This is a genomic window from Sphingomonas sp. 35-24ZXX (assembly GCF_000786215.1).
GTDB lineage: Bacteria > Pseudomonadota > Alphaproteobacteria > Sphingomonadales > Sphingomonadaceae > Blastomonas.
In genome coordinates this window covers 343,937-573,446 of record NZ_JROG01000001.1, presented here as the reverse complement: position 1 = coordinate 573,446, position 229,510 = coordinate 343,937, and the positions used below count along the sequence as shown (strand labels likewise).

Below are 229,510 nucleotides of genomic sequence, written 5' to 3'. Positions count from 1 at the left end.
GGAGCCAGTTCGATCGTTCCTGACAAGGTCGAGGAACCGAAATTGAGCGAGGAACCTGCCGGCCCATCGAAGAACAGCTGACTTGATGCCAGCCGCAGCGTGGTGCCACCGACCGCTGCCACGGTCACGTTCGCCGCGTTAACCGCGAGGTTGTTGTTCAGCGTACCGGATACGTCGCCGCGAAGGATGGTGTTCGCGAACAGCTGGATGGTGCCGGTCCCCGCCGCATTGATGATGCCAGCATTGGCACTGCCGAGAAGGACCGTGCCTCCGCCGATGGCCAGTCCGCCGGAAAATGTGTTGGCGCCGGTCAACCCCAAAATGCCGCTGCCCTGTTTGCCGACACTGCCCAGGCCCGAGATAGTATTGGCAACCATCAGCAGATCAGACCGGTTGAACGCCAGGAAAGAACTGCCATTGACCGTGATATTGCCGGCGCCAAGCGCGCCCGTCGTTCCGCCGATCCCCACGGTCAGGCCGCCCGTACCGCTGATCGTGGTGGTTCCCGCATAGCTGCTGTTGGCGGTCAGGACCAACTGGCCATTGCCCGTCTTGGCAAGGCTGCCGGTGCCCGACAGCGCGCCGTTCAGGGTCAGGCTTGTGCCCGTTGCCACGTCGATTCCCGCTGCGCCGGTCAACGAGACATTGCGCGCAGAGCTGAACGTCGCAGTCGAGCCCAGCAGGGCGTTGCCGATGGTCAGGCCCCCTGCGCTGGCGCCGAGATGGGCGTCCGAGCCGACATTCAGCCGGCCCGCGGTGATGGTCGTGCCACCCGAATAGGTGTTTGTGCCCGACAATGTCAGCGTGCCAGCGCCGATCTTTTCGAGCGGACGAGCGCCGCCCGTTTCGGAAATCACGCCCGACTGGGTCGCCGCCCCGGTCAGCACCTGCAGCTGCGTGCTATTGGAACCCAGCTGGATCGGCGTCGCCATCACCAGGCCGTCGCTGTAATCGATGACCGATCCCGTGGTGCGGATGATGCCCGTGGCACCGCCCGCCGCATTGGCACTGCGCAGCGCCAGCGTGCCGCCAGCCACGGTAATGCCGGTGGTGAAGCTGTTCGATCCGGACAGCAGGAGCGTACCCGCTTCCACCGTGGCCGATCCCAGCGCGAGATTGCTGCTGACCGTGGCCACCCCGCTGCCCAGCTTGCGCAGCGCGCCGGTGCCGGTGATCAGCTGTGCCAGCGTGATATCACTGCTGAGGTTGATCGCCAGCGTACCATTGTTCGTCACCGCGCCGCTAGCGAGCGTTCCGGCGGTGCCGCCATCGCCGATCTGCAACGTGCCCCCGCTTATCGTGGTCGTGCCCAGATAGCTGCTGTCGCCCGTAAGGGTGAACGTGCCCGTGCCGATCTTGACCAGGCCACCGGTCGACAAAATCTGGCCGGAATAGCTGGTGCTCGAATTGTTGCCGCCCGTCGTCAGGATCGAATTGTTGAACAGACCAATCGAGCCTGTACCCGCGATCGATCCGATGGCCTCGCTCGCGTCCAGCGACAAGCGGCCCGATCCGACACCCGTGATCGCCACGGAGTCGTTGATCGCATTGCCACCAGTGACCTGCAGCACGCCGGCATTGATGGTGACAGGGCCGGTAAAGCTGTTGTTGCCGGCAAGCTGAACCTGGCCGGCCCCATTCTTGATCAGGCCGCCGATGCCGCCGAGCGCGGAATTCACAAAGATCGAGGAATTACCGTCCGTATTCAGGGTCAGCACGGCATTGACGAGGGCCCCGAAGCTTGCCCCCCGGAAACGGATCAACTGCCCGTTCTGGACGCTGACCAACCCGTCCGCCTCCAAAAGCATATTGCCATCGAGGTTGACCGACCCGAGCGCATTCAGCGCGCCGACGCCGCCTACACCGGTTCCTCGGAAGCTGATGGCATCGGCAATGTTTCCAGCCGTGCCGAATGCCAGCGTGGCACCGCTGCTGACCGTCGTCCCGGCCACATTGTTGCCCAGCGCGCTATCAGAGTTGACGGTCAGCGTGCCTGCCGAAACGGTCGTCAGCCCTGAATAGGCGTTCGTACCACTCAGCGTCAGATTTCCCGCGCCCAGCTTGGTCAGCGTACCAGCGCCAGTGATGGCGTTGCCGACCGAGAAGTCGTTCGACCGGTTGAACACCAGCGCAGAGTTGTTCAAGACATTTCCGCTGCCCAGCGTACCGGTGGTGCCGCCATTCCCGATCCGCAGGGTGCCGGTGCTGATGGTCGTGGCACCGAAGGTGTTGCTGCCCACCAAAACAACTGTTCCGGTACCATCCTTGACGAGATTTCCGGTGCCGAGCGCGAGCACCGAGTTGACGGTGGTGGTGCCTGAGCCACCAATGGTCAGAGCAAGATTGTCGCCGGTAACGCCTCCGGCCAACACAGCACTATTGGGCGAATCCGTGTTGATTCGGGCCGCGCTGCCAAGCGTGACTGCACCACCCAGTTGGGTTGCCGCATTCAAACGCAGTGCACCAACGCCGCCCACCCCGGTGCCGTTGATCGTGATCGATTCGGCCATAGGGCCATCTGCGATGATTTGAAGCGTTGCGCCATTGGCAACGATCGTGTTCCCGACCGCGCTGCCGAGCGAACTGTCCCTGAGAGCCACGAGCGTACCCGCAGAAACAGTCGTTACCCCATCATAGGTGTTTCGGCCGCTCAGCGTGAGGGTCGCGGCACCCAGCTTGGTCAGCGAGCCGCTGCCGCTGATGACGTTCGCGGCAGTCAGGACGTTCGACCGATTGAAGACCAGCGCCGCATTATTCACGACATTGCCAAAATTCTGTGTCTGCGTGAATTGAGTGCTGCCCAGCGTGCCTGTAGTGCCGCCATTTCCGATCTGCAGGGTGCCCGCACTGATCGTGGTCGTGCCAAAATAGTTGTTCTCGCCGGTCAGCGTGAGGGTCCCCGCGCCCAGCTTGGTCAGGGAGCCGCCACCAATGATGCCGTTCGCGACAGTGATATTGTCCGAACGATTGAACGCCAGCGTTGCGCCGCTGCCTATGCCCACGCGGCCGCTACCGAGCGAGCCCGAGGTCCCGCCATTGCCGATCTGCAGGGTGCCTGCTGCGACTCCAGTGTCTGGGATAACGCCGATGCCGGCGCCATAGCTATTGTCGCTCACCAGCGTGAGCGTCCCCGAGCCGTCCTTATACAGCTGGCCGGTGCCGCTGATGACATTGCTGATCGTGACATCGTCCGAACGGTTGAACACAAGTTCGACATTGTTCACCACATTGGCTGTGCCCAGCGATCCGCTGGTGCCGCCGTTACCGACCGACAGGATGCCTCCCGAGATCGTGACGGTGCCGGCAAGGACGTTGTTGCCAGTGATCGTCACCCTGCCAAAACCGGTTTTGGTGAAACCGCTCGTTCCGCTGATCACGCCACCCAAGGTCAAGGTGAAGTTGGGATCAGAAACGCCAAACCCGTTGCCGGAACTGAGGTTGATGGCGTTGCTGATCGAACGATCTGCTGTGCCCGCCCATGCCAACGCCGTGCCTGCAGCCATGGTGAGCGTGCCAGTTCCTAGCGCCGTATCGCTGCCAACCGCCAGCGCCCCTGCACTGATCGTGGTGCCACCGGAATAGTTGCTGGCGCCGGTCAGGGTGAAGGTGCCGGTCCCGGTCTTGGTGAGACTGCCGGTTCCGGCGATGATGCCCGCAAAGCTCGTCGATGTGTTGTTTCCGCCGGTTGTCAGGACCGACCCGTTCTCGAAATTGACCGTGCCCGCCCCGGCGAGCGAGCCGATGGTTTCGGAGCTGATGACGAACAGCCGCGAGCCCGTCACCATGCTCACCGCGACCGTGTCCGCCAGCGCAGTCCCGCTGGCCAGGACCACATCGCCGCCGTTGATCGTCAGCGGCCCGGTAAAATTGTTGCTGCCGTTGAGTCTGAGCAGACCGCTGCCCGTCTTGATCAGACCGCCAGTGCCGGAGATCGCGCTGTTCGCGAAGGTGGAGGAATTGCCGGTGCCTTCGCTGGCGAAGGTCAGCGTCGAAGCGCCCAGCGATATTCCGCCGGTGTTGAAGGTCAAGGCGATGCGATCGGCGACCGAGATCGTCGAGTCGGCAGCGAGCGTGATTCCGCCGGTCAGAACCGTGGATTCGTTGCCCGACGCGCCAGCCGGGGCGACGCGGATCGCGCCGATGCCACCGTTGCCAGTGCCGCTGATGGTCAGCGCCTCGCCAATGTTCAGCGGCGTTCCGCTGAACTGCAGGGTCGCGCCGCTGTTGACGGTGGTACCGACCCCGCCGTTGCCCAGCGCCGTGTTGCTGCCAATCGTGAGCGTACCCGACTGGACGGTGGTAGTGCCGGTAAAATCGCTTGCCCCCGACAGGCTCAGCGTTCCGGTGGAAATGATGTTCTGCGTGCCGTTGAGGTTGCCTGAGAAGCTGCCGCCAAGGATTCTGGTCGTCGCGCCATTGTTGATCAGCGTGCCGCTGCCCTGCAGGTTCTTGATGCCATCGGTGCCGCTGAAATTGATCCCGCCCAAATTCAGCGTTCCGGCAGCGTCGATCTGCGTGAGCTCGATGACGTTCAGAATACCGGGCAGCACAACCGAGGTCGTGTTGAGCAACGTGCCGCTCTCGACAATGAGCCGTGCACTTCCGGTCGTCGTGGCAGCCGAGGAAAACCGGAAGGTCCCTGCATTTGCGCCCGTCCCGGTGGTTGCAATCCGCAAGGTGCCGACCAGGTCCAATGGATTTGTTCCATCGCCGGTCTTCGTCAGCGTAACGCCAGGCGCGGTCACGATCCGCACGTCCGCGCCCTGCGGAACGGTCAATCGGTTCGTCAGCGTGAACGAGCTATTGGCCTGCAATGCACCGCCGTTCATCCGGATCGTGCCGGTGCCGGCGCTGGAGGCCGCTGCCAGGGCAAGCGTGCCCGAATTGACGGTGTTGCCGCCAGAGTAGCTGCTGGTCGCGCTCAGCGTCAATGTGCCGGTGCCCGCCTTGACCACATTGCCGGTGCCGCTGATGGCATTTGCGACAGTGAAATCGTTGCTGCGGTTGAATGCCAAAGCCGCATTGTTGGTCACCCCGCCGCTGCCCAGCGTGCCACTTGTGCCCCCGTTGCCGATCTGCAACGTCCCAGCCGAGACAAGTGTCGTGCCGGCATAGCTGTTCGCGCCGGTCAGGATCAGCGTGCCTGCACCGGTCTTGGTGAAACCATTCGCTCCGTCGATCGCGCCGCCCAGCGTGAAGGTGTTTGTGGTACTGGAATTGGCGATGCTGATCCCCGTGCCGTTCAGCGTGATCGCATTGGCGATCGTCCGGTTGCCGGTGCCGCCGGATTCCAGGCTGGTATTCTCTCTCATTAAAAGAACGCCGGCGCCCAGCGCGGTATCGCTACCAACGGCAAGTGTACCTGCGATGAGGCCCGTGCCCCCAGCATAGTTACTGTTGCCCGACAGCGTCGTACGGAAACCAGCGTTGTTGATGTTGACCTCAAGGCTGCCCTGATTGCCAGGCGTGCCCGGTCCGGTGAGGGTCGCGGCCAATTCGTAGTCCGCGCCCAGATTCTCGAGCAAGATTCTGTTGTTGAAGCCGCTCGACAGGATCGTCGTGCCGGCGTCTATCGACGTCGCGCCGGTGATGAGCAAGCCGCGGCTGTTCCCCGCGAACTGAATGGTTCCGCCGCCGGTGATCGAGCCGCCCGAGGCGTTGTAGTTACCGGTCGTCAGGATCAGGGTCCTGCCACCCAGCGCCAGCGTTCCGCCGGAATGGGTCGCAGACGAAATCGCGCCATCCACGCCCATGTCCAGCGTGCCGCCCGTAAGCTGGAGCACGCCGCCGCCGGAAAGGGGGGAGGTGCCGCGCAGCGCGAGCGTGCCCGCTTCCACGAAGGTGTTCGAATAGCTCTTGCCGCCGGTCAGGGTGACCGTGCCGCCACCCCTTTTGATCACGGTGCCAGTCGAGGTCACATCATTGGCGACCGTGATGTCGTCCGACCGGTTGAAGACCAGATTCGCGCCATTGAGCGTGACCGTGCCCGACCCCAGGGTGCCGGTCGTGCCGCCATTGCCGATCTGCAGGGCCCCGCCATTGACGGTCGTTCCACCAGAATAGTTGTTGGTGTTGGTGAGGGTCAGCGTGCCGCCCAGGAACTTGGTCAGGGTACCGGTGCCGCCGATGACGCCGCCCAGGGTGATGTCCGAACTGCTATCGATATTGGCCGTGCCGGACAGGGTGATAGCACGGTTGGTGGTGAGCGCGCTGGTAAAGGTCAGGTTGGCATTGTTGTTGATCGTGATGCCGCCCGAAGCCGCGCCCAGGTTCGCGTCCGCACCGATCCGCAGTGTGCCGCCGCTGATCACCGTGCCGCCCGAATAGCTGTTCACGCCCGAAAGGACGAGCGAGCCAGCGCCGATCTTCTCGATCGGCCTTGCGCCGCCAATTTCCGAAATGATGCCCGATTGTGTCGCGGTGCCGGTTGTTACCTGGAACTGGGTGGTATTGGAGTTAAGGTCGACTCGCGCCGCATTGTTGATGCCCTGGGCAAAATCAATGACCGATCCGGTGGTGAGGATCGTTCCGAAGCCCGCGCCCAGATTGCCTTGCAGCGAAAGTGTGCCCTGCGACAGGATCAGTCCGCCGGTCGTGCCCGTCAGATTAAGCCCGGAACCGAACGTCAAGGTTCCGGATCCGGTCTTGAGGATCTGTCCCGCAGCAAGTGACACGCTGCCACTGAAGGTAACATTGCCTGCGCCGCCAACGATCACACTGTTATCGACGGCACTGATGCCGCCAGCCAGATGGAGCGTTCCGGCGTCGGAATTGATCCGCGATACGCTAGCCAGCGTGATTAACCCGGTCAGAACATTGTCGCCCGACAGATTGCGCAGCGCACCGCCACTCGACACGCCTACGCTTCTGAGGGTAATCGCCTCTCCAAGACCAGTCAGACCGCCCTGAACCGCGAGCGTCGCAAAGTTAGCAACACTCGTCCCACCATCGGCGGTGCCTAGTGCGGCATTATGGGCCGCAATCAGCGTCCCTTCGTTGACCGTTGTTCCACCGGAATACGTGTTGGCGCCCGAAAGGACGAGCGTGCCCGCGCCGCCTTTTGTGAGCGCGCCGGCGCCACCGATGATCCCCGACAAGGTCAGGCTGGTCGCAGTCGCGGGCGAAATCGTGCCGCCGCCAGCGTTCAGGGTGATATTGCGCGCCGAGGTGAACCCGGCTGTCGTCACCAGCGTGCCGCCGTTGAAGCTGATCGGGCCGGAGGCGCCCAGGGCGCCGTCGGATGAAATGCTGAGCGTACCGCCATTGATCGCCCAGGGCGTCGCGGCCGAGGTGGAGCCCGTCAATGTCCAGGTGCTCGTCCCGATTTTCTCATACACGCCAAAATTGCGGAATTGCGCGGAAGAGCTGATGAGCGATGCATCGAATGTTCCGTTGGCCGTGCCGCCAAGGCGCAGCGTGTCCGCAGCAGAACTGGCCACGACATTGCCCAGGAAAGTCGAGCCGGACAGTATCTCCAGAACATTGGTGCCACCCGTGAAGCTGACGGCATTCGCACGGCCGAAGACCCCGGTTCCGGCGCTCACCGAGCCGCCGACGACCAGCGTCAGGTTTGAGCCGGTGATACCGTCACCGCCATTGCTCTGCCCGGCACCATTGAGCGCCGGCCCACTGTTGCCGCCCGTCACAGAACCGGACGATCCGATGGTTACAATGGAATTCGCGCCAAGCACATGGAGGCCAACACCGCCATTGCCTGCAACACCGGCCGCGCCGCCGCCGGCGGAGCCGATCGCGCCACCGCTGCCACCGTTTCCGCCGGTGACCGAGCTGTTGATGGTCAGATTTGCAGCATTTGCGGTCAAAGCCAGACCAACGCCGCCAGAGCCGCCATAGCCGCCGAAGCTGCCTGTGCCACCATTGCCACCCAAGCCACCCACGCCGCCCAATACGTTGACAGTGAGGGTGCCAAGATTGCCGCCGCCTGTGACCACGGCACCAAACCCACCTGCGCCGCCGCCGCCGCCGCCTCTGTTCGCGCCGGCAGCGCTGACTGCGCCTGCGCCACCGCTGCCACCGATCGCCGCGCTGCCCAGAACGGTCGCGCCGAAATAACCATGCGCACCGCCGCCGCCGCCGCTACCTGCGGCGCCACCAGCCGATCCATTGGCACCAGCCGAGGCACCGCCCGCACCACCGCCGTTGCCGCCGCTGCCTCCGGTCACGCCAGCGCCGCCACCGCCGCCCGAGTTCGCATTTCCAGCGCCGCCGCCCCCTGCGCCGGTTTCACTGGAGGCTCCTCCGGATCCGAGGTTGTTACCACCCCGGCCGCCGGTGGTTTGCGCAAGTGCAATGTCGGGCATCACCAGCAAGCTGGCTGCAGTCACCGCTATCGCTGCCGGAACCAGCGCGGTCGAATGCAGCAGCGAGGCCGCCCCCAGCCTTCCCGCACCGCCTGCAAAGGCGGCCATGGCGGGGATCAATGCCGTCGAGTTGAACAGGCCGTGCTGACGCGGCCGCACGCTTTCAACGCGCTCCGAACGGTCTGCGCCGCTGTTCCGGATCGACTGCATAAATTCCCCCAAGTTCAATCTAACAACCAGTTGCGACCCGGCTTGAATGTTTTTTGAAGGCAAGCAGCAGCTTACGGGCCGGAACGACCATCCCGTACGAGCAGGCAGGGCAGCGATGGTGATCGAAGACGGGAGATAGGCGCGCAGTTGCAAACGTTGGCAATAAAATCAGCCACTTGCTCAACTTCGCCCGCTGGTTCGCGAGCTGTCATTTTGCCCCCTCGACGCTGTGGATGCGCCGAGTCGCGCAGGCCATATCATCCGCTGAATGTGTGAGGTGTTATCAAGCGGTAAAAATCTTGCAACACTCGATGTGTCCAGTGGGCATGGCACCCGAACCAATTCGAGAACAAAGCTTTATGCCCATGAATGCTGCGTCGGCGCTCATGGCGGGCCTGCCTGCTCCATTGCTTCGGAAAGGGGCATTTTGCTCGAAGGCTGTTCATCGGGAGCCAGAGTGCATTGAACGCCCCTTGTCGACGTTCGCCTGTGCCTTACACGGCTGGTGCGCGACGGCTCTCCTGCCGGCGACGCAGCCAGATCACGGCCAGGCCGGATGCCCCTGCAGCGGCGCATGCCGTATGGAGCGTCCAGAAGGTGACAATCGGCAATGTCGTGAACCGGCTTGCCAGCGCCGTGCTGGCGATCCCACCCGCGAACATCGCCAGATAGAAGCCTGCCATGGTTGTGGCCACATGCTGGCGGCTAGCCGATCGCCCGAACATTGCCATCGCCGCCGGCAAAACGTTGGCGAGCCCCAGGCTGTTGAGCAGCTGAAAACCCAGCCCCCAACAGACCGGAACGCCGGTCCTGCCGTGCAACAGCGCGGCCATCGCAAGACAGCCGGCGCCAGCTGTGACGAAGACCCCGCCCAGCGCCGCCTTGCCAGCCGCGCTCACCGCGCCCCGGTTTCGCTCGTGGGACCGCCAGACCAGCCCCGATACGGTCAGCGCGACCAGCCCCAGCAGGCCGTCGGCGGCGATCATCCAGCTGGAAGGGAAGCGCCAATCCCCTATCGACCGGATAAAGCCCTGGTCCACCCAGAGCAGATAGGCATTGGTGATCTGCGCGTTGCCGACGGTGATCAGCGCGATGCTGCCGCCCAGGATGGCCAGTGCCAGCAGATCGCCGCCGTCCGGCCGATCGGCGGCATCGGTCGCAGCATCGTGCCGCATCGGAGTTGCAGCTGCAGCACGGAACCGCGCCAGATAGATTGCCAGCCCTGCGACCATGCTGGCGCAGGCCAGGGCAAATCCGGCATGCCAGTGCGCCCGTTCGCCCACGGTCCCGATGATCAGCGGCGCGAGCAGGCCGGCAAGGTTGATGGCGATGTAGAATATGCGGAAGCCTTCGACCCGCGCGTCATCCTGCGGCGCGTACAACGCGCTCAGCTGCGCGGCGGCCGGGCCCTTGAACAGGCCCGAACCCAGGGCAATGGCACCCAGCGCCGGCAGCAGCGCGGTCTCGGCCATCATCAGTGCGTGGCCGGCCGCCATCATGAGCCCGCCGGCAAGGATGGCGCGATGCTGCCCGAGCAAGCGGTCTGCGATCACACCGCCCAGCACCGGCGCCAGTGCTGCCAGCGACACGAACAATCCCGTGACCACCGATGCCAACGCAATCCCCTGGGTACCCGAAAGCTGCGCCAGCTGCGGCAGCAGCCAGATCCCCGCCAGGCTGTCCCGCGCCACCAGCGTTTCGGCGAGATACAGCGCCAGAATGCTCTGCATACCGTAATAGGCAGCGCGTTCGAACCCAACGCTGGTGCACAGGCTGACCAGCCCCTCAGGACCCCGACGTGCCATCAACCGGCCACTTTCACAGCGGGGTGGACGGGCCGCCTACCCACGACTTGCGGACATTGCCGGGCGTATCCCCAAACCACTGGCGGAACGATCGGCCGAAACTCGACATGTCGGTAAAGCCGAGCAGTCGGGCCGTTTCGGACAGCGAGATCGCGGAATCCGCGATCAGCAGCGCTGCCTTGGCCCGGCGCTCTTCCTCCACCAGCCGATGAAAGCCGGTGCCGTGGCGCGCCAGCAGCCGCAACAGCGTCCGGGTCGATGTGTCCAGCTCGATCGCAATCTGCTTGAGCCGGGGCACGCGATGATCGCGCGACAGCATGTCGGCAATCGCGGCGCGGATCCTGGCCACGTCCGCCGGTTCGCCGGTGGTGCTTTCCAGCGCGGCGATCTTGGTCTGCGCGACCGCCCACAGCATCGGATCGTAATCGGGATTGGGAATCGTCTGCCAGTCGGCAGGCAGGCTCAACCGCTCGACGTCGGGCGAATGGCGGATGTTGCACTGAAATGCGGCGAGCACCGGGAGCGCCTGCTCGACGCCGACCAGCCGGGTCTCCACGGTCATCTCCGCCGAGTTGGCGCACGACAGCGCCTCGACGGCCCGGTAGATCAAGGCGAGCCCCGTCATTGCGGAAAACTGGAAGAGCAGCCCCATCGCCCAGGGTGGCGACAGGCTGATGGCGATCCGGCCGTCGGCTTCCTCCAGACGGATAAGAACAAAGGGGTTCTGCGCCGCGATCGCGCGTACCACGGTCTTGAGCGCGCTGCCGAGGTCAGGCGCGTGCAGCAGCGAGAGCACCCCTGTGGTGCCCATCACCGGGCGGGGTGCGGTGAGCATCCGTTCAACCAAGGCAAAGCTGTCGGCGTTGTCGATGATATTGCCGATGATGATGAGATCGTCCGCCAGCGATACCGTGCGAGGCAACGGCCCGGACCCTTGCAGCGACGTGCCGTCGCGCAGCCAGTCGGGCCAGTCCAGCCATTGACCGAAATGCAGCGTCGTGGCGGTGGGAACCTCGATCTGGGTCTTGGCGCCTAGAATGCTGATCGCGAACTCCGCGTCTGCCCGGCCTGCGCCAGCCATGCCGACGCTGGCAGGCGCTGAAGTGTCGAGTTGCCGTCGATCAAATTCAACTGACATAGAAGACTGCCCCAAGCCGGGGATGCCGCCCCGACAGACTTATGCTAACTCAAATGTCATCCCAACAAAAACAAAATGCTACATCGCGCATTTGGTATACTGCACCAAATTGATGGCATCATTTGTCCAGCCTTTGGCGATGAATGACAATGGCCGCTGTGCTCCATGTGCCGCAATATAAGCCCCGACGACGTTCCTGCAGGAACCGGGTGAAGGAGGCTCTGATGGCAATGGTGAGCAGATCGGCATTCACGGCATGGGGTCTGGCTGGCAGCCTCCTGCTCGCAGGATGCGGCGGCAACGCCCCGCCCGAAGCGCCTGCCAGGGATGAGGCCGCGACCGGAACAGACTTCGCCTGGCCCGCCAGCCTCCCCGCCTTTGGCGACGGCTTTCCGAAGCCCGGCGATGCCTGCCGCCGCATCGGGGAATCGCCTGCCACCAGCGATTATCTCGACGACAGCGCGTCGCTGGTGGGCTGCCCGACCGAGGCCGACGCCGAAAAGCTTGGCGGCAAACTGCTGAAAGTGGTCGATGGCGTGACCTTGGTGTCCGTGCCCAACGCCCCCGCCCCGATGCCCGGCGATGGCGACGGCCAGGGCGACGCCAAGGTGGCGGGCACCGACTATGACGCGACCGCGCAACTGCGCTGTGCAGGCTATCGCGGCATGAAGGCGACGATGTGCGATGCCGGGGTCAAGCGCAACACCGAGGACGGGCTCACGCTGGTGTTCATCGACTGGCCCGATGGCGTGAACAGCCGCATGCTCATCTTCGACAAGGCCGGAAAGGCGATCAGCGCCAACACGAACGAGGCAGATGGGTCGGCCAAGTTCCCGGTGGTGGGCAAGCGAGTCGAAGACACTACCATCGTGACCATCGGCCCCGAGCGCTACGAGGTGCCCGACGTCTTCATCAAGGGTGACTGAAGCTTGCAGGACGCCAGCCTGGGGAGGAGGCTCGCATGGACTTCATGAGATTGCTCAAATCGCTGGAAGAGCTTCTCTATGAAGCCATGGTGATGCTGGTGTTCTTCCCGCGCACCTTGTGGCTGACCCTGCGCCATCCGCAACGGATGATGGACTATGCCGATACCGAACTGGGCGATGTCCAGTCAGAACAATATACCGATACGCTCAGCCCGCCCCTGTTCCTGATGGTCTGCCTGCTGGTCAGCCATCTGTTCGAGCGTGCCGCCCCGTCGCAGGCGCAATCGCTGCTGCCGGTGCTGTTGCAGGACACGCAGAACCTGCTGATCTTTCGGGTGTTCATGTTCAGCCTGCTGCCATTAGTCTTGTCGCTGCGGCTGATGCAGCGGCTCAAGATTGCGCTCGACCGCGATACGCTGAAGCCGATCTTCTACAGCCAGTGCTTCATCACGGCACCGTTCGCGATGATGATCGGGCTCGGCACTGCGCTCAGCCATGCCGAGGCAGCCTTTGCGCACGGCCTTGCCAATGCGGTCTTCGTGTCCGGCATCGGCTGGTATCTCGCGCAGCAGACCCTGTGGTTTCGCGCCAAGCTGGCGACCGGATTCGGCTTCGCCTTCGCCAACGCGCTGGGATCGACCCTGGTCGCGGCCATTCTGATCATCGGGGTCGCGACGGCCGTCATATTGGGAACATGAAGGGGGATGCCGGGATGAACGCCGCCAACAAACGACTGGGCATTGCGCTGCTGACCGTTGCGGTCTCGGTCACGCTGACGATGTGGATTGCGACATTGCAAACCCAGTCGACGATGTCGCTGCAGGAGATGGTGACCCGCCATCCGGCCTGGGGCGTGGCGAGCGCCGCCCTGTTCCTGATGCTGGTCACATGGATCATGGGCTGGCGAGACATGGGGTTCAAACGACCCGAGCCGATGTCTTCGCTGGGTCTGCTCTGGCTGCCCGCGCTGTATCTGGTGGTGCTGGGAACTATCGGTGTGCTGACCGGTCGTTTCCACACGGCCGCCATGCTGATGGTCCTGCTCAACACGGCGATGGTGGGGTTCAGCGAAGAACTGGCCTTTCGTGGTGTGCTGTGGGGGGCCGTGCGCAAGACGCTGCCCTTCTGGCCCGGCTTCCTGCTCGTCTCGCTGGCCTTCGGATCGGTGCACATCCTCAACACCCTGATCACCGGCGAGTTCGGGGCTGCAGGCGTCCAGGCCCTCAATGCGTTCATGAGCGGGGTTGCGTATCTGGCAATCCGCATCCGCACCCGCTCGATCATCCCGATCATGGTCATCCACGCTGCGTGGGACTTTGTCGTGTTCATGATTGGCAGCGGAGCGCAAGGCGCGGCGCCGGAACCGGGATTGTGGCAGCAGCAACTTCTCGGCGGCCTCGCGCTGGTCGGGCCATTGTTCATTTACGGCCTCTGGCTGGTCCGCAACGAGCGCGTTCGCGCAGGCTGGCGCGACGACAGCTTCAACGCCCCCTTTTCATCTGCAGGAGAAAAAGCATGAAACACCGTCTGACCCTGGCTGGCACCGCGATGGCCCGGTCTGCAATGGCCCTATCCGCTCTGGCACTCTCTGCCGTGGCCCTCCCTCCGGCCGCGATCGCGCAGGCGCCCATGCCCAAGCCCGAACGCGTCCAGTTTGCCAAGGGGACCTCTTCCAAGGCGATCAAGGGGACGATCAAGGGCAATCAATCACGCCTGTTCGTGGTGAACCTGCGCGCCGGTCAGAAGGTCAGCGTCAAACTGGTCTCCAGCAATGCATCGGCCAATTTCAATGTCACCGCACCCGGTGCCGAGCAGGCGATGTTCATCGGTTCGACGTCGGGCAACGAGTTCAAGGACGTCATCCCATCGTCGGGCGACTACAAGATCGACCTGTACCTGATGCGCAACGCTGCGCGGCGCAACGAGACCGCCAATTTCACCATCACCATCGGCGCAACCAACTGAACACAGTCGGTTCATGCCACCAAATGGCACGATATGCCCAGTGTGTGGCGACAAATGTCAAAAGGCGTGCGGTCCATGATGTGTCAAACTTGTTCAACACTGGGGACTGTCAGAGCAGAGTCGGGAGAGAATAGATGATCAATTTGGCCAAGAATTCAGGGGCAGCACTGCTGTGTGCAGCCCTGATGATGACACCGGTAGGCGCAGCGGCGCAGGCCCCGGGCTCTGTTCGCGATCTTGTCGGCGCAAAGGCTGCAGGCGGCGAAAGCCAGCTGGAATATCGGGGGTTTCACCGCATCTCGGGCCACACAGAGGATGACAGCAAGGTCAACTATTGGTGGAACGGCAACACCAAGGAATGCGTGAAGGCGGTCACCTACAACGGCAACTTCCAGTCGTTGAACAAGACCACCAACGCCGACTGCAACCAGAAGGGCGGGAATGGCGACAAGGCAGCGGCCATCGCCGTCGGGGCGGCCGCGCTGCTGGGCGTTGTGGCGCTCGCCAGCAAGTCGCACCATCGCGGCGAACGCGACTATGACGAGCGCGGCACGGCCGAGTTCGAGCGCGGCCATCGCGACGGCCTCTACAACCAGCCGTTCCACAATTACTCGCGCAGCGACGCCTATTCCAACGGCTATGACTCCGGGGTTCGCGAACGCGCCAGCCAGACCAGCTATCGCGGCGGCTATAACTATGGCGGCGGCAATAGCGGCTATGCCGAGTTCAACGATCTGCAGGGCCAGGAACGCAATTACGCCACCGGGCAGCTGGCCAGCCGCGGCTTCCTGCAGCTGGACAACAAGAAAACCGACCAGGGCCGGTTCATGACCTATTGGCGGGCCTCGTCGCGCCAGTGCCTGATCCTCAATTCGCAGAACGGCTATGTCGTCTCGATCGAGAGCGTGGGGCCGCGCACCTGCCGCGACTGACGCGGGACATCAGCAAGAAAAGGGGGTTACAGGCATGACACTGGCAAGATGGATTCTCGCAGGCGCGCTGGCCGTGGGGCTGACGACACCTGCACCGTCGATCGCACGCGATCATCATCGGCACAGGGACCGGGACCGGGCGACCGGGGCGGCCATCGGACTTGCCATTGTCGGCATTGCGGCGGCGGCATCGAGTTCGCGCCGCAACCGCGAGGGCAATCGCAGCTATTACGATCGTGACTCCTATCGCGGCAACTGGGGCGATACCTACAACGCCGCCAAGAACGTGATCTGCTATCGCAGCCAGCGGCAATGCTACCGCAAGGGCTATTATTCGGCCGAATGGACCAGCCGCGAATTCGGCTATGATCCCTATAACCGGGGGTATTGAGCGATGCAGACCCAATCCTTTCGTATCGGCCTGATCCTGGCAGCCACTGCCTCGATGACCGCACTCGCGGCCTGCTCCGAAGGCCCCGCCCCGGCGGCCCAGGCAGCGGCCACCGAACCCGACAACCAGGTCCACATGGATCTGTCCGTGTCCAAGGCCTATGATGCCGCGATGACCAAGGCCGGGCTGGATACGGGCCAGCGCAACGTCGTCAAGGCCATGGCGCACCAGCAGGCGGTCGCGCTGACCTGCGCGGGCTTCAGCGTCAACAAGGCGCGGTTCGAAGACGAAATGAACATCATCTACTATGACGACAAGGGCAAGATGCTCAATGTCGACTCCGAGGCGCTGCACCTGCGCGAGCGGCAGGTGATGATGGGCTTTGGCATGATGTTCGGCGCGCAGCTGGCCATCGCGGCCAGCGACGAAAAGGCCTTTTGCGAACACGCCGAGGTCGAACGCAATGCGCGCGACGCCAAGCATCTGATCCTGGATCCACCGACCCAGGGTTAATCGCCGCGCGATGGCAGGGAAGCGTCGCCACGGTTCGAGGATATCAGCACAAAGATCGTCAAAAGGGGGGCAGGATATGAGGGCTTTGGCAGCCGAGTTTTTCGGCACGTTCTGGCTGGTCTTCGGCGGCTGCGGCTCGGCCGTGCTGGCCGCCGCCTTTCCGGACCTCGGCATCGGCTTTGCAGGCGTATCGCTCGCCTTCGGCCTGACGGTGCTGACCATGGCCTATGCGGTCGGCGGCATTTCTGGCGGGCATTTCAATCCCGCCGTATCGCTGGGGCTGGCGATCGCCAACCGCTTTGCCTGGAAGCAGCTGCCCACCTATTGGATCGCGCAACTGGCCGGGGCGATCGTCGCCGCGACCGTGCTGTACGCCATCGCATCGGGCCAGCCGGGCTTCGAGCCCGGCGGCTTTGCCTCGAACGGCTTCGGCGCACTGTCGCCCGGCGGCTACGGCATCGGCGCGGCGCTGCTGATAGAAATCGTGCTGACCGCAGGCTTTCTGGTTGTGATTCTCGGCGCGACCTCGAAGGCCGCGCCCGCAGGTTTCGCGCCGATCGCCATCGGCCTGGCGCTGACGCTGATCCATCTCGTGTCGATCCCGGTGACCAATACCTCGGTCAACCCGGCGCGCTCCACCGGGGTCGCGTTTTTTGCGGAGACCGCGGCCCTGCCGCAACTGTGGCTGTTCTGGATCGCCCCTTTGGCCGGCGCAGCGGTCGGCGCGCTCGCCTGGACCTACCTGCTTTCAGCTGACAACCGCCCGGGAACAGCAGCATGATCGGCCAGACGAGGCAAGAGCCTGCCATGAACGATAACCCGAAGCCCACGCCTATGTGGCTGAAGGCGCTGCAGTTCCCGCCGATCCGGCTGGTGTTGCTCGGCTATCTGCTGTTGCAGTGCCTTGGCCACAGCAATTTCTTCATGGAACAGACCAAGGGCGATTGGTTCATGGCGATTGTCGCGGCGGCCGGGATGATTGCGCTCGCGATGTGGATTTATGTCGGCTTTGCCCGTTTCGTCGAGCAGCGCGAAGCCGCCGACCTTGCGCTCGGAGCGATGCCACGCGAGTTGGGGATCGGCATTCTGGTCGGCGCAGGACTTTATACCGCCGGTATGCTGGTGCTGATAGCGCTCGGCGTTACGCGGATCGAAGGGATGAACCGTGTGTCCATCATGCTGCCCGCGATCTCGATGGCACTGAGCTCGGGATTCCTGGAGGAACTGCTGTTTCGCGGCGCGCTTTTTAGGATCGTCGAGGAATGGCTCGGCAGCTGGATATCGGTGGTCATTTCCTCGGTGGTGTTCGGCTTCGTGCATCTGATGAACCCGGCAGCAACTTTGACCGGAGCGATCTTCATCAGCATCGAGGCAGGGCTTCTCCTGGCGGCGGCCTACATGGTCACCCGGCGCCTGTGGCTGGGGATCGGGTTTCACGTGTCCTGGAACTACACCCAATCGGCGGTTTTCGGTGGAGTCGTTTCGGGCGGGGTTGCCGAACCGGGCCTGTTCAAGACGGTGACCGTGGGTCCGGAGCTCCTGACGGGCGGCGGATTCGGGTTCGAAGCCTCGCTCGTCCCCTGTGTTCTGGCGACCACGACCGGCGTGATACTGGCCGGGATGGCGGTGCGGCGCGGCCATGTCGTGCAGCCCTTCTGGAAGCAGACCCGCCTGCCAGGTGCCCCTTCCGCATTGCCGCAATAGGGTTTCGGTTTACACGCCGCGTGCCCCCGGCCTTGCATTCCCGGTGGGGCAGCGTCACACTGTGCGCAGATGACGCAGGATAGGGATCTGGAAACGCTGCTTCTGGGGCCGGTGCTGCCGGATCGCGACTGTGGCGGCTGCACCGTCTGCTGCGTCACGCTGAAGGTCGACACGCCCGAGTTCAGCAAGCCCGCCGGGACCCCCTGCCAGCAGCTGACGCCGCAGGGATGCAGCATTCACGCCGCGCGCCCGCCGATCTGCCGCACCTGGTTCTGCGCATGGCGCAGGGTGGCAGAGCTGCCCGATGAGGCCCGGCCCGATCGCAGCGGACTGCTGGTATCGATCAATTTCGAACGCGCCCCGCGCAACTGCTTCGAAGGGGTGTGCATCAGCGTGCGCACCCTGCCCGGCAGCGATGCCATTGCCAGCGGCATGGCAGCAAAGGTGCTCGACAGCGTGTGCACCCAGCTGGTCGCGGTCTGGTTCAGCGACGGGGCAAAGAAGATGCTGATGCATCCCGAAGACGATGTCGCACGGCTGGTGGTGTCGGGCGATGCGCCGCCCGCGCACCTTGCCGACGAAGTCGCCGCCTGGCGCGAGCGCTATGCGGCCTTTCTGCCGACCACCTGACCCGGTCCCGAAAATGCCCGTATGGCTAACGGTGGACATATGATCTGCTCTGCGTAAAAGAGGCATAGGCGCACAGGCGCAAAACTCTACGGGAGCGGGTATGAGCGGGATTGACCGGAGGCTGTTTGTCGCGGGCGCGGGCGTCGCGCTGATCGGCGCGGCGGCAAAATCGGGCGGTGCGCGCATCACCCTGCCCTTCGGCAACGGCGAGCGCCCGTTGATCACCTTGCCCGGCAAGCGGGAGATGATTCTGCTCACCAGCCGCCCGCCACAGCTGGAAACGCCCTTCCCGGTGTTCAATGATGGCGTGCTGACCCCCAATGACGCCTTCTTCGTGCGCTATCACCTCGCGGGCCTTCCGACCGAGATCGACCCGCGCAGTTTTCGCCTGAACATCGGCGGGCATGTGAACCAGCCCCTAGAGCTGTCGCTCGACGCGCTGCGCCGCGATTTTCCGATGAGCGAAATCGTCGCGGTCAACCAGTGTTCGGGCAACAGCCGCGGGTTCGTCGCGCCGCGCTTGGCCGGTGGGCAGCTCGGCAATGGCGCGATGGGCAATGCGCGCTGGCAGGGCGTGGCGCTCAAGCATCTGCTCGCCAAGGCGGGGATCCGTGCAGGCGCGCGCCAGGTCACCTTCAACGGCCTCGACAACCCGCCCGCCGATGGCGTGGCCGATTTCGTCAAGGCGCTCGATCTCGATCATGCCCAGGATGGCGAGGTCATGGTCGCGTTCGCAATGAACGGAGAGGAGCTGCCCTTCCTCAACGGTTATCCACTGCGGCTGGTCGTGCCGGGGCATTACGGCACCTATTGGGTCAAGCACCTCAACGAAATCAACGTCGTGGACCAGGACTTTGACGGTTACTGGATGAAGACCGCCTATCGCATTCCGGACAATGACTGCCGCTGCGTCGAACCCGGCACCAAGCCAGACAAGACGCGGCCCATCGCACGGTTCAACGTCCGCTCGTTCCTCACCAGCCACACCGATGGCGCTCAGGTGGCAGCAGGCAAGACGACCGAACTGCGCGGCATCGCCTTTGCGGGCGGCGATCCCGTGAAGCGGGTATGGGTCTCGCCCGACGATGGGCGCAGCTGGCAGGAAGCGAAGCTGGGCGAGGATCTGGGCCGCTATTCGTTCCGCGAGTGGAAGATGGGCCTGACCCTCGCCAAGGGCCGCCACCCGGTCCGGGTCCGCGCAGAGACAGCAGCGGGCGAAGTCCAGCCGCTGGCGGCCAGCTGGCAACCGGCGGGCTATATGCGCAACGTGTCTGAAACGACGATGCTGGAGGCGGTGTGATGCGCAGCAAGGGATTGATCATCGGCCTTGGTCTTCTCGCCCTGGCGGCAGGCGGCGCCGCGCTTACGCTCTTCCCTCGAGGCGGCGATGGCCCTGCCCCGGTCGCCATGAGCATGGAACCAGTCAGCTATCAGATGCCCGAAGAGACTGTGCCTGCCGCTTTGGCCGATGCCGGAGCGGAAGCAGTGGTGAACAACTGCTCGGCCTGCCACTCGCTCGAATACATCACCACCCAGCCGCCCGGCATGGGGGAGAAATTCTGGCACGATGAAGTGACCAAGATGGTCAAGGTCTATGGCGCGCCGATCGAGCCCGATCAGGCCGAGGCGATCGCCGAGATCCTGGCCGACCGTTTCGGCTAGGCGATCAGCATCACCGCCGCGAACGAGGCGATCAGGCTCACCAAGGTCGCGATTACCACGGGGATGGCCGGTCGGATGCCGGTCTGCATCAGCAGGTCGAGCCGGCTGCGCATCGCGGTTGCGATCACCGCGATCAGCAGCAACCCCTTGGAAACGCTGAGCGCGGCATCGCGGATCGGCATCGGGATGCTGACCAGCGAGTTGAGCAGCACCACACCGAAGAACGCGACGATGAACCAGGGCAGCGCCAGCCGTTTCCATAGTGGATCGCCCTCCACCGTGTTCGCGCCACCGATCACCAGCCCGGTGATGATGACAACCGGCGCGAGCATCGCCACGCGCGACAGCTTGACGATCGCGGCATAGCTCCCGGCCTCCTCGGAAAACGCGTAACCGCCGCCGATGGCCTGCGCGACGTCATGGATCGACGCACCGATCAGAAAGCCCGCCTGCTCGTCGGTGAGGTCGAGATATTCGGCGAGGATCGGGTAGAGCGACATCGCCAGCGCACTCGCCAACGACACCACGACCAGCGTGATCGCGAACTGCGACTGGTTGACCCGCTCGCGCCCGATGATGCCATAGAGCGCCATCGCCGCGCTCGCGCCGCAGATGGCAGTCGCGCCGCCCGCCAATATGCCGGTGTAGCTTGATTGCCCCACCAGCCGCGCGCCGACGATCCCCGACAGGAAGGTCACTGTCATGATCGCCGCCAGCGCCGCAAACGGTTCCACGCCCAGCGAGCCGATCTGCGCAAAGGTCACCTGCAGGCCCAGCAATACGACACCAAAGCGCAAACAGGTGCGCGAGGCGAAATCGAGCCCCATGTGGCTGCGCGGATCCTTGGCGACAAAGCTCAGCGACAAGCCGATCAGCAGGCCCAGCAGGATGATCGGGAACATGTAATGTTCGGACAACCACGCCGCCGCGCCCGCCGCGATCGCGCAGATGGCCAGCCCCTGGAACACGGTGTCGCGCGGCTTGGGGGCATCAGGTTCGGCGTCGGACGCGGGCTTCGGGGCGACCTCGGCGAGGTACATCTCGCCAAAAAGGTCGCCGGCTGCGGGCAGCGAATCCCAGTCAATCTCTTGCCGTTTCACGCGTGCCTCCACCCAATCGGCCCGAAAGTATGTCCTTCGGTGTCATATAACGCTTTTCTTACGCACGCGAGCGGCTATCGTGCAAGCAAGAAGCGGCGCATAACGGCCCGGACGGGGAGGAATTTGCAATGAACGAGGCCCAAAAACAAATGGCGCAGCAGGGCGTGGCACGCGGCGCGGCGATCGCATTGGTGGCGCTGCTGTTCCTGGGCAACGCGCTCAATTATGTCGACCGGCAGGTGCTGGCGCTGCTCAAGCCCACGCTGGAGGCCGAATTCGGCTGGTCGGACGCAGAATACGCGCACCTCGGCTCCTCCTTCCAGATCGCGGCAGCCGGCACTTTGCTATTTGTCGGCTGGTTCGTCGATCGCCTGGGCGTTCGTGTCGCCTATTCGATCGCGGTCGTCGTGTGGAGCGCGGCGGGCATGGCGCATGCCCTCGCGCAGACGGTGCAGCAGTTCGTCGCCGCGCGCATCGTGCTGGCAGCGGGCGAATCGGTGAGCACGCCGGCGGGCCTCAAGGCCGCCGCGATGTATCTGCCGGTCAAGGAACGCAATTTCGCCATCGGCTTGATCAACACCGCGCCCAATATCGGCGCGATCATCACCCCGCTGCTGATCCCGCCGTTCGCGTTGGCCTTTGGCTGGCAGGCGGCGTTCTGGGTCACAGGCGCCTTGGGCTTCGTCTGGCTCGCCGGCTGGTGGTACGGCACCCGCAACTTGAAGCCGCTGGGCGACCTGCCGGAACGTGCGCGCGTGCCATGGGGCGTGCTGCTGGCCGACCGCAAGACCTGGACCGTGATCGGCGCGAAATTCTGCATCGATGCGGTGTGGTGGTTCGTGCTGTTCTGGATGCCCGATTTCTTCAACCGGCAGTTCAACATGGCGCAGGGCGAGCTGGGCTGGCCGATCGCGATCATCTTCACCCTGGCGGCGCTGGGCGCGATCACCTCTGGCGGGCTGTATCCGATCCTGCTCAGCCGCGGCATGACCGTCAACGCCGCGCGCAAGACCTCGATGCTGTTTTACGCGCTCGTCGTACTGGCGATGCCGCTGGCGCTGACCACCGGCAATCCGTGGATCGCGGCGGTGCTGATCGGCCTGGGGCTGTTCGCGCATCAGGGCTTTTCGACCAACGTCTTCGGCATGACCGCCGACATCATCCCCGCCACCCGTGTCGCCAGCGTGATCGCGCTGGGCGCGGTCGCAGGCAACCTCTCGGGCACCGCGATCATCGAGTTCGCCGGCTATTCGCTGGGCAGCGGCATGGGCTATGTGCCGCTGTTCGCAATCTGCGGCAGCGCGTATCTGGTGGCGCTGGCGTTCATCCAGCTGATGATCCCGAAGCTGAAGCTGGCGGCCGACTGAGCGCAAGAGGCCGATCGTGGCAACCGGCTCTGGACCTGATCAGTCCAGCGTCTGACCGATCTGATAGATCTCATAGACCGGCCCGGAGAGCGTCTGCGTTCCCGAGCCGGTCAAGGTCAGCGCGTTGAGCCAGGAATAGCGCGCATCGCCACATTCTAGGCGCGCGCTGATCAGCAGATTATAGTCGGCCGGATCGAGCAGCTGCCCCTTGTGAAACCGCGCCATCGCGTCCCCCCTGCCCCGCATCGAACCCTGATAGTTCAGATAGATCGGCACATCATCGGCGGTGGTCAGCGTCAGCCGCACATCGATCAGCAGCGAACCATCGGGCTGGATGACGAACCAGTCGGCGCCCGAATCCACCGTTCCGTGCAATCGCGCTCCGTCGAATGTGCCGCCGGTGACCATGGCAATGCCCCGATGGCCAGAGGCGATGATACCGACCCGCTTAGTCCGGCCGAAATCGACATCAAGCCGGAGCGTCATGAGATGGGTGTGGGCAAGGTTTTTCATTGAAGCAGCGCTAGCATCCGGCCATCGTCTGGCAAAGATCGAAAGCCAGGGGAGCTACTATGGACATTATCGCGCGGCGGCCGAGGCCATCGGTGCAAGAGGTTTACGAGACCGACAGCAACCGCGCGCCCGATGTCTTGCGGATGGAATCGCCGCCCGAGGGCCAGTCGCTCGATGATGTCAGCGTGGAACGCTATTTCTCGCCCGAATGGCACGCGCGCGAGGTGGAGAAAGTCTGGCGCAAATGCTGGCAGCTGGCCTGCCGCGTCGAGGATATTCCCGAGGCCGGCGACCAGCTGGTCTATGACATTGTCGATGATTCCGTGCTGCTGGTGCGCACGGCCGAAGGGGACATCAAGGCCTATATCAACGCCTGTCTGCACCGGGGCACGATGCTGCGCACCGACAGCGGCAACGCCAAGCAGATCCGCTGTCCCTTTCATGGCTGGACCTGGTCGCTCGACGGCAAGCTCAAGGTGTTGCCGGGGCAATGGGATTTCCCGCAGGTCGACAAGGACAAGTTCTGCCTGCCGCAGGCCAAGGTCGGCATCTGGGCCGGGTTTGTGTTCATCAACCTTGACCCCGATGCCGAGCCGTTCGAGGAATATCTCGAGATCCTGCCCAGCCATTTCGAAGGCTTCGCGCTGGAGGACCGCTACAAGGCGGTGCATGTCGCCAAGGTGATGCCGTGCAACTGGAAGCTGGGCATGGAGGCGTTCATCGAGGCCTATCACGTCCCCGTCGCTCACCCGCAGGTGGTCAACTATTACGGCGACAGCAACACCCAGTACGATGTCTGGCCTGGCGTCCGCCACGTCAGCCGCATGATCAGCGTCCAGGGCCTGCCCAGCCCGTCGGTCGTCGGCATCAGCGATGACAAGGTGATCGAGGACATGCGCCGCGACGTGCCATTCTTTGCGGGCAAGCCGATCGAGATGGGCGAAGGCGAGACCGCGCGGGCAAAGCTGGCGCAGCGTGCGCGCGAAAAGATCGGCAAGGCGGTCAACAAGGACATGAGCGATCTGTCCGACGCGGAATCGCTCGATCTCATCGAATATCTGCTGTTCCCCAACATGGTGCCCTGGGGCGGACAATCGCTGCCCATCGTCTATCGCTTCCGCCCCAATGGCAACGATCCCGACAGCCATATCATGGAAATCATGTATCTTTTCGCGAAGGGCCCGGATGGATCGCACCCACCCGCCGCGCCGATGAAGATGCTGGAGCCGCACCAGAACTGGGCTGACGCGCCCGAACTGGGGTCCGCTGCGATGGTGGCGGACCAGGACACCGACAATCTGATGCGCATCCAGAAAGGCCTCAAGGCCTCGCGCAAACCGGGCGTCACGCTCGCCCGCTATCAGGAAAGCCGAATCCGCCATTTCCACGCAACGCTGGATGCGTATCTGGCGAAGGAGTGAGGGCAAGACCTTGTCGTCCAACGCGTGATGCTGAACGCGCTTGAGCATCTATCGCGCCGGATAAGCCGATGGCGCGGGGGGATGGATGGACCCTGAAGCAAGTTCAGGGTGACGACGGGTCCTGGCGGTCCGCTTTGGAGGCTTGAATGGCAGGACTTGGGTGGTTAGCTGCCATCTCCGTCTAGCAAATCGCTCCCATAATTTCATTCTACAGGACTTGAGGCTACTTCGATTGAAATCACGCGGTCCACGATGATTTCTGATGCGTAGCTGCCCAAATGACCATACCCTCCGGGTTCTCCGGAATAACGTGTCTTTCTACCAATAAACGATATGTGATAGCTCTTGCCGTTGGACTCGTCGAATAGACGAGGTGTAAGCCATATATCGCCCTTCGCTTCGTTACATTCTTTTTGATCCACTTCGTTTGGGCAGAACACCGAATGTTCGTATTGGTTCAACCAACGACCATGCCAGACCTTTGCGGGTTCCATGAAGACGCACTGATCGGTGGGCAGCATTGTGTTTACGGTCTCACCATCGACCATCTTTTCTCGCATGCAAGGCACATCTCCACCATCAGCCGCGCTACGTGACAAAGCTATCTGCTGATCTATCGGGTTAATGTAAGCCATATACGGGATATCGCCGTATGGCCTTATGTCAAATACAGGGACTTCCTCGTCCGAAACACCCATCTTTGACTCGGGCTCCACTCCGCGACTGTCTGGCCTGCATCCAGCTAGGAAGACGATAGCGACGAGGTAAGGCAGGCTTCTCACTCAGCTATGCTACATTCGATTGAAAGTCCGAACAATACAGACGTCATTGAAATGTCCGTTTTGGGGTCGCTTCCAGAACGGCAAGTTTTTTCCAGAAAGAACCCAAAGCTGCCCCTCCTCCGCGACCTGAGCTCGGCGAAGGCGCAACCTTTGAGGTCGCAGGTATGTGCCTAAGTTCATCGCGTCTTCGCGGCTTCGCGTGAACCAGACATTCTCACGCGAAGCCGCGAAGACACGAAGATCGGGTACGCCAATTGCCGCTGCGGCAGTTGACCCCTGGGTTCCGGCTGTCTCCGGAGCGCGGCGGCGCTTTGGGGCTGGCGTTCGCGCGAGGCCTTCGACAGTCTTAGGCTGAGAGGGTGTGTGGGGGCGCGCGCATTCCAAATCGTCCCCTGCAAGCGGCGGTGGCAGGCGTAGCCAGGCGAAGGGGTGTCGCCCTCCCGCCGAAGAGGGCACCCCTCCACCACTGCGTGGTCCCCATCCCCGTTCCAGGGAGGATACAAGACAGGAAAAAGGGCCCCGGACTTGATGCCCGGAGCCCCGTTTTCTGCCCTGCGACCCGAAGGGCTTATGGTATTCCTGGGTCCGCCTCAGCGCAGGCGTGCGCGCAGGCTGACGCCGAAATAGCGGTCCGCATCGCGCGGGATCTGCAGGCGCTGGCCGGCGCTCACGTTGAGCAGCGCATAGGCCTTGTCGGTGATGTTGCGCGCCAGGAAGCTGATGCGGTAGTTGTCTTCCGGATCCGAGAAACCGATCGAGCCGTTCCAGATGCCATAGGCGGCGATCGGGCCGGTTTCGCCAAGGTCGGAGAACTGACGGCTGACGTGGCGGAAGTCGGTGTCGAAATAGACCTTCACCGGGCCCAGGTCACGCTCGTAGCTGGTGCCGATGGTCCAGGTGAACTTCGGCGCCAGCGGCAGCTGGGTGCCGTTGCGGGCATCCGGCGCGTTGGTGGCGGGGTTGGGGTTGAAGCGCTTCACCGTGGCGTCCGCATAAGCGCCGCTCGCACGCAGCGTCCAGCCATCGACCGGCACCGCGAGCAGATCGATTTCAAAGCCTTCGCTCTTCACCGATCCGGCGTTGGTCAGGTTCGAAACGACCGCGCCGTTCAAGAGCACGAAGTTGTTCGCCTGGAAGCCGTCATAGGTGACGGTGAAGGCGGACGCGTTGAGCTGCAGGCGGTTGTCGAGGAACTGCGACTTGATGCCGATTTCGAACGCGTCGGAGGTTTCCTCGTCGATCGGGATCGCGTTGGTCGGCGCGGTGTGGTTGAAGAACACGTTGAATGCCGGGCCCTTGTAGCCGCGGGTGTAGCTGCCGTAGAGCATCACGTCTTCGGATGGCTTGAACTGCAGCGCGGCGCGGCCCGAAAGGTTGCCGTTGCTGCTGGAGCCTGCCGACACGTTGGTGCCATTGCCGCCCGAGGCGATCGTGCCGCCCGCAGGGGCGCCCGAAACGCCGGGGCCGGTGGCCGGAAGACCCGTCGTCGCGTTCACGCCCGGCGCGCGGGTGTGGACGAAGTCGAGTTCATCCCAGGTGTAGCGCAGGCCGCCGATCAGCGCGAGCTGCTCGGTCAGGCGGTAGGTGGCCTGGCCGAAGATCGCATAGTTGCGCGATTCCACCTGGCTGAACGAGGTCGCGGTCGGGAACAGCGTGTTGGTGCGGTCATTCACGTTGCACGGACGGCCACCGGTGATCGGATCGATCGGCAGGGTGGACGTGTTGCAGGTGATGTTGCGACGCGTGAAGTCCTGCTCGTTGTCGCTGCCCCACAGGAAACCGCCGATCTGGTAGAAGAACGGCTTGGACTGGTCGGAGGCCAGACGCACTTCGAGCGAAAGCTGCTCGGTGCGGACAGCGCCATTGTCGTGCAGCTCGCCGGTGCCGACGATCGCGCGCGGCAGGAAGTCGCCTTCGCGAATCTCGATGTTTTCCCAGTTGCGATAACCGGCAACCACGCTCAGCACATGGTCGGTCAGCACGTCGAAATCGCCCGAAGCGGTCAGGCTCCACTGCTTGTCGCGCGTCTGGGTAACGAGGTTGTGGTTGACGAAGCGCTGGTTGACACCGCGCGCCACGCCGCCGGGCAGGCCGAGCTCGCGATCGAGCACCGCGCCGCGGCTGACGCCGGTGACATCGGCGCAGCAATCATCGTCCGCCTCGAAATAGTCGGCGATGAAGCGGAAGCGCGAACCGCCGCTGTCATAGTCGAGGATCGCACGCGCACCATAATGCTCGTAGCCGTTGATCGTGTTGCGACGGCCGCCGTTGATGTTGGTGATGTTGCCATCGAACGTGCCGTAGAAGCCGGTGACGCGGCCGGTCAGGCCCTCGGCCAGCGGACCGGAAAGCGAAGCGCGCAGGCGGTATTCTTCGCCCTCGAAGAACTCGGCGCGGGCTTCGGCCTCGAGCGTGTCGGTACCACCCTTGGAGATGATGTTGACGAGACCGGCCGATGCGTTCTTGCCGAACAATGTGCCCTGGGGTCCGCGCAGCACTTCAAGCCGCTCGGCATCGACCAGATCCATGAACGCCTGGCCCGAACGGCTGAGCACGACGCCATCGACCACGGTCGAGACGCTGGGTTCTGCGGCGATCGAGAAGGTAATCGTGCCGACGCCGCGCATCACGATGGCGCTGTTGGCGCTGGTCGTGCCCTTGCGGAACGAGACCGACGGAACCAGCTGGGTCAGCCCTTCCAGGCTGGTCACGCCGGTGGTTTCAAGCCGGTCCGCGGTGATCGCGGTGATCGAGATCGGAACGTCCTGAACGTTCTCGGCGACCTTCTGTGCGGTGACGACGATTTCGGTGATGCCGCCGGTGGTGTCTTCAGCGGCTTCCTGCGCATGGGCAGGCATCGCGAAGCCCAGCGAGAGGGCGGTGGCGGACAGCGCCAGAGCGCGAACGGACGGATATTTGGTGAGCTTCATGGTACCTCTCCCTGCGAGAATGCGGTCGTAGCGGGGGCTTGTCGCCCCTTGGTATGGTCGCCGCGATTGACGCTTGATCTGCTATGACTGTCCCGATATGTCAAGCGGTGTCAGAAAAACGGGCGGAGGCTGCGGCCAAACTGCCACAGTCCCGGTTGCGGGGTGAGGATAATAGCTTGAAACTGCGGCTCGATGCCGAAATTGACGGGTTCGATCTCCGCTTCGGGGATCATCTGGTGCTGCGCCATCGACTTTCCTGTCCTGCGGTGGTCATGGCACGCGGCAACCCCGATATCCTGATGATTCGCGGCAATTTCCGCATCTCGGATGCGCCCGCCGATGTCTTGTCGCCCACCGAGTGGCGCCTGATCGACAGCGGCGCGGAGCTGCTGCACGAAGGCGCCCCTGCCCTGCGGATCGCGATCCGGGGCAATCGCCTGATCATGACCAGCCTGCTGCCGGGCTACGACCGGATCACCGTGAGCTTTCACGCCGAAGCGGAAGAGTGCGTCTGGGGCGGCGGCGAGCAGATGAGCTATCTCGCGCTCAATGGCCGCGCCTTCCCGATCTGGACCAGCGAGCCTGGCGTCGGGCGTGACAAGTCGACCGAACTCACCCGCATCATGGACGCCGACGGGATGGCGGGCGGTGATTACTGGAACACCAATTATCCCCAGCCGACGTTCCTGACCTCGCGCTGGCTCGCCGTGCACCTCGCTGCCAGCTGTTACAGCGTGCTCGATTTCACCGATCCTGCGGCGCACCGGGTGGAGGTTTGGAGCAGCACTGCCGCGTTCGAACTGTTCGCCGATGATGGCCCGCTGGGGCTGGTCTCGCAGCTCTCGAAGCACTTCGGCCGCCAGCCCGAACTGCCCGACTGGGCGATCGGCGGCGCGATTGTCGGGCTCAAGTCAGGGGCATCGAGCTTTGACCGGCTCGAACGCTTCATCGAGGCCGGCACCGCGGTGGCGGCCATATGGTGCGAAGACTGGGCCGGTATCCGCGAGACGACCTTTGGTCGCCGCCTGTTCTGGGACTGGCATGCCGGCGACCGCAGCGCGGCGCGCTATCCTGCGCTGAAGGACCGGATTGCAGCACTGCATGAACGCGGCATCCGCTTCATGGCCTATGCCAACCCCTATATCGCGGTCGATGGCGAATTGTACGAGGAAGGCCGCGCCGGCGGTCATTTCTGCCTCGCGCAAGACAGCGACGAGGTCCACCTGGTCGACTTCGGCGAATTCGACTGCGGCGTGGTCGATTTCACCCGCGAGGAAACCCGCGCATGGTTTGCCGAGCGTATCCTGGGCCGCGAGATGCTCGATATCGGCATCGATGGCTGGATGGCGGACTTCGGCGAATATCTGCCCACCGATCTGCGTCTGGCCGATGGCTCCGACCCGTTGGAGGCGCACAATCTTTGGCCGGTGCTGTGGGCGGAGGTCAACGCCCGCGCCGTCGCCAGCCGTGGCCGCACGGGCGATGCGGTATTCTTCATGCGCGCAGGCTTCTCCGGCGTTCAGGCCCATTGCCCGTTGCTGTGGGCGGGCGACCAGTCGGTCGATTTCACCCGGCATGACGGCATCGGCACGGTGATCACCGGCGCGCTGTCGGCAGGTCTCGTCGGCAACGCCTACAGCCATTCGGATTGCGGCGGCTATACCTCCTTGCACGGCAACATCCGCAGCGACGAGCTGATGCAGCGCTGGTGCGAGCTGGCCGCATTCGCGCCGGTGATGCGCAGCCACGAAGGCAACCGCCCCGACGACAATCTGCAGTACGACAGCAACGACGAACTGCTCGCCTGCTTTGCACGCTGGAGCCGGGTGCACGCGCATCTTGCGCCTTACGTGCGGCATCTGTGCCATCAGGCGAGTGAGGCAGGCCTGCCCGCCCAGCGCCCGCTGTTCCTGCATTACCCGCACGACGCTGCCCTCTTTACGGTGCAGGACCAGTTTCTCTACGGTGCCGACCTGCTGGTGGCCCCGGTGATCGAGCAGGGCGCTACGGCTAGGTCTGTCGTGCTCCCCGGCGCGGGCGTGTGGCGGCACGTGTGGAGCGGCGTGGATTACGCGCCGGGCCTGCACCGCATCGCCGCTCCCATCGGACAGCCACCAGTGTTCTATCGCCCCGACAGTGCCTTTGCCGCGCTGTTCGCAGGGCTTGGCGAGGTGCTGGAGCGATGAGTGAACGCGCGAACATCCGCGATGTCGCGGCCAAGGCCGGTGTGGCGGTGAAGACCGTCAGCCGGGTGCTGAACGGCCACCCCTATGTCAGCGCGCAAACGCGCGACCGGGTGGAAGAGGCGATGCGCGCGCTCGATTTCCGCCCGAGCATCGCCGCACGCATCCTGTCGGGCGGCAAGTCGAACCAGGTCGCGCTGATCTACGACAATCACAGCCCCTATTACATGTTCCAGATCCAGACCGGCTGCTGGGACTTCTGCCGCTCCAACAACATCCGCCTGCTCGCGCAGCCGGTCGACGTCGCCGACCCACAGGTGGGCGAACAGGTGCGCGGCCTTGTCACCGAAACGCATGTCGATGGCATCATCCTTTCCTCCCCCGTCACCGATTGCGACCCGGTGCTGCGCGCGCTGGAAGCGCTCGACGTGCCGTTTGTGCGGATTTCGCCCGGCACCAATCATGCGCTGACGAGTTCGGTGTTCATGGACGATGCGCTGGCCGCCGATGACATGACGACGCACCTGATCAACGCCGGGCATCGCCGCATCGGCTTCATCAAGGGCCATCCCAATCACATGGCATCGGACGACCGCTTGTTCGGCTATCGCCGCGCGCTCGACCGCGCCGGGCTGCCATTCGATCCGGTGCTGGTGTGCGACGGCGAATTCGACTTCGATTCGGGCGTGCGCGGCGGGCGGATGCTGCTCGATCTGCCGCAGCGCCCCAGCGCGATCTTCGCCTCGAACGACGACATGGCAGCGGGCGTACTCGCCGTCGCGCATGATCGCGGCATGGATGTGCCTGCCGAGCTCTCGGTCGCTGGCTTCGATGATACCACGCTCGCGCGCACCGTCTGGCCGCCGCTCACCACGATCCATCAGCCGATGGCGGAACTCGCCCGCACGGCGACCGAGATCCTGATTGCAGGGGGCGATATCGCGCATCGCCGCCTTCCCCATACCCTCGTCGAACGCGCTTCCGTAGCGCCCCCACACAGGACTTTTTCATGAGTGAATTGCCATTGCCGCCTGCTTTCCGTCCTCTGGGGCGGAGCGACATTGCTGTCTCCCCTATTTCCTGGGGCATGTGGCGGTTCGCCGAGAACGGCCGTACCGTCGCCCAGGCGACGGCTTTGGTGCACGCCGCGCTCGACGCCGGGATCACCTTCCTCGATACCGCCGATATCTATGGTTTTGACGGCCAGGGCGGCTTCGGTGATGCCGAGGCGCTGCTGGGCGAAGTCATCGCGGCCGATCCGGCCTTGCGCGACCGCATGGTGCTGGCGACCAAGGGCGGCATCCTGCCTCCCCTGCCCTATGATCAGGGCGCCGATTACCTGCGCAAGGCGATCGACGATTCGCTCCGCCGCCTGAAGGTGGACATGGTCGACCTGTGGCAGATCCACCGCCCCGACATTCTCGCGCACCCGCAGGAAACCGCGCGCGTGCTCGACGATGCGGTGTCGTCGGGCAAGATCCGCGCGATCGGTGTGTCGAACTTCACGATGCCGCAGATTGCCGCGCTCGACCATTTCCTCGCCGAGAAGATCGTCACCACCCAGGCCGAGATCAGCCCGCTGCGGATCGATTGCTTCGAAAATGGCGAGCTCGATCAGGCGATGATGATGGGACTGACCCCGATGGCCTGGTCGCCGCTGGGTGGCGGCCGTCTGGCCGCGCCGGAAAGCGAGCGCGACAAGGCCGTCGCTGCGGCGCTCGATGCCGTCGGTGAAGCCCAGGGCGTCTCGCGCAGCGTGGCTGCCTATAGCTGGCTGATGGCGCATCCGGCGGGCATCATCCCGATCATCGGATCGCAGCAGGCCGAGCGTATCGCCGAGGGCGCTCAGGCGCTCAAGGTGCGCTGGTCACGGCAGGACTGGTACAATGTGCTGGTCGCAGCCCGCGGCGTACCGCTGCCCTGATGTCGTGCCGGGTGCTTCGACAAGCTCAGCATGAGCGGGGTTGGGGCAGCCTTCCAAACCACTCCGCTCAGCCTGAGCCTGTCGAAGGCCCCGCGCCAGCATAGCCCAGCTCAAAGGAATCAAAAACATGACACAACCCACTGACCAACAATGCGAAATCGCCTGGTTTTCGGCGCTGTGCGACGATGACTATGAATTCCTGGGCGTGCCCGACCCGTATCTGCAATCGAGCTGGGAGCATTGCCGCAACATCGTGCTGCGCGCCGAAGAGGGCGGGTTCGACAACATCCTGCTGCCTTCGGGCTATAGCCTCGGCCTCGACACCACGGCGTTCGCTGCTGCCGTCGCGACGCAGGTGCGCCGCATCAAGCTGCTCTGGGCAACGCGCATGGGCGAGGACTGGCCACCGCAGTTGGCGCGGCGCATCGCGACATTGGACCGCATCCTCGGCCCCAATGCCGCAGGCACCGGCGGGCGGCTGAACGTCAACATCATCTCGTCCGACATGCCGGGCGAGAAGATCGAATCCGCACCCCGTTATGCCCGGGCGACCGAGATCATGAAGATCGTGCGCACCTTGCTCAACGGCGAGGCGCTCGATTTCCAGGGCGATTTCTTCAACTTGAAGCTCGATCCGCCGCGCGTCACCACGCTGTCGGGCAAGTGCCCCGCCTTCTATTTCGGCGGCCTCAGCCACGAGGCGCGCGAGTGCGCTGCCGAAGCCTGCGACGTCTACCTGATGTGGCCCGACACCATGGACAAGGTGCGCGAGAACATTGCCGACCTGACCGCACGCGCCGCGAAATACGGCCGCACGCTCAAGTTCGGTTATCGCGTCCATGTCATCGTCCGCGAAACCGAAGACGAAGCGCGCGCCTATGCCGACCGTCTGCTGTCCAAGCTCGACGACGAGGCGGGCAAGGCGATCCGCGAAAAGTCGCTCGATGCCAAGAATTATGGCGTGCAGCGCCAGCAGGAACTGCGCGGCGCGGCCGATGGCGACGGCTTTGTCGAGGAAAACCTGTGGACCGGCATCGGCCGTGCCCGCTCGGGCTGCGGCGCCGCGATCGTCGGCACACCCGACCAGGTGCTCGCCAAGCTGCGTGCCTATCAGGCCGAAGGGATCGATGCGTTCATCCTCTCGGGCTATCCGCATGTGCAGGAAGCCGATATGTTCGCGCGCTACGTTCTTCCGCACATCCAGCACGGACCGCTTGACATCTGATGGACCAGACGCAGCCCAGTTCCGCCACCGTGTATGACGTCGCCGTGATCGGCGGCGGCGTCAACGGCACCGGCATTGCCCGCGATGCCGCCGGGCGCGGCGCCAGCGTGCTGCTGCTCGAGGCGGCGGATCTGGCGAGCGGCACCTCGTCCAACTCGAGCAAGCTGATCCACGGCGGCCTGCGCTATCTGGAGCATTACGAATTCGGGCTGGTGCGCGAGGCGCTGGGCGAACGCGAAATCCTGTGGGCCATCGCACCGCACATCATCTGGCCGATGCGCTTCGTGCTGCCCTGGGTGAAAGGCCTGCGTCCGCGCTGGCTGCTGAGGCTCGGCCTGTTTCTCTACGACCATATCGGCGCGCGCAAGAAGCTGCCTGCGACGCAGACCATCCGGCTGAACCGCCACCCCGCAGGCGCGCCGCTCAGGGACGAGTTCGTGCACGGCTTCGTCTATTCGGACGGCTGGGTCGACGATGCGCGGCTGGTAGTGCTGAACGCACGCGATGCCGCCGATCACGGCGCGGATATCCGTACCCGCTGCCCGGTGACCCGGCTTGAACGGGCCGGCGACCTTTGGCGGGTCGAGACGCCGCAGGGAGTGTTTTCCGCTCGTTCGGTGATCAACGCGGCTGGCCCATCGGTGCTGGGCATATTGGGCCGCAGCGGTGAAAAGCCCAAGCAGTCGATCCGGCTGGTGCGCGGCTCGCACATCGTGGTGCGCAAGCTGTTCGACCATCCGCACCCCTATTTCTTCCAGTTGCCCGATGGCCGCATCTTCTTTGCGATCCCCTATGAGCAGGACTTCACGCTGATCGGCACCACCGATCGCGATCATGCGCCCGCCGAGCCAATCGTCGCGAGCGCCGAGGAAATCGCCTATCTGTGCGAAGGCGCGAGCCGCTTCTTCGCCAAGCCCGTCACGCCCGCCGATGTCGTTTGGACCTATTCGGGTGTGCGGCCCTTGGTCGATGATGGATCGGGCAAGCCCGAGGCTGCGACCCGCGGCTATCGCTTCGACCTCACCGATGCGAGTGAAGGCGCGCCGATGCTCTCGGTGTTCGGCGGCAAGATCACCACCTTCCGGACGCTGGCGCAGGAGGCGGTGGACCGCATGGGTGATCGCATTGCTGCGCTGCAGGGGGATCACTGGACGCATGCCAAGCCCCTGCCCGGCGGCAATTTCGGTGTCGACGAAGCGCCGCTGCAGATTGCTGCATTGCAGGCGCGCTATCGCTTTCTGGACGCCGGATGGGCCGAACGGCTGATCCGCACCTATGGCACCACCGCCGCAACCTTCCTGGGCGATGCACAGTCGCTCGACGCGTGCGGACGCCATTTCGGTCATGGCCTGACCGAGGCCGAGGTCCGCCATCTGGTCGTCCACGAATGGGCGACCTGCGCCGAGGACATATTGTGGCGGCGCACGAAGCTGGGGCTGCATCTCTCGCCGGAACAGACCCAAGAGCTCGACCGATTTTTCAAAGAGGAACTGACAGCATGACACCCCGCATCGTCGCCATTGGCGGCACCGTTTCGGTCGGCAGCACCACCGAGCTCGCCCTGCGCACCGCGATGGCGAGTGCCGCCGCGCACGGGGCAGAGGTGCAGCTGTTCGACGGGGCCTATCTCGCTGCCCTGCCCCATTATCGCAGCACAGCGCACGCAGGCGCAGAAGGGCGAGAAATGGTCGAGGCGGTGCGTGCCGCCGATGGTGTCTTGCTCGCAGCCCCCGGCTATCACGGCACGATTTCGGGTCTGGTCAAGAACGCGCTCGATTTTCTGGAAGACCTGTCCAAGGACGAGCGGCCTTATCTTGATGGCCGTGCAGTCGGGCTGATCGCAACGGCATACGGCGACCAAGCGACGATGAGCACGATGCAGACCTTGCGCAGCATTGTCCACGCGTTGCGCGGCTGGCCGACGCCGATGGGCGCGACCATCCGCACCTATCCCGGCCTCTATTCGCCTGATGGCGAATGTCTGGACGACCGCGCGCGGATGCAGCTCGACATGGTCGGGCAACAGGTCGTACAGGGCGCGAATAGCCTCAGCATCCAGGCGAGGCCCGCCGCATGAGCATCGAGGCTGCGGTCGACGCGCTCAAACAGGGCCAGGTCATCGTCATCACCGGCGATCGCTATCGCCGCGGCGACATGGATTTTGCCGTCGCCGCGCAGCACGCCACGCCCGAGGCGATCAATTTCCTGGCAACGCACGGCCGCGGGCTGATCTGCCTCGCCATGCAGCAGGATCGCGCCCAGCGGCTGGGCATCGACCTGATGAACCCGGGCAGTGATCGCCAGTCGGGCAGGCCGCTGGGCCGTTCGATCGAGGCCGCCGAGGGGGTTACCACCGGCATCTCCGCCGCCGACCGCGCACAGACCGTCAAGGCCGCCGTGGCGCCCGATGCCACATCGGACGATATCGTCTCGCCCGGGCATATCTTCCCGCTGATCTGTTCTTTAGGCGGCGTGCACGAACGGCCTGCTGCGGCAGAAGCTGCCGTCGAACTGACCAGCCGCGCAGGAGCCGGCGATGCCGCCGTGATCTGCGCGATCATGCGCGACGATGGCGAAATGGCGCGCCCCGCCGACATTGCCGATCTGGTCGAGCGCTTTGGCCTCGCCGTGGCCGATATCGGCGACCTGCTGGCCAGGAACGAAGATGGGGAGCACGCGGCGCATGGCTGACGGGCAGATGATCCTGGTGCTCGACGAGGGCACCACCTCGACCCGCGCGATGCTCTACACGCTCGGCGGCGAATGGATCGCCACCGAGCAGCGCGACATCACGCAATATTATCCGCAGCCCGGCTGGGTCGAGCATGACGCGACCGAGATCTGGGAACACACCTTGGCCTGCGCACACGCGATGATCGCGCGCGCCGGCGGCGCCGAGCAGATCGCGGCGATCGGCGTCACCAACCAGCGCGAGACCGTGGTCGCCTGGGACAAGAGCAGCGGCAAGCCGCTCGGCCGCGCCATCGTGTGGCAGGACCGCCGCACCGACGAGCAATGCCAGAAATTGCGCGCAGCGGGCCATGAAGCAGCGGTGCAATCGGCGACCGGCCTGCTGCTCGATCCGTATTTTTCCGCCACCAAGATGGCGTGGATGCTGCGCAACATCGAAGGTGCTGACCAGCTTGGCGATCGGCTGGCCTTTGGTACGGTCGAAAGCTGGCTGGTGTGGAACCTCACCGGCGGGCTGCATGTCTCCGACGTCTCCAACGCCAGCCGCACCAGCCTGTTCGCACTGACCGGGCAGAGCTGGGACGAAGGGCTGTGCGACCTGTTCGGCGTGCCGCGCGGCGCGCTGCCCGAAGTCGTGCCCAGCACTGGCGCGTTCGGCACGACCAGGCCTGAGCTGTTCGGCGTGGCGATCCCGATCACGGGCCTTGCCGGCGACCAGCAATCCGCCACCATCGGCCAGGGCTGTTTTGCGCACGGCCAGACCAAGGCGACTTTGGGCACCGGTGCGTTCATTCTCGCGAATATGGGCCAGACCCCGCCCAGATCGGACCACCGCCTGCTAGGCACGGTATTGTGCGAGGTTGGCGGCACGCGCAGCTTCGCACTCGAAGGATCGGTGTTCGTCGCGGGCAGCCTGGTCAAATGGCTGCGCGACAGCATCGGCCTGCTGGGCAATGCAGCCGAGAGCGAGGCGCTCGCCCGGTCGGTGCCCGACAGCGGCGATGTCGTCGTAGTCCCTGCCCTGTCAGGCCTCGGCGCGCCCTATTGGATGCCCGATGCGCGCGGCAGCATCAGCGGGCTGTCTTTCGCCACCACGCGTGCGCACATCGTCCGCGCGGCGCTCGAATCGGTCGCCAACGTGTTCCACGATCTCGGCCGCGCCTTTGCGGCCGATGGCGCAGGCTGGTCGGTGCTGCGGCTCGATGGCGGTATGAGCGCAAACGACTGGATCGCGCAGGATATCGCCAACGTGCTCGGCATCCCCTGCGAACGCCCGGTCGATGTCGAAACCACCGCGCGCGGCGCAGCGATCCTGGCGGCGATCGGTGCGGGCCATTATGCCTCGCTCGAAGATGCGCGCACGATGGTTTCGCCGATCCAGACCTTCGAGCCGCAGATCGACCCTGCTGCGCGCGAGCGCCGGCTGAATCTGTGGACCACGGCGCTCAACCTCAAGCCGAGCTGACGCCACGCGCGCCAGCGGAGCCTGAGGTGCGTACGATCAGACCTTCACCGGCGCGAGCCTGGGGCTGAGCAGATGCACCACCAGCAGCGCCAGCAGATAGGCGCTCGCGCAGATCGCGAACAGGATCTCGTAGCTGCCGGTGCTGTCGAGGATATAGCCGGTGAACAGCGCCATCCCCATTCCGCCCAGGGCACCGACCGTGCCACCGATGCCGATGACCGACCCCACCGCGCCGCGCGGGAACATGTCTGACGGCAGCGTGTAGAGGTTTGCCGAAAACGCCTGGTGCGCTGCGGTCGCAAGGCCGATGATCAGCACCGCCGCCCAGATGCTGTCGATGCTCTGCGCAAACCAGATCGGCGTGACCGCCAGCGCGCACAGCAGCATCGTCGCCTTGCGCGCGAAATTGGGGGTGCGCCCTGCCTTGATCAGCCGCGACGACATCCACCCGCCGAAAATCGATCCGCCATCGGAGATCAGATAGATCGCCGCCAGCGGCAGACCGAAGGTCTTGAGATCCATGTCATAGCGTTCGAACAGATAGCCCGGCAGCCAGAAGAGGAAGAACCACCAGATCGGGTCGATCAGGAACTTGCCCAGCGCATAGGCCCAGGTCTCGCGCACGGTTAGCAGACGGCCCCAGCCGATCTTCTCGACCGGGTCCGCCGGGTCCTGCTGGATCCAGGCGAGTTCTGCAGGCGACACGCTCTTGTGCTCGGACGGGTGGCGATAGATCGCCCACCAGGCAACCAGCCAGACCAGACCGAATACACCGGTGATGTAGAAGGCCTCGCGCCAGCCGAACCACAACACGAGCAGCGGGACGAGCAGCGGCGTAATGATCGCGCCGACATTGGCGCCGGCGTTGAACAGGCCGATGGCAAAGGCGCGCTCGCGCTGCGGGAACCAGTCGGTCACCGCCTTGATGCCGGCGGGGAAGTTGCCGCTTTCGCCGATGCCCAGGCCAAAGCGCGCCGCAGCAAAGCTGGTCACCCCGCTCGCCAGGCCGTGCGCCATATGGCCCACCGTCCAGATGACGATGGCGATCGCATAGCCCAGCCGCGCGCCGAGCACATCGACGATGCGGCCAAAGCCGATATAGCCGATGGCATAGGCGACCTGGAACCAGAAGACGATGTTGGCAAAGTCGCTTTCGGTCCAGCCGAACTCGGCGACCAAAGTGGGCTTGAGCACCCCGATCATCTGGCGGTCGATATAGTTGATCGCGGTGGCCGCGAACAACAGACCGACGATCACCCAGCGATAGCGCCCTGCCCTGCCCGCGGCGGCATCCAGCGCCGGGGGCCGTGTCGCTTGTGCGGCGGTATCAACCATAGTCCCTCTCCCAGGTGCGCGCCCGGCTTTTGCCGATCCGCCAATATGTGAAAAACCTTAGCGTGGCTGTGCAGCCACGACGCGGCAGCAGACATCGCCGCAGCCTTCGAAGATCGCGCGGAACGACTGGCCCAGCGCAATCTCGTGCACGCCCGTGATCGCGCCGGTCGATATCCACAGACCCTGCGAGACATCGAACCCGCGCTCCAGCAGATTGCCCAGCAAAAACCGCACAGCGCCATAAGGGCCATCGAGCATCGTCGCAGCCGTCGCCTTGCCGACCTCGATACCGTTGATCTCGCTGCGCACGACAATCGCGCACAGGTCGACATCGCGCCAGCCGGCAAGCTCCGCCCCGCGCACCATGCCGGCATTGTTGCCGAAGTCGGAAACAGTGACCGCTGGGCCATCGGTGTTGATACCGGGATACGGCGAGCTGGCGATCTCGATGCCCAGCCGGACATCATCCAGAATTGCGCGGGTGCCGTCGTCATCGCTGGGCACGGGGCCGGCAAAACCGGGCGCGACATGCAGCAGAAGCTCTGCCTCGCCCGCGGCAAAGCCGCCATCGAACACCGGCATATCGGGCACCTGCCCCTCGATCGCATCGACAACGCTGTCGCCAAAGATCGGCCCGGCCAGGCGGTTTGCGCCCAGGATTCCATCGAGCGGCGGGTTGATGCGGCCGACCTTCCAGCCGATCACCTTGCGCCCATCGATCGCGATCGCGCGATCCTGAATCGCATAGGCCGGCGCAAGCGCATTCGGCGCCATGCCCGGATAGGCGCTCAGCACCTGCGCCTCGCGCCGGGCAAGGACAAAGGCCTGCGCCACCGCATCGACCGCTGAATCCACCGTCAATTCTATCCCCATCCCTCAAGTCCTTTTCGTATCCGGTTGCCTAAAGGAAACCGGTGTCATTCGCAAGAGGCCGTGCTTCGCGGCAGACATCGCTACAGCGTCACGCCCTTCTTCCAGATCGCGATCGCGCGCTGCCCAGCGTGTTCGGCCGCGGTTTTTCGTCCGCTGGCAATCGCCAGAAGGCTGTCCAGAAACGCTGCATCCACCCCATCGGGATCTGCCTCCAGCACCGCAGATGCATCGAAATCGATCCAGTGCGGCTTGGCCTCGGCCAGCGCCCGATTCGAGGCGATCTTCAACGTGGGCGCGGGAAATCCCAGCGGCGTTCCGCGTCCGGTGGTGAACAGCACCAAGGTCGCCCCCGCCGCGGTCAGCGCCGTCGAGGACACCGCATCGTTGCCGGGCGCTTCGAGCAGTGCCAGGCCGGGCCTTGCCGCCCGCTCACCATAACCCAGCACGCTGGTCAGCACGGCGCTTCCGGCCTTCTGCACGGCGCCTGCCGATTTCTCCTCCAGCGTGGTGATGCCGCCGGCGATGTTGCCGGGCGAAGGGTTCTCCGACACCGGCAGCCCCTGATCGAGATAATAGCGCTTGAACCCGTTCACCAACGCTGCGGCCTGCGCAAAGGTATCGGCATCGGCCGCGCGCTTGAGCAGCGCCTGCTCTGCACCGAAGATCTCGGGTATCTCGGTCAGGATCGGCGTGCCGCCAGCCGCCGCGAGCGTGTCGCTGAACCGTCCCAGCAGGGGGTTGGCTGTGAGCCCCGAAAATCCGTCGGACCCGCCGCATTTCAGTCCGACCACCAGGGAACCCAGCGGCAGCGGCTGGCGCTCGGCGGCGGATGCGACGGCGACAAGCGAGTCGATGATCGCGGCGGCCTCGGCCAGTTCGTCGCCTGCACCTTGCGTCGACAGGCACTGCACCTTGGCACGCGCCATGGGCGGCAGGGCGGCGACAAGATCGGTGAGCTGGTTCGATTCGCATCCCAGCCCCAGCAGCAGCACGCCCGCCGCATTGGGGTGCGTGGCAAGACCCGCCAGCAGCGTCCGTGTCGCCGCGAGATCGTCGCCCAGTTGCGAGCAGCCGTGCGGATGGGCAAAGGCGTGGACACCATCGAGCCGCCCTGTCGCGATCACCCCTGCATGCCGCGTATTGGCCTCGCGCGCGATCTGCTCTGCGGTCAGCGCGACACAGCCGACGCTGGGCAGGATCCATATCTCGTTGCGCGTGGCTGCGCGGCCATCGGCGCGCAGATAACCCTGCCACACCGGACCGCCAGCTGGCGGCACGTGACTCGCGCCTGCGCCAAGCCCCGGCGCATAGGCCAGCTCGCCTGCCAGCGCCGTATGCAGATTGTGAACATGAACATGATCGCCCGGTGCGATCGGTGCGGTCGCGCGGCCGATCGGCAGCCCGTATTTCACCACGGCATCACCCATCCCATGGGCCGCCAGCGCGAACTTGTGTCCCCGGTCGATATCGGTCGCCAGCGAGACTCGCAGTGCCCCAAGCTCGACCACTGTGCCCGCAGCAAGGTCGCGCAAGGCCACGGCAACCGTGTCTGCGGCATGGACCTGCATCGCTGGCAGCATGGCGGGGGACATGGCGGGTGCTCTCCTCAGCGCGGCGATTCTCTGGCGTCCGCGTCCATCAGGCATAGCGTGATGGTAACCGGTGTCAATGATGGCGGGATTGCCTAGAGGCCGTAGTTGCGGCTAGGACAATTGCTGCACTGACACCGGTGTAGTTGGGCGATGGGGCAGATCAGCGCGTGAACAAGGCAAAAGAGGGCAAGCCCACCATCAACGATGTCGCGCGGATTGCCGGGGTCTCGAAGAAGACCGTCAGCCGCGTCATCAACCGTTCGCCCCTGCTCAATGGCGCGACGCGCGACAAGGTCGAGGCGGTGATCGCCGAACTGGGCTACGTCCCCAACCCGCAGGCGCGGGCGCTGGCCTTGCGGCGCAACTTCCTGATCGGGCTGATCCACGACAACCCCAATGCGCAGATGGTGCTGGGCGTGCAGGAGGGCATCCTTTCGGCCATCCGCGAAACCGAATTCGCTTTGGTGGTGCGACCGGTCAACCGCCGCTCCCCCGACATGCTCGACGACGTTCGCACCTTTCTGGAGCAACAGCGACTGTTCGGGGTGCTGCTGCTTCCGCCGATTTCGGAGAACGACGCGCTTGCCGAGCTGTGTGACGAACTGGGTGTGACCTATGTGCGCATGGGTTCGGTGCGGCTGGACGAGGACGCGCACATGGTCGCGTCGAACGATCGCGAGGCGGTGGCCAAGGCGATCGCCTATCTGATCAGCCATGGCCACAGCCGCATCGGCTTCGTCGCAGGGCCCGAGGGCTTCCGTTCCGCCGCCGAGCGTGCGCTGGGCTATCGCGATGCGCTGGAGACCGCAGCCATCGCCTTGGACCCGGCGATCATGGCAGAAGGCAGCTATACCTTCGAGACCGGCATTGCCGCCGGCGAAAAGCTGCTCGCCGCCTCCCCCCGCCCCAGTGCGATCTTCGCCAGCAATGACGAAATGGCCGCCGGCGTGCTGCACGCCGCGCGCAGCATCGGCCTTTCGGTTCCCGAGGATCTGTCGATCATCGGCTTTGACGATACCGCCATCGCCGCGCACATCTGGCCCCCCATGACCACCGTGCGCTGGCCGATCCAGGCGATGGCCAAGGCCGCCGCGATCAAGCTGATCGATCCGGTCGAAGCCCGCAGCCAGCCCTCGCACTTCCTGTCCGATCTGATCGAGCGGGCCTCGGTTGCATCGGCCTGACATAACCCCCGCCCCGCCGAATGGGGCTTGCATGGCTTTATGACACCGGTTACCAAGCAGGCCAATCGTTTATCAGAGACAGACCGGAGCGGTACCGCCCGGACAGGAGAGACCCATGAAGATCGCACTGATCACCGAAAACAGCCAGGCTGCCAAGAACGCCATCATCCACGAAGCGCTGACCACGGTTGCCCAGCCGCTGGGCCATGACGTGTTCAATTACGGCATGTACACCGCCGAGGATTCGGCATCGCTGACCTATGTGATGAACGGCCTGCTCACCGGAATCCTGCTCAATTCGGGCGCGGCGGACTTTGTCGTCACCGGCTGCGGCACCGGGATGGGTTCGATGCTGGCGTGCAATGCCATGCCCGGCGTGTTCTGCGGCCTGGTGATCGACCCGACCGACGCCTTCCTGTTCGGCCAGATCAACGACGGCAACGCCATTTCGATGCCTTATGCCAAGGGCTTTGGCTGGGCAGCCGAGCTCAATCTGCAGGATGTCTACAAGAAGCTGTTCGATGGCGAGCGCGGCCTGGGCTATCCCAAGGAACGTGCAGCGATCATGGCCAAGAACCGCGGCATCCTGAAGGACCTCAAGGCGGCAAGCTGCCACGACATGCTCACCGTGCTGAAGACCGTCGATCAGGATCTGCTCAAGGCCGCGGTCGCAGGCGAGCGGTTTGCCGAATATTTCTATCCCAACTGCCAGGACGAAGCGATCGCTGCCTATCTGCGCGAACTCACCGCCTGAACAGCATAACCCCATAAGCGGGGAGAGGACGATCATGACGAACAGCCTTTTCGACCTTTCGGGCCGGGTTGCGGTGGTGACCGGTGCGAACACCGGCATCGGCCAGGGCATCGCGCTGGCGCTCGCGCAGGCCGGAGCGGATATCGCTGCGGTCGGTCGCACACCGGCAGACGATACCGCCGCCAAGGTGCGCGCGCTGGGTCGCCGCTGCGAGCTGGTCGCCGCCGACCTCGGGTCGATTGCGCCTGTGGGCGATGTTGTCGCGCAGGTGCTGGAAGGGCTTGGCGGGCTGGACATTCTGGTCAACAATGCCGGGATCATCCGCCGCGCCGATGCGGTGGACTTTACCGAGGAAGACTGGGACGCGGTGATCGATACCAACCTCAAATCGGTGTTCTTTCTCAGCCAGGCGGCGGGACGGCACATGATCGCGGAGCGCGAAGCTACGGGCCGTCGCGGCAAGATCATCAACATCGCCTCGATGCTGAGCTTCCAGGGGGGCATCCGCGTGCCGAGCTACACCGCGAGCAAGAGCGGCGTTGCGGGCCTCACCAAGCTGCTGGCATGCGAATGGGCGGCCAAGGGCGTCAACGTCAATGCGATCGCGCCCGGCTATATCGCCACCAACAACACCGCGCAGCTGCAGGCTGACGAGACTCGCAACCGGCAGATCATGGAGCGCATTCCCGAGGGCCGCTGGGGTGACCCTGCCGACATCGGCGGGGCCGCGGTATTCCTGGCGAGCAACGCCGCCGATTATGTGCAGGGCCATGTGCTTGCGGTCGATGGCGGATGGCTCGCCCGGTGACGGAGCCCGAGATGAAGAGTGGCGCTGTCGTCTGCTTTGGCGAGATGCTGCTGCGGCTCGCCCCGCCGGGCGCACGCATGATGGTGCAGGCGCAGACGCTCGACATGGTGGTAGGCGGAGCGGAGGCCAATGTGGCCGCCGCCTTGGCGTCGCTGGGGCATGAAACGCGGATGGTCACCCTGCTGCCACAGTCGCCGCTGGGCGACAAGGCAAGGGCGGATCTGGGAGCTGCCGGGGTCGATACCCGCTTCATCGCGCGCGCTCCCGGGCGCATGGGCCTGTATTTCATGGAAGCAGGCGCTGGACTGCGCCCCTCGTCGATCACCTATGATCGCGCAGGCTCTGCCTTCGCTCTGAGCGAACCGGATGCACTGGACATTGCAGGCGCGCTCGAAGGCGCGGCATTGCTGCACATGTCGGGCATCACCCCTGCCCTGGGACCCAAGGGCGTAGCATTGGCCGATGCGGCCATCGCCGCAGCGCAGGCGGCGGGCGTTCCGATCTGTCTCGACGGTAACTACCGCGCGCAGCTGTGGGAAAGCTGGGACAGCGATCCGCGCAGCATTCTCACCCGGCTGGTGGGCGCCGCGACGGTGCTGATCGGCAACCATCGCGATATCTCTTTGCTGCTGGGCAAGACCTTCTCGGGCGACGGCGCAGAGCGCAGGCGCGAAGCCGTCGACGCCGCGTTCGATGCCTTCCCCAATCTGCAACTGGTCGCTTCCACCGCGCGCCATATCGTCAGCAGTGACCATCATCGCATTGCTGCCCGGGTCGACACGCGTCAGGGCAAGCACCAGACGGCAGAGATCGATGTAACCGGCATCGTCGACCGCATCGGTACCGGTGATGCATTTGCTGCAGGCGTGCTGCACCAGTATCTGCAAGGCGCAGGCGAGCAGGCGATGGCCGAATGCGGGCTGGCGCTGGCGGCGCTCAAGCATTCGCTGCCGGGTGATTTCTGCCTGATCCGGCCCGACGAACTGGCTGGCTTCTCAGCTGCCGGCGGCGATGTCCGCCGCTGACTTGACCCGCCGCGGGCTGCTGAGTGCGGGTGCGGCGCTGGTCGCCAGCCCGGCGCTGGCCAGCACCCGAGACCCGCAAGCGGGTAGCTTCACCGGCCTGCGCGAACAGGGTGTGAGCGCCTTCAAGGGCATCCGTTACGGCCGCGCGGCGCGGTTCGAACGACCGCTGGCCGAACCATGGCCGGGTGTGAAGACCGCCGCGCAAGGCTTCGCACCGATTGCGCCGCAGCGCGGCAATCGCGATACGCCGCAGTCCGAAGACTGCCTGTTCCTCAACGTATGGACGCCTGACGCAAACCCGAAGGCGGGCCGCGCGGTGATGGTCTATTTCCACGGCGGGGCCTATACCACTGGCACCGTTACCGATCCGCTCACCCATGGGGCCAAGCTGGCTGCTGCCGGCGATGTCGTAGTTGTCACGGTCAATCACCGGCTCAACGCGTTCGGCTATGCCTGGCTCAAACCCTTCGGGCCGCGCTTTGCCGACAGCGGCAACCTGGGCCAGCTCGACCTCATCCTCGCGCTCGAATGGGTGCGCGACCATATCCGCGATTTCGGCGGCGATCCGCGCCGGGTGATGGTGTTCGGCCAGTCGGGCGGCGGCGCGAAGATCGCCACGCTGATGGCGATGCCCGCGGCGCAGGGCCTGTTTCACAGCGCGGCCACGATGAGCGGCCAGCAGGTGACCGCCAGCGGACCGATCAACGCCTGGGCTCGCACCCGCGCGCTGATGACGGCTATGGGGCTGGCAGCGGACGATGTCGAAGGTCTGCGCACGGCGCCAACGCAGCGGCTGGTCGATGCTCTGGCGGCGACCGATCCGGTGATCGGCGGGTCGGTGTATTTCGGGCCAGTGCTCGACATGACCAATCTGCCGCGCCACCCGTTCTGGCCCGATGCTGCGCCGCAATCGCTCTCGATCCCGATGATCCTGGGCAATACCCGTGAAGAGACTCGCGCGTTTATCGATCCGCGCGGAGCCAAGCTGCAGGGGCTGGATTGGACCAATCTTGCCGCGCGAATCACGCCCGAGGTGAAGATCGATCTCGATATCGATTGGGTCGTTGCGCAATATCGCGCGCAATACCCGGACTGGACGGCGCAGCAAGTGTTCTATGCCGCGACAACAGCAGGCCGATCGTGGCCGGGACAGGTGATAGAAGCCGATGCGCGGGCGCGTGCAGGGGCTGACAAAACCTGGGTATACCAGCTCGATCGCCCCTCGCACGTCGATCCGCTGCGCGGCGCGGCACATACCGACGACATTCCCTATGTGTTCGGCACGCTCGATGCGCCCGGCAGCATGAGCGGCGTGGATGAAGGCGCGCGGCGCACACGCGATCGGATGATGCAGGCGTTCACTGGCCTTGCCAAGAATGGAAAGCCCGGGCTCGCCGACTGGAAGCCCTATGCCCTGCCCGATCGCGCGACCCTGGTGGTCGGCGATGGCCGCGCGGATTGCATCGACGACCCACGCCGCTTCGAGCGCGAATTATGGGCTACGGCGCCTTACATTCAGCCGGGCAGCTGACCGGTTCCTTGACCGGATAGGCGATGATCAGCGCCAGCGGCTTGTCGCCCTTCTGCCAGATGCCGACCACCGCGCCGTCATAGAGATACGCGGTCATGCCGGGCTTGAGCGTGGCGCGCTGGCCATCCGAGACGACCTCGCCCTCGCCGTCCAGCACATAATAGACCTCGTCATGCGCGATCGTATGCTCGCCGATCGCCGCGCCGATATCGAGTGTGCGGCGGCGGAATTCCATGCGGCGCGGCTGCGGCACATGGTCGCTGATCCGCCAGGCGCTGCTCATGCCGATCGCACCGTGCGGCGGTGGTTCTCGCCGCAAGGTGTCGGCCTCGTCGACGATCGCCATCGGCGGGGCCCCCGCCAGCAGCAGCGCAGCTAGCAGGCTCACTTGCGGTCCTGCCGCATCTGGCGATCGCGCGTCGACAGCGATTCCTGCGCTCCGCCCTTCTGGCCCGGATAGCGCCCGTTTTTGGGGGTCATCGTGTCGAGATTCCATTCGGCCTCGACGAACCTCGCGGTGGTCGGTGCAAACTTGGGATAGCCGCCGACTTCGCTCTCATCGTCGATGATGTCGCCGCGGCCTTCGGCCACGAAGAACAGCACGCGGATGTCGTCTGGCGCACGATCCCACGGCCGCGCACCTGCGGTCTGCAGCAACGATGTCTCGACATCTCCCGAAGCCAGGACCTGATAGCGCGAGACATCGGCGAGCGGGGCGTCGGCGGTGATCAGCTTTGCCTGCGTTTCGCCATAGCGGCCGAACTGGGGCAGCGGATTGCCATGCCGATCGACCGCGCGATTGTCCTTGCCGAAATACGCGAGGTCACCGTCACCGCCCAGCATCAGGAAAGGCAGACCTTCGTTGGTATCGTTGCCGCCGCGCATCACATTGCCGATCGCGGTGATCTCTCCGGTGACATAATCCTGCCCCAACCACTCGAGGTTCATCAGGTTGTAATGCACCGCGCGGTGGCCGGGATTGTAGATCAGGTTGTTGATCATGCTCACCTGCGCCCCGCCCTTTACCAGCGGCGAACGCTCGACATTGTGCGCCCAGACGTTGCGGTAGAAGGTGATGTTGGTCGCATTGTCGTGGATCAGCGAACCCTTGCTGTGTTCACCCTTGGGGTGGCTCGACGTGGCGAGGCCCTCGGCGGCCAGATTGTCGCGAAAGACGATGTTGTGGCTGGTCCCGGCGCGCCATTCGGCCACCGTCTTGCCGGTAAAGCGCGGGCCGGATGCCGACATGTTCTCGTCCACACCCCACAGGAAGCTGCAATGCTCGACGACGATGTTGCGCGCCGCCACGGTGGAGAACGAATCCGCTTCCCAGCCCGACATCCGGGCCTGGCCATCCGCGCCGGTCATGACCCGGATATGCGAGACGACGACATCATGCGTGCGTACATCGATGCCGCCCTTGACGATGGTGATGCCGGGCGAAGGCGCGGTCTGACCTGCAATCGTCAGGAAGGGTTCCTTGATCTCCAGAGTGCTGCGGCCGAGGTCGATGACGCCCCCCACTTCGAAGACGATGGTCCGCTTGCCCTTGGTCGCCAGCGCCTCGGCGAGCGACCCGGGACCGTCCTTGGTCAGTGTCGTCACTCGGATGATTCGCCCGCCGGCGCCGCCTGTGGTCGGGTCTGCCGGGTGGGGTTCGGCCCAGGCCGGAACAAGGCTGGCCATGACAAACGCGCCGATAATTGCGGCGTTTTGCAGTGTCTTGTGCATCATTTCTCTCCCGTTGCCATGGTTATTGACAGAGCCGCAGCTTGAGGGCAATACATAATGACACCGGTTACCGTGATCAGCCAGCGAACACAGCAGGCAGATTCGGGGAAGCGGTAAAGAGCCGCGATGCCTGCTTCGGCAAGGTTAACACGGTCGGGAGTCGGGGTGTCTCAGAGTGCAGGATGCAGAGCGCATCTTCCCCTTTGACACCGGTAGCAGTTGCCTGGAAAATGGGCGATCAGGAGGGGATTTATCATGCGCAGTCAGCATTCGCAGCGTTTTTCGGGCATTTCGATTTTCAAGGCAGCGCTGCTGACCGGATGCGCGCTGGGCGCGGCCGGAACCGCCCAGGCGCAGGTCGCCGAGACCGAGCAGCCGACCACGGTCGACGATGAGGTCGCCGCCGACGAGATTGTCGTCACCGGTTTCCGCCAGTCGCTTGAAGCCGCAATCAACCTCAAGCGTACCTCGGTGGGCGCGATCGACGCGATCGTTGCCGAAGACATCGCCAAGTTCCCCGACCAGAACCTCGCAGAATCGCTGCAGCGCATTCCCGGCATTTCGATCACCCGCGACGCTGGCGAAGGCCGCGCGATCACCGTGCGCGGTCTGTCGAGCCAGTTCACCCGCGTGCGTGTCAACGGCCTCGAAACCGTCGCCACCTCGACCGATGGCGCTTCTGCCAACCGCGACCGCGCGTTCGACTTCAACGTATTCGCCTCCGAGCTGTTCAGCTCGATCGTCGTCCACAAGACCGCTGAAGCCAGCCTCGACGAAGGTTCGCTGGGCGCCGTGGTCGATCTCAACACCGGCAACCCGCTGGCGGGCAAGGCAGGCTTCACCGCCGTCGGATCGGCAGTGGCGAGCTATAACGACCTTTCCGAATATGTCGGCCCGCGCCTTGCCGGGCTGCTCAGCTGGCGCAACGATTCCGGCACGTTCGGCGTGTCGCTGTCTGCCGCCTATCAGAAGACGCAGGTGCTGGAGCTCGGCAACAACACCGTGCGCTGGGCCCAGGCCCGGTTTGACTCGGTCAACGGCGCACCGTGCTTCACCGCCAGCGCCACCAACCTCGCGGCGCGCCCCAATACCGGCGGCGTCTACACCAACGGACGCAGCGCGGCGTGCGATCAGGCCGCCCTCGCCTTCCACCCGCGTATCCCGCGCTACGGCGAAGTGAAGCACGACCGCGAGCGTCTGGGCATCACCGGATCGATCCAGTTCGCCCCGACCGACATGACCAAGTTCTCGATCGACGGTCTGTTCTCGCGCTTCAACAGCGACCGCCGCGAACGCTGGGGCGAAGTGCTGCTGCGTTCCAACGAACGGTCGATCGACGTCATCAATCCGGTCTACGACGCCAACAACAACATGATTTCCGCCACGCTGAACGATGCGTGGGTACGCACCGAGCATTATCTGCGCGAAAGCACTACCGAATTCTATCAGGTCGGCGGATCGTGGGATCAGGACCTTTCGGACAGCTTCCGCTTCACGCTGCTCGGCGGCATCTCGAAGTCGACTGCCGATATTCCGGTGGAAACCACCATCGTTTTCGACGACCGCGATGCGCAGGGCTATAGCTACGACTATACCGACATGAAGCGCCCGAAGCTCACCTTCGGTACCAGCGTCACCGACCCGGCGGTGTTCCAGCTCGCCGAAATCCGCGATCGCCCGTCGGAAATCGTCAACCAGTTCAAGACCGCGCAGCTGCGCACCGAATGGGACGTGACCGAGGACTTCACCATCAAGGCAGGCGCAATGTGGCGCCGGTTCGAATTCGATACCATTGCCTTCACCCGTGACACCGCGGTGTGCGGCAACGGCGGCGTCGACCGCGTGCTGGGAACTCTCACGTGCTCGGCATCGACCGTGTTCGGCCCCAGCGCCGTGTACGGCTTCCAGGCGACGCCTGCCCTGTCCGAGCTGTTCCAGCTGGGCCAGGCGGGACAGCCTGCAGGCAACACCAACGCCTGGCTGGTCCCCAACCTTCCCGCAGCGGCGGAGTTCACCCGGCTTTACAGCCGTCCGCTGGCGCTGGATGCGGGCAACAACCGCGGCGTGCAGGAAACCACCAAGGGCGGCTATCTGCAGTTCGATGCCAAGGGCGACCTCTTCGGCATGGAATATGCGCTCAATGCCGGCATCCGCTACGTGAAGACCGAACAGTCATCCTACGGGCTGGTTGGTGCGGTCGAAGCGACCATCGAGCGCAGCTATGACGACTGGCTGCCTTCGGCCAACCTTGCGATCTTCCCGACGGAGAACCTGATCATCCGCGCAGCAGCGGCAGAGGTCATCACCCGCCCGACGCTGGGATCGCTGACCCCCGGCGGTTCAGCGGACGGCTTTAACTTCCGGGTGAACAGCGGAAACCCGTTCCTCGAACCGTTCCGTGCGACCAACTACGACCTTGCGATCGAATGGTATTTCGCACCCCAGGCGCTGTTCTCGGTGGCTGGCTTCATCAAGAATGTCGACAGCTTCACCCAGACGGCCGCGATCACCGAAGCAACCTTCGCCCAGACCGGCCTGCCGGTATCGGTGCTCAATCCGTCCTCGCCGGCCGCGCTCAATCCGGCATTGCTGACCCAGCCGATCTGGACACTGACCACGCCGGTCAATGGCACCGGCGCCAAGCTGAAGGGCGTGGAAGTCGCCCTGCAGCTGCCGTTCAGCGTGTTTGCAGACGGCTTCATCAGCAACTTCGGCATCCTGGCCAACGCGACCTATATCGACAGCAATGCCGATTTCATCGTTCAGGGTCCGGCCACGGTCCCCGGCGGCGCGCTGGTCAACATCACGCGCAGCGCGGCGCTCGCCAACGTGTCGCGCTATTCGTACAACGGCACGTTCTATTATGATGACGGCAAGTTCTCGGCCCGCATCATGGGAACGTATCGCAGCCGCTGGCACGAAGGCGCAAGCGGCACCGGCAACATCCTCGAAGGCTTTGGCAGCCAGTTCAACCTCGACGCCTCGATCCGCTACAAGCTGACCGAATGGGTCGAAGTCTCGCTGGAAGGCAACAACCTGACCGACACCTATCGCTATCGCTTCACCGATTTCGATGCGGACCGGAACTACGAGAACAACCATTTCGGCCGCACCTTCTTCCTCGGTGCGCGCTTCAAATACTGATTGATCGGCCGGGCGGTGGCTCCACGCTGCCCGGCCGGCCAATCTGCCAACTTCAAGGGAGCCGCCATGACCATCGATCGCCGATCCTTCATGGCGGCTTCCGTGTGTGCGGGGCTGGCCCTGCCCCCGTTGGCACTGCCCGCGCTCGCGCAGACCGCAGTGCCCCAGGTGCCAGGCGGGCCGTTGCCTCCCGGCCTGCCGCAACCTTTCGAAACCATCGATCTGTGGCCCGGCGGCGCTCCTGGCATGCCGGCCACCGCGCTGACCGAAACGGTGCAGGAGCGCTCCACCGACCGGCTGGTCACCGACCGCGCGGTTTACGGGATTTCCAGGCCGCGCATGGCCGTCTTCCGCCCCGACAGGCCCAATGGCGCAGCGGTGCTGATCACGCCCGGTGGGGGCTATCGCTGGGTGGTAGTCGACAAGGAAGGCTATGAAATGGGCCGCTGGCTGGCAGCACGCGGCTTTACCGCCTTCGTGCTGTTCTATCGGCTGCCAGGCGAAGGCTGGGCGGCAGGCCCGAACGTCGCGCTTGCCGACGCCCAGCGCGCGATGCGGTTGATCCGCCACCGTGCACGCGATTTTGCGATTGATCCCGAGCGGGTGTCCGCGATGGGCTTTTCCGCAGGCGGGCATCTGTGCGCCGATCTCGCAACGCGGTTCGATGCAAAGGTCTATGATCCAGTGGACGGCGCCGATCAGCTTTCAGCCAAGCCGCACAGCGCCGCGCCTATCTATCCCGTCATTGCGATGACTGCGCCCGACGCGCATGCCGGATCGCGCGAACTGCTGATCGGCAAGACGGCCTCGCCCGCGCTGGAGGCCGCACATTCGCCGCACCGCAATGTTCCTGCGAATGCGCCGCCGTTCTTCCTGCTGCATGCTGAGGACGACGACGCGGTACCCGTCAACAACGCCCTGCTGCTGCGCGCTGCGTTGAAGGCCAGAGGCATTCGCGTGGAAACGCATCTGTTCGAGCATGGCGGTCACGGTTTTGGCCTCCGCAAGGCGATCGGCAAGCCGGTCGAGGCCTGGCCCGATCTGTGGCGTGCCTGGGCCCGCACCACCGGGCTGGCGCTGTGAAGCGCCGCGCCCCGCTCCTGACCCGCCGCTCCGCGATGGCCTCGGCCTCGCTGGCGACCTTGGGGCTGACCTCACCGGGGCTTGCAGCATCGCTGCGCGCAAGCCCTTCCCCGGCGCCGCAGTCTTCGTCGGACACGCCCTCCCCAGGCTGGCGCCGGGGGCTCGACAACCAGCGCATGGCCGATCTGGGCGATGGCACCTTCCTCAACCCCGTGCTGTCGGGCGACCGGCCCGATCCTGCGATCCTCAAGGACGGCGAGGACTATTACCTCACCTTCTCGAGCTTCGAATCCTATCCCGGGTTGCTGATCTGGCATTCGCGCGATCTGGTGAACTGGCAGCCCCGCCAGACAGCGCTGACCCGCAATATCGGCTCGGTCTGGGCGGTCAGCCTGGAAAAGCATCAGGGCCGCTATTTCCTCTACATTCCGGTCAAGGCCAGCCCGCAGAACGACATTTTCGTGATCTGGTCTGATGATATCGATGGCCCCTGGAGCGACCCGGTCCCGCTGGGGCTGCACAAGCATATCGACCCGTGCCACGCGGTGGGCGAGGATGGATCGCGCTGGCTGTTCCTCTCGGGCGGCGACCGGGTGCGCTTGTCCGATGACGGGATGCGGGTGACCGGCGAGGTCGAGCATGTCTACGATCCCTGGCGCTATCCCGAAGAATGGGATGTCGAAGGCTTTGCGCCCGAAGGACCGAAGATCCACCGGGTCGGCAACTGGTTCTACATGCTCACCGCCGTGGGGGGCACGGCGGGGCCTCCCACGGGACACATGGTCATCGCGGCTCGCTCGCGATCGATCCATGGCCCGTGGGAGCAGCATCCCGGCAACCCGCTGGTGCGCACCACCGATATCCGAGAGGCCTGGTGGTCGCGCGGCCATGCCAGCCTGGTGGAGGCACCGGACGGAAGCTGGTGGAGCCTGTATCACGGGTTCGAGAACGGCTATTGGACGCTGGGACGGCAGTGTCTGCTCGATCCGGTCGAATGGACCAAGGATGGCTGGTTCAGGATGACCGGCGGCGATCTGTCGCGGCCCCTTCCCAAGCCGCAGGGCGGCGAGGCATTGTCTCATGGCATGGCGCTGTCCGACGATTTCGCCAGCCTGCAGCTCGGTACCAAATGGTCGTTCTTCCGCCCCGATCCTGATGAAGCGAGCCGCGCCCGCGTAGCAAACAGGACATTGTTTCTCGAGGGCAAGGGGCTGGCCCCCTCGACCGGATCACCGCTGCTGGTGACGGCAGGGGATACCTCGTACCGGTTCGAATGCGATATCGAACTTGCAGCCGGCGGAACCGCAGGGCTGGTGCTGTTCTATGACGACAAGCTCTATGCAGGCCTGGGCTTCGATGCAGAGCGCTTCGTCACGCACCAGTACGGCATCGAGCGCGCGCGCCCGGTCAATCCGCATGGCAGCCGGATGCGCATCCGCGTGACCAACCGCCGGCATATCGTCAGCTTTCACACATCGGGTGATGGCGGCAAGACCTGGGTCAAGTTCGACCGCGGCATGGAGCTCTCCGGCTACCACCACAATGTCCGCGGCGGCTTCCTGATGCTGCGTCCGGGTCTCTATGCGGCAGGGCCAGGCGAGGCGAAATTTCGCGACTTCCGCTTCACCGCGCTTGAGGACTGACGGTCACGGCAAGGTGACGGTCTTCACCTCATCGCCCGAGAAGCGCAGCGTCTGCACGTAAGAGCCGCGCTTCACCACCACCTGGTTGACCTGGCGCGGATAGATATCGCGCAGGATGGTGGACTGGACCGCGACCGCCTTGGGCCTGCCCTTGACGCTGCCGGCATAGTCGATGCGAACATCGCGCACGCCCACCTCGACCGAAGCCACGGTCAACGGCACATCGCTGCCATCGGCGCGCAGCCTGAAATGCGCGAGCAGATAGGTTTTCAGCTCGGCAATCGCATCGGGATCGTCGAGGCTGGTCTGCGCATCGGGGGCGATTTCAGACAGCGCAGGTTCCAGATCGTGTGCCTCGAACCGGTGCGAGACAGTGACCGCGCCATCGGGCAGCAGCGTCACCACGCTCATCGCATCATGCCCGCGGTGTGCCGCAGCCTGCGGGGCGAGCGATATCATCGCCATCGCCCCGCCGATCACCAACAAGGACCTCATTTCGGAGCGTCGATGGTGCGCAAGGAATCGGGCAGCACCTTCATGTCGGAATCCTTCATGCGGTTCTTGCCCTCTTCCGGCGTGTCGATCTTGAGCGTCTTGGGGTCGATCTGGCCGGTATAGACGTTGTTCGAGCGGTCGGCATCGGCGGTTTCCCACAGCGGATCGACTTCGGCGCGCGTCAGCGTCTTGGACGTCACGAACTGCCAGGTCACATTTTTCGGGTTGTAGCGCCAGATTTCTGCCGGAATGCGTGCAGTCTCGCTCGATCCATCGGTGAAGTCCATTTTCACGATCACCGGCATGACCAGGCCGCCGCGATTGGCGAAGCTGAACCGATAGAAATTGTCCGTCACCTGCCGCGCCGCCTTTTCCTCTGCGGTCAGGTCGGCAAAGGCTTCCGCCGCCTTGCGCTTGTCGGCAGCCGTGGCGTCGAGCGGATCGATGGCGTCATAGAAATCGCGCGTCGCAGGGTCGCGCTCGACCACGGTCGGCTGGCCAGCGTTGCGCGTTGCGGTAAGCGATGCGGGCTCGGCATCGCGCTCCTTCTTGCGTGCGGCCGCCGCAGCGGTGGCATCGGCAGGCTCCAGCGTCGCGCGCACCACCTTGTCGAGCGCGATATCGACATGGTCGGTCGAATAGAACCAGCCGCGCCAGAACCAGTCGAGATCGACGCCACTGCTCTCTTCCATCGTGCGGAAGAAATCATACGGCGTCGGGTGCTTGAAGCGCCAGCGCTCGGCATATTCGCGGAAGGCCCGGTCGAACAGCTCGCGGCCCAGCACCGTTTCGCGCAGGATGGTGAGCGCCGTCGCTGGCTTGCCATAGCCGTTTGCACCGAACTGCAGCACCGAATCCGACTGGGTCATCAGCGGCATCTGGTTGGTCGACAGCATGTATTCGGCGATGTCCTTGGGCTCGCCGCGGCGCGCCGGATAATCCTTGTCCCACAGCCGCTCGGCCTGGAACTGCAGGAAGGTGTTGAGCCCCTCGTCCATCCAGGTCCACTGGCGCTCGTCCGAATTGACGATCATCGGGAACCAGTTGTGGCCGATCTCGTGGATCACCACGCCGATCAGCCCGTATTTCGCGCGCTCGGTATAGGTGAGATTGCCAGTCTTCTTGTCCTTCACCGGGCGCGGGCCGTTGAAGGTGATCATCGGATATTCCATGCCGCCGACGGGGCCATTGACCGACTGCGCCACCGGATAGGGATAGGGGAAGGCGAACTTGCCATAGACGTCGATGGTGTGCGCGATCGACTTGGTCGAATAGGCATCCCACAGCGGCCGCGCTTCCTTGGGGAAGAACGACATCGCCATCACCAAGGGCTGCTCGGTATAATCCTGGCGAACGCCCAGCGCGTCCCAGGCGAACTTGCGCGACGAGGCCCAGCCGAAATCGCGGACGTTTTCCGCCGCAAACACCCAGGTCTTCTCGCCCGAAGCCTTGCCGCGCTCGGCCGCCACAGCTTCCTGCGGGGTCACGACATAGACCGGGCTGGTCGCGGTCTTGGCCTGTTCGAGCCGCTGACGCTGCGCGGCGGTGAGCGCCTGATCGGGGTTCTGCAGCACGCCGGTGGCGGCGACGACATGATCGGCGGGCACGGTCAGCGCGACGCGATAGTCGCCGAACTCCAGCGTGAACTCGCCCGAGCCCAGGAACGCCTTGTTGTGCCAGCCCTCGTAGTCCGAATAGACTGCGAGCCGCGGGAACCACTGCGCGCCTTCGAAGATGCAGTTGCCGTCCTCGCCGGGCTGGGTGAAGCACTCATAGCCCGATCGGCCGCCGACGACCTTGTTCTCGACCATCGGGAACGACCATTCGATCGAGAAGCTGGTCTCGCCGCCATTGCCCGCCACCGCTTGTTCCAGATCGATGCGCAGCAGGCTGTCGACCACGGTGAACGGCAGCGCCTTGCCCGAGGCGTCGCGCACGGCGGAAATGGTGAAGCCGCCTTCCCATTCCTGCATCCGCTTGACGCGGCGCACTTCGGCCAGGCTGATCTTGTCGCCCGAGACCGTCTCGGTCATCGCCGCGATCGAGTCGCGCTTGTAGTCATTTTGGTCGAGCAGCAGCCACAGATACGGCAGCGCGTCGGGCGAGTTGTTCTGATAGCGCACCGTTTGCGTACCGCTGACCGAGCGCTTGGATTCGTCGAGCCGCGCCTGCACGTCGTAATCGACCTTCTGCTGCCAGTAGCGATAGCCAGGCGCGCCCGAAGCGTTGCGGTAATCGGTCGGCGTCGGCCATTCCTCGCCCTCGAGCTGGCGGAACTTGTCCTCATAGCTGCCCTTGGTCTGCTCGACCGGATTGGCGAGCGCGGGCGTGGCGATGGCGCTGACGGCGAGCGCCAGCAGGGAAGCGGAAACTCCGGAAATACGACGCAAGACGACCCCCTTTTCGGGGCATTGTTGCCCCTGAAAGATAACAGTCCGCTTGCATGTGATACTATCGCATGGGCGTCAATGGCCCGGCGCTGTCGTTTGCGATAAATTGCAGCGCCTTAGCCTCGCGTGCCGATCAGCTGAGCGCCAGCACGCTGGTCATCACGATCCGCACCAGTTCGGCGTGGCCGCTGGCGCCCGTCTTGGCATAGATCTTCTTCGAATAGTTGCGCGCGGTCTCCACCGTGATGCCGAGGGTGGCCGCCGAATCGGAGATACTTGTCGCCTGCGCCAGCAGCCACGCCAGCCGCGCCTCGCTGGGCAGCAGGCCGAACAGGTCGACCAGCTGCTCGCACCGATCTGCCTGACTGCGGCGGTCACCGCTGACATAGACGATGACTCGGGCCGAACGATGGCCTGAAATGGTGTCGCCCTGAAGCGGCGCGACCAGCATGTCGAGCCAGGGGTCGCGGCTCAGGTTGATTGCCAGCGGGCGCACGGTGCGGCCTGCGGCCACCTGCTTGAGATAGCCGGTCAGCTGCCGGTCGATCGCGGGCTCCGACGGCACCAGCCGATCATAGCGCCCGCGCCGCAGCAGCGTGCCCCATTGAAACATCTGGCCGATATTCTCGCTGACCTCGACGATGCGCCCCTGCCCATCCAGCGTCAGCCAGCCGATATTGAGCCGATTGAACGCCTCACCGGTGACCGAAGACCGAAAGCGCTCGTGCTCCAGGGCGGCAAAACCGCGCAGCGCGATCCGCAAATGCGGGGCGAGCGCCAGCACCAGCGCGCCAGCCGCCGACCCCAGCGACTTCCGCTGCTGCATGTCGACACGACCTGGAAGTTCAAGGACATGTACGCGCTGCGCGACAAGATGGCGCGCGAGAGCGGAATGGAGCTGCTGGTCTATCAGAACCCGGAAGCGACCGAGCGCGGGATCAATCCGTTCGATCACGGCCCGCTGCACACCGACATGTGGAAGACCGAGGGGCTGAAACAGGCGCTCGACCTGCACGGCTTCGACGCGGCATTCGGCGGCGCTCGGCGCGACGAGGAGAAAAGCCGCGCCAAGGAGCGCATCTTCTCGTTCCGCACCGCAAGCCACGGCTGGGACCCCAAGAACCAGCGGCCCGAGCTGTGGAACCTCTACAACGCGCGCAAGAACAAGGGCGAGAGCATCCGCGTCTTCCCGATCAGCAACTGGACCGAGCTCGACATCTGGCAGTATATCCAGCTGAACGACGTGCCGATCGTGCCGCTGTATTTCGCCGCGGTCCGCCCGACCTTCGAGTGGGAGGGCCAGCTGTTCATGGCCGATGACATCGACCGGCTGACCCGCGTGCTGGGCAAGCCGCCCGAGATCACCGAACGCTCGATCCGCTTCCGCACCCTGGGTTGCTTTCCGCTCACCGGCGCGGTTGAAAGCACCGCGAGCACGCTGAGCGAGGTGATCCAGGAGACCTTGCTCACCACCACCTCCGAACGCCAGGGCCGCGTGATCGACAAGGATGCCGGCGGTGCGGGCATGGAGAAGAAGAAGCAGGAGGGCTATTTCTGATGAGCGAGCCAGTTTACCAGACCGAAGCCCTGATCGCCGAAGACATCGATGCCTATCTCGATGTCCACCAGCACAAGACCATGCTGCGCTTCATCACCTGCGGGTCAGTGGACGATGGCAAGTCGACGCTGATCGGACGGCTGCTGTACGACAGCAAGATGATCTTCGAGGACCAGCTCGCCGCGCTCGAAAACGACAGCAGGAAGGTGGGCACGCAAGGCCAGGAGATCGACTTCGCATTGCTGGTCGATGGCTTGGCCGCCGAGCGCGAACAGGGCATCACCATCGATGTCGCCTATCGCTTCTTCAACACCGAAAAGCGCAAGTTCATCGTCGCCGACTGCCCGGGGCACGAGCAGTACACCCGCAACATGATCACCGGCGCATCGACCGCCGACCTCGCCGTGATCCTGATCGATGCGCGCAAGGGCGTGCTCGTCCAGACGCGGCGGCATTCGTATCTGTGCCAGCTGATCGGCATCCGGAACATCGTGCTGGCGGTGAACAAGATGGATCTGGTCGACTACGACCAGGCCCGGTTCGACGAGATCGTCGCCGAATATCGTGCGTTTGCGAGCAGCATCGGCATCGAGAGCTTCACCGCGATGCCGATCAGCGGCTACAAGGGCGACAACATCACCACGCGCTCGGACAACACGCCGTGGTATTCCGGCCCAACGCTGATCGAGCATCTCGAGACGGTCGAGGTGCTGTCCTCGCTCGATGCCGAAAAGCCGTTCCGGCTGCCGGTGCAATGGGTCAACCGGCCCAATCTCGATTTCCGCGGTTTTTCCGGGCTGATCGCCACCGGCTCGGTCAAGGCGGGCGATGCGGTGCGCGTGCTGCCGTCGGGCAAGACCAGCACGGTGACACGCATCGTGACGCTCGACGGTGATCTTGACGAAGCCGTCGCGGGCCATTCGGTCACGCTGACCCTGGCGGACGAGATCGACTGTTCGCGCGGCGACGTCATCGCCACCGCCGACAATCCCCCCCAGGCTGCCGACCAGTTCGAAGCGACGATCGTCTGGATGGACGATGATGCGATGCTGGTGGGCCGGTCCTACTGGCTCAAGCTGGGCACGCAGACGGTATCGGTGACGGTGCAGCAGCCCAAGTACACCGTCAACGTCAACACGCTGGAACATCTGGCGTGCAAGACGTTGGAGTTGAACGCGATCGGTGTCGCGGAGATCGCGACCGACAAGCCTTTGGTGTTCGAAGCCTATGCGCAGAACCGCGCGCTCGGCGGCTTCATCCTGATCGACAAGTTGACCAACCGCACCGTCGGTGCCGGCATGCTGCACTTCAGCCTGCGCCGCGCGCAGAACGTGCACTGGCAGGCGACCGATATCACCCGCGAGGTGCACGCCAGCCTGAAGAACCAGAAGGCCAAGGTCTTGTGGTTCACCGGGCTTTCGGGATCGGGCAAGTCGACCATCGCCAACGAGGTCGAAAAGCGGCTCAACCTGATGAACCGGCACACCTTCCTGCTCGATGGCGACAATGTCCGCCATGGCCTCAACCGCGACCTGGGCTTTACCGAGGCCGACCGGATCGAGAACATCCGCCGCGTCGGCGAGGTCGCCAAGCTGATGGCCGATGCCGGGCTGATCGTGCTCACCGCGTTCATCAGCCCGTTCCGCGCCGAACGCGACATGGTGCGCCAGATGCTGCCGCAAGGCGAGTTCGTCGAGATTTTCGTCGATACCCCGCTCGAGGTGGCTGAGGCGCGCGATGTGAAGGGGCTCTACAAGAAGGCCCGCGCGGGCGCGCTCAAGAACTTCACCGGGATCGACAGCCCTTATGAACCGCCCGAAGACCCGGACATCCGCGTCAACACCGTGGAAATGACGCCGGAAGAGGCCGCCGACCATATCATCCGCCAGCTGATGCCGCTCAAATGAGCCTGAGCGACGCAGAGCTCGCCGCACAGCTTGCGGCCACCGCCGGACGCATCCTGCTGCAGGTGCGCGATTGCGGGCTGGTGGCCGGTCAGGCGCTTGGCAAGACCGGGGACCAGACCGCCAACCAGTTCCTGTGTCACGCCCTTCGCGCGCAGCGGCCCGCCGATGGCCTGTTGTCCGAAGAAGAGAAGGACAATGCCGAGCGCCTGGACCAAAGCCGGGTGTGGATCATCGATCCGGTCGACGGAACCCGCGAATATGGCGAGGCGCGGGCCGATTGGGCGGTGCATGTCGGTCTTGCGATCGATGGCGTTGCCAGCATCGGCGCGGTCGCCTTGCCCGGGCTCGACATTGTTCTGCGCAGCGATCAGCCCCAGCCCCTGCCCCCAGGCGCGCCGATCCCGCGCATGCTGGTAAGCCGCAGCCGCCCTGCGAAAGAGGCGCTGGCAGTAGCCGAACTGCTGAGCGCAGAGCTGCTGCCGATGGGCAGCGCGGGTGCCAAGGCGATGGCGGTGGTGCGCGGCGAGGCGGAAATCTACCTGCATACCGACGGGCAGTATGAATGGGACAGCTGCGCACCCGTTGCAGTCGCGGCAGCACACGGCCTGCATGTCAGCCGCGCCGATGGGTCGCCGCTCGTCTACAACCGGCAGGACACCTATATGCCCGATCTGCTGATCTGCCGCCCCGAATGGACCGAGCGGGTACTCGCTGCGATGCGGTCGCTTTAACCCTGATCGTCAGGCGAAAGCTCAGGCAGGCTGGACCTTGCCGAGCAGGTCGTAGGGATCGATCCCGCGTGCCCGCAGACGGTCGTGCGCGAGCCCGTAATAATGCGGATTGGCGATGTTGAGCCGCTTGCGCGCAGCGGCGAGCGGTTCGGCCAACAGCGAGGCGATCGATTGCTCGGCGATGCGTGGGCAGCCCTTGCCCAACCGCTTCGCCTCGCCGACGGCCTTGAACACCGGCGCGTCGCTGCGGATCGTGCGCGTCATGTTGAGCGCGGCCATATAGGCGATGAAGATGTTCCCCGGCGCCGGGTTCTGGCCATAGGTGAACGCCAGTACGCAGGCCTCGCCCAGCGAATCGCGGCCAAAGCCGGTCAGCACGTGCAGCAGATCGTGCGTATCGCGCAGCCGATTGACATAGAATTCGATCATGTCGCCATAGCGGCGTCCACCCTGGAAGCGGTCATATTCGGCGACCAATCCTGCCGCCGAGAGCCCCTCGCGCTCCATGAAATCGACATAGGCATGCGCGACGCTGCCCGCCGGCATCGCGCGCAGCCGGGCGTGGTCGTCGAGCAGATCGGGAAGATAAGGCTCGCTGGCGCGCAGCTGCTGGCCGAAGTCGCTGTACACGAACGATCGGATCTCATCGACCAGCCCCATGCGCGGCAGCGACTGGAAGATGTGGAAAACCTGCTCGGTGTCTTCCTTGTCCGCAATCAGCCTGCGGAAATGGTGCATCGCCTTGAACGGGCGGAACTTGGGCACGGGCCGATCGGGATGACGGAACACGGGCTCGGACATCATTTCACCTCATGGAGCGACAGGACGCTGACAGTCGTGTCAATAACATGCGCCGCAGCTCAAGTCATGTCACCCTTGCTGCCAACACCTTAAAAATCGATGGCGATGCCCTTCAGCTCCCAGTCGCCAAAGCGCGTGGGTCCGCGCGCGGCTTCCTCTGCCTGCTCGTCGATAATCGGTTGCGGTGTCGGCACCGGCTCCGATTTGCCCCAGTGCGCGGGCGGCTTGACATGGTCTGGGCGGCGCGTCGCGCGGGGGGTGTCGGTCATCGGGCTTCCCTTGGCTGGCGCAGGTCCGGTCGATTGAAACGGGCCTGCGCGATCCTACATTGATGAGGGGCATATGGGGCGGGACGACCGCGATGTGAAGCGGTCCGCCTGCAACGCTTTTTGAAGGATCTGGACCCACATGAACGGAATGAAGACCACCATGCTGCTGGCGGCGCTGACCGCGCTGTTCATGGCTTTGGGCTTTACGCTGGGTGGACCGCGCGGCGCAGTGATCGCGCTGCTGTTCGCGGGCGGCATGAACCTGTTCACCTTCTGGAATGCCGACAAGATCGTGCTCAAGATGCACAATGCCATCGAGGTGAATGCCCAGAGCCACCCGGATTTCTACAATCTGGTCGCCCGCCTGGCCGAGCGTGGCGGGCTGCCGATGCCGCGCGTCTATGTCATCGACCAGCCTGCGCCGAATGCCTTCGCCACGGGCCGAAACCCCGAAAACGCTGCGGTTGCTGCCACCACCGGCTTGCTCGCCATGCTCAGCCGTGACGAGATCGAGGGCGTGATGGCGCACGAGCTGGCGCATGTGAAGAACCGCGACACGTTGATCATGACCATGGTCGCGACGATCGCCGGGGCCATTTCGATGCTCGCCAATTTCGGCCTGTTTTTCCGCGACGACAATCGCAATCCCTGGGCGTCGATCCTCGCGGTGATCGTCGCGCCGTTTGCGGCGATGATCGTGCAGATGGCGATCAGCCGCACCCGCGAGTTCAGTGCGGATCGCGGCGGCGCGGAAATCAGCGGCAAGCCGCTCGCGCTCGCCTCGGCCCTCGCGCGGATTTCGGGCCATGCGCAGGCGATCCGCAACCCTGTGGTCGACCGCAATCCTGCGGCTGCGCAGCTCTACATCGTGCCATCAGGCGTGCGTGCCCTGTTCTCGACCCATCCCGACACCGGCGATCGCATCGCCGCCCTGGAGGCCATCGCCCGTGAACAGGGCACAGCGCCTCCGCCCCGCCGCCGGGGCAGCGCGCTCGACCCGCTGGGGCGTGGGTGATGCGATACTCTTCCCTCCCGCTAGCGGGAGGGGAGAGACGAAGCGCAAGCTGTGGGAGGATTTGATTTGTTGCCCGACCCGGCCTAACGCGCCTCGATGAACAATCGCACCTCGACACCCGACCCTACCCCCGGTCTTCCCGCCCGCCAGGCCGCCTTGCGCATGCTCGATGCCGTGATGCGACGCGGCGAGTCGCTCGACGTCGCCCAGCACGCTGCCTGCCAGGGCATCGACGACCGGTCGGACCGCGCGCTGGCGATGGCGATTGCCGGTGAAGTGCTGCGGCACCTGCCGGGCCTCGACCTGATGATCGACAGCATGACCCGGTTGCCGCTGGCCGAGGACGCCAAGGCGCGGATGGTGCTGCGGATCATGCTGGCGCAGACGCTGGCGCTCGAAACACCGCCGCACGCGACCATCGCGACCGCGCTCCCCCTGCTGCAGGGCGGCCCGCGCAAGCTGGCACATGGCGTGTTCGGCAGCCTGATGCGCGCGGGCGCCACCCTGCCTGCGCCGGAACTGCCGCCCGCCACCGCCAACCGCTGGACCGCGCTGTGGGGCGAACCGATGGCCGAGGCCGCAGGCGTGGCCCTGGGCACGCCGCCGCCGCTCGACCTGTGCCTGGCCGACCCTTCGACCACTGAGGCAGCCGCTGCAGACCTTGGCGGTGTCAGCCTGATCCCCGGCCATGTTCGCCTGCCGCGCGCGGGCGCGATCGAACAGATCGCGGGGTTTGAAGAGGGCGATTGGTGGGTGCAGGATCTCGCCGCCAGCCTGCCCGCGCGCCTGCTGGGCAAAGGCCAGGGCCGCCAGGTGCTCGATCTGTGCGCCGCGCCCGGCGGCAAGACGATGCAGCTCGCCGCGGCCGGTTGGCATGTCACAGCCTTGGACAATTCGGAAAAGCGATTGAAGCGCCTGCGCCAGAACCTCAAGCGCACCGGGCAGGATGCGCTCACGATTACCGCCAATCTGCTCGAATGGCGGCCCGATGAAGAGGCGGACGCGGTGCTGCTCGATGCGCCGTGCAGCGCCACAGGCATCTTCCGCCGTCACCCCGACGTCCTGTACCGCATCGCGCCGCGGCATATCGAGGAACGCGCGGAGCAGCAGGCGGTGTTGCTCGAGCGGGCCTCGAACTGGGTCAAGCCCGGCGGGCTGCTGGTCTATGCCGTCTGTTCGCTCGAACGCGAAGAAGGCGAAGATGTCGTCGCGCGCTTTCTGGCCGATGACAGCCGCTTCACGATCGATCCGGTCCGCGCGGACGAGCTTCCGCAAGGCGTGTTGCCCGATGCGCTCGGCCAGGTTCGCACCCTGCCCGGCATGCTGTCGGAGGCCGGCGGACTCGACGGATTTTTCATGGCTCGGCTGCGCCACCGCCACTGATGGCACGATATCGGCAAATGATGTGGAAAAGCATCGAGATGCCTTGCTCCACAAGATGTTGAGGGTTAAGCGACAAAGCCTATGCCGCAGCCACCATTGATAGCCCCGTCGATCCTGTCCGCCGACTTTGCGCGGTTGGGCGAGGAGGTGCGCGCGATCGACGCAGCTGGCGCGGACTGGATTCACATCGATGTGATGGATGGGCATTTCGTCCCCAACATCACCATCGGCCCTGCGGTGGTGAAGGCCCTGCGCCCGCACACCAGCAAGCCGTTCGACGTGCATCTGATGATTTCGCCGGTGGACCAGTACGTCCAGGCCTTTGCCGATGCCGGTGCCGACATCATCACCGTGCACCCCGAGGCAGGCGCGCATGTCCACCGCACTGTCCAGCTGATCAAGTCGCTGGGCAAGAAGGCGGGCGTCGTGCTCAATCCGGGAACACCCGCCAAGATGCTCGATTATCTGATCGACGAGGTCGATCTGATCCTGGTGATGAGCGTCAACCCCGGTTTCGGCGGGCAAAGTTTCATTTCCAGCCAGCTGCGCAAGATCGAGGCGATTGCCAAGATGATCCAGAAATCCGGCCGCATGATCGACCTGGAGGTCGATGGCGGCATCGATACCGTCACCGCGCCGCAGGCGGTCGATGCCGGGGCCAATGTGCTGGTTGCAGGCACCGCCACCTTCAAGGGTGGTTCAGACCAATATGCCGCCAATATCCGGGAACTGAAGGGCCAATGAGCGATGTCCTGTCCGAGAGCCGCCGGACAGGCGCCCGTGCTGCCCAGTCGAGCGAATCCGAACGACGCCTTCCGTTGATTGGCGCGCAAGTGACCGAATCCCGCCCAGACCTGATCGAGACGCCGCCATCCGGCAACCAGAGCGAGCGCAAGCAGCTGGTCCGGGTCGAGAACGACCGCGGCCTTTCGCTGACCGAAAGCCTGGTGCACTATTTCTACCGCCTCACCTGGCGCACCCCGCTGCACAAGCTGCGGCTGAAGGGCCGTTCGCCGCTGCGGCTGCTGGCGGCCCCGGACGATCCGTTCACCGGAGATGCGCGTCGCGGCAAGGCCATTCGCGCCGGATTCTTCCAGATCGCGGGCGCGAAGATCGAGATAGAGAAGCTCAATTTTGCGACCTTGCAGGCCGCGCCCGAGGCGCTGGATTACATTCACAGCTTTGCGTGGCTGCGCGACCTGGCGGCAGCGGCACCACGCGGAACCTGTGTCCCGATCGCCGAGCGGCTGGTGGACCAGTGGCTCGACGCGAACCTCGAAACCGTGTCGGACCCCGCCTGGCGAGCCGATCTGGCGGCGCGGCGAATCCTCAACTGCGCGGCGCACGCGCCGCTGATCCTGTCGAGCAGCGACCTGGTCTACCGCTCGCGCGTGCTGCGCAACTTCGCCAGCACCGCCCGCCATCTCGACCATGTCGCCGACAAGGCGCCCGAAGGTCTCGCCCGGCTGACCGCCTGGACCGGGGTTGTTGCAGCCGCGCTGCTGTTGCCCGATGGCGAGCCGCGTCGGATCTTTGGCGAGGCGGGTCTCAAGCGGGCGATCGAAGGCTTTCTGGGCGAAGATGGCGGGGCGCTGTCGCGCTGCCCGCTTGCCCAGATCGAAGCCATCCGGGCGCTGTCGATGCTGCGTTCGGTCTATGCCGCGCGGGGCGAATTGCTGTCGCCGATCGTCGAGCTGGCCCTGGCGCGTGCGGTTCCTGCGCTGCAGGGGTTGACGCATCATGATGGCAGCCTGGGCAGCTGGCAGGGTGCCCCGGGCATCTCCGCCGACACCATGGCGACCTTGATCCGCGCCAGCGGCATTCGCTCGCGCCCGCTGCGCGAAGCCCGGCATTGGGGATATCAGCGCGTTCCCGCGGGACGCACCGTGGTTCTGGTCGATGCCGGCACCCCGGCCATGGCGCGTCATGCGGTGATGGGCTGCGCCTCGACCCTGGCGTTCGAGATGAGCCACGGTCCGCACCGGTTGATCGTCAATTGCGGCGGCGCCAGCGCCATCGCGCCCGACATGCCGCCCTCGCTCGCCAAGGGCCTGCGTGCCACGGCAGCCCATTCGACGCTGTGCCTCGACGACACCAACAGCACCGCTGTGCTGGCCAAGGGCCAACTGGGCAAAGGCGTGGGCCTGGTCGAACTCGACCGCCGCGACAGCGACGATGCCGTCCGCCTCGACATGACGCATGACGGCTATGCCAAGCGCTATGGCATGGTCCACCGCCGCCTGCTGGTGCTGCGCTCCGATGGACGCGAATTGCGCGGTGAAGACGTTCTGCTGCCGGTCGCCAAGCGCGGCTTCGGTCGCAGCAAGCCATCCGAAGTTCCGTTCGCCATCCGCTTCCATCTCGGCGTGGATGTCGAGGCGCATCTCGCAACCGACGGCTGGGGCGTGTTCCTACGCGTGGCCGATGGTTCGCTCTGGCAATTCCGCTCCGCCGCCAGCAAGGTGACCCTCGAGGAAAGCCTGTGGGTGGATGAACACGGGCATATCAGACCCAGCCAGCAGATTGTCATGTCCGGCACCGTATCGGGTGGCGGCGGCAATTATGGCTGGCTTATCAAGAACATGGGATAAGACAATTGACCGACATTGCGATCAAGCGCGCGCTGCTTTCCGTCTCTGACAAAAGCGGCCTGGCCGAACTCGGGGCAACTCTGGCAGCGCATGGCGTGGAGCTGGTTTCCACCGGTGGCACCGCCAAGGCCTTGCGCGACGCGGGCCTGGCCGTGCGCGACATCTCCGAGATTACCGATTTCCCCGAGATGATGGATGGCCGCGTCAAGACGCTGCACCCGATGGTGCATGGCGGGCTGCTCGCGGTGCGCGACAATGCCGAACACGTGGCGGCCATGGAAGCGCATGGCATCGGTGCGATCGATCTGGTGGTGGTCAACCTCTATCCGTTCGCCGCGACGGTGGCCAAGGGCGCAGAGCGCGACGAGATCATCGAGAATATCGACATCGGCGGCCCTTCGATGGTCCGCTCGGCCGCCAAGAACCACGCCTTTGTCGCAATCGTCACCGATCCGGCCGACTATGCGACGCTGACCGAAGAGATGAACGCCTCGGGCGGTGCCACCACCCTCGCCTTCCGCCGCAAGCTCGCCGCCAAGGCCTATGCCGCGACCGCAGAATATGATGCGATGATCGCCAGCTGGTTTGCCTTTGCCGACCAGGGCGAAATGTATCCCGAAAAGCTCTCGGTGCCTTTCCGCAAGGGCCAGGCGCTGCGCTATGGTGAAAACCCGCACCAGAGTGCGGCTCTGTATCTTCCAGCCTTCGCCCCCGGCGGCTCGCTCGCCGATCACCGCCAGGTGCAGGGCAAGGAGCTGAGCTACAACAACCTCAACGACGCCGATGCCGCGCTCGAACTGGTCGCCGAGTTCCGCGATGGTCCGCCGACCGTGGTCATCGTCAAGCATGCCAACCCTTGCGGTGTGGCCAGCGGTGACGATCTGGTCAGCGCCTACAAGGCGGCGCTGCAGTGCGACAGCGTGTCGGCGTTCGGCGGCATCATCGCGGTCAACCGTCCGCTCGATGGGCCCACCGCCGAGGCTATCAGCGATATCTTTACCGAAGTCGTCTGCGCGCCCGATGCCGATGACGCAGCCAAGGCGGTGTTCGCGAAGAAGAAGAACCTGCGCCTGATCCTCACCGGCGACCTGCCCGATCCCGCGCGCGGCGGCATTGCCCTGCGCACGATTGCCGGCGGCGCGCTGCTGCAATCGCGCGACAATGGCCGCATCACGCGCGATGACCTCAAGGTCGTGACCAAGCGCGCGCCGACCGAGCAGGAACTGACCGACTGCCTGTTCGCCTGGACCGTGGGCAAGCACGTCAAGTCGAACGCCATCGTCTACGCCAAGGATGGCGCCACCGCCGGCATCGGTGCGGGCCAGATGAACCGACGCGATTCCGCACGCATTGCCGCCGCCAAGGCGCGCGAGGCGGCGGAAACCTATGGCTGGTCGCAGCCGCGCACTGTCGGCTCGTCGGTCGCATCAGACGCCTTCTTCCCCTTTGCCGATGGACTGCTTGCGGCCGTCGAAGCGGGCGCGACGGCGGTCATCCAGCCGGGCGGATCGATGCGCGATGACGAAGTGATTGCCGCGGCCGACGAAGCAGGCCTCGCGATGGTCTTTACCGGAATGCGTCACTTCCGGCACTGATGCTGATGCTCCCGGCGAGGTTCAGCCCTGCCGGGCGAGCACCTCATAGGCCATAACCGCAGCGGCAACGGCAGCATTGAGGCTGTCGGCCTTGCCCAGCATCGGAATCTTGACCAGCAGATCGCACGCCGCTTCATAATCGGCGGGCAGGCCCTGCGCCTCGTTGCCGATCAGCAGAAAGCATGGCGCGGCATAATCTGCTCCACGATAATCGAACCGGGTGTTGAGGCTGGTGCCGACCAATTGGCCGGGTCCGGTGCGCAGCCAGGCGAGAAACTCGTCCCACCCCGCCTGCGCCAGCGGTACGGTAAAGATCGCGCCCATGCTGGCCCGCACCGCTTCCACCGAGAACGGATCAACGCACTGGTCGACCAGGATCAGCCCGCCTGCTCCGACAGCATCGCAGGTGCGCAGCATCGTGCCCAGATTGCCCGGATCGCGCATCGATTGCGCCACCAGCCAGATGCCCGAACGGTTGCGGTCGAGCGCAGCCAGCGAGGTCGGCAGATCGGCGAACACCCCAAGCACCGTCTGCGGATTATCCTTGCCGGAAATCTTGGACAGGATGTCGGTGGTCGTCTCGTAGATGGTGCCGCCACTTTCGCTGACCGCCTTCTCCAGCGCATCGACCAAAGGGTGCGGATCCCGCTGCTGGCCCAGCCAAAGGGCCTCGGGCACGATCCCCGCCTCGCGCGCTTCGGTCAGCAGTCGCAGGCCTTCGGCAAGGAAGCGTTCCTCGCGCTTGCGATGCTTCTTTTCGCGCAGAGCCCGCGCGGCCTTGACCGCAGGGTTGGAAAATCCGGTGATGAGGAGCCGTTCGATGGTCATGGCGCTGCAGGCGGGACGATCAGTCCTCGCCGAAACCGTCCTTTACCAGACCGACCAGCTTCATGAGCGCGGCCTCTGCGCCTTCGCCCTCGACACGGATGGTAATGCTGTCGCCGCGTGCTGCTCCCAGCATCATCAATCCCATGATCGAACTGCCGGTGACGCAATTGTCGTCCTTGCTGACGTGCACCTGCACGGCTTCCGGCAATCGCGAAACGGCGGTGACAAACTTGGCGCTGGCCCGTGCGTGCAATCCGCGCGCATTGGTGATCACCACCGTCTGCTCGGTCATTGCGCGCTTTCCTGCCCCAGCAGATCAGAGGCGACGCTGATGTACTTCTGACCGGCATCGCGCGCGGCAGCCACGGCATCGCGCACGTTCATCGACCGGCGCGCGCCTTCCAGACGGATCAGCATCGGCAGGTTGACGCCCGCGATCACCTCGACGCGCCCCGCCTCGAGCAGCGAGATTGCAAGGTTCGAAGGCGTGCCGCCGAACAGGTCGGTCAGCACGATCACGCCCTTCCCGCCATCGACCTTGGCAATCGCCGCGGCAATGTCCGCGCGGCGCTGTTCCATGTCGTCGTTCGGGCCGATCGCGATGGTTTCAATGTTCTGCTGCTTGCCAACCACATGCTCCATCGCGACCAGAAATTCCTGCGCGAGCCGTCCATGTGTGACGAGAATAAGACCGATCATGGGGGGTGCTTGTACCAATTGCTGAATCTTGAACTATGGTTGCCGACGTCAGTTTCGGACCCGTGCGCCGCTTTTCAGGAACTCTCTCCTGCCCGGCGGATCGTCGCTATTCGGGCGGCGGCGCGGGGCTTTCCTCTATGGCATCTGTGGGTCTTGACGTCAGATTGCGATGCTGGACAGTGGGACAAAAGCCCGCTGCTTGCAAGCGTTTGGTGATCTCCTGCGCGACGAACACCGACCGGTGTCTCCCCCCGGTACACCCTATCGCAATATGCACATAGGCCTTGGCGGCATCCTGATAGCGGGGCAGCAGAAAGGTGAGCAGATCGACGATTCGGTCGATGGCGCCCTGATACGCCCCGTCCGCCTCGATGAAGGCGCCCACCGGGGCATCGAGCCCGGTCAGGTCGCGCAACGACCGATCCCAATAGGGATTGCGCAGGAAGCGCATGTCGAACACTAGGTCCGCACTCGGCGGCATCCCGCGGGCAAAGCCGAAGCTGGTCAGGATCACGCTGGTGGGCGATTGCTCGAGCGCGAAACGCCTGCGGATTTCCTGCTGCAGGTCGGACACAGGCATGTTGGTCGTGTCGATGACGTTTTCTGCCCAGCGCCGCAACGGCTGGAGCCATTCGCGTTCCTCGGCAATGCCCGCCTCTGCCGACCGGTCCTGCGCCAAGGGGTGACGCCGCCGCGTTTCGGCATAGCGCCGCTGCAGCTCGCGTCCGGCACAATCGAGGAACAGAGTGCTGATCGCGTAATCGGGCCGCTGTTCCAGATCGCGCACCTGGCGGACGATCTCGCCCGGGTCAAAGCCGCGGGTGCGGGTATCAAATCCGATGGCCAAGGGCCGTTCCTGCCCCGACCGGCGAACCGCCTGCGGCGTATCCATCAGCAGCGGCAGCAAGCGGATGGGGAAATTGTCGATCGCTTCCCAGCCCAGATCTTCTAGCGTCTTGAGCGCGGTGGTCTTGCCAGCGCCCGAAAGACCGGTGACCAGCATGACCCGGTGCGGTTGGGATTGCTCGGGCGTCGAAGTCTGTATGCTGGACTCGCTCATCTGCCACCCCCGGCGCGGCGCGAACATTCGCGCCCCGCACGCCTCGTTCCCTAGCCCTTCACGCCATAGGCTTGCAACGCCATTTCCGCCTTGATCGCCAGCACCTGGCTTTCGGGCGACAGCAGGATTTCAGGCACGGCAACGCCCAGGATCACGCGCTGCTGGCTGTGCTCGATCCAGCGGGGGGCAGCGCGGTTCAGCTCGATCAGCAAGGCCACCGGGCAGTCCGGGCCCGGTTCGATCGGCAGCAGCCCGAGGTTGCGGACTTCAATCAACCCGCGGATATTCTGTGCTGGCGACGCAATGAGACGCCCGGCGTCCAGCCGCAGTGCGGTGTGATCGTCGCTGATCAACCGCGCCCCGCGATCGATCAGCGCCAGCGCCAGCTCGGACTTGCCGATGCCGGATTCGCCGCTGATCAGCACCGCTGCACCGCCGATGCTGATGCAGCTCGCCGGATAGATTCCGTGTTCACCCTGCGTCATTGTGCCCTCCCCCCAGCGGTGCTTTTGCGGTGACGATAGCGCCGGCGTCAGGCCGGGGAAATGGGCAGCTCCTGATTGTCCATCGCGGGCAGGCAGATTTCGAACACCGCACCCGGTGCCCCGTCATCGCGATCGGACACGGTGATCGTGCCGTGATGCCCCTCGACGATCGTCCGGGCGATCGCGAGACCCAGCCCGCTGTGCTGGCCGAACGCTTCGCCCTCGGGCCGCGCGCTGTGAAAGCGGCGGAAGATTTCTTCGCGCTCGCTCGGCAGCACGCCAGGGCCTTCGTCGATCACGCGCACCAGAACGCGCCCGCGCAGCTGCGTCGCCTCGATCCGCACCAGCCCGCCGGGCGGAGAGAAAGAGACCGCATTGTCGAGCAGGTTGGAGATCACCCGTTCCAGCCGGGTGCCCTCCCCCATCACCACCGCGACGCCGCGCCGCGGGCGCGCAAAGGCGGTTTCCCGCCCCTGGTTCAGCCCGCGTACCTGCCGTACCTCGAGCAGGTTCTCGATCATCTCGCCGAGGTCAATCGGCTCGAACCGCGTGCGGGTAAGCTGGGCATCGACGCGCGAGGCTTCGGATATGTCGGTGATCAACCGGTCGAGCCTGCGCACATCGCTGCAGGCGATCTCGAACAGCTGCGCGCGAAGCGCCTCGTCCTTGACGCTGCCCAGCCCTTCGAGCGCCGACCGAAGCGAGGCCAGCGGGTTCTTGAGTTCGTGGCTGACATCGGCGGCAAACGCTTCGGTGGCATCGATCTTCTGGCGCAGCGCCATGCTCATGTCGGACAACGATCGGGCCAGCAGCCCGATCTCGTCACCGCGCGATGGCAGGCGCGGCACCACCACCTCGCGCGCACGGCCCAGCCGCACCCGCACCGCAGCACTCGCCAGCCGCCGCAGCGGCTTGACGATGGTGCGCGCCAGGAACAGCGAGAACAGCACCGAAACCAGCGCCGTCGCCAACACGATCATCGCCAGATTGAACCGCTCTGCGCGCACGATCCGGGTGATGTCGCGCGCATTATAGCTGGTCACCAGCACGCCATCGCCGCGCGGCAGCGCGATTGCGGCGCTGATCATCGGGGTGCGATCCGGCGCATAACGCATCCGGGCATGCACCGACCGCCCTTCCAGCGCTGCGACCGCCTCAGGCCAGTTGCGCAATCGATCGGGCTGACGCTCGACAAACCGGTCCACGCGTTGCGCATCGACCAGCCAGTCAAAGCCCTGATCGAGCAGACGCGCGGCATGGCGCTGCCAGGGTTCCTCGTCGGGATCGCGCAAGGCATAGGTCGGCGGCGCGAGGGCAAAGCTGTCCAGCAGCAGCGCCCCTGACACGTCGTACAGCCGGATGCGCGAGTCATAGCGGTCGCTGACCGCCCGCATCATCGCGATCCGGTCTGCCTGGTCGAGCCGTTCGAGCGCATGGCCGAGCAGCCAGATGCTCTGCTGCTCCTGCTCCAGCCGTTCCTGGATGATCTGTTCGCGATAGCTGTCGAGATACAGCAGGCCGCCACCCAGCATCGCGATGGCGAACACGTTCACCGCCAGGATCCGCCAGGTCAGCGAAACCCTGCGGGTCCAGCGCAATCGCAGCGCCGGAGGATTATTCTCCTGAGAAACGGTATCCGGCGCCATACAGGGTATCGATAGCGGAAAATTCGTCGTCGACCTCGCGGAACTTGCGCCGCAGTCGCTTGATGTGGCTGTCGATGGTGCGATCATCGACATAGACATCGTCCTGATAGGCCGCGTCCATTAGCTGGTTGCGGCTCTTGACCACGCCAGGGCGGGCGGCCAGCGCCTCCAGGATCAGGAATTCGGTGACGGTGAGCGTGACCCTCTTGCCATCCCAGCTGACCATGTGCCGGGCCGGGTCCATCTCCAGCCGCCCCCGCACGATCGGATCGGCCACGGGCTCGTCGCTGGGCGCATCGGGCGCGCGCATCAGCTCGGCCCTGCGCAGGATCGCCTTGATGCGTGCGATCAGCAGCCGCTGCGAGAAGGGCTTGGTGATATAATCGTCCGCGCCCATCGCTAGGCCCAGCGCTTCGTCCAGCTCCTCGTCCTTCGAGGTGAGGAAGATCACCGGTACCGCGCTGGTCTCGCGCACCCGGCGCAGCAGTTCGAGGCCGTCCATGCGGGGCATCTTGATGTCGAACAGGCACAGATCGGGCGGGGTTTCGGTGATTGCCTTGAGCGCGGCCTCACCATCCGAATACAGCCGCGTGACAAAGCCTTCCGCCTGCAGCGCGATCGACACCGAAGTCAGAATGTTGCGGTCATCATCGACCAGCGCAATCACTGCCGCCATGGGTGGCTGAATCCTCCTCGCTCACTCCAGCCTGCCGGTCGCATATCACGGCGTCAGCGTAAACAGCTTTATCGACCATATTGCAGCGCAGCATATTGGGGTGAGAGCGATAACTCTGCACTACCCATGTTATGACACCGGTAGCAGCTATTGACAGGTCACCGGCCAGTGGTCTTGGGACTAATCATCACGGGGGTTGAGCTGTGTGAGTCGCCGCAAAAAGAAGCGGGCTGATCGGTGGGCGCAAGTCAGCCAGAGGCGGCAACAATTTGGGAGTATTTCAGCAGTGGCTATCAAATCCAAAGTTTCGCTTGCCGATCAAGGCTTTACCGCAACCGAAAACCAGCACTGGAACCTGGGCACCGAAGCCCTGGTCGAAGAGGCGCTTCGCAATGGTGAAGGCTCGCTGGCCAAGGGCGGCGCGCTGGTCGTCGCGACCGGCAAGCACACTGGCCGCAGCGCCAATGACAAGTTCATCGTCCGTGATGCAGAGACCGAAAACTCGGTCTGGTGGGGCAAGACCAACGTCGCCATGACGCCGGAAAACTTTGCGACGCTGAAGGCCGATTTCCTCGCGTTCCTGGGCGAAAAGTCCAAGCTGTACGTGCAGGACCTGTTCGGCGGTTCGCAGCCCGAATACCGCGTCAACGTGCGCGTGATCAACGAATTCGCCTGGCACAGCCAGTTCATCCGCACCCTGCTGGTCCGTCCCACCGCCGACCAGCTGGCTGATTTCGCGCCTGAATACACGATCATCGATCTGCCCAGCTTCCGCGCCGATCCGGCCAAGCACGGCACGCGCAGCGAAACCGTGGTCGCGGTGAACCTCAGCGAAAAGCTGATCCTCATCGGCGGCACCGCCTATGCGGGCGAGATGAAGAAGTCGGTGTTCGGCATCCTCAACTATCTGCTGCCCACCCAGGGCGTGATGCCGATGCATTGCTCGGCCAACATCGGTCCTGAAGGCGACACTGCGGTGTTCTTCGGCCTGTCGGGCACCGGCAAGACCACGCTGTCAGCCGATGCCAGCCGCACGCTGATCGGCGATGACGAGCATGGCTGGTCGGACACTGCCGTGTTCAACTTCGAAGGCGGCTGCTACGCCAAGATGATCAACCTCTCGCCCGAGGCAGAGCCTGAAATCTATGCCACCACGCAGCGGTTCGGCACGGTGCTGGAAAACGTGGTGATGGATCCGGAAACCCGCACGCTCGATTTCGCCGACAACACCCTCGCCGAAAACAGCCGCGGATCGTACCCGATCGATTTCATCCCCAACACCTCGGCGGATAACCTGGGCCCGGTGCCGAAGAACATCATCTTCCTGACCGCCGATGCCTATGGCGTGCTGCCTCCGATCGCGCGGCTGACGCCCGAGCAGGCGATGTACCACTTCCTGTCGGGCTATACCGCACGCGTCGCCGGCACCGAAATCGGCGTGACCGAGCCTTCGGCGACCTTCTCGACCTGCTTCGGTGCACCGTTCATGCCGCGTCACCCCTCGGTCTACGGCAACCTGCTCAAGGAGCGGATCGCCAAGGGCAACGTCACCTGCTGGCTGGTCAACACCGGCTGGACCGGCGGCAAGTACGGTGTCGGCAGCCGCATGCCGATCAAGGCGACCCGCGCGCTGCTCAACGCCGCGCTCGACGGCAGCCTCAACAGCACCCAGTTCGAGACCGATCCCAACTTCGGCTTCGAGGTTCCGGTCAGCGTACCGGGTGTCGACAGCGCCATCCTCAATCCGCGCAGCACCTGGGCGGACAAGGCGGAATATGACGCGACCGCGCAGAAGCTGGTCGGCCAGTTCATCGACAACTTCGCGCAGTTCGAAGACCATGTCGACGACGCCGTCCGTGCTGCAGCGCCCCAACGTCAGGCGGTTGCCGCCTGATACTGCCCGGATCAGATCGGGCATTCCTTCGAAGAAAGCCCGATCATGACCGGACACGCCATACGCTATTTTGAATCGTCATCAGCCGTTCGCATCATGGGCGAGCGGCTGATTGCGTCTTGCCTGCCGCACAACGAATGGACGCACGAAGCCCATGTCGCCGCCTGCCTGTGGCTGATCGCCGAACGGCCCGATCTTGATGCAGCGCGCGACTTTCCCGCCATCATCCGAAGGCACAATGACAGCGTCGGCACGCCGAACACCGACAGCAGCGGTTTCCACGCCACCATCACGCATTGCTATGTTGCAGGCGTCGCGAGCTTTCTGGCGCGTGTCGACCCCGCACAGCCGCTGGTGGACAAGATCAACGCCCTGCTCGATTCCCCCGAAGGTGCGCGCGACTGGCCGCTGCATTTCTATTCGCGCGACCGCCTGTTCTCGGTGGAGGCGCGGCGTGCGGTGATTTTACCTGATCTGGCCCCGCTTCCCGAGTGAATGTCATGGCGACCACCCCGGCCCCATGTTAACTTGGGAGCCGCACATAGGGAGTGGTACGCATGGATTTCCTCAACAACATCGTTGGCCAGCTGGGCGGCGTCGACAAGATCGCAGGCCTTGCCAAGCAGGTAGGCCTCAGCGAAGCGCAGGTGCAGTCTGCCATGGCCGCGCTCGGCAAGGCCGCGCCCCAGCCCGGCGACACGGTCGCATCGGCGGCTGAGTCGACCGGCTTGCCGATGGACAAGCTCAGCGACCTGCTTGCGCAAGTCGGCGGCGAAGACGCGCTGAAAAAGGTCACCGGCTTTCTGGATCAGGACGGCGACGGCAATCCGATGAACGACATCATGGGCTTCGCAAAGAAGTTCACGGGGAAGTAATCCTCAAAATCCTCCCCGAGCTTGTCTCGGGGAGGGGGACCATCCGCAGGATGGTGGAGGGGAAACGGGATAGCACGCCGATCGATCAGCAGCGCGATCCCACTGCCCCTCCACCCCCCGCTGCGCGGGCGGTCCCCCTCCCCCAGCAAGCTGGGGGAGGATTTGAATTACTGAGCCGCGTCCTTCACGTCCTCTCCCGCTTCGATCAGCGCAGCATCGCCGTATCGCGGCAGCGCTTCGATCTCGTCGATCGTTTCCAGCTCGCGCTTGCCGGTCTCGATGTTGAGCGCGGCGAACTTGCGGCCTGTTGACAGCACGTTGCGCTCGAAGCTGCCGACGAACTTGTTGTAATGGCCAACCGCGCTCGACAGGCCTGAGCCGACGCGCTTGAGATGCTCGGCGGAGACCGCGAGACGGTCGTACAGTTCCTTGCCCAACTGGCCGATCTGCTTGGCCTCGGCCGCCAACCCTTCCTGCCGCCATACGCTGGCGACCGTGCGTGCGATCGCGACGAGATTGGTCGGGGTGGCCAGCAGCACTTTCTTGTCGAACGCATGGTCCCACAGCGACGGGTCATGCTCGAGAGCGGCGGACAGGAAATGCTCGCCGGGAACGAACATGATCACGTAATCGGGCGCGTCGGAGAACTGATCCCAATAGGCCTTGCGCGACAGGCCATCGATATGCGCCTTCATCGAGGCGCAGTGCGCGGCGAGCGCGATCTTGCGCGCGCCATCGTCATCCGCCCCGAATGCGTCCTGATAGGCGTTCAAGGAAACCTTCGCGTCGATCACCAGCGACCGCCCGCCGGGCACCTTGACGACGGCATCGGGGCGCAACCGGCCGTCCTCGGTATCCAGGCTGACCTCCATCGCGAAATCGGTGCGTTCGGCAAGCCCGCAGCTTTCGAGCACATTGCGCAGCTGCTGCTCGCCCCAGCGTCCGCGCGCCTTGGGAGCATTGCGCAAGCTGTTGACCAGCCGCGCGGCCTCGGCCTGCACGCGGTCCTGCCCGGCGCGCATCTGCTCGATCAGCCCGGTCAGCGTGCCATAGGCCTCGCTGCGGGTCGCCTCGATCTTCTGCACCTGCTCCTCATAGGTCTTCAGCCGCTCACCCACCGGGGCAAGCAGCATGCGGATCTTCTCCTCGTTCTTTTCCTCGGACTGAGCGAACCGCTCGTTGGCGCGGCGCAGGAACGCCTCCTGCGCTTCGCCCAACAGCTTGTTGCCGACCTCGCCGAACTGCTGCGCGAGCTGCTCGCGCGCTTCGACAAGCTGGCGGACCTGCTTTTCGTGGTTGGCGGCGTCAGCCTTCATCGTCGCAAGTTCCCGCGCGACGCCAGCATGCTCAGCGCGCAGGGTATCGAGCCGGGCAGCGAGATCATCGGCCTGGCGGGCGCGTTCGGTGGCAGCGGCAAGCTGGCCGGAAAGCGCAGCATTCTCGGCGCGCACGCCTTCCAGCCGCAGCGACAGGTCATCGGCCAGCTTCGCGCGTTCACTGGCACCTGCCAGATCACGGATCGCGGCATTGAACTGGTCCTGCAGCGCCTTGAGCGCCGCCTGCGCCTCTTCGCGCTCTGCACGGGCGTCAGCGACAGGCTTGCCACCAAGAAACCAGCCGATGACGAGGCCTGCGATCAGGGCGATGACGATGACGGCTGCGACCCAAAGGTCCATGGTAAATCCCCGCGCGAAAAAATGGAACGAAAAGCGAACTTAAAGCGTGGGAGATGCGTTGGCAATGGGGGAGTGCCTCAGCGCTGCGGACAACCGGCCCTTGTCGTCGCCCCCTACAAAGGCACAAATCACGTCATGCCCGCGAACGCGGGAATCCGGATTTAACGAGACGCAGGCGAAGAAGCCGGACCCCCGCTTGCGTGGGGGTGACGATCTGATTCGAACGTTGAAATAGGTGGCTGCTCAAGCCGCCTTGCGCATCTTCTCGAGCTTTTTCAGCACCATCTGGCGCTTGAGCCGTGAGAGATGGTCGATGAAGAGAATGCCTTCGAGATGATCCATCTCATGCTGCAGGCAGGTGGCCATCAGGCCGTCCATCGCCTCTTCATGCACCTTGCCATCGAGATCCTGCCAGCGGGCGCGGATCGAGGACGGGCGCTCGACATCGGCATACTGATCGGGAACCGACAGGCAGCCTTCGTTGTACAGCGTGTAATCGGCCGAAGGATCGAGGATTTCGGGATTAATGAACACGCGCGGCGCGCGGATTGGCTTGCCTTCCTCGTCTTCCTCGGACTGCAGATCGATCACCAGCACGCGCAGCGGAACACCCACCTGGATCGCGGCCAGGCCAATGCCCGGCGCGTCATACATGGTCTCGAACATGTCGGCGACCAAAGTGCGCAAATCGTCGTCGAACGTCTCGACCGGGGTGGAGACGGTCTTTAACCGCGGATCGGGCACTTCAAGAATGGGACGGATAGCCATGCCGTCCAGATATGACTGCAAGCCCCGATGGTCAAGCCATCGAGGGCAAACGGTCAGCTGCGACCGAAGGTGCGCTGCGCACCCATCGCCGCGCCGGCCATCGGAGGACGACGCCCGAAGGTGCGGCGCTCGACCAGCGGATTGGCTTCCTTTTCGAGCGCGGCCAGAGACACGCGGAACAGTTCGCGCAGGCCGACGATATCCTGCAGCAGCTCGTCGGGCGTTTCGTGGATTTCGACGCAGTGCCGTGCGGTCATCTCGATCTGTTCGGACAACAGCCCCAATTGCTCCGCACCGAACTGCAGCGCCTCGCTCTTGAGGGTATGCGCGGGCAGCACGAGCCCGGCTGCACTGCTATCGCGCATGGCCGCCTCGATCGCATCGACCGATTTGATGCCGTCCTCGCGGAAATAGCCCAGGATGCGCACAAAGTCGCTGCCGAGCGTCGCACGCGACTCGGCATAGGTCGACCAGTTAATGAGCGGCGCCTCTTCATAGGCCATGATGCAATCTCCCGGCGTGCCCCAAAGCACTCAGACCCGGAAAATACATCAGGATTGGTAAATGAATCCTTGCGATGAAGATGTAACTGCCGCGGTTAACAACAGAACCGCAGTCAAAATCCAGACCTCACCGCAATGTCCGGTCAATCCTTGGAGAACGGATTTTTCGGCGCGCGATACGTCAGGCGAACCGGTACAGCACCAAAGTTCAGCTCACGCCGCAATCCGTTGATCAGATAGCGCGAATAGCTTTCGGGCAGTTCGTCCACACGGGTCCCGAAAATGACGAAGCCCGGCGGTCGGACCTTCGCCTGGGTGATGTAGCGGAGCTTGATGCGCTTGCCGCCAGGAGCCGGCGGCGGGTTGGTTTCCACCGCCATTTCGAACCAGCGGTTGAGCTGACCGGTCGAAACGCGCCGCGACCATGCGGTCCGCGTTTCGAACGCGACCTTGATCAGCGTATCGATCCCCTTGCCCGTCACGCCCGAGATGGTCAGCACCGGCACGCCGCGCAGCTGCGCCAGACCTTCGTCCAGCGCCGCCTTGATACCGTTGAACAGGCTGGAGGCGTCTTCGGCCACATCCCATTTGTTGATCGCAATGACCAGGGCGCGGCCTTCCTTGATCACATTGTCGGCGATCTTGAGCTCCTGCAGCTCCAGCCCGCGAGTCGCATCGAGCAACAGCACGACGACTTCGGCATAATCGATCGCCCGGCGCGCATCGGCGACCGAGAGCTTTTCGAGCTTGTCGACCACCTTGGCCTTCTTCCGCATCCCGGCGGTGTCGATCAGCCGGACCTGGCGCGGCGGCGAGTCGTCGGCAGGCTCCCATGTCCAGTCGATCGCGATCGAATCGCGCGTGATCCCGGCTTCGGGGCCGGTAATCAGACGGTCCTCGCCCAGGATCTTGTTGATCAGCGTGGACTTGCCCGCATTGGGACGCCCGACAATCGCAAGCTGCAAGGGTGCAGCTTCCACCGCGTTTTCGTCGACGGTTTCGGCATCGACGTTGATCGCAGGCAGCTGCGTGTCATCGCCATCGCCATCGTCCCAGTCCTCGATCAGCGGGCGCAGCGCGTCGAACAGCTCGGCCAGCCCCACGCCATGCTCGGCGCTGAACGCGATCGGTTCGCCCAAGCCAAGGGAATAGGATTCCATCAGGCCGCCATCGGCTGCGCGGCCTTCGGCCTTGTTGCCCATCAGGATGATCGGCGTCTTGGTGGTCCGCAGCCAGCGGGCGATTTCCTCATCGAGCGGGGTGATGCCAGCGCGCGCATCGAACACGAACAAGGCCGCACGGGCAGTGGCCACGGCCTGTTCGGTCTGGCGGCGCATCCGTCCGGGCAAAGTCTCGGGGTCTTCGTCCTCGTAGCCTGCTGTATCGACGATCTGGAAATGCAGGCCCAGCAGTTCGGCCTTGCCCAGCCGCCGATCGCGCGTGACTCCAGGCTGGTCATCGACCAGAGCCAGCTTCTTGCCCACCAAGCGGTTGAACAGGGTGGATTTGCCGACATTGGGTCGGCCGATGATGACGATTTCGGGTAACATGTTAGGGTCCAAACTCAATCAGGGCGCGGTCGAGGCGTCCAAATGGCAAACAGCTCGGTCGAAGGTGCCCGCCGGGAAGGCTGGCTGCCTTTCCAAGGGCAGCTTTGGCCGAGATGGAAGCCATTTGGCCGTCCCGAAGGGATTTGGCCAAAATGGCCCATTGCAGCGTCAGGAAGTCTTGAAATATCGGCATATTCCGGCGCCTTCCTTCCTCGCACTGGGCCGTTTTGCTCCAAACCTCGATCGCGCCCTGATTGAGTTTGGACCCTTACGCCCTTATCGCGGAAGAGAGACTTTGTCTCCCCCCGCAATCAGGTGCCTGCGCGAACGCTGCTCAGCGATACGCGGTAATCGTCCCGCCGTCGTCGAGGATATAGAGCGTGTTGTCCGCCACGATCGGGGGCAGCGAGACCTTTTCCTTCACGTCGAACAGCAGCGTAAAGGTGCCGTCTGCCGGGTTGATCGAGCCCACTTCGCCATTGGTGTTGGCGGTGAACAGCCGTCCGCCAGCCAGAACCGGACCGTTCCAGTAGATCTGGCCTTCCTTCTTCTTTTCCTTGCGATAGCGCTGCAGCTGGGTCGACCAGCGCACCTTGCCGGTGGCGCGCGCGATGCACAGGATGCGCGCATCGTCGGTCAGCACGAACAGCCACTCGCCCGCGATCACCGGGGTGGAAATGCCTGCGATGTTCAGTTCCCAGATGCGCTGACCGGTGACCAGTTCATAAGCGGCCATGCGGCCGCCCTCACCCACGGCGTAGACACGGCCGCGGTCGATGATCGGATCGGCATCGATATCGGTCAGTGTCGACACAGAGGTCGAAATGCTGGTGCGCGCGAGCGCGTCCGACCACAGATTGCGGCCGTTCTCATAACGATAGGCGATCAGTTCGCCGCTGGAAAAGCCTGCGACGACAGTGCCCTGGCCCGCCGCAGGCGCAGCAACGCCGAACACGCCGGCCTGGCCGAGCGAGCCGCTCTGGTTCCAGGTGGTGGTGCCGTCGGCCTGGTTGAGCGCGATCAGCTGGTTGTCCTGGGTCATCACATAGACCGAACCGAACGCCAGCGTGGGCGCGCCGCGCAACGGGCCTGCGGGCTTCACGCGCCAGATCTGCGATCCGTCGGAGGGGTTGAGCGCAGCCACCTCGCCGACGCCATTGGTGGCATAGACGCGGGTCGCATCGGCGCTGACGCCGCCGCCGAACACCGATGCCGAGCCATCGCCCGGCGCTTCGAGCTTGACCGCCCAGACCTGCGATCCGGAGGCGGTATCATAGCAATGAACGATGCCGTCGGTATCCACCGCGTAGAGCCTGCCGCCATAGACGACCGGCGCAGCGGCGAGCCGGACGCGAAGGCTGGACCCTGCGATCTTCGCGCTCCAGGCGCGGCTAATCGAATCGCCGATGGCAAGATGGCCGACCGCCTTGGTCGCGCTTCCGCCCGGCTGGCTCCAGTTGGCATTGGCGGTGGCAGGCGGCAGAATCACCGAAACGCCGGCCAGGTCCTTGTCGACGTCCGCACCGCTTTCTGCGCGGGTCAGGATCGAAGTGCGATTGCCCACCGTGGGGGTTACCTTGGGCTTGTCGCCACCGCCCAGAACACCACACCCTGCCAAAGTTGCCGACAGCGCGAACAACATCGCCCATTTGGTCTTGTGCATTGCCAGTCAAGCTCCCCGAATCATCAAAAACGCATCATCAACGGTAGCGACCCGCAAATCGTATTACTGTGCACCTGCTGGTGCTGCCAGTCCCGGCGCAGTCACGGGCGCGCTGACGCCCTGAGCCTTGCTGGGATCAACCACCGCATCGACGCCCATGACACCGGCCAACTGACGCGCACGTGAACGGATGGTTTCCGGCACCTGCTTGTCTTCGGCCAGCTTCTGGAACAACGGCCCGGCCAAATCGGGCTTGTTCATCCGCATGTGCGCGATCGCGACCATTTCGCCGGCGCTGCCGAACCAGGGATTGCCTGGAACGGCCAGCGGCTTCAGCCGGGCGATCACATCCGCCGGCTTGAGACTGTCATATTCTGCTGCGGTCTGCCGGATCAGCGCCAGATCGCGCAGCGGCTGCGGCAGGCTGTCATCGGCGGCGACCTTGGCAAAGGCAGCCGCGGCCGCCTTGGGGTCGTTCTGTTCCTGCTTGATGCCCGCAGCGAGAATCTGCGAGACCGCCCGATAGCCAGGCTGATCGGCAGTTTCGAGCGCCTTCAGCGCGTTGGTGGCTCCTGAAAGATTGCCGTTGCGCACCGCATCCAGCGCGTTGGTCATCTCTTCGCCGCGCTCGCCGGCAGCTTCGCTCTGCGCATGCTGGTACCAGAACCAGCCGCCCAGCGCGAGCAGCAGCACGACGATGCCGATCAGGATGAACTTGCCGTAATTCTGGACGATGCCGGCCATCTGGTCCTGCCGCAGAGCATCATCGACCTCGCGAAGGAACATATTGTCACGCGCGGCATCTGCGTCCTTGTTAGGTGTCAGCGCCAATTGGGACTCCTTGCATAACCTGCACTGCCGAAAAGCTAGCGCTCCGGCTCAAGGTCAGCGTCTTTAACCGTCGCATTCGGCAAAAGCCATGGCAAATTTGCCCGTAACCGTCCCCGTTCAGAACCGCTTTCTGAAACTCAGCGAAACCACGCGGCCCTGCGGGTCTATGAACCCCGCCTGGTAGCGCAGCGGAATATCGCCCGCATCGGTGGTCACGCGCTGCTGTGCGTTGAAGATGTTGTCGACGCCCAGCCGCAGCCGTGATCCCTTGAGAAAGGGTACCGCCGCGGTCAGCTTGGGCTTGTTGTCGAAATTGACGAACGCGCGCATGCCGAAGGTCGCGATATCGTTGAACCGCAGATCGGTTGCGCCGGGCAGAACCCCGCCATCAACCCGCGATCCGCTCTGGTAATTGCCGGTAAAGCGCAAGCCCACACCGTTGAGGAAGAGGCCGCCCTCCATCTCGATACCATGGCGCGGAACACCGCCGCTCGACCCGATCGCCGAACCATCGAGCAGGTCGAGCTCGGGCAGACCGGCACGGATACGGATCGTCTCGGCAAAGCGGATCGTGTGATAGATCGAGATGTTCCAGCGACCGCCACGGCCGCCAGCGCCCGGACCAAACCCGCCGCTCGGACCGCGCGGGGGGCCGCCTGCGCCAGGTCCGCGCGGAGGCCCGCCAGCGGCTGCGCGTTCGCCCCGCGGCCCCCCGGCGGGAGGAGCGCCTGCCTGGCCTTCACCGCGCGGCGGACCGCCTGCGCCAGGACCACCGCGCGCACCGCCACCGCCTGCGCCGCCACCACGATCGCTGCCGCCGATCTGCCGCGAGAAGTTGATGCCATAACGCACCCGGTCGCTCGTCACCCGGTCATAGTTGATCGCGCGCTGATCGATCGCCACCAGCGAACCATCGGCATCGCGGATGATGCGATCGGGGAACGCTGCTTCGATCTCGGGGGTGAGGATCGGGAACGAGGACGTCGTTCCATAGCTGCGGTTGCGGATATATTCCGCGAGGAAATCCAGCCCCTCGATGAACGGCGGGCGATAATTCAGCGATAGCTTGACGTCGCGCCGCTCTTCCGGGGTCAGCAACGGATTGCCGCCCGAGATGATCGTCGCCAGCACGGTTTCGTTGCGCGCAAGATCAAAGGTGCTGACATTGGGGGTGACGATCTGCGGATCGCCCAGCTGGCCGATACCCGGCGCTGCCTCTTCCGCGATCAGCGACGCCTGGATGGTGACCGTATCGGTCGGCGACCAGTTGAGACCATAGCCGAAGCTCAGCAGCCCGCCGACATCGCTGAGTTCGCGATACCCCAGATTGCCGTTGACCGACAGCTTGCCGAACCAGTCGCTCATGTAGCTGTCGACCAGCGGCACATCGATATTGCCCGAGACGCTCGCCTCGCTGCGGGTGAGCGAATTGCTGCCCTGCCCGGCCAGCCGGCTGTCGGTCGAATCCTGCAGGCGCCGGGCAAAGCCCCCCACCAGCGTCACGTTGACCGGGCCGGCGGGAAGATCGGCCAGCTTGCCATTGGCGGTGAGCTGGCTGTTGAACAGCTGGTTGCGGCTTTGCGCGGAATCGCTGACCAGCGCGGGCAGCAACGACCCCAGGGTTCCGGTAAACGGGTTGATCGCGTTGGTGGCGCGCGAGATCGCGGCCTGCAGACCGGTGACATCCGCCGGCTGGTCGATGATCGTCAGCGTGTCGACGCGGGTATAGTCGCCGGTCAGCGCCCATTTCCAGTTGGCGGGCAGCACGCCGTTGGCGTTGAAACCCAGCGAATAGGTGTCGGTATCGACCGTCCGTGTGATCGCCCGGGGATCGCCGAACGCGGTCAGCAGGCTGACATCGCGGCTGAAGGGGGAGAACGGGTTGCTGGTCGGGATGGTCAGCGTTGCGGTGTTGAGGCCGAGCAGCGAGGTTGCAAAATTGTTGGTATAGGTCGCGTTGACCTGCACGTTGGTATCGACGCCGAGCGTGCGGATGTAGGTCGCATTGGCCTGGATGCGGTCGGAATTGGGGACGAGCGTGCGGAATTCGCCCAGATCGGTGGTGTTGGCAGCGCCGGTAAAGGCGGACAAGGCGGGCGCACCGGTGATGCCTTGGGGTACACCGGCCAGCGTCACCGTACGGCCGGCCAAAGCACTGAGTGCCGGATCGATCGCCGCGCCGCTGGCAAAGGGCGATGCGCCGATATTGCCGCCCAAGGCGAACGGTGCCGTGCTGTCAGGCTGCACGATGCCGCGCTCGCTTTCGCGCAATGCGGTCGCCATCTCGTACTCGACATCGACAATCAGCCGGGTGTTCTTGCCCAGCTTGGTAAAGGTGCCCTCGAACTCGGTGGTGCCATAGCCGCCCTGGGTGGACAGGCCATTGTCGATCTCTGCGGCCAGGCTCTGATAGTTTTCGACCAGGATGAAGTTGATGACGCGCTGGTCGGGGCGGAAGCCGTATTTGAGCGCGAGTTCCTCGGGAAACACCTCGACCTTCTGGATTGCCTCGGGCGGTATGTCGCGGATCGCACGGAAGCCCGAGACGCGCTGGCCGTTGAGTAGCACCACGGGGCCATCACCGCCGCGCCCGCGCGCGCTGCCCGTCTGCGGCGCGATCTGCTGGAGCAACTCGGCGAGCGATGACGCACCATAGCTTGCGACATCGGCCGCGCTCAGTTCGGCAACGGGGGGCACATCGGTCTGGATCGCGCCGCGCAGCCGCTCTGCCACCACGACGATGGTATCGCCGTCATCGTCGGGTTCGGTATCGGCCGGGGGACTGGCGGGCGTCTGTGCCTGTGCGCCATCGACGGCAATTCCCTCGGCACCAGCAGCCCTGGTCGTGGCCTCCTCCGTCTCCAGCGAGGCGGCCAGAGCCGCCGGGCACGCAGCGACCAGCAGCGCTGCGGCCAGCGGAAGCGTGGTCATCGGGCGCGGGTTCGCCAGGGCCATAAGGCGCGGTCGCAGCTGTGGCATCATGGGGGACAAGGTCTCTTGTTCTGGTTGGCGCGCCGGGGAAAGCGCTTGGGGAATAAATGTGTTGCAGCGCAATATGATGTGCGCCGTCACCTTAGCCAGTGCTGAATTGTAACAAATTTTGGCATTTGTGCTCGAGTGTTGCCCAAAGGCTGCGGTTATGACGACCGCGCGCCAGAACGGCACCGCTGCGGCAAACCCGTGCAAACTCCCGTCTTTTCTTTTGCACGCTTTGTCTGTAAGGCGCGCTGAACTTTGCGCAGGCTTGTGATTTTCATCGGCGCGCATCAGGGCGGAGCGAACGGTCGCTGCGTCAACACCAGAACCAAATTGCAGGGGCCGAATGGCAAAAGAAGAACTTCTCGAAATGCGCGGCCAGGTGGTCGAACTCCTTCCCAACGCCATGTTCCGCGTGAAGCTGGAAAACGATCACGAGATCCTTGGCCACACCGCCGGCAAGATGCGCAAGAACCGTATCCGCGTGCTGGTGGGCGACGAAGTTCTGGTGGAACTGACCCCTTATGATCTGACCAAGGGCCGGATTACCTACCGCTTCAAGTAATGCCACCGCTGATCCTTGCATCGGCCAGTCCGCGTCGTCAGCAGCTGCTGGCGCGGATCGGCATCACTGCGGACGCGATTGTCCCCGCCGACATCGACGAAACCCCGCTGAAAGCCGAGTTGCCGCGCGTTTACGCGCAGCGCATGGCGGCGGAAAAGGCAGCGGTGGTCGCAGCCCTTCACCCTGATAGCGCCGTTCTGTCCGGCGACACCGTGGTCGCAGTCGGTCGCCGTATCCTGCCCAAGGCCGAAAGCGAGACCGACGCCCGCCATTGCCTGGACCTGATTTCCGGCAGACGCCATCAGGTCCTGTCGGCCGTCACGCTCACGCTTCCCGACGGCCGCAGCCTTCACCGTCTTTCGGAAAACACCGTGATCTTCAAGCGGCTGCATGCCGACGAGATCCAGGCCTATATCGCTGGCGGCGAATGGCAGGGCAAGGCGGGCGGCTATGCCATCCAGGGCACCGCAGAGGCGCTGATCCGCTCGATGTCCGGCAGCTACAGCGGCATCATGGGCCTTCCCTTGTACGAGACGCGCAGCATGCTGGTGACCGCCGGCCTGCTGAACCCTGCGGCATGACCCACTGGATCTACGAAGACGGCATCGGCGAGGAGCGCGCCGCGCTGATCGAGCATGGCCGCATCATCGAGGCCCGCATTCAGCGCAGCGACCTGCTGCTGGCTTGTGGGGCGGTCGTCGAAGCCCGCCTGCTTGCCCGCAGCGCAGGCGGCCACCGTGCCCGGATCGCGCTAGCCGATGGCAGCGAAGCCATGCTGCAGCCGGTGCCCAAGGACCTGAGCGAGGGCAAGACGCTGCGCGCCGAAGTGCTGCGCGAGCCGCTGTTCGAACCCGGAACCGCGCGTCACAAGCCGGCCCGGCTGCGCGCCGTCGCGGCCGATACACCGCTGCATCCCGGGCCCGGCCTGCTCGAAAGAATCACCGCCGACGGCCATGAGATTGTTCGCGCCTCTGCGCACGGACCAGACCTGCTCGCCGAATCGGGCTGGCACGAGGTGATGGCCGAAGCCGAGACCGGGCAGATCGATTTTGCGGGGGGCTCGCTGACGCTGTCGCCCACGCCCGCAATGATGGTGATCGACGTCGACGGCGAGAGTGCTCCGCGCGCGCTGGGGCTGGCAGCCGCCACCCAGGTTGCGCACGCAATCCGCCGACACGGAATCGGCGGCGGGGTTGTCGTCGATTTTCCGACCCTGGCCGACAAGGCGGACCGCAACGCTGTGGTCAACTATTTCGATGCCGCCATGACGCTGCCGTGCGAGCGCACCGCGATCAATGGCTTTGGTCTGATGCAGGTGGTGCTCAAGCGGACACGGGCTTCGCTGATCGAGCTCTGTGCTGGCGATCCGGTGCTCTGGCGGCTGCTGGCGAGCCTGCGCAGCGCCGAGCGCGCGGCGGGCACCGGCGCGCTGACCCTGCATCTTTCGGGAGACGAATCGGCGCGGCTGCTGCGCGACCCCGCATTGCGCGATTCCCTGCAGCGCCGCACCGGCCGTCCGGTTGCGGTTGCCGCGATCCCTGCCTAGATAGCCTGCATGGCCAATCCCCGCCCCTGCCCGTTGTGCCGCAAGCCCGCACGCGCCGAATTCTCGCCGTTCTGCAGCAAGGCCTGCAAGGATCGCGACCTGCTGCAATGGCTGGGCGAAGGCTATAGCGTTCCGGGACCGCCCGCTGACGAGCCCGATGCAGAGTATGATTGAGACCGGTTGCGGCCTGTGTGATTTTGCTATGGACAAGCCCCGCCAAGCCTGCCTATAGGCGGCGCTCCAAATCGCCGGTGAGGCGATGATCGGCTCAGCCACCTGCCTGCAGGTTGGCACAGGCCCGATGCCCGGGTAGCTCAGTTGGTAGAGCATGCGATTGAAAATCGCAGTGTCGGCGGTTCGACCCCGTCCCCGGGCACCACTTTTTCTCCCTGCCCATTTTGCCCGCGCAAGGCGCTTGCCTGATCCGGTCTGATTTCCGATAGCTTGGCCCCCAGCGTGTCAGTGGGGGTGCCATGGACGATGTCAGATTCACCAGTCGGCCCGCACCGCCTGCGCTTGCCCATGCAGTGCTGGAGCTATGGCACCTCGATGATCCCGGCGCCCCGCATTGCGGGTTGCCAAAGCCCTTTGTCGAAATCGTGATCAGCCTGCGCGGCATCCACTGGTGGTGGCCTGCACCCGGAATGCCCGAGCATCGCTATGCCACCAGCTGGGTGACCCCAGTGCAGAATGGGCCGCGCTTTGCCCGCGCCGAGGGGCGACGCCAACTGGTGGGCGCGCGGTTGCACCCCTGGGCCGCCAAAGCGTGGCTGGGCGCTCTGCCTCCCGGTGATGGCACCCCGCCGCCCAGGCTGTCGCAATGGCTCGGGCGCGAGGCAGGCGTGCTGCGCGATTCCCTCAAGGCAGCTGCGCATACCGACGCCATGTTCGCGCGGCTCGCGGACTGGCTGGCCGCACGGCTGCCCGGACCCGATGCCATCAACCTGCTACATCCTGCCGACGAGACAGGCCGCGCCAGGGACCTCGCCATGGCCTCGCAGGCGACTCCCCGGCACTATCGCCGGGTGTTTGCAGGGGGAACAGGGCTGGCGCCGAAACGCTGGCTGCTGCTGCGCCGGCTCGACGCCGTGCTGCGCGATCCCCGGCTCGCCGACCCGCATTTCTCGCTGGCGATCCTGGCCTGCGAGCATGGCTTTGCCGACCAAGCGCATCTGACCCGCGACATGAAGCGGTTTACCGGCGCCACTCCCGGGCAGTTCCGCCACAGGGCCACGCATTATCCGCCGCACATGCTGCTGCCGCGATGACCCCTTTGTTCAATCCCGGCGCTGGCCGTGCTGCTAATCCGGATGGCGAAAGGAGTGCGGCATGAAATTCGGGCGCAGCATAATGGGGACCGTGGCGGGGATCATGACAGCCGGATTGGTGATCGCGGGCGTTGAGGCGCTGGCCCACGGACGGGTCGCCGGAGATGCGCTGTTTGGCGTGGTCGCCGGGGGCTATGGACTGGGAGCGTTCGGTGGCAGCCTGGTAGCCTTGCGGCTGTCGGGCGCGCGGTGGACCGCCGTGGTCGTGACCGTGGTTCTGGCCCTGCTCGGCATCGTCAACCTGTTCGCGATGCCGCATCCGATGTGGTTCGTGCCGGTCGCTGGAGCGGCTCTGGCTGCAGGCCATTTTGCGGCCATCGTTGCCGCGCAGCGATCTCGCTCGCGGGCCTTGCCCTGACCGGCCCCCGGCCTATGATCGCGCTCCACTCCGGGAGATGACGATGACGCTCGATGACATGCTGGTTCCGACCTATCTCCAGATGCTCACGGCGCTCTCCACCTGGCTGGGCAAGGCGTCGGACCAGCTGACCGACGACAAGGCCGGATCGATCATGCACGTAGGGCTGGCAGACGACATGTTCCCGCTGTTCACGCAGGTGTGCTTCAGCTGTGTCCAGGCCCGAGAGGGCATCGCCCGGTTGCGGCAGGAAAACCCTGACGGATCGATCGGCGCACTGCTTGAGGACGGCCGCAATGCGCTGGCATTACCGCGGTCGATCGCGGATGCGCAGGACCGGATCGCCGCCACGATCGGCGCGGTCAAAACGGCCGCTGCCGATACGACCGCGCTTGCCCCCGATACGCCGGTCGCCCACAGCCTGCCCAACGGCATGATCTTCGATCTCACCGCCGCGCAATATGTTCGCGACTGGGCGATCCCGCAGCTCTATTTTCACGTGATGGCAGCCTATGCGATCTTGCGCGCACAGGGCGTCAGCCTGGGCAAGGCCGATTATGTGGCGCACATGTTCCCGTTGCTGCGGCCCGGAACCATGCCCTCGCCGCAATAAGGGTTTCCAGAGATTTCCGGTTGCCGGAAAGAACTTGCTGTTCTTTCTTTGTTCCCAACCCTATATCAAGGGGATGAGCGAGAAACCGATTCTGCAAAAGCTGGCCGTGCTCGCCGACGCGGCGAAATATGATGCTTCGTGTGCTTCGTCCGGGACGGTCAAACGCGATTCGACGGGCACCAAGGGTATCGGGTCGACCGGCGGCATGGGCATCTGCCACAGCTATGCGCCCGACGGTCGCTGCATCTCGCTGCTGAAGATCCTGCTGACCAATTTCTGCATCTATGACTGCCGATTCTGCATCAATCGGGCCTCCAGCAATGTGCCCCGCGCGCGCTTCAACCCGGCCGAGGTCGTCCGACTGACGCTCGATTTCTACAAGCGCAATTACATCGAAGGACTGTTCCTATCTTCCGGCATCATCCGGTCGGAAGACTATACGATGGAGCAACTGGTCGAGGTCGCTCGGCTGCTGCGCGAGGAGCATCGGTTCCAGGGCTATATCCATCTCAAGACGATCGCGGGCGCGTCGCCCGAACTGATTGCGCGCGCGGGCCTGTATGCCGACCGGCTGTCGACCAATGTCGAATTGCCGACCGAAGCGGGGCTGAAGAGCTTTGCGCCCGAGAAAACGCCCCAAACGATCCGCAAGACCATGGCCAATGTGCGTGTTGGGGTCGATGACGCGGCTGAAGCGCGCAAGGGGCGCTTGCTCCGCAAGGCCAAGCCGCCGCGCTTCGCGCCTGCCGGCCAATCGACCCAGATGATTGTCGGGGCCGACAGTGCGCGGGACAGCGACATCCTCACCACCGCCACCAGCCTCTATTCCGGTTACAGCCTGCGCCGCGTCTATTATTCGGCCTACAGCCCGATCCCCGATGCGAGCAGCGATCTGCCCCCGGTGCGCCCCCCCTTGATGCGCGAGCACCGGCTGTATCAGGCCGATTGGCTGCTGCGCTTCTATGGCTTTGCGCGTGACGAGATCATGGCCGGGGCACAGGACGGAATGCTCGATCTGGCGATCGATCCCAAGCTCGCCTGGGCCTTGCAGCGGCGCGAGGCGTTTCCGGTCGATATCAATCGTGCTCCGCGCGAGATGCTATTGCGCGTGCCGGGGCTTGGCACCAAGGCGGTCGAGCGCATCATCGCGGCGCGGCGGCTGGGTGCAGTGCGCATCGGCGACCTGGCGCGGCTGACGGCATCGGTGAAGAAGGTTCTGCCCTTCATCACCACCCCCGATTGGCGGCCCGGCGGGCTGACCGACAGCGAAAACCTGCGTGCGCGGTTTGCACCCCCGCCCGAACAGATGAGCCTCGCCTTCTAGCGGCGGTCGGCATGCGCGAGATCACGCTCAACACGCCCGGCGACTTTACCGAATGGCGCACGGCTGCGCGGGCCCTGCTGGCAGCATCGGTGCCGCCGCAAGAGGTGCTGTGGCGGCACGCGGGCGAAAGCGGATCGCTGTTCGCGGATTCGGCGGTGCTGCAGCCGCAGCGCACCGTCACCCTGCCCCGCGAGCTTGTCACCATCGCCGATCGGGTGATCTGCCACCGCGATGCCAGCGTGCCATCCCGGCTGTACCGGGTCGTCTGGCGGGCTCTCGAGGATCGGCGGTTGCTGGAACGGCGCACCGATCCGGACGTCGACTGGCTGGCCCGCATGGACAAGGCTATCCGCCGGGACCTGCACAAGATGCACGCCTTCGTTCGCTTCCGCCGCCTGGGAGATGGCCAGCAGGGCCCCGAATCCTTCGTCGCCTGGTTCGAGCCCGAACACCGCATCCTGCGGCTCGCGGCGCCGTTCTTTCGCAAGCGGTTCTATGGCATGGACTGGGCGATCCTGACGCCTGATGCCCGCGCAATCTGGCATGGCGAGGAGCTGGCGTTCGGCCCGGGCGGCACCCGCGACGAGGTGCCGGACAGCGATGTCGTCGAAGACCAGTGGCGGACCTATTACGGCGCGATCTTCAATCCGGCCCGAGTGAAGATCGCCGCGATGCGCGCGGAAATGCCGAAGAAATACTGGCACAACCTGCCCGAGGCGCAGGACATCGCCCCGTTGCTGGCGTCCGCTGAAGCGCGGGTGGAGCGGATGCGAGAGACTGCGGTCTCACTGGCCAATCCGCGCAGCGACAAATGGCGCGCACGTCCGGGCGAGCATGCTGCCGAGCCCGATACCGAGATCGGCTCGCTCGATGACCTGACGCGAGCACTCAAGGGCTGCACCCGCTGCCCGCTGCATTGCCATGCCACGCAAGCGGTGCCGGGCGAAGGTCGTGCCGAAGCGCGGATCATGCTGGTGGGGGAACAGCCTGGCGATCGCGAGGATCTGGAAGGACGCCCGTTCTGCGGCCCTGCCGGACAGCTGCTGGACGAAGCGCTGGCAGAAGCCGGTCTCGACCGCGCGACGCTCTACGTCACCAATGCGGTCAAGCACTTCAAGTTCGAACCGCGCGGCAAGCGCCGCCTGCACCAGAACCCCAATACCGGCGAGATCGATATCTGCCGCTGGTGGCTGGATCAGGAACGCGCCCTGGTCCGCCCCGATGTCATCGTGTCCCTCGGGGGCAGTGCCTTGCGCGGGCTTACCGGCAAGACTGCCAGTATCGCCTCGATGCGCGGCCAGGCCCATGCGCTGGAGGGCGGTACTCGGCTGGTGGCCACGGTGCACCCATCGTTCCTGCTGCGCCTGCCCGACAGGGACCGGGCCGCGGCAGAACGCCGCGCCTTTGTCTCCGATCTGGCGCGCGCCAAGGCGCTGGCAGAGGGTTTGTTGACCGGCACGCGCAACCCGGGCGCGGACCTTGCGTAACCCTGCCATGATAACACCGAGCACGAACGATGATCACCCGCTGGCAAAGCGGTTTCGCGAATTCATTCAGGACCGCAACTTCCCCTGTGTCGGCGCAAAGTCCGCGCTGGCCAAGGGCAACATGCGCATCATCATCGGACGCGACCTGCGGTCGGCATGGGATGATCTGCGCATCCACCCTGCTCTGCTGGGTATTGCGCGCGATTACACTCTGGATCCGGCCCCGTTCCAGTCGCTGGCAGTCGTCTTTGAAGAGGATGCCGGACTCGATGAAAAGGGTTTCGAGCGCCACTTGTGGGAGCGGCTGCAATCGCTGAGCGACAAGGATGACTGGCTGGGCCAGCCGGTCGATCCCCGGGTCAGCGCCGATCCGGATGATCCCCATTTTTCGCTCAGTTTCGGCGGCGAGGCGTTTTTCGTGGTTGGTCTGCACCCCGGTGCCAGTCGGCCTGCCCGCCGGTTCGACCGGCCGGTGATCGTGTTCAACCTGCACGATCAGTTCGAGCAGCTGCGCAGCTCTGGCATCTATGAGAAGTTGCGCGGCACGATCATTGATCGCGATATCGCGCTGGCAGGTCAGGTCAATCCGATGCTGGCGGTGCACGGGTCGGTGTCGGAAGCGCGGCAGTACAGCGGGCGCGCCGTTGATGAACGCTGGCAATGCCCGCTACGCCCCAGAAAGAGTGTCGAACATGCTTTCTGATCCTTCGTCGTGCGAAATCGCTCCGCGGTCGGGAACCGCCTTCCTGCTCGCCAAGGGCCAGACGCTGACCGTCACCGATGTGAAGGGAGAGCAGGTCGCCGATCTGCTCGCCTTCAACCAGCATGACATCGGCGAGGTGATCTCGTCAGGACGCACGCTCGATTATGCGAGCCGCATCTATCTGAGCGTCGGCGACAAGCTCTATTCCAATCGCAGCGAGGTCATGCTGGAAATCGTCTCCGACGATGTCGGCCGCCACGATTTTCTGCTGACGCCCTGCTCGAAGGATACGTTCCGCATCATCTATGGCGATACCGATCCGCATTGGGGCTGTTTCGGCAACCTCGCTGCGGCGCTCGCGCCTTATGGCGTGACCGAGGACATGATCCCTGTCGCGTTCAACTGCTTCATGAATGTACCCGTCGATGGCGTGACCGGGGAACTACGGGTGGACCCGCCGCTGAGCAAGGCGGGCGAAAGCATCCGTTTCGTGGCGCACATGGACCTGGTCATCGGCCTGACCGCCTGCTCTGCCCTGCAATCGAACAACGGATCGTTCAAGCCGATCGCTTATGCTATCTCGGACTGATCATCATACCTTGCGGACGGCGAGGTAGAACCAGTCACCCATGCCGATCATCGGCCCAGCCCAGGCCAGCGGGGCAAAGGCCATCGCATACGCCAGCCGCTTGGGGCTGCGTTTGAGGTCCCGCAATCTGCCGAAGGTATAATCAAGGTCGATAGCGGTGTGCTTCGTACCGAGGGGCGCAAAGCCGCGCTGTTCCAGCATGGCCGTCAGCGTCTTCACCGAGAATTGATACAGATGCCAAGGCGGTTCGATATGCGGCCAATGTCCCAGCGGCCTGGCCAGCGGTTCGGACGCACGCGGATACAATCCATCGATATTGGGCGTTGAAAGGATGAAGATCCCGCCCGGCTTGAGCAGGCGATGGGCTGCGGCGATATCGCCCGCCGGATCACGGACATGCTCGATGACATCGAACATCGTGAGAATGTCGTAGCGTTCCGCTTCCGCATCGATTGCGTGAATATCGCCGTCGGTAATCTGGAGGCCGAAATGATCGCGCGCAAATTGCGCGGATGCTGCCGAGAATTCGACGCCCGAAGCATCGAACCCCGCCTGTTTCGCCTCATGGAGAAAAAGGCCCGTCGAACAGCCGACATCGAGCAGTGTGCCGCGTGATGCCCAGCGGCGGACAAACGCCATGTGTCTGCGCGCAGTCGTCGCCATCTTGGCGTAATCGGCACTGGCTGGATCGTGCAGCGTGACGTGATAGTCATTGCCGGCCTGATACATCGCCGCGAGCTCTGCCGGTGCCGGCGGGTTGGCGATAAAGGCAAGATCGCACGACCCGCAGCGCACCAGGGTATAGCCATTTATGGACGCGACGATCTGGGCACCGGTCGATCCGCAATGATTGCATGCTGTGGCTGGCTCAGGCTGCGCCATGTCCAAGTTCCTTGAATTGTGGCATTGGTCACGAGGTCGCAGCTCGCGGTATAACCGGTAAGCCGGTGTCGTGAACATCGGGTAAACCCAGAGACGCTGGCACCCCCGGTGGTTCAAGCGATCTTAACCGTCAGCCTGTATTGCACGAGCCCTGATACCCGTTATTCCCCACCGGATCGCCCCATGCAGCCTGTCACCACCGAAATCCGCTTCCTGCTGGGGGACCGCTGCATTCTGCGGGGTCGGCGGCAGCTGATGCCTTTGGCCTATGGTCTCGATGCCATCCTGGCCAACACGCTATTGCCCCCTGCCCCGCTTCCGCCCGGCGCCGATGGCTACCGGCTGCAATCGGTTCCGGCACCCATGCTCCATCGCCTGACGTCGGATTATCCGGGCCTCATCGCGTCGCAGCCCAGCGTCTACGCGCGCCACTTCATCGACATGGGGTTGGGCCATGACGGCTATCTGGCGCAGTTCTCGTCCAAGACCCGCGCCACGCTCAAGCGCAAGTCGCGCAAGCTTGCCGATGCCGATGGCGGAACGCTCGATATCCGCAGCTATCACCGACCCGACCAGCTCGATGCCTTTTTCGATGCCGCGCTGCCGCTCTCCAGCCAGACCTATCAGGCGCGCCTGCTGGACGCCGGATTGCCCGGCCACCCGGGTTTTCACGATGAAGCCCGCAGCCTTGCATCGGCGGACAATCTGCGTGCGTACATCCTGTTCCTCGAAGGGCGTGCGATCGCCTATCTCTATCTGCCGGTGGTCAAGGACGTGCTGATCTACGCCTATCTCGGCTATGATCAGGCGATGGCGTCGCTGTCGCCAGGCACGGTGTTGCAAATGCATGCGCTGGAACAGCTGTTCGCCGAAAACCGCTTCCGCTATTTCGACTTTACCGAGGGCGATGGTCCCCACAAGGCGTTGTTCGGCACCGGTTCCGTGCCCTGCGCGACCGTGTTCCTGCTGAAGCCGACATTGGCCAACCGCGCGCTGCTCTCCGGACACCGGGCGTTCAATGCTGCGGTCGAAGGCGCGGGTGCCTGGCTGGAACGGGCCGGAGTGAAGGCGCGCGTGCGCAAGTTGCTGCGCGGCTAGCCTACGGTTTGCGCGATCAGACCGCGACGAGGGATTCGAATGCCGCCATTTCGTTGAGGAAGATCGTCGAAGCGATGCCGACCTCGTAACGGATGCGGCTGACCGCCTGCTCACCATAACGCAGCGCCGTGCGCACCAGATTGGCGGGTACCGCCGTCAGCGACGACTTGCGACGCGGGCTCAGCGCATGAAAGCCGGTGTCTTCCAGCTTGGCCTGCTCGGCAATATTGCTGCACATCGCTTCGAAACGCCGCGTCACGATCGGGTTGCAACGGGTGCGGTCGCGGCTGAGCAGTTCGAAGCTGTGGCTGACGATGGTGAAACACGGCCAGTCATGCTGCGCCGCGTGGCTCAACGCATCGCGCATTTCCCACGCGGACAAGGCGCAGAGCTGGGCGGCCCGGATGCTGCCGGGGCGATCTTCGATGAAGCTCACCGGAATGATACCCACGCCCAGATGCTCGGCAAAGGGCGGCGTTTCGGGCGGCAGGTCGATCGCGCATTCGCCCGTCAGAAAGGCAGGGTTGAAGCTGCTGTCATATTGCACGCCCAGCGTGCTGAGCGCGCGCAATGTATCGTCGTTGGCGCCGAAATTGCCGGCGCGGAAGGCCGTGGGCCGCGGGGCACCGGCGATCATCAGCAGCGCGCGGGCCTGATCGAGCAGGCGCACCTGGTCGTCGAGCGAGAAATCGGCGATGTTGCGGCCGCGCAGGTGGCTCAGTTCATGGTCGCGCGCAAACTCCAGCCATTCGGTGTGGATATGCAGTTGCACCTCGTGGCCGCGCCTGATGATCGGTTCGACGATCCGCGACACGACGGCGGGCCCGTACACCAGGGCCGGCATCGGATCGACAAAGAAGACGCCGGTCAGGCCAAAAGCTTCCAGTCGGTCCATCTGGTAAAAGATGCCGAACTCGCCATCGCGGCACTTGCCGGCGATCGAGCTGTCGAAATTCTCCTGCGCGCTCGCGCCTTCCTGGAAGAGCTTGAGCGATAACTCGGTATCGACGGTATATTGAACCTTGGTAGCCATCATCCAAACCTTATGCCCTGGGGGTTAAGACCCGCTTACCAATGTCGCAGCCGCGTGGCGGGTACAGGAAACAGTGTTACATGTCCATTCGAGGTTAATCTGGGCCTGTGCCGGTTTGGCGCACTCCTGCGGGGACCGAGCGACATACCGAGCCGCAGGAACGACCGATTCCGGCTTTATTGCTAACAGTTTTCATTTGCACAAATAATTGGGCAATGGCGTCTTTTGTTGGTTGAAATGCCCGTTCAAGCGGCCTAGGCAGGCCCGCAAGCGCGACGATTCAGACCGGGAACAGCCGGTGCGCGCCCATATCAGGTCGTGAAACGGACAAGTATATTGCCGGATTTCTGCTCAGGGAACGCACACGCACCAGGAACTTCCCCGCTTTTCCTGACAGGCAGTTTCGGCCGGAACAATTAATTTTCGGAAAGGATTGACCATGGCACGCAAGAAGATCGCGCTGATCGGCGCAGGTAACATCGGCGGTACGCTCGCGCACCTCGCGGCGCTCAAGGAACTGGGCGATGTGGTGCTGTTCGACGTGGTGGAAGGCGTGCCTCAGGGCAAGGCGCTCGATCTGTCGCAGTGCGGCCCGGTCGAAGGCTTTGACGCCAAGATCACCGGCACCAACGATTATGCCGACATCGCCGGAGCCGACGTCATCATCGTCACCGCAGGCGTTGCCCGCAAGCCCGGCATGAGCCGCGACGATCTTATCGGCATCAACCTTAAGGTCATGAAGGCCGTGGGCGAAGGCATCAAGGCCAACGCGCCGAACGCGTTCGTCATCTGCATCACCAACCCGCTGGACGCCATGGTCTGGGCGCTGCGCGAATTCTCCGGCCTGCCGCACCACATGGTCGTCGGCATGGCAGGCGTGCTCGACAGCGCGCGCTTCAGCCACTTCATCGCCGACGAATTCCAGGTGTCGGTGCGCGACGTCAACACGTTCGTGCTCGGCGGCCATGGCGACACCATGGTGCCCGTGGTTCAGTATTCGACCGTTGCCGGCATTCCCGTGCCCGACCTGATCAAGCAGGGTCGCTCGACCAAGGAGCGCATCGACGAGATCGTCAAGCGCACCCGTGGCGGCGGCGGCGAGATCGTCGCGCTGCTCAAGACCGGCTCGGCTTATTACGCGCCCGCCACCAGCGGCATCGCGATGGCAGAAGCCTATCTGTCGGACCAGAAGCGCCTGCTGCCCTGCGCGGCCTATGTCGAAGGCAAGTACGGTCTTGATGGCCTGTACGTCGGCGTTCCGGTGATCATCGGTGCCGGCGGTGTCGAGCAGATCGTCGAGATCGACCTCGATGACGAGGCCAAGGGCAACCTTCAGGTCTCGGTCGACGCGGTCAAGGAACTGCTCGACGCGTGCAAGACGCTGGACCCGAGCCTCGCCTGATGGCGGCTTCCGGTCTTCTGATCGGACTTTTCGCGCTGGCGGCGGTGCAAGACGCGCCGCCAGCCGAAAACCCCTATCCTGCGCGCGAGGTTCTCTCCGCGTTTGCGACCGCCTGCTCGGGGATCGAGAACATGGCCGTCGCCAAGGCCAGTGTCCTCGCCGCAGGCTGGCAGCCGGTTGCCGCCGATGACGCCGGGCAGCTGATGAAGCTTGTCGCATTCGGCAAGGCCAAGCTCGCCGAGAGCGATCCCGACATGAAGCTGATCGAGGGCGGCGAATATCGCATGACCGTCGCTGGCCGCGAACTGGGCGTCGTTCTGTCGGGCGTGGACCTCGAAAACATCCGGTCGCAAGGCTGCCGGCTCTATGATTTCACCGCCGCCGCTCCCATCTCTGCTGAAGACCTCGAAGGCTGGGCCGTGCGCAAGCCCAACGACACGCAGACACCCCAAGGCGGCATCATCAAGCACGTGTGGAACCCGGGGCTGAAGCCCGGCCATATGGAAATGGAAGTCAGCTTTGTCCCGCAAGGCGCTCTTGCCGCCGCCAACATCCCGATATCCGGCCTCGTCTTTACGGCCACTGCAATGGAGTTTCTGAAACCATGAGCATTCTCGTCAACAAGCACACCAAGGTGATCACGCAGGGCATGACCGGCGCGACCGGTACGTTCCACACCGAGCAGGCGCTGGCCTATGGCACGCAGATGGTCGGCGGCGTGACCCCCGGCAAGGGCGGCACCACGCATATCGGCCTGCCCAACTACAACACCGTGGCAGAGGCCAAGGCCGCGACCGGCGCGACCGCGACCTGCATCTATGTGCCGCCGCCGTTCGCAGCGGATTCGATCCTCGAGGCGATCGACGCCAAGATGGAGCTGATCGTCGCGATCACCGAAGGCATCCCCGTGCTCGACATGGTCCGCGTCAAGCGCGCCCTGGTCGGCAGCTCGTCGCGCCTGATCGGACCCAACTGCCCCGGCGTGCTGACCCCCAACGAGTGCAAGATCGGCATCATGCCCGGCAGCATCTTCAAGAAGGGCTCAGTCGGCGTCGTCTCGCGCTCGGGCACGCTGACCTATGAAGCCGTGCACCAGACCACAGCGGTGGGCCTGGGCCAGACCACGGCAGTCGGCATCGGCGGCGATCCGGTCAACGGTACCAACTTCATCGACGTGCTCGAACTGTTCCTTGCCGATGACGAGACGACCTCGATCATCATGATCGGTGAAATCGGCGGCAGCGCGGAAGAAGAAGCCGCGCAGTTCATCAAGGACGAAGCCAAGCGCGGTCGCAAGAAGCCGATGGTCGGCTTCATCGCAGGCCGCACCGCCCCCCCGGGCCGCCGCATGGGCCATGCCGGCGCGATCGTTTCGGGCGGCGAAGGCGGCGCGGAAGAAAAGATCGCGGCGATGGAAGAGGCCGGCATCCGCGTCTCCCCCTCGCCGTCGCTGCTTGGCACGACGCTTGCTGAGCTGCTCGAGACGGTGTGACATCAACTACCCCCTCTCCCTTCACGGGAGGGGGCGCACCGCGGACAGGTGCAAGGGATTGGACCGGGATTGCGAGCCATCGCGCCCCCCTCTCCCAGCTTCGATCTGGGCATCGGCTTGCCCAGGTCAGTGCAACCCTCTCCCTCGCTGGGGATAGGGGTTTTAGGGACGGCAGTTTATGACCTACGACGCATATGATTTCGATCCGGCAGAAGGCCCGCAGGCTGGCCCGAGCTGGCAGCGCAGCAACTGGCCGCTGGGCGATGGCGATGATCTGACAGCAGCACTGGACCCGATGCAGATGCAGGCAGCGGTCAAGGCGGCCGTGCGCAGCGCATCGGCAGCCGCTGGCCAGCCGGTGGATGAAGCGGCGATCGCGCGCGCAGCGGATCGCTCGATCCGCGCGATGATGCTGATCCGCACCTACCGGGTGCGCGGCCATCTCGCCGCCGATCTGGATCCGCTGGGTCTGTCGCAGCAGGAACTGCCCGCTGACCTGACGCCCGAATATCACGGCTTCACCGCTGCCGAGATGGACGAAAAGGTGTTCCTGGGCGGCACGATGGGCTTTGAAAGCGCCACCGTACGCCAGCTGATCGATACCCTGCGCGCCAATTACTGCGGCAAGGTGGGTCTCGAATATATGCACATCTCGGACGTGGAGGAGCGCCGCTTCTTCCAGGACCGGATGGAAGGCGTCGACAAGGTCATCGAGTTCACCGAGAACGGCAAGAAGGCCATCCTTTCCAAGGTGATCGAAGCAGAAACGTTCGAGAATTTCCTCGGCAAGAAGTACGTCGGCACGAAGCGCTTCGGCCTGGACGGGGGTGAATCGATGATCCCTGCGCTCGAGGCGGTGATCAAGTACGGCGGCCAGCTTGGCCTCAAGGAAATCGTCTATGGCATGCCGCATCGCGGCCGCCTGAACGTGCTCGCCAACGTGATGGCCAAGCCCTATCGCGTGATCTTCCACGAATTCTCGGGCGGCTCGTCCAACCCGGATGACGTCGCAGGCTCGGGCGATGTGAAATACCACCTCGGCACCAGCACCGACCGCGAGTTTGACGGTATCAGCGTCCATATGTCGCTGGTCCCCAACCCTTCGCACCTGGAAGCCGTCGACCCCGTCGTGCTCGGCAAGGTCCGCGCGCAGCAGGTCAACCGCGACGATCTGGCCGATCACAGCCAGGTGCTGCCGGTGCTGCTGCATGGCGATGCCGCCTTTGCCGGCCAGGGCATCGTCTGGGAGTGCCTCGGCTTCTCCGGTATCCGCGGATACAATACCGGTGGCTGCATCCACTTCATCGTCAACAACCAGATCGGTTTCACGACCAGCCCGCAGTTCGCGCGCTCGTCGCCCTATCCGTCGGACGTCGCCAAGGGCGTCCAGGCGCCGATCCTGCACGTCAACGGCGATGATCCGGAAGCGGTGACCTTTGCCTGCAAGATGGCGATCGATTTCCGCCAGCAGTTCCACCGCGACGTCGTCATCGACATGTGGTGCTACCGCCGCTTCGGCCACAACGAAGGCGACGAGCCCAGCTTCACCCAGCCGCAGATGTACGCCAAGATCCGTCAGCATCCGCGCGTCAGCAAGATCTACGGCGACCGGCTGATCGAACAGGGTGTGGTGACGCAGGACTGGATCGACGGCACCGCAACCGCGTTCTCCGACAATCTCGAACTCGAGTTCGAGGCGGGCAAGACCTACAAGGCGAACCAGGCCGACTGGTTTGCCGGTCGCTGGTCGGGCCTGCATGCGCCTGCCGACCCCGAATATGCGCGTCGCAATGTCGAAACCGGCATCGACAAGAAGCTGCTCGAAAGTCTCGGCCGCACGTTGACCGCCATTCCCGAGGGGCACGAGGTCCACAAGACCCTGCGCCGCGTCATCGATGCCAAGCGCGAGATGTTCGAAAAGGGCGAAGGCTTCGACTGGGCGACCGGCGAAGCGCTGGCGTTCGGCTCGCTGGTGTCCGAAGGCTATGCCGTCCGTCTGTCGGGCCAGGATTCCGGTCGCGGCACGTTCAGCCATCGCCACGCCGTCTGGATCGACCAGAACACCGGCGGCCGTTATCTGCCGCTCGAGCAGGTGCCGCATGGCCGGTTCGAGGTGCTCGACAGCCCCTTGTCCGAATATGGCGTGCTCGGCTTCGAGTACGGCTATGCCATGGCGGATCCGAAGACCCTGGTCCTGTGGGAAGCGCAGTTCGGCGATTTCGCCAACGGTGCGCAGATCATGATCGACCAGTTCATCGCCAGCGGCGAGGCCAAGTGGCTGCGCGCCAACGGTCTGGTGATGCTGCTGCCGCATGGCATGGAAGGCCAGGGTCCGGAACACAGCTCGGCGCGTCTCGAACGCTTCCTGCAGCTGTGCGCGGGTGACAACATGCAGGTGTGCAATATCACGACGCCTGCCAACTACTTCCACGTGTTGCGCCGCCAGATGCACCGTCCGTTCCGCAAGCCGCTGATCATCATGACGCCCAAGTCGCTGCTGCGGCACAAGATGGCGGTATCGAAGACTCAGGACTTCTGCGGCAACAGCCACTTCATGCGCATCCTCTCCGATCCGGCCCAGCCGGAGGACAAGGACATCAAGCGCCTGGTGCTGTGTTCGGGCAAGGTGGCGTTCGACCTGATGGAAGCGCGCGACGCGGCGGGTGACAAGCACACCGCGATCATCCGCCTCGAGCAGCTCTACCCCTTCCCCGGCGAGCCGCTGACCATCCGCCTCAAGCGCATGGTCAATCTGGAAGAGGTCGTCTGGGCGCAGGAAGAAGCGCGCAACAACGGCAGCTGGTTCTTCGTCGAACCGTTCATCGAGGAATGCCTGGCCGATGCCGGCGTTGCCCCCAAGCGGGCGCGCTATGCGGGCCGGATCGCGGCGGCATCGCCCGCCACCGGTCTTGCCAAGCGTCACCAGGCCGAACAGGGCGCGCTGATCGCAGACGCGCTGGGCCACGACGTCCGCGACGAAATCCGCCGCCAGCGCGGCAGCTGACCACAACTGCAACACCATATGTCGTCCGCGCACAGCCTGCGGGACCAAGATAGGGTTTGGAAAAGACAATGAGCATCGAAGTCAAAGTGCCCGTGCTGGGTGAATCGATCAGCGAAGCCACCATCGGCGAGTGGCTCAAGAAGCCCGGTGAAGCCGTGGCGGCCGACGAGCCGATCGCGAGCCTGGAAACCGACAAGGTTGCGGTGGAAGTCCCCGCCCCGTCCGCTGGCGTGATGGGCCAGCAGATGTATGCCGCAGGCGACACCGTTCAGGTCGGCGCGTTGCTGGCGATGATCGAAGCTGCGGGCAGTGCCGCAGCAGCCTCGCCGCCGGCAACGCCGGCCCCCGCCCCGGCTCCGGCGGCAGCCCCTGCCCCGGCGGCGGCCAAGGCCGACCCCGCGCCTGCCGCTGCAGTCGCGCCTTCAGGTGAGCCGGTGAGCCTGTCGCCCGCCGTGCGCCGTCTGGTGCTGGAGCATGGGCTTGACCCCACCAGCATCAAGGGCACCGGCAAGGATGGCCGCCTGACCAAGGAAGACGTGCTCGCCGCAGCTGAAACCGCCAAGGCCGCGCCCGCTCCGGCGGCCGCCCCTGCCGCCGCGCCCGCCGCCCCGGCCGTCGCCGGCCGCGAAACAGAGCGTGTGCGCATGACCCGCATCCGCCAGACAATCGCCAAGCGCCTGAAGTCCGCGCAGGACACTGCCGCGATGCTTACGACGTTCAACGATGTCGACATGACCGCGGTCATCGAAGCGCGCGCCAAGTACAAGGATCTGTTCGAAAAGAAGCACGGCATCCGCCTGGGCTTCATGGGCTTCTTCGCCAAGGCCGCTGTGCTCGCGCTCAAGGACGTTCCGTCCGTCAACGCACAGATCGAAGGCGATGAGATCGTCTATCATAACTATGCCGACATCTCGGTCGCGGTCAGCGCGCCCAACGGCCTGGTCGTCCCGGTGATCCGCAATGCCGAGACGCTGTCGTTTGCCGGCATCGAGAAGACCATCGCCGATTTCGGCAAGCGCGCCAAGGACGGCACGCTGAAGATGGACGAGATGATGGGCGGCACGTTCACCATCTCGAACGGCGGTGTGTTCGGTTCGCTGATGTCGACCCCGATCATCAACCCCCCGCAGAGCGCGGTGCTCGGTCTCCACCGCATTGACCAGCGCCCGGTCGTGATGCCCGACGGCTCGATCGCGGCCCGCCCGATGATGTATCTGGCGCTCAGCTACGACCACCGTCTGATCGATGGCCGTGAGGCTGTAACCTTCCTGGTGCGTATCAAGGAAGCGATTGAGGATCCGACGCGTCTGCTGATCGATCTGTAATTTTGGTGCGCCCCAGACTGGCGCACGATGGAGTTTGAAAATGGCTGACTATGATTTCGACGTTCTGGTGATCGGTGCCGGACCTGGCGGCTATGTGGCCGCGATCCGTGCGGCGCAGCTGGGGCTCAAGACCGCGTGCGCCGAAAGCCGCGAGACCCTGGGCGGCACCTGCCTCAACGTCGGCTGCATCCCTTCGAAGGCGATGCTGCACGCGTCCGAACTGTTCGAGGAAGCCGCCAGCGGCAAGCTCGCCAAGCTGGGCATCAAGGGATCGGTCACGCTCGATCTCGAAACCATGCACGCGCAGCGCCGTGATGCGGTCAAGGGTCTGACCGGCGGCATCGAATATCTGTTCAAGAAGAACAAGGTCGAATGGCTTAAGGGCCGCGCCGCGTTCACCGGCACCGATACCGTCGATGTCGGCGGCAAGAGCTATCGCGCCAAGAACATCGTCATCGCCACCGGTTCCTCGGTCACCCCGCTGCCCGGCATCACGGTCGACAATGACAGCCAGATCATCGTCGATTCCACCGGCGCACTCGAACTGGCCAAGGTGCCCGGCCACATGGTCGTCATCGGCGGCGGTGTCATCGGCCTCGAGCTCGGCTCGGTGTGGAAGCGCCTGGGCGCCAAGGTCACCGTGGTTGAATATCTCGACCAGATCCTGCCCGGCATGGATGGCGAAATCCGCAAGGAATCGCTCAAGGTGTTCAAGAAACAGGGCATCGAGTTCAAGCTTTCGACCAAGGTCACCGGCGCTGCCGTCGAGGGGGACAAGGCCAAGCTCACCGTCGAGCCTTCGGCGGGTGGCGCAGCCGAAACCATCGAGGCCGACGTCGTTCTCGTCTCGATCGGACGTCGTCCCAACACCGATGGTCTCGCGCTCGACAAGGCAGGTCTTGCCGTGAACGGTCGCGGTCAGGTCGAGATCGACCATGATTTCAGCACCTCGGTCCCCGGCATCTGGGCGATCGGCGATTGCGTGCCCGGCCCGATGCTCGCGCACAAGGCCGAGGACGAAGGAATTGCGGTCGCCGAGAACATTGCGGGCCTGACCGGAATCGTGAACCACGACATCATCCCGAGCGTGGTCTACACCATGCCCGAGATCGCCGGCGTGGGCCTCACCGAAGAGCAGGCCAAGGAGCGTGGCGAGATCAAGGTCGGCAAGTTCCCGATGATGGCCAACTCGCGCGCCAAGACCAACCACGAGGGCGACGGCCTGGTCAAGGTGATCGCCGACGCCAAGACCGACCGCATCCTGGGTGTCTGGATCATCGCGTCGCTCGGCGGCACGATGATCGCTCAGGCAGCCCAGGCGATGGAGTTCGGCGGCACGTCCGAAGACATCGCCTACACCTGCCACGCCCACCCGACGCACAGCGAAGCGCTCAAGGAAGCCGCCATGGCGGTGCAGGGCAAGCCGATCCATATTTGAACTGCGAACAAACCCCTCTCCCCTCCCGTTTGCGGGAGGGGAGAAGCTGCTCGCCGCAGTTCACGCGTGAAATCGCGCTGCCGTTCCTCTAAGGCCGCGGCATGACCAGCCCCCTTCCCACCGGCCCGCTGCCTGCCGCCATCGACCTCGGCATGATCCTGGGCGCACTCGACATGTTCGGGATTGCGGTGTTCGCGGCCTCGGGTGCGCTTGCGGCGGCGGCGAAGCGGCAGACGTTCGTTACCTTCACCTTCTTTGCTCTCGTCACCGGGGTCGGCGGCGGGACGGTGCGCGACCTTTTGATCGGCGCGCCGGTGTTCTGGATCGTCAATTCTTCCGTGCTGGTGGTGGTGCTAGCGGTCTCGGGCCTGCTATGGGTCACCCCCCAGCATTGGTGGCAGGGGCGAATGCTCGACTGGTTCGACGCGGTGGGCCTCGGCGCGTACGGCGTGTTCGGCGCGGCCAAGGCGATGCAGTTCGGCGTCGATCCGCTGCCTGCGGTGATGATGGGCGTGATCACAGGCTGCGTTGGCGGCATCATCCGCGATGTACTGGCGGGGGAACCGTCGATCATCCTGCGCCCCGAATTGTATGTGACCGCCGTCGCGCTGGCATCGGGCCTGTTCGTCGGGCTGAAGCTGTCGGGGGTCGAAAGCCATTATGCCGCGATCATCGGCGCGGTGGCCGGCTTCATCCTGCGCGGCCTTGCCATCCGCTACAATATCGCCCTGCCCGCCTATCGCGGCGGCGGCCGCACGGAGGATTGAACCATGGCGTTCAAGCTGCGGCGACGGATGGTGATGCGCTGGCATGTCTGGCTGGGATGGCTGGTCAGTGTGCCGCTGCTGCTGTGGACCGCATCGGGCCTGTTCATGGCAAGCTTCCCCATCGACACCATTCGCGGCGAGCATCTGAAGGCGGAGGCGCCTGCGCTGCCTGGATTTGCACCCGTGCCCCCGGTGCTGGCAGGTCGCCCGGTGCAGACGCTGACACTCGCACAGCAGGCGGGATCGCCTGTATGGCTGATAGACTATGCCGATGGCGGCAAACGCCGCGCCGATGCGCGCAACGGCAGGCTGCTGGCGATGGTCAATGCCAATGAGGCCGCGCTGATTGCCCGCTCAGCCTTTGCAGGCGACGCGCAACTGCTTGGCATTACCCGCTTTTCCGCCGAAGCGGCGCCGCTTGAGCTGCGGCGTCCACGCCCCAGCTGGCAGGTGCGCTTTGCCGACAATACGCATATCTATGTCGATGCGGAAACCGGCGCCGTGCTGGCGACGCGCAGCGCGCTGTGGCGGGCGTTCGATGTCATGTGGGGGCTGCACATCATGGATCTGCAGACGCGCGAGGACACCAACCACCCGATCCTGATCGGCTTCGCCGGGCTGGCGGTGGTATCGATCCTGATCGGGATCGTGCTGTTACCCCTGCGGCGCGCGAAGGGGCGAAGCGCGCCGCAGGGGTTGAAGCCGGGCAGCAAGGGCTGATTGACAGACCTCGCTACCCGGTAGAGCGCAGCTTATTCGGGCAGATACGGGTCTGCATCATCCCGATAGGCAAAATCGTCGTCGCCCGGCTGGGGCGGGACATAGGACGGATTGTTGGCATCGCCGAACGTCTGGCCCTGGAACGTCTGGCCGTTCGCGCCCCATGCCCCATTGGCACGGTTGAAGGTGACATAGTCGATGCGGCCAAAGCTCATGCCGCAGGTGAAGCTGTCCACGCCGCTGCGCCGCGAACCGACCAGACCCTCGACGCGCCAGCCATTGCCGTCGCGCACGACATTGTCGATGCGCTCAATCCGCGAGCCCAGGCCCGATTGCGCCACGGCGGCTGCGCCGCAACGGTCGCTCGCCGAACGAACATCGTCGTTATAGCTGACCCGGTCATCCGAATTGCGCCGTGCGCTGTTCGAAGCCGCGCTCGCGACAGCGGCGATGCCGCCCAGGATCAGCGCGCCTGCCAGAATGTCACCGCCATCGATGCCGCGATTGCGCCCACGCCAGCGGCGGTTGCCCCAGCCGCCACGCCACTGCTCGGCCTGCTCGTCGCCCTGATCCCAGGCCAGATCGCCCAGAACCGAATAGTCGCTGGCGCCATGCGCGCCTGCCGTCACGGGAGCGGCCATGGCCGGCGCAAAACCTGTGACCAGCATGGCCCCTGCTGCACCCAGACCTGTCAGTGATTTCAGCATGTTCTTGCCTTTCGTGTCAGGCGGCGCGGAGGCGCTTCAGCCCGATGATAATCTGTTTAGGCGGTTCAGCCTGTCACCAGGCTGAACCGCCCCGGAGCGTCGGAGACGCCATCCTTGCCTTAGCGGAAATTGCCGAGTCCGCTGAGACGCAGATCACGCACCCTGCCCCGATCCACAAAACAGGTGAAGCGACCGCGATCGACCCCGCCGCGCCAGCGACCGCCGTCCTCGACGACGATCCGGCCCTGCACGCGCAGGCCAAAGCGGGTGCGGTCGATATCGCGGATATCGGTGACCTGAGCGAAGCGACCGAAGCGGCGGGCCTCGAACTCGGCCGCGCGCACGCACTGGTTGACCGCGCGATCACCGCGACCGCCCCAGCCGGGGCCTCCGCCGTGCCACTGCGCCTGTGCGGGAACGGCCGCCGATACCATGGCAGCAACACCGAGCAGTGCCGCGCCGAAAACACCCTTTGCCTTTGCCATCGTCCAATTCCTTCTTTCGATCCCCCGCATCCCGCGGGGTCGAAAGACGGTTTAGCGATTCGGCGATGTGGCAAGGCTGAACTGAGGTGACAGGAATTGTTCAGGTAAAGCGCATTTTACATGAACAGATCTAGGGAGGCTTTTGAGCACCCTGAAGCATCACCGCGTCTCAGCAGGCGAAGACCGCGCAAAAGAAAACCCCGGCAGTCGCCTGCCGGGGTTTCCCGTCATTCAAAGGGCAATCAGGTGATTACAGCTTGCCGGTCAGTTCCGGCACGGCCGTGAACAGGTCCGCAACCAGGCCGATGTCCGCGACCTGGAAGATCGGGGCGTCCTCGTCCTTGTTGATCGCGATGATCGTCTTGGAGTCCTTCATGCCCGCCAGATGCTGGATCGCGCCCGAGATGCCGACCGCGACATAGACTTCCGGCGCGACGATCTTGCCGGTCTGCCCGACCTGATAGTCGTTGGGGACATAGCCTGCATCGACCGCAGCGCGCGATGCGCCGATGCCGGCGCCGAGCTTGTCTGCCAGCGGCGTGATCACTTCCTCGAACTTCTCGCCCGAGCCCAATGCACGACCACCGGAAACGATGATCTTCGCGCTGGTCAGTTCAGGACGCTCGCTCTTGGCGATTTCGGCGCTGACGAAGCTCGACAGGCCCGAGTCCGATGCGCCGCCAATGGCTTCGACCGTGCCCGAACCGCCCTCGGTCGCAGCCTTTTCGAATGCGGTGCCGCGTACGGTGATCACCAGCTTGGCGTCCGACGATTCGACGGTGGCGATCGCGTTGCCGGCATAGATCGGACGGGTGAAGGTCTTGGGGCCTTCGACCGAGAGAATGTCCGAAATCTGCATCACGTCGAGCAAAGCTGCAACGCGCGGTGCGATGTTCTTGCCGGTGGTGGTGGCAGGCGCGAGAAACGCGTCATGGCTTTCCATCAGCTTGGCGACGAGCGGGGCGACGTTTTCGGCCAGACCATGCTCGAGCGCAGCGTCATCGGCCAGGTGAACGGTGGCGATACCGGCCACCTTGGCGACCTGCTCGGCTACCGCGGCGCAGCCCTTGCCCGCGACGAGCGCGTGGACTTCACCCAGCTTGCTGGCAGCCGTGACAACCGCCAGCGTAGCATCCTTCATGACAGCATTGTCATGTTCAACCCATACGAGCGTCTTCATGCGCCAACTCCCATTTCCTTGAGCTTGCCGACCAGTGCGTCGACATCTGCCACCTTGATCCCGGCGCTGCGCACCGGCGGCTCGGTGACCTTCAGCGTGGTCAGGCGCGGCGCGATGTCCACACCATAGTCACCCGGGGTTTTCACATCGAGCGGCTTCTTCTTTGCCTTCATGATGTTGGGCAGCGAAGCATAGCGCGGCTCGTTGAGGCGAAGATCGGTGGTGACGATCGCGGGTGTCTTGATCGTGACGGTCTGCAGGCCACCATCGATTTCGCGCGCGACGGTGATGGCATCGCCTTCGACAGCCACGGTGTTGGCGAACGTTGCCTGGCCCCAGCCGAGCAGCGCGGCCAGCATCTGGCCGGTCTGGTTGCTGTCGTCATCGATCGCCTGCTTGCCCAGCAGGATCAGGCCGGGGTTCTCGTCGGCAGCCACCTTGGCGAGCAGCTTGGCAACGGCCAGCGGTTCGACGGTTTCGTCGGTTTCGATGAGGATCGCGCGATCGGCGCCCATGGCGAGCGCGGTGCGCAGCGTTTCCTGGGCCTTGGCAGGTCCGACCGAAACAACGACGACCTCGTCCGCCTTGCCGGCTTCCTTGATCCGCAGCGCTTCTTCCACCGCGATCTCGTCGAACGGGTTCATGCTCATCTTGACGTTGGCCAGGTCAACCCCGGTTCCATCCGCCTTCACGCGAGGCTTCACGTTATAGTCGATGACCCGTTTCACGGGCACGAGGATCTTCATGGCGCTTCCTTCCCTAATGATCGTGAACGCTATTTAGTTTCCGTTCACGTAAACGTCAAGTGGTGGTGTATCCGCCGCCTCACCCTCTCCCTTAACGGGAGAGGGTTGCGCAGACTTGGCGCTGCAAGCGCCTAGTCGAAGCTGGGAGAGGGTGAGTGCGCAGCATTGGCGGATGCCGCTAGCCCTCTCCAATTCCGACTAGGCGGACAAGCCACCAAGTCTCCATATCCTCTCCCGTAAAGGGAGAGGATAAGCTCAGCATCAAGCCGCCTGCTTGACCTGTGCGACGATCTTTTCAGCTGCGTCGCCCAGATTGTCGGCGCTGACGATCGGCAGACCGCTGTTCGCCAGAATGTCCTTGCCCTGCTGCACGTTGGTGCCTTCCAGACGCACGACCAAAGGCACCGAGAGGTTCACTTCCTTGGCCGCAGCGACAATGCCCTCGGCAATGATGTCGCACTTCATGATGCCACCGAAGATGTTGACCAGAATGCCCTTCACCGCCGGATCGGACAGGATGATCTTGAACGCAGCGGTCACCTTTTCCTTGCTCGCGCCGCCGCCGACGTCGAGGAAGTTGGCGGGGAACATGCCGTTGAGCTTGATGATGTCCATCGTCGCCATGGCGAGGCCCGCGCCATTGACCATGCAGCCGATGTCGCCATCGAGCTTGATATAGGCAAGATCGTACTTGGAGGCTTCGACCTCCATCGGGTCTTCCTCGGTCTCGTCGCGCAGCGCTTCGACATCGGGGTGACGATAGAGCGCATTCGAATCGAAGCTCATCTTGGTGTCGAGCACCAGCAGCTTGCCGTCCTTCGTTTCCACCAGCGGGTTGATCTCGAGCATCGCGCAGTCGAGATCCATGAACGCGGTGTAGAGCTGGCTCGCCAGTTTGGCGGCCTGCTTGTTGAGGTCGCCGGTCAGCTTGAGCGCGAACGCCACAGCGCGGCCGTGGTGCGGCATGAAGCCCTGCGCGGGATCGATGGTGATCGTGGTGATGCGCTCGGGCGTGTCGTGCGCGACGGTTTCGATGTCCATGCCGCCTTCGGTCGAGACGATCATGGCCACGCGACCGGTCTTGCGATCGACCAGCATCGAGAGATAGTATTCGGCAGCGATGTCGACGCCATCGGTGACATAGAGGCGATTGACCTGCTTGCCGGCATCGCCGGTCTGTACGGTGACCAGGGTGTTGCCCAGCATTTCACCGGCGTCATTGCGGACATCGTCGATCGACTTGGCGAGACGGACGCCGCCCTTGGCATCGGCGCCCAGTTCCTTGAACTTGCCCTTGCCGCGGCCGCCGGCGTGGATCTGCGCCTTGACGACATAGAGCGGTCCGGGGAGCTTTTCAGCGCCTGCGACAGCCTCTTCGACGGTCAGCGCAGCATGCCCGGTGGGGATGCCGATGCCGTATTTCGCGAGCAATTCCTTGGCCTGATATTCGTGGATGTTCATGAAGGATCCCATGCCTTTCTGAGCAGGCCGGGCGTTCGACTCACATGCGGTCGACACCGGGCCGTTTAAGCGGTCGATGAACGGTTGTGAGGGGCGCTAAAGCATAGACGCGGCGCAATTGAAACCCTGCAATCGCGCAGGGTGGCACGCTTTTTCGCAACTCAGTTGCGTACTGCGCAAACCAGCCCCGAAGAGCTGACCACAGCGAGGATTTCAGGGTCGCGCAAAGCGCGGGTTAGGCGCAGGAACTCACTGAAATCATTGGCCCGCTGCAGCCGACCCAATCGGCCCAGCCGTTGCAGTTGCGCCAGCGACAAGCGGTCGACCATGCGCCCCGCCATGCAGGCGGAGACCGGGCGGCTGAGCCCTGTCCTCTCCAACGCGGAACGGGTGCGCGCCTCGGGGGTCGCGCATCCGGAAAGCGCAAGGGCCGCGGCACTTGCAACCATCAGCGCGGCCAGGCGCTGCACGGTTGCAGATGCTGCGGCCCCCTTGCCCATCAGCCTTCGGTGGCGGCGTTCTGCGCGCGTTCGATTGCCTCGGTGATGATCTGCCGCGCTTCGGCAGCATCGCCCCACTTGCCCACGCGGACCCACTTTTCAGCTTCCAGATCCTTGTAGTGCGTGAAGAAGTGCTCGATCTGCGCGAACACGATGTCGGGCATGTCGTCCTTCTCGCGCACGTCTGTGTAGTAAGGGAAGGTCGCGGTGTCGGGCACGCAGACCACCTTTTCATCGCCGCCATGCTCGTCTTCCAGGTTCAGCACCGCAATCGGCCGTGCGCGCACGACAGAGCCGGGCATGAACGGCGAGCGGGCGATCACCAGCGCATCGAGCGGATCGCCATCGGGCGACAGCGTGTGCGGGATGAAGCCATAGTTGGCGGGGTAGCGCATCGGCGTGTGCAGGATGCGGTCGACGAAGAGAGCGCCCGAAGCCTTGTCGAATTCGTACTTCACCGGTTCGCCGCCGGTGGGCACTTCGATGATGACGTTCACGTTGTTCGGCGGATTCTTGCCGATCGAAATCTCTTTGATAAGCATAAGGAAGAAGGCCTCTATTATGGTGTGCCGCCGAACGGCCTGCCCGTTCTTCAGCGTTCAGCGGGTTTGCGGCGCAAGCAGCCGGTCAAGGCCCGTTTCGCCCTGCCCCGTCTTGCGGAGCGCCGGATAGCGCAACCCGCCCTTATAGGAAAGTGCGGTTTCACGGTATCTTTTGCCGCGCTTGATCAGCAGCTCGACCTTGCCGGTCGTCGCGGTGGCCGCAACCGCAGTCTTCAACGCCTCAGCGGAATAATCCCTGCCATCTATCCCGGTGATCTGATCGCCCACGGTCATGCTCGCCGCGAATGCCGGGCTGCCCCACATCACCTGGTTGATCTTGCCGTCCTTGGCGACGATCAGGCCGATCGAATGGCTCAGATCCGTGCTGCCCGATGCCGCCTCGCCCGAACGGATATAGGCGCTGGGCTCGCTGACATAGACCAGTTCATAACCACCCAGCGCGAATCCCTGCTTGGGGGATTCGGGGGTGATCTCGTACACCCGGCGCTGCAGGAAGCCCTGCCAGTCATAAGGCTGCACCGCGTTGAGTGCGGCCACGACATCTGCCAGCTCATAGGTCACCACGCCCCAGTCGCCCTCGCGCCCGCCGAAGAAGCTGCGCGCGAAATCCTGCAGCGATCTGGCATTGCCCGATTCGCGGCGGATGATCTGGTCGGCCTCCAGCCACACCATCATGCCTTCGTTGTAATAATCCTCGCTGCGCTGATAGCTCGCCCAGGCCTTGGGGCGCCGAGCGGCAATGATCGGGTCGTGCGCGGTATCGATCAGCGGCCGCCAGTTGCGCCCGGCGCGCGCGTCGAGCCCGGCGGCGATGTTGGCAAAGGCGTCCAGCGTTTCCTGATAGGTGAACAGTCCCGAGCGCGCGCCCAGCACATAGCCCCAGAACTGGGTCTGACCTTCATACACCCACAGCAGGTCATCGCGGCTGGGCTGCCGGAAATCGGGCGCCCAGATACCCTGCGGACGGCGGTGCTTGCCGTTCCAGCTGTGCGTCATCTCGTGCGGCAGCAGGTTGCGCGACCCTGGCCCCTTGGCCCATTCGGTGAAATAGCCGGTGCCCACGCCGTTCTCGCTGCTGCGATGATGTTCGATGCCGATACCGGTCAGCTCGTCGGACAGTGCCAGCAGGAAATCATAGCGGTCATAATGGCGCACGCCGAACAGATGCTCAGCCTCGGCCACCAGCTTCCTGTGCGCGTCGATCTGCTCGGGCGTGGCGGCGAGGAACTGGGCCTCGTCGGCGACGACATTGAGCGTCACCTTGTCCGAAAGCGGCCAACTCTTGAAATGCGCGCCTGCAAACATCGGGCTGTCGACCAGTGTATCGAAATCGACGCGCTCATAGGCGACCTTGCTTCCCGTGGTGCGCTTGGGCCGCATCGCGCTGCCCGCCTGCCACCCGGTGGGCCAGGTGACGATCGCATCGACCGGGATATTGCGTGCAAAATAGCCCGCGGGATACAGCGCGACGTTGTTCCAGCGCAGGTTCATCATGCTGGGGGCCACCACCACCCGGCCCTGGTTCGAGGCGGTCGGACTGACGAACTGGAAGTTGGCGACGATCTCGCGTGCGCCCTGGGGCACGCTGACGTGAAAGGCGTTCACATCGAGCGAATCGCGCTGCCAGACGAGCGGCTTGCCGCCCGCAGAAAAGGTCAGCCCCACCAGCTTCTCGATCTCGCCGCGCGGCGCGTGATTGCCCGGCAGCCATTGCGGGTAGAGCAAGGTGAACCGCCCGCTGGCCCGCGCATCGTCCGGCACGGGAATCGTCTGCTTCATCGCAAAAATCGCGCGGTCGACGTCGGTGGCGTCGACTTCCAAAGTCATCACGCCGGGAAACGCGATGTCGCGCGCTGCGGGCACGATATCGACCACCGGCTGAGGCTGCGGCGCGCTGTTCTGGGCAAGCGCGGGTACTGTCATGAGGGCGACCGCAAGGCATGCGGTGGAGAGGAAGTGACGCAAGGTAGCAGGCCCCTTTGAATATGCTGGTTTCGCCACCCTAACCGCCTGCTTCAAAAAAAAGTACCCGGCTGTTTGGCGTCACCCGAAAAAGGCGCTAATGGCGGCGGATCATGGGCAAGATCAACACACCGGGCGCGATCCGCGGCACACAGGACATCTTTGGCGAAGATCAGGAGCGGTTCGGCCATGTCGTCGACACGTTCGACCGGGTGCGCCGCCTCTACAATTTCCGCCGGGTCGAAATGCCGGTGTTCGAGGCTACAGCCGTGTTCGCCCGGTCGCTGGGTGAAACCACCGATGTGGTGTCCAAGGAAATGTACTCGTTCGATGACCGCAGCGGCGATTCGCTAACCTTGCGGCCCGAATTCACCGCCGGCCTCGCCCGCGCCTATCTGACCAACGGCTGGCAGCAATATGCGCCGCTCAAGCTGGCCACGCACGGCCCGCTGTTCCGCTACGAGCGCCCGCAAAAGGGCCGCTATCGCCAGTTCCATCAGATCGATGCCGAGATCATCGGTGCGGCCGAACCGGAGGCCGATGTCGAACTGCTGGTGATGGCAGACCAGATTCTGCGCGAGCTGGGGATCACCGAAGGCGTGACGCTGCAGCTCAACACGTTGGGCGATGCGGCCAGCCGCGATGCCTGGCGCACCGCACTCATCGCGCATTTTCAGGCGCATAAGGGCGATCTTTCGAAAGAGTCGCAGGATCGGCTGGAGCGCAACCCGTTGCGCATCCTCGACAGCAAGGAGGCACAGGACCGCCCGATTGCCGATGCCGCGCCCGATATCGATGCGTATCTGACCGAGGAAGCCGGCGCGTTCTTCGCGAAAGTGACAAATGGGCTGGATGCCGCTGGCGTCGCGTGGACCCGCAACGCCCGGCTGGTGCGCGGGCTCGACTATTATCGCCACACCGCCTTCGAATTCGTCACCGACCGGCTCGGCGCACAGGGCACCGTCCTGGGCGGCGGACGCTATGACGGGCTGATCGAGAATCTGGGCGGGCCTGCCACGCCTGCGGTCGGCTGGGCCGCCGGAATCGAGCGTCTGGCGATGCTGTGCGATGCGACCGCATTGGCCGGCGGTCTGGATGTCATCATCGCGCTGGAGGACGACCGCGCGCTCGCCGAGGCGACTGCGGCGCAGGCCAGTATGCGCAACCACGGCATATCGTGCGACATGATTGCCACCGGATCACCGCGCAAGCGCTACGACAAGGCGGCGAAGGTTAACGCCAAGGTCTTGATTTCCTTCCAGCATGATGGTGAACTTGCCAAAGCCAATATCCGCTCTGCGCCGGAAAGCGAGCTGCATGCCAAAGTTGCAGATGTGCTGAACGTTTCTGCAACCAAATGATGTCAGTAAGAATGCCGAAAGTCGCCTGCTCGCCCGCCACGTGCGGCAGGTTGGGGGAGAATGACAGATGACCCGGATTTCCGGTGAACGCATTGCGCAGATCGAGGCGCGGTTTGGCAAGATCCAAGCGCGCATGTCGTCGGGCACGCTGGACGGCGAAGAATTCGTCCAGATGGCGAAGGATTATGCCGAGCTGGAACCGGTTGCGCGTGCCGCAGCCGAAGTGCGCCGCCTGCGTGCCGAGCTGGAAGTCCTTGAAGGGCTGATGGAGGACACTGCGTCCGACCCCGAGATCGTTGCACTGGCGGTGAGCGAGTCCGCCACGATCCGTGAACGGCTGCCGACAGCGGAAAAGACGCTCGCGCTCAAGCTGCTGCCCCGCGACAGCGCCGACATGCGCCCTGCGATGCTCGAAATCCGTGCAGGGACCGGCGGCGATGAAGCCGCGCTGTTCGCGGGCGATCTGCTGCGCATGTACACCCGGTTCGCCGAGGAACAGGGCTGGAAGATCGAGATCATGTCCGCCAGCGCATCGGATGTCGGTGGCTTCAAGGAAGTGATCGCCTCGGTCAACGGTGCGGGCGTTTTTGCCAAGCTGAAATATGAAAGCGGCGTTCACCGCGTCCAGCGCATTCCCGAGACCGAAAGCGGCGGGCGGATCCACACCTCTGCCGCGACCGTCGCGGTGTTGCCCGAGCCCGAAGAGGTCGACGTGCAGATCAACGACAACGATCTGCGCATTGATGTCTATCGCGCATCGGGATCGGGCGGCCAGCACGTCAACACCACCGACAGCGCCGTCCGGATCACCCACCTGCCCTCCGGGCTGGTCGTGACCCAGCAGGATGAAAAGTCGCAGCACAAGAACAAGGCCAAGGCCCTGAAGGTTCTGGGTGCGCGCCTGTATGAGCTGGAGCGCAGCAAGGCCGCGAGTGCCGAGGCCGATGCGCGCAAGTCGATGGTCGGATCGGGCGACAGGTCCGAACGCATCCGCACCTACAACTTCCCGCAAGGGCGGGTGACCGACCACCGCATCAACCTGACGCTGCACCGGCTCGAGGAAATTCTGGCAGGCGAAGCCCTGGGCGATCTCATCGCCGCGCTCACCGCGCAGGATCAGGCCAGCCGCCTTGCCAACATGGAGATGGCGGGGTGAGGCCACCGGTCTCGCGTCCGTCAGCCTTTCCGTGACGATCGCAGATGCATTGCGCGACGCAGCGCATAGACTTGCCGAAATATCCGATACGCCCAGGCTCGATGCCGAACTGCTGATGGCCGATGCCCTGGGCACGGATCGCGGCGCGTTGCTGCTCCACCGGATGCGCGACGACGTGCCGTCCGGCTTTGCCGCGCTGCTCGATCGCCGCCTGAACCATGAGCCAGTCGCCTATATCACCGGACGACAGGATTTCTGGACGCTGACGCTGGGCGTGTCTCCCGCGGTGCTGATCCCCCGCTCCGACAGCGAGACATTGATCGAGGCAGCGATCGCCGCGTTCCCGGATGACGCACCGGCGCGCATCCTGGATCTGGGCACCGGCTCGGGCGCGCTGCTGCTGGCCGCGCTTTCGCACTGGCCACAGGCAGACGGCGTGGGCGTGGATGCGAGCAAGCCCGCCCTCGCCGTCGCACGCGACAACGCCCAGTCCTGCGGCCTGTCTGATCGCGCGCGCATCCTGCACGCCGATTGGCGGGTGCCCGGCTGGTGCGATGGGATCGGCGGCCTCTTCGATCTTGTCCTGGCCAACCCGCCCTATATCGAAACCGATGCTGCGCTCGCCCGCCAGGTGCATGCGCACGAACCCCATGGCGCGCTGTTCGCCGGTGCAGACGGGCTGGATGATTACCGCATCCTCATCCCCGCCCTTGCAGCCTTGCTGGCACCGGGCGGCGTGGCGATCTTCGAGATCGGCGCGACCCAGCGGCTCGATGTGACCGCGCTGGCAGAGGCGGACGGCTATGACGTGGAGTGCCGACAGGATCTCGCGGGGCACGACCGCGCACTGATCTTGCGTGCGCAGCGCCCGGCCTGATATTTCGCTTGGCAAGCCCTTGGTGAGCCGCTACCACCCATTCAGCAAGAGAGGTGATGCTAGGCACTAGGCCCATCACGCTTGCTAACCCCAATCATCTATTTCGGGCAGCTTGATAGGGCCACTCAAAGCGGATGAAAGGCTTGGGACGCGCGGCGCGCCTTTGGGCGACGGGCCGCACGGACGCGCAGAGGACACGCAGGCAACTTGCGACTGATAAGGAAGCGTCAACGTTGAACAACAATCGTGGAACGAGCCGTCGTCGCGGCCGTGGCAATAACCGTCCGCAGCCCAGTGGCCGCAGCGGGGGCATGGATCAGGGCAACCGGATCGACAGCCGGGCGCGCGGCAACGCGACGCAAATGCTCGAGAAATACAAGAAAATGGCGCACGATGCGCAGATGAACGGTGACCGCGTGGCCACCGAATATTATCTGCAATTTGCCGATCACTATTTCCGCGTGCTGGCCGACAACCGCGCCCGTCAGGACGAATATCGCCGTCCTCGCGAAGAGCAGGGACGCGACAACGGCAGCGATTATGCCGATGACGACGACGATATCGGTTTCAATTCAGGCCCCAGCCAGCGCAACTATTCGCAGGACCAGTCCGACGAGGCATCCGCCCGCAGCGGTCAGGATGACGACGGCGACGATCAGGACGACAACCGCGGCAATCGCGGCAATGGCCAGGGTCAGCAGCGCAACGAAGGTCGCCAGAACGACAACCGCCAGAACGACAACCGTCAGAACGAGGGACGGCGCGAGCGTCGGCCGCGTGAAGACAATCAGGATCGGCAGAACCAGGACCGTTCGGGCCAGGATCGGCAGAACCAGGACCGCCAGAACCGTCCGCGTGGCGATCGTCAGGAACAGGCACCCCGGGCTGCTGCGCCCGCACCGGCGCCCGCACCTGCACCTGGCGCTGTCGATACGGCGGGTGAAACCGATCAGGCCAGCCAGCCCCGTCGCACCCTGCGCGGTCGCGGACGTCCGCCCCGTGCCGCCGAAGCCGAAGGCAGCAATGCGCTCGATCCGATGATCCTGCCGCCCGCGATCGGTGTGGCGAGCGAAGACAAGGTCGAGGCCGAAGCGCCGAAGCCCAAGCGCCGTGCCGCACCGCGCCGCAAGGCTGCGGAATCGGGCGACGTCGAGGCCGCTGCCGCAGAATGATGAACTGGTCCTGCGCCACCGGCGCGGGACCCAAACGAAAAGGGGTGCGATCCATATCCGGATCGCACCCCTTTTCCTTGGCCCAAGGGCCTTCCCGTCAGTAGCGCTGCTGGCGCTCGTACAGATCGCGATAATGCTGGATGCGGGTCACCCGCAGCCCAGGCATTCCCGAACGGTCGACCGCCCGCTGCCACGAGGCGAACTCTTCCAGCGTGAGGTCATAGCGTTCGCACACCTCATCGATGGTCAGCAATCCGCCGTTGACCGCCGCGACGACCTCAGCCTTGCGCCGAACCACCCAGCGCTTGGTTCCCGGCGCCGGAAGGTTGGCAAGAGTCAGGGGTTCGCCGAGCGGACCAATGACCTGTGCCGGTTTGATTTTCTGATTTTCGATCATCACGTCCTCAAAAGGCCTGGTGTGTGCAACTTTGCGCGTGGGGAAGGTCTAACCTGGCCGCTTTTCGATTGACTGAAGCACAATGGTAAACGCCAATTTCACCTTGGTGTTCCGCCGGGGTGAGCCGGTTCAGAACGTCGGCAAAGTGCAGATTGAAGCTTCCGGGCATCACGATGTCGGCGCGCGCGACGCCGGCGAGCCAGGCCGCCATCGCCTGCGCCGGATCGCGCGAATCCAGCGGCATCGTCACCCGGCCTGCGCGCGCCATGCTGGGAGCGAAGGCGAGCGCACGAAGGATGTCCATGTCCAGCGACCGGAGCCTTGCGGCCCCGTTGCGAGTCTGGCCGACCGCTTCATGAGGGAAGTTCATATCCATGGCGCTGATGTACCAGCCAAACCGTAAGAGCAGGTAAAAGCGGCCTTCATGGCTGATTAGACTTGGTTAATTGCCGCTAACACTGCCGCACAAACCCCGGCAAACCGGGCGTTTTGCAGCTGCGGACCGGTGCAAAAATTTGCCGGACCGGGGTGGCAGAAAGCTGCCGTCGCCGCTACATGGCAGCGATGCAGGCACAGCCCCTCTCAGGATTTCAGCTCGATGGCGACATGAAGGCGCGGCGAATCGTCGTGGCGATGTCGGGCGGCGTTGATTCATCGGTGGTGGCCGGACTGGCGGCCGCGACCGGCGCCGAAACCATCGGCATCACGCTGCAGCTTTACGATCATGGCGCAGCGGTCAAGCGCGCGGGCTCGTGCTGTGCGGGCCAGGATATCCGCGATGCTCGCGCGGTCGCCGATCGGCTGGGCATTGCGCATTATGTCTTCGACCATGAAAGCCGCTTTCGCGAATCCGTGGTCGAACGCTTTGCCGATGAATATATGGCTGGCCGAACCCCCATCCCGTGCATCCAGTGCAACATGGGTGTGAAGTTCACCGATCTGTTGCAGATGGCGCGTGATCTGGGTGCCGATTGTCTGGCCACAGGCCATTATGTTCGCCGGATGATCGGTAGCGATGGCCGCGCCGAACTGCACCGCGCGCACGATCCGGCGCGCGATCAGAGCTATTTCCTGTTCGCCACCACCGACGACCAGATGGACTTTCTGCGCTTCCCGCTGGGCGATCTGCCCAAGCCGCAGGTGCGCGCGCTGGCGCAGGAGATGGGGCTGGTGGTCGCCGCAAAGCCCGACAGCCAGGATATCTGCTTCGTGCCCGATGGCGATTATGCCGCCGTCGTGCGCAAGGTGCGTCCCGATGCCGACGCCGGCGGCACGATCGTGCATGTCGATGGCCGGGTCCTGGGCGAACACAAGGGGCTGATCCACTTCACCATCGGCCAGCGCAAGGGCCTGGAAATCGGCGGCCAGCCCGAACCGCTTTATGTCGTCCGGCTTGATGCCGCGACGCGCCGCGTGATCGTCGGCCCGCGTGCGGCACTGGCGATTGCGGCTGCAGACATCGTCGACATGAACTGGATCGGCGGCAGCTATGAAGGACCGCTTGAGGTCAAGGTGCGCTCGCTCGCCAAGCCTGCCCCGGCGCGGATCGAGGGCACCGGCGCAAACCGCCGTGTAGTGTTCCTGCAGCCCGAATATGGGGTCGCCCCAGGACAGGCCGCAGTGCTGTACGCTGGCAGCCGCGTTCTGGGCGGCGGCTGGATCGCCAGCACCGAACCGGTCGAGCCAGCGCTCGCGGCCTGATCGCTCGGCGCTCCACAGCCTGCCCCGAATAGGTTAAGTGGTTCTCTGGGGTATGTCCGTGCGCACATCGACACTTCTGGGAATGATGGCTGCAGCGGCAATATCCGCATCGCCCCTGCACGCGCAGTCCGACGCGGATGACGGCCTGACGCTCTCGGGCAGCTACCGCATCCGCTACGAACTGCTCGAAGGCCAGTACCGCCCGGCCCTCCCCCCGCGCGATGACGCGATGACCATACAGACGTCGATCGTCGCCGATTATCGCACCGGGCCCTGGCATCTGTCTGCCGAACTCGTGGATGCGCGTGGCTATCTGATCGATGCGCCTGGAGCGGTCAGCACCGGTGAGGTCAACGCGCTCGAACTCAGCCGCGCGTCGATCAGCTACCGCGACGGCCCGGTCGAACTGACCGCGGGACGGTTGCATCTCAACCTGGGGTCCCGCCGGCTTGCGGCGCGCAATGCGTTTCGCAACACGATCAACAGCTTCACCGGACTGAGGCTCGACTGGCATGGGAAGCAGGACGACACGCTGACCGCGTTCTACGTCCTCCCCCAGACCCGGCTCCCCAGTGCCCGTGCCGAGCTGATCGACAATCGCGTGCGCTGGGACCGCGAAAGCTTCGACCTTGCCTTCTGGGGCGCGCACTACACCCGACCCGATCTGTTTGACGGCATCGCCCTGCAGGCCAATGTCTTCGGGCTGACCGAGCGGGACGGCGACAACGGCCCGACGCGCAACCGGCATCTCGTCACCTGGGGGGCCAGGCTGCATCGCGCGCCAGCAAGCGGACAGTGGGATATCGATATGGAAGGCGCGGTGCAGACCGGCACTGTCCGTGCATCGGTTGCACCGAACACTCGCCGCCAGGATGTCCGCGCATTTTTCGCGCATGCAGAGCTGGGATACAGCCCCGACCTGCCCGGGCGTCCCCGAGTTTCGCTGCTGCTCGACATCGCCAGTGGCGACGATCCGCGCAGCGCCGCTTTCACCCGGTTCGATACCTTGTTCGGCGCGCGCCGGTGGGAGTTCGGACCGAGCGGCCTGTTCGGCGCGCTGGCGCGCACCAATATCGTGGCGCCAGGGATTCGCGGGGAAATGGCCCCTGCCCCGCGCTGGGATCTGATGGCGCTGTGGCGCCCGGCCTGGGCCCATGATCGCCGCGACCGGTTCAGCAATTCCGGACCTGCCGATCCGCAAGGCCGTTCGGGCCGCTTTGCCGGGCACATGCTGGAGGTGCGGCTGGGCCACTGGCTGATCGACAAAACCGTGAGGCTGGAGGCCGGAACCGCGTTGATGACCAGCAGCCGGTTGCTGGAGGACGCGCCCAATGCCACGGGGTTCGGCGATACGCGCTATGCCTATGGCCAGATGACGGTCAATTTCTGACGGCGGATCAGAACACCCGGTCGAGTGCCTTGTCGAGCATCCACAACTGCCACAGCAACCGCGCATTGTCGCTGCGCCCGGAAATATGCGCCTCGGCGATGTCGCTCAGCCGCGCGGTGTTGAACCAGCCGCTGCGGGCGAGCGCAGAACCTGTGGCGATGGCACGCGCCTGATCGGCGAGCGGCCCACGAAACCACTGCGCGATCGGGCTGACGAAGCCCATCTTGGGGCGGTAGAGAATATCGTCGGGCAAGGTCCCGCGCATCGCACGCTTCATCAGCCACTTGCCCTGCCCACCGCGCACCCGCATCGCCTCGGGCAGGGTCGCGGCAAATTCGATCAGGCGATAGTCGAGCAGCGGCTCGCGCGCTTCCAGGCTGACCGCCATGCTGGTGCGGTCGACCTTGGTCAGGATGTCGCCGGGCAGCCACAGCTTCATGTCGGCATATTGCGCAGCATCGAGCCCGGAACGCGCCGGTGCGCCGCCCATCAGCGCGATCATGTGATCCTCGCCGCGATAACCGCCCAGCGCGGAGCGCTGGCTGTCCGAATAGAGCGACTGGCGCAGCGCATGGCCGGTGACTCCGACTGCATCGGCATAGCCCTCCGCCCCGCTGCGCGCGAGCGACAGCAAGGTAGATTTGGCCCGCAACGGGCGCGGTGCCCAGTCCGCCTTGGGATAAAGCGCGCCCAGCCCGCCGAACAGCGGTTCGCGCAGGCCCTGAGGCAACAGCCCGCGCACGCGCTCTTCGCCATGGTGAAAGACGTGGCGGCGATATCCGGCAAAGGCCTCGTCCGCGCCATCGCCCGACAGCGCTACCGTCACGCTTTCGCGCGCCAGCTGGCAGACGCGGAAGGTGGGCAGCATCGAGGCATCGGCAAAGGGTTCGTCGAACTGCGCGGCAACCTGATCGATGATCGCGATATCATCGGGCGAGACCGTGCGGCTGCGGTGATCGGTGGCGAAGCGCTTGGCGATGCGGCGGGCGTAATCGCTTTCGTCGAGTTCGGCGACATCGAAGCCGATGCTGCAGGTCTTGACCGCCTGGCTGCTGCGCTCGGCCATCAGCGCGACGACCGTGGAGCTGTCGACCCCGCCCGACAGGAACGCGCCCAGGGGCACATCGGCGACCATCCGCGAAGCCACGGCCTCGCGCATGTGATGGAGCAGTTCGGCTTGCAGATCGGAGACCGAGCCCCGCGCCCGGCGCGAGAAATCGACGTCCCAATACTGCGCCGGCGCAGGGAGCGGCTTGCCGCGTTCCAGCATCAGGTAATGGCCGGCTGGCAGCTTCTTGACGCCCGCAACGAAGCAGCGGTGATCGGGCACATAGCCGAACGCCAGATAGTCATCCACCGCCTGCGGGTCGGGCGTCCGGCGCAGTGCCGGGTGGGCGAGCAGGCCCTTGAGCTCGGAGGCAAAGATCACGCTGCCATCGGGCAGGCTGGCATAATGCAGCGGCTTCACGCCCAGCCGGTCGCGCGCCATGAACAGCCGCTGGTGACGCTGATCGAAGATCGCAAAGGCGAACATGCCGTTCAGCCGATCAAGACAGCCCACGCCCCATTGCCGCCAGGCGGCCAGGATCACCTCGGTGTCCCCCGAGGTGCGGAAATGGTGGCCCAGTGCAGCCAGTTCGGCGCGCACCTCCTGGAAATTGTAGATCTCGCCGTTGAAGGTCAGGACATCGGCTTCGTCCTCGCTCAGCATCGGCTGCGCGCTGCCTTCCAGATCGATGATCGACAGCCGCAGATGGCCCAGGCCGACGCCGGGCGCAGTCCAGCAGCCGTTGCCATCGGGCCCGCGATGCAGCATCGCATCGGTCATCAACCGGATCCGTGCGGGATCGACCGGCTTGGCCGTTTCCAGATGGAAGATGCCTGCAATCCCGCACATGGTCGTTCAGCGCCCCGCCAGCACGGTTTCGGACAAGGCCTGCGCCCCGCCAGCATCGCGCAGCAGCGCCTCGATCGCAGGTCGAGCCGAGCCATCACCGCTGCGTTCGGCGCTCACGATCAGGATCATCGCGCTCTGGCTGTGCCGCAGCAGCCGGGCTTTCAGCGATTCGAGGCGAATGGTCAGATTGCTGCCGGTCACGGTGTTTCCGATCCGATAGAAGGTCGCGACATCGCGCACCATCCGCCCAGGTCCGGTGATCACATCCGCCTTGCCATCGGGGATCGCAGGCGCGGCCTCAACCCAGGACCATGCGCCTTCAGGGTCGAGCGCACCCTGGCCATAGGCGGTGATCTCGCGCCCTTCGGACTGGCCGTTATACAGGGCCGCGAACACATCGACTTTCTGGCCGTTGCGCACATAGCTTGCGATCAAGGTGCGGTTGCTGCCTTGCGCGCGCGGCGTCCAGGGGGCGACAGGATCGTAAGGCTCGCGCTGCCATCCGGCGATCTGCGGCAAGGTGTCGCGCGCAGGCAGGGTTGCAGGCTCGGGCAAGCCCAGCAATGCCCAGCCCAGCGGCGCGGCGAGCAACAGACCCGCCGCCACCAGGACCGGGCGATCATTGCCGATGACGTTGCGGGACGCGGCGGCCAGCCGGTCGGCAAGCGCGGGCTCGATGAAGGGATCGGTCACCTGCCGGTCGAGAAACTGCCAGCCGATCGCCATGACAACCAGCAGCACGATCGCGAAGAAGATCCAGCCGTAGAAAATGTGATCGAACCCGGCGGCGAAATCGAGACCCTGATGATGGGCGATATAGATCGTTCCAAAGGCGCGCAGGCCGTTTGCGAGCACCGGCACGACGATCGCCACCGCGATGATGCCCATCCGGCGCGGCCAGCTCTTGAAACAGACATTCGCCGCGAGCACGCCATAAGCGACCATCGCGATCAGGAATTTCACGCCCGAGCACGCCTCAGCCACGCGGAACAGCGCGGTCGGCGTGGAAATGAACACGCCCTCGATATGCGCCGGGATGCCGGTCAGGCCCAGCAGCGCCATCGATATGTCCGCCGTGATGCCTTGCAACGGCGGCACCAGTTCCTCGCCCACCGGCACCAGGAACAGCGCATAGCCCAAAGGGAACATCAGCGCGCGGCCGACATGCTGGCCCAGCAGCGCCAGCACGCTGCCCTGCAGGAACATCACCAGCGCCAGATGCCGCGCCAGCGCGACGCCTGCCGCTTCGCCCAGAACCCAGCCACCAGCCGCGGCAGCCATCACCAGCAACCCCGGCCACCAGACCATGGGCGTGATCCGCTTCAGCTCATCCGAGCGTTGCGATATCAGCCAGGCAAGGATGAACGGTATCAGCAGGATGTGATTGAAGGTGGAGCTGTTCCACCAGATCATCACCATATCCGCAGCATCGCGCGCGAATGCGACCAGGATGACGCCCCAGGCGACGCCCAGCCGGATCAGCGCGCTGCGCCATGCGGGGCTTATCGGCACGGGATCAGCGGACTCGGGAATGTCGGCGGCGATCGTCGCCATGTCAGGCCGCGCTCGTGATCAGCGCGGGCGGCTGGTCGAGCCAGCGTAAAAGCGGCGCCAATTGCGCATCCCATTGGTAGCTGCGCAGCATATGCGCGCGCGCCGCAAGGCCGATCGTGCTGCCTCGTGCCGGATCAGCGGCGAGGTCGCACACCGCCTTCGCCATCGCATCATCGTCGCCGGTCACGATGAAATGCTCGCCCGAACGCGCGACTATGCCCTCTGCCGCGGCGGCAGAGGCCACCACCGGCCGGGCCATCGCCATCGCTTCGAGCACCTTGTTCTGAATGCCGCGCGCGATCCGCAGCGGGGCAACGACAATATCAGCCGAAGCAATCCACGGCCGGATGTCATCAACCGCGCCTGCAACCTCGACACCGGGCACCTGCGCCAGCGCGCGCACCGCAGGCGCCGGGTTGCGCCCAACGATATGGAAGCGCGCATCGGCATGCTGTTCGCGGATCAGGGGCAGAACGCTGCGCGCGAAATGGGTCACCGCGTCGATATTGGGCGCATAATCCATCTGCCCGGTAAAGACGAGATGCGGCCCATCGGTACCCACATAGGGCGCAGGGGCGATGCCCTCGGGATCGTAAAGCTGTGTATCGATCCCGTTGCCGACGGCTTCCACGCGGACGCGCGGATCGTCGAGGCCCAGACGAAATTCAGTCACTTCCGTCGCGCTGGCGAAGGTCGAAAGATGCGCACGCCGGGCCATGTCTCGCTCGAACGCGCCCAGCATCCGCGCCTCACGCGCATGCACCAGTTTCATCGGCCCGTTCGAAGCCTTGGCATAGGCGGCAAACTTGGCCGAATCCATGTCGACGAAATCGATGATCACCCGCCCGGCAAAGCTCGGCGGGATGAACTGCGCCATCTGGCCGGAGAAGACGAAGATCGTATCGATCGGCCGGGTGGCGAGGAGACGGCTGATATAGTGGCGAATCTCGAGGCTCTCGAACGCTACCAGCGAGACCGGCTTGCCGGTGGGCAACGCGTTCAACCCGGCGCGCAGATTGGAGATGGTGCGGCGAACCAGCAGGTGGCTTGTCGCGGTCCAGGCCAGCTGCGCTTCGGCGGCCATGTCGGCATCGGTTTCGCCAAAGGTCGCCACATGCACCGGCCCGCGCGCCGCAAGCGCTTTCAGGATCGCGCACGAGCGGATCTTGTCCCCCCGGTCAGGCGGAAACGGGATTCGGTGGGCAAGGAACAGCAGCTCGCCCATCAACCCAGCCCGTTCGCGATCCAGGGGCCCAGCCGGTTGGCAATGCCCAGCGGCAGCCGCTGCCATAGCGCAATCTGCAGCCGGTATTTGGGGCTCAGCGGATTGACATCGCGCGGCGGCAGGCCGTCGGCATTGCGCACCGCATAGCTGAGCGGCGCGGGCTCGAATCCCCAGTTCTTCTTGAACGCAAACGCGCCGGTGCCGACCTTGGAGCGACCGAAATCGAACCGCGTGCACCCGCGCTGGCGCGCATGGTTCATCAGCGCATAATACATAACGTCATTGGCGCGCAGGGCGCGGGCATCCCAGACGCCTCCGCCCCAATAGGGCATCACGGTTCCACGGTGGTAGAGGTTGAGCACGCTCGCCACGGGAACGTCATTGTGCAGCACGGTCAGGATATCGGCATCGTCGCCAAAGGCCTCCATCACCGCTTCGAACAGCGCGCGCGGGAACACCGGCGTGCCCAGGTTGCGGACGCTTTCGGCATAGACGGCATATTGCTGCTGGCGGTCGAGCGCGCCCGAACCGGTGCGCACCACCAGATCGTTCGCAAGTCCCTTGCGGACCTCGGCGCGCTGCTTGCGCGGAACCCATTCCAGCTGCTTGCGATCGGCATCGGGGCCGTCTTCGACCAGATCGGCGGCAAAGCCGGCGTGCGCATCGGATTTGATCGTCCAGCGCGGATCATCGGGCAGCCATCCGCCGCGCAGCTCCAGCGTCGGCGCGCTATAGCGTTCGGTCCATTGCCACGCTGCCTCGGCAAGCGCCGCCCCGCTGGCATCATCGGTGGCGAGGATCCCGCCATCGACGGCAAAACCCGCCGACACCATCGCCCCGCCGAACAGCGGCGAATGCACGGCATGCAGCGGCAGAAAGCCGGTGATCGCGCCCCGCCCGTCCTCGGCCAGCAACGCCAGATAATCGTGCCCCGTGGCGGACGCGACTGCCTCGCCCCAGATCGGCCGATGGAAGGCGGTGGTGCGTGGGTGGGCTGCCAGCCAGCCTTCCAGCCGCGCGCGTTCCTGCTGGTCGGCCAGGGTGACAAGCCGAACGGCGGATGCGGATGGTGCGGCGGTCTGCGGCGGCGCGAAATGCAGCATCACAGCCGCCTCGCTGCCAGCGGCAGTGCAATCTCGTCGATCCGGCACCAGCTGAAATCGCGTGTGAGCTGTTCCAGCCTGCCCGCCATGCTGCCCAGGCCCGTATAATGCCGAAGGCGCGAGCGCATCGGCGCGCCTTCGACGCGTGGCTGATCGGCATCGATTTCCCAGGGATGGAAATAGAAGATAGCGGGCTGCATGTCGGCCTGGTTGACGCGGCGTAACGCCCAGCGCGACAGCGTATACGGCAGGATGCGGAAGAACCCGCCGCCACCTGCACCAAATCGACGCTCGCCCAGCTGCACCGTGGTCACCGGCAGTTCGATCAGGCTCGCGCCATCGACCGGATGAAAGGCAAAGCGCGGGGCCTCGCGCCAGCCATAATGGTCGTGCGCGATCGGCGCCACGCTCGACGAATAGGCATAGCCGCGCTCGGCCAGGATTTCGTGCGCCCAGGGCGTGCGCTGGTCGATCGAAAAACTTGGCGCGCGATAGCCCTTGATCGCGACGCCGCCGGCATCCTCCAGTGCCTTGCGCGCGCGGTCGATATCCTCGCCGAACTGGTCGGGCGTCATCGTGAAGACACGGGTGTGATCCCAGCCATGGCTAGCGATCTCGTGCCCTTCGGCGATGATCCGGCGGATCAGCGCGGGATGGCGGTGCGCCACCCAGCCCAGCGTGAAGAAGGTCGCCTTGACACCGCAGCGCGCGAACAGGTCCAGCACCGCGCCGGTATTGTGTTCGACACGGCTGGCAATGCCTTCCCAGTCACCCCGGGCAATGGTGTTCTCGAACGCGCCGACCTGGAAATATTCTTCCACGTCGACCGACAGGCCGTTCACGATATGCCGTGCGGCGGTACGGTCCTGGCCGAGCGATGCTTCGCGCACGATGATGCACTCCTGGCTGTGGGGCCGCAAATTCAGTTGGCGATCAGGCGGCGCGACCCTTGGGCCACACGCCTGCGGAATCGTCCTCGACCCAGCCTACCAGCAATGCGAGCACCCTGTGCAACGCCTTTTGCTGCTCGGCCTGAAGCCTCTCCAGCGCATCGATGCGGCCGATCAGCGGTTGCAGATCGGTAGGAGCAGCCGCCGGGCGCGCCTCGATCGACTGGATGCGGTCGATGGCGGCCTGCAGCTCCTGCACCAAAATCGCGCGGGCTTCCTGCTGCTCGCCGGCAAAATCGCGCACCTCGCGGACGAAATGGTTGAAATCCGCGCGGCTGACCTCGGGGATCGCGGCTTCGGCAACGGCAGGCACAGCTTCAGCCGCCGGAGCAGGCGCGACCGATGCGGCATATTCCGCGTGGCGCGCGGCGCTCGCCAGCATCGCCTCGTTCTGCCAATCCTCGTCGGTCATCGAATCCACTGCCAGATCGGCAAGGACCGCATAGAAAAGATCGGCGTCGATCGTTTCGCGATTGTCGACCGCCGCCATCAGCAGCACGCGATTGATCAGCATGTTGACCTTGCGCGGGATGCCGCCGGTCTCGGTGAACAGCCGCGGCCAGACATCGTCGGCGAAGGCGGGACGTCCGGCCCAGCCGACCAGCGTCATCCGGTGCTCGACATAAGGCTGCACCTCGTGCTGCTCCATCGCGCCCAGATGATGGGTGGCGATGATCCGCTGGCGCAGCTGCTCGAGCCCCGGCGCGCCGTGCACCGTGGCGCGGAACTCGGGCTGACCGAGCAGGAATATCTGCAGCAGCGGGTGGCTGCCCAGCTGGAAGTTCGAGAGCATCCGCAACTCTTCGAGCGCGCCGAAGGGCAGGTTCTGCGATTCATCGACCACCAGCAGGCAGCGACGACCGGCGCGCGCCTCGGTGTGGAGGAAGCTTTCGATCGCGGCCAATGTGCCGGTCTTGTCGAGACCTGCGGTCGGAACGCCAAAGCTGCTGGCGACCATGTGCAGCAGATCATCACCCTTGAGCTGGGTGGTCACGATCTGGGCTGCGGTCAGCCGCGCCTTGTCCACCGTCTGCATCAGATGCGCGACCAGGGTCGACTTGCCCGCACCGATCTCTCCGGTGATGATGATGAAACCCTCACCCTGCGCCAGGCCATAGCCAAGGTACGACATCGCCTTGCGATGCGTCGCGCTCTCGAAATAGAAGCGCGGGTCGGGCGTCAGCTGAAATGGCCGTCCGGTAAGGCCATAATGGGTCTCAAACATGGGCTTTCCCCCTTATACTTCTGTCATATTTACTGGAAAGAATAGCGCAGCGCCAGAAGCGCCGATGCTACGAGGCCGCTTTCGAAGCCCTTGGGATCGAAATAATCGAGCCCGATAGCCAAGGTACCATTGAAGCGGTTGGTGAAGTTGCGCCCATAAGCCGCGTTGGCACCAATGCCCAGGACATCGCTGCCCCCGCCATTGAGCACCTGTCCGGTGCCATTTTCCAGATAGTTCGCATAGATTGTGCCGGTAATGCTCGAACGGGCATCGAGTTGCTTGGCGCCGACATAGCTTGCAAACCAGATTTCATCGATCGTCTGATCGAACCCGGCAAGCGCACCGGTATCGGCGGCGAAGAACTTGCGGCGGCTGTAGCCTGCACCCAGCCCGTGCTGCCAGCTGCCGCTGGTGAGGCTGATCTGCCCGGTGACACCGCGCGTGCGGAACGCCGACGAGGCGACCGACTGCAGCGTGTCATTAAGACAGTTTCCGCCGCCGCCACCACCGAAGAAGCACGAATTGAGATCGCCGCTGAGCGGATTGCGGGTGGCGTCGAACTGCGTCGGCAGCCCGGCGACATTGTCGTTGAGCCGCGATCCGAAGCCGGCGACGAGATCATAGACCACGATGTTCGCCGACACCCGCTGGTTGGGGGTGTAGCTGAACGATCCGTAATAGGTCATGCTGTCGTACCGACGGCCGACTCGCGCTTCGAGCGAGGTGCGCCGGCTGGGCCGCCACAGCACGCCGACATCCCAGATCAGACCATCCTGATCGTAGGACAGCAGGCGCGGCGAATTCCTGTCGGTGACCAGGCGGCCGTCGTTGCCGACGACGGGATTGCCCGCCGCGTCGCGTACGGCATTCCGCTCTGAAATCTCGATGTCCTCATAGCCGACACCGCCCACCAGCGCGAGCGTGGCGCTGACCGGAACCGTGACATCGGCGCGAACGATCTTGTCTTCGAACCGTTGGTCGAGCTGGCTGGCGTCCTCGCGGAAATAGCCGCCGCTGATCGACCAGCCGATCGGCAGAAAACCGCCCGGCTGCTGGCCGATGGCGAGGCTGGCGGCGTGGTTAACGCTGTCATCGAACAGGTCGAGCGGACGCGCACCTGCGGGCAGCGCCACCGCGTCGGCCTCTACCTTGGTGTAGCCAATGCGGTACAGGCCGTTGACCTCGACTCCGGCGATATCGGTGTCCAGCGTGGGCCCGGCATAGACCGAGTAGATCTGCGTGACATTATCCGATCCGCCAATCTGGTTGCTGAGCGCAACCCCGCGGTTATCGACGCGCGAGCGCACGCCCAGCGCGCCTGCCTCGATCGACAGCGCATTGGGAATGACCTGCACATTGGCGCGCGCGATACCGCTGATCGCATCCTCGTCGCCGAAATCGTCGTTCCACGAGAAGCGCCGTTCGTAGCGAACGCTGACCTGCGCCTCGACCCGCGCGGTCTGCACCGCGGCATCCACGCCCACGGCCGCCAGGCTGTAGGTCAGCAGGTCGCCACCATTCTTCAGATCGGCGCTGAGCACCTGGCCCACTTCGAGATAGGGGATCACAACCGAACGACGGTTTGCGGGCACGCTGGCCCCGCCACCGCCCTGACCGCCGCCCTGGTCGCTACCTTGGCCGCCGCCCTGCCCGCCGCCTTGCCCCAGCCCCTGCTGCGCGAACGCAGCCTGGGGAACGGTCGCGAGTGCGAACGCCAGTGCAGCCAGCGGAAGCTGGTGTTTTCCATGCTTGAAATCAGACCATTTCACCATGGTCATTCTCCATATCCATAATAGGATCCGAAGCTGCGACCCGACGGGGAAAATTTCACCCCGTTGAGCAGCAGCTGAATCTGGTTGCATCCGGCAATCAGGCCCAGAGCGTCGCGCAGCGCGCGTTCGCTGGTGACATCGGCGCGCACCACCATCAGCGCATGGCCGACATGCTGGGCGAGCGTGGCGGCGGGCGATGCCGCGAGCAGCGGCGGCGAATCGAAGATCACGATCCGGCCGGGATGCCCCTCGGTCAGCTTGGCCAGCACCTCGAGCGTGCGTGCCGAGGCGAGATACTCGCTGTCCATGTTGGTCTGGCGACCCGCGGGCAGCACCGATAGCCCGTCGATATCGGTCGGGATGATGCAGTCTTCCACGGCCACCGCAGGGTCCGCCAGCGCATCCATCAGACCGGTCTGCCCGGAGATACCCAGCGAGGAGAGAATGCTGGGCTTGGCAAAGTCGGCATCGACCAGCAGCACGTCATGATCGCGTTCGGTCGCAATCGAGAGCGCCAGATTGATCGCGCTGTAGGTCTTGCCCTCGTTGGGCTGCGCCGAGCAGATCAGGATGCGCTGCGCTGCGACCCCCAGGCCGGCATTGGCTTCGGCCAGCACGCTGGCGAGCAGCCGCCGCTTGATGATGCGGAACTCTTCGGAAATGCTGGTCACCGGGCCATCGGGGACGATGAAAGCCGATTCCCGCAGCAGGTCGCGGTCGATCCTGGCGACTGGCAGGCGCGATGCGCGCGGCCGCACCGGGGCGGAAACGGAAGCTGCGACCGGTGCTGCGACCGGCGGTGTCACTGCCTGAGCGACGGGCTCCGGCGCGGATACGGCTGCCGGCGCGGGTGCGGGCGTGGGCACAGGTGCGGGAACCGCAGCTGCCTGCGCTGCCGGCTCCTCGGGAAGCTGCGAGGCATCCAGGCTCATCGCCTTGCGGAAATCGTACATTTCCGACGCGCGCTCGATCAGCGAGGGTGTGTGGCCGGATTTGTCGGGCGATTTGATGGGATCGTGCATGGTCATGTCTCTTTCGCCCTTCACACCACCGAACCGCGCTGGATGAACTCGATGATCAGCAGGACCAGGAAAACCCCGACCAGCGCGCCGGCCGAGCCCAGGTACATGCGCAGCTTGCGCTTGCGCTCTTCCCGCTGGGCCTGGGTGAGCATCTGAGAGATCGATCCGATCACCGGCAGACCGGATGCGGCTTCGAGCTTGGCCGCCGTCGGATAGCTCGCGCTGAGCTGGCCGAGCGCGAACGCTCCGCCGATGCCGCCTGCGATCCCTGCGAACAGCACCGCTGCCAGCAACAGCGGCCGCTTGGGCGCGATCGGCGTACGCGGGCTGGAGGGCGGCGTGATCAGGTCGAAGCGGACCGCATCAGTCTGCGTTTCCACCTGTCCGCGCAGCCGCACCTGCTCGCGGTCGGCAAGCAACTTGTCATACTGGGTCTTGAGCACTTCATAATCGCGCGCGATGCGCGCCTGTTCGGCAGCGACGCCAGGCTCCTGGATCTGCTTGGCGACCATGGCATTCATCTCGCCCTGCAGCGCGGCCTTGCGCGACTGCAGCGCGGTCACCGCCGCCTGACGCTCGGCCTTCATGCTGACGAGCGAACTGTACGCCGGGTTGGGCACGCCATAGGCGGTGCTCGCCCCGGCCCCTGCGGCGCGCAATGCGGCGATCTGGTTCTTGATCGCCTGCACATCGGGATGCTGATCGGTCAGGCCGCGCGCCTTCATCGATGCGAGCTCGCCCTGCGCCTGCGCCAGCGGATTGACCCCGCCGGTCGTGCCACCGGCAATGCTCTGCGGGGTTCCGGCAATCTGGCCGTTGATCGCGGCCAGCGCGCTTTGCGCGGCGATCAGCTGCGAATCGATCTGGTTGATCTCGACCCGGCCCTGCTCGAGCCGCTGGCTGACCGAACCGATGCCCGGCAGCATGCCGAGATTCTCGGTCTCGAACTTCACGCGCTTCTGCTCGGCAATCTCGAGCTCCTTCTGGCGCTTGGCCAGCTGTTCATCGAGGAAGCGCAGCGTATCGCTGGTCTCGCCGCGGCCACCGGCAAGGTTCTCCTCGACGAAGATGTCGATCAGCTTCTGCACGATATCGCGCGCGAGGCTGGCGGCTTCACCATCCGAGCGACCGCCCGCGGTCATCGTGGCAGAAATCTCGAACAGATTGTCCTGCTCGGACTTGATCTTGATGGCACCGCGCAGACCGTTCACGGCGCCCTCGATCTCGCGCGGGGTGACCAGGTTCTTGCCGAGGTCCGTTCCCCGCACGACCTTTTCCAGGTTCGCGGCCGAGGTCAGCGTCTGTTCGACGGTGTCGATCTGCTTCTGCCGCTCGACCGGGCTGATGCCGGTATTCTCGGGCAGGATCGCCTTGGTCTGAACGAACAGCTTGGCCTGCGATTCATAGGTATTGGGGATCAAGGCCACCGCCAGCCAGCCCAGCACGCAAATCGCCCAGGCAATGCCCATCGCCAGCCAGCGGCGCTGCCAAACGCTGTGCACCGCGATGCGGAATTCTTCGTACAGGCCATTCATCGGTCAGGCTTTTCTTTCACTGTTGCGGCGCGGCGCGGGCTTGTTTCCGGTTCAGAACATGCTTTCGGGGATGATGATCACGTCGCCGGGCTGCAGCAGCACGTTGGCGCGGCTGTCGCCCTTCTTGATCAGGTCACCCAGCTTGATCGGATATTCCTGCTGGCGACCCGACACCTTGTCGAAGCGGACCAGCTTGGCGCGGTTGCCCGCGGCGAATTCGGACAGACCACCGACGGCGATCATCGCATCAAGCAAGGTCATGTTAGCACGATACGGGATCGACGCGGGCTTTTCGGTCGCACCGACGATCCGCACCTGCTGCGAGAACGTACCGGCAAAGCTGTTGACGATCACCGAGACGATCGGCTCCTGGATGTACTGCGACAGCTGCAGCTTGATGTCCTCGGCGAGCATCGTCGGCGTCTTGCCAACAGCGGGCATGTCGGTGATCAGCGGCGTGGTGATGCGGCCATCGGGACGCACCTGGACCTTCGCGCCAAGTTCGGGATTGCGCCAGACAAACACGGTCAATTCGTCGAGCGGACCGATGATATAGTCATCGCCCGGGCCGTCGGAGAGCGAGACGAACGATGCAGCCGGAAGCTGCGGTCCGCTCGCGGTGGAAGCGCAACCCGCCAGCAAGGCAGTGGCCACCAGAGCCGCGATTCCCATTTTCAACAGACGGAACAATCCCATGTCAGCACCTTTTTCATCGCCCCGCGAATCCCCTTTCCGTCGCGTGGACGAAAGGCCGGGTTCACGCAGATTGGGCTCAGCTATGACGAAAAAGGGTGAACATAGCGTTAGTGTTTGATGGTGAAGGCGTTTTTACATTCGGGGTGGGGTTGGCGGAGCAGGCCCGGGCCCCGGTGCTGAGCTAGCCCCTAACCACCCCCGCTCATCCTGAGCCGCAGGCATAGCCCGCGAAGTCGAAAGACCCGCGCCCACGCCAGCCGATGCGCGGGGCCTTCGACTGGCTCAGGCTGAGCGGAGGGGGTGGTGGGTTCAACCAAGTGTTACAGATGTTGATCTCTTGCCATAAGCGCCGTTGCATCCAACGTATACCAGACTAGAATACGCAAATGAACGGCACAGCTTTGATGATATACGGCGCTCTGGCTGGAACTCTATTTGGGCTCATTTTCGGAACCCGACCCATAGGCTGGCTCTCGCTGTTGCTTGTGCCGCTCGGTGCCATTCTTTACGTCAATTGGTGGCAGGCGCAGCACCCAGAAAACCTGCGATCCACCAGTGCGCTGGACTATATTTTCATTACGCCCATCCCTCTGGCTTCGGCTTTGGTGATCTATGGCGCGATATTCTTCACACGAATGTGGCTTGAAACGCGCCAGCGCTAGCGATGCCAACCCTAACAATCCCCGCTCATCCTGAGCCGCGGGCGCAGCCCGCGAAGTCGAAGGACCCGCGCCCACGCCAGCCGAATAGCGGGGCCTTCGACACGCTCAGGCTGAGCGGAGGGGTGGCGTCTACAAAGAGAGAAGCGCGCAAGGGGCTCGGCACGAGCACCCGAAATTGCCGATTAACTGGCAACATTTCAGTCTAAATTGTCTTCACGTAGCCATGGTGTACGACGAATATCGCTTTCAGCCGCTTTTGCCGTTTCGTAGATCCCGGAAAAATAGGTCGGGGTCATGTAATCATCGACGTATTCATCTCCAGCCCACCACGTCCACTCGACCCACTGGTAAAACCCGTCCTCTCGGCGCTGAAGCTCAATCTCATATTTTCCATCTGAACTTTTGAAACGAGCTAGTTCCTGCACCACGAAACTCCACACCGCTAATTGGCTACGGCACTTCCTTTAAACACGGAAAACCCTAACCAAACTGCAGTTTCGACCGCACCCCATCGAAAAAGTTTCCGGCAAAAAATCACCCGCGCCTCTTGGCAAGAAACCGCGCCCAGCCCCGCGACCACTTGTTGAACACCTTGCCCTCATCCGAAGCGAACGCGGCCGCCTTGATGTGCTCCGAGCGATTGGGATAGGGCACGATCAAGCTCGCGACGCCGAAGGTGGAGGATTTGCCCGCGATCATCATCGCGATCGGCAGGATCAGGTCGCCCGCGCCGCGCCCGACCACGGTGCCACCGATGACCTTGCTGCCCTTCTTGACCAGCTTGACGAAGCCGGTGACCTCGCGCTCGGTCACTGCGCGGTCGTTGTGGTCGAAGTCCTCGCGCCATATTGTCACTTTGTCGCCAAACCGGCGCCGCGCCTCGTCCTCGGTCATGCCGACCTGCGCGAGTTCGGGGTCGGTATAGGTGACCCAGGGCAGCGCGGCATAGTTCGCCTTGGTCGGCACGCCCAGGCTGATCTCGAGCGCGACATTGCCGCCCTCGTAACCGCTCGCATGGGTGAAGCGCGGACCATCGCGGCAATCTCCGATCGCATAGATATGCTTCGCGCTGGTCCGCCGCCGGGCATCGACGAGGATGCCTTTCTTGTCGTGGCGCACGCCTGCGGCCTCGAGCCCCAGCCCGTCGAAATTCACCTCGCGCCCGGTGGCAATCAGCAGATGCGTGCCGGTGATCGTCCGCCCGTCCTTCAGCGTCAGCACGAGGCCATCAGGGGTTTTCGTCACCGCATCGGCCTCGGCGTCATGGATCAGTTCGATACCCTCGCCGGTCAGCCGGTCGATCACGATTTTCGCGGCATCTGCATCATCCTTGGGGAATGGCCTGCCCTTGGTGGCGACGACGACCTCCGAACCCAGCCGCCGGAACGCCTGCGCCATCTCCATGCCGATCGGCCCGCCGCCCAGCACGATCAGCCGCTGCGGCAGTTCGGTCAGGTCCCAGACATTGTGGTTGGTGAGATAGGGAACCGCTTCCAGCCCCTTGATCGGCGGGACGTATGCGCGGCTGCCCACCGCGATGACGATGCGCGGCGCGCTATAGGTCACGCCGTTCACCGCGATGCTTTTAGGAGTGCTGAACCGCGCATCGCCGCGCACCACCTCGACGCCCATGCCTTCGAAGCGTTCGACGCTGTCATGCGGCTCGATGGTTGTAATCGCCTGATGCACCGCCGCGTGCACCGCGCGGAAATCGACGACCGGCTCCACGGCCTGCATCCCGAACTCGGCAGCGTTGCGCATATCGTGCGCGCGGTGCGCGGCGGAGATCAGCGCCTTGCTGGGCACGCAGCCGGTGTTGAGGCAATCGCCCCCCATCGCCGCGCGCTCGACCAGCAGCGGCTTCAGCCCGAACATCGCCAGCCCCCCCGAGCAGACCAGCCCGGCAGACCCTGCCCCGATGACGATCACGTCGTGCGAATATGCCATAGACCCCGTTTCGGTGAAACAATGCGGCTGGTTACCGCGAATTCTTGTCGCTAGACCATGTGCGCCAGATCAGAGGGAATCCAGCATGAATCTCGAAAATTCGCGTGAATATTACGGCAAGGTGCTGTCCGAATCCGCCGATTTGCGCACCGATGCGTGCACCACCGCCGAACGCCCGCCGCTCGCGGTCATCAAGGCGCTGGCCAATGTCCATCCCGACGTAAAGGCGCGCTATTACGGCTGCGGCCTGATCGCACCATCGGCCATCGAAGGCGCGCGCATCCTCGATCTGGGATCGGGATCGGGCCAGGACGCCTATATTCTCGCGCAGCTGGTCGGCGAGCATGGCGAGGTCGTCGGCGTCGATGCCACCCCTGAGCAGCTCGCCATCGCCAACGCCCATCTCGAATGGCACCGCAAGACCTTCGGCTATGCCAAGTCGAATGTACGCTTCGTCGAGGGCGATATCGAGAAGCTCGACGAACTCGATCTCGAGCCCGGCAGCTTCGACATCATCGTGTCGAACTGCGTCATCAATTTGGTGGGCGACAAGGCCAAGGTCTTCGCCGACGCGCACCGGCTGCTCAAGCCCGGCGGCGAGATGTATTTCTCCGATGTCTATTCGAGCCGGCGGGTGCCCCAGCATCTGCTCACCGATCCAGTGCTCCATGGCGAATGCCTCTCGGGCGCGCTCTATTGGGGCGATTTCCTCAAGCTCTCCAAGGCCGCCGGCTTCACCGATCCGCGGCTGGTCAAGGATCGCCCGCTGGGCATCGGCGACGCGCGCATCGCCGAGATGCTCGACGGCATCGACTTCTTCTCCGCGACCTACCGGTTGTTCAAGCTCGATGATCTGGAGCCAGAGTGCGAGGATTATGGCCAGGCGGTGGTGTACCTCGGCACCGTCGAGGGCGAGGAGCGCATGTTCACGCTCGACAAGCACCATCTGATCGAACGCGGCCGCATCTTCCCGATCTGCGGCAACAGCTGGAAGATGCTGTCCGACACGCGCTTTGCCGAGCATTTCCAGTTCATCGGCGATTTCTCGACGCACTACGGCGTATTTGCAGGCTGCGGCGGCGGGCTGCCGTTCGCGCAGGCGGCGGGCGATGGCAGCGAGCTTGCGGCGGGATGCTGTTGACCGGTCTGTTGCTTTCATCCCTTCCAGCCCAAGACCATGAATCTCACGCCCGCTCAGCCTGAGCCTGGAGAAGGCCCCGGGAAACCGCCAGTGTGGGCGCGAGGCCTTCGACAAGCTCAGGCTGCGCGGATGGGCTTAGGCATTCCGCACCGGGAACCGACATGCACGTCTTTCTGACCGGAGCGACAGGGCTGGTCGGCGGGGCGCTGGCAGGAGCTCTGCTCGATTCAGGCCACCGCGTCACCGCGCTGGTCCGGGGCGAAGGCCGCGATGTGCTCGATATGGGTTCGCGCGACCGGATTGGCGAGATCGCGGTGCTGCAGGGCGATGTTGCGCTACCCGGCTTTGGCCTTGCCGAACACCCTCAAGGCATCGACCTGCTGGTTCATTGCGCCGCGACAGTCAATTTCGCCGCTGCCGACGCGGTGCACGAGGCGGTCAATGTCGGCGGTACCGCGCATGCCATCGCGCTGGCACAGGACTGGGGCTGCCCGCTGCTGCATGTCTCCACCGCCTATGTCTGCGGCCGCACCGATGGCGAGATCAGCGAAACGCCCGCCGATCCGGCCGCGGCCTTCACCAACGGCTATGAGGCGAGCAAGGCGCGCGCGGAGGCCTTGGTCGAAGCGGCTCGCGCGACGGGCCTTGCCGCCGCCATTGCCCGCCCCGCAATCATCGTCGGGCGGCTGAGCGATGGCGCGATTGCGAGGATCGACGGCTTTCACCACCTGTTCCGGCTGTTCGGATCGCCGCTGCTGGGCGACGTTCCCGCCGTGGCTGACGCCGCCTTCGCGATCGTGCCGATCTGTCATGTCACTGCCGGGCTGATGGCGATGGCGCAGGACATGGCAGCGTTTAGCGGCGCGCGGGTGCATCTGGCGGGCGCTGCCCCTTTTGCGATGGCGGACATGCTGCGCATCGTCGCCGATTACCCCGGCACCGTGCCTGCGCGGATGATTGGCCCTGCGGCCTATGATCGAGCCACGCGCGACCGTCGCACCGCGATGGTCCATCGCCGTATCGGTCCCCAGTTCTTCGACTATTTCCTGCGTAGCCCGCGCTTTGCGGGCGACAGCTTGCAGCAGATCGCAGCGATAACGCCTCCCGCGATCGATGAAGCTGCGTTCCGGCGGATGATCGATCACTGCATCTGCGCGGGGTTTCTGGACTGGCGGTAGTGCGGAGGTCTGCGCCAACGCTAGCCCCTTGCGCTCTCCCCCTCCCTCCAACATGATGCTGGCATCTGAACACCCAAGGGGCCGCCATCCATGAAACACCTCCTGCTCACCGCACTCGTCTTCACGCTCGCCACCCCCGCCCAAGCGTCAGAGGCCGAAGACGCTGCCACGGTGGAGGTGATCAAGGCGATCGACGCGCGTTACGACGAGACCGCCAAGGTGGCGCGGCAGATCTGGGAATGGGCCGAGGTCGGCTACAAGGAGGAGCGCTCCAGCGCGCTGCTGCGCGAGCGGCTGAAGAGCGCGGGCTTCACGATCACCAATGGTGTCGCCGGCATCCCGACGGCCTTTACCGCTGAATTCGGCAGCGGCGGACCGGTGATCGCGATTCTGGCCGAATATGATGCCTTGCCCGGCATCAACCAGGACGCGCAGCCGACGCGCGCGCCGCTCGCCGGGAAGGGCGCGGCGCATGCCTGCGGGCATAACCTTTTCGCCGCCGGATCGCTGGGCGCGGCGCTGGCGGTGCGTGACTGGTTGAAGGCCACCGGTACGCCGGGCCGGGTGCGGCTCTATGGTACGCCGGCGGAGGAAGGCGGCAGCGGCAAGGTCTATCTGGTGCGCGACGGCCTCTTCAAGGATGTCGATTTCACGATCCACTGGCATGCCGATGACGAGAATTCCGCCGCGGCGCGTACGACGCTCGCCAACCGCTCGGCCAAGTTCCGCTTCACCGGCGTCTCCGCCCATGCCGCAGGGGCGCCCGAACGCGCCCGCTCGGCGCTCGACGGGGTCGAGGCGATGAACATGATGGCCAACATGATGCGCGAGCATGTGCCGCAGCAGACCCGCATCCATTATGTCATCACGGAAGGCGGCAGCGCGCCCAATGTCGTGCCCGATTTCGCCGAGGTCTTCTATTACGTCCGCCACCCCGACGCCGATCAGGTGCGCAGCATCTGGACCCGGTTGGAAGCGGCCGCGCAGGGCGCAGCGCAGGGCACCGGGACGAAGGTGGAATGGGAAATCATCCACGGCAACAACCCGCTGCTGGTCAACGAGCCGCTCGCCAAGATGATGGACATGAAGCTGCGCCAGGTCGGCGGTATCAGCTATACGGCAGAGGAAACCAAGTTCGCGCAAGGCATCCGGCAGAGCTTCGAAAAGCCCGATCTGCCGCTGGGCAGCCAGAGCGAGGTGCAGCCTTATGATGTGACCCTGGGCTATGGCTCGACCGATGTGGGCGATGTGTCTTATGCGACGCCGACGGTGGGCCTGCGTGCTGCCACTTGGGTTCCGGGAACGTCTTCGCACAGCTGGCAATCGGCCGCCGCTAGCGGCATGACCATCGGCTTCAAGGGCGCGCAGGTTGCCGCCAAGGCAATGACGCTCGCCGCGATCGAGCTCTACACCAACCCGGCATTGCGCGACGAAGCCACGGCGGCGTTCAAGACCGCGCTGGGGCCGAATTACAAATATCAATCGCTGCTGGGGGATCGCAAACCGCCGCTGGATTATCGGGATTGAGGCTCTGCGGTTCGTTCGCGTCGAGGGGATCGCTTTGCGCCTGCCGGGACCATCAGCACCTTATTGGGCACTGGGGCGAACAGTCGCGGCCGGGCTTGATGACCCCTGCCCACCCCCGCTCATCCTGAGCCGCGGGCTCCAGCCCGCGAAGTCGAAGGACCCGCGCCCACGCTGGCCGAATAGCGGGGCCTTCGACAAGCTCAGGCTGAGCGGAGGTGGGTGGCTGCTATGGAACTGTTCTGAAAAAAACCTGCCGTTCAGGAAGCGACCCCATTGCAGTGATTCTGCAAGTGTCAGAAAATACGTCTATGCCGTTCTACCGCTTCATGATTCATGGCCGTGACCCCCGCCATCCGGACGACGTCCGAGGCTTCTTCACAACCCGACATGCGTATGCTGCCACGAAGGAGAAGGCGGCAGAGAAGGTCCTGTTACGACTGACCAAGGAGTTCACGACGGGCGCTTCTGCCGCGATCTGGAACAGCGATGCTCCGAAGATGACCATCGAAGACGGATGGCGGATCGGTATCCACCAACTCCGCTCGGCACCAAACAGGGGCAGCACCTTCTACGAGCCCTGACGACAGCTAACCACCCAGAAATGGTCATTGGTGCCGAGTAAAATCAACGCCAAAAGCGGACGTTGCAACCACTCAAAAACACTTTGCCTCCTGAATGCGGCGCTCCTGCGGCGCGCTGGCGAACGCCGGAATCCAGAGCGGCTCCAACACCATATCGCCGCTGGACTCCGGCTTTCGCCGAAGAACAGGAAAACCCCTCAGCTGAAGTTCGCGGCCCGCTTCTGCATGAACGCGAACACCGCTTCCATCTGATTGGGGGTACGGATGATCTTGTCCTGAAGCACGCTCTCTTCCATCAGGATGGCATCGGTATCGAGGTCGGGCGTACGGTTGAACAGATCCTTGGCGGCACGCACCGCATCGGGGTTCTTGGTCGCGATGTCGGTCGCGATCGCCATCGCGCGCGCATAGGGATCAGCATCCAGATGCGTGGCAAAGCCGACGCGGCCGGCTTCCTCGCCGGAGAATTCGCGGTTGGTATAGGTCAGCTCGCGCAGCACGTCATCGCGCACCGTGCCGCGCCACAAGGCATAGCCGCCCATGTCGGGGATCAGGCCCCAGCGCATTTCCATGATCGAAAGCCGCGCATCGGGCGCGATGATGCGCATGCACGCGCCCGACATGATCTGCAGACCGCCGCCGAAGCACACGCCGTGCACCGCCGCGATCACCGGCATCGGCAGCTTGCGCCAGCCGAACGCGACCTGCTGGAACTTGTTGGCATTGCCATAGGTGCGGTCGGTCAGCGCCGACGGCGCATCGCCTCCCGAGCTTCCGCCGGGCGCGGTGAAGCTCGCCATGTCGAGCCCGGCGCAGAACGAACGCCCCTCACCCGACAGCACCACCGCGCGCACGCCGGGTTCGCTCTCCAGACGGTCGATCGCGGCGATGATGCCATCGAACATCGCCGGATCGAGCGCGTTCATCTTGTCCGCGCGGTTCAGCCGCACATCGGCGACATGGTTCTCGATGGTGATGCTGACCCGGTCGTTCATGACATTTTCTCTCCCAAAGGCTGCACAAGCGCCTGTTCCACCAGCGGAAGCTGGTCATTGCCAAAATACATATCTGCCCCGTGGACGAAAATCGAGGGCGAACCATAGCCGCCGCGCGCCACCAGCCGTTCGGTGTTGGCGCGCAGGCGGTCCTTGACCGGCTGGCTGGCTGCAGCCTCGACCAGGGCAGCGCCATCCATCCCGATGCAGTTCGCAACGGCCGCCACTTCTGCAGGATCGTCCAGATTGCGCTGCTCGACGAAATAGGCGTGGAACGCCGCTTCGGCAAAGCGCTCGAGCGCGGCCTGATCATCCTCCAGCGCGCAACACGCGCGCATCGGGGCGATGCTTTTCAGCGGATGCCAGGGCGCGGGAAACTTCAGTTCCACCCCCGCCAACCGCGCCCAGGCGCGCATCACCTTGCCCATATGCCGGTATTTCGGGCTGTCCATGGCTTCGCGCGCGGCATAGACCGATGGATTGACCGCGTTGAACACCCCGCCAACGAGGATCGGCGTCCAGCGGATCGTGGCCCCATGCTTGGCGGCCAACGGGCGGATATTGTGGAACGCCAGATACGTCCAGGGGCTGGACAGGTCGAAGCAGAATTCGATTGGGTGGGTCATGCCGTCTTGATCCCGAACAGCGTCTCGCGCGCCTTCGCATTGTCCTGCGGGTTGCGGTTGATCGCGTCCTTCATCACCGCCAGCCCCGCCTGCAGCGCGGGACGCGCGCGGCACACAGCGTACCAGCGCGCGATGTTGGGATAATCGTCCAGCGTGATCTCCTGGCGCTTGTGCGTCATGATCCACGGGAAGATCGCCATGTCCGCGATTGTGTAATCCGCGCCCGCGACATAGTCCGCCTCGGCCAGCCGCCGATCGAGCACGCCGTACAGCCGCGCCGTCTCGCGCTCGTAGCGATCAATGGCATAAGGCAGCTTTTCCGGCGCGTAGAGCTTGAAGTGGCCGTTCTGCCCCAGCATCGGGCCAAGGCCGCCCATCTGCCACATCAGCCACTGCATCACCGCCACGCGACCCCGCACATCCGCGGGCAAGAACTGACCGGTCTTTTCGGCCAGATACAGCAGGATCGCGCCGGTTTCGAACACGCTGACCGGCTCGCCGCCATCGGCGGGATCATGATCAACGATCGCCGGAATGCGGTTGTTGGGGCTGATCTTCAGGAACTCGGGCGCGAACTGCTCGCCCGCGCCGATGTTCACCGGCCTGACCGCGTAGTCGAGGCCGCATTCCTCCAGCATGATGGAAATCTTCCACCCATTGGGCGTGGGCGCGTAATAGAGATCGATCATTGCGGGGCAGCCTCTCCAGACAGAATCGCATTGCGCTTTGCAACCGACCATAAGGATCAAGGCGGCGCTGTCACCCCCCACGCGCACTGGATGACGCATCGCGCGCACAGACCAGACGATAGCCGCGATGGCGCTCGGTCTCGATCCGCACCGCACCCCCGAGAAACGCGAGGCTCCGCCGAAGCTTGCAGATGTGCACCTCCAGGCTGTTGGTGCCCGGATCGAAGGCGGTGCGCCACACCGCGCGCAGCAGCGCCTCGCGGCCGATGGCAATGCCTTCATGTCGCGCGAGCACCAGCAGCAGGTCGAACTCGCGCGGCATCAGGGGAATATCCCTGCCGCGCCATTGCGCCTGGCGAAGCCCTGTATCGAACACGAACCCGGCGAGACGGACGATGCCCTGGGCTGCGGCATGGGCGCGCACCGCCGCGTTCATTCGCGCAGCCAGCTCGGCCGCCGCCACCCTCGCCGATACGGCATCATCCGCACCCGAGCGGATCAACCGTGCGCGTGCCGAGGCTGCGCCGACGCCGACGAACACCAGCGGGGCCGTGCGCCAAGGAAGATCGTCAAGCCAAAGCTGTGCCGCGCCGCGCAACCGCACATCACACAGCACGGGGCTGTGACGGGCGCGCGCAGGCGGTTCCGAAAATGGCTGAGCATCGATACCGAAGCGCGACAATGCCACCGCCACGCGTTCCATCGCGAGGCGATCGGACCCGTTCAGCAACCAGACGCCTTGAGCCAGGGCCCAAGGCCCCGATGGTCCGCCCAGCGCTGGATCGGTATCAAACCGCATGGCTGCCTCCCACCGACGCCGATGGACGTCGATGAGAAGCAATCATGCGCGATCAGAACATGCTTGTGCGCGCAGTCGTCTCCGAAACGGACGATTGCCCGCCGCGCCGCTTCAGCTGCCGACGGCCTGCCCCGGCACATTGACGCCCATGCTGGTGAGATAGCGCTTCACGTTGCGCGCCGCCTGGCGCAGGCGCTGTTCGTTCTCGACCATCGCGATGCGGACATAGCCTTCGCCGTCTTCGCCATAGCCGACACCCGGTGCCACCGCGACCTTGGCGTGCTGCAGCAGCTGCTTGGAAAACTCGAGGCTCCCCATGTGCTTGAGCGCCGGCGGCAGCGGCGCCCAGGCGAACATCGAGGCGCGCGGCGGCGGGATATCCCAGCCTGCACGGCCGAAGGCATCGATCATCACGTCGCGGCGCTTGTGATAGAGCTCGCGGTTCTTCTGCACGATATCCTGCGGGCCGTTGAGCGCGGCGCAGGCTGCAGCCTGGATCGGCGTGAATGCTCCATAATCGAGATAGCTCTTCACCCGGGTTAGCGCCGCGATCAGCTGGCGGTTGCCCACGGCAAAGCCCATGCGCCATCCGGCCATCGAATAGGTCTTCGACATCGAGGTGAACTCGATCGCGACATCCTTGGCGCCCGGCACCTGCAGGATCGAGGGCGTCGGGCAGCCGTCGTAATAGAGCTCGCTATAGGCAAGGTCGGAGAGCACCCAGACCTTGTTCTCCTTCGCCCAGGCGACCAGCCGCTCGTAGAACGCCAGGTCGACGACCTCTGCGGTGGGGTTGGAGGGATAGCCCACCACCAGCACCGAAGGGCGCGGCACGGTGAACGCCATCGCGCGATCGAGCGAGCGCCAGTAATTCTCGTCGGGCGTCGTCGGTACCGAGCGGATTGTCGCGCCGGCGATGATGAAGCCGAAGGTGTGGATCGGATAGCTGGGATTGGGCGCGAGCACGACATCGCCCGGCGCGGTGATCGCGGTGGCAAGGCTCGACAGGCCTTCCTTCGACCCCATGGTCACGACGACCTCGGTCTCCGGATCCAGCTCGACATTGAAGCGGCGCGCGTAATAGTTCGCCTGCGCCTTGCGCAATCCGGGAATGCCCTTGGACTGGCTGTAGCCGTGCGCATCGGGCTTCATCGCCACCTCGCACAGCTTTTCGATGACGTGCGGCGGCGGCGGCAGGTCCGGATTGCCCATGCCCAGATCGATGATGTCCTCCCCGCCCGCTCGCGCCGCGGCCCGCATCGCATTGACTTCGGCAATGACATAGGGGGGCAGGCGTTTGATGCGGTAGAAGTCTTCGGACATATCGAATTCGCTTTTCATTCTCCGTGATTGGAGCGCGTTCTTTGACCTATGTGGGGGCGCGTGTCGAGCAAAAGCAGGACGCCTTTGCTTGCGTCGGACCGCCGATCAGGGACTTATCTTTGCAGCCCGGCGCTGCTAGGACGCAGTTAAAGAACAAAAGCGAGAGACCAAGATGTCAGGCGATACCGACTTCACGCCCCCGGGCCTGCCCACGCTGGAAGAGATGCAGCACTGGACCTGGGTGGTCGGACGCGCGCAGCAGATGATGCTCGAACACGCCGCCACCATGGCGCAGCAGAACCCCGTCGACATGAGCGCCTTCACCGATCCGCAGGCATTCCAGGCGCGGCTTCCCGCGTGGATGGGGTCGATGCCGCAGGCGATGCTCGATGCGCAGGCCGATATGTGGCGCGATGGCATGACCCTGTGGCAGGGCTTCATCGGGGCGATGACTCCCCCTGCCCTGCTCGCCGAGCACGAAGGCGGCCCGCCCAAGACCCCTGCACACGTGCCCGAGCTGCGATCCGATCGGCGCTTTGCCGCACGCCAGTGGCACGACAACCCGGTCTATGCACTGATCCAGCAGAGCTATCTGATGGTGTCCGAACAGATGCTGCGCGTCGCCGACCGCGTCGACGGGCTGGAGCCGAAACAGAAGGAGAAGATGCGCTTTGCGCTGAAGGGCCTGATCGATGCATCGAGCCCGGCGAACTTCGCGATCACCAATCCCCTGGTCATGGAAAAGCTGGTCGAGAGCAAGGGCGAGAACCTGCTCAAGGGGCTCGAGCACATGCTCTCCGACATGCGCAAGGGTCAGCTCACCCATACCGACCCCGACGCATTCGAACTTGGCCGCAACATCGCGGTGACACCGGGCAAGGTGGTGTACGAAACGCCGCTGTTCCAGCTGATCCAATACGCGCCTGCCACCGACGAGGTGCTGGAGATCCCGCTGGTGATCTTCCCGCCGTGGATCAACCGCTTCTACATCCTCGATCTCAACCCGCAGAAGAGCTTCGTCAAATGGGCGACCGAACAGGGCATCACCGTGTTCATGGTCTCCTGGAAGTCCGCCGACGAGAGCATGGCCGAGATCATCTGGGACGACTACGTCAAGGCGCAGATCGAGGCGATCGATACCGTGCGCGACCTGCTCTCGGTTCCCCATGTTCACACCATCGGCTATTGCGTCGCGGGCACCACGCTCGCTGCCACTTTGGCGCTGCTCGCCAAGCGCGGCGAGGCCGATCGCGTCAAGTCGGTTACCTTCTTCACCGCGCAGGTCGATTTCGAGAAAGCGGGCGACCTCACATTGTTCGTCGATGACGAGCAGCTGAAGCTGGTCGAGCAGCTCGGCAGCAACGGCTATCTCGACGGGCGCTACATGGCCGCGACCTTCAACCTGCTGCGCGGGCGCGACCTTATCTGGAACTATGTGATCAACAACTATCTGCTGGGCGAGGATTATCCCCCGTTCGACCTGCTGCACTGGAATGGCGACACCACCAACCTGCCCGCCAAATGGCACCGCTCGTACCTCAAGGATCTCTATCGCGACAACCGGCTGGTCCAGCCAGGATCGCTGAGCGTCGATGGTACCCCCATCGACCTGCGGCTGATCGAGACGTCGGCCTATATCCAGGCGGGCAAGGAAGACCATATCGCGCCGCTGGAAAGCGTCTGGCGGCTGACCGATCACCTCTCCGGCCCCGTCCGCTTCGTGCTTGCAGGCTCGGGTCATATTGCAGGCGTGGTCAACCCGCCCTCGATGCAGAAATACCAGTACTGGACCAACGAGCAGCCGGTAAATGGCCTCGAGCATTTCATCGCCGGCGCCACCGAAACCATGGGCAGCTGGTGGCCAGACTGGATCGATTGGCTCAAGGCGCACGCGGACAAGACCGTGCCTGCCAAGGGCGCGCGCGTCCCCGGCAAGGGCAGGCTCAAGGCCATCGAGGATGCGCCGGGACGCTACGTCAAGGCGCGCTGATCCGGTTGCTCCGGCGACCCGATTGCGATACCATGGCGAGGCACGCAAGGGATCGCCCTGCGCGGCCTGGCGCCTGCCACTAGTCGCAGATTTGCACTTTTGTGCAGTGCAACAAATTCCTTGACGAGACTAACCTGGATCACTATTGTGCAGTGCAGCATGAAGCAGCACATGAGTGAGACCGACAATGTCTGAACCCAGCAAGACCCCTCCTGCCGCCAAGGTGGCAGAGGCCAATGCAGCTGCCGTCACTGCCAAGACGGAGGCTGCCCCGGCAGCACCCAAGGCTGAACCCGCCAAGGCCCCGGCCGCCAAGGTTGCCGATCCCGTGATCGCGCCCAAGGCCGCTCCCGCCGTGAAGCCGGAGCCGGTGGCACCCGCCGCCAAGCCCGTCGCGGAAAAGCCTGCCCCTGCGGCCAAGGCCCCGGCCCCCGTCGCAGCACCAAAGATGGCCAAGCCCGCCGCGAAACCGGCCAAGCCCAAGGCCACGATCAAGACGTCCGCAGTCAAAGCCACTCCGGCCGCCGTCAAGGCCGCCGCACCCGCACCGAAGAAGGAAACCAAGATGACCACCACCGAAACCATCACCGCAGAAACCAAGAAGGCCGCCGAAGCCATGACCGATCGCGTCAAGGCGCTGATGGGCGACATGTCGACCCGCGCCAAGGGCGCCTATGAAAAGGGCACCGAAATGGTTTCGCAGGCGACCGAATTCTCGAAGGGCAACGTTGAAGCCCTGGTCGAATCGGGCAAGATTGCCGCCAAGGGCGCGCAGGAAATGGGCCAGACCTATGCCGAAGACACCAAGAAGGGCTTCGAGGAACTGACCGCCGCGCTCAAGGAAATGACCACGGTCAAGTCGCCGACCGAGTTCATCGAACTGCAGACCAAGCTGGTCAAGAAGAGCTTCGACACCGCCGTCGCCCAGACCTCGAAGAACAGCGAAATGTTCCTCAAGCTGGCCGGCGACGTGTTCCAGCCGATCTCGAACCGCGTCAGCGTCGCGGTCGACAGCTTCAAGAAGGCTGCCTGATCCAAGAGCTTCCCCACCGCCTTCAACGGCGGTCGGGAAACCAAAAAGCCGCTCCGGGCAACCGGGGCGGCTTTTTTGTGGCAACGGTAATAGCCTCATCTGTAGCCATAACCGCAATACATCCATTTGGGTGGTTATTCCCTATTCACATCAAAATTAAGCAATATATTACAATACCCCATGAAGGGGGTATCGAGCGATGACTCGTGTGAACACCGAAACTCTTGATGTCGACTTAGACGCACTGCTCCTCGATGAGGAAAATCCGAGACTCGGATCAGCGAAAAGCCAGAGCGATGCTCTACAAAAGCTTATTGAGCTAAACCCAGTTCATTTTCGGAACATGATGGCAAGTATTAAGGAGAATGGAACAGATCCAGGTGACAGCTTGTACGTCATCGAAGACGAGGTCAATGAAGGTGACTATATAGTCCTAGACGGCAACAGGCGTCTATCTGCAATCAAGGTATTGTGCAATTCAATACTCCTCGACGGCACATCAATTACAGATCGTCTAAAAAAACGACTTCAAAAGATCTCAGAAGATTTTGCACCTGATGAATTTTCTGAAATTCGCTGTGTCAGGTTCAAAGATCGAGAAGAAGCAAATCAGTGGATTTACCGTCGCCATACTGGAGGAGCCGATGGCGAAGGCCGAATTGATTGGGGACCACTTGAAATAGCTCGATTTACCCATGACCGTTCGGTAACCGACCTCCTGGCATTTGTGGGCCGCAATGCCGACATGTCTGATGACGATTGGGAAGAAAAACGAAAATATATTGAGTCAAAGCAATCTAGCAATATCGAAAGACTCCTTACATCGAGCGCCGGGAAAGCTCATTTAGGACTGACGTATGCAAAAGATGAACACGATATCAATATACCTATGACCGTCAGACCAGCCAAGCTAGTGCTCGATACCATCGTAAAGATAATTGATGATCTAGAGCAATTTCATCATGACCGTTGATATCCGGCGGCATGGAAGAAGTTGGCGCATTCGGTGGAGACGAAGCGGTCGAGCAGCACACCGATGCGCTCAACGAGGCTGTCGATGGTGCGTGGTGGCTCATGCCTGAGCAGGGCCTTGAGCTTTGAGAAGGCCATCTCAATGGGGTTCAGATCTGGGCTGTAGGGCGGCAGATAGAATATTTGCGCCCGCCGCTCAGCGATGGCCTCGCGGACCCCTGCAACCTTGTGGGCGGGGAGATTGTCGAGCACCACGACATCGCCGCGTTTCAGGGTAGGCGCGAGGATATGGCGGACATAGGCACAAAAGGCGGTGCCATCCATCGGGCCGTCGAGCACCCAGGGCGCTGTCATGCCGGTCAGGCGCAGCCCGGCAATGAACGTCATCGTCTTCCAATGGCCGAACGGCGCGCTGTCGTGGCAGCGTTCGCCCACTGAAGCCCAGCCATAGAGCCGCGCCATCTTAGTGTTGACGCCTGTCTCATCCAGAAAGACCAGGCTCTCAGGATCAATGAACGGCTGCGCTGCTCTCCACAGCTTGCGCCTTGCCGCTACGTCGGGCCGGTCCTGTTCGCTGGCGCGCAGGGCTTTTTTTGAAAGACAAGCCGAGACGGCGGGCGGTATTCCACATGGTGCCAATGCTGAGCGTGACGCCGTGCTCCGCCTGCAACCAGCTCTGCGCCTCGGCCAATGTAATGCCCGGCCGTGACCGGATGTGCGCGCCAAGCGCCTGTTCTTGCTCGGGCGACAGTTTGCGCGGCGGTCGGCCTCGGACGGGATTGGCTCGTGTGTCCCCTGTCAGCCGCCGACGGATCAGCGCCTTGTAGATATAGGCAACGCTGACCTTGAACACCGCCGCAGTTTCCCGAACGGCCATGCCGCCATCGACTGCGCCCATCACCCGATCCCGCAAATCCTGCGAGTAACTCTGCCCTGATCGCCAACCCATCGCCGCCTCCTGCAAGACGGCTCCCCATGAATCACACAATCGCCCAAAAGGAAATCCCCCCTCCGATTCCGCACATCATGAAAGTGCTCTAGTGGATGGCAAAATCAATAGTCGTGACATCAACAAAGCAAGCGATATCGAGGATTATTTCGCAAAACTACCGCCGTCACTGCAACCGAATGATCGTGACAATTCAACCCCCACGGCAATATGTACCCTTAACCTGGAAAAGAATAAGCGCAAAGATCCGAACAGCCAGAGCCTTAAATCTAAAGAATCTAAGCGAAAGACACGTCCAGTCACGGGCAAACGTCTAACCCTAGCCCCGCGGAGGCTTCCATTTTCAGATCCTGAAATTGAAAAAGCAATACATATACTTGAGGAATGCACAAAAATTAAACTATCTGGCTTCGAGATTTCATGCGCTTTCTTATTGAGAGCATTTCTCGAGATAACATTACGACATTACGCCAAGCATAATAATATTCCGCTGGCCGTCATAGATCAAGAAGGAAAACGCACGCCAAAGGCGCTAAACATACTTGGAAGTGAAATTCAGAAACATATTATCAAGTCAAACACCAACACATTTAACTCTAGCGATTTACGCTCGTTTCAGAGTTTGCTTTTGACACAATCTTCCAATTGCAGCATTCAATCGCTCAACAGCTTCGTGCACAATAGCTACGCCATACCAACTGCAGACACCTTACGCGCCGCCTGGGAGGCTTGCAATCCGGTCTTCATTGCTGCCTATGGCCCCGCATGACCATGCTTGACACCAAAACTCGACCCACAATGTCGTTTTCGCCTTTGCGCTACCCTGGCGGAAAGGGCAAACTTGCACGGTTTATGATCGACCTAATCCGACTGAACGATCTTGAAGATGGCACATATGTAGAGCCTTACGCTGGTGGAGCAGCGATAGCGTGGGAATTACTCCTGAAAGGGATTGTCCGAAACGTTGAGGTCAATGACATCTCCCCGCCAGTTTTTGCATTTTGGGACGCTGTCATCAACCACACTGAAACTCTGTGTCGCACAATTACCGACACGCCTATAGATATTGAACAGTGGAACAGAGCAAAAACTGTATACAACAACCCAGAGAAATTCAGCAGCAGCGAACTCGGATTCGCATTTTTTTTTCTTAACAGAACAAACAGATCAGGCGTACTCAATGGGGGGGTTATAGGAGGCAAAGAGCAAGGAGGACGGTACAAAATCGACGCTAGATTCAACAAGGTCGACCTAATCCGAAGAATATCTAACATAGCTCTCAAACGCAATCGGATCAGAATATCAAATTTAGACGCCATGAATTTCATTCAGGAGCGATCATTTTTTTGGGACAGGACATCCCTCATTTATCTTGATCCACCGTACTACGACAAGGGTCAGTCCCTTTATTTAAATGCGTACAAGCCTAATGACCATATCAATGTAGCATCTTCTATAATAGATTTGAGAATGAAAAACTGGATTGTTTCATATGATGATGTGCGGCCAATTCATGATTTATACGGTATGGCTGCGAAATTACAGTACACCTTAAATTATAGCGCACATCGCAAAGAACGTGGGCAGGAAGTGATGTTTTTTTCCGAATCGCTCAACGTTCCCTACATGGTCCCTCCGCTTGTCGAAATACGGCGGACTAATTTGCAACCTTGTACCCTCCCCAAATTTGATCCACCTCAATGATCGCCCCCGCCCCCTCCGCCATCCTCTGACATAACGGGGCATATCCCCCGAGTCGGAGGGGACGGTTATGCGCATTCTGTTTGTTCACCCCAATTACCGCTCTGGCGGGGCGGAGATTGCGGGGACGTGGCCGCCGGCCTGGGTGGCGTATCTCACCGGGCCGCTGCGGCGCGCTGGCTTTGACGACATCCACTTCATCGATGCGATGACCGAAGGCGTGTCGGACGAGGATCTGGCGATGCGCATGGCCGCGTTGCAGCCCGATGTCGTCGGCACCACCGCGATCACCCCTTCGATCTATGCCGCCGAACGCGTGCTGGAGATCGCCGCATTGACCGTGCCCAAGGCGGTGCGGGTGCTGGGCGGAGTGCATGCGACCTTCATGTACCGCCAGGTGCTGACCGAGGCGCCGCATATCGATGTCATCGTGCGCGGCGAGGGCGAGAATATCGCGGTCGAGCTGTTCACCGCGATCGCGCAGGGCCGCTGGCTCGCCGACCGCCCCGGCATCGCGGGGCTCGCCTGGCGAGAGGGCGATCGCATCGTCGCGACCAAGGCGGCCGAGACGGTCAAGGACATGGCCACGCTTTCGCCCGACTGGGACATTCTCGACTGGAAGCAGTACACCTATCTGCCGCTCAACACGCGCGTTGCCATCCCCAATCTGGCGCGCGGCTGCCCGTTTACCTGCTCGTTCTGTTCGCAGTGGAAGTTCTGGCGCGATTACCGCGTGCGCGATCCCAAACTGGTGGTCGACGAGATTCAGGAGCTGCACGAGAAACACGGCGTCGGCTTCTTCATCCTCGCCGACGAGGAGCCGACGATCAACCGCAAGAAGTTCATCGAGTTCTGCCAGGAGCTGATCGATCGCGGCCTTCCGGACAAGGTGAAATGGGGCATCAACACCCGCGTCACCGACATCTATCGCGACAAGGAGCTGCTCGCCTTCTACCGCTCGGCAGGGCTGGTGCATGTCAGCCTGGGCACCGAGGCGGCGGCGCAGATGCGGCTCGACCTGTTCAACAAGGAAACCAAGGTCGAGGAGAACAAGACCGCGATCCGGCTGCTGCGCGAGGCGGACATTTTCGTCGAGGCGCAGTTCATCGTCGGCCTCGAGAACGAGACCGCCGAGACGCTCGAGGAAAGCTATCGCATGGCGTGGGACTGGCAGCCGGACCTCGCCAACTGGTCGATGTACACCCCCTGGCCGTTCACGCCCTTGTTCGAGGAGTTGAAGGACAAGGTCGAGGTCCATGACTTCAGCAAGTACAATTTCGTCACCCCGATCATGAAGCCCGCCGCGATGGAGCGCGGCGAGCTGCTCGATGGAGTGATGAAGAACTATCGCCGCTTCTACATGCAAAAGGCGCTGTTCCATTATCCCTGGCGCGGCACGGGCTTCCGGCGGCGCTATCTGCTGGGCTGCCTCTATGCGTTCCTGCGCGCAGGCTTCAGGCGCACCTTCTATGATCTGGGCAAGGCGGGCTATTGGGGGCCGCAGACCGCCAAGTCGGTCGACTTCCACTTCGACGAAAAACGGGTTTCGGTCGAGCAGGCCGCGTCCGACTGGGAAACGGCGGCAGACCGTGCCGCGCGCGCCAGCGAACGGCGCCAGGCGGTGCGCGCGCAGATGAAGGAGCGCGCGCGCGATCGGATAGAGCTGAGCGCAGGACCGGGGGACTGAGGTGTCTGCCGCTCCCTCGCGCGCCGTCGTCGCTCCGAAAGCCCCGGCCCTGATCGGCCCCAACGCCGTATTGCAGACGGCATGGGCGATGGAGCGGCGGATCGGCCCGGCGGCAGCGCGCGAGGTCCTTGACGTGGCCGGGGTGTATCCCCTGCCCTCAGGCGATGCGATGATCGCCGAAGCCGAAGCGCTGCGGCTGCATCACGCGCTCGCGGCGCTGCACCCCGAGGCGGCGGACGAGATCGCGGTTGCGGCGGCGGAAGGCACGGCGGATTACATCATCGCGCACCGCATTCCTGCCTTGGCCGCAAGGGCGCTGCGCTGGCTCCCCGCCCCGCTCGCCGCCCGGCTGCTGATGAAGGCGATTGCGCGCCACGCCTGGACGTTCATCGGTGCGGGCCGCTTCACGGTCACCGGGCCGTGGCATTTCACCATCGATCGCGGCGATGCAGGCGATGCCTGCGCGCCGCCGCCCACGCTGTTCCTCTGGTACGCTCAGGTCTTTGCGCGATTGTACGCAACGCTGGTGCGCCGCGGATCGGGCTGCACCGGCAGCGCGCCCGATCCCCGGCATCCGCACCGCTGGCACTATCGTATCGCGCCGATCACAGCTGGCGCAGCGCGCGGGCGGGCCGTGCCGCGAGCACCGGCAGCGATCCGACAATCCCCAGCCCCAATGTCAGCAGCGCACCGCCGCCCAGGGTCATCAGCACCACCGGCCAATCGGGCAGCCAGTTGAAGCTGAAGATCTGGGTGATCACGTACCACGCCGCAGTCAGCCCCAGGGCCAGCGCGACCAGCGCCAGCAACGCGGCGAGCAGCCCGTATTCCAGCGCCTGCGCCGACAATATCTGGCCGCGCGTCGCGCCCAAAGTCTTGAGGATCACGCTGTCATAGATGCGCGCCTGGCGCGATGCGGCGATCGCACCGATCAGCACCGCGATGCCGGAGAGGATCGCGATCGATCCGGCGGCGGCGATGGCGGTGGCGATCTGGGTCAGGATCGTCGAGACCTGGCCGATGACATCGCGTACCTCGATCACCGAGGACGAGGCAAACGCCGCCAGCACCGCCTTGGACACCGCGCGCTCCTTGGCGTCCGCATCCGCCATGCCCTTGAGCGAAACCGTCGCGGCAAGGTTGTGCGGGGCATCGCGCAAGGTGTTGGGGCTGAACACCATCACATAGTTGAAGCCCATCGTGTCCCAGTTGATCTGGCGCAGCGAGGCGATCTTCGCGGTGAATTCGCGTCCGAGCAGGCTGACGGTCAGGCTGTCGCCGACCTTGAGGTCGAGGATCTGCGCCATCTCGCGGTCGACCGAGACGAGCGGCGGTCCGTCATAGCCCTTGGGCCACCATGTTCCTTCGATCAGCTCGCTGCCCTCGGGCAAGGTCTCGGCATAGGTGAGCCCGCGCTCGCCGCGCAGCACCCAGGCGTTGTCGGGAATGTCCTTGAGATCGGCGACGCGGATGTTCTTGTAGCCGGTGACTGTGCCACGCAGCGAGGGGACGGTGTTGACCGCCGCGCCGGGCGCGGCCGCCTGCACCACCTGGCGGAACTGCGCTGCGCCCGCCACGGGCACGTCGAGCACGAACAGGTTGGGCGCCTCCTTGGGCACCGTGCGGGTGATCTCGTTGGTCAGGCTGGTCTGGATGCCTCCCAGGATCACGAACAGCGTGAGCCCCAGGCCCAGCGCCACCACCAGCTGCCCGGTCTGCGCGCCGGGGCGGTGCAGGTTGGCGAGCGCCAGCCGCAGCAGCGGTGCCTTGGGGCGCGGCAGCTTCGATGCGGTCCAGCGGATGCCCCAGCCGATGCCGGCGAGCATCAGCAGCACGCCCGTCGCCGCCGCCATGAACCAGGCGGAGAACACCGCCTCGCGCGCGGTGACCAGAGCCAGCACGACGATGGCGGCAATCCCTGCCCCCACCGCGATCAAGGTTGCGCGATCCGGCCAGCGATTGCCCTCGATCAGCGACCGGAACAGCCCAGCTGCCGGAATGTGCCGCGCGCGCGCCAGCGGCGGCAGCGCAAAGATGAACGCGATCAGCAAGCCATAGGCGGCGCTGACCAGCAGCGGCAACGGATGGATCGCAAAGCCGGGCTTCACCGGCAGGATGTCGCCCGCCGCCGCGATGATCGCCGGCGGAATCAGGGCGCCCGCCACCAGCCCGCCGCCGATCGCCAGCGCCGAAACCGCGAGGATCTGCACCAGATAGATGCGCAGGATATCGCCCGAGCCTGCGCCGAGGATCTTGAGCGTCGCGATGCCTTGCCGCTTGGTCGCGAGGTACGACGCCACGCCGTTGCCGACGCCGATGCCTGCGATCACCAGCGCGGCGAGCCCCACCAGCGAGAGGAACTGGCCCATCCGCTCGATGAAGCGCGAGGTGCCCGGCGCGCCGCGATCGCGGTCGCGCATTTCCAGCCCGGCCTCGGGGAACTTGGCTTTCAGCCGGTCGATCGAGGCGACGGGGTCGTCGAGCGCGCCCAGCTTCACGCGATACTTGGCCTCGTACATGCTCCCCGGCTGGATCAGCCCGGTGCGCTGAATGCCAAGATCGGACACGAGCGCGACGGGGCCCAAAGTAAAGCCCTCGCCCAACCGGTCGGGTTCGTCGGCGATGATGCCGCGGATCACGAACTCGGCCTCGCCAAAGCGGATCTTGTCGCCGGTCTTCAGGTCCAGCCGGTCGGCCAGCCCTGCGCCGATCACTGCGCTGCCCGGATCGAGCGGCGCGTAATGGCCTGACCGCAGCGTGACGGTGCCATACAGTGGATAATCGAAATCAACGCCCTTCAATTCGGCGAGAATGGCGTCGGGGCCGGTGCCCCCCCCAGCCCCCGGCGCGCGCGGCGCAATGCGTTGCCCCATCGCCTGCATCCGGACCGTCTCGGACACCAGCCCTTCGCGCTCGAATGCCGCCTGCTCGGCATCGCTCGCCATGCGCTGCGACATCGTCACTTCGAAATCGCCGCCCAGGATCACCTGGCCGCGCTGCGACAGCTCGCCGGTGATCGAGGCGGTGAGGCTGCCGATGGTGGCCAGCGTCGCGACACCCAGGAACAGGCAGACGATCAGAAGCCTCAGCCCCCGGAAGCGCCCCGACAGGTCCCGCCGCGCGATCCGCCAGATCTGCGCCCAGGTCATGCCGCGCCGCCAGCGCGGTCCGCAATGATCAGACCATCGCGCATTTCGATGACGCGGTTGCAATGCGTCGCGAGCGCCGGGTCATGGGTGATGATCAGCAGCGTCGCACCGCTGGCGCGCTGCCGGCTGAACAGCAGGTCGATGATCGCCTCGCCCGTCGTCCCGTCGAGGTTGCCGGTGGGCTCGTCGGCAAAGATGATCTCCGGCCCCGGCGCCATCGCGCGGGCAATCGCCACGCGCTGCTGCTCACCGCCCGAAAGCTGGCTGGGATAATGCGTGACGCGGTGGCCAAGGCCCACAGCCTCGAGCTCGCGCTTCGCCGTGCCGAACGGATCGTCGCGCCCGGCGAGTTCGAGTGGCACCGCGACATTTTCGAGCGCGGTCATCGTCGGCAGCAGATGGAAGGCCTGGAGCACGATCCCGATCCGGCCGCGCCTCGCCTTGGCCAGACCATCTTCATCCATCGGCCCGAAATCGAGCCCGGCGACATGAACCTCGCCACTGCTCGCGCGTTCCAGCCCGGAAAGGATCGCCATCAGCGACGACTTGCCCGAGCCCGACGGTCCCAGCAGCGCGACCGACTGGCCCAGCGGGATTTCAAGGTCGATCCCCTTCAGAATCTGCGTCTGGTTGCCTGCCTCGCCGAGCGAGAGGGTGACATTGCGGGCGGCAATGGCAATATGAGACCGCGTCAGGGTATCGTGCATGAAATGAAAGGGCTTTCGCTTTGGGTCGGAACAGCATTCTATATGGGGCGGCATTGTTGCTTGTCCATTGCACTGCAGCATGTTCGCCGTCGTCTGACGAAGCCGCAGCCCCGTCGGTCGAACGCGCCGAGGCTCCGGCCGCCCCCACAGCACTCAGCGCGGACACCAAATTGGTGATGGCGTTCGGCGACAGCCTGTACGCTGGCTATGGCGTCAAGCAGGACGAAAGCTTCCCCGCGCAATTGGAAAAGGCCCTGTCCGCCAAGGGGTTGAAGGTCTCGGTGCACAATGCCGGCGTGTCGGGCGATACGACCGCAGCGGGACTGCAGCGGCTGGCCTTCGCGCTTGATGGCCTGCCGCGCAAGCCGGACCTCGTCATTCTGGGCCTCGGCGGTAATGACATGCTACGCGGCATCAGCCCCGACCAGACGCAGAGCAATCTCGACGCAATGCTGACCGAACTGAAGAAGCGCGATATCGACTTGGTGCTGACCGGGCTGATCGCCGCGCCGAACCTGGGCAAGGACTATGCGGACAGCTTCAACCCGATCTACGGGACACTTGCCAAAAAATATGATGCAGAGCTTTATCCCTTCTTCCTGGACGGGGTCATCACCGACAAGGCGCTGATGCTGCCCGATGGCATCCACCCCAATCCCCAGGGCATCAGCAAGGTTGTGGCCGGAATCAGCAACATGGTCGCAGAGGAACTCAAGGGGTAATCTGATAGCGTCAGTTTGGTGACATTCTGCTGACACCCACAAGACGCTCGGCGGCGAAAAGCCGCGTATCCTGTCATCATGACGCCATCGCGGCGTCATCCCGCGCCCGTAGCTGCGCCCTCGAACATCAACGGGGGTTGCGCTATGATTCTTGCCAAACGTGCCGCTGCGCTATTGCGCTCATCGATCTCGATCGCCGCCTTTGTCGCGACCGCGAGCATGCCCGCCTTGGCGCAGACCGCGCAGGCCAGCACGGAAGACGAAACCGATGCCAATGGCGAGATCATCGTCCAGGGCGCAATCATCACCGCGCAGGGGGAATCGATCGCGCAGAAGCGCAATGCCGACAATCTGATCGACATTTCGGCCGCAGACTCGGTCGGCCGTTTCCCCGACCAGAACAGCGCCGCTGCGCTCTCGCGTCTGCCTGCGGTCGCGGTGCAGCGCGATCAGGGCCAGGAACGCTATATCCAGGTGCGCGGCGCGCCCAACCGCTGGACCTCGGTCAGCATCGATGGTGTGCCGATGATCGGCGCGGACGAAGGCGGCCTCACCCGTGCCTATCGCTTCGACGCGGTGCCCGCCGTGATCCTGAGCGCGCTGGCGATCAACAAGTCGCTCACCCCCAATATCCAGGCCGAGGCGATCGTCGCCAATATCGACCTGCGCACCTTCTCGCCGCTGGAAGGCAAGACCGGCTTTCATGTGCAGGGTGACGCCGGATACGGCGTCATGGAACTGGGCGAAGGCGAACAGCGTCAGGGCTCGCTGCGCGTATCGTACAGCGATGGCACGTTCGGCGTGGTGGCAGGCGCATCGCATTACCGCCGCGAGCAGGTGACGGACAACCGCGAGGTCGGCCTGTACGACGAGCCCAGCGGCCCCACCGACACCCAGTTCGGCCCGACCGAAATCGACATCCGCCAGTATCGCCTGGTGCGCGAGAACAACGGCCTGTTCGCCGCGTTCGAATATTCGCCGCAGGAAGGCCAGAAGCTCTACGCCAAGACGATCTACACCGAGTTCAAGGACGACGAGCAGCGCGACCAGTACGAGATCCGGCTCGATCGCGCGCTGTCGGGTACGCGCAACCTGTCGGGTGGTGATCTGGTCCGCGTACCGGTGCGCGGCTCGTTCAACCTCGGCAACTATCGCACCCGCAACTTCATCAACACCATCGGCGGCGATTATGAGGAAGACGGCTGGAAGGTGAACTTCGCGGCCAATTACACCCGCACCGAGAACACCACCTTCCTGCCTCTGGTCCAGGCGAGTACCGCCACGGCCACCTCGCCTTCGGTGCGCTATGATTTCAGCCGCCCGAACTTCCCGATCGTCCAGCTGTTCCAGACGGTGCCTGGCACCACTGCGGGCAGCTTCGTGCGCGGTCCGGCGCTGGCGAATTTCGACCAGTCGACGCTGATCAACGCCAATACCGCGCCCGCCGTGCTCATCCCCATCGTGCAGGACGTGTTCACCGACAGCTATACGGTGAAGCTGGATGTCGCCAAGGAACTCGGCGACGTCACGCTGACCGGTGGTCTGCTCTATGCCGATCGCGACATCGGCGGCTTCATCTTCGCGACGTCGAATGCGGTGGTCCTTTCGCCCGCAGCGCTGACGGGAACAGGCCTCAGCTTCAACCCGGCGAGCTATATCACCAACACCGCCTGGGACACCGGCTTCCCGCTCGGGCTCACGTTCAATTATGTCGACAACACCCGGATGCGCGCCGACCTCGATAACATCCTCGAGACGCTGCAGCGCCAGGGCCGGTTCAATCCGGCGAACAATGTGCCCGCCGAAAACCGCTTTGCGCTGACCGAAAAGACGCTGACCGGCTATGGCATGGCCAAATGGGTGTTCGATGGCGGCCAGGTGATTGCCGGCGCGCGCGTCGAGCATTTCAAGCTGACCAATCAGGGACGCGCACGCCTCGCCAATGGCACCCTTGTGCCGCTGTCGGCGCCGCAGGACTATACCGACATCTTCCCCAGCGTGAACGCGCGCTTCGATGTCACCGACAATCTCGTGTTCCGCGTCGCCGGTCAGCGCGGCATCGCGCGGCCCAGCTTTGGCGAAATCCGGGTCGGTTCTGCGATCAACGATACCAACAGCCCCGGCACGATCAGCGGCGGCAACCCCACGCTGCGCCCCGAATACACCTGGGGCGTCGACGCCAGCCTGGAATATTACATTCCGGGCCAGGGCATCATCGCGGTTTCGGGCTTCCACCGCTGGGTCGACAATGTGCTGTTCTCGAACACCCAGATCGTCGGATCGGATGCGTTCAACAGCAACGGCGTTGACCGCTCGCGTTATCTGCTTGCCTCCAGCTTCAACGGCAACAGCGGCGAATTGTATGGCGTGGAGTTCAACTATCAGCAGCAGTTCACCTTCCTGCCCTCGCCGCTCGACGGCTTCGGCTTCCAGGGCAATCTGACGCTGATCGAGGGCAGCTTCGATACCGATCTCAGGCAGAACATCGGCTTTCCCGGCACGTCGGACACTATCGTCAATGCCTCGCTCTATTACGAGAAATACGGGCTTTCGGTGCGCGCCAGCTATCAGTGGCGCAGCGACTATCTGGAATCGCTGTCGATCGGCACCGGCGGCGGTGTGGCCACGGGTGACGAGTTCCGCGGCGGATACACCAATGTCGATGTCGCGATCCGCTATGACATCACCCCGAACATCAGCCTGTTTGCCGATCTCAACAACCTGACCGATGCGAAATATACCGCCTTCCTGGGCAACAAGGGCCGCCCGACCGAGGTCGAACAGATCGGCAGGCGCTACCTTGCCGGCATCCGCTTCGGCTTCTGACAGGAGAGACTGCCATGCGTCTTGCTACCGTTCTCACCCTCGCGCTGCTCGCCAACACAGCCCCTGCGCTTGCGATCGACACCGTCACGGTGGCGCGCGTTGATGCCCATCATGTCAAGGTCAGCTGGAGGGACAGCGACCCTGTCGATATCATCGTGACCGATACGCCGGTGGCGGCCGGCGCTGCGATCCCGGTGGTCAAGGCCAGCCGCAAGGGCGAGGCGATCGTCCCGCTGCCTGCCACCAAACGCCAGTTCCTGGTCTTGCGCGACGGCGGGGATGCTTCGCTGACGCTGACCGCCGAACGCGAGCTACCGCTCGCCATGGGATCGAACTTTCGCGATCTGGGCGGTTACAAGGGTGCGGGCGGCAAGACGGTGCGCTGGGGCAAGGTGTTTCGCTCGGGCGCGCTGCCGCTGCTGTCGGAAGAGGATTACACACTGCTGGGCGGTCTCGACATCGGCACGATCGTCGATCTGCGCTCACTGGAGGAGCGCGAAGTGGCGGCCACCCAGCTTGACGATCGCACCGGCGCGCTGTTCATCTCGAACGATTATTCGCTGAAACCCCTGATGGCCAACATGGGCAGCATGAAGGGCGAATATGTCTACACCGGCATGGAAAAGCTGCTCAGCCCCCAGTACCGTTCGCTGTTCAAGCGGCTGCTCGCCGATGACGGCGCGGTGATGTATCACTGTTCGGCAGGCCAGGACCGCACCGGCATCGCTTCGGCGCTGATCCTCAGCGCGCTGGGCGTCGATCGCGAAACGATCCTCGCGGATTATCATCTCTCGACCCAGCTGCGCCGCCCGCAGAACGAGATGCCGCCGCTCGACCCTGCCGATTATCCGACCAATCCGATCGTGCAATATTATGCGGCCGCCGCGAAAAAGCCCGGCGGGGTCAAGGCAGAGCCACTCTATTCCGCCTCGGGCAAGTCGCATCTGGCGCAGTTTTTCGAGGTCATCGATCGCGACTATGGCGGCGTCGAAGGCTATCTCGCGACGCTTGGCATCACCGCGGTGGATGTCGCGCGGTTAAGGTCGCTGTATCTGGAGTGATGGTTGCCATCCGCCGTTCGATCGTCGACCCCCGTGGCCGCGGGGGTGACGGGGAACAGCGCCGTTGCTGCCTGTCACCGGAACAGCAGCACCGACATCTGACCTGAACGGATCATCTGGGTCGTCGTGCTGCCGACCAGCATGTTGCGCAGCGGGCTGTGGCCGTACGCGCCCATCACAAACAGGTCGATCGCCCGTTCGCGTGCCACCTGTTGCAAGACCGCGTCGGGCGAACCCTCGCGCTGGATGGCCTTGACCCCGACGCGACCGGTAAACTGCGTCTGGGCCCAGTCGATATGCGCAGCGTTGCGGTCAGTATAGCCGCCCACCAGCACGACATCGATATCCAGTCCGCCAAACAGCGGCGAAGTAGAGACATATTCGAGAGCCTTGCGGCTGGAGGGTCCGCCATCAAAGGCAATGGCGATCCGTTGCGGCTGCTTGAATACCCGGGTGGCGACCAGCACCGGCTTCTGGCTTTGCCGGACCACGCGCTCGACCTTGCTGCCCAGATGGCCCTTGGCGAAATTGGCCTGGGCGCCGCGCTTGCCGATGATGACGATATCGCTGAACACCTCGCGCTCGGTGATCGTCTCTACGATGCCACCCTCGCGCTGGGTAGTCTCAACCCGCGTGATGCCGAGCGCCCGCAACTGCTCGACGGCCGCCTGCAGCAACAGCGCGCCCTGCCGTTCTGCGAGATGACCTTCGGCGACCTTGAGCGAGAGGATTTCATCGAGCAGCCCCGGCTTGCTCGCCAGATCCATGGTCTCGCCGAGCTCCTGACGCACATCCGCCGCGTCGTTGCGCTGGATCACGTGCAGCAATTCGACCGTGGCATCCAGACGCGAGGCCGCCCAGGCGGCGTGCTCGCACACGGTCTGCGAGTAATGCGATACGTCGAGGCATCCCAGCAGGCGTTTCATGTCTCTCTCCTGTCATATTTATCGTCTGGCAGCATAGGGGCGTGCAGATGACTCCTTCATGACCTGCCAGTTACCCAACGGTCAGGCACCGCGGTTGTTGCAACGCCGGGTCAGGTGACGCGGGCCGGCGCCGTGTATTCGGGGCGCTGCCAACGTCCATCGGCGAGGATCGCGGCGAGCCGGTCCACCGCCATCCAGACGTCGACGAAACCGAGATACAACGGGGTGAGCCCCAGCCGCAGCACATCGGGCGCGCGGAAATCCCCGATCACCCCGGCATCGATCAGGGCACGGTTGATCGGCCAGGCAGACGGATGAACGAAGCTTGCATGGCTGCCGCGCAGATCGGCCCGGGCCGGGGTGATCGGCGTGAGCTCCGGGCATCGGACGGCCATCAGCTGGATCAGGAAATCGAACAGCGCCTGCGACTTGGTCCACAAAGCATCGCGATCCGCCGCCAGCATCAGGTCGACCCCGCCTTCCAGCGCCAGCAGCGACAGCATAGGGGGTGTACCCGCCAGGAACCGCTCGATCCCAGGAGCCGGTGCGTACGCATCGGTCATCGCAAATGGCGCAGCATGACCCATCCAGCCCTGGATCGGCGAACCCAGGAATTCGAGCGCCTCACCCGCAACATAGAGGAACGCGGGCGCGCCGGGACCGCCGTTCAGATATTTGTAGCCGCAGCCGACGGCAAAACGCGCCGCGTCCGCCGCCATGTCCAAAGGCACCGCACCGACGCTGTGCGACAGGTCCCAGATCAGCGGCACGCTGTGCGCATCCGCTAGAGCCTGAATCGCCGCCATGTCGAACCGCTCGCCGCTCTTGTAATGCACATGGGTCAGCACGATCAGCGCGGTATCCGGACCGATCCGCTCGACGATGGCCTCGCGCGGCGCGGCGTCGAGCACCAGGTTATGCTGCGCAGCAATTCCTGCAGCAACATGGAGATCGGTGGGGAAGTTCCCGCTCTCGGTCAGGATCGTCTTTCCATGCCCGGGCCGGGCCGCGAGGATCGCGCCCATCAGCTTGTAGAGGTTCACCGTCACCGAATCGCAGGCGATCACTTCGCCCGGTGCCGCACCGATCAGACCGGCGATCTTGTCGCCGATACGGCGCGGCGCACCGATCCAGTCGGCATCGTTCCAGCTGCGGATCAGCCCCTCGCCCCATTGGTGCTCGGTCGCATCGCGCATCAGGTCGCGCGTGGCAGACGGCAGCGCGCCGAGCGAGTTTCCATCGAGATACACGACGCCGTCGGGCAGCGTGAAATACTCGCGCCAGGAGCGCAGGGGATCGGCGGCATCGCGCGCCTCGGCCTCGGCCAGCGAGGGATAGTCCATGCTCATGTCCGTCCCAGCAGTTGCTTGATCCGCGCCTTTTGCGCTGCCCAGCTGCGGCTGCTGGGCGCGATCAGCTCGACATGACCTTCGGGTCCGTGGACATGGTTTTCGACCGCAACGCCGCGCTTCTTCATATCGGCCGCATAGGTTTCGGCATATTCGGGCGGCGCGATCCGGTCCTTGTCGGTGTGGAACTGGATCTGCAGCGCCTTGCTCACCGGCATCTCGGGGGGCGAGGTCAGCGCGAACGCCTGACCCGCCATCTTGGCTGGTGCCTCGGTGCCGCAGGCATGGCCCTCGCGCTGCATCGCGGCGCGCAGATCGGCAATGCCCGCCTGGCTGATCGCGGCATCGATCCGCAAGGGGTTGGTCCCGCGCAAGGCCTCGCCTGCGGGCAGGGCCTGGCGAGCGGCCAGCCACAAGGCCAGATGCCCGCCCGCCGAATGGCCGATGGCGATGGTCGTGGCAAGATCGAGGTTCAGGGGCTTTGCCTGCGCCGCCAGCAGGTCCGCCGCCGCACCGATATCAAGATATGTGCCGGGATAGCCGCCGCCACGATCGACGCCGCGATACTCGATGTTCCACACCGCGATGCCGTCCTTGCGCAGATCATCGGCTATGTAGTTCATGATGTCGCGTGTTGCGATTTCGGTCTGCCAGCAGCCGCCGTGGATCATCACGACCACCGGATGCGGCCCTTTGCCCTTCGGCAGCCACAGATCGACGACCTGCAACGGGTCCTTGCCATAGGCGATGGTGCGATCCGCCCGGGGCGAAGGCTGAGAGAGCAGATCGGGCCATTGCATGATCGGCTTGTCTTCGCTCAGCATGGCCGCCACCTGCGATCCATCGACCAGCCGGATGCCGAGCAGCAGAACCGCCAGCGCCAGCGCACCCCATTTGATCGTCTGCACAATGCTTCCTCTCCGCTCGTTGCTCTGCCGTGCACCCATGCCCGCTCAGCCCGAGCCTGAAGGCCCCGCGCCGAGGTGGCACGGCTCGGCAAGGCCCACCTCAATAATCCTTCGATATCCGCACGTTCGCACTCTGGCGGCCGATAGTCGAGATCGATGACAGAAGCGACAGCCAGCGGGTGATCTGGAATTCCACCTGCGTCGCGGAATAGCCGCGCCCGTCGGTGACGATCTCGACATAGGTATTGCGCGTGATGTACTTGCCCGCCGCAATGCTGGTGCCCTGCCCGGTGGTCTGGTTGCCCTCGACAATGCGCAGCCTGTCGAGCCCGATCGCCCCGCGCAGCGCGTTGATCGGGTCGAGCCCGCCGCCCCCGCGCAGCGACGCAAGCGCCGCCGCCAATTGCACCGCTTCGGGCGCGGAGATATCGGTAATCGACGATCCGAACAGCAGCCGCGCCAGCAGCTCGTCTTCGGGCAGCGCAGGCGTGCTGGTAAAGCTGATCTCGGGGGCAAGGCCGGTACCGCGCACGTTGATCGTCGCATTGAGATCGGAGAGGTTCGCCGAGGCTGCAATGTCGAGCGACGGATTGGGCGGCGATTCCCCGCGAAAGTTGATCCGCCCGCGCTCGAGGTCGAAATCGCGGCCGGCAAATTCATATTCCCCGCGGATGAGGTCGGCCTGGCCGGTGATGCGCGGGGCATCGACCGTGCCGGTCAGCGTGACGTTCGCGCCCCATTCGCTGTTCAGCCCCAGCCCGGTCACAGTGAACTGGTTGGTGGCCCGCGCCTTGACATTGTAGCGCCAGATCGCGGGCCGCTGACGGCGCGGGGCCTCGTCGGCGCGGCGGTTGATCTCGCGCACGTTGATCACTGGCAACGCCTGTGCCGCGTTGAACTGGCCCAGGCGGAACCGTCCCCGGTTGAGCACGACATCGCCGCCCAGCGTTCCTGACAGCCCATCGGACGAGATATTGAGCGGGCCCGTGACGGTCGCGCCGAAATCGTCGCGGTTGACCAGCTGCGCGTTGCGCGCGTCCGCCTTGATCTCGACCGCCACGCCTTGCGAGGGAGAGGCAAACAGGCCGCCGTAGTCGACATAGCCCGATCCGGTGAGCGTGCCGTTGCTGCCCGCCTTGCCGCTGAACCGGCTCAGCGTCAGCCGCGACCCGTTGAACTGGCCGCGCGCTGCGATGTCGGTGATAACGGTACCCGACAATGTGCTTTCCAGCCGCGCAGTGCGGGTCGCGAGAATGCCGTTGATGCTGGGGTCGAGCAGGCTGCCCGAAAGGTCCGCCGCCACGCCGACCTGGCCGGTCACGTCGAACGCCTCGATCCCCAGCAACCGCCACAGCGAATCCGCCGGCCCGTTAAAGCGCAGCTGGCCTGCGAGCGCGCCGCGCTGCAGCCGACCGAACAGGTCGAAGCCCTGCGGCAGACCGCTGATCCGCGCCTGCGCACGGCCCACGGTCTTGTCCTGCTCGGCGATCACCGCCCGCACCGCCAGGGCATCGGCGGTGAGCGCCAGATTGGCGGCGATATCGACCGGGCGCGAGCTGGCGATGAGACCTGTGCGGGTAATGTTGTCGAGCTTCAGGCTGGCCTTGCCGGTGGGCACCCCGCCATCGGCCTGGCGATAGCTGAGCGTGCCCGACGCATTGCCGCCAAAGCCCAGCTCGCGCACCGCCACATCGAACAGCGCCAGCGGCACGGTGTTGAACTGCGCGCTGATGTCGGTCAGGCCGCCGCCCAGCCGTCCCTGCGCGCCGATGCGTCCGCGCCCGACGCGCAGCACCGCAGGCGCCAGTCGCCAGCCGCCATCGTCCAGCTTCGTGAACCGCGCCGGGCGCACCAGCCGCAGCCGACGGTTGCCATACTGACCATTGCCCGCCAGCGTCACCGCGGTGCTGCTAATCTGCGCGCTGGTCTGGAGCTCGAAGTTGCTGCCCCGACGTCCCGCGACCGAGGCGGTGATCCTGCCCTCGCCGTTGACGAGATTGGCATTGGCAGCAAGGCGGCCGATGAACAGCGGCCCGCGCCCGATGCCCTGCGCGCGGACATTGCCGGTAATGGTGCTGCGCCCCTCGGCGATCAACGCGTCGATCTCTGCCGTTCCCCGGTTGATCGTGATCGGCACGTCGCCATCGAACCGCGCATTGGCAAGGTCGAACAGCGCCTTGACGCCCTGCCCGCCGGTGCGCGGATCGAGCGTGACATCGCCGGTGATCCCGCCACCCGACACATTGAGTGCGCCTTCGATCCCGGCGCTGGTGGCATAGATGTTTCCGGCGAACAGCGCGCGAGAGACCGTGAAGCGTTCAATCTCGATCAACGTGCGCCCGGCCTCGCGCGCAAAGATCCGCGTCGCGCCTTCGAGAGGCCCCAAAGCCGACTGGCCGGTGACATCGACCGAAAACCCATCGGGCACGGTGCCCAATGCCAGCTTCAGATCGCGCACGCCCAGCGCAGGCAACGGCTCTTCGAGAGTGAGCACCGCGCGCGTGTCGCCGCGGATGGAATCGGCGGTGACGTCGAGCGCGCCATAATCGCGGTGCCGCCCGCTGGCGCGCAGCACGATGCGGCCATCGGGCTCGACCCGCCCGCCGCCGATCAGCGCCAGCTTCTGCGCCGCCAGGCTTGCATCGCGCAGCACCAATGGCTGGCCCGCGCCATAGCTGAACTTGCTGGCAAAGCGCGGCGAGGGCCCGATCAGCGTCACCACGGTCTGGTTGACCACCCGGCGCATCAGGACGCGGACATCACCCAGCAGGTCCCACCCCGCACCGCCGCCAAAGGCCAGCCTGACATTGGCGTCGACATCGGCCTCGCCGACATTCTCGACCCCAAAGGCGGGCAGCCGCACATCGGCCACCGCCAGATAGCGTCCGCGCGCGCTGCTGCCCGAAAGCTGCACCAGTGCCACCAGGCTGTTGCTGACCAGACGAATGGGATCGCTGCTCAGCACACCATCGCGCATCCGCACCATGCCCTCGCCGCGCAGGCCTGTCGCCAGGCGGTCGCCATAGGCATTGCCGGTGGTGATGCGACCTGCGCTGATCTTGACCGGGATCTGGAAATCGTCACCCGAGCGGGTGACCGTTCCCTCTGCCAATAAGCGATCGGCGCTGATCTGGGCCAGCGCAACCCGGTCGGCAGACAGCCGATAGGGCGCCTCGAGATCGGTGAAGCTGCCGTCCAGCGTGACCGAGCCGCGCAGATTGCGAGCATCCAGACCGGGTGCCAGTCGCTGTGGCCGCGTGAGCTCGGCAAGGAGCCGAACATTGTCGAAGCGGTTTTCGCCGAGATCGATCGCGCCTTTGGCACTGACCGTTCCCGCCTCGACGGCCAGCGCCGCGACACCCGAGACCACCCGCGCATCGAGCGTCCCGCGAGCGAACACGCCGACAGACGGTCCCAAGGCCCGCGCAAGAGCGTCTCCGGCCAGGGGCTGCGGGCGGACAAAGCCGCGCACTCGCACCTGCCCCTCGCGCTGGTCGATGCCGAGCGAGGCCAGCTGCGCCTGCCCCAGCCGCGCGTTCAGCCTTCCTTCCCAGAAATCCCAGTCACCGCGCCCCTTGATCGATGCCGCCATGTCCTGCGTCAGCCCGGCGAGCGCAGCGATTGCGCCGCCAGCGGGGGCGGTGACATCGCCATCGATCATCAGGCGGTTCTGATCGGGCATCGCGTCGATCTTGACCGCCAGCCGGTCGCTGCCATCGGCCAGCGCAGCCTGCGCATCGACCAGCACCCGGCCCGATCGGATATCGACCTTGCCCGCGATGTTGGCGACGCGGCGAGCCCCCGCTATCCCTTGGCGGATGACCAGCCCATCGGCGCGCAGACGGTCGATGCGGATATCGAACGCGGGCAGCAGCGGATCATCGGGATCACCCGGGTTGAGCTCGGGCAGGCTGCGCAGTTCGCCGCGCCGGATCACCAGATCGCGGATATCGAGGCGATTGCGGATAAAGGCGAAGGGACGCCAATCGAGATCGACCGTGGACGCCGTGAAGAACACCCGCTTGGTATCGCGCAGTTCCACCCCGCGCAGTACCGCCTTGCCATAGATCGATCCCTCGATCCGCGCGACGCGCAGGCTGAGCCCGGATTTGAGCGGGTAGCCGGCAATCTGCTCGGCCACGAACCGGCGGCCAGGACCGGTGTCCAGTCCGAAAAGGATCGCAGCGAAAAGCGCGATAATCGCCAGCACCAAAAGACCCAGTCCGCGCAGCCAGCGCCCCCGGGGCCTGTGCGGCGCAGCCAGAGGCGGGTCGTTCTGCGGGGCCTCAGGCGGCGCAGCATCCTCGGGGGTGGAAATCGGCTCGTCCGGCATCAGAACGCCTGCCCCAGCGAGATATAGATGCCGATGCGGCTATCCCCGGTCTGCCGGTTAAGCGGGGTGCCGACATCCAGCCGCAACGGCCCGAAATTGCTGTAGTACCGCACCCCGATCCCGGCGCCGTAGCGCATGCCGCTGAGGTCGGGCGTGCTGCCTGCATAGACGTTACCCGCATCGAAGAACGGCACGACGCCGAAATCGCCGAAACGCACACGCGCCTCCAGCGAGAATTCAGCAAGGCCATTGCCGCCGATGGGATCATCATTGCCATCGCGCGGGCCGATGCGCTGGAAGCCATAGCCCCGCACCGATCCACCGCCGCCTGCATAGAAGCGCCGCGATGGCGCGATGTCGAAGCGGTCGGCGCCGAACGTACTGCCCAGCCGCACCCTGCCGGCCATCACGATATTGTCGGCCACCGGCTGGTAATAGCTGCCATCCAGCTGCAGACGGGCATAACCCCGGCTGCCCGATTGCAGCGAATATTCGGGCGACAGACGCCCGCCGAGCCTGAACCCCCGGGTCGGGTTGAGCAGGTCGTCGCTGCCGTCATAAGTCAACGAGGTCGGTAGCGCGGCGATGAAGAAGGTGCGGCGCGCCCCGCCCACGATGCGGGCACGGCTGTCGCGTTCGTCGGACAGCACGAGCTCCGCGCCGACCGACCATGTCCATTTCTTCTGGAAGATGAGGTTGGTCTGCCGTTCCAGCGATGCCCCCACCAGGAAGGTCCGTGCCTCGAAGGCGTCGCGATTGGTATTGCTCGCCAGAACCTGCGCGGTCAGCACGCGGTCGCGCTTCATGAAATTGTTGCGCCGGAATACCAGGTTGACCAGCTGCTCCTGCGTACCGCCCACCGCCCGGGCCCGCACCAGCCCTTCGGGCGGGAAGAGGTTGCGGTGCTCCCAGCTGACCTCGGCGCGATAGCCTTCGCCGGTTCCATAGCCGATTTCGCCTGCGATGGTGCGCAAGGGGGCGGCCACGGTCTCGACCGTGATGTCCACCCTGCCTGGCTCGGTCCCGACCGGATCGCTGGCCGACACCGGCGTCAGCGTCACCGTCGAAACCAGCCCTGTCGCCAGGATCGCCCGGCGCAGGTCGTCGACATCCGACGCCTGGAAGATATCGCCGCTTTCGAACCGAGCGATCCGCTCCAGATGCCGCGAACCGAACAGGCCGTCGTCATCGGCAATGATACCGCCAAAGCGGTACTGCCCGCCCGGCGTCACCGGCACGGTGAGCGCGCCGCTGCGCAGATCGTGATCGATCAGCAGATCAGGCTCGCCGGTCTGGGCAAAGGGAAAGCCGGTTTCCAGCAAATGGGTCAGAACGCCCAGCCTGCCCGCGACGACCCTGTCCGAATTGGCCGGATCCCCGACCTTCATCGCAAAGGCTTCGCGTGCCGCCGGCACGTTGACTCCGACCGCATCGAGCCCGGCCAGATCGATCGCGCTCAACCGGTAGATCGGCCCGGTGGTGATGTCGAAGTTCAGCGCGACCCGCTGCTGACCTTCGATCCGCGCGACCGAGTTGCGCACCTCGCCGTCGTAAAACCCGTAGACTCGCAGCATGTTGAGCAGCAGATCGTTGTCGTCGCGCGCACGGCGGTTGACCTGTGCCAGATTGGCATCATCATCCGCCAGTCGCTCCAGCGTCGACAGTGCCTCGAACCGCTCGCGAAACGCGTTCTGGTCCAGTTCGGCCAAAGCCTCGGACGGCACGAACTGCACCCTGACCTGATAGTTGACGTCGCCATCGTCGATCTCGCGCAGCGCCTGGCGTTCGGCGCGACGCTGGGCGCGTTCAGCCTGCCGGTCAGCACGCCGGGTGCCAGCCTCCCCATCGTCTTCGGCGAGCAAGGCGTCGTCCTCGACCGGCGATGCGGCCGTGGCGATGCCATCGCGCACATCATCGACCGTACCCGCAACGCCGTCGGTGGTCGCGCTGTCGGATGCGTCGGCAGCCTGGGTTTCGGCGGGCAATACATCGTCACCGGCAAATTCGCCCGGCCATGGCGGTATATCGCCACCTTCAGGCCAGTCGACCTCCATGCCGGGCAACTGGTCTAGCGGTGCCAGCGGATCGATATCGAGCGGATCGGCAGCCTGCGGTTCCTGACCGGCGACGGCTGCGTCCGGAGCAATCGGCGGCGATGGCGACGGTTCCGGTTGGGTGGGGGACGCGGGAGATATGGGGACCTGCTGCGCGAAGGCCGGGCACGATAGTGCAGACCCTGCAAGCAGCATGGCCAGTGTCCCTGCTGTCGTCAGGCGCGCGCGATCAGCCAGACTCATCAAACCCATATGCTTGTCACGCAGGCGAGTTCCTGCGCGTCGATCAATTTTGTCTAGGCGGGGGTGCCATCGCGTTCAAGATCGAAAGCATGCCAGCCATCGGGGCCAAGCAGTTCCAACGGCTGGTATTTCACCTTGTACTGCATCCGCGGCGAAGATTTTACCCAATAGCCGAGGTACACATAGGGCAGCCGCGCACGCGCCGCCCGCTGGATATGGTCCATGATGATGTAATTGCCCAAGCCCCGCCGTGCCGGGTGATTGGGCTCGTAGAAGCTGTAGATCATCGACAGGCCGTCGCCCTGCTGGTCGGTCAGGCACGCGCCCACCAGCTTGCCGGCGCTGCCATCGGGATTGGGCTCGCGATATTCGATGACATAGCTGCGCACCGGCGTGTGCTCGACCATGTCGGCATAATCCATGTCGTCCATGTCGGACATTCCGCCACCGGGGTGCCGCGTCTTCAGATAGCGGCGCAGCAGGTCATATTGCTCCTGCGTCGACCAGGGCCTGCAGGCCGAGACGATGAGGTCGCTGTTGCGCTTGAGCACCTTGCGCTGGTTGGCCGAAGGAACGAACTGGTCGGCGACCACGCGCACCGAGACACAGGCGCGACAGTCAAGACAGCTGGGCCGATAGGCGACGTTCTGGCTGCGGCGAAAGCCGATGCGGCTCAGCGCGTCGTTGAGCTCATCGGCATGCGGGCCGCTCAGTTCGGTGAACACCTTGCGCTCGCTCTTGCCCGGAAGATAGGGGCATGGGCCGGGGTTGGTCACGAAGAAACGGGGAAAGCGTGCCGGTGCGCTCACGGGTGGAACGGTCCTTGTCCAAAGTGCCTGAGATGCGGGTGATGGCCCTGTCGCCGGTATGATCGACAATGCCCGCCCCCGCCAAGCCGGTTAACCAACTTTCGTGGTTAAGCCGCGCCAAGTCGAGTCAATTTGGCGGCGAACCGTCTGTCGTTGTGGATAAACGAAGGATTCATGCTGAATCGTCAGGATAACCGCCAGGCCCCGGCCTAGAGTGCGCCGGATCAGGCGACCTCGACCAGGCCCACGTCGTAGCCGCTGGCCTTGAGCGAGGTGATCAGCGCCTCGAGCTGGCCGCGGTCGCGCGCCTCGCATTCGATATCGGTGATCAGCCCCTTGGCCGGCAGGTTGGTGAAGACGCGCTGGTGATAGATCTCGATGATATTGACCTGATGCGCATCGAACTGGCGCATCACCTTGAACAGCGCGCCGGGACGATCCTGCAGCGCAATGCGCAGGCGAGCGAGCCGGCCCGAGCGCGCCAGATCGCGCAGCAGCACGTTGGCGAGCAGCCGCGTGTCGATATTGCCGCCGCACAGCACGACGCCGACCGTCTGCCCTGCAAAGCGCTGCGGTTCGGCGAGTAGCGCGGCAAGGCCAGCGGCGCCTGCGCCTTCAGCCACGGTCTTTTCGATCTGCAGCAGCAGGCTGACAGCGGTCTCCAGCTGCGGTTCGGTGACCAGCACGATGTCGTCGGCCAGCGCACGCACGATCTCGCGGGTGAATTCGCCAGGCTGCTTCACCGCGATGCCTTCGGCCAGCGTATCGCCCTCGCAAGGATACTGCGTGCCCTTCACCGTATTGTACATGCTGGGGTAGAGCTGCGCCTGCACGCCGGTCAGCCTGATGTCGGGCTTGAGCGCACGCGCGGCCGTCCCCATGCCGGAGAACAGCCCGCCGCCGCCGATCGGGATGACGAAATGATCGATCTCGGGCGCGTCCTCAAGCATCTCGATCGCGACCGTCCCCTGCCCCGCCGCGATCACCGGATCGTCGAACGGGTGGACGAAGGTCAGGCCTTCGGTGATCTCGAGTTCGCGCGCATGCGCATAGGCATCGTCGTATTTCTCGCCGAACAGAATGACCTTGCCGCCATTCGCCTCGGTCTGCTGCACCTTGATGGTGGGCGTCGGCTTGGGCATCACGATGGTGACCGGAACCCCCAGCCGGGTACCGTGCCAGGCGAGACCCTGCGCGTGGTTGCCGGCCGATGCGGCGATCACGCCCTTGGCCTTGGCCTCGTCGGTCATCTGCGACAGGAAGTTGAGCGCGCCGCGCTCCTTGTACGCCGCCGTGAACTGCAGGTTCTCGAACTTCAGATACACCGTCGCCCCGGTAATCGCGGACAGCGTCCGGCTGACAAGCGTGGGGGTGCGGACGATCGATCCTGCGATGCGGGCATGCGCAGCACGGATATCGTCTAGGGTGAGGCGGTCGGTGGGACTGGTCATATCGGCTGCGGCCCCTAACCGATATGGCGCTGATTGAAAACATCCGTTAAGGCACCGCCATGGCAAATATAGCATTTATCGGCATCGGCGTGATGGGCGGCCCCATGGCTCGCCATCTGGGCAACAACGGACATTCGCTGGCGCTTTACAACCGCAGCCCAGGCAAGGTGCAGGGCTGGCTGGATGCCAACCCGCATCTGGCGAGCCAGGTGCGCGTCGCTGCGACCCCGGCAGAAGCGGCCGAGGGCATGGATGCGGTGATCACCTGCGTAGGCAATGACGATGACCTGGCGCAGGTCATCATGGGGCGCCAGGGCGCGTTCATGACTTTGCCCAAAGGCGCGGTATTCATCGACCATACCACGGTGTCCGCGACCATTGCCCGGCAGATTTCGGTCGAAGGCCGCGCCAAGGGAATCCTGTGCGTCGATGCCCCGGTGACCGGCGGCCAGGCGGGGGCCGAAAACGGCACGCTCGCCATCATGTGCGGCGGCAAGACCGATGCGGTCGAGGCCGCTCGGCCGATCATCAAGAGCTATTCCTCGCGCATCGTCCATGTCGGCGGGCCTGGCGATGGCCAGACCACCAAGATGGTCAACCAGATCTGCATCGCCGGCGTTCTGGGCGGATTGAGCGAAGCGATGCGCTTTGCCCAGACCAGCCGGCTCGATCTCGACAAGGTCTTCTCCGCGATCTCCGGCGGCGCAGCGCAAAGCTGGCAGATGGACAACCGCTGGAAGACCATGTCGGAGGACAGCTTCGACTTCGGCTTTGCGATCGACTGGATGCGCAAGGACCTGGGTCTGGCGCTCGACGAAGCGCGCAACAACGGCGCATCGCTGCCCGTGGCGGCCCTGCTGGACCAGTTCTTTGCCGAGGCCCAGCACCTGGGTGCCGGCCGCCAGGATACCAGCGCCCTTATTCGGAGACTTCCGCGCAAATGATCGCCAGAACCTTTTCGCGCGGGTTGGCGCTTGCCGCTGCATGGCTTGCCAGCGCCGCCATCCCCGCCTGGGCCGACGGCCTGATCGACAATGTCAACGGCATGACCCTGGACGCCAAGGGCAAGGTGGTGAACTTCACCGGGCTGGTCATCGACAATGACGGCAAGGTCAAGGCGCTGCTCGAGCGGCGCGACAAGCGGCCCGAAAAGCTCGATTACAAGCTCGACGGCGACGGCCGCACCTTGATGCCCGGGATCATCGATGCGCATGGCCATGTCATGGGGCTGGGCTTTTCGCTGCTGACGCTCGATCTGTCCGGCACGCGCTCGCTCGAAGAGGCGCTGGGCCTGATCAAGGCCTATGCCGATGAGAACCCCAGCCGCCCCTGGATCATCGGGCGCGGATGGAACCAGGAAAAATGGGGCCTGGGCCGCTTCCCGACCGCCGCCGATCTTGACGCTGTCGTTCCCGACCGTCCGGTCTGGCTGGAGCGCGTCGATGGCCATGCCGGATGGGCGAACACGGCTGCGATGCAGGCCGCCGGGGTCAAGCCCGATGCCAAGGATCCCCCCGGAGGCCGGGTCGAGCGGATCGGCGGTAAGCCTGCGGGCGTCTTCGTCGATGCTGCCGAAGCCCTGGTCTCCAAAGCCGTGCCGCCGCCGCGCGCGGTCGATCGCGACGCCGCCCTGATCGCTGCGCAGAAGCATCTGCTGGCGCTGGGCATCACCGGCATCGCCGACATGGGCACGACCATTGACGACTGGCAGGCCTATCGCCGCGCGGGCGACGAACAGCGGCTCTATGTCCGCATCATGGCTTATGCCGGCGGCATTGATGCGATGGTCGCGATCGCAGGGCCGCGCCCGACGCCTTGGCTGTACGACGACCGTCTGCGATTGAACGGCGTGAAGCTGTATCTCGATGGCGCGCTGGGTTCGCGCGGAGCGCTGCTCAAGGCGGACTATGCCGACAAGCCCGGCGAGCGCGGCCTGGCCTTTGTCAACGACACCCAGCTGCTCAACATGATGAGCCGCGCGGCGATGGACGATTTCCAGATCGCCGCGCACGCCATCGGCGACGGTGCCAACGCGCAGGTACTCTCGGCGATCGAGGAACTGGCCAAGGATTACAAGGGCGATCGCCGCTGGCGGGTCGAGCATGCGCAGATCATCGATCCCGTCGACATTCCGCGCTTTGCCAAGAATGGCATTATCGCCTCGATGCAGCCGGTGCACCAGATTTCCGACCGGCTGATGGCCGAAGCCAGGCTGGGCCCTGCCCGGCTGGCCGGAGCCTATGCCTGGAAGACGCTGACCACGGCGGGCGTTCCGATTGCGTTCGGGTCCGACACGCCGGTGGAATCGCCTGACCCGTTTGCGGGCCTGGCCGCCGCGATCACGCGCGAGGGCGCCGATGGCCAGCCCTTTGGTGGCTGGCAACCGCAAGAGCGGCTGGGGCGCGTCGAGGCGATCGATGCCTTCACCCGCGGCGCGGCCTATGCGGGCTTTGCCGAAGAGCGGTTCGGCACGCTGACGCCGGGAATGCGGGCGGATTTCATCCTGCTCGATATCGATCCCCTGCTCAGCACGCCTGGCGATCTGCGCAATGCCAAGGTGGTGGAAACCTGGGTGGGCGGTATCCGCAGGTACCAGCAGGGCGGCGGCCGCTGAAGCCAGTTCAAGGCCGACAGTAACCAATCGGAAAGCATTCGTTGCCCGCATGCAACAGCTTGCGACAAAAGCTTTTTTGCGGTGGTTCGAGGCGCAAATCTGGCTTGCACGGGGGGAACTTTCCGCCTAGTTGGGCATTGAGCGTCGGGAAGAGCTCGTAAAACACTCTTTTCGCAACGGGTTGCAACGTCTTGAATTTCAATGATTTAAGGCTTCGAACTAAAGACGTGACGGAGGTTAATATGAAGAATCGTTTTGCAGTGGCCGCTCTGGCCGCACTCACCGTCGTAGCGACGCCGGTTATGGCTCAGGCCGTCAACCAGCGCGTTTCGGCGACCACTGAAGAAGACAGCGAAGCTGCTGGCGGCACCGGAATCATCATCGGTATCGTGGCTGCTGCTGCCGTCATCGGCGGCATCGTGATCGCTGCCGACCAGGACAGCGACACCCCGACCAGCCCCTGATTTCGATCAGGTTCAGGTCGGACCGCTCTGGTCCAACCCAATCAGGAAAACGGGGTCTTCGGGCCCCGTTTTTTTGTGCCTGCCGCCTGCGTTGAGACGTCGCCAGCGCGCCAGTCCATCCCTTGCAGCGCTCCTTGGATCGCAGCTGCGCAAAAAAATATTGTCGCCGCATTTTTTTTGCGGAACCAAATTTGCGCAAGGCGGTTTTCAATTCAGGACGACAGACCAAGCCCCCCCTCCAATGTCGTCCTAACAAACATGAGCCCGGGCGCGCGATCCTCCCCCCCTTCTCATCGCGCCCGGGCTTATATTGTTTGGGGACGCCGTGGGCTCCCCTTCTTCCATCGAATTCGCCAGCAAGACCCTTGCATCCTTCGCGGCAAATCCGCACAAGGTTCGCGTTCGGGTCGCTCCAACCTGTCGGCTGTGCTGATGCACGTTAAGGCCGATGACATACGGGGCTGTCGATGCGATCCGGTTCGGGCTTTGCACCTTTTTTCTCGTCATCATCGCTGACGCGGCCACAGGCCTTGATCGCGGCATGGCTGCTGGCCTCGCCAGTGGTGCCTGCCTGGTCCTTCGTCGCCGAAGCACCGCTGCTGGCAGCAGCCGCACAGACCGCAGCCCCCGCATCGTCTCCTCAGGCGCCGGCGAGCGCCGATGACGCCCGGCTGGCCAGGATGGCCGACGAAGTGATGGCGCTCCGCCGTTCGGGCGACCTTGCAGGCGCGCAGCGACTGGTTCAGACTCTGGTGACCGAGCGACGCCGTTTGAGCGGTCCCGATGCCCCCGAAACCTTTGCCGCGATCAACCTCGCAGCCGATCTCCTGCGCCAGCAGGGCCGCTTTGCCGATGCTGACCCGCTGATCCGCGAAGCGCGCGACGGGATGATCAGGCTGTTCGGCCCGGATGATGGCAACAGCGTCTCGATGACCACCAACCTTGCGGTTAATCTCGATGCGATGGGCCGCACCCGCGAAGCCGAGCCTCTGTTCCGGCAGGCGGTGGCCGGCTGGGAGAAGCTGTTCGGTCGCAAGACCCGCTACATCCTCCCACCGCTGAACGGCCTTGCCACCAACCTCATGATGCAGGGCCGGTTTGGCGAGGCCGAGACGCTGCTGCGCGAGGAGCTGGCGCTGCGCCGCGAACTCGATGGTGCAGACGATGCAGATACCATTTACGCCAAGATCGGCATCGGCAGCCTGTTTGCCGATCAGGGCCTGAACGCTGCTGCCGAACCGTGGATGGCCGAAGCCGTCGCCGATTTCCTGCGCACTCAGGGCGAGGCGGCTTATGACACGTTGAACGCCATGGGCCGGCTTGCGGTGGTGCTCAAGGACCAGCAGCGCTTTGACGAAGCGGAAAAGCTGCAGCGTCGCGTGATCGATGTGTCGACCAAGGCCTTTGGAGAGAAGTCCAGGGTGCGCATCGGCATGCTCAACGATCTGGGGCGCACCTATGAAGCCCAGTCGCAGTTCGACAAGGCCGAACCGCTCTACCGCGAGGCTCTGGAACTGGGGCGCGTGGTGCGCGGCCCAGAAGACCAGCAGACCTTGATCTACGAGGGCAATCTGGGCGCGGCATTGCTGTACCAACAGCGCTTTGCCGAGGCCGAACCGCTGATCCGCAAGACCCTGGCCGCGCGCACCAAACTGCTCGGCAAAAATCACCCACAGCGGCTCTACAGCCTCAACGATCTGGCCTTGTGCCTGTTCTTCCAGGGCCGTTATGCCGAGGCCAAGCCATTGTATGACGAGATCGTTCCGGCGTTCCAGCGGCAGCTGGGCCGCAACCATCCCTATACGCTGGCGGCAATGAACAACTCGAACATTGCCCTGCTCGGCCAACCCGGCAGCGAGGAAGAGGCCCTGGCGATGGCGCAACGGACCGTCGCGTCCTTGCGCGAACAGCGCGGCATCGTTGGCAAGACCCGCGGCCTCGCGCGCGACGGCCAGGCCCCGACCGAGAACGAGGCGTTCTACTTCACCACGCTGATGGATGCCGCATGGCAGCTGGGCGAAAAGCTGCCCGAGCGCCGCGCCGACATGTTCGTCTCTGCGATCGTCGCCGCGCAGGAGGCGATGGATGGCCCCGCTGGCCAGGCGGTGGCGGAATCGGCTGCGCGCGCCGCAGCGAACGCGGCAGGTGGCCTTGGCGAGAGCGTCCGCCAGCGCCGCGAACTCGCCGACCGATGGGCCGCGCTCGGCAGCGACCGCAATCTCGTGCTCGCATCGGGTGCGGCCGACAGCCCGCAGAAGCTGGCGGCTATCGACAGGGAGCGCGGCGCGATCGAGACACAGGTCGCGGCGATCGACACCAAGCTGAAGGCCGGCTTTCCGCAATATTACGATCTGGTCCAGCCACGCCCGCTCAATGGCAAGCAGGTCATCGATCTGATGGGACCCGATGAAGCGCTGCTGCTGGTGCTGCCTGCAACCTTCGGCACGCATGTCATTGCGGTGTCCGACAGCGGGGTGAACTGGAACCGGTCGCCGCTGAAGAAGCGCGAGGTCGATCTGCTCGTCCGCCGTCTGCTGTGGGATGTGGGCGCGAACGTCACCGTCGATGCGGTGGAGGATGCCGAATGGTCGAACGAAGGCGAAGGCGCCTATCCGTTCGATCGCAGAAGCGCGTTCGTGCTGTACGATCAGCTGATCGCGCCGGTGGCGGGCACGCTCGAGGGCAAGCGCCATGTCTTCATCGCAGCGGCCGGATCGCTCTCGTCGCTGCCGTTCGGCATGCTGGTTACTGAAAAGCCCGAGGGGGCCGATGGCGACCCCGCCAATCTGCGCGGAACCAAATGGTTCGGGGATGCGCATGCGCTGATCCAGATCCCCTCGCTGCAATCGCTGAAGTTCCTGCGCGACAAGCTGGCGTCCGCACCTGGCCAGCGCGGTGCGGCGAGCCGGCAGCCCTTCATGGGCTTTGGCGATCCGGTGCTCGATGGCGCCGTTGCCGTCCGCGGTGGCGGCGGACGCGGGGCATTCGTCAAGGGCCAGGGCCGCGATCCCCGGCGCGCCAGGCCGCAGGGGCTGGCCGCAGCGGATGTGTTCGCGGCCGGCACCACGCGCTCGGGCGGCGGCGTGGTCGATGTCGGTGCGCTGAAGCAGATGGCGCGGCTGCCCGGCACCGCGATCGAGCTGGCCGCCATGCGGACCGCACTCGGTGCCAGCCCCGCAAGCGTGATGACCGGCGCGCAGGCGACCGAGACCAACGTCCGCAAGGCCAGGCTTTTCGATGCGCGCATTCTGGCACTAGCGACGCATGGGCTGATGGCGGGCGAGATCGAGGGCGCGGCCGAGCCCGGGCTGGTCTTCACCCCGCCCGCCAAGCCGAGCGAGGCCGATGACGGGTTGCTCACCGCGTCTGAAGTTGCTGCGCTCAAGCTCGATGCCGATTGGGTGATCCTCTCGGCCTGCAACACCGCAGCGGGGGACGGGTCCGAAGGCGCACCCGGGCTGTCGGGCCTCGCCCGCGCGTTCTTCTATGCCGGGGCGCGCAACCTGCTCGCCTCGCACTGGCCGGTGCGCGATGACGTCGCGGCAAAGATGACGGTACGAACCATAGAGATCGCGCGCGACAACCCCAGCTTGTCGCGCGCCGAAGCCTTCGCCCAGGCGATGCGCGAGATCCGCAACGATGCCAGCCAGGACTCGGCGTCCGATACCCTTGCCCACCCCAATGCCTGGGCACCGTTCACGCTGATCGGCGACGGGGCGCGCTAGACGGCGGGGGCGCGGCGGGCTAATCCCCGCAGCATGACCGCAACCCCTGCCTGGCCCCCGCGCTCCGCCCCGCGCCTGTTCGTCGAAACACCGCTCGCCGAAGGCGCATCGCTGCGCATCGAGGGCAATCAAGCGCATTATCTGGTCAATGTCATGCGGCTAGCCGAAGGCGCAGTGGTCAAGCTGTTCGACGATGTCAGCGGCGAATATCTGGCGCGGGTGAGCGCGCGCGGGAAGCGCGACCTGATGCTGACGGTCGAGAGCCTGTTGCGCCCGCGCGAGGCTGTCCCCGATTTCTGGCTGTGCGCCGCGCCGATCAAGAAGGCCAGGTTCGATTTCCTCGCCGAAAAGGCCTGCGAGCTCGGCGTCGCGCGCTTCGTCCCGGTGCTGACCGACCGTGCGGTGGTCGACAAGGTCAAGGATGACCGGCTACGCGGCACGATGATCGAAGCGGCAGAGCAATGCGAGCGTACCGCCTTGCCCGAAATCGCTCCCCTCACCCGGCTCGATGCGCTGCTGAAGGCCTGGCCAGAGGGCCGCCACCTGTTCTTTGCCGATGAACGGCTGCACGAAGGCGGCGGCGCATCGCTGGCGCAAGCGCTGCAGCGTCACATCGGGCCCGCGGGAGTGCTGATCGGCCCCGAAGGCGGATTTACCGATGCCGAAAATGCCGCCATCGCCGCGCACCCTGCGGCTGTGCCGGTATCCCTGGGTCCGCGCATCCTGCGCGCCGAGACCGCCGCGATTGCCGCCACCGCCGTCTGGATGGCCGCCGCGGGCGATTGGGCCGCTTGAAAGACCGGCTATTCACCCCATTACACATTTAGGGCTGGCTTGGGTTGCAAGGCGCAACTAAAGCCAGCGACAACAGACTAATCCAGGGTTCAGGGCGCATCCGATGAGCACACGTACTTCCACCGGCCAGCACGAGCCCGTGATCACCTCCATCGCCGAGCTGGCCGAGCCGATGCGCGCGGGCGAGAAGCCCAAGGCCGATTGGCGGATCGGTACCGAGCACGAGAAATTCGTGTTCAACCGCAGCGATTTCCACGCCCCCAGCTACAGCGAACCCGGCGGCATACATGACCTGCTGATGTCGCTGCGCGAATTCGGCTGGGAGCCGGTCGAGGAACTGACCGCTGACGGCGGCAGCAACGTGATCGCGATGCGCGGCCCCGATGGCACGGTGAGCCTCGAGCCTGCCGGACAGCTCGAACTGTCGGGTGCACCGCTCGAAAACCTGCACCAGACCTGCGCCGAAACCGGCCGCCACCTGGCCCAGGTCAAGGCCGTGGGCGAAAAGACCAATACCGGGTTCCTGGGCATGGGCATGTGGCCGGACAAGACCCGCGCCGAACTGCCGATCATGCCCAAGGGCCGCTATGGCATCATGCTCAATCACATGCCGCGCGTCGGCAGCATGGGTCTCGACATGATGCTGCGCACCTGCACGATCCAGGTGAACCTCGATTATGCGAGCGAGGCCGACATGGCCAAGAAGTTCCGCGTCGGCCTGGCGCTGCAGCCGCTGGCGACCGCGCTGTTCGCCAATTCGCCGTTCACCGAAGGCAAGCCCAACGGCATGCTTTCGTACCGCAGCCACATCTGGTCGGACACCGACCCTGCCCGCACCGGCATGCTGCCGTTCGTGTTCGAGGAAGGGTTCGGCTACGAACGCTATGTCGAATACATGCTCGATGTGCCGATGTACTTTGTCTTCCGCGACGGGTTGTACATCGATGCGGCAGGCCAGAGCTTCCGCGATTTCCTGAACGGCAAGCTGCCCGCGCTGCCCGGCGAGCGCCCGACAATCAGCGACTGGAACGATCACCTTTCCACCGCCTTCCCCGAGGTTCGCCTCAAGAGCTTCCTCGAGATGCGCGGCGCCGATGGCGGCCCGTGGAGCAAGATCTGTGCGCTGCCTGCTCTGTGGGTCGGCCTGCTCTACGATCAGGGCGCGCTCGATGCGGCGTGGGATGTGGTCAAGGGCTGGAGCATCGAGGAACGCCAGACGCTGCGCGATTCCGTGCCGAGGATGGGCCTCAATGCGCCGATCGCAGGCGGCGGCAAGCTGCTCGATATCGCCGCCGAGGTTCTCGACATCGCTTCAGCCGGCCTTGCCGCGCGCGCGCGCACCAACTCCAGCGGCGACAACGAGACCGGCTTCCTCGAACCGCTGCGCGACACTGTCGCGCGTGGGCGGACGCCGGCCGAGGATCTGCTCGCCAAATACCATGGCGAATGGGGCGGCGACCTCAGCCGGATTTATGACGAAATGCAGTTCTGATACGTCGATTGACGCTCAATTTTGGGGTAATCGACCCAAAACCGTCACACCAGAGCAACACCTCCGCAAGATATTGCAGTGCAACATTGGTGGTCGCTTGACCACCAACCCCCCGCTTCGCATGGCGCGACAAGGGGCGACAGGATGATCGAGTCGTCGCCAGATGATTCTCTCCCTCATGGGTCCTGCCGGAGTTCAATCGATGCGCTTTACCGCCTTTTCCTCGCCTTCCCTGGCCGTCATCGCCACCGCCCTGCTGGGTGTCAGCCTGGCATCGCCCGCCATGGCACAGGAGCAGGTCGCCGACGATGCCGAGCGTGGCATCGGGGTGATCGTCGTGACCGCGCAGAAGCGCAGCGAAGATCAGCGCGATGTTCCGCTGTCGATCTCGACGCTGAGCGCCGATGCGCTGGCTGCGGTGCAGGCCGGTGGCGGCGACATTCGCGGACTCGCGGGCCGCGTGCCCAACCTCAACATCGAAAGCTCGTTCGGCCGCACCTTCCCCCGTTTCTACATCCGCGGCTTGGGCAATACCGATTTCGATCTCAACGCCTCGCAGCCGGTCAGCCTGGTTTATGACGACGTCGTGCTGGAAAACCCAATTCTCAAGGGCTTCCCGATTTTCGATCTCGATCGCATCGAGGTTCTGCGCGGCCCGCAGGGCACCCTGTTCGGCCGCAACACCCCGGCGGGCATCGTCAAGTTCGATACCGTCAAGCCCGGCGCGACCGGCGGCTATGCCAAGGCCAGCGTCGCCCGGTTCAACACCTTGCAGCTCGAGGGCGCGCTGGGCGCCGATCTCGGCAACGGCTTTGCGATCCGCGCATCGGGCTTCTACCAGCACCGCGACCATTGGGTCGACAATATCGACAACGGCCCGGGCGATGACCTCGGCGGCTATGACGATTTCGCCGGGCGCCTGCAGCTGCAGTATGAAGATGGCCCGCTGACCGCGCGGCTGGTGGGACAGGTCCGCATTCTCGATGGTTCGGCCATCCTGTTCCGCGCCAATGTCTTCCAGAAGGGCAGCAATGACCTCAATGGCGTCGCCGGGCCCGGCAGCGATTTCCGCCGCGACCAGATCCGTTCGGACGGGCTGAACTTCCAGGAACTGAACACCTATAACGCTGGCCTCACGGTCAACTATGACTTCGGCCCGGTCACGCTAACCTCGGTGACATCCTATTGGAACGGCAACCTCAAGAGCCGCGGCGACATCGACGGTGGCTTCGGCAATGCCTTTGCACCGAGCCAGGGCCCCGGCGTCATCCCGTTCTCGGCGCAGACCCGCGACGACGTCCCCAGCCTGGACCAGTTCACGCAGGAAATCCGCTTCGCCTCGAACAACGAGACCGGTCTTGGCTATCAGGTCGGCGGGTTCTTCTTCAACGAGAAGCTGGACATCACCACGCTCGATTACGGCGCACCGGCCGATACCGTCGCCGCAGCCGTCGCGGTGCAGCGTCAAGTGACCGATTCCTTCGGCGTCTTCGCCTCGATCAACTACAAGTTCGACAATGGCCTCACGCTGCAGGCTGGCGCGCGCTACAACAATGACGAGCGCAATTTCGCTGCCGCGCGGCCGATCGATACCCGGCCGGGCTTCCTGAGCTTTGGCGGCCCGGTCCCGACGCTGACGACGGCCGTCGATGCCGATCTCGTGACCTGGGACCTGAGCGCCATCTACGCCGCGAGCGATGCGGTGAACATCTTCGCACGTGCCGCCCGCGGTTACCGTGCGCCTTCGATTCAGGGGCGGCTCGCCTTTGGCCGCTCGCTTTCGGTCGCCGATAGCGAGCGGACGATGTCGTACGAAGCGGGCATCAAGACGGTGCTGTTCGATGGCCTCGCGCGGTTCAACCTGACCGGCTATTATTTCAACACCGAGGACCTGCAGCTGACGGCCGTAGGCGGAGGCGGCAACGTGACCTCGCTGCTCAACGCCGATGACGTCGAAGGCTATGGCTTTGAGGCCGATCTGGCCGCGCGCCCCGCGGACGGCCTCGATCTCAGCATCGGCATCGGCTACAACGAGAACGAAATCCAGTCGCCCGGTCTCGGCGTAGCCGGTTGCGGTTCGCCGTGCACCGTGCTCGACCCCGCCGTCGCCGGCCGTCCGGGCATCTTCTCGATCAACGGCAACCGGCTGCCGCAGTCGCCGAAATGGTCGCTCAACTGGACCGCAGGCTATGCCATTCCAGTCGGCAATGGCGAAGTCTACGCCTTTACCGACTGGTACTATCGCTCGCGCATCCAGTTCTTCCTGTATGACTCGGTCGAGTTCAGCGACGACAGCCTGATCGAGGGTGGCCTGCGCTTTGGCTATCGCGCGAGCAACGGCAGCATCGATGTCGCAGCCTTTGTCCGCAACATCACCAACAACACCTCGGCTACCGGCGGCATCGATTTCAACAACCTGACCGCCTATGTCAACGAGCCGCGCATCTTCGGCATCGAGGTCGGCACCAGGTTCTGAACCGCGGTCAAGCGGCGGACGCAGCCCTATCGGTTGCGCTCCGCCGCATGAGCAGCAGATACCAGCCGATCAGCACGGTGTTCGACAGCGCATTGCGCCAGAAGCCGGTGGCGACGGACAGACCGCTGTCGACGACATACCAGAGCAGGATCGCGATCGTGATCCCGCGCCACATCGCTATGGCGGCCGTCTGAGGCATGGCATCCGTTGCGCGCACCACCGCCAGCACGGTTGCCCCCCAGCCCAATGTCACGGCGCCCATCAGTGCGAGGCTGAAACGCAGCACCGGATCCCAGGTGATTGGCCCGGGGCCATCGAGAATGCCGAACAGCGCATAGACGCCCGCGCTCGTCGCATCGAACGCCCCGCCCATCAGCACCAGCCCGAAGACGATCACTGCGCCGCACCAGATCTGCATCTGCGCCTGCCATTGTCTGTCCATCCCGATATCTCCCATCAGCCATCAATCACACCCAGCTACCCTGGCTCGGCGATGCGAAACAATTACCTGGACGGTAATGCCACGCCTGCATCCAATCCCCGCCCGGCAGCGTTAGGATGATCATATGCGTATTCCCAACATCATCGGATGGGCGCGCCGGCTGGTCTGGCTCGCGATTGTGGCCTTTGCCCTGCTGGTGGCGTTCGCCTGGGTGAAGCCCGGGCGCGAAGACATGCCCTGGACACCATTGTCGCTGAGCGAGCCGATCGGAATGTCCACCGCTCGCAAGATCGCTGCCCTCGGCGATGACCGTGACCAGTGCCTGGCGCTGCTCGCAACCTCGGGGCTCGAATTCACGCCTTCCGAGCCTTTCGGGGCTGACCAGTGCCGGGTGGAGAATGCGGTGCGCGCGCAGTCGGGCCAGCCGTTGCTCCCTCTCGCCCCCGCCTCCGTCGCGCCGTCCTGCCCGATGGCGACCGGGCTGCTGATCTGGCAGACGCAGGTCGTACAGCCCGAGGCGCAGGAGATTTTGGGCGCGAAAGTCAGGCAGATAGAAACCTTTGGCAGCTATTCCTGTCGCCGGATGTATGGTCGAAGCGAAGGCGCCTGGAGCGAGCACGCCACCGCCAACGCGCTCGACGTCAGCGGTTTCTTGCTCGCCGATGGCAGGCGGATTTCGGTGCTGCGCGATTGGTTTGGCGGTGACGAGAAGGCGCTGTTCCTGAAGCGCGTGCGCGATGGCGCCTGCGAGCTGTTTTCGACCACGCTTTCGCCCGATTACAACGCGGCACATGCCGACCATCTGCACCTCGATCTGGCGGATCGTGGTGCAATGGGTTGGCGCGCCTGCCGTTGAGGCGGTCGGCGCTATTCGCGCCCGGCGCGGATCGCGGCACCCGCAGCGATCGGGCAGACGACGGTCAGCAACAGGCTTGTCGCGCCGAGCAGCAGCAGGCCGTTCTGGCTTCCCGGGGCCAGGCTCCCTGCACCGAAGATCAGCAGAGGCACCGCAAGCGGCAGCAGCAGCAGCCCGCCCAGCGCCGCACCATGGCGAAGCCCGGCGGTCAGCGCCGCAATCATCACCCCCAGCGCTGCGAGTGCCGGCGTCGCGCAGGCCAGGCCGATCTCGACAATGATCAGCTGCTCGGCGCTCTGGCCCAGCAGTCCGGCCGAAATCACCGCGGCCAGCATCAGCGGCGGGCCGAAGCTCAGCCAATGGCCGATGGTCTTGGCGAGCGCGATCAGCTCTTCGGAAAGCCCGCGCACGACATATTGATCGATCATGCCCTGGTCGAGATCGGCCTGAACCAGCCGGTCGATCGGCAGGATGCTGGCGAGCAGCGCCGCGACCCAGATCACCCCGCCGCCGGTGCGCCCCAGCAGCTGCGCATCAGGACCGACGGCGAAAGGATAGATCGTCGCCACCGCGAGAAAGAAGATGATCGGCATGATGAAGCCCGAAGAGCCGCGCGCGCCGCCCCCCAGACCGAAAGCCAGCACCAGTTCGCGCCGGGTCAGCTTCAGCAGCGCGGCGATCATTCGGCGTCTGCCATGAGGTCCGCGCCAGCAAAGTCCGCCAGCGCCAGCATCTGCGCCCCCTGCATCGGCAGCGGCTGGTGCGAGGCTGCGAGCACGATGCCGCCGGTGGCACGGTGCGCGGCGATCATCGCCCCCAGCCGCTCGATCGATGCGGTATCAAGACCGTTGGCGGGCTCGTCGAGCAGCCAGACGGCGGCACGCGAGACCTGGATCCGCGCGAGCAGTGCGCGCTTGCGCTGCCCGGTCGAGAGAAAGCGCACCGGCACATCTGCCAGATGCGCCAGATCCACCGCTGCCAGCGCACGCGCAATATCGTCGGCATCTGTCCCGTCGATCTGGGCCCAGTGCGCCAGCGCGCGCGCCAGTGGCTGGCCCTGGTCAAGCGCCACGCGTTCATCCGCCAGTGCCATGCGTCCCTGCACATCGACCTTGCCTGCATAGGCCGGCAGCAGCCCGGCCAGGACGCGGATCAGGCTGGACTTACCCATGCCATTGGGCCCGGTCACGTGCAGCGCTTCTCCGGAGGTCAGCGCAAAGGACACACCGCGAAACAGCATCCGGCCGCCGCGCACGCACGCAAGCGACGTGCAGCTCAACGCCGCACCGCCTTCAAATTCCTTGGTTTGTGCAGCATCTTGCGCCATCTGCACCGCAGATAGGCGCAATTGCCGCCTGCTGCCAAGAGGAGACACGGGGCATGGTGACCAAACTCACCGATATCGAACGCACCACCGCGCTGGGCGCGCTTCCAGAATGGACGCACGAACCGGTGCGCGACGGCCTGGTCCGGACCTTCAAGTTCACTGATTTCGTCGCCGCCTTCGGCTTCATGACCCGGGTCGCGATTCTGGCGGAAAAGGCCGATCACCATCCCGAATGGTCGAACGTCTACAACCGCGTCGAGATCCTGCTGACCACGCACGATGCGGGCGGGCTTTCGCAGCGCGATATCGACCTTGCGACCCAGATCGACGCGCTGATCTGAACCCTGCACAGGGCGCCTTTCGGCGGCCATTGTGCAGGCGGCCTGCTCGCTATACGGTACGCGCCTGACCGACCCTGCATGAACGGGGCGGCAAGCCGATCTGGAGAGAGAGCTTATGGCAGACGACACCCCGAATCTGGTCGAGGAAGCAGCGCAGCACACCACCGCACTGGGGCCGCTGATGGGGCTGGCACGGGAGGATTTCGTAGGCGCGATCGGGCTTCTGCTGCGCGAGACCGCCAGTGACCCTGCCCGGACCATGCGCCACGCGCAGGCGTTTTCGGAAGATGTCGTCAAGATCATGATGGGCCAGTCGGAGCTGTCGCCCGACCCCAAGGACAAGCGCTTCATGGACCCGGCGTGGCGGTTCAATCCGTTCTTCCGCGCCGGGGCCCAATATTACATGGCCGTCCAAAAGGGCATGAAGACCTGGATCGACGAGCTCGAGCTCGATGCGCTGGAACGCGACCGCGCCAATTTCATCTCCGCGATCATCATCGATGCGCTCGCCCCCACCAACACCTTGCTGGGCAATCCGATGGCGCAGAAGCGCATCGTCGATTCCGGCGGCCTGTCGCTGCTCAAGGGGTTGAAGAACGCCTATAACGACATGGTCTACAACGACGGCATGGTCAGCCAGGTCGACAAGAAGCCGTTCACCATCGGCGAGAATGTCGCGACTTCGAAGGGAAATGTCGTCTATCGCGACGAGATCATGGAGCTGGTGCATTACGCGCCGACGACGGATGAGGTCTATGCCATCCCGCAACTGACCATCCCGCCGCAGATCAACAAGATGTACATCAACGATCTGTCGCCCGAGAAATCGGTGGTCAAATGGCAGGTCGACAACGGCATCCAGACCTTCGTCATCTCGTGGCGCAACCCGCAGAAGGAGCATGGCGCCTGGGCAATGGCGGATTACATCGCCGCGTGCACCCGCGCGATCGATGTGGTGTGCGATATCACGAAGTCGAAGAAGGTGAATGTCTCGGGCGGCTGCTCGGGCGGGCAGACGCTCGCCATGCTGCTTTCCAAGCTGCGGGCTTCGGGCGACGATCGTATCGGCGCGGTCACGCTGATGGTGTGCGTGCTCCATCCCAAGCAGACCGATATCGAAGCGGGATCGCTGATGAGCGACAATGGTCTGGCGCTCGCCAAGCAGCGCGCGGCGCGGAAGGGCGTGATCAAGGGCAGCGACCTGTCGCGCGGCTTCGCCTGGTTGCGGCCAAACGACCTGATCTGGAACTATGTCATCAACAACTATCTGATGGGTGAGGATCCGCCGGCGTTCGATGTGCTGTTCTGGAATGCCGATGCCACCAACCTGTCGGCCAGCCTGATGGGCGACTTCCTCACCATCTTCGAGACACTGGCGTTCACGAAGCACGGCGAGGTCGAGATGGTCGACCACAAGATCGACCTGTCCAAGGTGACCAACGACCTGTTCATCCTGGGCGGGGTGACCGATCACATCACGCCCTGGCGCGCATGCTATCGCTCGACCCAGCTGTTCGGCTCGAAGAACGTCGACTTCATTCTCTCGCAATCGGGGCACATGCAGGCGATCCTCAACCCACCGACCAACCCCAAGGCCAAATATTTCCGCATGAAGGGCAACACCCCCACCAAGGCGGGCAAGACCCCGGCGGATGTCGATGACTGGCTCGCCAAGGCCGAAGAGGTCAAGGGCAGCTGGTGGCCGTACTGGATGGAATGGCTGCAGGCGCGGTCGGGCGACAAGCAGGCGGCGCCTGCGTCCACCGGCAGCAAGAAGCACCCTGCGCTGGAACCTGCGCCGGGTCTGTATGTACTGGAGTGAGCGCTTGCCAATTCCCCCCGCATCGGAGAGGATTGCGGCACATCTGACATCGAACGACAGGAATACCCTTTGGCCAGCAAACCCAAGCCCGCCTCCAACGGCCCGGACATCACCATGGAGGTGGCCGACGGCCGCACCCTGCGCGTGGCGCGCTGGCGCTTTGACGAGGGGCTGACCAAGCCGCCGCTGCTGTTCTTCAACGGCATCGGCGCGAACATGGAAGCGGTCGCCCCGTTTGCCAAACTGCTCGAGGAACGCCCGTTCATCACCTTCGACATGCCCGGCGTCGGCGGCTCACCCGACCCCAAGGTGCCCTATAACGCGTTCCTGATGTCGCGGATCGCATGGCTGCTGCTCGACCGGTTCGGGGTCGAGACCGTCGATGTGATGGGGGTGAGCTGGGGTGGTGCGATGGCGCAGCATTTTGCGCTCCAGCATTCGGGCAGCGTCAACCGGCTGGTGCTGGCCGCGACCACCGCGGGCATGTTCATGATCCCCGGCAATATCTCGGCGCTCAGCAAGATGGCCGACCCGCGCCGTTATATCGACCCCAGCTACATGGAGAAGCATTTCGCGACGCTCTATGGCGGGTCGACCGAAGGCGCGACCGGCCACACCGGCCGGATCACCCCGCCGTCCAAGATGGGCTATTTCTACCAGCTGCTGGCAATGATCGGCTGGACAAGCGCCCCCTTCCTGCCCTTCCTCGGCAAGCCGACGCTGATCCTGATGGGCGGCGACGACCAGATTGTGCCGGTCGCCAACGGGCATATCCTCAAGACCCTGATCCCCAATGCAGAGCTCAAGGTGATCGATGATGGCGGCCACCTGTTCCTGCTCAGCCATCTCGACGAAAGCCTCGCCGCGATCCGCGCGCATCTAGATGCCGTGAGCGATTGACATCTCTTTCCCGTCACTCCCGCGCACGCGGGGGTTTCGCTTCTTAGCCAACGATGGCACGAAAGCGGGATTCCCGCGTTCGCGGGAATGACGATGGAGTCTTCGTAAAGCTCAGCCAGCCTTCACCTTCTGGCGATAGGCATGCAGCAAAGGCTCGGTATAGCCGCTGGGCTGCTCGACGCCCTTGAACACCAGATCGCGTGCCGCCTGGAACGCCAGCGATCCTTCGGGATCGCTCGCCATCGGACGGTACAACGGGTCGCCCGCATTCTGCGCATCGACCTTTGCCGCCATCCGCAGCAAAGCCGCATCAACCTCTTCGGCAGTGCACACGCCGTGCAGCAGCCAATTGGCCAGCGCCTGGGAGGAAATGCGCAGCGTCGCGCGGTCTTCCATCAGACCGACGTCATGGATGTCGGGCACCTTGGAACAGCCGATGCCCTGATCGACCCAGCGCACGACATAGCCAAGGATGCCTTGCGCGTTGTTGTCGAGCTCGGCGCGGATATCCTCGGGCGACCAGTTCTGCCCGGCGGCCAGCGGCACATTGAGCAGCGGTTCGAGCGTCGGCACCGGCTGGCTCGCGATTTCGGCGCGGCGGGCGAAGACATCGACCTTGTGATAGTGCATCGCATGCAGCGTCGCGGCGGTGGGCGAAGGCACCCAGGCGGTGTTGGCGCCGGTCAGCGGGTGACCGATCTTCTGTTCCATCATGTCGGCCATCATGTCGGGCGCGGCCCACATGCCCTTGCCGATCTGCGCCTTGCCATCGAGCCCGCATTTCAGGCCGATCCCGACATTGCGCGCCTCGTACGACTTGATCCAGTCCGAGGTCTTCATGTCGCCCTTGCGAACCATCGGGCCAGCCTGCATCGAGGTGTGAATCTCGTCGCCGGTGCGATCAAGGAAGCCGGTGTTGATGAACACGATCCGGTCCTTCACCGCATGGATGCAAGCGGCAAGGTTGGCCGAAGTGCGCCGCTCCTCGTCCATCACGCCGACCTTGATCGTGTGCCGCGCCAGGCCCAGCATGTCTTCGACCGCATCGAACAACGCGTTGGTGAAGCCGCACTCTTCGGGCCCGTGCATCTTGGGCTTGACGATATAGATCGAGCCTGCACGGCTGTTGCGGAAACGGCCCAGGCCCTTGATGTCGTGGCAACCGATCGCGCTGGTGAACACCGCATCGAGAATGCCCTCGGGCGCTTCGGTTCCATCGGCCAGCAGCACCGCCGGATTGGTCATCAGGTGCCCGACATTGCGCACGAACAGCACGCTGCGGCCCGGCAGGCTGAAGGCCGTGCCATCGGGCGCCGTATAGTCACGGTCCGCCTCCAGCGCTCGGGTCAGCGTCTTGCCGCCCTTGGGGAAGCTTGCCTGCAGGTCGCCGCGCATCAGCCCCAGCCAGTTGGTATAGGCGGTGACCTTGTCCTCGGCATCCACCGCCGCGACCGAATCTTCCATGTCGACGATCGTCGTCAGCGCGGCCTCGAGCAGCACGTCGGCGATGCCGGCGGGGTCGTCCTTGCCGATCGGGCTGGCCGGATCGATCACGATCTCGATATGCAGGCCATTGTGGCGCAGCAGCAGATTTGCGCCGTTGGTCCCGACGAGCTGCACCGGATCGGCGAGCGCAGGTGCACCGCCGGCAAAGTCCGCCCAGCTTCCGTTCGCGAGCGGCACCGCCTCATCGAGGAACGCCTTGGCGGCCTTGACAACCGCAGCACCGCGCACCGCATCATAACCGCCCGGCTGGGCTGGCGCGGCGTCGAGCGCATCGGTGCCGTAATAGGCATCGTACAGGCTGCCCCAGCGCGCATTGGCGGCGTTGAGCACGAAGCGGTCGTTGAGCGACGGCACCACGAGCTGCGGGCCGGCCATCGTCGCGATCTCGGGATCGACATTGGTGGTGCCGATCGCAAACGGCTGCGGCTCGGTAACCAGATAGCCGATATCGTAGAGGAAGGTGCGGTATTCCATCGCGTTCAATGGCTGGCCCTTGCGCGCGCGGTGCCAGTCATCGATCTTTGCCTGAAGTTCCTCGCGCTTTTGCAGCAGCGTGCGGTTCACAGGCACGAACCGCTCGAGCAGCGCGGCGAAATCCGCCCAGAAGCGGTCCGCATCCAGCGCCAGCGGGGCCAGCACCGAATCGGTGATGAAGCCGTGCAGCGCGGAATCGATGCTGATGCCGTTGATCTGGATAGTGTCGCTCATTCCCGGTCCTCTTTGCTTGTTACAAGTCTCCCGGGCGTAGCATGCCAGGGAGGTGCAAGGTCTTTTCCGGGGAGGAATGAAGCACTGGCTATGGCAAGGCAAGGTTTCAAAGTAAATCCGCTTTTGGTCGCAACGGGTGGCGGCGGGCGTTCAACCCGGCTATGGGTTGGCGGATGACGACCAGCCCTGCCAGCCTGACCGCATCCGAGCGCGCCTGCCTGGATACCATCGACCAGACCGCAATGCTGAGCCAGGTCGAAACCTGGGCCGCGATCAACAGCGGATCGGGCAATCTGGCCGGGCTGGCGCGCACCGCCGCCCTGCTTTTAGACGGTTTCGCCGCGCTTCCCGGGACAGTCCGGCTGGTGGATGGCGCGCCGGTCGAAGCGGTGCGCGCCGATGGCAGCGTCGACACGATCGAACGCGGCCAGCATCTCGTCGTGTCGGTACGCCCCGATGCGCCGCTGCGCCTGCTGCTGACCGGCCATATGGACACCGTGTTCCCCGCCGACCACGGCTTTCAGACCATGCGCTGGCTCGAGCCGGGCGTGCTGAACGGCCCCGGCGTCGCGGACATGAAGGGTGGCATCGCGGTGATGCTGGCGGCGCTGCGCGCGGTGGAGACATCGCCGCTCGCCGCCACGATCGGGTACGACGTGCTGATCAATTCGGACGAAGAGGTCGGTTCGGGCTCGTCTGCACCGCTGATCGCCGGCCTGGCCGCGGGCAAGGCCGCAGCATTGACCTATGAGCCCGCCCTGCCCGATGGCACCTTGGCGGGCGAGCGCGGCGGATCGGGCAATTTTTCGGTCATCGTCACCGGGCGATCGGCGCATGCCGGGCGCAACCCGCACGAAGGGCGCAATGCCCTGGTCGCAGCGGCGGACATCGCGCTGCGGCTGAAGGCGCTGACCCGCGACGGATTGTCGGTCAATCCGGCGAAGATCGAAGGCGGCAGCGCCAATAATGTCGTGCCCGATCATGCAATCCTGCGCGTCAACTTTCGCCCGCAAAGTTTTGCAATGCAGGCCTTTGCCGATGAAGCGCTGCGCCAGATCGGCGAGGCTGTCGCCCGCGAGCACGAGGTTTCGGTGCACGTGCACGGCAGCTTCGGCCGTCCGCCCAAGCCGATTGATCCGGGCGCGCAAAAGCTGTTCGGGCTGGTCAAGGACTGCGGAGCGGCATTGGGGCTCGATATTGCCTGGCGCGGCACCGGCGGGGTGTGCGATGGCAACAATATCGCGGCCTGCGGCGTGCCGGTGGTCGACACCATGGGTGTGCGCGGCGGCGCGATCCACAGCGCCGACGAATTCCTGATCACCGACAGCCTGGCCGAACGCGCCCGGTTGTCGGCGCTCACCATATTGCGGCTTGCCGAAAAGAGGGGGTTATGAGTTTTGTCATCCGGGCGGCGACGCCAGGCGATCTGCAGCCGATCTACGAGATGGCGAAGCTGACCGGCGGGGGGTTCACCAACCTGCCCGCCGACCGCAAATCGCTCGAATCGAAGCTCGTGCGTTCGACCGAAGCGTTCACGCGCGATGCCGACAGCGTGTCGGACGAGCTGTTCGTACTGGTGCTCGAAAACACCGAGACCGGCGAGATTCGCGGCACCTGCCAGTTGCTCACCCGCGTCGGGCAGAAATGGCCGTTCTATTCCTACCGGCTCAGCACGCTCACCCAGCACAGCGCTGAACTCGCGCAGACATTTCGCGCCGAAATCCTGAGCCTGGTGACCGATCTTGAGGGATCGTGCGAAGTCGGCGGGCTGTTCCTGCACCCTGGCGAGCGCGCAGGCGGCCTTGGCATGCTGCTCGCCCGCAGCCGCTATCTGTTCATCGCGATGCACCGCGCGCGCTTCACCGACCGCATCCTTGCCGAACTGCGCGGCGTGATCGACGAGGCAGGCGATTCGCCGTTCTGGGACAGCATCGCCGGGCGGTTCTTCGGCATGAGCTTCGATGAGGCGGACACGTTCAATGCGCTGCACGGCAACCAGTTCATCGCCGATCTGATGCCCAAGCATCCGGTCTATGTCGCGATGCTCTCCGATGCTGCGCGGCACGTGCTGGGCCGCCCCAATGTCAGCGGCCGTGCGGCGATGCGCATGCTGGAAAATGAAGGATTTGCGCACGAGAATTATGTCGACATCTTCGACGGCGGCCCGACGATGACCGCACGGACCGATCAGGTCCACTCGATCCGCAACTCGCGCGATGCGGTCCTCAGCGAGCTTGCCGACGGCGGCGCGCTCTCGCTGGTAGCATCGGGCAAGCTGGCGGACTTCCGCTGCGCCTATGGCCATGTCGCGCCCACGGACGAGGGGATTGCGCTGGACGCCAAGGCTGCCGGATTGCTGGGAATCGCGCCGGGTGATGCGGTGCGCTGGATCGAACGCTGAGAGAATGAAGAGCGACATGCTGACCGAAATCAACTTCGACGGAATCATCGGCCCCAGCCACAATTATGCGGGATTGAGCCTGGGCAATATCGCCTCTGCCAACAACGCAGGCGCCGTCAGCGAGCCGCGCGCAGCCGCCTTGCAGGGCGTCGCCAAGATGCGCAGCAATATGGCGCTGGGGCTGCCCCAGGGCTATTTCATGCCGCTCGACCGGCCCAATGCGGGATGGCTCGATGCCCTGGGCTGTGATGTCGCGAGCGCCGAAGCGCACATGCGCGCCGCTGCCTTTTCCGCCTCGTCGATGTGGGCCGCGAACGCCGCAACGGTTTCGCCTGCGCCCGACACCGCCGATGGCCGCTGCCATCTGACGGTGGCCAATCTGATGACGATGCCCCACCGCAGCCATGAATGGACGGGTACGCTGGCGCAATTGCAGCTGGCCTTTGCCGACCAGCGCCATTTCGCGGTGCACGGCCCCGTCCCCGCCCCGTTCGGTGACGAGGGCGCGGCCAATCACATGCGGCTGTGCCCGCGGCACGACCAGCCGGGCGTCGAGATTTTCGTCTACGGCAAGGCCGGCGGCCCCTTCCCTGCGCGCCAGCATGTCGAGGCGGGCAAGGCGATCGCCCGGCGGCACGGGCTGGCGACAGACCGCGTGCTGATGATCCAGCAGAGCGAAACCGCGATCGCGGCGGGCGCCTTCCACAACGACGTGGTCGCGGTCGCCAACGAAACGGTGCTGTTTACCCACGAACAGGCGTTCGAGGATCGGGAGGCGAGCTATGCCGCGATCCGTGCCGCCTTCCCCGCGGTGCAGATCGTCGAGGTCCCGGCCAGCGCGGTATCGCTTGCCGATGCGATCAAGAGCTATCTGTTCAACGCCCAGCTGGTCACGCTGCCTTCGGGCGGCCAGGCGCTGGTGTTGCCCAGCGAGGCGCAGGAGGTGCCTGCCGTGTGGCGCTATCTCGAGCAGATGGTCGCAGGCAATGGCCCGATCCGCCAGCTGGTGCCGGTGAATGTTCGCCAGTCGATGGCCAATGGCGGCGGTCCGGCCTGCCTGCGGCTGCGCGTGGTAGCCGGTCCCGCGACGATCGACCAACGCTTCATCGCCACGCCCGAAAGGCTGGACACGATCGAGCAGGTGATCGCGAAGCATTGGCCCGAACGGATCGCGCCTGCCGATCTGGCAGACCCGGCGCTGGTCGCTGCCGTGCGCGAAGCCCGGGCTGCGCTGCTGGCCGCGCTTGGCCTCGCGGAGCTGGAATGACCTGTCGGCAGGCTTTACACCTTAACCCTTTCTTCACCATGTTGACCGGCGGAAATCCGCCCTTGGCACAACCCTTGCGGAAGAAACGGCATGTTTGAAAAGATCCGCCGGCTGTTCCTGATCAAGACCAAGTTCGAGGTGTTTCTGATCACCTATGCGCTGGCGCTGGGAGCTTGCGAACGCGGCAAGCTCTACCTCGATCAGTATCCGGGATTTGGCGGCTGGCTGCTGTTTCTGGCCTGCACCGGCGCGGTGTTCATGGCCGGCGCGAAGATGCTCGACGCCATCGACTATCAGAAAGCGTACGGGCCCGAGTGACGCCTGGCGGGCGCTGCGGGTGCTTGCTCAGCAATGTCGAATGAAGGGCAAGTGGAGAGCTTCTGTTGCCCGGTGCTCTCCAAACCGCTGAACTCCGCTTCTGTTGCCCGGTGGGTTCAACCGCGCTCTTGCTAGATAACTCTTGGCCGTTAGGCCGCTGAATTATGCAGCGAGGGCGAGTGCGTCATTGTCATTGGCACTTATCGTGTTTGAGCCTTTAACGGGTTACTCAGCCCGGACGAAAACAACGTCTTTCAACACACGTCGATCCTAGTTCGGCCCCATCAAAAGCCCCGCCTGCGCGAGGATCCCCCCGCTTGGACGAAGATTATGGTGGAGCCGCCGGGTACCGCCCCCGGGTCCGCTGTGCCTATTGCACGCCGCAGTTTATCGTCATAGCCGGACGAACCGGCAGGAACTCATATAGCGATGGATTGATGAATGGGAAGTGAGTGCGGGCAGAAAAGCTCTGCCGGCCTCTCTTCTTCCCTCTCCCCTCCCGCAGGCGGGAGGGGAGAACGCAGCCTCACTTCTTCAGCAGATCGCGGATTTCTGCGAGCAGTTCGACTTCGCTCGGGCCAGCGGGAGCGCCGGGCTCTTCGGGCTTCTTGAACAGCTTGTTGGCCTGCCGCACCATCAGGAAGATGATGAACGCCAGGATCAGGAAGTTGATCACCACGGTGATGAACTGCCCATAGCCGAGCAGTGGAACCCCTGCCTTCTTGAGCGCGGCATAATCGCTGAGCGATCCGGCATAGCCCTCAGGCACCGGGCCCAGCATGATGAAATAGCTGGAAAAATCTGCGCCGCCGAAGATCGCGCCGACAAGCGGCATGATCAGGTCTTCGGTGAGCGAGGTGGTGATGGTGGCGAACGCCCCGCCAATGATCACGGCCACCGCCAGATCGAGTACATTGCCGCGTGCAATAAACGCCTTGAACTCTGCGAACACGTGTTTCCCCTTTTGCTGTCACGATATGACCCTATAATCGACTACGACGTGGAGATGTCGAGCGCTTTGCAGGTGCAACATGTAAAACATGGTCTTGCAGAGTTGCCGTGTTAACACGATATAACGGTCGCGCGTTATCAACCGGAGGGAATTTGTCGACTATGCGTATCACCCGTTATGCCCTGCTGCCGCTGGCTGTCCTGGCGCTGTCCGCCTGCGGTATCAATTCCGTTCCGACGGCCGAAGAAAATGCTAAGGCCAAATGGGCCGATGTCGAAAACCAGTATCAGCGGCGTGCCGATCTGGTGCCCAATCTGGTCTCGACCGTGAAGGCTGGCGCGGCATCGGAGGAAAAGATCCTGACCCAGGTCACGCAGGCGCGTGCCAATGCGACGGCGATCAACATCACCACCGAAGACCTGTCCGATCCGGAAACCTTCGAGAAATTCAATCAGGCGCAGAACCAGCTGACCCAGGCTTTGGGCCAGCTGCGCACCGTGGTGGAAGCCTATCCGCAGCTGCAGAGCCAGCAGAACTTCACCACGCTGATGAGCCAGCTTGAAGGCACCGAGAACCGCATCTCGGTCGCCCGCCGCGATTATAACGAGGCGGTGCGCGAGTATAACACCACCATCCGCACCTTCCCCGATTCGATCGGTGCCAATCTGATCCACGGTGCCAAGCCGCTGGTTCCGTTCAAGGCCACGACGCAAGGCGCCGAGGAGGCACCCAAGATCGATTTCGGCCAGTGAGCCTGCAACGCGCCTTCGGGCATCTGTGGCAGAAACTGACCCTGGCGCTGCTGCTGATCGCAGCGGCGTCGGGGACGGTTGCCCACGCCCAGACCTTCCCCAAGCTCACCGGACGCGTGGTCGACAACGCCAACCTGCTCGATCCCGCGCAGGAGGCAGCGCTGACCGCCAAGCTGGAAGCGCTGGAAAAGCAGTCCAGCCGCCAGCTGGTGATTGCCACGCTGCCCGATCTGCAAGGCTATGAGATCGAGGAATACGGCTATCAGCTGGGGCGCGAATGGGGCATCGGCCAGGCTGAAAAGGGCTCGCTGGAAAAGGACAATGGCGCGCTGCTGATCGTCGCGCCCAACGAGCGCAAGGTGCGCATCGAGGTCGGCTATGGCCTTGAGGGCGTGCTGACCGATGCGCTGACCAGCAACATCATCCAGCAGGACATCCTGCCGCGCTTTCGCGACAAGGATTTCCCGGGCGGTATTGCCGTGGGCACCGATGCGATCGTCACCCAGCTGACGCTGCCGGACGAAGAGGCACGCGCCTATGCCAAGAAGATGGAAGAGGAAATCCGCGTCAGCCAGGATGGCGACGGCATCGGCCTGTTCATCTTCTGGGGCCTGATCATCCTGTTCTTCTTCATCGTGCCCATGCTGAGCGCGCGGGGCAAAGGATCGCGCTATCGCGGCGCCGGCATTGGCGGCATCACCACCTGGGGCGGATCGTCCGGGTCCTCCTGGGGTGGCGGCGGCGGCTTCGGCGGTGGCGGCGGCTTTGGTGGCGGTGGCGGCAGCTTCGGCGGCGGCGGCTCCTCGGGCGGATGGTGAGGCCAATGGTGAAACGGGCATGAGCAAGGTCGAAACAGTCACCCCGGACGAGCACTGCATCGTTACTGCGGCCGTAGCCGAGGTCGAGCAGCACACCGATGGCGAGATCGTTACGGTCATCGCGGGCCAGTCCGACGATTATCGCGAGACGCCGATCTACTGGGCGGTTGCGGCGATCTTCCTGGCGCTGGCCTGCATGGCGGTCTTCCCCGAATATTTCGATGGATTGCTGTCGACCTTCACCGGCGGATGGGAGCATGTCTACACCCCGGGCGAATATCTCACCATCATCATGCTGGTGCTGGCCGCCAAGTTTGCCGCGGTGCGGCTGCTGGTGGGCTGGAAGCCGCTCAGGCTGGCCCTCACCCCCTCTGCAGTCAAGCAGATGCGCGTGCGGGCGCGGGCAATCAACCTGTTCAAGGTCAGTGCCGAAAAGCGCACGATGGGCCTGACCGGGGTGCTGATCTATCTGTCGATGGCCGAGCACCGCGCCGAGATCGTCGCCGACAGCGCGATCGCCGCCAAGGTCAGCCCTGATGTCTGGGGAGAGGCGATGGCCGACATGATCGTCGAACTGCGCGCAGGCCGGCCAGGCGCCGGCATGGCAGCAGCGGTGCGCGATGTTGGTAAGGTGCTGGCGGAGCATTTCCCCAAGACGGGCGACAACCCCAACGAATTGCCCGATCGGCTGATCGAGCTCTAGGCTTGCCGGCTCTGCGTGCGCCGCAATGACAGGACATACCCATGACCGAACCCGAAGAAATCGTCTGGCAGGGTCGGTTCATCACCGCCAAGACGCGCGGCAAATGGGAATATGTCTCGCGCAGCCGGGGCATCAGCGCGGCGGTGATCCTGGCGGTCCATGACGGGGCGGTGGTACTGGTCGAGCAGTTTCGCGTGCCGCTGGGCCGCACCTGCCTTGAACTCCCCGCAGGCCTGATCGGCGACGGCAGCAGCGATGAAGCGCCCGAACTGGCGGCAGCGCGCGAGCTGGAGGAGGAAACCGGCTTTCGCGCTGGGCGCATCGAAAACCTCGGCCAGTTCTATTCCTCGCCCGGCATGGTCAGCGAATCCTTCCACCTGATGCGTGCGCATGATTTGGAGCGCGTGCACCAGGGCGGTGGGGTCGAGGACGAGGATATCGTTGTCCATGTCGTCCCCCTCGCCGATCTGAGCGCCTTTGTTGCGGAGAAGCGCGCGCAAGGCTGCGGCATGGACGTCAAACTGCTGTTGCTGCTGGGCGCAGGGATGCTGGCCTGAGCCCCCTGCCCCGGCCTGAGCCCCGCCTGGGGGCGAAGCTTATCCCTTGCCCTTGGTCTTGGTCGCGCCAGCCTTGCAGTTGCCCTCGATGAAATCGATGATCATCCCGGCGATGTTCTTGCCGGTGGCATTCTCGATGCCTTCCAGCCCAGGCGAACTGTTGACCTCCATGATCACCGGGCCATGATTCGACCGCAGGATATCGACACCCGCCACGTTCAGCCCCATGACCTTGGCCGCACGGACCGCGGTTGAGCGTTCCTCCGGCGTGATCTTGATTGCCTTGGCGCTGCCGCCGCGGTGCAGGTTCGAGCGGAAATCGCCCTTGGCCCCGGTGCGCATCATCGACGCGACCACCTTGCCGCCGATCACGAAGATGCGGATGTCACTGCCATCGGCTTCCTTGATGAATTCCTGCACCAGGATGTTCACGTTCGCGCCGCGAAACGCCTCGATCACCGACTTGGCGGACTTCTCGGTCTCACCCAGTACCACGCCGATGCCCTGCGTGCCTTCCAGCAGCTTGATGACCACCGGCGCGCCGCCGACAATCTTGAGCACCTCGTCGGTCTGACGCGGATCGTGCGCAAAGGCGGTGACCGGCAGGCCCAGCCCATGCTTGGCGAAGATCTGCATCGAGCGCAGCTTGTCGCGCGAACGCCCGATCGCGACACTTTCGTTCAGTGACCACACGCCCATCATCTCGAACTGGCGCAGCACCGCCAGGCCATATTGCGTGATCGACGCGCCGATGCGCGGAATCACTGCGTCATAGCCGCCGATCGGCAGCCCGTGATACTGCGCGCCCGGGCGGTGCGAGGTGATGTTCATGGTCACTCGCAGGGTATTGAGAATGTCGATCTCGTGACCCCGCTCCCGGGCGGCCTCGCAAAGGCGCCGGTGCGAGTAGAGATTGGGATTGCGCGCCAGCATCGCGATTTTCATGAGGGGGTCTTCATCGGTCGGTTTCCTCGGGGAGGCCCAGCACCCATTTGCGCGTGCAATCCACGCGGAAACCGCGTCTCAGCGCACGGCGGCCGATCAAAAGGGGAAAGGTCATGGTGTTGCGATTGGCCAAGGTCATGTGCCCCTTCCAGCGCACGCTACCAAGCATCATCGTCGTTTCTATGACATAGCGTAGTTCGATAGCTCCATTGGAGCTTTTAATGTGGCGCTGCTCCACGCCAGGCGCGCGGTATTTGCGCGCCGGCTCCCCCCGATGGGCCCGGAACCAGAATTCGACGATCAACTGACCGTCGATCAACAGCGGCTTCACCCGCGTCGCGTGGATAGAGGATGTCGCAGCACCCGTATCGATCTTGGCCCGGATCTTCGCCAGGCCAAGGTCGGGCAGGTCGACGCACTCGACCCAGCCGATATCGATCGGCCCCCGGTCTGCTCTTGTTGTGCGTGAAGACCGGGGCATCGCCGCGCCCGTTAGCAGGCCGCGCGGACAATGCAACAGGGATGCGGCGAGCAGTTCATCCTGCCCGCCGCCCCTCGCATTATCTCAGACTACGCCAAAGGCGAGCATGGCATCGGCGACCTTCTTGAAGCCCGCGATGTTCGCGCCCTTCACATAATCGACATAGCCGCCGCCCTGATCACCGTAGGTCAGGCAGCTGTTGTGGATGCCCATCATGATGTCCTTGAGCATCTGCTGCAGCTCGTCTTCCTTCCACGCACGGCGCTCGGAATTCTGGCTCATTTCCAGGCCCGACACCGCAACGCCGCCGGCGTTCGATGCCTTGCCGGGCGCGTAGAGGATCTTGGCGTTCTTGAAGACGTGGACGCCATCCAGATCAGTCGGCATGTTGGCACCTTCGGACACCGCGATGCAGCCATTGGCAACCAGCGTCCTGGCATCCTCGCCCAGCAACTCGTTCTGCGTCGCGCAGGGCAAGGCGACATCGCACGGCACGCCCCAGGGGGTCTTGCCCGCATGGAACGTTGCGTTGGTGAACTCCGCAACATATTCCTCGATGCGGCCACGGCGGTGGGTCTTGTGCTCCTTCACCCAGTTGATCTTGTCCTGGGTGATGCCATCGGGGTCGTGAATGAAGCCGCCCGAATCCGACAGCGTCAGAACCTTGCCGCCCATCTGCACGATCTTTTCCGCCGCGTGGGTGGCGACATTGCCCGATCCGGAAATCACGGCTGTCTTGCCGACCAGATCATCGCCCTTGTGGGCGAGCATGTTCATGAGGAAATAGACCGCGCCATAGCCGGTCGCCTCGGTGCGGATCAGCGAGCCGCCCCATTCCAGCCCCTTGCCGGTCAGCACGCCGGTGAACTGGTTGGTGATGCGCTTGTACTGGCCGAACATGTACCCGATCTCGCGGCCCCCGACGCCGATATCGCCCGCAGGCACGTCGACATCCGCGCCGATATGGCGATACAGTTCGGTCATGAAGCTCTGGCAGAAGCGCATGATCTCGCGCGTGCTCTTGCCCTTGGGGTTGAAGTTCGATCCTCCCTTGCCGCCGCCCATCGGCAGACCGGTGAGCGCGTTCTTGAAGGTCTGTTCGAAAGCGAGGAACTTCAGCACCGATTCGGTGACCGAGGGGTGGAAGCGGATGCCGCCCTTGTAGGGGCCGATGGCATTGTTGTTCTGCACGCGCCAGCCGCGCTGCACGCGAATGTTGCCGTTGTCGTCTTCCCAGCAGACGCGGAAAGACACGACGCGGTCCGGCTCGGCAATACGCCGCAGGATCTGCTGCGAGTGGTACTGCTCCTTGTCGGCCATGAAATCAAAGATGTCTTCGGCAACCTCCTGCACCGCCTGGACGAATTCCGGCTGGTGCGGGTTGCGCTTTTTCACGCCTTCCATGAAGGTCGGCAAATCAACGTGATCGGATACGGCCATAGGTCCCCCCTTTGAGGTGATGCTGCAAACTGCGCGACCCGGGCCGAACACAGCGAACTCTCCTGATTCGCCTGTATTCTGGGGCAAACTCTACCGCATATTGTGCGCAGCGATAGTGCTAATCAGCACAGGCCAAGGTGCAGCATAAACCCGTTTTCCGGGGCAGCGACGCAGCTCACATCGCCTCGATCAGGGGACTCAAACCCCCGCACGCCCCTGCCCGTAGCGCCAGGGCGACGAGGAACGTCAGCGGCCGCTTTCGCTTTCGTCCTTGTCCCGCGGAGGCCGTGTCAGCGGACGCGTGCCGGGCTTGGAGCGCTTGGGCGCGCCTGTGACTGCAGGCTTGGCCGGCGCGGGCTTGGGTGCCTCCTGGGCCTGCCCGTCAGATACAGTCTCATCCGGCGCAAGGTCGGTCACCAGATCGCTCACGCTGGCCCCCGATCCTGCGTCATCGGCGCTGTCCGATGGCTTCGGAGCGACCGTTTCCGGCTCCATCGACGCATCACTTGCACCGACCAGAGGACCAAGCGCCATCGCGAGGCGCGAGGCCTGTGCTCCCACCACGGCATCCACGCCGCCGGCCATCTCGCGCATCGGCGTGCGCATGAAGCCGCCGATGACATAGTCGAAGGTCAACCGGGTTCCGCCCTTGATCGGCTTGAGGCTGATGGTCATCGTGCCCGTGACAGCCTCGGCCTGAAGCGGGCCCAGCGCGCCCGACAGGCGCAACATGTTGCCCGGATCGACATAGACGATCTGCATGTGCTGCACACTGCCGCGCAGCGTACGCTGCGGCGCGCCGCTCTCGGTGGTCGCCTCGTTGGGGATCAGCTCGCAGAAACAGCCTCCCGCCTGCGCATCCATGTACAGGTTTTCGGAATTGCCCGTCCAGCTGTGGTCCTTGTCCCACCATTTGGCCGGCGTGCGCAGCATGGCGAACGTGGCGTCGGGGTCGGTGGACACCGTGACGGTGTGACGGACCGCGAATCCGTTGTCCGCCTGGGCGGTGACCTCGGCATAAGCAGGCACTGAGGTGAACGCGGCAACAGCCGCAAGGATCGACAAGGTCCGCATGTTCTGAACTCCGAAAGACACGAAGTTCCATGCCCCGTTCGATCCTCCCCTGCAAGGGGAGGATCGACAGAGTCAGGCGTCGAGCACGCCTGCGATCTGACCGGCCACTGCATCCATGCTGGCCATGCCGTCGACACGTGAGACAATGCTGCGCGCTTCGTAGATCGGCAGGATCGGCGCAGTCTTGGCGCGATATTCGGCCATGCGCGTGCGCACGGTGGCTTCGTTATCGTCCGGACGACGCTTGAATTCGGTCGAACCGCATTTGTCGCACACGCCGTCCTTGGCAGGCAGCTTGTAGCGATCGTGATAGCCCTCGCCGCAATTGCCGCAGGTGAAGCGCCCGGTGATGCGATCGACGAGGGCATCCTCGTTGACCTCGAGCTCGATTACATGGTGCAGACTGCGGCCGCGGGCATCGAGGATTTCATCGAGCGATTCGGCCTGAGCCGCAGTACGTGGATAGCCATCGAAGATGATCCCGGTCTCGGGCGCCAACGCATCGAGCGCATCGCCGATGATACCCGACACGATCTCGTCAGACACGAGCTCGCCGGCTTCCATCACGGCCTTGGCCTTCAGGCCGATCGGCGTGCCTGCCTTGACTGCGGCGCGCAGCATGTCGCCGGTGGAAAGCTGCTTCATGCCGCGCTCGTCCACCAGACGCTGTGCCTGTGTGCCCTTGCCGGCACCCGGAGGGCCTAACAGAATGATATTCATGGGTAATCCATCCCCCATTGGGCCGGTTGCCCCGGCCCTTTTCCTATTCCCGAACGCAGCGCTTAGCGCAAGCGTCCCTTCAGCTTCGCCTTCTTGATCAGATCGGCATATTGATGCGCCAGCAGGTGGCTCTGAATCTGGGTGATGGTATCCACCGTCACGTTCACGACGATCAGCAGGCTGGTGCCGCCCAGGAAGAACAGCGGGATGCCGGTCTGTGCGATCACATATTCGGGCAGTACGCAGACGAAGGTCAGATAGGCTGCGCCGACCACGGTGATGCGGGTGAGCACATAGTCCAGATAGGTCGCGGTGTTCTTGCCGGGACGAATGCCGGGGATGAAGCCGCCATTCTTCTTGAGGTTCTCTGCGGTCTCTTCCGGGTTGAACACCACCGCGGTGTAAAAGAAGCAGAAGAAGATGATGCCCAGCGCATAGAGCGTCATGTAGAGCGGCTGGCCGTGCGCCAGATACTGGTTGAGCGTGACGAGCGCGCCGCCCACGGCCGAATTCGGATCCGCAGAATTGCCCGCGAACTGCGAGATGGTCAGCGGCATCAGCAGCAGCGACGACGCGAAGATCGGCGGAATGACGCCTGCAGTATTGATCTTGAGCGGCAGATGGCTGCGGTCGGCCTGCATCACGCCGCGCTGGGTCGCGCGCTTGGGATACTGGATCAGCACGCGGCGCTGGGCGCGTTCCATGAAGCTGATCAGCAGCACCAGCAGCACGATCATGGCGATCAGGCCGACGATCAGGAACGGCGAGATCGAGCCGGTACGGCCGCCTTCGAACATCTGCGCGACGAACACGGGCATCTGGGCAACGATGCCCGCCATGATGATCAGCGAAATGCCGTTGCCGATGCCGCGCGCGGTGATCTGCTCACCCAGCCACATCAGGAACATCGTGCCGCCGACAAGGCTGATCACCGCGCCGACGCGGAACATGATGCCCGGGTTGATCACGGCCTGAATGCCACTGGCACCGGCATAGGATTCAAGACCGACGGCGATGAAATAGCCCTGCATGGCCGTCAGGAAGACGGTGCCATAGCGGGTGTACTGGTTGAGCTTCTTGCGGCCCGACTCGCCTTCCTTCTTGATCGCGGCGAGCTGCGGCGACAGCGACGCGGCCAGCTGCACGACGATCGAGGCGGTGATGTACGGCATCACGCCCAAAGCGATGAGGCTCATGCGCTCGAGCGAACCGCCCGAAAAGGTGTTGAAAATATCGAGAACGCCGCCCTTGGTCTGCTCGTACAGAGCCGCAAGCGCGGTGGGGTCGACGCCGGGAAGCGGAACATAGCTGAGCAGCCGGAAGATGATGAGCGCACCGATCGTGAACCAGATACGGTTCTTCAATTCGGTCGCCTGGCTGAACTTTGCCAGGCTGAAGTTGCTAGCCAGATTGTCGGCCCGTGATGCCATGAACCCTGTATCCCAAAATGCGGCCCTGCGTGCGCTCCATCGGGGCGCGTAGCCGAGAAATTCGTCAGTGCGCCCTCGTCTCTGCGCGGCGTGCCGTAACGGCAATGCGCAGCGATACCGGCTCGGGGCGCTTCAAGCAAGACGCCCCGCGCTCACCATATCGGGAGGCGGGGCGTTCTTGGCAAGCCGGTTGATCCGGTCAGGCTTTCTTTTCGTACGGCGGCTTCACGTACTTGGGCCGCGGCAGAATGATGTCGACCTTGCCGCCCGCCTTTTCGATGGCTTCGACAGCCGTCTTCGAGGCGCCGGCGACAGCAAAGCTGACCTTCGTGGTCAGTTCGCCCTTGGCGAGCAGACGCACGCCGTCCTTGCCGCCGCGCGACAGGCCAGCAGCGCGCAGCGCAGCCTGATCGACAGTGCCATCGGTGGGCAGCTTGCCAGCATCGATGAACTTCTGGATCATGCCCAGGTTGACGATGTCATAGTCCTTGCCGAACGGATTGTTGAAGCCGCGCTTCGGGATCCGCATGTGCAGCGGCATCTGGCCGCCTTCGAATCCGGCGATCGAGACGCCCGAGCGGCTGGTCTGGCCCTTCTGGCCGCGACCGGCGGTCTTGCCCTTGCCCGAACCGATACCGCGTCCAACGCGCATCCGGCCCTTGCGGGCGCCTTCATTGTCCTTGATCTCATTGAGTTTCATGTGTGCACTCGCTTTCGCTTTGTTCGCGCTAAAATAAATCGCTCCGTTGGCCGGAGAGACATGCTGGCTGTCCGGCCCGCAGGCTGGACGCAGTAGAGAGGGGCCTGCAACAAAGCAAGCCCCTCCCCTATCTCCTCCCCGTCGGGAGAGAGAAGTTCTGTGTCAGTCGACGATCGTCACCATGTGACGGACCTTCTGGATCATGCCGCGAATTTCGGGCGTGTCCGTGTGTTCTGCCACGCGGTTCATCTTGTTGAGGCGCAGGCCGATCAGCACCTTGCGCTGCGACTCGGGACGACGGATCGGCGATCCAGTCTGCTTTACCTTGATGGTTGCCATGTCGCTTACTCCGTAATCGCGGCGGCTTCAGCCTCGGCGACCACAGGTGCAGCACCGCCACGGCCCAGCAGGTCGGCAATCTTCTTGCCACGACGTGCTGCCACCGACTTGGGGCTGGTCTGTTCGCCGAGCGCCTCGAAGGTCGCACGGATCATGTTATAGGGGTTGGACGTTCCGTTGGACTTGGTCACAACGTCGGCCACACCCAGGCTTTCGAACACGGCGCGCATCGGACCACCGGCGATGATGCCGGTACCCTGCGGCGCGCTGCGCAGCGTCACCTTGCCCGCACCGAAATGGCCGGTGCCGTCATGGTGCAGCGTGCGGCCTTCCTTGAGCGGAACGCGGATCATCTTCTTCTTGGCAGCAGCAGTTGCCTTGCTGATCGCTTCAGGCACTTCGCGCGCCTTGCCATGGCCGAAACCGGCACGGCCCTGGCCGTCACCGACCACCACCAGCGCAGCGAAACCGAAGCGCTTACCGCCCTTTACGGTCTTCGACACGCGGTTGATGTGGACCAGCTTTTCGATCAGCTCGTCGCCCTGCTCTTCGTCGCGCTTGTTGCGATCATCGCGGCGGCCACGGCCACCACGATCATTGCCGCCACGCTCGTTGCCACCACGACCACGACCACGGCCACCACGACCCTGACGTTCGCCCTGGGGAGCACCCTCGGCAGCAGTGCCCGAGGCTTCTGCGTTGTTCACTTCATCAGCCATCGCTTAAAACTCCAGTCCGCCTTCGCGTGCGGCATCGGCCAGGGCCTTGACCCGGCCATGAAAAATGAAACCGCCGCGGTCGAACACAACGGTGGTCACACCCGCCTGCTTGCCAGCTTCGGCGATCTGCTTACCGACCGCGATAGCATCAGCGACGGTTGCACCCGTAGCCTTGCTGCCCTTGGTCAGCGTCGATGCAGCTGCCAGCGTCTTGCCGGCGGCGTCGTCGATGATCTGTGCATAGATGTGCTTGCCGGTGCGGTGCACCGAAAGACGGGGACGCCCGCCTGCACGGGCGCGCAGCGAGCTGCGGACGCGCTGACGGCGACGATCGAATAAAGAGAGCTTCGCCATGGCTTACTTCTTCTTCCCTTCCTTGCGGAAGATAAACTCGCCCGCATATTTGATACCCTTGCCCTTGTAGGGCTCCGGCTTGCGCCAGCGACGGATTTCGGCGGCAACCTGGCCAACCTTCTGACGATCGCTGCCCGAAATGTGGATCGTCGTCTGATCCGGGGTCTTGATGTCGATGCCATCAGGAATGGCGAAGTCGACATCATGGCTGTAGCCGAGCTGCAGCTTGAGGTTGCTGCCCTGCACGTTGGCACGATAGCCGACGCCGGTGATGTTCAGCGTCTTGGTGAACCCTTCGGTCACACCGACCACCAGGTTCTGGACCAGCGTACGCTGCATGCCCCAGAACGCACGGGCACGGCGGGTGCCGTTGGCCGGCTTGACCGAAAGCTCGCCGTCACCCAGTTCATAGGTGATGTCGGGCACGGTCTGCATGGTCAGTTCGCCCTTGGGGCCCTTCATGGTGAGGACACCATTGGCCATCGACGCGGTGACGCCTGCGGGAATTGCCACAGGCTTTTTACCAATGCGGCTCATATCAGAATACCTCCGCCAGCACCTCGCCGCCAACATTCTGTTCGCGCGCTTCAGCGTCGGACAGAACACCGCGGGGGGTGGATACGATGGTGATGCCAAGGCCGTTGCGCACAATCGGCAGTTCCTTGGAACCCGAATAGACGCGGCGGCCGGGCTTGGACACGCGAGCAACATGCTTGATCGCGGGCTGGCCCTCGAAATACTTCAGCTCGATGCGCAGACCCTTGTGACGGCCCAGCAGCTCTTCGGTATATCCGCGGATATAGCCTTCGCGCTGCAGAACGTCGAGAACGCGGGCACGCAGGTTCGATGCCGGCGACATCACGCTGTCCTTCTTGGCCTGCTGGCCATTGCGGATGCGGGTGAGCATATCGCCCAGAGGATCGGTCATTGCCATATCTTCAAATCCTTACCAGCTGGACTTCGTAACGCCGGGGATCAGGCCCTTGTTGGCCAGATCACGCAGCTCGATACGGCAGAGCCCGAACTTGCGGTAATAAGCGCGGGGACGACCGGTGGTGTTGCACCGGTTGCGCACGCGCGTGGGGTTCGCGTTGCGGGGCAGTTCGGCCATCTTGAGCCGGGCGATCAGACGCTCGGTTTCGTCAAGATTGGTATCTTCTGCCTTCGCACGGAGACGCGCATAACGGCCAGCATACTGCTTGACCATCTTCTTGCGACGCTCGTTCTTGTTGATGGAACTCAGTTTCGCCATGACTTAAGTTCTCGCCTTTCTATTGCGAGACGGAGGGCATTCAAGCCGCCGCCTGTTCCTGGGTTTCCTCGATCGGGAACGGGAAGCCGAAGAGGCGCAGCAATTCGCGCGCTTCATCGTCCGTCTTGGCCGTCGTGGTCACAATGATGTCCATTCCGCGAACAGCGTCGATCTGGTCGTAGCTGATTTCGGGGAAAATGATCTGCTCCTTGAGGCCCATGGCATAGTTGCCACGACCGTCAAAGCTCTTCGGGTTCAGCCCACGGAAATCGCGGATGCGCGGCATCGCGATCGTCACCAGACGATCGAGAAACTCGAACATGCGCTCCTTGCGCAGCGTCACCTTGCAGCCGATCGGCATGCCTTCGCGCAGCTTGAACTGTGCGATCGACTTGCGTGCCTTGGTGATCACGGGCTTCTGGCCGGCGATCAGTTCCATTTCGGCAGCGGCGGTGGTCACCTTCTTCTTGTCCTGGCTGCCTTCACCGACACCCATGTTGATGGTGATCTTGTCCAGCTTCGGGATCTGCATCGGGTTCGTGTAGCCGAACTTTTCCTGCATCGCCTTCACAATGACGTCGTCATAACGCTGACGCATGCGGGGCACGTACTTATCAGCCATCGATCTTCTCCCCGGACTTTACAGCCACGCGGACCTTCTTGCCGTCGACCGTTTCAAAACGGACGCGCGTGGGCGCGCCGGTCTTCGGGTCGGCAACGGCGACCTTCGAAATGTGCAGCGGCGCCTCAACGCGGTCGAGACCGCCCTGCGGGTTTGCCTGCGTCGGCTTGCGGTGACGAACCATCACATTCAGGCCCGATACCAGGACCTTGTCGTCCTTGGGCATCACCTTGGCGACGGTGCCGGTGCGGCCCTTGTCCTTGCCGGACAGGACAACCACGTTGTCACCCTTTTTGATCTTTGCGCTTGCCATGATTACAGCACCTCCGGAGCCAGCGAGATGATCTTCATGTGCTTGCGCGCACGAAGTTCACGAACCACCGGGCCAAAGATACGCGTGCCGATCGGCTCGTCGTTCTTGTTGACCAGCACGGCAGCGTTGCTGTCGAAGCGGATCACGCTGCCGTCGGGACGACGAACGTCCTTGGCGGTGCGCACGATGACGGCGCGGTGAACGTCGCCCTTCTTGACGCGGCCACGAGGGGCAGCTTCCTTGACGGAGACGACGATGATGTCGCCCACGCCGGCGAAGCGACGCTTCGATCCGCCGAGAACCTTGATGCACTGGACGCGCTTGGCGCCACTGTTGTCTGCAACATCAAGATTGGATTGCATCTGGATCATGGATCCGTTTCCTTCTTGTCTGGCTTGCCGGAACCAGTCCGGCAGTTCCTGATTGAATTACGCTTCGGTCGAAGCCTCGGGCGCCTTGTGGGTGTTCACCCGATCCAGCACCTTCCAGGTCTTCAGCTTCGAAATCGGCGCCGTCTCTTCGATGCGGACGGTTTCGCCTTCCTTGAAGCTGTTGGTCTCGTCGTGCGCGTGATACTTCTTCGAACGACGGATGATCTTCCCGTAAAGCGGGTGCTTCACCTTGCGCTCGACATTCACCACGACGGTCTTGTCGCCCTTGTCGGAGACCACCGTTCCGGTCAGAACTCGTTTCGGCATATCGGCCTCCTTACTTGGCAGCGGCGGCGCTTGCGCGCTCGCTCTGCAACGTCTTGATGCGGGCAATGGTGCGACGCACTTCGCGGACACGCGCAGGGCGTTCCAACTGGTTGGTCGCAGCCTGGAAGCGCAGGTTGAACGCTTCCTTCTTCAGCGCGCCCAGTTCAGCCGAAAGCTGATCGTCGGTCTTGGTGCGCAGGTCTTCAACAATCTTGGTCATCACTCACCTCCCAGGTGCGACGTATCGCCGAGGCGAGCCACAACCTTGGTCTTGATCGGCAGCTTCATCGCTGCGCGCTCGAATGCCACGGCGGCAATCGGACCGGGAACGCCATCCAGTTCGAACAGGATGCGGCCGGGCTTCACGCGGGCGGCCCAATATTCGACCGAACCCTTGCCCTTACCCTGACGAACTTCGGCAGGCTTCTTGGTCACGGGCACGTCGGGGAACACGCGGATCCACAAACGTCCCTGACGCTTGATGTGACGCGTGATCGCACGGCGGGCCGCTTCGATCTGGCGTGCGGTGATCCGCTCAGGCTCCAGCGCCTTCAGGCCATACGACCCGAAATTGAGGCTGGTTCCGCCCGGGGCATTTCCGCTGATCCGGCCCTTGAAAGCCTTGCGGAACTTCATTTTCTTCGGTTGCAGCATGATGCTCTACCTTGTCTGTCTGTTCTGGGCTCAGCGGGCCGGACGGACGCCGGAAGTCTGTGCTTCCATCATCAGCCGGTCCTGCGCCATCGGATCGTGACCAAGGATTTCGCCCTTGAAGATCCAGCACTTGATGCCGATGATACCGTACGCGGTCAGCGCCTCGGCATCGGCATAGTCGACATTGGCGCGCAGTGTATGCAGCGGCACGCGGCCTTCACGGTACCATTCGGTACGCGCGATTTCCGCTCCACCCAGACGACCGCCGCAGGTGATCTTGATGCCTTCGGCACCCAGACGCAGCGCAGACTGCACGGCGCGTTTCATCGCACGACGGAAAGCCACGCGGCGGATCAGCTGATCGGCAATGCCCTGTGCGACGAGCTTGGCATCGATTTCCGGCTTGCGGATTTCAACGATGTTCAGCTTCACTTCGCCGCCGTCGATCATCGATTCCAGCTTCTTGCGAAGCTTCTCGATGTCCGCGCCCTTCTTGCCGATGATCACGCCGGGACGTGCAGCATAGATGGAGACGCGGCACAGACGTGCGGGACGTTCGATGACCACCTTGGAGATCGCTGCCTGGGGCATCGTCTTCATGATGAACTTGCGCAGCTCGATGTCTTCCTTGAGCATCTTCGCATAGTCGCGCCCTTCGGCGTACCAGCGGCTGTCCCAAGTGCGGTTGATCTGCAGACGCAGGCCGATCGGATTGCTCTTCTGACCCATGACTTACGCTTCCTCTTGTTCGCGCACAACGATGCGCAGGCGGCTGAACGGCTTCAGGATGCGGCTGGAACGGCCACGAGCGCGCGTCATGAAACGCTTCATCGTGATCGCCTTGCCAACACTCGCTTCAGCCACGACCAGCGCGTCAACATCGAGATTGTGGTTGTTTTCGGCATTGGCGATGGCCGAAGCCAGCACCTTGCGCGCATCAACAGCCATGCCCTTCTTCGAGAAGGCCAGGATGTTCATGGCTTCTTCAGCCTTCTTGCCACGGATCAGGGCGGCAACGAGGTTCAGCTTCTGCGCCGAACCACGAATGGTGGTTCCGACGGCCAGAGCCTCGTTCTCGCCAACACGGCGCGGAGATTTTGCCTTGCCCATTAGCGCTTGCCCTTCTTGTCAGCAGCGTGGCCAGGGAAGGTGCGGGTCGGAGCGAATTCGCCCAGCTTGTGACCCACCATGTCTTCGTTGACCGAAACCGGGATGAACTTGTGGCCGTTGTAGACGTTGAACGTCAGGCCGACGAACTGCGGCAGAATCGTCGAACGACGCGACCACGTCTTGATCGGAGCACGGCCGCCAGCGTCCTGCGCCGTTTCTGCCTTCTTCAGCAGATACAGGTCGAAGAACGGCCCCTTTTTGATTGAGCGAGCCATGACTTACCTCTTCTTCTTCGCGTGACGTGACCGGATGATCATCTTGTCAGTCGACTTGTTCTTGCGGGTGCGCATGCCCTTGGTCGGCTTGCCCCACGGAGTTACCGGATGACGGCCACCAGAGGTGCGGCCTTCACCACCACCATGCGGGTGATCGACCGGGTTCTTGGCGACACCACGGGTCAGCGGACGACGGCCCATCCAGCGCTTGCGGCCAGCCTTGGCGAAGTTCTGGTTGCTGTTGTCGGGGTTCGACACCGCACCCACCGTACCCATGCAGGCACCGGGGATGTAGCGCTGTTCGCCCGAGTTCAGACGGACCATCACCATGCCGCGGTCGCGACCGACGACCTGTGCATAGGTGCCAGCCGAACGTGCGATCTGACCACCCTTGCCCGGCTTCATCTCCACGTTGTGGATGATGGTGCCGACCGGCATCTGCGCCAGCTTCATGGCGTTGCCCGGCTTCACGTCGGTCTTTTCACCGGCGATCACGGTGTCACCAACGGCCAGACGCTGCGGCGCCAGGATGTAGGCCACTTCGCCGTCTTCGTACTTGATCAGTGCGATGAAGGCGGTGCGGTTGGGATCGTATTCGATCCGCTCGACGGTGCCGGCGACGTCCAGCTTGCGACGCTTGAAGTCGACAATGCGGTAACGCTGCTTGTGACCACCGGCGATGCCGCGCGAGGTCACGTGACCCTTGTTGTTGCGGCCACCGGTCTTGCGCTTGCCTTCGGTCAGCGCCTTGACGGGGCCGCCCTTGTACAGGTCGCTGCGATCGACAAGGATCAGACCGCGACGGCCCGGGCTTGTCGGATTATATGATTTGAGTGCCATATCTCTATCCTGTCAGCTACGAACCGCGCTCAGACGCCGGTGGTGACGTCGATCGACTGGCCTTCGGCCAGACGAACAACGGCTTTCTTGATGTCGTTGCGGGTGTAGGCACGGCCCTTCCAGCGCTTGACTTTGCCCTTCTGGACCAAGGTGTTCACCCCGACCACCTTGACATCGAACAGCGCCTCGACGGCCGCCTTGATCTGCGGCTTGGTCGCATCCTGGCTGACCTTGAAGACCACCGCGTTGTTCTCGCTCAGCAGCGTCGACTTTTCGGTGATGTGCGGGGCAACGATCACGTCATAATGACGCGTATCGATGGTGTCGGATTTTTTAGCCATTGAACCGTGCCTCCAGCTTTTCAACAGCGGCGCGGGTCAGCACCAGCGTATCGTGTTTCAGGATGTCATAGACGTTGGCACCAACGGCGGGCAGCACGTTCAGACCGATCAGGTTGGCCGAAGCCTTCTTGAAATTGTCGTTCACGGCATCGCCATCGATGAACAGCGCCTTCTTGCCGAGGCCGAGCTTGCCCAGCTGCGCCAGCAGGGTCTTGGTCTTGGCTTCGGTGATGTCGAAGGTATCGACCACGATCAGGCTTTCGCTGGCAACCTTGGACGACAGAGCCATCTTGAGGCCGAGAGCGCGCACCTTCTTGTTCAGCGAGGGGTTGAAGTCACGGACGCGGGGACCGTGAGCCTTACCACCGCCGATGAAGATCGGGGCACGACGATCGCCGTGACGAGCGGTACCGCCGCCCTTCTGGCGACCGAACTTCTTGCCGGTACGGGCAACATCGCTGCGCTCGCGGGCGCCACGGGCGGTACCGCGACGATTTTCGAGCTGCCAGGTGACGACGCGGTGCAGAATGTCTGCGCGCGGTGCCACGCCAAAGACGTCATCGTTCAGTTCGATGTCGCCGCTGGCGGTTGCGTCGAGGGTTTGGACCTTGAGTTTCATGGTTGATTAACCCTCCTGGCCATCGGTTGCTTCAACCACCGCAACGTCTTCAGCAGGCGTATCGGCAGGAGCGTTGTCATTGGTACCCGCTGCAGAGCGGATGGCGGCGGGATACGGAGCGTCGGCATGACGATCGACCTTGACGGCGTCACGCACCATCAGCCAACCACCCTTCGAACCGGGGACCGAACCCTTGACGAAGATCAGACCGCGCGCCTCATCGGTGCGGACGACTTCCAGGTTCTGCTGCGTGCGCTGACGGTCGCCCATGTGGCCGGCCATCTTCTTGTTCTTGAACACCTTGCCCGGATCCTGGCGCTGGCCAGTCGAACCATGGGCACGGTGAGAGATCGACACACCATGCGATGCACGCATACCCCCGAAGCCCCAACGCTTCATGGCACCGGCAAAACCCTTACCCTGGGTGTGACCGGTGATGTCGACCAGCTGGCCGGCAACGAAGTGGTTGGCGGAAATGGTGGCGCCAACATCGAGGATCGCATCGTCAGCGACGCGGAACTCGGCCATCAGCATCTTGGGAGCGACTTCTGCCTTGGCAAAATGCTCGCGCTGCGGCTTGTTGACGTTCTTGGGCTTTGCAGCTCCGGCACCCAGCTGAACAGCGACGTAACCGTCACGATCCTGGTTCTTGACCGAAACCACCTGGCAATCTTCCAGCGACAGAACGGTAACCGGCACGTGCCGACCATCGTCCTGGAACAGGCGGGTCATCCCGACTTTCTTTGCGATCACGCCAGTGCGCATGATCTTTCTCCCAATAGAGGCCCACATGCACGATTGCCTGCGGGCGTATCCAAACGAAAACCCTCAAAGTTCTGCGAACCTTGAGGGCCAACCCGAAATTTGATGATCACCCCGTCCGGGTTGGCTTTTTCCGCATCCCCGCGATGGGGCGTCGAAAAAGACGGGGGACCAGAGCCGCAGCATTGCTGCGCGGTATCCCTTGTAGGTCCCATCCAGTGGATGGAAGCGCCAGGCCCTGCCCGGCGCCGGCTGGCATCAGGCCAGCTTGATTTCGACGTTGACGCCTGCGGCCAGCTCGAGCTTCATCAGAGCATCGACAGTGGCCGGGGTCGGCTGAACGATATCCAGCAAACGCTTGTAGGTGCGCACCTCGAACTGCTCGCGCGACTTCTTGTCGACATGCGGGCCGCGGTTCACGGTGAACTTCTCGATGCGCGTCGGCAGCGGAATGGGACCACGAATGAGAGCGCCGGTGCGACGGGCGGTGTCGGCGATGTCGCCGGTTGCCTGATCGAGCACGCGATGATCAAATGCCTTGAGGCGAATACGGATATTCTGCGTTTCCATTACCACTTTACCGATGCGAAAGAGCGAAAAACAAACCGCCCCAGAAACCCGTTGGCTCTTTCGAGCCCAACGCCGGGGCGGCCTATTGAAAAAATGCCATCTCCCGAACGAATCAGATCCGTCCGGGAGATGGCCCTATATTACTTGGAGATCGTGCTGACAACCCCCGAACCGACAGTCCGGCCACCTTCGCGAATTGCGAAGCGCAGACCCGGATCCATCGCGATCGGAGCGATCAGCTTGACGCCGATCGTCACGTTGTCGCCAGGCATCACCATTTCGGTGCCCTCGGGCAGAACAACTTCACCGGTCACGTCGGTCGTGCGGAAGTAGAACTGCGGACGATAGTTGGCGAAGAACGGCGTGTGACGGCCACCTTCGTCCTTCGACAGCACGTACACTTCTGCGTTGAACTCGGTGTGCGGCGTAACCGAACCGGGCTTGCAGAGAACCTGACCGCGCTCGACGTCTTCACGGGCAACGCCGCGAACCAGTGCGCCGATGTTGTCGCCAGCCATGCCCTGGTCGAGCAGCTTGCGGAACATTTCAACGCCGGTGACGACGGTCTTGCGGGTGTCCTTGAGGCCGACGATTTCGACTTCCTCACCCACCTTGACGATGCCGGTTTCGACGCGGCCGGTCACAACCGTACCACGACCCGAGATCGAGAACACGTCTTCGACGGGCATCAGGAACGGCTTGTCGACGGGGCGAGCAGGCTGCGGGATGTAGTCGTCGACGGCCTTCATCAGGGCGTAGATCGATTCCTTGCCGATGTTGTCGTCACGGCCTTCGAGAGCGGCCAGCGCCGAACCCTTGACGATGGGAATGTCGTCGCCCGGGAAGTCGTACGAGCTCAGCAGCTCGCGCACTTCCAGTTCAACCAGTTCCAGGATTTCTTCGTCATCGACCTGGTCGACCTTGTTCATGTAGACGACCAGAGCCGGCACGCCGACCTGACGGGCGAGCAGGATGTGCTCGCGGGTCTGCGGCATCGGACCGTCAGCAGCGTTCACCACCAGGATCGCGCCGTCCATCTGAGCAGCACCGGTGATCATGTTCTTCACATAGTCAGCGTGGCCCGGGCAGTCGACGTGTGCATAGTGACGTGCTTCGGTTTCATATTCGACGTGTGCGGTCGAAATGGTGATGCCGCGCTCGCGCTCTTCGGGAGCCTTGTCGATGTTGGCATAATCGGTGAAGGTCGCGCCGCCGGTTTCAGCCAGCACCTTGGTGATGGCTGCGGTCAGCGTGGTCTTGCCATGGTCAACGTGACCGATGGTACCGATATTGCAGTGCGGCTTGGTCCGCTCAAATTTAGCCTTGGCCATTTTTTCCTACCTTCGTTCTTTTACTATCTGTGGGATAGTCCGCGCCGCGCTCTGGCGAGACTGCCCAAAACTGTCAACACCCAAATGAAAGCCCGTGGCGCCTGACGGCGCGATTCGGCGGGCTAAGGTCGAGCGCCTATAGCGAGTATGCCCGGCTTATGCCAGCTTCTCCTTGACCTCGGCTGCGACATTCGCCGGAACCTCGTCATAGTGAGAAAACTGCATCGTGTACTGCGCACGTCCCTGGGTAAAGGAACGCAGCTGGTTCACGTAACCGAACATGTTTGCGAGCGGCACAACCGCTTCCACCGCCTGCGCGTTGCCGCGCGTGTCGGTGCCCTGGATCTGGCCACGACGGCTGTTCAAGTCGCCGATGACGTCACCCAGGTAATCCTCGGGCGTCACCACCTCGACCTTCATGATCGGCTCGAGCAGCTTGATGCCGGACTTCTGCGCGGCTTCACGCATGGCCGCACGGCCAGCGATTTCGAAGGCCAGCGCCGAAGAGTCGACGTCATGGTACGCACCGTCATACAGCTCGATCTCGAAGTCGATGATCGGGAAGCCGACCAGCGAACCGGACGCTGCGGTTTCGCGCATGCCCTTTTCGACCGCCGGGATATATTCCTTCGGAATGTTCCCGCCCTTGACGTTGTCGGTGAAGATGATGCCCGAACCGCGCTCGCCCGGCGTGACCTTGAACTTCACGCGGCCGAACTGACCCGAACCACCCGACTGCTTCTTGTGGGTGTAGTCGATATCCACGGCCTTGCCGAGATATTCGCGATACGCCACCTGCGGTGCACCGACATTCGCCTCGACCTTGAACTCGCGACGCATGCGGTCGACCAGAATTTCGAGGTGAAGCTCGCCCATGCCCTTGATGATAGTCTGACCGCTTTCGGTATCCGACGACACGCGGAACGAGGGATCTTCGCGTGCGAGGCGGTTGAGCGCCACGCCCATCTTTTCCTGGTCGGCCTTGGTCTTGGGTTCCACCGAAAGCTCGATCACCGGCTCGGGGAATTCCATCCGCTCGAGGATGATCGGCGCGCTGGCAGCGCACAGCGTGTCACCCGTCGTGGTATCCTTGAGGCCCGCCAGAGCGACGATGTCGCCTGCGAACGCTTCCTGAATGTCCTCGCGGCTGTTGGCATGCATCAGCAGCATGCGGCCAACCTTTTCCTTCTTGTCCTTCACCGAGTTGATGACGGTCGAGGCGGCTTCCAGCTTGCCCGAATAGATGCGGGCGAAGGTCAGCGTACCCACAAACGGGTCGTTCATGATCTTGAAGGCCAGCGCAGCGAACGGTTCGCTGTCCGAAGACGGACGCTCGTCCGGCGTTTCGCCGTCGAGCTTGACGCCCTTGATCGCGGGAACGTCGAGCGGCGAAGGCAGATAGTCGACCACAGCGTCGAGCAGAGGCTGCACGCCCTTGTTCTTGAATGCCGAACCGCACACCACCGGCACGAAGGCCATCTCGAGCGTACCCTTGCGGATCAGCTTCTTGAGATCGGCAGTGCTGGGCTCGTTGCCTTCGAGATAGGCTTCCATCATCGCGTCATCGAGCTCGACCGCCATTTCGATCAGGTCGCTGCGATACTTCGCTGCCTTTTCGACCAGGTCGTCGGGGATCGGCTGGTATTCGAACTTCGCACCCAGGCTCTCTTCGAGCCAGATGATCGCACGGTTCTCGACCAGATCGACAAGGCCCTTGAAGCCGCCTTCGATGCCGATCGGCAGATACAGGACAGCCGGACGAGCGCCCAGACGCTCGATGATCGAGTTCACGCAGAAATAGAAGTCCGCACCGGTGCGATCCAGCTTGTTGACGAAGCACATGCGCGGCACGCCGTACTTGTCAGCCTGGCGCCACACGGTTTCGGACTGCGGCTCAACGCCGGCAACGCCGTCGAAGCATGCGACCGCGCCATCGAGCACGCGCAGCGAACGTTCGACTTCAATGGTGAAGTCGACGTGGCCGGGGGTGTCGATGATGTTGATCAGGTGCTCGTCGCCCTTGCCCTCTTCGGCGCGCCATTTGCAGGTGGTGGCTGCGGACGTGATCGTGATCCCGCGCTCCTGCTCCTGCTCCATCCAGTCCATCGTCGCGGTGCCTTCATGCACTTCGCCGATCTTGTACGACTTGCCGGTGTAATAGAGGATCCGCTCGGTCGTGGTGGTCTTGCCCGCGTCGATATGGGCCATAATGCCGATATTGCGGTACTTTTCCAGGGGATGGCTGCGTGCCATGATCATAAACTCCAAGTGTGGGGCGTAATTTGCCGCGCGCTATAATGAAGCCCCCGCACTTTGACCAGCGCGAATTGGGGTTATCGATGTAGCAAACGCCAAACCCCTCTCCCGTTGCAGAAAGAGGACGGTGGACCGCACCAGCGAACGGGCTGTGGCGGAATGGGAGAGGGGCAGGTCAGCACTGATGTGCGCCCTGCCCTCCCCGTGCTTCACATCGTGAAGCGAACTCTCTCCCGCAAGGGAGAGAGTGATATTTACCAGCGATAGTGCGAGAAGGCACGGTTCGCTTCGGCCATGCGGTGCGTGTCTTCACGCTTCTTGACCGCATTGCCGCGATTGTTGGCCGCATCGAGCAGTTCGCCCGACAGACGTGCAGCCATCGTGGTTTCGCTGCGGTTGCGCGCAGCCGAAATCAGCCAGCGAATGGCGAGAGCTTGGGCACGCTCCGGACGGACTTCGACGGGAACCTGATAGGTCGCACCACCGACGCGGCGGCTGCGCACTTCGATGCCCGGCTTCACGTTGTTCAGCGCATCGTGGAACATGGGCAGCGGGTCAGTCTTGGCCTTGGCTTCCATGGTTTCCATGGCGCCATAGACGATACGCTCTGCAACGGACTTCTTACCGTCCAGCATGAGGTTGTTCATGAACTTGGAAAGCGTCAGATCCCCGAACTTGGGATCGGGAAGGATGACGCGCTTTTCTGGGCGACGACGACGAGACATGATGAGTAACTCCTGAAAAAGGCCTGACCTTCAAACGGGATGCAATGCACCCCGCGAGGATCACTTCGGACGCTTGGCGCCGTACTTCGAACGGCTCTGCTTGCGGTCCTTGACACCCTGGGTGTCGAGAACGCCGCGCAGCACGTGGTAACGCACACCGGGAAGGTCGCGTACGCGGCCGCCGCGGATAAGCACAACCGAGTGCTCCTGCAGGTTGTGGCCTTCACCCGGAATGTAGGTGATGACTTCGCGGCTGTTGGTCAGACGGACCTTGGCCACCTTGCGCAGTGCCGAGTTCGGCTTTTTCGGGGTCGTCGTATAGACGCGGGTGCAAACGCCACGCTTCTGCGGGTTTGCATCCATTGCGGGCACCTTGGACTTCGCCTTCTGGGGCACCCGGCCCTTGCGGACCAGCTGGTTGATCGTTGGCATGTTTCTCTTCACCTGATTGGTAGAGTATAAGGTTACTCTGCCGCCTGATACGTGATCCGAGCGCGTGTCCGCGCGCCGATATGGTGGAGGCTCCGCCTTTGATCCACCCGCACCCTGCGCCAGTGTTGTGCTAATATCCGATTCTCGCGAAAGCCTGGGCTCCGCAGCAATCGGAGCGCGGCCCTTAGCGGCGAACGCGCGTGCGGTCAAGCCGCAGCCGACAGTCCCGGCCCCTGGGCGAGGATCGAGCCGCGCAGCGCATCCCAGTCATCGAAGTGCCAGAACTCGGGTCGCTCTGTCCCCAGGATCTGCGGGCCACGGTCCTGGACGATCATGATCTCGACCGGATCGAGCAGTTGCAGGCGCGATGTGCAGTAGAACGGACGCACGCGAATGGCCGAGGGATCGTCCTCGCAATTGTCGATCACCAGCGCCAGCCGGTGGTCGTTCAGCCGCACCAGTCCGCCCGCCGGGTACAGGCCCAGACTGTTGATGAAGACCTGCATCAGCCGCTCGTCGAAATGCCCGCGCCATTGGGCCATCCGGCCCAACGCCATGCACGGCGACCAGGGGTCCTTGTAGGGCCGATTCGATGTGACGGCGTCATATACGTCACAGATCGCCCCCATCCGCGCCGCCATGCTGATCTCGTTGCCTTGCAGACCGAACGGATAGCCGGTGCCATCCATCTTTTCGTGATGATGCAGACAGACATCGCGCGCCACGTCCGGGATTTCCGGATTGTCGCCGATCAGCGCATGGCCGCGTTCGGGATGGCTGCGGATCGTCGTGAACTCTTCGTCGGTCAACCGGCCCGCCTTGTCGAGGATCATCTGCGGCACCGCCATCTTGCCCAGATCGTGCAGCAGTCCTGCCATCCCCATGTTGCGGATGGTGGCTTCGTCCAGATCCAGCTTGCGGGCGAAGTTGATCATCAGCGCGCACACCGCCACCGAATGCATATAGGTATACTCGTCCTTGCTTTTCAGCCGGACAAGATTGGTGAGCGCCTTATTGTTGCGCTCCACCGATTCGCGGATTTCATCGATCAGCGGCGCGACATCGGCGATCTTGATCGCCTGCCCCATCCGCGCGGCCTCGAACATCGCGCCGACCTGCTTCTTGGACTTCTCGACGATCCGGGCGGCGCGCTTGGTTTCCTGGCGGAAGCTGGTTGCCTTCGTGGTGGCCGTGGGCGGAGCATAGCGCCGCGCCATCGGGTTGGGCTGCGTCGCCAGTCTCGGAGCAGGCGGCAGGCTTGGCGCGACCGCGGGCTTGGGCGCAGGGACGGCGCCGCGCTCACCATCGATGATGACCGCCTCGACCCGGCTCTGGCGGATCTTGATGACGTCGTCTTCATCTTCCAGCAGGAACTTCTTGCGCCAGAACGGATGATCAAACCACGAGCCGACGAAGCCGTGGATATACATCCCCGTCACCACGTCAGCAGGTTTGATATGTACCAGCAAGCGCCCAGCCCCATCCGCGCCGGATGGGGACATCCATAGAGCCTGACCCTACCAGGCGCCCCCACCTCGGCTTGTTAGGCATCGGCTATCGGGTCAATTTGTTAACATCAAGTAAGCCCGTAAGCGCCGTACTAAAATGTTACATATTATTCCGCAAAGGGCCAATTGCGCCAGACTAGTTAAGCATCTTCTTCAGCTGTTCGTTGACCAACTGGGGGTTGGCCTTGCCCTGCATGGCCTTCATCGTCTGACCGACAAAGAAGCCGAACAGCGCCTCCTTGCCCCCGCGATACTGCTCCACCTTGTCGGCATTATCGGCCAGAACCTTGGCGATCGCCGCCTCGATGGCTCCGGTATCCGATGTCTGCTTGAGGCCGCGCTCCTCGACGATCTTGCCCGCGCCATCGCCGGTTTCGAGCATGATCTCGAAGACCTGCTTGGCGATGGTGCCAGAAATCGTGCCATCGGCGACCAGCGCGATCAGTTCCGCGCCTGCTGCCGGGCTCACCGGGCTGTCGTCGATCGAACGGCCCATGCGGTTGAGCGCGCCATAAAGCTCAGACAGCAGCCAGTTGGCCGCACCCTTGGCAACTTCCGCCTCGGGCTTGCCCTGCGCCTTGGCACATTCGTCCAGCAACGCCTCGAACCAGCGCGCAGTCTCTGCCTCTGCGGTCAGCACCGCCGCATTATAGGCCGACAGCCCCAGTTCGCTCTCGTAGCGCTTGCGCTTGGCATCGGGCAGCTCGGGCAGCGATGCCTTGCAAGCGTCCAGGAATGCGTCATCGAGCTCGAGCGGCAGCAGATCCGGATCGGGGAAATAGCGATAATCGTGCGCATCTTCCTTGGACCGCATCGACCGTGTCTCGTTCTTGTCCGGATCGTACAACCGGGTTTCCTGAACGATCGACCCGCCGCTTTCGAGCACATCGACCTGACGGTTCGCCTCGTGCTCGATCGTCGCCATCACATAGCGCACCGAATTGACGTTCTTCGTCTCGGTGCGGGTGCCGAACGCGTCGCCGGGCCTGCGCACCGAGACGTTGACGTCGGCGCGCATCGAGCCTTCTTCCATGTTGCCATCGCACGAGCCGACATAGCGCAGGATCGTGCGCAGCTTCTTCAGATACGCGCCGGCTTCAGCGGGCGAGCGCATGTCGGGCCGCGAGACGATTTCCATCAGCGCGACACCGCAGCGATTGAGATCGACATAGGACATCGTGGGATGCTGATCGTGCATCAGCTTACCCGCATCCTGCTCGAGGTGCAGCCTCTCGATGCCGATGGTCTTGGTCTGCGCATCAGGGTTCTTCTCGTCGAGGCTGATCTCGATCCCGCCCTCGCCGACGATGGGATGGTAAAGCTGGCTGATCTGGTAACCCTGCGGCAGATCGGCATAGAAATAGTTCTTGCGATCGAACCGCGAGTAGCGGTTGATCTGCGCGTTCAGCGCCATGCCCGTGCGCACTGCCTGGCGGACGCATTCGCCGTTGGGAACCGGCAGCATGCCCGGCATCGCGGCATCGACCAATGACACCTGCGCATTGGGCTCCGCGCCGAAGGTGGTCGACGCGCCCGAGAACAATTTGGCGTGGCTTGTGACCTGAGCGTGCACTTCAAGGCCGATCACGACCTCCCACTCACCGGTGGCACCCTGGATACGATAGGTTGATTCAGTCATTGTTACCACCACTTGTCCGGACGCGCCGTAAACCCGGCCCGTTCCTCGATCGCCAGCCCTGCGTTCAGCACGCCCTGCTCGTCGAGCGGCTTGCCGATGATCTGCAGACC

General features: G+C 64.1%; 211 protein-coding genes, 1 tRNA gene, 1 other RNA gene and 1 pseudogene (2 of these 214 cut by a window edge). 102 read left to right on the top strand and 112 right to left on the bottom strand.

Annotated features, from left to right (window positions below):
* From LI72_RS19900 to LI72_RS18850, 3 genes are all read right to left on the bottom strand, one after another.
* Nucleotides 1–8,531: the 5' portion of an autotransporter-associated beta strand repeat-containing protein gene (locus tag LI72_RS19900; protein WP_052129416.1), read on the bottom strand. It extends 14,056 nt beyond the left edge of the window; the window shows 8,531 of its 22,587 coding nt (coding positions 1–8,531); the start codon lies at nt 8,529–8,531; its stop codon lies beyond the left edge, outside the window.
* Nucleotides 8,532–9,025: 494 nt separating this feature from the next.
* Nucleotides 9,026–10,336: a POT-type proton-dependent oligopeptide transporter gene (locus LI72_RS02575; RefSeq protein ID WP_052129415.1), complete on the bottom strand. Its 1,311-nt coding sequence runs from the start codon at nt 10,334–10,336 to the stop codon at nt 9,026–9,028.
* A 13-nt stretch (nt 10,337–10,349) separates the two neighbouring features.
* Nucleotides 10,350–11,474, bottom strand: coding sequence for a helix-turn-helix transcriptional regulator (locus LI72_RS18850; RefSeq protein WP_081984541.1), 1,125 nt, complete (start codon nt 11,472–11,474; stop codon nt 10,350–10,352).
* A gap of 224 nt (nt 11,475–11,698) precedes the next feature.
* Here LI72_RS18850 and LI72_RS02565 point away from each other — a divergent pair, with 224 nt between their 5' ends.
* From LI72_RS02565 to sorB, 12 genes are all read left to right on the top strand, one after another.
* Nucleotides 11,699–12,400, top strand: coding sequence for a hypothetical protein (locus LI72_RS02565; RefSeq protein ID WP_156139443.1), 702 nt, complete (start codon nt 11,699–11,701; stop codon nt 12,398–12,400).
* A gap of 35 nt (nt 12,401–12,435) precedes the next feature.
* The gene (locus LI72_RS02560; protein ID WP_033924234.1) at nt 12,436–13,098 is read left to right on the top strand and encodes a hypothetical protein; all 663 of its coding nucleotides are present in this window, start codon (nt 12,436–12,438) and stop codon (nt 13,096–13,098) included.
* A gap of 14 nt (nt 13,099–13,112) precedes the next feature.
* Nucleotides 13,113–13,919, top strand: a complete 807-nt coding sequence (locus LI72_RS02555; protein ID WP_197051776.1) for a CPBP family intramembrane glutamic endopeptidase — start codon at nt 13,113–13,115, stop codon at nt 13,917–13,919.
* Nucleotides 13,916–14,365 carry a hypothetical protein gene (locus tag LI72_RS02550; protein WP_052129413.1) on the top strand — a complete coding sequence of 150 codons (450 nt, stop codon included), beginning with the start codon at nt 13,916–13,918 and terminating at the stop codon, nt 14,363–14,365. Before LI72_RS02555 ends, LI72_RS02550 begins: the two co-directional genes overlap by 4 nt.
* 134 nt (nt 14,366–14,499) lie before the next feature.
* Nucleotides 14,500–15,297, top strand: coding sequence for a hypothetical protein (locus tag LI72_RS02545; RefSeq protein ID WP_052129412.1), 798 nt, complete (start codon nt 14,500–14,502; stop codon nt 15,295–15,297).
* Between the two features lie 34 nt (nt 15,298–15,331).
* Entirely contained in the window at nt 15,332–15,688 is a 357-nt protein-coding gene (locus tag LI72_RS02540; protein WP_033924232.1) for a hypothetical protein, read from the top strand.
* A gap of 3 nt (nt 15,689–15,691) precedes the next feature.
* Nucleotides 15,692–16,201 (top strand): hypothetical protein, encoded by a 510-nt coding sequence (locus tag LI72_RS02535; RefSeq protein ID WP_052129411.1) that lies wholly within the window; start codon nt 15,692–15,694, stop codon nt 16,199–16,201.
* 76 nt (nt 16,202–16,277) lie between these two features.
* A complete protein-coding gene (gene aqpZ, locus LI72_RS02530) occupies nt 16,278–16,982 on the top strand; it encodes an aquaporin Z (protein ID WP_033924231.1) in 705 nt (234 codons plus the stop codon).
* 26 nt (nt 16,983–17,008) lie between these two features.
* The gene (locus LI72_RS02525) at nt 17,009–17,905 is read left to right on the top strand and encodes a CPBP family intramembrane glutamic endopeptidase (RefSeq protein ID WP_052129448.1); all 897 of its coding nucleotides are present in this window, start codon (nt 17,009–17,011) and stop codon (nt 17,903–17,905) included.
* Nucleotides 17,906–17,974: 69 nt separating this feature from the next.
* Nucleotides 17,975–18,535: a hypothetical protein gene (locus tag LI72_RS02520; RefSeq protein WP_033924230.1), complete on the top strand. Its 561-nt coding sequence runs from the start codon at nt 17,975–17,977 to the stop codon at nt 18,533–18,535.
* 100 nt (nt 18,536–18,635) lie between these two features.
* Nucleotides 18,636–19,835: a SorA family sulfite dehydrogenase catalytic subunit gene (sorA, locus tag LI72_RS02515; protein ID WP_033924229.1), complete on the top strand. Its 1,200-nt coding sequence runs from the start codon at nt 18,636–18,638 to the stop codon at nt 19,833–19,835.
* Entirely contained in the window at nt 19,835–20,197 is a 363-nt protein-coding gene (sorB, locus tag LI72_RS02510) for a SorB family sulfite dehydrogenase c-type cytochrome subunit (protein WP_033924228.1), read from the top strand. The genes sorA and sorB overlap by 1 nt, the downstream gene beginning before the upstream one ends.
* Here the strand turns inward: sorB and LI72_RS02505 are convergent.
* Nucleotides 20,194–21,297, bottom strand: a complete 1,104-nt coding sequence (locus tag LI72_RS02505) for a YeiH family protein (RefSeq protein WP_081984539.1) — start codon at nt 21,295–21,297, stop codon at nt 20,194–20,196. The two genes, sorB and LI72_RS02505, sit on opposite strands and share 4 nt — an antisense overlap.
* Nucleotides 21,298–21,425: 128 nt before the next feature.
* Here LI72_RS02505 and LI72_RS02500 point away from each other — a divergent pair, with 128 nt between their 5' ends.
* Nucleotides 21,426–22,664, top strand: coding sequence for an MFS transporter (locus LI72_RS02500; protein WP_033924227.1), 1,239 nt, complete (start codon nt 21,426–21,428; stop codon nt 22,662–22,664).
* Between the two features lie 39 nt (nt 22,665–22,703).
* On the opposite strand, the gene LI72_RS02495 is transcribed toward LI72_RS02500, so the two are convergent.
* On the bottom strand, nt 22,704–23,177 hold the full coding sequence (locus LI72_RS02495; RefSeq protein WP_081984537.1) for a DUF3237 domain-containing protein: 474 nt from the start codon (nt 23,175–23,177) through the stop codon (nt 22,704–22,706).
* A gap of 59 nt (nt 23,178–23,236) precedes the next feature.
* Here LI72_RS02495 and LI72_RS02490 point away from each other — a divergent pair, with 59 nt between their 5' ends.
* A complete protein-coding gene (locus LI72_RS02490) occupies nt 23,237–24,598 on the top strand; it encodes an aromatic ring-hydroxylating oxygenase subunit alpha (protein WP_033924226.1) in 1,362 nt (453 codons plus the stop codon).
* 203 nt (nt 24,599–24,801) lie between these two features.
* On the opposite strand, the gene LI72_RS19895 is transcribed toward LI72_RS02490, so the two are convergent.
* From LI72_RS19895 to LI72_RS20450, 3 genes are all read right to left on the bottom strand, one after another.
* Nucleotides 24,802–25,296, bottom strand: a complete 495-nt coding sequence (locus tag LI72_RS19895) for a hypothetical protein (RefSeq protein WP_156139442.1) — start codon at nt 25,294–25,296, stop codon at nt 24,802–24,804.
* 674 nt (nt 25,297–25,970) lie between these two features.
* Nucleotides 25,971–28,310 carry a TonB-dependent receptor gene (locus LI72_RS02485; protein ID WP_033924225.1) on the bottom strand — a complete coding sequence of 780 codons (2,340 nt, stop codon included), beginning with the start codon at nt 28,308–28,310 and terminating at the stop codon, nt 25,971–25,973.
* A gap of 110 nt (nt 28,311–28,420) precedes the next feature.
* A complete protein-coding gene (locus tag LI72_RS20450; RefSeq protein WP_231562341.1) occupies nt 28,421–28,558 on the bottom strand; it encodes a hypothetical protein in 138 nt (45 codons plus the stop codon).
* Here LI72_RS20450 and LI72_RS02480 point away from each other — a divergent pair.
* The 8 genes from LI72_RS02480 (at nt 28,493) to LI72_RS02445 (ending at nt 37,798) form a co-directional block, all read left to right on the top strand.
* Nucleotides 28,493–30,496: an alpha-glucosidase gene (locus LI72_RS02480; protein WP_443018105.1), complete on the top strand. Its 2,004-nt coding sequence runs from the start codon at nt 28,493–28,495 to the stop codon at nt 30,494–30,496. The two genes, LI72_RS20450 and LI72_RS02480, sit on opposite strands and share 66 nt — an antisense overlap.
* Nucleotides 30,493–31,506, top strand: a complete 1,014-nt coding sequence (locus LI72_RS02475; protein ID WP_033924223.1) for a LacI family DNA-binding transcriptional regulator — start codon at nt 30,493–30,495, stop codon at nt 31,504–31,506. Before LI72_RS02480 ends, LI72_RS02475 begins: the two co-directional genes overlap by 4 nt.
* Complete coding sequence (locus LI72_RS02470) at nt 31,503–32,417, top strand: aldo/keto reductase (RefSeq protein WP_033924222.1); 915 nt, start codon at nt 31,503–31,505, stop codon at nt 32,415–32,417. The genes LI72_RS02475 and LI72_RS02470 overlap by 4 nt, the downstream gene beginning before the upstream one ends.
* Nucleotides 32,418–32,544: 127 nt before the next feature.
* The gene (locus tag LI72_RS02465; RefSeq protein ID WP_033924221.1) at nt 32,545–33,642 is read left to right on the top strand and encodes an LLM class flavin-dependent oxidoreductase; all 1,098 of its coding nucleotides are present in this window, start codon (nt 32,545–32,547) and stop codon (nt 33,640–33,642) included.
* Nucleotides 33,642–35,144 carry a glycerol-3-phosphate dehydrogenase gene (locus LI72_RS02460; protein WP_033924220.1) on the top strand — a complete coding sequence of 501 codons (1,503 nt, stop codon included), beginning with the start codon at nt 33,642–33,644 and terminating at the stop codon, nt 35,142–35,144. Before LI72_RS02465 ends, LI72_RS02460 begins: the two co-directional genes overlap by 1 nt.
* Nucleotides 35,141–35,719 carry an NADPH-dependent FMN reductase gene (locus tag LI72_RS02455; RefSeq protein WP_033924219.1) on the top strand — a complete coding sequence of 193 codons (579 nt, stop codon included), beginning with the start codon at nt 35,141–35,143 and terminating at the stop codon, nt 35,717–35,719. Before LI72_RS02460 ends, LI72_RS02455 begins: the two co-directional genes overlap by 4 nt.
* On the top strand, nt 35,716–36,333 hold the full coding sequence (locus LI72_RS02450) for a 3,4-dihydroxy-2-butanone-4-phosphate synthase (protein ID WP_033924218.1): 618 nt from the start codon (nt 35,716–35,718) through the stop codon (nt 36,331–36,333). The genes LI72_RS02455 and LI72_RS02450 overlap by 4 nt, the downstream gene beginning before the upstream one ends.
* Nucleotides 36,326–37,798, top strand: coding sequence for a glycerol kinase (locus LI72_RS02445; RefSeq protein ID WP_033924217.1), 1,473 nt, complete (start codon nt 36,326–36,328; stop codon nt 37,796–37,798). The genes LI72_RS02450 and LI72_RS02445 overlap by 8 nt, the downstream gene beginning before the upstream one ends.
* A gap of 36 nt (nt 37,799–37,834) precedes the next feature.
* On the opposite strand, the gene LI72_RS02440 is transcribed toward LI72_RS02445, so the two are convergent.
* The 3 genes from LI72_RS02440 to LI72_RS02430 form a co-directional block, all read right to left on the bottom strand.
* Nucleotides 37,835–39,133: an MFS transporter gene (locus LI72_RS02440; protein ID WP_052129409.1), complete on the bottom strand. Its 1,299-nt coding sequence runs from the start codon at nt 39,131–39,133 to the stop codon at nt 37,835–37,837.
* Nucleotides 39,134–39,190: 57 nt separating this feature from the next.
* Nucleotides 39,191–40,006, bottom strand: coding sequence for a 2-keto-4-pentenoate hydratase (locus LI72_RS02435; RefSeq protein ID WP_033924216.1), 816 nt, complete (start codon nt 40,004–40,006; stop codon nt 39,191–39,193).
* 80 nt (nt 40,007–40,086) lie between these two features.
* Nucleotides 40,087–41,598 (bottom strand): UxaA family hydrolase, encoded by a 1,512-nt coding sequence (locus LI72_RS02430; protein ID WP_033924215.1) that lies wholly within the window; start codon nt 41,596–41,598, stop codon nt 40,087–40,089.
* Nucleotides 41,599–41,765: 167 nt separating this feature from the next.
* Between LI72_RS02430 and LI72_RS02425 the strand changes: the two genes are divergently transcribed.
* The 5 genes from LI72_RS02425 (at nt 41,766) to LI72_RS02405 (ending at nt 46,900) form a co-directional block, all read left to right on the top strand.
* Nucleotides 41,766–42,782: a LacI family DNA-binding transcriptional regulator gene (locus LI72_RS02425; RefSeq protein ID WP_033924366.1), complete on the top strand. Its 1,017-nt coding sequence runs from the start codon at nt 41,766–41,768 to the stop codon at nt 42,780–42,782.
* 115 nt (nt 42,783–42,897) lie between these two features.
* Nucleotides 42,898–43,536 carry an RpiB/LacA/LacB family sugar-phosphate isomerase gene (locus tag LI72_RS02420; RefSeq protein ID WP_033924214.1) on the top strand — a complete coding sequence of 213 codons (639 nt, stop codon included), beginning with the start codon at nt 42,898–42,900 and terminating at the stop codon, nt 43,534–43,536.
* 34 nt (nt 43,537–43,570) lie between these two features.
* Nucleotides 43,571–44,344 carry a 2-dehydro-3-deoxy-D-gluconate 5-dehydrogenase KduD gene (kduD, locus tag LI72_RS02415; RefSeq protein WP_033924213.1) on the top strand — a complete coding sequence of 258 codons (774 nt, stop codon included), beginning with the start codon at nt 43,571–43,573 and terminating at the stop codon, nt 44,342–44,344.
* 11 nt (nt 44,345–44,355) lie between these two features.
* Nucleotides 44,356–45,369, top strand: coding sequence for a sugar kinase (locus LI72_RS02410; protein WP_033924365.1), 1,014 nt, complete (start codon nt 44,356–44,358; stop codon nt 45,367–45,369).
* Nucleotides 45,356–46,900 (top strand): carboxylesterase/lipase family protein, encoded by a 1,545-nt coding sequence (locus LI72_RS02405; protein ID WP_033924212.1) that lies wholly within the window; start codon nt 45,356–45,358, stop codon nt 46,898–46,900. Before LI72_RS02410 ends, LI72_RS02405 begins: the two co-directional genes overlap by 14 nt.
* Here LI72_RS02405 and LI72_RS02400 read toward each other — a convergent pair.
* Nucleotides 46,869–47,288, bottom strand: coding sequence for a cupin domain-containing protein (locus LI72_RS02400; protein WP_033924211.1), 420 nt, complete (start codon nt 47,286–47,288; stop codon nt 46,869–46,871). The two genes, LI72_RS02405 and LI72_RS02400, sit on opposite strands and share 32 nt — an antisense overlap.
* Complete coding sequence (locus LI72_RS02395; protein ID WP_231562338.1) at nt 47,285–48,586, bottom strand: pectate lyase family protein; 1,302 nt, start codon at nt 48,584–48,586, stop codon at nt 47,285–47,287. The genes LI72_RS02400 and LI72_RS02395 overlap by 4 nt, the downstream gene beginning before the upstream one ends.
* Before the next feature lie 300 nt (nt 48,587–48,886).
* On the opposite strand from LI72_RS02395, the gene LI72_RS02390 reads away from it, so the two are divergent.
* From LI72_RS02390 to LI72_RS02380, 3 genes are all read left to right on the top strand, one after another.
* Nucleotides 48,887–51,775 carry a TonB-dependent receptor gene (locus LI72_RS02390; RefSeq protein ID WP_033924210.1) on the top strand — a complete coding sequence of 963 codons (2,889 nt, stop codon included), beginning with the start codon at nt 48,887–48,889 and terminating at the stop codon, nt 51,773–51,775.
* A gap of 66 nt (nt 51,776–51,841) precedes the next feature.
* Nucleotides 51,842–52,858: an alpha/beta hydrolase gene (locus tag LI72_RS02385; RefSeq protein ID WP_033924363.1), complete on the top strand. Its 1,017-nt coding sequence runs from the start codon at nt 51,842–51,844 to the stop codon at nt 52,856–52,858.
* A gap of 35 nt (nt 52,859–52,893) precedes the next feature.
* Entirely contained in the window at nt 52,894–54,501 is a 1,608-nt protein-coding gene (locus LI72_RS02380) for a family 43 glycosylhydrolase (protein ID WP_052129446.1), read from the top strand.
* Nucleotides 54,502–54,504: 3 nt separating this feature from the next.
* Here the strand turns inward: LI72_RS02380 and LI72_RS02375 are convergent, their stop codons facing one another.
* From LI72_RS02375 to LI72_RS02365, 3 genes are all read right to left on the bottom strand, one after another.
* Nucleotides 54,505–54,996, bottom strand: coding sequence for a DUF6702 family protein (locus tag LI72_RS02375; protein ID WP_081984534.1), 492 nt, complete (start codon nt 54,994–54,996; stop codon nt 54,505–54,507).
* Nucleotides 54,993–57,386 (bottom strand): M1 family metallopeptidase, encoded by a 2,394-nt coding sequence (locus tag LI72_RS02370; protein WP_231562330.1) that lies wholly within the window; start codon nt 57,384–57,386, stop codon nt 54,993–54,995. Before LI72_RS02370 ends, LI72_RS02375 begins: the two co-directional genes overlap by 4 nt.
* 133 nt (nt 57,387–57,519) lie before the next feature.
* The gene (locus LI72_RS02365) at nt 57,520–58,212 is read right to left on the bottom strand and encodes a helix-turn-helix transcriptional regulator (RefSeq protein ID WP_197051772.1); all 693 of its coding nucleotides are present in this window, start codon (nt 58,210–58,212) and stop codon (nt 57,520–57,522) included.
* On the opposite strand from LI72_RS02365, the gene cysD reads away from it, so the two are divergent.
* From cysD to LI72_RS02350, 3 genes are read left to right on the top strand one after another with little or no spacing between them, the layout of a single operon-like run.
* Nucleotides 58,111–58,944, top strand: a complete 834-nt coding sequence (gene cysD, locus LI72_RS02360; RefSeq protein WP_443018100.1) for a sulfate adenylyltransferase subunit CysD — start codon at nt 58,111–58,113, stop codon at nt 58,942–58,944. The two genes, LI72_RS02365 and cysD, sit on opposite strands and share 102 nt — an antisense overlap.
* Nucleotides 58,944–60,851, top strand: coding sequence for a sulfate adenylyltransferase subunit CysN (gene cysN, locus LI72_RS02355; protein WP_033924209.1), 1,908 nt, complete (start codon nt 58,944–58,946; stop codon nt 60,849–60,851). The genes cysD and cysN overlap by 1 nt, the downstream gene beginning before the upstream one ends.
* Entirely contained in the window at nt 60,848–61,582 is a 735-nt protein-coding gene (locus LI72_RS02350; RefSeq protein WP_033924208.1) for a 3'(2'),5'-bisphosphate nucleotidase CysQ, read from the top strand. The genes cysN and LI72_RS02350 overlap by 4 nt, the downstream gene beginning before the upstream one ends.
* A 21-nt stretch (nt 61,583–61,603) precedes the next feature.
* On the opposite strand, the gene LI72_RS02345 is transcribed toward LI72_RS02350, so the two are convergent.
* Both LI72_RS02345 and LI72_RS02340 read right to left on the bottom strand, forming a co-directional pair.
* Nucleotides 61,604–62,383: a Coq4 family protein gene (locus tag LI72_RS02345; protein WP_231562329.1), complete on the bottom strand. Its 780-nt coding sequence runs from the start codon at nt 62,381–62,383 to the stop codon at nt 61,604–61,606.
* Nucleotides 62,384–62,472: 89 nt separating this feature from the next.
* The gene (locus tag LI72_RS02340; protein ID WP_033924206.1) at nt 62,473–62,652 is read right to left on the bottom strand and encodes a DUF1674 domain-containing protein; all 180 of its coding nucleotides are present in this window, start codon (nt 62,650–62,652) and stop codon (nt 62,473–62,475) included.
* Between the two features lie 139 nt (nt 62,653–62,791).
* Here LI72_RS02340 and LI72_RS02335 point away from each other — a divergent pair, with 139 nt between their 5' ends.
* From LI72_RS02335 to purH, 5 genes are all read left to right on the top strand, one after another.
* Nucleotides 62,792–63,667, top strand: a complete 876-nt coding sequence (locus LI72_RS02335) for a M48 family metalloprotease (RefSeq protein WP_197051770.1) — start codon at nt 62,792–62,794, stop codon at nt 63,665–63,667.
* A gap of 96 nt (nt 63,668–63,763) precedes the next feature.
* Complete coding sequence (locus LI72_RS02330) at nt 63,764–65,050, top strand: RsmB/NOP family class I SAM-dependent RNA methyltransferase (protein ID WP_033924204.1); 1,287 nt, start codon at nt 63,764–63,766, stop codon at nt 65,048–65,050.
* Between the two features lie 81 nt (nt 65,051–65,131).
* A complete protein-coding gene (rpe, locus tag LI72_RS02325; protein WP_033924203.1) occupies nt 65,132–65,794 on the top strand; it encodes a ribulose-phosphate 3-epimerase in 663 nt (220 codons plus the stop codon).
* The gene (locus LI72_RS02320) at nt 65,791–67,641 is read left to right on the top strand and encodes a heparinase II/III domain-containing protein (protein WP_081984532.1); all 1,851 of its coding nucleotides are present in this window, start codon (nt 65,791–65,793) and stop codon (nt 67,639–67,641) included. Before rpe ends, LI72_RS02320 begins: the two co-directional genes overlap by 4 nt.
* A 5-nt stretch (nt 67,642–67,646) precedes the next feature.
* The gene (gene purH, locus LI72_RS02315) at nt 67,647–69,236 is read left to right on the top strand and encodes a bifunctional phosphoribosylaminoimidazolecarboxamide formyltransferase/IMP cyclohydrolase (protein WP_033924202.1); all 1,590 of its coding nucleotides are present in this window, start codon (nt 67,647–67,649) and stop codon (nt 69,234–69,236) included.
* Between the two features lie 21 nt (nt 69,237–69,257).
* Here the strand turns inward: purH and LI72_RS02310 are convergent, their stop codons facing one another.
* The 7 genes from LI72_RS02310 to LI72_RS02280 all read right to left on the bottom strand — a co-directional run bounded on the left by LI72_RS02310 (nt 69,258) and on the right by LI72_RS02280 (nt 74,630).
* Nucleotides 69,258–70,064 carry a TrmH family RNA methyltransferase gene (locus LI72_RS02310; protein WP_033924201.1) on the bottom strand — a complete coding sequence of 269 codons (807 nt, stop codon included), beginning with the start codon at nt 70,062–70,064 and terminating at the stop codon, nt 69,258–69,260.
* A gap of 19 nt (nt 70,065–70,083) precedes the next feature.
* Nucleotides 70,084–70,356 (bottom strand): HPr family phosphocarrier protein, encoded by a 273-nt coding sequence (locus LI72_RS02305; protein WP_033924200.1) that lies wholly within the window; start codon nt 70,354–70,356, stop codon nt 70,084–70,086.
* On the bottom strand, nt 70,353–70,763 hold the full coding sequence (locus tag LI72_RS02300) for a PTS sugar transporter subunit IIA (RefSeq protein WP_033924199.1): 411 nt from the start codon (nt 70,761–70,763) through the stop codon (nt 70,353–70,355). Before LI72_RS02300 ends, LI72_RS02305 begins: the two co-directional genes overlap by 4 nt.
* A gap of 106 nt (nt 70,764–70,869) precedes the next feature.
* A complete protein-coding gene (gene rapZ, locus LI72_RS02295) occupies nt 70,870–71,823 on the bottom strand; it encodes an RNase adapter RapZ (RefSeq protein ID WP_052129407.1) in 954 nt (317 codons plus the stop codon).
* A gap of 50 nt (nt 71,824–71,873) precedes the next feature.
* Complete coding sequence (locus LI72_RS02290) at nt 71,874–72,308, bottom strand: HPr kinase/phosphorylase (RefSeq protein ID WP_033924197.1); 435 nt, start codon at nt 72,306–72,308, stop codon at nt 71,874–71,876.
* 47 nt (nt 72,309–72,355) lie between these two features.
* Nucleotides 72,356–73,954 carry a sensor histidine kinase gene (locus LI72_RS02285; RefSeq protein WP_033924196.1) on the bottom strand — a complete coding sequence of 533 codons (1,599 nt, stop codon included), beginning with the start codon at nt 73,952–73,954 and terminating at the stop codon, nt 72,356–72,358.
* Nucleotides 73,923–74,630 (bottom strand): response regulator transcription factor, encoded by a 708-nt coding sequence (locus tag LI72_RS02280; RefSeq protein ID WP_033924195.1) that lies wholly within the window; start codon nt 74,628–74,630, stop codon nt 73,923–73,925. Before LI72_RS02280 ends, LI72_RS02285 begins: the two co-directional genes overlap by 32 nt.
* Nucleotides 74,631–74,916: 286 nt before the next feature.
* Here LI72_RS02280 and LI72_RS02275 point away from each other — a divergent pair, with 286 nt between their 5' ends.
* From LI72_RS02275 to LI72_RS02265, 3 genes are all read left to right on the top strand, one after another.
* On the top strand, nt 74,917–76,524 hold the full coding sequence (locus LI72_RS02275; RefSeq protein WP_033924194.1) for a phosphoenolpyruvate carboxykinase: 1,608 nt from the start codon (nt 74,917–74,919) through the stop codon (nt 76,522–76,524).
* A 45-nt stretch (nt 76,525–76,569) separates the two neighbouring features.
* Nucleotides 76,570–77,019 carry a hypothetical protein gene (locus tag LI72_RS02270; RefSeq protein ID WP_033924193.1) on the top strand — a complete coding sequence of 150 codons (450 nt, stop codon included), beginning with the start codon at nt 76,570–76,572 and terminating at the stop codon, nt 77,017–77,019.
* A 62-nt stretch (nt 77,020–77,081) separates the two neighbouring features.
* The gene (locus LI72_RS02265; protein WP_033924192.1) at nt 77,082–77,399 is read left to right on the top strand and encodes a hypothetical protein; all 318 of its coding nucleotides are present in this window, start codon (nt 77,082–77,084) and stop codon (nt 77,397–77,399) included.
* Between the two features lie 167 nt (nt 77,400–77,566).
* Here the strand turns inward: LI72_RS02265 and rmuC are convergent, their stop codons facing one another.
* The 7 genes from rmuC to LI72_RS02230 all read right to left on the bottom strand — a co-directional run bounded on the left by rmuC (nt 77,567) and on the right by LI72_RS02230 (nt 87,321).
* Complete coding sequence (gene rmuC, locus LI72_RS02260) at nt 77,567–79,075, bottom strand: DNA recombination protein RmuC (RefSeq protein WP_033924191.1); 1,509 nt, start codon at nt 79,073–79,075, stop codon at nt 77,567–77,569.
* Nucleotides 79,076–79,318: 243 nt separating this feature from the next.
* On the bottom strand, nt 79,319–79,843 hold the full coding sequence (gene def / locus LI72_RS02255; protein WP_033924190.1) for a peptide deformylase: 525 nt from the start codon (nt 79,841–79,843) through the stop codon (nt 79,319–79,321).
* Between the two features lie 53 nt (nt 79,844–79,896).
* Nucleotides 79,897–80,346, bottom strand: a complete 450-nt coding sequence (locus LI72_RS02250; RefSeq protein ID WP_033924189.1) for an Hpt domain-containing protein — start codon at nt 80,344–80,346, stop codon at nt 79,897–79,899.
* 143 nt (nt 80,347–80,489) lie between these two features.
* Nucleotides 80,490–81,896 (bottom strand): ribosome biogenesis GTPase Der, encoded by a 1,407-nt coding sequence (gene der / locus LI72_RS02245; RefSeq protein WP_033924188.1) that lies wholly within the window; start codon nt 81,894–81,896, stop codon nt 80,490–80,492.
* Between the two features lie 334 nt (nt 81,897–82,230).
* Nucleotides 82,231–83,559, bottom strand: a complete 1,329-nt coding sequence (locus LI72_RS02240) for an outer membrane protein assembly factor BamB family protein (protein WP_033924187.1) — start codon at nt 83,557–83,559, stop codon at nt 82,231–82,233.
* A 63-nt stretch (nt 83,560–83,622) separates the two neighbouring features.
* Nucleotides 83,623–84,390 (bottom strand): tetratricopeptide repeat protein, encoded by a 768-nt coding sequence (locus tag LI72_RS02235; protein ID WP_033924186.1) that lies wholly within the window; start codon nt 84,388–84,390, stop codon nt 83,623–83,625.
* Nucleotides 84,391–84,507: 117 nt separating this feature from the next.
* Complete coding sequence (locus LI72_RS02230) at nt 84,508–87,321, bottom strand: TonB-dependent receptor (protein ID WP_197051768.1); 2,814 nt, start codon at nt 87,319–87,321, stop codon at nt 84,508–84,510.
* 391 nt (nt 87,322–87,712) lie between these two features.
* On the opposite strand from LI72_RS02230, the gene infA reads away from it, so the two are divergent.
* The 12 genes from infA (at nt 87,713) to LI72_RS02170 (ending at nt 95,879) form a co-directional block, all read left to right on the top strand.
* Entirely contained in the window at nt 87,713–87,931 is a 219-nt protein-coding gene (gene infA, locus LI72_RS02225) for a translation initiation factor IF-1 (RefSeq protein ID WP_010162480.1), read from the top strand.
* Nucleotides 87,931–88,512 carry a Maf family protein gene (locus LI72_RS02220; RefSeq protein WP_033924185.1) on the top strand — a complete coding sequence of 194 codons (582 nt, stop codon included), beginning with the start codon at nt 87,931–87,933 and terminating at the stop codon, nt 88,510–88,512. The genes infA and LI72_RS02220 overlap by 1 nt, the downstream gene beginning before the upstream one ends.
* On the top strand, nt 88,509–89,477 hold the full coding sequence (locus tag LI72_RS02215) for a ribonuclease E/G (protein ID WP_033924184.1): 969 nt from the start codon (nt 88,509–88,511) through the stop codon (nt 89,475–89,477). The genes LI72_RS02220 and LI72_RS02215 overlap by 4 nt, the downstream gene beginning before the upstream one ends.
* Before the next feature lie 9 nt (nt 89,478–89,486).
* The gene (locus LI72_RS02210) at nt 89,487–89,651 is read left to right on the top strand and encodes a DNA gyrase inhibitor YacG (protein WP_033924183.1); all 165 of its coding nucleotides are present in this window, start codon (nt 89,487–89,489) and stop codon (nt 89,649–89,651) included.
* Nucleotides 89,652–89,780: 129 nt separating this feature from the next.
* Nucleotides 89,781–89,856, top strand: a tRNA-Phe gene (locus LI72_RS02205).
* Between the two features lie 94 nt (nt 89,857–89,950).
* Nucleotides 89,951–90,745, top strand: coding sequence for a helix-turn-helix transcriptional regulator (locus tag LI72_RS18845; protein WP_052129405.1), 795 nt, complete (start codon nt 89,951–89,953; stop codon nt 90,743–90,745).
* A gap of 61 nt (nt 90,746–90,806) precedes the next feature.
* Entirely contained in the window at nt 90,807–91,163 is a 357-nt protein-coding gene (locus LI72_RS02195; protein ID WP_156139439.1) for a hypothetical protein, read from the top strand.
* Between the two features lie 43 nt (nt 91,164–91,206).
* The gene (locus tag LI72_RS02190; protein WP_033924354.1) at nt 91,207–91,776 is read left to right on the top strand and encodes a DUF1993 family protein; all 570 of its coding nucleotides are present in this window, start codon (nt 91,207–91,209) and stop codon (nt 91,774–91,776) included.
* Between the two features lie 73 nt (nt 91,777–91,849).
* The gene (locus LI72_RS02185; protein ID WP_033924181.1) at nt 91,850–93,100 is read left to right on the top strand and encodes a putative DNA modification/repair radical SAM protein; all 1,251 of its coding nucleotides are present in this window, start codon (nt 91,850–91,852) and stop codon (nt 93,098–93,100) included.
* A gap of 11 nt (nt 93,101–93,111) precedes the next feature.
* Nucleotides 93,112–94,587 (top strand): UdgX family uracil-DNA binding protein, encoded by a 1,476-nt coding sequence (locus LI72_RS02180; RefSeq protein WP_052129404.1) that lies wholly within the window; start codon nt 93,112–93,114, stop codon nt 94,585–94,587.
* 7 nt (nt 94,588–94,594) lie between these two features.
* Nucleotides 94,595–95,290, top strand: a complete 696-nt coding sequence (gene gntA, locus LI72_RS02175) for a guanitoxin biosynthesis heme-dependent pre-guanitoxin N-hydroxylase GntA (protein WP_033924180.1) — start codon at nt 94,595–94,597, stop codon at nt 95,288–95,290.
* Nucleotides 95,280–95,879: a DUF1989 domain-containing protein gene (locus LI72_RS02170; protein WP_033924179.1), complete on the top strand. Its 600-nt coding sequence runs from the start codon at nt 95,280–95,282 to the stop codon at nt 95,877–95,879. The genes gntA and LI72_RS02170 overlap by 11 nt, the downstream gene beginning before the upstream one ends.
* Before the next feature lie 3 nt (nt 95,880–95,882).
* Here the strand turns inward: LI72_RS02170 and LI72_RS18840 are convergent, their stop codons facing one another.
* Complete coding sequence (locus LI72_RS18840; RefSeq protein ID WP_052129403.1) at nt 95,883–96,761, bottom strand: class I SAM-dependent methyltransferase; 879 nt, start codon at nt 96,759–96,761, stop codon at nt 95,883–95,885.
* 183 nt (nt 96,762–96,944) lie between these two features.
* Here LI72_RS18840 and LI72_RS02160 point away from each other — a divergent pair, with 183 nt between their 5' ends.
* On the top strand, nt 96,945–97,859 hold the full coding sequence (locus tag LI72_RS02160; protein WP_033924178.1) for a GNAT family N-acetyltransferase: 915 nt from the start codon (nt 96,945–96,947) through the stop codon (nt 97,857–97,859).
* 16 nt (nt 97,860–97,875) lie between these two features.
* Here LI72_RS02160 and LI72_RS02155 read toward each other — a convergent pair whose 3' ends face one another.
* Entirely contained in the window at nt 97,876–98,892 is a 1,017-nt protein-coding gene (locus LI72_RS02155) for a polysaccharide deacetylase family protein (RefSeq protein WP_197051766.1), read from the bottom strand.
* Nucleotides 98,893–99,331: 439 nt separating this feature from the next.
* On the opposite strand from LI72_RS02155, the gene mdh reads away from it, so the two are divergent.
* From mdh to LI72_RS02115, 8 genes are all read left to right on the top strand, one after another.
* A complete protein-coding gene (mdh, locus tag LI72_RS02150) occupies nt 99,332–100,294 on the top strand; it encodes a malate dehydrogenase (protein ID WP_017670558.1) in 963 nt (320 codons plus the stop codon).
* On the top strand, nt 100,294–100,902 hold the full coding sequence (locus LI72_RS02145; RefSeq protein ID WP_033924177.1) for a hypothetical protein: 609 nt from the start codon (nt 100,294–100,296) through the stop codon (nt 100,900–100,902). Before mdh ends, LI72_RS02145 begins: the two co-directional genes overlap by 1 nt.
* Nucleotides 100,899–101,786, top strand: coding sequence for a succinate--CoA ligase subunit alpha (gene sucD / locus LI72_RS02140; RefSeq protein WP_033924176.1), 888 nt, complete (start codon nt 100,899–100,901; stop codon nt 101,784–101,786). Before LI72_RS02145 ends, sucD begins: the two co-directional genes overlap by 4 nt.
* 178 nt (nt 101,787–101,964) lie before the next feature.
* On the top strand, nt 101,965–104,790 hold the full coding sequence (locus LI72_RS02135) for a 2-oxoglutarate dehydrogenase E1 component (protein WP_033924175.1): 2,826 nt from the start codon (nt 101,965–101,967) through the stop codon (nt 104,788–104,790).
* 68 nt (nt 104,791–104,858) lie between these two features.
* Nucleotides 104,859–106,115 carry a 2-oxoglutarate dehydrogenase complex dihydrolipoyllysine-residue succinyltransferase gene (odhB, locus tag LI72_RS02130; protein WP_033924174.1) on the top strand — a complete coding sequence of 419 codons (1,257 nt, stop codon included), beginning with the start codon at nt 104,859–104,861 and terminating at the stop codon, nt 106,113–106,115.
* A 40-nt stretch (nt 106,116–106,155) separates the two neighbouring features.
* The gene (gene lpdA, locus LI72_RS02125) at nt 106,156–107,553 is read left to right on the top strand and encodes a dihydrolipoyl dehydrogenase (protein ID WP_033924173.1); all 1,398 of its coding nucleotides are present in this window, start codon (nt 106,156–106,158) and stop codon (nt 107,551–107,553) included.
* Between the two features lie 101 nt (nt 107,554–107,654).
* Nucleotides 107,655–108,320, top strand: coding sequence for a trimeric intracellular cation channel family protein (locus tag LI72_RS02120; RefSeq protein WP_033924172.1), 666 nt, complete (start codon nt 107,655–107,657; stop codon nt 108,318–108,320).
* A gap of 3 nt (nt 108,321–108,323) precedes the next feature.
* Nucleotides 108,324–109,040, top strand: coding sequence for a PepSY domain-containing protein (locus tag LI72_RS02115; RefSeq protein WP_033924171.1), 717 nt, complete (start codon nt 108,324–108,326; stop codon nt 109,038–109,040).
* Nucleotides 109,041–109,072: 32 nt separating this feature from the next.
* Here LI72_RS02115 and LI72_RS18835 read toward each other — a convergent pair whose 3' ends face one another.
* The 8 genes from LI72_RS18835 to LI72_RS02075 all read right to left on the bottom strand — a co-directional run bounded on the left by LI72_RS18835 (nt 109,073) and on the right by LI72_RS02075 (nt 116,605).
* Nucleotides 109,073–109,747, bottom strand: a complete 675-nt coding sequence (locus tag LI72_RS18835) for a hypothetical protein (RefSeq protein ID WP_156139437.1) — start codon at nt 109,745–109,747, stop codon at nt 109,073–109,075.
* A 119-nt stretch (nt 109,748–109,866) separates the two neighbouring features.
* Nucleotides 109,867–110,232 (bottom strand): hypothetical protein, encoded by a 366-nt coding sequence (locus tag LI72_RS02105; RefSeq protein WP_052129401.1) that lies wholly within the window; start codon nt 110,230–110,232, stop codon nt 109,867–109,869.
* Between the two features lie 250 nt (nt 110,233–110,482).
* Nucleotides 110,483–111,412 (bottom strand): electron transfer flavoprotein subunit alpha/FixB family protein, encoded by a 930-nt coding sequence (locus LI72_RS02100; RefSeq protein WP_033924170.1) that lies wholly within the window; start codon nt 111,410–111,412, stop codon nt 110,483–110,485.
* Nucleotides 111,409–112,158 (bottom strand): electron transfer flavoprotein subunit beta/FixA family protein, encoded by a 750-nt coding sequence (locus LI72_RS02095; RefSeq protein ID WP_033924169.1) that lies wholly within the window; start codon nt 112,156–112,158, stop codon nt 111,409–111,411. Before LI72_RS02095 ends, LI72_RS02100 begins: the two co-directional genes overlap by 4 nt.
* Before the next feature lie 261 nt (nt 112,159–112,419).
* Nucleotides 112,420–113,619 (bottom strand): ADP-forming succinate--CoA ligase subunit beta, encoded by a 1,200-nt coding sequence (gene sucC / locus LI72_RS02090; RefSeq protein WP_033924348.1) that lies wholly within the window; start codon nt 113,617–113,619, stop codon nt 112,420–112,422.
* Nucleotides 113,620–113,780: 161 nt separating this feature from the next.
* On the bottom strand, nt 113,781–114,089 hold the full coding sequence (locus tag LI72_RS02085) for a hypothetical protein (RefSeq protein ID WP_331377888.1): 309 nt from the start codon (nt 114,087–114,089) through the stop codon (nt 113,781–113,783).
* A gap of 29 nt (nt 114,090–114,118) precedes the next feature.
* Nucleotides 114,119–114,661 (bottom strand): inorganic diphosphatase, encoded by a 543-nt coding sequence (gene ppa, locus LI72_RS02080; protein WP_033924168.1) that lies wholly within the window; start codon nt 114,659–114,661, stop codon nt 114,119–114,121.
* Between the two features lie 57 nt (nt 114,662–114,718).
* The gene (locus LI72_RS02075; protein ID WP_033924167.1) at nt 114,719–116,605 is read right to left on the bottom strand and encodes a M61 family metallopeptidase; all 1,887 of its coding nucleotides are present in this window, start codon (nt 116,603–116,605) and stop codon (nt 114,719–114,721) included.
* Nucleotides 116,606–116,757: 152 nt separating this feature from the next.
* Between LI72_RS02075 and hisS the strand changes: the two genes are divergently transcribed.
* The 4 genes from hisS (at nt 116,758) to LI72_RS02055 (ending at nt 121,210) form a co-directional block, all read left to right on the top strand.
* Nucleotides 116,758–118,005, top strand: coding sequence for a histidine--tRNA ligase (hisS, locus tag LI72_RS02070; protein WP_033924166.1), 1,248 nt, complete (start codon nt 116,758–116,760; stop codon nt 118,003–118,005).
* A 67-nt stretch (nt 118,006–118,072) separates the two neighbouring features.
* The gene (gene prfA, locus LI72_RS02065) at nt 118,073–119,161 is read left to right on the top strand and encodes a peptide chain release factor 1 (protein WP_033924165.1); all 1,089 of its coding nucleotides are present in this window, start codon (nt 118,073–118,075) and stop codon (nt 119,159–119,161) included.
* Nucleotides 119,162–119,192: 31 nt separating this feature from the next.
* Nucleotides 119,193–120,038 (top strand): peptide chain release factor N(5)-glutamine methyltransferase, encoded by an 846-nt coding sequence (gene prmC, locus LI72_RS02060; protein WP_033924164.1) that lies wholly within the window; start codon nt 119,193–119,195, stop codon nt 120,036–120,038.
* Nucleotides 120,039–120,271: 233 nt separating this feature from the next.
* Entirely contained in the window at nt 120,272–121,210 is a 939-nt protein-coding gene (locus LI72_RS02055) for a DUF4167 domain-containing protein (protein ID WP_033924163.1), read from the top strand.
* A 97-nt stretch (nt 121,211–121,307) separates the two neighbouring features.
* Here LI72_RS02055 and sciP read toward each other — a convergent pair whose 3' ends face one another.
* Both sciP and LI72_RS02045 read right to left on the bottom strand, forming a co-directional pair.
* Nucleotides 121,308–121,607: a CtrA inhibitor SciP gene (sciP, locus tag LI72_RS02050; RefSeq protein WP_033924162.1), complete on the bottom strand. Its 300-nt coding sequence runs from the start codon at nt 121,605–121,607 to the stop codon at nt 121,308–121,310.
* A gap of 7 nt (nt 121,608–121,614) precedes the next feature.
* On the bottom strand, nt 121,615–121,983 hold the full coding sequence (locus LI72_RS02045) for a hypothetical protein (protein ID WP_033924161.1): 369 nt from the start codon (nt 121,981–121,983) through the stop codon (nt 121,615–121,617).
* Between the two features lie 188 nt (nt 121,984–122,171).
* On the opposite strand from LI72_RS02045, the gene mnmA reads away from it, so the two are divergent.
* The gene (mnmA, locus tag LI72_RS02040) at nt 122,172–123,308 is read left to right on the top strand and encodes a tRNA 2-thiouridine(34) synthase MnmA (protein ID WP_033924346.1); all 1,137 of its coding nucleotides are present in this window, start codon (nt 122,172–122,174) and stop codon (nt 123,306–123,308) included.
* A gap of 85 nt (nt 123,309–123,393) precedes the next feature.
* On the top strand, nt 123,394–124,698 hold the full coding sequence (locus LI72_RS02035; RefSeq protein WP_197051762.1) for an alginate export family protein: 1,305 nt from the start codon (nt 123,394–123,396) through the stop codon (nt 124,696–124,698).
* Between the two features lie 7 nt (nt 124,699–124,705).
* Here the strand turns inward: LI72_RS02035 and LI72_RS02030 are convergent, their stop codons facing one another.
* From LI72_RS02030 to LI72_RS01985, 10 genes are read right to left on the bottom strand one after another with little or no spacing between them, the layout of a single operon-like run.
* Entirely contained in the window at nt 124,706–126,595 is a 1,890-nt protein-coding gene (locus tag LI72_RS02030; RefSeq protein WP_033924159.1) for an XrtA/PEP-CTERM system amidotransferase, read from the bottom strand.
* Nucleotides 126,596–126,601: 6 nt separating this feature from the next.
* Nucleotides 126,602–128,149 (bottom strand): exosortase A, encoded by a 1,548-nt coding sequence (xrtA, locus tag LI72_RS02025; protein WP_052129398.1) that lies wholly within the window; start codon nt 128,147–128,149, stop codon nt 126,602–126,604.
* Nucleotide 128,150: 1 nt separating this feature from the next.
* Nucleotides 128,151–129,374, bottom strand: a complete 1,224-nt coding sequence (locus LI72_RS02020) for a TIGR03087 family PEP-CTERM/XrtA system glycosyltransferase (RefSeq protein ID WP_033924158.1) — start codon at nt 129,372–129,374, stop codon at nt 128,151–128,153.
* On the bottom strand, nt 129,374–130,477 hold the full coding sequence (locus tag LI72_RS02015; RefSeq protein ID WP_033924157.1) for a FemAB family XrtA/PEP-CTERM system-associated protein: 1,104 nt from the start codon (nt 130,475–130,477) through the stop codon (nt 129,374–129,376). Before LI72_RS02015 ends, LI72_RS02020 begins: the two co-directional genes overlap by 1 nt.
* Nucleotides 130,477–131,367, bottom strand: coding sequence for an XrtA system polysaccharide deacetylase (locus tag LI72_RS02010; protein WP_081984525.1), 891 nt, complete (start codon nt 131,365–131,367; stop codon nt 130,477–130,479). Before LI72_RS02010 ends, LI72_RS02015 begins: the two co-directional genes overlap by 1 nt.
* A 43-nt stretch (nt 131,368–131,410) precedes the next feature.
* Nucleotides 131,411–132,652 (bottom strand): XrtA/PEP-CTERM system-associated ATPase, encoded by a 1,242-nt coding sequence (locus LI72_RS02005; RefSeq protein ID WP_033924156.1) that lies wholly within the window; start codon nt 132,650–132,652, stop codon nt 131,411–131,413.
* Nucleotides 132,653–132,681: 29 nt separating this feature from the next.
* A complete protein-coding gene (locus tag LI72_RS02000) occupies nt 132,682–134,430 on the bottom strand; it encodes a hypothetical protein (RefSeq protein WP_156139436.1) in 1,749 nt (582 codons plus the stop codon).
* A complete protein-coding gene (locus LI72_RS01995; RefSeq protein ID WP_033924154.1) occupies nt 134,427–135,452 on the bottom strand; it encodes a capsular biosynthesis protein in 1,026 nt (341 codons plus the stop codon). The genes LI72_RS02000 and LI72_RS01995 overlap by 4 nt, the downstream gene beginning before the upstream one ends.
* 14 nt (nt 135,453–135,466) lie before the next feature.
* Nucleotides 135,467–136,981: an XrtA system polysaccharide chain length determinant gene (locus LI72_RS01990; protein ID WP_033924153.1), complete on the bottom strand. Its 1,515-nt coding sequence runs from the start codon at nt 136,979–136,981 to the stop codon at nt 135,467–135,469.
* Nucleotides 136,982–137,032: 51 nt separating this feature from the next.
* On the bottom strand, nt 137,033–137,677 hold the full coding sequence (locus LI72_RS01985) for an XrtA/PEP-CTERM system exopolysaccharide export protein (protein ID WP_052129397.1): 645 nt from the start codon (nt 137,675–137,677) through the stop codon (nt 137,033–137,035).
* Between the two features lie 386 nt (nt 137,678–138,063).
* On the opposite strand from LI72_RS01985, the gene LI72_RS01980 reads away from it, so the two are divergent.
* Nucleotides 138,064–138,339: a hypothetical protein gene (locus tag LI72_RS01980; protein WP_033924151.1), complete on the top strand. Its 276-nt coding sequence runs from the start codon at nt 138,064–138,066 to the stop codon at nt 138,337–138,339.
* Between the two features lie 197 nt (nt 138,340–138,536).
* Here LI72_RS01980 and LI72_RS19890 read toward each other — a convergent pair whose 3' ends face one another.
* Nucleotides 138,537–138,767 carry a hypothetical protein gene (locus tag LI72_RS19890; RefSeq protein ID WP_156139435.1) on the bottom strand — a complete coding sequence of 77 codons (231 nt, stop codon included), beginning with the start codon at nt 138,765–138,767 and terminating at the stop codon, nt 138,537–138,539.
* Between the two features lie 106 nt (nt 138,768–138,873).
* Nucleotides 138,874–140,286 carry a dihydrolipoyl dehydrogenase family protein gene (locus LI72_RS01975; protein WP_033924150.1) on the bottom strand — a complete coding sequence of 471 codons (1,413 nt, stop codon included), beginning with the start codon at nt 140,284–140,286 and terminating at the stop codon, nt 138,874–138,876.
* A gap of 85 nt (nt 140,287–140,371) precedes the next feature.
* Between LI72_RS01975 and LI72_RS01970 the strand changes: the two genes are divergently transcribed.
* The 4 genes from LI72_RS01970 to LI72_RS01955 all read left to right on the top strand — a co-directional run bounded on the left by LI72_RS01970 (nt 140,372) and on the right by LI72_RS01955 (nt 144,713).
* Nucleotides 140,372–141,427 (top strand): methyltransferase domain-containing protein, encoded by a 1,056-nt coding sequence (locus tag LI72_RS01970; RefSeq protein WP_033924149.1) that lies wholly within the window; start codon nt 140,372–140,374, stop codon nt 141,425–141,427.
* Between the two features lie 161 nt (nt 141,428–141,588).
* On the top strand, nt 141,589–142,605 hold the full coding sequence (locus LI72_RS18830) for an SDR family oxidoreductase (protein WP_052129396.1): 1,017 nt from the start codon (nt 141,589–141,591) through the stop codon (nt 142,603–142,605).
* Between the two features lie 90 nt (nt 142,606–142,695).
* Nucleotides 142,696–144,132: an amidohydrolase gene (locus LI72_RS01960; RefSeq protein WP_033924148.1), complete on the top strand. Its 1,437-nt coding sequence runs from the start codon at nt 142,696–142,698 to the stop codon at nt 144,130–144,132.
* Nucleotides 144,133–144,440: 308 nt separating this feature from the next.
* Nucleotides 144,441–144,713 (top strand): hypothetical protein, encoded by a 273-nt coding sequence (locus LI72_RS01955; protein WP_033924147.1) that lies wholly within the window; start codon nt 144,441–144,443, stop codon nt 144,711–144,713.
* Between the two features lie 197 nt (nt 144,714–144,910).
* Here the strand turns inward: LI72_RS01955 and LI72_RS01950 are convergent, their stop codons facing one another.
* The 5 genes from LI72_RS01950 to LI72_RS01930 all read right to left on the bottom strand — a co-directional run bounded on the left by LI72_RS01950 (nt 144,911) and on the right by LI72_RS01930 (nt 149,145).
* Nucleotides 144,911–145,708 carry a crotonase/enoyl-CoA hydratase family protein gene (locus LI72_RS01950; protein WP_033924146.1) on the bottom strand — a complete coding sequence of 266 codons (798 nt, stop codon included), beginning with the start codon at nt 145,706–145,708 and terminating at the stop codon, nt 144,911–144,913.
* On the bottom strand, nt 145,705–146,334 hold the full coding sequence (locus LI72_RS01945; protein ID WP_033924145.1) for a 2-hydroxychromene-2-carboxylate isomerase: 630 nt from the start codon (nt 146,332–146,334) through the stop codon (nt 145,705–145,707). Before LI72_RS01945 ends, LI72_RS01950 begins: the two co-directional genes overlap by 4 nt.
* The gene (locus LI72_RS01940) at nt 146,331–147,023 is read right to left on the bottom strand and encodes a glutathione binding-like protein (protein ID WP_033924144.1); all 693 of its coding nucleotides are present in this window, start codon (nt 147,021–147,023) and stop codon (nt 146,331–146,333) included. Before LI72_RS01940 ends, LI72_RS01945 begins: the two co-directional genes overlap by 4 nt.
* Nucleotides 147,024–147,093: 70 nt before the next feature.
* Nucleotides 147,094–147,822, bottom strand: coding sequence for a winged helix-turn-helix domain-containing protein (locus tag LI72_RS20445; protein ID WP_081984523.1), 729 nt, complete (start codon nt 147,820–147,822; stop codon nt 147,094–147,096).
* 111 nt (nt 147,823–147,933) lie between these two features.
* Nucleotides 147,934–149,145 (bottom strand): LL-diaminopimelate aminotransferase, encoded by a 1,212-nt coding sequence (locus LI72_RS01930; protein ID WP_033924341.1) that lies wholly within the window; start codon nt 149,143–149,145, stop codon nt 147,934–147,936.
* Between the two features lie 172 nt (nt 149,146–149,317).
* Here LI72_RS01930 and LI72_RS01925 point away from each other — a divergent pair, with 172 nt between their 5' ends.
* The 3 genes from LI72_RS01925 (at nt 149,318) to LI72_RS19880 (ending at nt 153,141) form a co-directional block, all read left to right on the top strand.
* Nucleotides 149,318–151,135 (top strand): PHA/PHB synthase family protein, encoded by a 1,818-nt coding sequence (locus LI72_RS01925; protein WP_033924143.1) that lies wholly within the window; start codon nt 149,318–149,320, stop codon nt 151,133–151,135.
* Between the two features lie 187 nt (nt 151,136–151,322).
* On the top strand, nt 151,323–152,168 hold the full coding sequence (locus LI72_RS01920) for a phasin family protein (RefSeq protein WP_033924142.1): 846 nt from the start codon (nt 151,323–151,325) through the stop codon (nt 152,166–152,168).
* A gap of 199 nt (nt 152,169–152,367) precedes the next feature.
* A complete protein-coding gene (locus tag LI72_RS19880; RefSeq protein WP_156139434.1) occupies nt 152,368–153,141 on the top strand; it encodes a hypothetical protein in 774 nt (257 codons plus the stop codon).
* Here LI72_RS19880 and LI72_RS20245 read toward each other — a convergent pair.
* Both LI72_RS20245 and LI72_RS20240 read right to left on the bottom strand, forming a co-directional pair.
* Complete coding sequence (locus LI72_RS20245) at nt 153,129–153,677, bottom strand: IS630 family transposase (protein ID WP_443018104.1); 549 nt, start codon at nt 153,675–153,677, stop codon at nt 153,129–153,131. The genes LI72_RS19880 and LI72_RS20245 overlap by 13 nt on opposite strands.
* Entirely contained in the window at nt 153,649–154,104 is a 456-nt protein-coding gene (locus tag LI72_RS20240) for an IS630 transposase-related protein (protein ID WP_197051761.1), read from the bottom strand. Before LI72_RS20240 ends, LI72_RS20245 begins: the two co-directional genes overlap by 29 nt.
* Nucleotides 154,105–154,180: 76 nt before the next feature.
* Here LI72_RS20240 and LI72_RS19875 point away from each other — a divergent pair, with 76 nt between their 5' ends.
* From LI72_RS19875 to bchJ, 4 genes and pseudogenes are all read left to right on the top strand, one after another.
* The gene (locus tag LI72_RS19875; protein ID WP_156139433.1) at nt 154,181–154,858 is read left to right on the top strand and encodes a hypothetical protein; all 678 of its coding nucleotides are present in this window, start codon (nt 154,181–154,183) and stop codon (nt 154,856–154,858) included.
* On the top strand, nt 154,855–155,793 hold the full coding sequence (locus LI72_RS19315) for a DNA adenine methylase (RefSeq protein ID WP_197051760.1): 939 nt from the start codon (nt 154,855–154,857) through the stop codon (nt 155,791–155,793). Before LI72_RS19875 ends, LI72_RS19315 begins: the two co-directional genes overlap by 4 nt.
* Nucleotides 155,794–155,860: 67 nt before the next feature.
* Nucleotides 155,861–157,477, top strand: a complete 1,617-nt coding sequence (gene bchE, locus LI72_RS01905) for a magnesium-protoporphyrin IX monomethyl ester anaerobic oxidative cyclase (RefSeq protein ID WP_052129394.1) — start codon at nt 155,861–155,863, stop codon at nt 157,475–157,477.
* A gap of 1 nt (nt 157,478) precedes the next feature.
* A pseudogene (bchJ, locus tag LI72_RS20440) lies at nt 157,479–157,994 on the top strand (bacteriochlorophyll 4-vinyl reductase); the annotation flags it as partial.
* A gap of 88 nt (nt 157,995–158,082) precedes the next feature.
* Here bchJ and LI72_RS01895 read toward each other — a convergent pair.
* Nucleotides 158,083–160,626, bottom strand: coding sequence for an ABC transporter permease (locus LI72_RS01895; RefSeq protein ID WP_033924140.1), 2,544 nt, complete (start codon nt 160,624–160,626; stop codon nt 158,083–158,085).
* Nucleotides 160,623–161,333, bottom strand: a complete 711-nt coding sequence (locus LI72_RS01890; protein WP_033924139.1) for an ABC transporter ATP-binding protein — start codon at nt 161,331–161,333, stop codon at nt 160,623–160,625. Before LI72_RS01890 ends, LI72_RS01895 begins: the two co-directional genes overlap by 4 nt.
* Nucleotides 161,334–161,386: 53 nt before the next feature.
* On the opposite strand from LI72_RS01890, the gene LI72_RS01885 reads away from it, so the two are divergent.
* The 3 genes from LI72_RS01885 to LI72_RS01875 all read left to right on the top strand — a co-directional run bounded on the left by LI72_RS01885 (nt 161,387) and on the right by LI72_RS01875 (nt 165,942).
* Complete coding sequence (locus tag LI72_RS01885; RefSeq protein ID WP_081984519.1) at nt 161,387–162,055, top strand: arylesterase; 669 nt, start codon at nt 161,387–161,389, stop codon at nt 162,053–162,055.
* Between the two features lie 144 nt (nt 162,056–162,199).
* The gene (locus LI72_RS01880; RefSeq protein WP_033924137.1) at nt 162,200–164,881 is read left to right on the top strand and encodes a TonB-dependent receptor; all 2,682 of its coding nucleotides are present in this window, start codon (nt 162,200–162,202) and stop codon (nt 164,879–164,881) included.
* Nucleotides 164,882–164,895: 14 nt separating this feature from the next.
* Nucleotides 164,896–165,942: a tyrosine-protein phosphatase gene (locus tag LI72_RS01875; protein ID WP_033924136.1), complete on the top strand. Its 1,047-nt coding sequence runs from the start codon at nt 164,896–164,898 to the stop codon at nt 165,940–165,942.
* A gap of 74 nt (nt 165,943–166,016) precedes the next feature.
* Here the strand turns inward: LI72_RS01875 and LI72_RS01870 are convergent, their stop codons facing one another.
* From LI72_RS01870 to LI72_RS01840, 7 genes are all read right to left on the bottom strand, one after another.
* Nucleotides 166,017–166,868, bottom strand: coding sequence for a universal stress protein (locus LI72_RS01870; RefSeq protein ID WP_033924135.1), 852 nt, complete (start codon nt 166,866–166,868; stop codon nt 166,017–166,019).
* 110 nt (nt 166,869–166,978) lie between these two features.
* Nucleotides 166,979–168,217 carry a kynureninase gene (locus tag LI72_RS01865; RefSeq protein WP_033924134.1) on the bottom strand — a complete coding sequence of 413 codons (1,239 nt, stop codon included), beginning with the start codon at nt 168,215–168,217 and terminating at the stop codon, nt 166,979–166,981.
* The gene (locus LI72_RS01860) at nt 168,214–169,125 is read right to left on the bottom strand and encodes an alpha/beta hydrolase family protein (protein WP_231562328.1); all 912 of its coding nucleotides are present in this window, start codon (nt 169,123–169,125) and stop codon (nt 168,214–168,216) included. Before LI72_RS01860 ends, LI72_RS01865 begins: the two co-directional genes overlap by 4 nt.
* 100 nt (nt 169,126–169,225) lie before the next feature.
* Complete coding sequence (locus LI72_RS01855) at nt 169,226–173,458, bottom strand: translocation/assembly module TamB domain-containing protein (RefSeq protein ID WP_052129393.1); 4,233 nt, start codon at nt 173,456–173,458, stop codon at nt 169,226–169,228.
* On the bottom strand, nt 173,458–175,755 hold the full coding sequence (locus LI72_RS01850) for a BamA/TamA family outer membrane protein (protein WP_231562327.1): 2,298 nt from the start codon (nt 175,753–175,755) through the stop codon (nt 173,458–173,460). Before LI72_RS01850 ends, LI72_RS01855 begins: the two co-directional genes overlap by 1 nt.
* A gap of 53 nt (nt 175,756–175,808) precedes the next feature.
* Nucleotides 175,809–176,564: an arginyltransferase gene (locus LI72_RS01845; protein ID WP_033924132.1), complete on the bottom strand. Its 756-nt coding sequence runs from the start codon at nt 176,562–176,564 to the stop codon at nt 175,809–175,811.
* A gap of 224 nt (nt 176,565–176,788) precedes the next feature.
* Entirely contained in the window at nt 176,789–178,015 is a 1,227-nt protein-coding gene (locus tag LI72_RS01840) for a threonine ammonia-lyase (protein WP_033924131.1), read from the bottom strand.
* A gap of 59 nt (nt 178,016–178,074) precedes the next feature.
* Here LI72_RS01840 and LI72_RS01835 point away from each other — a divergent pair, with 59 nt between their 5' ends.
* From LI72_RS01835 to LI72_RS01805, 7 genes are all read left to right on the top strand, one after another.
* Complete coding sequence (locus LI72_RS01835) at nt 178,075–178,959, top strand: NAD(P)-dependent oxidoreductase (RefSeq protein ID WP_033924130.1); 885 nt, start codon at nt 178,075–178,077, stop codon at nt 178,957–178,959.
* On the top strand, nt 178,956–180,629 hold the full coding sequence (locus tag LI72_RS01830) for an amidohydrolase (RefSeq protein WP_052129392.1): 1,674 nt from the start codon (nt 178,956–178,958) through the stop codon (nt 180,627–180,629). Before LI72_RS01835 ends, LI72_RS01830 begins: the two co-directional genes overlap by 4 nt.
* A 242-nt stretch (nt 180,630–180,871) precedes the next feature.
* Complete coding sequence (locus LI72_RS01825; protein ID WP_033924129.1) at nt 180,872–181,093, top strand: hypothetical protein; 222 nt, start codon at nt 180,872–180,874, stop codon at nt 181,091–181,093.
* Between the two features lie 467 nt (nt 181,094–181,560).
* Nucleotides 181,561–184,818 (top strand): CHAT domain-containing protein, encoded by a 3,258-nt coding sequence (locus LI72_RS01820; protein ID WP_081984517.1) that lies wholly within the window; start codon nt 181,561–181,563, stop codon nt 184,816–184,818.
* 33 nt (nt 184,819–184,851) lie between these two features.
* Nucleotides 184,852–185,613, top strand: a complete 762-nt coding sequence (locus LI72_RS01815; RefSeq protein ID WP_033924127.1) for a 16S rRNA (uracil(1498)-N(3))-methyltransferase — start codon at nt 184,852–184,854, stop codon at nt 185,611–185,613.
* Between the two features lie 103 nt (nt 185,614–185,716).
* Nucleotides 185,717–187,105 carry a glutamate--cysteine ligase gene (locus LI72_RS01810; protein WP_033924126.1) on the top strand — a complete coding sequence of 463 codons (1,389 nt, stop codon included), beginning with the start codon at nt 185,717–185,719 and terminating at the stop codon, nt 187,103–187,105.
* A gap of 202 nt (nt 187,106–187,307) precedes the next feature.
* On the top strand, nt 187,308–189,581 hold the full coding sequence (locus tag LI72_RS01805) for a TonB-dependent receptor (protein ID WP_052129391.1): 2,274 nt from the start codon (nt 187,308–187,310) through the stop codon (nt 189,579–189,581).
* Between the two features lie 7 nt (nt 189,582–189,588).
* On the opposite strand, the gene LI72_RS01800 is transcribed toward LI72_RS01805, so the two are convergent.
* Nucleotides 189,589–190,023 (bottom strand): hypothetical protein, encoded by a 435-nt coding sequence (locus tag LI72_RS01800; RefSeq protein WP_033924124.1) that lies wholly within the window; start codon nt 190,021–190,023, stop codon nt 189,589–189,591.
* A 124-nt stretch (nt 190,024–190,147) separates the two neighbouring features.
* On the opposite strand from LI72_RS01800, the gene LI72_RS01795 reads away from it, so the two are divergent.
* Nucleotides 190,148–190,879, top strand: a complete 732-nt coding sequence (locus LI72_RS01795; RefSeq protein WP_033924123.1) for an extensin-like domain-containing protein — start codon at nt 190,148–190,150, stop codon at nt 190,877–190,879.
* An 11-nt stretch (nt 190,880–190,890) separates the two neighbouring features.
* Here LI72_RS01795 and LI72_RS01790 read toward each other — a convergent pair whose 3' ends face one another.
* Both LI72_RS01790 and ccmA read right to left on the bottom strand, forming a co-directional pair.
* Nucleotides 190,891–191,562, bottom strand: coding sequence for a heme exporter protein CcmB (locus tag LI72_RS01790; RefSeq protein WP_052129390.1), 672 nt, complete (start codon nt 191,560–191,562; stop codon nt 190,891–190,893).
* Nucleotides 191,559–192,206 carry a heme ABC exporter ATP-binding protein CcmA gene (gene ccmA, locus LI72_RS01785; RefSeq protein WP_052129389.1) on the bottom strand — a complete coding sequence of 216 codons (648 nt, stop codon included), beginning with the start codon at nt 192,204–192,206 and terminating at the stop codon, nt 191,559–191,561. The genes LI72_RS01790 and ccmA overlap by 4 nt, the downstream gene beginning before the upstream one ends.
* Before the next feature lie 53 nt (nt 192,207–192,259).
* On the opposite strand from ccmA, the gene LI72_RS01780 reads away from it, so the two are divergent.
* From LI72_RS01780 to LI72_RS01770, 3 genes are all read left to right on the top strand, one after another.
* Nucleotides 192,260–192,547 carry a 4a-hydroxytetrahydrobiopterin dehydratase gene (locus tag LI72_RS01780; protein ID WP_033924122.1) on the top strand — a complete coding sequence of 96 codons (288 nt, stop codon included), beginning with the start codon at nt 192,260–192,262 and terminating at the stop codon, nt 192,545–192,547.
* A 115-nt stretch (nt 192,548–192,662) separates the two neighbouring features.
* Nucleotides 192,663–194,369 carry a PHA/PHB synthase family protein gene (locus LI72_RS01775; protein ID WP_033924121.1) on the top strand — a complete coding sequence of 569 codons (1,707 nt, stop codon included), beginning with the start codon at nt 192,663–192,665 and terminating at the stop codon, nt 194,367–194,369.
* A 69-nt stretch (nt 194,370–194,438) separates the two neighbouring features.
* Nucleotides 194,439–195,269: an alpha/beta fold hydrolase gene (locus LI72_RS01770; protein ID WP_033924120.1), complete on the top strand. Its 831-nt coding sequence runs from the start codon at nt 194,439–194,441 to the stop codon at nt 195,267–195,269.
* A 111-nt stretch (nt 195,270–195,380) separates the two neighbouring features.
* Here the strand turns inward: LI72_RS01770 and LI72_RS01765 are convergent, their stop codons facing one another.
* The gene (locus LI72_RS01765; RefSeq protein WP_033924119.1) at nt 195,381–197,483 is read right to left on the bottom strand and encodes a malate synthase G; all 2,103 of its coding nucleotides are present in this window, start codon (nt 197,481–197,483) and stop codon (nt 195,381–195,383) included.
* A gap of 173 nt (nt 197,484–197,656) precedes the next feature.
* On the opposite strand from LI72_RS01765, the gene LI72_RS01760 reads away from it, so the two are divergent.
* The 4 genes from LI72_RS01760 to LI72_RS01745 all read left to right on the top strand — a co-directional run bounded on the left by LI72_RS01760 (nt 197,657) and on the right by LI72_RS01745 (nt 201,469).
* Nucleotides 197,657–198,877, top strand: a complete 1,221-nt coding sequence (locus tag LI72_RS01760; RefSeq protein ID WP_033924118.1) for a hydrolase — start codon at nt 197,657–197,659, stop codon at nt 198,875–198,877.
* The gene (locus LI72_RS01755) at nt 198,874–199,884 is read left to right on the top strand and encodes an arginine N-succinyltransferase (protein WP_033924117.1); all 1,011 of its coding nucleotides are present in this window, start codon (nt 198,874–198,876) and stop codon (nt 199,882–199,884) included. The genes LI72_RS01760 and LI72_RS01755 overlap by 4 nt, the downstream gene beginning before the upstream one ends.
* 16 nt (nt 199,885–199,900) lie before the next feature.
* Nucleotides 199,901–201,151: an N-succinylarginine dihydrolase gene (locus tag LI72_RS01750; protein ID WP_033924332.1), complete on the top strand. Its 1,251-nt coding sequence runs from the start codon at nt 199,901–199,903 to the stop codon at nt 201,149–201,151.
* A gap of 90 nt (nt 201,152–201,241) precedes the next feature.
* A complete protein-coding gene (locus LI72_RS01745) occupies nt 201,242–201,469 on the top strand; it encodes a hypothetical protein (RefSeq protein WP_033924116.1) in 228 nt (75 codons plus the stop codon).
* Nucleotides 201,470–201,557: 88 nt separating this feature from the next.
* On the opposite strand, the gene ssrA is transcribed toward LI72_RS01745, so the two are convergent.
* Nucleotides 201,558–201,921, bottom strand: a transfer-messenger RNA (tmRNA) gene (gene ssrA, locus LI72_RS19305).
* 74 nt (nt 201,922–201,995) lie between these two features.
* Nucleotides 201,996–202,421, bottom strand: a complete 426-nt coding sequence (gene mscL, locus LI72_RS01740) for a large conductance mechanosensitive channel protein MscL (RefSeq protein ID WP_033924115.1) — start codon at nt 202,419–202,421, stop codon at nt 201,996–201,998.
* A 161-nt stretch (nt 202,422–202,582) separates the two neighbouring features.
* Here mscL and LI72_RS01735 point away from each other — a divergent pair, with 161 nt between their 5' ends.
* The 4 genes from LI72_RS01735 to LI72_RS01720 are packed head-to-tail and all read left to right on the top strand — an operon-like array spanning nt 202,583 to nt 205,251.
* The gene (locus LI72_RS01735; protein ID WP_197051759.1) at nt 202,583–203,173 is read left to right on the top strand and encodes a LemA family protein; all 591 of its coding nucleotides are present in this window, start codon (nt 202,583–202,585) and stop codon (nt 203,171–203,173) included.
* Nucleotides 203,170–203,991: a TPM domain-containing protein gene (locus LI72_RS01730; protein WP_156139431.1), complete on the top strand. Its 822-nt coding sequence runs from the start codon at nt 203,170–203,172 to the stop codon at nt 203,989–203,991. Before LI72_RS01735 ends, LI72_RS01730 begins: the two co-directional genes overlap by 4 nt.
* 19 nt (nt 203,992–204,010) lie before the next feature.
* Nucleotides 204,011–204,694: a TPM domain-containing protein gene (locus tag LI72_RS01725; protein WP_033924330.1), complete on the top strand. Its 684-nt coding sequence runs from the start codon at nt 204,011–204,013 to the stop codon at nt 204,692–204,694.
* Between the two features lie 41 nt (nt 204,695–204,735).
* Nucleotides 204,736–205,251 (top strand): NUDIX hydrolase, encoded by a 516-nt coding sequence (locus LI72_RS01720; RefSeq protein WP_033924113.1) that lies wholly within the window; start codon nt 204,736–204,738, stop codon nt 205,249–205,251.
* 39 nt (nt 205,252–205,290) lie between these two features.
* Here LI72_RS01720 and rimK read toward each other — a convergent pair whose 3' ends face one another.
* The 34 genes from rimK to gatA form a co-directional block, all read right to left on the bottom strand.
* On the bottom strand, nt 205,291–206,196 hold the full coding sequence (gene rimK, locus LI72_RS01715) for a 30S ribosomal protein S6--L-glutamate ligase (protein ID WP_033924112.1): 906 nt from the start codon (nt 206,194–206,196) through the stop codon (nt 205,291–205,293).
* 10 nt (nt 206,197–206,206) lie between these two features.
* Entirely contained in the window at nt 206,207–206,677 is a 471-nt protein-coding gene (locus LI72_RS01710; RefSeq protein WP_052129388.1) for an ATP-dependent zinc protease family protein, read from the bottom strand.
* An 84-nt stretch (nt 206,678–206,761) separates the two neighbouring features.
* Entirely contained in the window at nt 206,762–208,117 is a 1,356-nt protein-coding gene (gene gdhA / locus LI72_RS01705) for an NADP-specific glutamate dehydrogenase (protein ID WP_033924111.1), read from the bottom strand.
* Nucleotides 208,118–208,363: 246 nt separating this feature from the next.
* Complete coding sequence (locus LI72_RS01700) at nt 208,364–209,212, bottom strand: SRPBCC family protein (RefSeq protein WP_156139430.1); 849 nt, start codon at nt 209,210–209,212, stop codon at nt 208,364–208,366.
* Between the two features lie 51 nt (nt 209,213–209,263).
* Nucleotides 209,264–209,911: an adenylate kinase gene (locus tag LI72_RS01695; RefSeq protein ID WP_033924110.1), complete on the bottom strand. Its 648-nt coding sequence runs from the start codon at nt 209,909–209,911 to the stop codon at nt 209,264–209,266.
* Nucleotides 209,912–209,973: 62 nt separating this feature from the next.
* On the bottom strand, nt 209,974–211,341 hold the full coding sequence (gene secY, locus LI72_RS01690; protein WP_033924109.1) for a preprotein translocase subunit SecY: 1,368 nt from the start codon (nt 211,339–211,341) through the stop codon (nt 209,974–209,976).
* A gap of 199 nt (nt 211,342–211,540) precedes the next feature.
* Complete coding sequence (rplO, locus tag LI72_RS01685; RefSeq protein WP_033924108.1) at nt 211,541–212,041, bottom strand: 50S ribosomal protein L15; 501 nt, start codon at nt 212,039–212,041, stop codon at nt 211,541–211,543.
* A gap of 162 nt (nt 212,042–212,203) precedes the next feature.
* A complete protein-coding gene (rpmD, locus tag LI72_RS01680) occupies nt 212,204–212,380 on the bottom strand; it encodes a 50S ribosomal protein L30 (protein WP_033924107.1) in 177 nt (58 codons plus the stop codon).
* A gap of 5 nt (nt 212,381–212,385) precedes the next feature.
* Nucleotides 212,386–213,099 carry a 30S ribosomal protein S5 gene (gene rpsE / locus LI72_RS01675; RefSeq protein ID WP_033924106.1) on the bottom strand — a complete coding sequence of 238 codons (714 nt, stop codon included), beginning with the start codon at nt 213,097–213,099 and terminating at the stop codon, nt 212,386–212,388.
* A 3-nt stretch (nt 213,100–213,102) separates the two neighbouring features.
* Entirely contained in the window at nt 213,103–213,453 is a 351-nt protein-coding gene (gene rplR / locus LI72_RS01670) for a 50S ribosomal protein L18 (protein ID WP_033924105.1), read from the bottom strand.
* Nucleotides 213,454–213,456: 3 nt separating this feature from the next.
* Complete coding sequence (gene rplF / locus LI72_RS01665; protein WP_033924104.1) at nt 213,457–213,990, bottom strand: 50S ribosomal protein L6; 534 nt, start codon at nt 213,988–213,990, stop codon at nt 213,457–213,459.
* Between the two features lies 1 nt (nt 213,991).
* On the bottom strand, nt 213,992–214,387 hold the full coding sequence (rpsH, locus tag LI72_RS01660; protein ID WP_017670458.1) for a 30S ribosomal protein S8: 396 nt from the start codon (nt 214,385–214,387) through the stop codon (nt 213,992–213,994).
* A gap of 12 nt (nt 214,388–214,399) precedes the next feature.
* Nucleotides 214,400–214,705, bottom strand: coding sequence for a 30S ribosomal protein S14 (rpsN, locus tag LI72_RS01655; protein WP_017670457.1), 306 nt, complete (start codon nt 214,703–214,705; stop codon nt 214,400–214,402).
* Nucleotides 214,706–214,745: 40 nt separating this feature from the next.
* Nucleotides 214,746–215,327: a 50S ribosomal protein L5 gene (rplE, locus tag LI72_RS01650; protein WP_033924103.1), complete on the bottom strand. Its 582-nt coding sequence runs from the start codon at nt 215,325–215,327 to the stop codon at nt 214,746–214,748.
* A complete protein-coding gene (gene rplX, locus LI72_RS01645) occupies nt 215,320–215,640 on the bottom strand; it encodes a 50S ribosomal protein L24 (RefSeq protein WP_033924102.1) in 321 nt (106 codons plus the stop codon). Before rplX ends, rplE begins: the two co-directional genes overlap by 8 nt.
* Before the next feature lie 2 nt (nt 215,641–215,642).
* Complete coding sequence (gene rplN / locus LI72_RS01640; RefSeq protein ID WP_033924101.1) at nt 215,643–216,011, bottom strand: 50S ribosomal protein L14; 369 nt, start codon at nt 216,009–216,011, stop codon at nt 215,643–215,645.
* A 57-nt stretch (nt 216,012–216,068) separates the two neighbouring features.
* A complete protein-coding gene (gene rpsQ / locus LI72_RS01635; RefSeq protein ID WP_017670453.1) occupies nt 216,069–216,338 on the bottom strand; it encodes a 30S ribosomal protein S17 in 270 nt (89 codons plus the stop codon).
* Nucleotides 216,339–216,348: 10 nt separating this feature from the next.
* Nucleotides 216,349–216,558: a 50S ribosomal protein L29 gene (gene rpmC / locus LI72_RS01630; protein ID WP_033924100.1), complete on the bottom strand. Its 210-nt coding sequence runs from the start codon at nt 216,556–216,558 to the stop codon at nt 216,349–216,351.
* On the bottom strand, nt 216,558–216,992 hold the full coding sequence (rplP, locus tag LI72_RS01625; protein ID WP_031318020.1) for a 50S ribosomal protein L16: 435 nt from the start codon (nt 216,990–216,992) through the stop codon (nt 216,558–216,560). The genes rpmC and rplP overlap by 1 nt, the downstream gene beginning before the upstream one ends.
* Nucleotides 216,993–217,022: 30 nt before the next feature.
* A complete protein-coding gene (gene rpsC, locus LI72_RS01620; protein WP_017670450.1) occupies nt 217,023–217,721 on the bottom strand; it encodes a 30S ribosomal protein S3 in 699 nt (232 codons plus the stop codon).
* A gap of 3 nt (nt 217,722–217,724) precedes the next feature.
* Nucleotides 217,725–218,102 (bottom strand): 50S ribosomal protein L22, encoded by a 378-nt coding sequence (rplV, locus tag LI72_RS01615; protein ID WP_033924099.1) that lies wholly within the window; start codon nt 218,100–218,102, stop codon nt 217,725–217,727.
* Nucleotides 218,102–218,377 carry a 30S ribosomal protein S19 gene (gene rpsS / locus LI72_RS01610; RefSeq protein ID WP_017670448.1) on the bottom strand — a complete coding sequence of 92 codons (276 nt, stop codon included), beginning with the start codon at nt 218,375–218,377 and terminating at the stop codon, nt 218,102–218,104. Before rpsS ends, rplV begins: the two co-directional genes overlap by 1 nt.
* 3 nt (nt 218,378–218,380) lie before the next feature.
* A complete protein-coding gene (rplB, locus tag LI72_RS01605) occupies nt 218,381–219,217 on the bottom strand; it encodes a 50S ribosomal protein L2 (protein WP_033924098.1) in 837 nt (278 codons plus the stop codon).
* Between the two features lie 29 nt (nt 219,218–219,246).
* Complete coding sequence (locus LI72_RS01600) at nt 219,247–219,558, bottom strand: 50S ribosomal protein L23 (RefSeq protein ID WP_033924097.1); 312 nt, start codon at nt 219,556–219,558, stop codon at nt 219,247–219,249.
* Complete coding sequence (rplD, locus tag LI72_RS01595; RefSeq protein ID WP_017670445.1) at nt 219,551–220,177, bottom strand: 50S ribosomal protein L4; 627 nt, start codon at nt 220,175–220,177, stop codon at nt 219,551–219,553. The genes LI72_RS01600 and rplD overlap by 8 nt, the downstream gene beginning before the upstream one ends.
* A gap of 6 nt (nt 220,178–220,183) precedes the next feature.
* On the bottom strand, nt 220,184–220,942 hold the full coding sequence (gene rplC, locus LI72_RS01590; RefSeq protein WP_017670444.1) for a 50S ribosomal protein L3: 759 nt from the start codon (nt 220,940–220,942) through the stop codon (nt 220,184–220,186).
* Nucleotides 220,943–221,197: 255 nt separating this feature from the next.
* Nucleotides 221,198–221,509: a 30S ribosomal protein S10 gene (rpsJ, locus tag LI72_RS01585; RefSeq protein WP_017670443.1), complete on the bottom strand. Its 312-nt coding sequence runs from the start codon at nt 221,507–221,509 to the stop codon at nt 221,198–221,200.
* A 140-nt stretch (nt 221,510–221,649) separates the two neighbouring features.
* Complete coding sequence (gene tuf, locus LI72_RS01580) at nt 221,650–222,840, bottom strand: elongation factor Tu (protein WP_017670442.1); 1,191 nt, start codon at nt 222,838–222,840, stop codon at nt 221,650–221,652.
* A gap of 156 nt (nt 222,841–222,996) precedes the next feature.
* Complete coding sequence (gene fusA, locus LI72_RS01575; RefSeq protein WP_033924327.1) at nt 222,997–225,093, bottom strand: elongation factor G; 2,097 nt, start codon at nt 225,091–225,093, stop codon at nt 222,997–222,999.
* Nucleotides 225,094–225,350: 257 nt separating this feature from the next.
* Entirely contained in the window at nt 225,351–225,821 is a 471-nt protein-coding gene (gene rpsG / locus LI72_RS01570; RefSeq protein ID WP_033924096.1) for a 30S ribosomal protein S7, read from the bottom strand.
* 60 nt (nt 225,822–225,881) lie between these two features.
* Nucleotides 225,882–226,253, bottom strand: a complete 372-nt coding sequence (rpsL, locus tag LI72_RS01565) for a 30S ribosomal protein S12 (protein WP_017670439.1) — start codon at nt 226,251–226,253, stop codon at nt 225,882–225,884.
* A gap of 206 nt (nt 226,254–226,459) precedes the next feature.
* A complete protein-coding gene (locus LI72_RS01560) occupies nt 226,460–227,755 on the bottom strand; it encodes an HD-GYP domain-containing protein (protein ID WP_081984516.1) in 1,296 nt (431 codons plus the stop codon).
* Nucleotides 227,756–227,897: 142 nt separating this feature from the next.
* The gene (gene gatB, locus LI72_RS01555) at nt 227,898–229,400 is read right to left on the bottom strand and encodes an Asp-tRNA(Asn)/Glu-tRNA(Gln) amidotransferase subunit GatB (RefSeq protein ID WP_033924095.1); all 1,503 of its coding nucleotides are present in this window, start codon (nt 229,398–229,400) and stop codon (nt 227,898–227,900) included.
* 2 nt (nt 229,401–229,402) lie between these two features.
* Nucleotides 229,403–229,510 carry the 3' end of an Asp-tRNA(Asn)/Glu-tRNA(Gln) amidotransferase subunit GatA gene (gatA, locus tag LI72_RS01550; RefSeq protein WP_033924094.1) on the bottom strand. 1,377 nt of this gene lie beyond the right edge of the window, so the window shows 108 of its 1,485 coding nt (coding positions 1,378–1,485); the start codon falls outside the window, past its right edge — the gene reads right to left on this strand; its stop codon occupies nt 229,403–229,405.

Coding starts and splice junctions, on each gene's coding strand:
- LI72_RS02385 (WP_033924363.1), top strand. CDS start 51,842: ATGACCATCGATCGCCGATCCTTCATGGCGGCTTCCGTGTGTGCGGGG.
- LI72_RS02430 (WP_033924215.1), bottom strand. CDS start 41,598: ATGTCCCCCGCCATGCTGCCAGCGATGCAGGTCCATGCCGCAGACACG.
- sorA (WP_033924229.1), top strand. CDS start 18,636: ATGAGCGGGATTGACCGGAGGCTGTTTGTCGCGGGCGCGGGCGTCGCG.
- LI72_RS18835 (WP_156139437.1), bottom strand. CDS start 109,747: ATGCTGAAATCACTGACAGGTCTGGGTGCAGCAGGGGCCATGCTGGTC.
- LI72_RS02495 (WP_081984537.1), bottom strand. CDS start 23,177: ATGAAAAACCTTGCCCACACCCATCTCATGACGCTCCGGCTTGATGTC.
- LI72_RS01955 (WP_033924147.1), top strand. CDS start 144,441: ATGCCGTTCTACCGCTTCATGATTCATGGCCGTGACCCCCGCCATCCG.
- LI72_RS20445 (WP_081984523.1), bottom strand. CDS start 147,822: ATGCGGTTTGATACCGATCCAGCGCTGGGCGGACCATCGGGGCCTTGG.
- LI72_RS02565 (WP_156139443.1), top strand. CDS start 11,699: ATGGCAATGGTGAGCAGATCGGCATTCACGGCATGGGGTCTGGCTGGC.
- LI72_RS02120 (WP_033924172.1), top strand. CDS start 107,655: ATGACCAGCCCCCTTCCCACCGGCCCGCTGCCTGCCGCCATCGACCTC.
- sciP (WP_033924162.1), bottom strand. CDS start 121,607: ATGATCGAAAATCAGAAAATCAAACCGGCACAGGTCATTGGTCCGCTC.
- LI72_RS01820 (WP_081984517.1), top strand. CDS start 181,561: ATGCGATCCGGTTCGGGCTTTGCACCTTTTTTCTCGTCATCATCGCTG.
- rplE (WP_033924103.1), bottom strand. CDS start 215,327: ATGGCTGATAAGTACGTGCCCCGCATGCGTCAGCGTTATGACGACGTC.
- LI72_RS02330 (WP_033924204.1), top strand. CDS start 63,764: ATGAACAATCGCACCTCGACACCCGACCCTACCCCCGGTCTTCCCGCC.
- rpsL (WP_017670439.1), bottom strand. CDS start 226,253: ATGCCAACGATCAACCAGCTGGTCCGCAAGGGCCGGGTGCCCCAGAAG.
- LI72_RS02335 (WP_197051770.1), top strand. CDS start 62,792: ATGAACGGAATGAAGACCACCATGCTGCTGGCGGCGCTGACCGCGCTG.
- LI72_RS02035 (WP_197051762.1), top strand. CDS start 123,394: ATGGCTGCAGCGGCAATATCCGCATCGCCCCTGCACGCGCAGTCCGAC.
- LI72_RS02310 (WP_033924201.1), bottom strand. CDS start 70,064: ATGACCATCGAACGGCTCCTCATCACCGGATTTTCCAACCCTGCGGTC.
- LI72_RS02345 (WP_231562329.1), bottom strand. CDS start 62,383: ATGTCCGAGCCCGTGTTCCGTCATCCCGATCGGCCCGTGCCCAAGTTC.
- rplB (WP_033924098.1), bottom strand. CDS start 219,217: ATGGCACTCAAATCATATAATCCGACAAGCCCGGGCCGTCGCGGTCTG.
- LI72_RS02045 (WP_033924161.1), bottom strand. CDS start 121,983: ATGGATATGAACTTCCCTCATGAAGCGGTCGGCCAGACTCGCAACGGG.
- mnmA (WP_033924346.1), top strand. CDS start 122,172: ATGCAGGCACAGCCCCTCTCAGGATTTCAGCTCGATGGCGACATGAAG.
- LI72_RS01810 (WP_033924126.1), top strand. CDS start 185,717: ATGAGCACACGTACTTCCACCGGCCAGCACGAGCCCGTGATCACCTCC.
- LI72_RS01865 (WP_033924134.1), bottom strand. CDS start 168,217: ATGAGCATGGACTATCCCTCGCTGGCCGAGGCCGAGGCGCGCGATGCC.
- gatB (WP_033924095.1), bottom strand. CDS start 229,400: ATGACTGAATCAACCTATCGTATCCAGGGTGCCACCGGTGAGTGGGAG.
- LI72_RS02135 (WP_033924175.1), top strand. CDS start 101,965: ATGACCTACGACGCATATGATTTCGATCCGGCAGAAGGCCCGCAGGCT.
- rapZ (WP_052129407.1), bottom strand. CDS start 71,823: ATGAGCGAGTCCAGCATACAGACTTCGACGCCCGAGCAATCCCAACCG.
- rplD (WP_017670445.1), bottom strand. CDS start 220,177: ATGAAACTCAAGGTCCAAACCCTCGACGCAACCGCCAGCGGCGACATC.
- LI72_RS02470 (WP_033924222.1), top strand. CDS start 31,503: ATGAGTGAATTGCCATTGCCGCCTGCTTTCCGTCCTCTGGGGCGGAGC.
- LI72_RS02560 (WP_033924234.1), top strand. CDS start 12,436: ATGGACTTCATGAGATTGCTCAAATCGCTGGAAGAGCTTCTCTATGAA.
- LI72_RS02115 (WP_033924171.1), top strand. CDS start 108,324: ATGGCGTTCAAGCTGCGGCGACGGATGGTGATGCGCTGGCATGTCTGG.
- rplN (WP_033924101.1), bottom strand. CDS start 216,011: ATGATCCAGATGCAATCCAATCTTGATGTTGCAGACAACAGTGGCGCC.
- LI72_RS02285 (WP_033924196.1), bottom strand. CDS start 73,954: ATGGCGCCGGATACCGTTTCTCAGGAGAATAATCCTCCGGCGCTGCGA.
- LI72_RS02155 (WP_197051766.1), bottom strand. CDS start 98,892: ATGGCTACCAAGGTTCAATATACCGTCGATACCGAGTTATCGCTCAAG.
- prfA (WP_033924165.1), top strand. CDS start 118,073: ATGACCCGGATTTCCGGTGAACGCATTGCGCAGATCGAGGCGCGGTTT.
- LI72_RS01975 (WP_033924150.1), bottom strand. CDS start 140,286: ATGGCATATTCGCACGACGTGATCGTCATCGGGGCAGGGTCTGCCGGG.
- LI72_RS01560 (WP_081984516.1), bottom strand. CDS start 227,755: ATGTCCCCATCCGGCGCGGATGGGGCTGGGCGCTTGCTGGTACATATC.
- rpsE (WP_033924106.1), bottom strand. CDS start 213,099: ATGGCTGATGAAGTGAACAACGCAGAAGCCTCGGGCACTGCTGCCGAG.
- rplC (WP_017670444.1), bottom strand. CDS start 220,942: ATGCGCACTGGCGTGATCGCAAAGAAAGTCGGGATGACCCGCCTGTTC.
- LI72_RS18850 (WP_081984541.1), bottom strand. CDS start 11,474: ATGTCAGTTGAATTTGATCGACGGCAACTCGACACTTCAGCGCCTGCC.
- LI72_RS01990 (WP_033924153.1), bottom strand. CDS start 136,981: ATGAATGGCCTGTACGAAGAATTCCGCATCGCGGTGCACAGCGTTTGG.
- rpsC (WP_017670450.1), bottom strand. CDS start 217,721: ATGGGTCAGAAGAGCAATCCGATCGGCCTGCGTCTGCAGATCAACCGC.
- LI72_RS02485 (WP_033924225.1), bottom strand. CDS start 28,310: ATGAAGCTCACCAAATATCCGTCCGTTCGCGCTCTGGCGCTGTCCGCC.
- LI72_RS01835 (WP_033924130.1), top strand. CDS start 178,075: ATGGCAAATATAGCATTTATCGGCATCGGCGTGATGGGCGGCCCCATG.
- LI72_RS02015 (WP_033924157.1), bottom strand. CDS start 130,477: ATGCTGCATTTCGCGCCGCCGCAGACCGCCGCACCATCCGCATCCGCC.
- LI72_RS02095 (WP_033924169.1), bottom strand. CDS start 112,158: ATGAAGATCCTCGTGCCCGTGAAACGGGTCATCGACTATAACGTGAAG.
- LI72_RS02340 (WP_033924206.1), bottom strand. CDS start 62,652: ATGACCGACACCCCCCGCGCGACGCGCCGCCCAGACCATGTCAAGCCG.
- ccmA (WP_052129389.1), bottom strand. CDS start 192,206: ATGGCGCAAGATGCTGCACAAACCAAGGAATTTGAAGGCGGTGCGGCG.
- rpe (WP_033924203.1), top strand. CDS start 65,132: ATGCCGCAGCCACCATTGATAGCCCCGTCGATCCTGTCCGCCGACTTT.
- hisS (WP_033924166.1), top strand. CDS start 116,758: ATGGGCAAGATCAACACACCGGGCGCGATCCGCGGCACACAGGACATC.
- der (WP_033924188.1), bottom strand. CDS start 81,896: ATGTTACCCGAAATCGTCATCATCGGCCGACCCAATGTCGGCAAATCC.
- LI72_RS02460 (WP_033924220.1), top strand. CDS start 33,642: ATGGACCAGACGCAGCCCAGTTCCGCCACCGTGTATGACGTCGCCGTG.
- gntA (WP_033924180.1), top strand. CDS start 94,595: ATGATAACACCGAGCACGAACGATGATCACCCGCTGGCAAAGCGGTTT.
- rplF (WP_033924104.1), bottom strand. CDS start 213,990: ATGAGCCGCATTGGTAAAAAGCCTGTGGCAATTCCCGCAGGCGTCACC.
- ppa (WP_033924168.1), bottom strand. CDS start 114,661: ATGCTTATCAAAGAGATTTCGATCGGCAAGAATCCGCCGAACAACGTG.
- LI72_RS01825 (WP_033924129.1), top strand. CDS start 180,872: ATGAAGAATCGTTTTGCAGTGGCCGCTCTGGCCGCACTCACCGTCGTA.
- xrtA (WP_052129398.1), bottom strand. CDS start 128,149: ATGGCGACGATCGCCGCCGACATTCCCGAGTCCGCTGATCCCGTGCCG.
- LI72_RS02475 (WP_033924223.1), top strand. CDS start 30,493: ATGAGTGAACGCGCGAACATCCGCGATGTCGCGGCCAAGGCCGGTGTG.
- LI72_RS02440 (WP_052129409.1), bottom strand. CDS start 39,133: ATGGTTGATACCGCCGCACAAGCGACACGGCCCCCGGCGCTGGATGCC.
- LI72_RS02420 (WP_033924214.1), top strand. CDS start 42,898: ATGAAGATCGCACTGATCACCGAAAACAGCCAGGCTGCCAAGAACGCC.
- LI72_RS19315 (WP_197051760.1), top strand. CDS start 154,855: ATGACCATGCTTGACACCAAAACTCGACCCACAATGTCGTTTTCGCCT.
- rpsQ (WP_017670453.1), bottom strand. CDS start 216,338: ATGCCGAAACGAGTTCTGACCGGAACGGTGGTCTCCGACAAGGGCGAC.
- LI72_RS01895 (WP_033924140.1), bottom strand. CDS start 160,626: ATGACCTGGGCGCAGATCTGGCGGATCGCGCGGCGGGACCTGTCGGGG.
- sucC (WP_033924348.1), bottom strand. CDS start 113,619: ATGAACATCCACGAATATCAGGCCAAGGAATTGCTCGCGAAATACGGC.
- LI72_RS01920 (WP_033924142.1), top strand. CDS start 151,323: ATGTCTGAACCCAGCAAGACCCCTCCTGCCGCCAAGGTGGCAGAGGCC.
- rpsS (WP_017670448.1), bottom strand. CDS start 218,377: ATGGCTCGCTCAATCAAAAAGGGGCCGTTCTTCGACCTGTATCTGCTG.
- LI72_RS02305 (WP_033924200.1), bottom strand. CDS start 70,356: ATGACCGAGCAGACGGTGGTGATCACCAATGCGCGCGGATTGCACGCA.
- LI72_RS02450 (WP_033924218.1), top strand. CDS start 35,716: ATGAGCATCGAGGCTGCGGTCGACGCGCTCAAACAGGGCCAGGTCATC.
- LI72_RS02005 (WP_033924156.1), bottom strand. CDS start 132,652: ATGTTTGAGACCCATTATGGCCTTACCGGACGGCCATTTCAGCTGACG.
- LI72_RS01800 (WP_033924124.1), bottom strand. CDS start 190,023: ATGGACAGACAATGGCAGGCGCAGATGCAGATCTGGTGCGGCGCAGTG.
- LI72_RS01925 (WP_033924143.1), top strand. CDS start 149,318: ATGTCAGGCGATACCGACTTCACGCCCCCGGGCCTGCCCACGCTGGAA.
- LI72_RS01985 (WP_052129397.1), bottom strand. CDS start 137,677: ATGGGATTGTTCCGTCTGTTGAAAATGGGAATCGCGGCTCTGGTGGCC.
- LI72_RS01750 (WP_033924332.1), top strand. CDS start 199,901: ATGCTGACCGAAATCAACTTCGACGGAATCATCGGCCCCAGCCACAAT.
- LI72_RS01760 (WP_033924118.1), top strand. CDS start 197,657: ATGACGACCAGCCCTGCCAGCCTGACCGCATCCGAGCGCGCCTGCCTG.
- rplX (WP_033924102.1), bottom strand. CDS start 215,640: ATGGCAAGCGCAAAGATCAAAAAGGGTGACAACGTGGTTGTCCTGTCC.
- LI72_RS02030 (WP_033924159.1), bottom strand. CDS start 126,595: ATGTGCGGGATTGCAGGCATCTTCCATCTGGAAACGGCCAAGCCGGTC.
- LI72_RS01780 (WP_033924122.1), top strand. CDS start 192,260: ATGGTGACCAAACTCACCGATATCGAACGCACCACCGCGCTGGGCGCG.
- LI72_RS02190 (WP_033924354.1), top strand. CDS start 91,207: ATGACGCTCGATGACATGCTGGTTCCGACCTATCTCCAGATGCTCACG.
- LI72_RS01960 (WP_033924148.1), top strand. CDS start 142,696: ATGAAACACCTCCTGCTCACCGCACTCGTCTTCACGCTCGCCACCCCC.
- LI72_RS02105 (WP_052129401.1), bottom strand. CDS start 110,232: ATGGCAAAGGCAAAGGGTGTTTTCGGCGCGGCACTGCTCGGTGTTGCT.
- LI72_RS02290 (WP_033924197.1), bottom strand. CDS start 72,308: ATGACGCAGGGTGAACACGGAATCTATCCGGCGAGCTGCATCAGCATC.
- LI72_RS02240 (WP_033924187.1), bottom strand. CDS start 83,559: ATGCACAAGACCAAATGGGCGATGTTGTTCGCGCTGTCGGCAACTTTG.
- kduD (WP_033924213.1), top strand. CDS start 43,571: ATGACGAACAGCCTTTTCGACCTTTCGGGCCGGGTTGCGGTGGTGACC.
- LI72_RS01870 (WP_033924135.1), bottom strand. CDS start 166,868: ATGAAACGCCTGCTGGGATGCCTCGACGTATCGCATTACTCGCAGACC.
- rplP (WP_031318020.1), bottom strand. CDS start 216,992: ATGCTGCAACCGAAGAAAATGAAGTTCCGCAAGGCTTTCAAGGGCCGG.
- LI72_RS02465 (WP_033924221.1), top strand. CDS start 32,545: ATGACACAACCCACTGACCAACAATGCGAAATCGCCTGGTTTTCGGCG.
- LI72_RS02350 (WP_033924208.1), top strand. CDS start 60,848: ATGAGCCTGAGCGACGCAGAGCTCGCCGCACAGCTTGCGGCCACCGCC.
- LI72_RS01745 (WP_033924116.1), top strand. CDS start 201,242: ATGTTTGAAAAGATCCGCCGGCTGTTCCTGATCAAGACCAAGTTCGAG.
- LI72_RS01755 (WP_033924117.1), top strand. CDS start 198,874: ATGAGTTTTGTCATCCGGGCGGCGACGCCAGGCGATCTGCAGCCGATC.
- gdhA (WP_033924111.1), bottom strand. CDS start 208,117: ATGGCCGTATCCGATCACGTTGATTTGCCGACCTTCATGGAAGGCGTG.
- LI72_RS01725 (WP_033924330.1), top strand. CDS start 204,011: ATGAGCAAGGTCGAAACAGTCACCCCGGACGAGCACTGCATCGTTACT.
- LI72_RS19880 (WP_156139434.1), top strand. CDS start 152,368: ATGACTCGTGTGAACACCGAAACTCTTGATGTCGACTTAGACGCACTG.
- LI72_RS02300 (WP_033924199.1), bottom strand. CDS start 70,763: ATGATCGGTCTTATTCTCGTCACACATGGACGGCTCGCGCAGGAATTT.
- LI72_RS02270 (WP_033924193.1), top strand. CDS start 76,570: ATGACCGGACACGCCATACGCTATTTTGAATCGTCATCAGCCGTTCGC.
- LI72_RS01980 (WP_033924151.1), top strand. CDS start 138,064: ATGAACGGCACAGCTTTGATGATATACGGCGCTCTGGCTGGAACTCTA.
- LI72_RS01720 (WP_033924113.1), top strand. CDS start 204,736: ATGACCGAACCCGAAGAAATCGTCTGGCAGGGTCGGTTCATCACCGCC.
- rpmC (WP_033924100.1), bottom strand. CDS start 216,558: ATGACCAAGATTGTTGAAGACCTGCGCACCAAGACCGACGATCAGCTT.
- LI72_RS01815 (WP_033924127.1), top strand. CDS start 184,852: ATGACCGCAACCCCTGCCTGGCCCCCGCGCTCCGCCCCGCGCCTGTTC.
- odhB (WP_033924174.1), top strand. CDS start 104,859: ATGAGCATCGAAGTCAAAGTGCCCGTGCTGGGTGAATCGATCAGCGAA.
- LI72_RS18830 (WP_052129396.1), top strand. CDS start 141,589: ATGCACGTCTTTCTGACCGGAGCGACAGGGCTGGTCGGCGGGGCGCTG.
- LI72_RS02180 (WP_052129404.1), top strand. CDS start 93,112: ATGCGCGAGATCACGCTCAACACGCCCGGCGACTTTACCGAATGGCGC.
- LI72_RS02550 (WP_052129413.1), top strand. CDS start 13,916: ATGAAACACCGTCTGACCCTGGCTGGCACCGCGATGGCCCGGTCTGCA.
- LI72_RS02220 (WP_033924185.1), top strand. CDS start 87,931: ATGCCACCGCTGATCCTTGCATCGGCCAGTCCGCGTCGTCAGCAGCTG.
- LI72_RS02380 (WP_052129446.1), top strand. CDS start 52,894: ATGGCCTCGGCCTCGCTGGCGACCTTGGGGCTGACCTCACCGGGGCTT.
- LI72_RS02435 (WP_033924216.1), bottom strand. CDS start 40,006: ATGGGGATAGAATTGACGGTGGATTCAGCGGTCGATGCGGTGGCGCAG.
- LI72_RS02375 (WP_081984534.1), bottom strand. CDS start 54,996: ATGAGGTCCTTGTTGGTGATCGGCGGGGCGATGGCGATGATATCGCTC.
- LI72_RS02455 (WP_033924219.1), top strand. CDS start 35,141: ATGACACCCCGCATCGTCGCCATTGGCGGCACCGTTTCGGTCGGCAGC.
- LI72_RS02365 (WP_197051772.1), bottom strand. CDS start 58,212: ATGCAGCAGCGGAAGTCGCTGGGGTCGGCGGCTGGCGCGCTGGTGCTG.
- LI72_RS01950 (WP_033924146.1), bottom strand. CDS start 145,708: ATGAACGACCGGGTCAGCATCACCATCGAGAACCATGTCGCCGATGTG.
- LI72_RS02075 (WP_033924167.1), bottom strand. CDS start 116,605: ATGACAGTACCCGCGCTTGCCCAGAACAGCGCGCCGCAGCCTCAGCCG.
- LI72_RS02210 (WP_033924183.1), top strand. CDS start 89,487: ATGGCCAATCCCCGCCCCTGCCCGTTGTGCCGCAAGCCCGCACGCGCC.
- bchE (WP_052129394.1), top strand. CDS start 155,861: ATGCGCATTCTGTTTGTTCACCCCAATTACCGCTCTGGCGGGGCGGAG.
- LI72_RS01850 (WP_231562327.1), bottom strand. CDS start 175,755: ATGAGTCTGGCTGATCGCGCGCGCCTGACGACAGCAGGGACACTGGCC.
- LI72_RS02280 (WP_033924195.1), bottom strand. CDS start 74,630: ATGGCGGCAGTGATTGCGCTGGTCGATGATGACCGCAACATTCTGACT.
- secY (WP_033924109.1), bottom strand. CDS start 211,341: ATGGCATCACGGGCCGACAATCTGGCTAGCAACTTCAGCCTGGCAAAG.
- LI72_RS01890 (WP_033924139.1), bottom strand. CDS start 161,333: ATGCACGATACCCTGACGCGGTCTCATATTGCCATTGCCGCCCGCAAT.
- LI72_RS02230 (WP_197051768.1), bottom strand. CDS start 87,321: ATGACCACGCTTCCGCTGGCCGCAGCGCTGCTGGTCGCTGCGTGCCCG.
- fusA (WP_033924327.1), bottom strand. CDS start 225,093: ATGGCACGCAGCCATCCCCTGGAAAAGTACCGCAATATCGGCATTATG.
- rpsJ (WP_017670443.1), bottom strand. CDS start 221,509: ATGGAAACGCAGAATATCCGTATTCGCCTCAAGGCATTTGATCATCGC.
- LI72_RS01940 (WP_033924144.1), bottom strand. CDS start 147,023: ATGATCGATCTCTATTACGCGCCCACGCCCAATGGGTGGAAGATTTCC.
- LI72_RS02000 (WP_156139436.1), bottom strand. CDS start 134,430: ATGACCATGGTGAAATGGTCTGATTTCAAGCATGGAAAACACCAGCTT.
- LI72_RS01945 (WP_033924145.1), bottom strand. CDS start 146,334: ATGACCCACCCAATCGAATTCTGCTTCGACCTGTCCAGCCCCTGGACG.
- LI72_RS02265 (WP_033924192.1), top strand. CDS start 77,082: ATGGATTTCCTCAACAACATCGTTGGCCAGCTGGGCGGCGTCGACAAG.
- LI72_RS02170 (WP_033924179.1), top strand. CDS start 95,280: ATGCTTTCTGATCCTTCGTCGTGCGAAATCGCTCCGCGGTCGGGAACC.
- LI72_RS01765 (WP_033924119.1), bottom strand. CDS start 197,483: ATGAGCGACACTATCCAGATCAACGGCATCAGCATCGATTCCGCGCTG.
- LI72_RS01805 (WP_052129391.1), top strand. CDS start 187,308: ATGCGCTTTACCGCCTTTTCCTCGCCTTCCCTGGCCGTCATCGCCACC.
- LI72_RS02500 (WP_033924227.1), top strand. CDS start 21,426: ATGAACGAGGCCCAAAAACAAATGGCGCAGCAGGGCGTGGCACGCGGC.
- LI72_RS02160 (WP_033924178.1), top strand. CDS start 96,945: ATGCAGCCTGTCACCACCGAAATCCGCTTCCTGCTGGGGGACCGCTGC.
- LI72_RS19895 (WP_156139442.1), bottom strand. CDS start 25,296: ATGGGTGTTTCGGACGAGGAAGTCCCTGTATTTGACATAAGGCCATAC.
- sorB (WP_033924228.1), top strand. CDS start 19,835: ATGCGCAGCAAGGGATTGATCATCGGCCTTGGTCTTCTCGCCCTGGCG.
- LI72_RS01695 (WP_033924110.1), bottom strand. CDS start 209,911: ATGAATATCATTCTGTTAGGCCCTCCGGGTGCCGGCAAGGGCACACAG.
- aqpZ (WP_033924231.1), top strand. CDS start 16,278: ATGAGGGCTTTGGCAGCCGAGTTTTTCGGCACGTTCTGGCTGGTCTTC.
- LI72_RS01855 (WP_052129393.1), bottom strand. CDS start 173,458: ATGCCGGACGAGCCGATTTCCACCCCCGAGGATGCTGCGCCGCCTGAG.
- LI72_RS02145 (WP_033924177.1), top strand. CDS start 100,294: ATGGCGGCTTCCGGTCTTCTGATCGGACTTTTCGCGCTGGCGGCGGTG.
- LI72_RS02535 (WP_052129411.1), top strand. CDS start 15,692: ATGCAGACCCAATCCTTTCGTATCGGCCTGATCCTGGCAGCCACTGCC.
- infA (WP_010162480.1), top strand. CDS start 87,713: ATGGCAAAAGAAGAACTTCTCGAAATGCGCGGCCAGGTGGTCGAACTC.
- rpsH (WP_017670458.1), bottom strand. CDS start 214,387: ATGGCAATGACCGATCCTCTGGGCGATATGCTCACCCGCATCCGCAAT.
- LI72_RS02185 (WP_033924181.1), top strand. CDS start 91,850: ATGAGCGAGAAACCGATTCTGCAAAAGCTGGCCGTGCTCGCCGACGCG.
- LI72_RS02540 (WP_033924232.1), top strand. CDS start 15,332: ATGACACTGGCAAGATGGATTCTCGCAGGCGCGCTGGCCGTGGGGCTG.
- LI72_RS02405 (WP_033924212.1), top strand. CDS start 45,356: ATGTCCGCCGCTGACTTGACCCGCCGCGGGCTGCTGAGTGCGGGTGCG.
- rpmD (WP_033924107.1), bottom strand. CDS start 212,380: ATGGCAACCATCAAGGTAAAGCAGACTGGATCGCCGATCCGTCGTCCC.
- LI72_RS01710 (WP_052129388.1), bottom strand. CDS start 206,677: ATGCCCCGGTCTTCACGCACAACAAGAGCAGACCGGGGGCCGATCGAT.
- LI72_RS01795 (WP_033924123.1), top strand. CDS start 190,148: ATGCGTATTCCCAACATCATCGGATGGGCGCGCCGGCTGGTCTGGCTC.
- LI72_RS02575 (WP_052129415.1), bottom strand. CDS start 10,336: ATGGCACGTCGGGGTCCTGAGGGGCTGGTCAGCCTGTGCACCAGCGTT.
- LI72_RS01735 (WP_197051759.1), top strand. CDS start 202,583: ATGCGTATCACCCGTTATGCCCTGCTGCCGCTGGCTGTCCTGGCGCTG.
- rimK (WP_033924112.1), bottom strand. CDS start 206,196: ATGAAAATCGCGATGCTGGCGCGCAATCCCAATCTCTACTCGCACCGG.
- LI72_RS02490 (WP_033924226.1), top strand. CDS start 23,237: ATGGACATTATCGCGCGGCGGCCGAGGCCATCGGTGCAAGAGGTTTAC.
- LI72_RS02445 (WP_033924217.1), top strand. CDS start 36,326: ATGGCTGACGGGCAGATGATCCTGGTGCTCGACGAGGGCACCACCTCG.
- rplR (WP_033924105.1), bottom strand. CDS start 213,453: ATGGCGAAGCTCTCTTTATTCGATCGTCGCCGTCAGCGCGTCCGCAGC.
- LI72_RS02195 (WP_156139439.1), top strand. CDS start 90,807: ATGAAATTCGGGCGCAGCATAATGGGGACCGTGGCGGGGATCATGACA.
- LI72_RS02100 (WP_033924170.1), bottom strand. CDS start 111,412: ATGAAGACGCTCGTATGGGTTGAACATGACAATGCTGTCATGAAGGAT.
- LI72_RS02395 (WP_231562338.1), bottom strand. CDS start 48,586: ATGGCCAGCCTTGTTCCGGCCTGGGCCGAACCCCACCCGGCAGACCCG.
- LI72_RS02320 (WP_081984532.1), top strand. CDS start 65,791: ATGAGCGATGTCCTGTCCGAGAGCCGCCGGACAGGCGCCCGTGCTGCC.
- rpsG (WP_033924096.1), bottom strand. CDS start 225,821: ATGTCTCGTCGTCGTCGCCCAGAAAAGCGCGTCATCCTTCCCGATCCC.
- LI72_RS01790 (WP_052129390.1), bottom strand. CDS start 191,562: ATGATCGCCGCGCTGCTGAAGCTGACCCGGCGCGAACTGGTGCTGGCT.
- LI72_RS02250 (WP_033924189.1), bottom strand. CDS start 80,346: ATGGCCTATGAAGAGGCGCCGCTCATTAACTGGTCGACCTATGCCGAG.
- LI72_RS02555 (WP_197051776.1), top strand. CDS start 13,113: ATGAACGCCGCCAACAAACGACTGGGCATTGCGCTGCTGACCGTTGCG.
- mdh (WP_017670558.1), top strand. CDS start 99,332: ATGGCACGCAAGAAGATCGCGCTGATCGGCGCAGGTAACATCGGCGGT.
- LI72_RS02520 (WP_033924230.1), top strand. CDS start 17,975: ATGACGCAGGATAGGGATCTGGAAACGCTGCTTCTGGGGCCGGTGCTG.
- LI72_RS18840 (WP_052129403.1), bottom strand. CDS start 96,761: ATGGCGCAGCCTGAGCCAGCCACAGCATGCAATCATTGCGGATCGACC.
- LI72_RS18845 (WP_052129405.1), top strand. CDS start 89,951: ATGGACGATGTCAGATTCACCAGTCGGCCCGCACCGCCTGCGCTTGCC.
- LI72_RS01970 (WP_033924149.1), top strand. CDS start 140,372: ATGAATCTCGAAAATTCGCGTGAATATTACGGCAAGGTGCTGTCCGAA.
- rmuC (WP_033924191.1), bottom strand. CDS start 79,075: ATGGACCTTTGGGTCGCAGCCGTCATCGTCATCGCCCTGATCGCAGGC.
- cysN (WP_033924209.1), top strand. CDS start 58,944: ATGAGCGAGCCAGTTTACCAGACCGAAGCCCTGATCGCCGAAGACATC.
- LI72_RS02215 (WP_033924184.1), top strand. CDS start 88,509: ATGACCCACTGGATCTACGAAGACGGCATCGGCGAGGAGCGCGCCGCG.
- rplO (WP_033924108.1), bottom strand. CDS start 212,041: ATGAAACTCAATGAGATCAAGGACAATGAAGGCGCCCGCAAGGGCCGG.
- LI72_RS20450 (WP_231562341.1), bottom strand. CDS start 28,558: ATGGCGCAGCACCAGATGATCCCCGAAGCGGAGATCGAACCCGTCAAT.
- LI72_RS01930 (WP_033924341.1), bottom strand. CDS start 149,145: ATGTCCGAAGACTTCTACCGCATCAAACGCCTGCCCCCCTATGTCATT.
- def (WP_033924190.1), bottom strand. CDS start 79,843: ATGGCTATCCGTCCCATTCTTGAAGTGCCCGATCCGCGGTTAAAGACC.
- LI72_RS01830 (WP_052129392.1), top strand. CDS start 178,956: ATGATCGCCAGAACCTTTTCGCGCGGGTTGGCGCTTGCCGCTGCATGG.
- LI72_RS02525 (WP_052129448.1), top strand. CDS start 17,009: ATGAACGATAACCCGAAGCCCACGCCTATGTGGCTGAAGGCGCTGCAG.
- LI72_RS02390 (WP_033924210.1), top strand. CDS start 48,887: ATGCGCAGTCAGCATTCGCAGCGTTTTTCGGGCATTTCGATTTTCAAG.
- lpdA (WP_033924173.1), top strand. CDS start 106,156: ATGGCTGACTATGATTTCGACGTTCTGGTGATCGGTGCCGGACCTGGC.
- LI72_RS01840 (WP_033924131.1), bottom strand. CDS start 178,015: ATGACCAGTCCCACCGACCGCCTCACCCTAGACGATATCCGTGCTGCG.
- LI72_RS01875 (WP_033924136.1), top strand. CDS start 164,896: ATGCGTCTTGCTACCGTTCTCACCCTCGCGCTGCTCGCCAACACAGCC.
- rplV (WP_033924099.1), bottom strand. CDS start 218,102: ATGGGCAAGGCAAAATCTCCGCGCCGTGTTGGCGAGAACGAGGCTCTG.
- rpsN (WP_017670457.1), bottom strand. CDS start 214,705: ATGGCGAAACTGAGTTCCATCAACAAGAACGAGCGTCGCAAGAAGATG.
- LI72_RS02545 (WP_052129412.1), top strand. CDS start 14,500: ATGATCAATTTGGCCAAGAATTCAGGGGCAGCACTGCTGTGTGCAGCC.
- LI72_RS01880 (WP_033924137.1), top strand. CDS start 162,200: ATGATTCTTGCCAAACGTGCCGCTGCGCTATTGCGCTCATCGATCTCG.
- LI72_RS01600 (WP_033924097.1), bottom strand. CDS start 219,558: ATGGCTAAAAAATCCGACACCATCGATACGCGTCATTATGACGTGATC.
- LI72_RS01775 (WP_033924121.1), top strand. CDS start 192,663: ATGGCAGACGACACCCCGAATCTGGTCGAGGAAGCAGCGCAGCACACC.
- LI72_RS02410 (WP_033924365.1), top strand. CDS start 44,356: ATGAAGAGTGGCGCTGTCGTCTGCTTTGGCGAGATGCTGCTGCGGCTC.
- sucD (WP_033924176.1), top strand. CDS start 100,899: ATGAGCATTCTCGTCAACAAGCACACCAAGGTGATCACGCAGGGCATG.
- tuf (WP_017670442.1), bottom strand. CDS start 222,840: ATGGCCAAGGCTAAATTTGAGCGGACCAAGCCGCACTGCAATATCGGT.
- LI72_RS02020 (WP_033924158.1), bottom strand. CDS start 129,374: ATGGGCGAGCTGCTGTTCCTTGCCCACCGAATCCCGTTTCCGCCTGAC.
- LI72_RS01995 (WP_033924154.1), bottom strand. CDS start 135,452: ATGACCATGCACGATCCCATCAAATCGCCCGACAAATCCGGCCACACA.